182 protein-coding genes, 2 tRNA genes, 1 pseudogene and 2 riboswitches (1 of these 187 running past the window's edge) are annotated in these 203,469 nt (G+C 59.1%); of the genes and pseudogenes, 102 read left to right on the top strand and 83 right to left on the bottom strand.

Annotated elements, in window-relative coordinates; translation table 11 throughout:
- Positions 1–184: 184 nt before the first annotated feature.
- Complete coding sequence (locus MRBLMR1_RS07775) at positions 185–823, top strand: hypothetical protein (RefSeq protein ID WP_148146516.1); 639 nt, start codon at positions 185–187, stop codon at positions 821–823.
- 60 nt (positions 824–883) lie between these two features.
- Here MRBLMR1_RS07775 and uvrB read toward each other — a convergent pair whose 3' ends face one another.
- Together uvrB and MRBLMR1_RS07765 are read right to left on the bottom strand one after the other, a co-directional pair.
- On the bottom strand, positions 884–3,994 hold the full coding sequence (gene uvrB, locus MRBLMR1_RS07770; protein ID WP_148146517.1) for an excinuclease ABC subunit UvrB: 3,111 nt from the start codon (positions 3,992–3,994) through the stop codon (positions 884–886).
- A 105-nt stretch (positions 3,995–4,099) separates the two neighbouring features.
- A complete protein-coding gene (locus MRBLMR1_RS07765) occupies positions 4,100–6,085 on the bottom strand; it encodes an EAL domain-containing protein (protein ID WP_183686143.1) in 1,986 nt (661 codons plus the stop codon).
- A gap of 358 nt (positions 6,086–6,443) precedes the next feature.
- Here MRBLMR1_RS07765 and MRBLMR1_RS07760 point away from each other — a divergent pair, with 358 nt between their 5' ends.
- The 4 genes from MRBLMR1_RS07760 (at position 6,444) to MRBLMR1_RS07745 (ending at position 10,378) form a co-directional block, all read left to right on the top strand.
- The gene (locus MRBLMR1_RS07760; protein WP_148148802.1) at positions 6,444–7,919 is read left to right on the top strand and encodes a DUF1800 domain-containing protein; all 1,476 of its coding nucleotides are present in this window, start codon (positions 6,444–6,446) and stop codon (positions 7,917–7,919) included.
- Positions 7,920–7,923: 4 nt separating this feature from the next.
- Complete coding sequence (locus MRBLMR1_RS07755) at positions 7,924–9,111, top strand: DUF1501 domain-containing protein (protein WP_148148801.1); 1,188 nt, start codon at positions 7,924–7,926, stop codon at positions 9,109–9,111.
- 215 nt (positions 9,112–9,326) lie between these two features.
- Positions 9,327–9,542, top strand: coding sequence for a DUF982 domain-containing protein (locus MRBLMR1_RS07750; protein ID WP_183686141.1), 216 nt, complete (start codon positions 9,327–9,329; stop codon positions 9,540–9,542).
- A gap of 560 nt (positions 9,543–10,102) precedes the next feature.
- Positions 10,103–10,378 (top strand): DUF982 domain-containing protein, encoded by a 276-nt coding sequence (locus MRBLMR1_RS07745; protein WP_148148799.1) that lies wholly within the window; start codon positions 10,103–10,105, stop codon positions 10,376–10,378.
- Between the two features lie 125 nt (positions 10,379–10,503).
- Here the strand turns inward: MRBLMR1_RS07745 and MRBLMR1_RS07740 are convergent, their stop codons facing one another.
- Positions 10,504–10,890, bottom strand: a complete 387-nt coding sequence (locus tag MRBLMR1_RS07740; RefSeq protein WP_148148798.1) for an acyl-CoA thioesterase — start codon at positions 10,888–10,890, stop codon at positions 10,504–10,506.
- Between the two features lie 244 nt (positions 10,891–11,134).
- On the opposite strand from MRBLMR1_RS07740, the gene MRBLMR1_RS07735 reads away from it, so the two are divergent.
- Positions 11,135–12,949 carry a methyl-accepting chemotaxis protein gene (locus tag MRBLMR1_RS07735; RefSeq protein WP_183686139.1) on the top strand — a complete coding sequence of 605 codons (1,815 nt, stop codon included), beginning with the start codon at positions 11,135–11,137 and terminating at the stop codon, positions 12,947–12,949.
- Between the two features lie 183 nt (positions 12,950–13,132).
- On the top strand, positions 13,133–14,410 hold the full coding sequence (locus MRBLMR1_RS07730; protein WP_148148506.1) for an extensin-like domain-containing protein: 1,278 nt from the start codon (positions 13,133–13,135) through the stop codon (positions 14,408–14,410).
- Positions 14,411–14,459: 49 nt separating this feature from the next.
- On the opposite strand, the gene MRBLMR1_RS07725 is transcribed toward MRBLMR1_RS07730, so the two are convergent.
- Positions 14,460–14,696 (bottom strand): hypothetical protein, encoded by a 237-nt coding sequence (locus MRBLMR1_RS07725; protein ID WP_148148505.1) that lies wholly within the window; start codon positions 14,694–14,696, stop codon positions 14,460–14,462.
- 649 nt (positions 14,697–15,345) lie between these two features.
- On the opposite strand from MRBLMR1_RS07725, the gene MRBLMR1_RS07720 reads away from it, so the two are divergent.
- A complete protein-coding gene (locus MRBLMR1_RS07720; RefSeq protein WP_148148504.1) occupies positions 15,346–16,167 on the top strand; it encodes a sulfite exporter TauE/SafE family protein in 822 nt (273 codons plus the stop codon).
- Between the two features lie 93 nt (positions 16,168–16,260).
- Here the strand turns inward: MRBLMR1_RS07720 and MRBLMR1_RS07715 are convergent, their stop codons facing one another.
- Entirely contained in the window at positions 16,261–16,932 is a 672-nt protein-coding gene (locus MRBLMR1_RS07715) for a hypothetical protein (RefSeq protein WP_148148503.1), read from the bottom strand.
- 239 nt (positions 16,933–17,171) lie between these two features.
- On the opposite strand from MRBLMR1_RS07715, the gene MRBLMR1_RS07710 reads away from it, so the two are divergent.
- The 3 genes from MRBLMR1_RS07710 (at position 17,172) to MRBLMR1_RS07700 (ending at position 19,387) form a co-directional block, all read left to right on the top strand.
- Entirely contained in the window at positions 17,172–17,537 is a 366-nt protein-coding gene (locus MRBLMR1_RS07710) for a hypothetical protein (protein WP_183686137.1), read from the top strand.
- 165 nt (positions 17,538–17,702) lie between these two features.
- Positions 17,703–18,629, top strand: a complete 927-nt coding sequence (locus MRBLMR1_RS07705; protein WP_148148518.1) for an ABC transporter ATP-binding protein — start codon at positions 17,703–17,705, stop codon at positions 18,627–18,629.
- Positions 18,626–19,387, top strand: coding sequence for an ABC transporter permease (locus tag MRBLMR1_RS07700; protein ID WP_148148502.1), 762 nt, complete (start codon positions 18,626–18,628; stop codon positions 19,385–19,387). Before MRBLMR1_RS07705 ends, MRBLMR1_RS07700 begins: the two co-directional genes overlap by 4 nt.
- Positions 19,388–19,451: 64 nt before the next feature.
- Here the strand turns inward: MRBLMR1_RS07700 and MRBLMR1_RS07695 are convergent, their stop codons facing one another.
- Positions 19,452–20,657 (bottom strand): MFS transporter, encoded by a 1,206-nt coding sequence (locus tag MRBLMR1_RS07695; RefSeq protein ID WP_148148501.1) that lies wholly within the window; start codon positions 20,655–20,657, stop codon positions 19,452–19,454.
- Positions 20,658–20,740: 83 nt separating this feature from the next.
- On the opposite strand from MRBLMR1_RS07695, the gene MRBLMR1_RS07690 reads away from it, so the two are divergent.
- Positions 20,741–21,739: an AraC family transcriptional regulator gene (locus MRBLMR1_RS07690; RefSeq protein ID WP_148148500.1), complete on the top strand. Its 999-nt coding sequence runs from the start codon at positions 20,741–20,743 to the stop codon at positions 21,737–21,739.
- Between the two features lie 117 nt (positions 21,740–21,856).
- Here MRBLMR1_RS07690 and MRBLMR1_RS07685 read toward each other — a convergent pair whose 3' ends face one another.
- From MRBLMR1_RS07685 to cobS, 3 genes are read right to left on the bottom strand one after another with little or no spacing between them, the layout of a single operon-like run.
- A complete protein-coding gene (locus MRBLMR1_RS07685) occupies positions 21,857–22,558 on the bottom strand; it encodes a TIGR02281 family clan AA aspartic protease (RefSeq protein ID WP_148148499.1) in 702 nt (233 codons plus the stop codon).
- Positions 22,555–22,776, bottom strand: a complete 222-nt coding sequence (locus MRBLMR1_RS07680) for a DUF1289 domain-containing protein (protein WP_148148498.1) — start codon at positions 22,774–22,776, stop codon at positions 22,555–22,557. Before MRBLMR1_RS07680 ends, MRBLMR1_RS07685 begins: the two co-directional genes overlap by 4 nt.
- A gap of 19 nt (positions 22,777–22,795) precedes the next feature.
- Positions 22,796–23,614: an adenosylcobinamide-GDP ribazoletransferase gene (gene cobS, locus MRBLMR1_RS07675; RefSeq protein WP_404946410.1), complete on the bottom strand. Its 819-nt coding sequence runs from the start codon at positions 23,612–23,614 to the stop codon at positions 22,796–22,798.
- Positions 23,615–23,682: 68 nt separating this feature from the next.
- Between cobS and cobT the strand changes: the two genes are divergently transcribed.
- Positions 23,683–24,699, top strand: a complete 1,017-nt coding sequence (gene cobT, locus MRBLMR1_RS07670; RefSeq protein WP_148148497.1) for a nicotinate-nucleotide--dimethylbenzimidazole phosphoribosyltransferase — start codon at positions 23,683–23,685, stop codon at positions 24,697–24,699.
- 11 nt (positions 24,700–24,710) lie between these two features.
- Positions 24,711–25,109 carry a diacylglycerol kinase gene (locus MRBLMR1_RS07665; protein ID WP_148148496.1) on the top strand — a complete coding sequence of 133 codons (399 nt, stop codon included), beginning with the start codon at positions 24,711–24,713 and terminating at the stop codon, positions 25,107–25,109.
- A 378-nt stretch (positions 25,110–25,487) separates the two neighbouring features.
- On the opposite strand, the gene MRBLMR1_RS07660 is transcribed toward MRBLMR1_RS07665, so the two are convergent.
- The gene (locus MRBLMR1_RS07660) at positions 25,488–27,023 is read right to left on the bottom strand and encodes a sensor histidine kinase (RefSeq protein WP_148148495.1); all 1,536 of its coding nucleotides are present in this window, start codon (positions 27,021–27,023) and stop codon (positions 25,488–25,490) included.
- A gap of 122 nt (positions 27,024–27,145) precedes the next feature.
- Here MRBLMR1_RS07660 and MRBLMR1_RS07655 point away from each other — a divergent pair, with 122 nt between their 5' ends.
- Genes MRBLMR1_RS07655 through MRBLMR1_RS07645 form a run of 3 tightly spaced genes read left to right on the top strand, consistent with a single transcriptional unit; the run spans position 27,146 to position 28,910 of the window.
- Positions 27,146–27,730 carry a thermonuclease family protein gene (locus tag MRBLMR1_RS07655; protein ID WP_183686135.1) on the top strand — a complete coding sequence of 195 codons (585 nt, stop codon included), beginning with the start codon at positions 27,146–27,148 and terminating at the stop codon, positions 27,728–27,730.
- Positions 27,727–28,371, top strand: coding sequence for a uracil-DNA glycosylase family protein (locus MRBLMR1_RS07650; RefSeq protein ID WP_148148516.1), 645 nt, complete (start codon positions 27,727–27,729; stop codon positions 28,369–28,371). The genes MRBLMR1_RS07655 and MRBLMR1_RS07650 overlap by 4 nt, the downstream gene beginning before the upstream one ends.
- A 50-nt stretch (positions 28,372–28,421) precedes the next feature.
- On the top strand, positions 28,422–28,910 hold the full coding sequence (locus tag MRBLMR1_RS07645; protein ID WP_148148515.1) for an Lrp/AsnC family transcriptional regulator: 489 nt from the start codon (positions 28,422–28,424) through the stop codon (positions 28,908–28,910).
- Between the two features lie 73 nt (positions 28,911–28,983).
- Here MRBLMR1_RS07645 and MRBLMR1_RS07640 read toward each other — a convergent pair whose 3' ends face one another.
- On the bottom strand, positions 28,984–29,673 hold the full coding sequence (locus MRBLMR1_RS07640) for a DNA alkylation repair protein (RefSeq protein ID WP_148148493.1): 690 nt from the start codon (positions 29,671–29,673) through the stop codon (positions 28,984–28,986).
- A gap of 18 nt (positions 29,674–29,691) precedes the next feature.
- Positions 29,692–30,564, bottom strand: coding sequence for an NAD(P)-dependent oxidoreductase (locus MRBLMR1_RS07635; RefSeq protein ID WP_183686133.1), 873 nt, complete (start codon positions 30,562–30,564; stop codon positions 29,692–29,694).
- A gap of 255 nt (positions 30,565–30,819) precedes the next feature.
- Between MRBLMR1_RS07635 and MRBLMR1_RS07630 the strand changes: the two genes are divergently transcribed.
- The 4 genes from MRBLMR1_RS07630 to MRBLMR1_RS07615 are packed head-to-tail and all read left to right on the top strand — an operon-like array spanning position 30,820 to position 34,794.
- Entirely contained in the window at positions 30,820–31,797 is a 978-nt protein-coding gene (locus tag MRBLMR1_RS07630) for an aliphatic sulfonate ABC transporter substrate-binding protein (RefSeq protein WP_148148491.1), read from the top strand.
- Between the two features lie 44 nt (positions 31,798–31,841).
- Complete coding sequence (ssuD, locus tag MRBLMR1_RS07625) at positions 31,842–33,017, top strand: FMNH2-dependent alkanesulfonate monooxygenase (RefSeq protein ID WP_148148490.1); 1,176 nt, start codon at positions 31,842–31,844, stop codon at positions 33,015–33,017.
- A gap of 21 nt (positions 33,018–33,038) precedes the next feature.
- Positions 33,039–33,953: an aliphatic sulfonate ABC transporter permease SsuC gene (gene ssuC, locus MRBLMR1_RS07620; protein ID WP_148148489.1), complete on the top strand. Its 915-nt coding sequence runs from the start codon at positions 33,039–33,041 to the stop codon at positions 33,951–33,953.
- A 10-nt stretch (positions 33,954–33,963) separates the two neighbouring features.
- Positions 33,964–34,794, top strand: coding sequence for an ATP-binding cassette domain-containing protein (locus MRBLMR1_RS07615; protein ID WP_183686131.1), 831 nt, complete (start codon positions 33,964–33,966; stop codon positions 34,792–34,794).
- A 131-nt stretch (positions 34,795–34,925) separates the two neighbouring features.
- Here MRBLMR1_RS07615 and MRBLMR1_RS07610 read toward each other — a convergent pair whose 3' ends face one another.
- The 9 genes from MRBLMR1_RS07610 to MRBLMR1_RS07570 all read right to left on the bottom strand — a co-directional run bounded on the left by MRBLMR1_RS07610 (position 34,926) and on the right by MRBLMR1_RS07570 (position 42,342).
- Positions 34,926–36,002, bottom strand: a complete 1,077-nt coding sequence (locus MRBLMR1_RS07610) for a D-alanine--D-alanine ligase family protein (RefSeq protein WP_148148487.1) — start codon at positions 36,000–36,002, stop codon at positions 34,926–34,928.
- A gap of 126 nt (positions 36,003–36,128) precedes the next feature.
- A complete protein-coding gene (locus MRBLMR1_RS07605) occupies positions 36,129–36,542 on the bottom strand; it encodes a HemJ family protein (RefSeq protein WP_148148486.1) in 414 nt (137 codons plus the stop codon).
- Positions 36,542–37,108 carry a DinB family protein gene (locus MRBLMR1_RS07600; protein ID WP_148148485.1) on the bottom strand — a complete coding sequence of 189 codons (567 nt, stop codon included), beginning with the start codon at positions 37,106–37,108 and terminating at the stop codon, positions 36,542–36,544. Before MRBLMR1_RS07600 ends, MRBLMR1_RS07605 begins: the two co-directional genes overlap by 1 nt.
- A gap of 28 nt (positions 37,109–37,136) precedes the next feature.
- A complete protein-coding gene (locus tag MRBLMR1_RS07595; protein ID WP_148148514.1) occupies positions 37,137–37,952 on the bottom strand; it encodes a methyltransferase domain-containing protein in 816 nt (271 codons plus the stop codon).
- 73 nt (positions 37,953–38,025) lie between these two features.
- The gene (locus tag MRBLMR1_RS07590) at positions 38,026–38,289 is read right to left on the bottom strand and encodes an usg protein (RefSeq protein ID WP_148148484.1); all 264 of its coding nucleotides are present in this window, start codon (positions 38,287–38,289) and stop codon (positions 38,026–38,028) included.
- 202 nt (positions 38,290–38,491) lie between these two features.
- A complete protein-coding gene (locus MRBLMR1_RS07585) occupies positions 38,492–39,322 on the bottom strand; it encodes an ABC transporter permease (RefSeq protein WP_148148483.1) in 831 nt (276 codons plus the stop codon).
- Positions 39,319–40,101, bottom strand: a complete 783-nt coding sequence (locus MRBLMR1_RS07580; protein ID WP_148148482.1) for an ABC transporter permease — start codon at positions 40,099–40,101, stop codon at positions 39,319–39,321. The genes MRBLMR1_RS07585 and MRBLMR1_RS07580 overlap by 4 nt, the downstream gene beginning before the upstream one ends.
- Before the next feature lie 152 nt (positions 40,102–40,253).
- Positions 40,254–41,039 (bottom strand): ABC transporter substrate-binding protein, encoded by a 786-nt coding sequence (locus tag MRBLMR1_RS07575; protein ID WP_148148481.1) that lies wholly within the window; start codon positions 41,037–41,039, stop codon positions 40,254–40,256.
- Between the two features lie 424 nt (positions 41,040–41,463).
- Complete coding sequence (locus MRBLMR1_RS07570) at positions 41,464–42,342, bottom strand: hypothetical protein (protein WP_500064024.1); 879 nt, start codon at positions 42,340–42,342, stop codon at positions 41,464–41,466.
- 144 nt (positions 42,343–42,486) lie between these two features.
- On the opposite strand from MRBLMR1_RS07570, the pseudogene MRBLMR1_RS07565 reads away from it, so the two are divergent.
- Positions 42,487–43,800: pseudogene (locus MRBLMR1_RS07565) on the top strand (OmpA family protein); the annotation flags it as partial.
- A 51-nt stretch (positions 43,801–43,851) separates the two neighbouring features.
- Here the strand turns inward: MRBLMR1_RS07565 and mobB are convergent.
- The 3 genes from mobB to MRBLMR1_RS07550 are packed head-to-tail and all read right to left on the bottom strand — an operon-like array spanning position 43,852 to position 45,889.
- Positions 43,852–44,367: a molybdopterin-guanine dinucleotide biosynthesis protein B gene (gene mobB, locus MRBLMR1_RS07560; protein WP_148148479.1), complete on the bottom strand. Its 516-nt coding sequence runs from the start codon at positions 44,365–44,367 to the stop codon at positions 43,852–43,854.
- Entirely contained in the window at positions 44,364–44,978 is a 615-nt protein-coding gene (gene mobA, locus MRBLMR1_RS07555; RefSeq protein ID WP_148148478.1) for a molybdenum cofactor guanylyltransferase MobA, read from the bottom strand. The genes mobB and mobA overlap by 4 nt, the downstream gene beginning before the upstream one ends.
- A gap of 2 nt (positions 44,979–44,980) precedes the next feature.
- On the bottom strand, positions 44,981–45,889 hold the full coding sequence (locus MRBLMR1_RS07550; protein ID WP_148148477.1) for a DMT family transporter: 909 nt from the start codon (positions 45,887–45,889) through the stop codon (positions 44,981–44,983).
- A gap of 207 nt (positions 45,890–46,096) precedes the next feature.
- Here MRBLMR1_RS07550 and MRBLMR1_RS07545 point away from each other — a divergent pair, with 207 nt between their 5' ends.
- The 4 genes from MRBLMR1_RS07545 to thiD all read left to right on the top strand — a co-directional run bounded on the left by MRBLMR1_RS07545 (position 46,097) and on the right by thiD (position 51,222).
- A complete protein-coding gene (locus MRBLMR1_RS07545) occupies positions 46,097–48,664 on the top strand; it encodes a methyl-accepting chemotaxis protein (protein ID WP_148148476.1) in 2,568 nt (855 codons plus the stop codon).
- Between the two features lie 143 nt (positions 48,665–48,807).
- Positions 48,808–48,904: riboswitch (TPP riboswitch) on the top strand.
- 49 nt (positions 48,905–48,953) lie between these two features.
- Entirely contained in the window at positions 48,954–49,769 is an 816-nt protein-coding gene (gene thiM, locus MRBLMR1_RS07540; protein WP_148148475.1) for a hydroxyethylthiazole kinase, read from the top strand.
- Entirely contained in the window at positions 49,766–50,401 is a 636-nt protein-coding gene (gene thiE / locus MRBLMR1_RS07535) for a thiamine phosphate synthase (protein ID WP_148148474.1), read from the top strand. The genes thiM and thiE overlap by 4 nt, the downstream gene beginning before the upstream one ends.
- The gene (thiD, locus tag MRBLMR1_RS07530) at positions 50,398–51,222 is read left to right on the top strand and encodes a bifunctional hydroxymethylpyrimidine kinase/phosphomethylpyrimidine kinase (protein WP_148148473.1); all 825 of its coding nucleotides are present in this window, start codon (positions 50,398–50,400) and stop codon (positions 51,220–51,222) included. Before thiE ends, thiD begins: the two co-directional genes overlap by 4 nt.
- Here the strand turns inward: thiD and moaA are convergent.
- On the bottom strand, positions 51,209–52,198 hold the full coding sequence (gene moaA / locus MRBLMR1_RS07525) for a GTP 3',8-cyclase MoaA (protein WP_148148513.1): 990 nt from the start codon (positions 52,196–52,198) through the stop codon (positions 51,209–51,211). The genes thiD and moaA overlap by 14 nt on opposite strands.
- Positions 52,199–52,284: 86 nt before the next feature.
- Here moaA and MRBLMR1_RS07520 point away from each other — a divergent pair, with 86 nt between their 5' ends.
- The 4 genes from MRBLMR1_RS07520 to MRBLMR1_RS07505 are packed head-to-tail and all read left to right on the top strand — an operon-like array spanning position 52,285 to position 55,267.
- Positions 52,285–52,422, top strand: coding sequence for a hypothetical protein (locus MRBLMR1_RS07520; RefSeq protein ID WP_183686127.1), 138 nt, complete (start codon positions 52,285–52,287; stop codon positions 52,420–52,422).
- Entirely contained in the window at positions 52,419–52,802 is a 384-nt protein-coding gene (locus MRBLMR1_RS07515; protein WP_148148472.1) for a gamma-butyrobetaine hydroxylase family protein, read from the top strand. Before MRBLMR1_RS07520 ends, MRBLMR1_RS07515 begins: the two co-directional genes overlap by 4 nt.
- Positions 52,803–52,826: 24 nt before the next feature.
- A complete protein-coding gene (locus MRBLMR1_RS07510) occupies positions 52,827–54,650 on the top strand; it encodes a monovalent cation:proton antiporter-2 (CPA2) family protein (RefSeq protein ID WP_148148471.1) in 1,824 nt (607 codons plus the stop codon).
- Positions 54,651–54,661: 11 nt separating this feature from the next.
- Positions 54,662–55,267 (top strand): pyridoxamine 5'-phosphate oxidase family protein, encoded by a 606-nt coding sequence (locus tag MRBLMR1_RS07505; protein WP_148148512.1) that lies wholly within the window; start codon positions 54,662–54,664, stop codon positions 55,265–55,267.
- Positions 55,268–55,314: 47 nt separating this feature from the next.
- Here the strand turns inward: MRBLMR1_RS07505 and MRBLMR1_RS07500 are convergent, their stop codons facing one another.
- Complete coding sequence (locus MRBLMR1_RS07500) at positions 55,315–56,385, bottom strand: GGDEF domain-containing protein (protein ID WP_148148470.1); 1,071 nt, start codon at positions 56,383–56,385, stop codon at positions 55,315–55,317.
- Positions 56,386–56,662: 277 nt separating this feature from the next.
- The gene (fumC, locus tag MRBLMR1_RS07495) at positions 56,663–58,054 is read right to left on the bottom strand and encodes a class II fumarate hydratase (protein WP_148148469.1); all 1,392 of its coding nucleotides are present in this window, start codon (positions 58,052–58,054) and stop codon (positions 56,663–56,665) included.
- 406 nt (positions 58,055–58,460) lie between these two features.
- On the opposite strand from fumC, the gene MRBLMR1_RS07490 reads away from it, so the two are divergent.
- Entirely contained in the window at positions 58,461–60,446 is a 1,986-nt protein-coding gene (locus MRBLMR1_RS07490) for a L,D-transpeptidase family protein (RefSeq protein WP_500064023.1), read from the top strand.
- A gap of 59 nt (positions 60,447–60,505) precedes the next feature.
- Here MRBLMR1_RS07490 and MRBLMR1_RS07485 read toward each other — a convergent pair whose 3' ends face one another.
- Positions 60,506–61,195, bottom strand: a complete 690-nt coding sequence (locus MRBLMR1_RS07485) for an HAD-IA family hydrolase (RefSeq protein WP_148148468.1) — start codon at positions 61,193–61,195, stop codon at positions 60,506–60,508.
- Between the two features lie 177 nt (positions 61,196–61,372).
- On the opposite strand from MRBLMR1_RS07485, the gene rpiA reads away from it, so the two are divergent.
- The 4 genes from rpiA (at position 61,373) to MRBLMR1_RS07465 (ending at position 65,756) form a co-directional block, all read left to right on the top strand.
- Positions 61,373–62,068 carry a ribose-5-phosphate isomerase RpiA gene (gene rpiA, locus MRBLMR1_RS07480; protein WP_148148467.1) on the top strand — a complete coding sequence of 232 codons (696 nt, stop codon included), beginning with the start codon at positions 61,373–61,375 and terminating at the stop codon, positions 62,066–62,068.
- 18 nt (positions 62,069–62,086) lie between these two features.
- On the top strand, positions 62,087–62,707 hold the full coding sequence (locus tag MRBLMR1_RS07475; RefSeq protein WP_148148466.1) for a DUF2059 domain-containing protein: 621 nt from the start codon (positions 62,087–62,089) through the stop codon (positions 62,705–62,707).
- Between the two features lie 110 nt (positions 62,708–62,817).
- Positions 62,818–64,206, top strand: a complete 1,389-nt coding sequence (gene gor / locus MRBLMR1_RS07470) for a glutathione-disulfide reductase (protein ID WP_148148465.1) — start codon at positions 62,818–62,820, stop codon at positions 64,204–64,206.
- A 176-nt stretch (positions 64,207–64,382) separates the two neighbouring features.
- Positions 64,383–65,756, top strand: coding sequence for a class II 3-deoxy-7-phosphoheptulonate synthase (locus MRBLMR1_RS07465; RefSeq protein WP_148148464.1), 1,374 nt, complete (start codon positions 64,383–64,385; stop codon positions 65,754–65,756).
- A gap of 128 nt (positions 65,757–65,884) precedes the next feature.
- On the opposite strand, the gene MRBLMR1_RS07460 is transcribed toward MRBLMR1_RS07465, so the two are convergent.
- On the bottom strand, positions 65,885–66,934 hold the full coding sequence (locus MRBLMR1_RS07460) for an NAD(P)-dependent alcohol dehydrogenase (protein WP_148148463.1): 1,050 nt from the start codon (positions 66,932–66,934) through the stop codon (positions 65,885–65,887).
- 190 nt (positions 66,935–67,124) lie between these two features.
- Here MRBLMR1_RS07460 and MRBLMR1_RS07455 point away from each other — a divergent pair, with 190 nt between their 5' ends.
- The 3 genes from MRBLMR1_RS07455 (at position 67,125) to ilvC (ending at position 69,861) form a co-directional block, all read left to right on the top strand.
- Positions 67,125–68,030, top strand: coding sequence for an AraC family transcriptional regulator (locus MRBLMR1_RS07455; protein WP_148148462.1), 906 nt, complete (start codon positions 67,125–67,127; stop codon positions 68,028–68,030).
- Between the two features lie 112 nt (positions 68,031–68,142).
- A complete protein-coding gene (locus MRBLMR1_RS07450; RefSeq protein ID WP_148148461.1) occupies positions 68,143–68,802 on the top strand; it encodes a TetR/AcrR family transcriptional regulator C-terminal domain-containing protein in 660 nt (219 codons plus the stop codon).
- Positions 68,803–68,841: 39 nt separating this feature from the next.
- On the top strand, positions 68,842–69,861 hold the full coding sequence (gene ilvC / locus MRBLMR1_RS07445) for a ketol-acid reductoisomerase (RefSeq protein ID WP_112459371.1): 1,020 nt from the start codon (positions 68,842–68,844) through the stop codon (positions 69,859–69,861).
- Between the two features lie 63 nt (positions 69,862–69,924).
- Here the strand turns inward: ilvC and MRBLMR1_RS07440 are convergent, their stop codons facing one another.
- Positions 69,925–70,377, bottom strand: coding sequence for an RbsD/FucU family protein (locus tag MRBLMR1_RS07440; RefSeq protein WP_500064022.1), 453 nt, complete (start codon positions 70,375–70,377; stop codon positions 69,925–69,927).
- Between the two features lie 199 nt (positions 70,378–70,576).
- Between MRBLMR1_RS07440 and MRBLMR1_RS07435 the strand changes: the two genes are divergently transcribed.
- The 9 genes from MRBLMR1_RS07435 (at position 70,577) to MRBLMR1_RS07395 (ending at position 79,653) form a co-directional block, all read left to right on the top strand.
- Positions 70,577–71,821 (top strand): aminotransferase-like domain-containing protein, encoded by a 1,245-nt coding sequence (locus tag MRBLMR1_RS07435; RefSeq protein ID WP_148148459.1) that lies wholly within the window; start codon positions 70,577–70,579, stop codon positions 71,819–71,821.
- A 145-nt stretch (positions 71,822–71,966) separates the two neighbouring features.
- Positions 71,967–72,947, top strand: a complete 981-nt coding sequence (locus tag MRBLMR1_RS07430) for an ABC transporter substrate-binding protein (protein WP_148148458.1) — start codon at positions 71,967–71,969, stop codon at positions 72,945–72,947.
- A gap of 11 nt (positions 72,948–72,958) precedes the next feature.
- Complete coding sequence (locus MRBLMR1_RS07425; protein ID WP_148148457.1) at positions 72,959–74,653, top strand: ABC transporter permease; 1,695 nt, start codon at positions 72,959–72,961, stop codon at positions 74,651–74,653.
- Complete coding sequence (locus MRBLMR1_RS07420) at positions 74,641–75,669, top strand: ABC transporter ATP-binding protein (RefSeq protein ID WP_148148456.1); 1,029 nt, start codon at positions 74,641–74,643, stop codon at positions 75,667–75,669. The genes MRBLMR1_RS07425 and MRBLMR1_RS07420 overlap by 13 nt, the downstream gene beginning before the upstream one ends.
- Before the next feature lie 50 nt (positions 75,670–75,719).
- Positions 75,720–76,829 (top strand): endonuclease/exonuclease/phosphatase family protein, encoded by a 1,110-nt coding sequence (locus MRBLMR1_RS07415; protein WP_148148455.1) that lies wholly within the window; start codon positions 75,720–75,722, stop codon positions 76,827–76,829.
- Positions 76,826–77,584, top strand: a complete 759-nt coding sequence (locus MRBLMR1_RS07410) for an NUDIX hydrolase (RefSeq protein ID WP_183686123.1) — start codon at positions 76,826–76,828, stop codon at positions 77,582–77,584. Before MRBLMR1_RS07415 ends, MRBLMR1_RS07410 begins: the two co-directional genes overlap by 4 nt.
- A 66-nt stretch (positions 77,585–77,650) precedes the next feature.
- Positions 77,651–78,568: a PhzF family phenazine biosynthesis protein gene (locus tag MRBLMR1_RS07405; protein WP_148148453.1), complete on the top strand. Its 918-nt coding sequence runs from the start codon at positions 77,651–77,653 to the stop codon at positions 78,566–78,568.
- Positions 78,569–78,735: 167 nt separating this feature from the next.
- Positions 78,736–78,811: transfer RNA gene (locus MRBLMR1_RS07400), tRNA-Lys, on the top strand.
- A gap of 122 nt (positions 78,812–78,933) precedes the next feature.
- Entirely contained in the window at positions 78,934–79,653 is a 720-nt protein-coding gene (locus tag MRBLMR1_RS07395) for a BA14K family protein (RefSeq protein WP_500064021.1), read from the top strand.
- 20 nt (positions 79,654–79,673) lie between these two features.
- Here MRBLMR1_RS07395 and MRBLMR1_RS07390 read toward each other — a convergent pair whose 3' ends face one another.
- Positions 79,674–80,609, bottom strand: coding sequence for a LysR family transcriptional regulator (locus tag MRBLMR1_RS07390; RefSeq protein ID WP_500064020.1), 936 nt, complete (start codon positions 80,607–80,609; stop codon positions 79,674–79,676).
- Between the two features lie 138 nt (positions 80,610–80,747).
- Between MRBLMR1_RS07390 and MRBLMR1_RS07385 the strand changes: the two genes are divergently transcribed.
- The 3 genes from MRBLMR1_RS07385 to MRBLMR1_RS07375 all read left to right on the top strand — a co-directional run bounded on the left by MRBLMR1_RS07385 (position 80,748) and on the right by MRBLMR1_RS07375 (position 86,106).
- Positions 80,748–81,545, top strand: coding sequence for an alpha/beta hydrolase fold domain-containing protein (locus MRBLMR1_RS07385; protein WP_148148450.1), 798 nt, complete (start codon positions 80,748–80,750; stop codon positions 81,543–81,545).
- A gap of 74 nt (positions 81,546–81,619) precedes the next feature.
- The gene (locus tag MRBLMR1_RS07380; protein ID WP_500064019.1) at positions 81,620–82,804 is read left to right on the top strand and encodes an efflux RND transporter periplasmic adaptor subunit; all 1,185 of its coding nucleotides are present in this window, start codon (positions 81,620–81,622) and stop codon (positions 82,802–82,804) included.
- 119 nt (positions 82,805–82,923) lie between these two features.
- Entirely contained in the window at positions 82,924–86,106 is a 3,183-nt protein-coding gene (locus MRBLMR1_RS07375; protein ID WP_148148448.1) for a multidrug efflux RND transporter permease subunit, read from the top strand.
- A gap of 54 nt (positions 86,107–86,160) precedes the next feature.
- Here MRBLMR1_RS07375 and MRBLMR1_RS07370 read toward each other — a convergent pair whose 3' ends face one another.
- Complete coding sequence (locus MRBLMR1_RS07370) at positions 86,161–86,931, bottom strand: SDR family oxidoreductase (protein ID WP_148148447.1); 771 nt, start codon at positions 86,929–86,931, stop codon at positions 86,161–86,163.
- Between the two features lie 201 nt (positions 86,932–87,132).
- Between MRBLMR1_RS07370 and MRBLMR1_RS07365 the strand changes: the two genes are divergently transcribed.
- Complete coding sequence (locus MRBLMR1_RS07365) at positions 87,133–87,747, top strand: HAD-IA family hydrolase (RefSeq protein WP_148148510.1); 615 nt, start codon at positions 87,133–87,135, stop codon at positions 87,745–87,747.
- Positions 87,748–87,753: 6 nt separating this feature from the next.
- Here the strand turns inward: MRBLMR1_RS07365 and MRBLMR1_RS07360 are convergent, their stop codons facing one another.
- On the bottom strand, positions 87,754–89,121 hold the full coding sequence (locus tag MRBLMR1_RS07360) for an APC family permease (protein WP_148148446.1): 1,368 nt from the start codon (positions 89,119–89,121) through the stop codon (positions 87,754–87,756).
- A gap of 197 nt (positions 89,122–89,318) precedes the next feature.
- Here MRBLMR1_RS07360 and MRBLMR1_RS07355 point away from each other — a divergent pair, with 197 nt between their 5' ends.
- Positions 89,319–89,963: a class I SAM-dependent methyltransferase gene (locus MRBLMR1_RS07355; RefSeq protein ID WP_148148445.1), complete on the top strand. Its 645-nt coding sequence runs from the start codon at positions 89,319–89,321 to the stop codon at positions 89,961–89,963.
- Here the strand turns inward: MRBLMR1_RS07355 and MRBLMR1_RS07350 are convergent.
- The 4 genes from MRBLMR1_RS07350 to MRBLMR1_RS07335 form a co-directional block, all read right to left on the bottom strand.
- Positions 89,944–90,384 (bottom strand): YqaA family protein, encoded by a 441-nt coding sequence (locus MRBLMR1_RS07350; protein WP_210297930.1) that lies wholly within the window; start codon positions 90,382–90,384, stop codon positions 89,944–89,946. The genes MRBLMR1_RS07355 and MRBLMR1_RS07350 overlap by 20 nt on opposite strands.
- An 82-nt stretch (positions 90,385–90,466) precedes the next feature.
- A complete protein-coding gene (secD, locus tag MRBLMR1_RS07345; RefSeq protein WP_148148444.1) occupies positions 90,467–92,995 on the bottom strand; it encodes a protein translocase subunit SecD in 2,529 nt (842 codons plus the stop codon).
- Positions 92,996–93,074: 79 nt separating this feature from the next.
- Entirely contained in the window at positions 93,075–93,437 is a 363-nt protein-coding gene (locus tag MRBLMR1_RS07340) for a hypothetical protein (protein ID WP_500064018.1), read from the bottom strand.
- Positions 93,438–93,590: 153 nt separating this feature from the next.
- Positions 93,591–94,268 (bottom strand): alpha/beta hydrolase, encoded by a 678-nt coding sequence (locus MRBLMR1_RS07335; protein ID WP_148148442.1) that lies wholly within the window; start codon positions 94,266–94,268, stop codon positions 93,591–93,593.
- A 238-nt stretch (positions 94,269–94,506) separates the two neighbouring features.
- Between MRBLMR1_RS07335 and MRBLMR1_RS07330 the strand changes: the two genes are divergently transcribed.
- The 7 genes from MRBLMR1_RS07330 (at position 94,507) to sufA (ending at position 101,737) form a co-directional block, all read left to right on the top strand.
- Positions 94,507–95,673 (top strand): cysteine desulfurase family protein, encoded by a 1,167-nt coding sequence (locus tag MRBLMR1_RS07330; RefSeq protein ID WP_148148441.1) that lies wholly within the window; start codon positions 94,507–94,509, stop codon positions 95,671–95,673.
- Between the two features lie 149 nt (positions 95,674–95,822).
- Positions 95,823–97,292: a Fe-S cluster assembly protein SufB gene (sufB, locus tag MRBLMR1_RS07325; RefSeq protein WP_148148440.1), complete on the top strand. Its 1,470-nt coding sequence runs from the start codon at positions 95,823–95,825 to the stop codon at positions 97,290–97,292.
- Between the two features lie 64 nt (positions 97,293–97,356).
- Complete coding sequence (gene sufC / locus MRBLMR1_RS07320; protein ID WP_148148439.1) at positions 97,357–98,112, top strand: Fe-S cluster assembly ATPase SufC; 756 nt, start codon at positions 97,357–97,359, stop codon at positions 98,110–98,112.
- 19 nt (positions 98,113–98,131) lie between these two features.
- Positions 98,132–99,415 carry a Fe-S cluster assembly protein SufD gene (gene sufD, locus MRBLMR1_RS07315; RefSeq protein WP_148148438.1) on the top strand — a complete coding sequence of 428 codons (1,284 nt, stop codon included), beginning with the start codon at positions 98,132–98,134 and terminating at the stop codon, positions 99,413–99,415.
- Positions 99,416–99,618: 203 nt separating this feature from the next.
- Positions 99,619–100,863 (top strand): cysteine desulfurase, encoded by a 1,245-nt coding sequence (locus tag MRBLMR1_RS07310; RefSeq protein ID WP_148148508.1) that lies wholly within the window; start codon positions 99,619–99,621, stop codon positions 100,861–100,863.
- Between the two features lie 32 nt (positions 100,864–100,895).
- Positions 100,896–101,270, top strand: coding sequence for an SUF system Fe-S cluster assembly protein (locus tag MRBLMR1_RS07305; RefSeq protein WP_112511628.1), 375 nt, complete (start codon positions 100,896–100,898; stop codon positions 101,268–101,270).
- A gap of 77 nt (positions 101,271–101,347) precedes the next feature.
- Positions 101,348–101,737, top strand: coding sequence for a Fe-S cluster assembly scaffold SufA (gene sufA, locus MRBLMR1_RS07300; protein WP_148148437.1), 390 nt, complete (start codon positions 101,348–101,350; stop codon positions 101,735–101,737).
- A 122-nt stretch (positions 101,738–101,859) separates the two neighbouring features.
- Here sufA and MRBLMR1_RS07295 read toward each other — a convergent pair whose 3' ends face one another.
- Both MRBLMR1_RS07295 and MRBLMR1_RS07290 read right to left on the bottom strand, forming a co-directional pair.
- Entirely contained in the window at positions 101,860–103,119 is a 1,260-nt protein-coding gene (locus MRBLMR1_RS07295; protein ID WP_500064017.1) for an O-antigen ligase family protein, read from the bottom strand.
- Positions 103,120–103,518: 399 nt separating this feature from the next.
- A tRNA-Ser gene (locus MRBLMR1_RS07290) sits at positions 103,519–103,608 on the bottom strand.
- 380 nt (positions 103,609–103,988) lie between these two features.
- Between MRBLMR1_RS07290 and MRBLMR1_RS07285 the strand changes: the two genes are divergently transcribed.
- The 8 genes from MRBLMR1_RS07285 (at position 103,989) to MRBLMR1_RS07250 (ending at position 112,555) form a co-directional block, all read left to right on the top strand.
- Entirely contained in the window at positions 103,989–105,107 is a 1,119-nt protein-coding gene (locus tag MRBLMR1_RS07285; protein ID WP_148148435.1) for a septal ring lytic transglycosylase RlpA family protein, read from the top strand.
- A gap of 162 nt (positions 105,108–105,269) precedes the next feature.
- On the top strand, positions 105,270–106,439 hold the full coding sequence (locus MRBLMR1_RS07280) for a D-alanyl-D-alanine carboxypeptidase family protein (protein ID WP_500064016.1): 1,170 nt from the start codon (positions 105,270–105,272) through the stop codon (positions 106,437–106,439).
- A gap of 87 nt (positions 106,440–106,526) precedes the next feature.
- On the top strand, positions 106,527–107,192 hold the full coding sequence (tmk, locus tag MRBLMR1_RS07275; RefSeq protein ID WP_148148434.1) for a dTMP kinase: 666 nt from the start codon (positions 106,527–106,529) through the stop codon (positions 107,190–107,192).
- Positions 107,189–108,220, top strand: a complete 1,032-nt coding sequence (locus MRBLMR1_RS07270; protein ID WP_148148433.1) for a DNA polymerase III subunit delta' — start codon at positions 107,189–107,191, stop codon at positions 108,218–108,220. Before tmk ends, MRBLMR1_RS07270 begins: the two co-directional genes overlap by 4 nt.
- A gap of 117 nt (positions 108,221–108,337) precedes the next feature.
- Complete coding sequence (metG, locus tag MRBLMR1_RS07265; RefSeq protein ID WP_148148432.1) at positions 108,338–109,894, top strand: methionine--tRNA ligase; 1,557 nt, start codon at positions 108,338–108,340, stop codon at positions 109,892–109,894.
- 73 nt (positions 109,895–109,967) lie between these two features.
- The gene (locus MRBLMR1_RS07260) at positions 109,968–110,750 is read left to right on the top strand and encodes a TatD family hydrolase (protein WP_148148431.1); all 783 of its coding nucleotides are present in this window, start codon (positions 109,968–109,970) and stop codon (positions 110,748–110,750) included.
- A 3-nt stretch (positions 110,751–110,753) separates the two neighbouring features.
- Positions 110,754–111,596 (top strand): MBL fold metallo-hydrolase, encoded by an 843-nt coding sequence (locus tag MRBLMR1_RS07255; protein WP_148148430.1) that lies wholly within the window; start codon positions 110,754–110,756, stop codon positions 111,594–111,596.
- Between the two features lie 419 nt (positions 111,597–112,015).
- Positions 112,016–112,555 carry a YidB family protein gene (locus tag MRBLMR1_RS07250; protein ID WP_148144368.1) on the top strand — a complete coding sequence of 180 codons (540 nt, stop codon included), beginning with the start codon at positions 112,016–112,018 and terminating at the stop codon, positions 112,553–112,555.
- A 157-nt stretch (positions 112,556–112,712) separates the two neighbouring features.
- On the opposite strand, the gene MRBLMR1_RS07245 is transcribed toward MRBLMR1_RS07250, so the two are convergent.
- The 3 genes from MRBLMR1_RS07245 to MRBLMR1_RS07235 all read right to left on the bottom strand — a co-directional run bounded on the left by MRBLMR1_RS07245 (position 112,713) and on the right by MRBLMR1_RS07235 (position 115,118).
- Complete coding sequence (locus MRBLMR1_RS07245; protein ID WP_183686097.1) at positions 112,713–113,204, bottom strand: GNAT family N-acetyltransferase; 492 nt, start codon at positions 113,202–113,204, stop codon at positions 112,713–112,715.
- 47 nt (positions 113,205–113,251) lie between these two features.
- Positions 113,252–113,836 (bottom strand): DnaJ domain-containing protein, encoded by a 585-nt coding sequence (locus MRBLMR1_RS07240; RefSeq protein WP_148144366.1) that lies wholly within the window; start codon positions 113,834–113,836, stop codon positions 113,252–113,254.
- A 136-nt stretch (positions 113,837–113,972) separates the two neighbouring features.
- The gene (locus MRBLMR1_RS07235; protein WP_148144365.1) at positions 113,973–115,118 is read right to left on the bottom strand and encodes an MFS transporter; all 1,146 of its coding nucleotides are present in this window, start codon (positions 115,116–115,118) and stop codon (positions 113,973–113,975) included.
- Positions 115,119–115,313: 195 nt separating this feature from the next.
- Between MRBLMR1_RS07235 and MRBLMR1_RS07230 the strand changes: the two genes are divergently transcribed.
- Complete coding sequence (locus tag MRBLMR1_RS07230; protein ID WP_148144364.1) at positions 115,314–115,739, top strand: DUF4864 domain-containing protein; 426 nt, start codon at positions 115,314–115,316, stop codon at positions 115,737–115,739.
- Positions 115,740–115,752: 13 nt separating this feature from the next.
- Here MRBLMR1_RS07230 and MRBLMR1_RS07225 read toward each other — a convergent pair whose 3' ends face one another.
- From MRBLMR1_RS07225 to coaD, 6 genes are all read right to left on the bottom strand, one after another.
- On the bottom strand, positions 115,753–116,310 hold the full coding sequence (locus MRBLMR1_RS07225; RefSeq protein ID WP_404944763.1) for a regulatory protein RecX: 558 nt from the start codon (positions 116,308–116,310) through the stop codon (positions 115,753–115,755).
- Positions 116,311–116,324: 14 nt separating this feature from the next.
- Positions 116,325–117,458 (bottom strand): tRNA guanosine(34) transglycosylase Tgt, encoded by a 1,134-nt coding sequence (gene tgt, locus MRBLMR1_RS07220; RefSeq protein ID WP_148144363.1) that lies wholly within the window; start codon positions 117,456–117,458, stop codon positions 116,325–116,327.
- Positions 117,459–118,541: a tRNA preQ1(34) S-adenosylmethionine ribosyltransferase-isomerase QueA gene (queA, locus tag MRBLMR1_RS07215; RefSeq protein WP_148144362.1), complete on the bottom strand. Its 1,083-nt coding sequence runs from the start codon at positions 118,539–118,541 to the stop codon at positions 117,459–117,461.
- Between the two features lie 85 nt (positions 118,542–118,626).
- Positions 118,627–119,136 (bottom strand): peptidylprolyl isomerase, encoded by a 510-nt coding sequence (locus tag MRBLMR1_RS07210; protein WP_148144361.1) that lies wholly within the window; start codon positions 119,134–119,136, stop codon positions 118,627–118,629.
- Between the two features lie 60 nt (positions 119,137–119,196).
- A complete protein-coding gene (locus tag MRBLMR1_RS07205; RefSeq protein WP_148144360.1) occupies positions 119,197–119,763 on the bottom strand; it encodes a peptidylprolyl isomerase in 567 nt (188 codons plus the stop codon).
- Between the two features lie 25 nt (positions 119,764–119,788).
- Complete coding sequence (gene coaD, locus MRBLMR1_RS07200) at positions 119,789–120,283, bottom strand: pantetheine-phosphate adenylyltransferase (RefSeq protein ID WP_148144359.1); 495 nt, start codon at positions 120,281–120,283, stop codon at positions 119,789–119,791.
- A gap of 413 nt (positions 120,284–120,696) precedes the next feature.
- On the opposite strand from coaD, the gene MRBLMR1_RS07195 reads away from it, so the two are divergent.
- Complete coding sequence (locus MRBLMR1_RS07195; RefSeq protein WP_183686177.1) at positions 120,697–120,873, top strand: hypothetical protein; 177 nt, start codon at positions 120,697–120,699, stop codon at positions 120,871–120,873.
- A 304-nt stretch (positions 120,874–121,177) separates the two neighbouring features.
- Here MRBLMR1_RS07195 and gyrA read toward each other — a convergent pair whose 3' ends face one another.
- Positions 121,178–124,015 (bottom strand): DNA gyrase subunit A, encoded by a 2,838-nt coding sequence (gene gyrA, locus MRBLMR1_RS07190; RefSeq protein ID WP_148144358.1) that lies wholly within the window; start codon positions 124,013–124,015, stop codon positions 121,178–121,180.
- 225 nt (positions 124,016–124,240) lie between these two features.
- Here gyrA and MRBLMR1_RS07185 point away from each other — a divergent pair, with 225 nt between their 5' ends.
- Both MRBLMR1_RS07185 and MRBLMR1_RS07180 read left to right on the top strand, forming a co-directional pair.
- A complete protein-coding gene (locus MRBLMR1_RS07185) occupies positions 124,241–124,870 on the top strand; it encodes a MarC family protein (protein WP_148144357.1) in 630 nt (209 codons plus the stop codon).
- A gap of 106 nt (positions 124,871–124,976) precedes the next feature.
- Complete coding sequence (locus tag MRBLMR1_RS07180) at positions 124,977–126,137, top strand: HPP family protein (RefSeq protein WP_148144356.1); 1,161 nt, start codon at positions 124,977–124,979, stop codon at positions 126,135–126,137.
- A gap of 8 nt (positions 126,138–126,145) precedes the next feature.
- Here MRBLMR1_RS07180 and MRBLMR1_RS07175 read toward each other — a convergent pair whose 3' ends face one another.
- Both MRBLMR1_RS07175 and MRBLMR1_RS07170 read right to left on the bottom strand, forming a co-directional pair.
- Positions 126,146–126,412 (bottom strand): RDD family protein, encoded by a 267-nt coding sequence (locus MRBLMR1_RS07175; RefSeq protein ID WP_148144355.1) that lies wholly within the window; start codon positions 126,410–126,412, stop codon positions 126,146–126,148.
- Between the two features lie 62 nt (positions 126,413–126,474).
- A complete protein-coding gene (locus tag MRBLMR1_RS07170) occupies positions 126,475–127,056 on the bottom strand; it encodes a single-stranded DNA-binding protein (protein ID WP_148144354.1) in 582 nt (193 codons plus the stop codon).
- A gap of 310 nt (positions 127,057–127,366) precedes the next feature.
- On the opposite strand from MRBLMR1_RS07170, the gene uvrA reads away from it, so the two are divergent.
- Together uvrA and MRBLMR1_RS07160 are read left to right on the top strand one after the other, a co-directional pair.
- On the top strand, positions 127,367–130,288 hold the full coding sequence (uvrA, locus tag MRBLMR1_RS07165) for an excinuclease ABC subunit UvrA (protein ID WP_500064015.1): 2,922 nt from the start codon (positions 127,367–127,369) through the stop codon (positions 130,286–130,288).
- A gap of 24 nt (positions 130,289–130,312) precedes the next feature.
- Positions 130,313–131,116 carry a DUF72 domain-containing protein gene (locus MRBLMR1_RS07160; protein WP_148144352.1) on the top strand — a complete coding sequence of 268 codons (804 nt, stop codon included), beginning with the start codon at positions 130,313–130,315 and terminating at the stop codon, positions 131,114–131,116.
- Positions 131,117–131,213: 97 nt separating this feature from the next.
- On the opposite strand, the gene MRBLMR1_RS07155 is transcribed toward MRBLMR1_RS07160, so the two are convergent.
- Positions 131,214–132,710 (bottom strand): NAD(P)H-hydrate dehydratase, encoded by a 1,497-nt coding sequence (locus MRBLMR1_RS07155; RefSeq protein ID WP_148144351.1) that lies wholly within the window; start codon positions 132,708–132,710, stop codon positions 131,214–131,216.
- 344 nt (positions 132,711–133,054) lie between these two features.
- Between MRBLMR1_RS07155 and MRBLMR1_RS07150 the strand changes: the two genes are divergently transcribed.
- The 4 genes from MRBLMR1_RS07150 to hspQ all read left to right on the top strand — a co-directional run bounded on the left by MRBLMR1_RS07150 (position 133,055) and on the right by hspQ (position 136,310).
- Positions 133,055–133,393 (top strand): P-II family nitrogen regulator, encoded by a 339-nt coding sequence (locus MRBLMR1_RS07150; protein ID WP_003515720.1) that lies wholly within the window; start codon positions 133,055–133,057, stop codon positions 133,391–133,393.
- A gap of 48 nt (positions 133,394–133,441) precedes the next feature.
- Positions 133,442–134,851, top strand: a complete 1,410-nt coding sequence (gene glnA, locus MRBLMR1_RS07145; protein WP_112455651.1) for a type I glutamate--ammonia ligase — start codon at positions 133,442–133,444, stop codon at positions 134,849–134,851.
- A 117-nt stretch (positions 134,852–134,968) separates the two neighbouring features.
- The gene (locus tag MRBLMR1_RS07140; RefSeq protein ID WP_148144350.1) at positions 134,969–135,895 is read left to right on the top strand and encodes a DMT family transporter; all 927 of its coding nucleotides are present in this window, start codon (positions 134,969–134,971) and stop codon (positions 135,893–135,895) included.
- 85 nt (positions 135,896–135,980) lie between these two features.
- Positions 135,981–136,310 (top strand): heat shock protein HspQ, encoded by a 330-nt coding sequence (gene hspQ, locus MRBLMR1_RS07135; protein ID WP_148144349.1) that lies wholly within the window; start codon positions 135,981–135,983, stop codon positions 136,308–136,310.
- Positions 136,311–136,414: 104 nt separating this feature from the next.
- On the opposite strand, the gene MRBLMR1_RS07130 is transcribed toward hspQ, so the two are convergent.
- The 5 genes from MRBLMR1_RS07130 to cckA all read right to left on the bottom strand — a co-directional run bounded on the left by MRBLMR1_RS07130 (position 136,415) and on the right by cckA (position 144,970).
- On the bottom strand, positions 136,415–137,236 hold the full coding sequence (locus MRBLMR1_RS07130) for an inositol monophosphatase family protein (RefSeq protein ID WP_148144348.1): 822 nt from the start codon (positions 137,234–137,236) through the stop codon (positions 136,415–136,417).
- 33 nt (positions 137,237–137,269) lie between these two features.
- A complete protein-coding gene (gene ttcA / locus MRBLMR1_RS07125; protein WP_148144347.1) occupies positions 137,270–138,136 on the bottom strand; it encodes a tRNA 2-thiocytidine(32) synthetase TtcA in 867 nt (288 codons plus the stop codon).
- A 53-nt stretch (positions 138,137–138,189) separates the two neighbouring features.
- On the bottom strand, positions 138,190–140,844 hold the full coding sequence (gene alaS / locus MRBLMR1_RS07120) for an alanine--tRNA ligase (protein ID WP_148144346.1): 2,655 nt from the start codon (positions 140,842–140,844) through the stop codon (positions 138,190–138,192).
- Positions 140,845–141,034: 190 nt separating this feature from the next.
- A complete protein-coding gene (gene recA, locus MRBLMR1_RS07115; RefSeq protein WP_148144345.1) occupies positions 141,035–142,123 on the bottom strand; it encodes a recombinase RecA in 1,089 nt (362 codons plus the stop codon).
- A gap of 237 nt (positions 142,124–142,360) precedes the next feature.
- Positions 142,361–144,970 carry a cell cycle histidine kinase CckA gene (gene cckA / locus MRBLMR1_RS07110; protein ID WP_148144344.1) on the bottom strand — a complete coding sequence of 870 codons (2,610 nt, stop codon included), beginning with the start codon at positions 144,968–144,970 and terminating at the stop codon, positions 142,361–142,363.
- A gap of 251 nt (positions 144,971–145,221) precedes the next feature.
- On the opposite strand from cckA, the gene MRBLMR1_RS07105 reads away from it, so the two are divergent.
- Positions 145,222–146,217, top strand: coding sequence for a flagellar biosynthetic protein FliO (locus MRBLMR1_RS07105; RefSeq protein WP_148144343.1), 996 nt, complete (start codon positions 145,222–145,224; stop codon positions 146,215–146,217).
- Positions 146,218–146,300: 83 nt separating this feature from the next.
- On the opposite strand, the gene dksA is transcribed toward MRBLMR1_RS07105, so the two are convergent.
- On the bottom strand, positions 146,301–146,720 hold the full coding sequence (gene dksA, locus MRBLMR1_RS07100) for an RNA polymerase-binding protein DksA (protein ID WP_148144342.1): 420 nt from the start codon (positions 146,718–146,720) through the stop codon (positions 146,301–146,303).
- A gap of 256 nt (positions 146,721–146,976) precedes the next feature.
- Between dksA and MRBLMR1_RS07095 the strand changes: the two genes are divergently transcribed.
- The 4 genes from MRBLMR1_RS07095 (at position 146,977) to MRBLMR1_RS07080 (ending at position 150,755) form a co-directional block, all read left to right on the top strand.
- Positions 146,977–147,474: a SixA phosphatase family protein gene (locus MRBLMR1_RS07095; protein ID WP_148144341.1), complete on the top strand. Its 498-nt coding sequence runs from the start codon at positions 146,977–146,979 to the stop codon at positions 147,472–147,474.
- A gap of 67 nt (positions 147,475–147,541) precedes the next feature.
- Entirely contained in the window at positions 147,542–149,011 is a 1,470-nt protein-coding gene (locus MRBLMR1_RS07090) for a YcjX family protein (protein ID WP_148144340.1), read from the top strand.
- Positions 149,008–150,081: a TIGR01620 family protein gene (locus MRBLMR1_RS07085; RefSeq protein WP_148144339.1), complete on the top strand. Its 1,074-nt coding sequence runs from the start codon at positions 149,008–149,010 to the stop codon at positions 150,079–150,081. Before MRBLMR1_RS07090 ends, MRBLMR1_RS07085 begins: the two co-directional genes overlap by 4 nt.
- A gap of 116 nt (positions 150,082–150,197) precedes the next feature.
- Positions 150,198–150,755, top strand: coding sequence for a hypothetical protein (locus tag MRBLMR1_RS07080; RefSeq protein WP_148144338.1), 558 nt, complete (start codon positions 150,198–150,200; stop codon positions 150,753–150,755).
- Positions 150,756–150,863: 108 nt separating this feature from the next.
- On the opposite strand, the gene folK is transcribed toward MRBLMR1_RS07080, so the two are convergent.
- The 3 genes from folK to folP form a co-directional block, all read right to left on the bottom strand.
- Positions 150,864–151,325: a 2-amino-4-hydroxy-6-hydroxymethyldihydropteridine diphosphokinase gene (folK, locus tag MRBLMR1_RS07075; RefSeq protein ID WP_500064048.1), complete on the bottom strand. Its 462-nt coding sequence runs from the start codon at positions 151,323–151,325 to the stop codon at positions 150,864–150,866.
- 61 nt (positions 151,326–151,386) lie between these two features.
- Positions 151,387–151,752, bottom strand: a complete 366-nt coding sequence (folB, locus tag MRBLMR1_RS07070) for a dihydroneopterin aldolase (protein WP_148144336.1) — start codon at positions 151,750–151,752, stop codon at positions 151,387–151,389.
- Entirely contained in the window at positions 151,752–152,624 is an 873-nt protein-coding gene (gene folP / locus MRBLMR1_RS07065) for a dihydropteroate synthase (RefSeq protein ID WP_353654184.1), read from the bottom strand. The genes folB and folP overlap by 1 nt, the downstream gene beginning before the upstream one ends.
- Before the next feature lie 115 nt (positions 152,625–152,739).
- Here folP and MRBLMR1_RS07060 point away from each other — a divergent pair, with 115 nt between their 5' ends.
- A complete protein-coding gene (locus tag MRBLMR1_RS07060) occupies positions 152,740–153,351 on the top strand; it encodes a DUF922 domain-containing protein (RefSeq protein WP_183686093.1) in 612 nt (203 codons plus the stop codon).
- Between the two features lie 364 nt (positions 153,352–153,715).
- Here MRBLMR1_RS07060 and MRBLMR1_RS07055 read toward each other — a convergent pair whose 3' ends face one another.
- The gene (locus MRBLMR1_RS07055; RefSeq protein ID WP_148144334.1) at positions 153,716–154,036 is read right to left on the bottom strand and encodes a 2Fe-2S iron-sulfur cluster-binding protein; all 321 of its coding nucleotides are present in this window, start codon (positions 154,034–154,036) and stop codon (positions 153,716–153,718) included.
- A gap of 139 nt (positions 154,037–154,175) precedes the next feature.
- Positions 154,176–154,547, bottom strand: a complete 372-nt coding sequence (locus tag MRBLMR1_RS07050; protein ID WP_148144333.1) for an Hpt domain-containing protein — start codon at positions 154,545–154,547, stop codon at positions 154,176–154,178.
- 463 nt (positions 154,548–155,010) lie between these two features.
- Between MRBLMR1_RS07050 and MRBLMR1_RS07045 the strand changes: the two genes are divergently transcribed.
- Positions 155,011–161,133: an apolipoprotein A-IV repeat region-like domain-containing protein gene (locus MRBLMR1_RS07045; RefSeq protein WP_148144332.1), complete on the top strand. Its 6,123-nt coding sequence runs from the start codon at positions 155,011–155,013 to the stop codon at positions 161,131–161,133.
- Positions 161,134–161,210: 77 nt separating this feature from the next.
- Here MRBLMR1_RS07045 and MRBLMR1_RS07040 read toward each other — a convergent pair whose 3' ends face one another.
- The 5 genes from MRBLMR1_RS07040 to MRBLMR1_RS07020 form a co-directional block, all read right to left on the bottom strand.
- Positions 161,211–161,735, bottom strand: coding sequence for an AAA family ATPase (locus MRBLMR1_RS07040; RefSeq protein ID WP_148144331.1), 525 nt, complete (start codon positions 161,733–161,735; stop codon positions 161,211–161,213).
- A 66-nt stretch (positions 161,736–161,801) separates the two neighbouring features.
- Positions 161,802–162,401, bottom strand: coding sequence for an ABC-type transport auxiliary lipoprotein family protein (locus MRBLMR1_RS07035; RefSeq protein WP_148144330.1), 600 nt, complete (start codon positions 162,399–162,401; stop codon positions 161,802–161,804).
- 26 nt (positions 162,402–162,427) lie between these two features.
- On the bottom strand, positions 162,428–163,798 hold the full coding sequence (locus tag MRBLMR1_RS07030) for an MlaD family protein (RefSeq protein ID WP_148144329.1): 1,371 nt from the start codon (positions 163,796–163,798) through the stop codon (positions 162,428–162,430).
- An 8-nt stretch (positions 163,799–163,806) separates the two neighbouring features.
- Positions 163,807–164,634 (bottom strand): ABC transporter ATP-binding protein, encoded by an 828-nt coding sequence (locus MRBLMR1_RS07025; RefSeq protein ID WP_148144328.1) that lies wholly within the window; start codon positions 164,632–164,634, stop codon positions 163,807–163,809.
- 32 nt (positions 164,635–164,666) lie between these two features.
- Positions 164,667–165,809 (bottom strand): ABC transporter permease, encoded by a 1,143-nt coding sequence (locus MRBLMR1_RS07020; RefSeq protein WP_183686089.1) that lies wholly within the window; start codon positions 165,807–165,809, stop codon positions 164,667–164,669.
- 112 nt (positions 165,810–165,921) lie between these two features.
- On the opposite strand from MRBLMR1_RS07020, the gene dgcA reads away from it, so the two are divergent.
- Positions 165,922–166,905 carry an N-acetyl-D-Glu racemase DgcA gene (gene dgcA / locus MRBLMR1_RS07015; protein WP_148144327.1) on the top strand — a complete coding sequence of 328 codons (984 nt, stop codon included), beginning with the start codon at positions 165,922–165,924 and terminating at the stop codon, positions 166,903–166,905.
- Here the strand turns inward: dgcA and MRBLMR1_RS07010 are convergent.
- Both MRBLMR1_RS07010 and MRBLMR1_RS07005 read right to left on the bottom strand, forming a co-directional pair.
- Entirely contained in the window at positions 166,875–168,065 is a 1,191-nt protein-coding gene (locus MRBLMR1_RS07010) for an MFS transporter (protein WP_500064014.1), read from the bottom strand. The genes dgcA and MRBLMR1_RS07010 overlap by 31 nt on opposite strands.
- Before the next feature lie 115 nt (positions 168,066–168,180).
- On the bottom strand, positions 168,181–169,002 hold the full coding sequence (locus tag MRBLMR1_RS07005; RefSeq protein WP_373289401.1) for a UDP-2,3-diacylglucosamine diphosphatase: 822 nt from the start codon (positions 169,000–169,002) through the stop codon (positions 168,181–168,183).
- A 204-nt stretch (positions 169,003–169,206) separates the two neighbouring features.
- Here MRBLMR1_RS07005 and MRBLMR1_RS07000 point away from each other — a divergent pair, with 204 nt between their 5' ends.
- The gene (locus MRBLMR1_RS07000; protein ID WP_148144325.1) at positions 169,207–171,534 is read left to right on the top strand and encodes an NADP-dependent malic enzyme; all 2,328 of its coding nucleotides are present in this window, start codon (positions 169,207–169,209) and stop codon (positions 171,532–171,534) included.
- A gap of 86 nt (positions 171,535–171,620) precedes the next feature.
- Positions 171,621–172,352, top strand: a complete 732-nt coding sequence (locus tag MRBLMR1_RS06995; RefSeq protein WP_148144324.1) for a hypothetical protein — start codon at positions 171,621–171,623, stop codon at positions 172,350–172,352.
- Here the strand turns inward: MRBLMR1_RS06995 and bluB are convergent, their stop codons facing one another.
- The 3 genes from bluB to MRBLMR1_RS06980 form a co-directional block, all read right to left on the bottom strand.
- The gene (bluB, locus tag MRBLMR1_RS06990) at positions 172,353–173,039 is read right to left on the bottom strand and encodes a 5,6-dimethylbenzimidazole synthase (RefSeq protein WP_148144323.1); all 687 of its coding nucleotides are present in this window, start codon (positions 173,037–173,039) and stop codon (positions 172,353–172,355) included.
- Positions 173,040–173,122: 83 nt separating this feature from the next.
- Positions 173,123–173,305, bottom strand: a riboswitch (cobalamin riboswitch).
- Between the two features lie 28 nt (positions 173,306–173,333).
- Positions 173,334–174,164, bottom strand: coding sequence for a TolB family protein (locus tag MRBLMR1_RS06985; RefSeq protein WP_500064047.1), 831 nt, complete (start codon positions 174,162–174,164; stop codon positions 173,334–173,336).
- 19 nt (positions 174,165–174,183) lie between these two features.
- Positions 174,184–175,857: an NAD+ synthase gene (locus MRBLMR1_RS06980; protein ID WP_148144322.1), complete on the bottom strand. Its 1,674-nt coding sequence runs from the start codon at positions 175,855–175,857 to the stop codon at positions 174,184–174,186.
- Positions 175,858–176,054: 197 nt separating this feature from the next.
- On the opposite strand from MRBLMR1_RS06980, the gene MRBLMR1_RS06975 reads away from it, so the two are divergent.
- Both MRBLMR1_RS06975 and MRBLMR1_RS06970 read left to right on the top strand, forming a co-directional pair.
- Positions 176,055–176,474 carry a TadE/TadG family type IV pilus assembly protein gene (locus MRBLMR1_RS06975; RefSeq protein ID WP_148144321.1) on the top strand — a complete coding sequence of 140 codons (420 nt, stop codon included), beginning with the start codon at positions 176,055–176,057 and terminating at the stop codon, positions 176,472–176,474.
- Positions 176,474–178,201 carry a pilus assembly protein TadG-related protein gene (locus MRBLMR1_RS06970; RefSeq protein WP_500064013.1) on the top strand — a complete coding sequence of 576 codons (1,728 nt, stop codon included), beginning with the start codon at positions 176,474–176,476 and terminating at the stop codon, positions 178,199–178,201. Before MRBLMR1_RS06975 ends, MRBLMR1_RS06970 begins: the two co-directional genes overlap by 1 nt.
- A 15-nt stretch (positions 178,202–178,216) precedes the next feature.
- Here the strand turns inward: MRBLMR1_RS06970 and MRBLMR1_RS06965 are convergent, their stop codons facing one another.
- Positions 178,217–178,624 (bottom strand): winged helix-turn-helix transcriptional regulator, encoded by a 408-nt coding sequence (locus MRBLMR1_RS06965; RefSeq protein WP_148144319.1) that lies wholly within the window; start codon positions 178,622–178,624, stop codon positions 178,217–178,219.
- 142 nt (positions 178,625–178,766) lie between these two features.
- Between MRBLMR1_RS06965 and MRBLMR1_RS06960 the strand changes: the two genes are divergently transcribed.
- Complete coding sequence (locus MRBLMR1_RS06960) at positions 178,767–179,657, top strand: SDR family oxidoreductase (RefSeq protein ID WP_183686080.1); 891 nt, start codon at positions 178,767–178,769, stop codon at positions 179,655–179,657.
- Positions 179,658–179,740: 83 nt separating this feature from the next.
- On the opposite strand, the gene MRBLMR1_RS06955 is transcribed toward MRBLMR1_RS06960, so the two are convergent.
- The 3 genes from MRBLMR1_RS06955 to MRBLMR1_RS06945 all read right to left on the bottom strand — a co-directional run bounded on the left by MRBLMR1_RS06955 (position 179,741) and on the right by MRBLMR1_RS06945 (position 183,910).
- Entirely contained in the window at positions 179,741–180,229 is a 489-nt protein-coding gene (locus MRBLMR1_RS06955; RefSeq protein ID WP_500064012.1) for a GGDEF domain-containing protein, read from the bottom strand.
- A gap of 136 nt (positions 180,230–180,365) precedes the next feature.
- Entirely contained in the window at positions 180,366–181,214 is an 849-nt protein-coding gene (locus MRBLMR1_RS06950) for a response regulator (protein ID WP_148144316.1), read from the bottom strand.
- A gap of 191 nt (positions 181,215–181,405) precedes the next feature.
- Positions 181,406–183,910 carry a mechanosensitive ion channel domain-containing protein gene (locus MRBLMR1_RS06945; protein WP_500064011.1) on the bottom strand — a complete coding sequence of 835 codons (2,505 nt, stop codon included), beginning with the start codon at positions 183,908–183,910 and terminating at the stop codon, positions 181,406–181,408.
- Positions 183,911–184,069: 159 nt separating this feature from the next.
- Between MRBLMR1_RS06945 and MRBLMR1_RS06940 the strand changes: the two genes are divergently transcribed.
- Positions 184,070–184,321 (top strand): GlsB/YeaQ/YmgE family stress response membrane protein, encoded by a 252-nt coding sequence (locus MRBLMR1_RS06940; protein WP_148144315.1) that lies wholly within the window; start codon positions 184,070–184,072, stop codon positions 184,319–184,321.
- 49 nt (positions 184,322–184,370) lie between these two features.
- On the opposite strand, the gene MRBLMR1_RS06935 is transcribed toward MRBLMR1_RS06940, so the two are convergent.
- Complete coding sequence (locus tag MRBLMR1_RS06935; protein ID WP_148144314.1) at positions 184,371–184,865, bottom strand: heme-degrading domain-containing protein; 495 nt, start codon at positions 184,863–184,865, stop codon at positions 184,371–184,373.
- Between the two features lie 57 nt (positions 184,866–184,922).
- Positions 184,923–185,477, bottom strand: a complete 555-nt coding sequence (gene msuE / locus MRBLMR1_RS06930; RefSeq protein ID WP_148144313.1) for an FMN reductase — start codon at positions 185,475–185,477, stop codon at positions 184,923–184,925.
- 747 nt (positions 185,478–186,224) lie between these two features.
- On the opposite strand from msuE, the gene MRBLMR1_RS06925 reads away from it, so the two are divergent.
- Positions 186,225–186,860, top strand: coding sequence for a TerC family protein (locus tag MRBLMR1_RS06925; RefSeq protein WP_148144369.1), 636 nt, complete (start codon positions 186,225–186,227; stop codon positions 186,858–186,860).
- A gap of 52 nt (positions 186,861–186,912) precedes the next feature.
- Here the strand turns inward: MRBLMR1_RS06925 and bcp are convergent, their stop codons facing one another.
- Positions 186,913–187,380: a thioredoxin-dependent thiol peroxidase gene (gene bcp / locus MRBLMR1_RS06920; protein ID WP_148144312.1), complete on the bottom strand. Its 468-nt coding sequence runs from the start codon at positions 187,378–187,380 to the stop codon at positions 186,913–186,915.
- 112 nt (positions 187,381–187,492) lie between these two features.
- Here bcp and MRBLMR1_RS06915 point away from each other — a divergent pair, with 112 nt between their 5' ends.
- Positions 187,493–190,894 carry a YhdP family protein gene (locus MRBLMR1_RS06915; protein ID WP_148144311.1) on the top strand — a complete coding sequence of 1,134 codons (3,402 nt, stop codon included), beginning with the start codon at positions 187,493–187,495 and terminating at the stop codon, positions 190,892–190,894.
- Between the two features lie 52 nt (positions 190,895–190,946).
- On the opposite strand, the gene tyrS is transcribed toward MRBLMR1_RS06915, so the two are convergent.
- Positions 190,947–192,200: a tyrosine--tRNA ligase gene (gene tyrS, locus MRBLMR1_RS06910; RefSeq protein ID WP_148144310.1), complete on the bottom strand. Its 1,254-nt coding sequence runs from the start codon at positions 192,198–192,200 to the stop codon at positions 190,947–190,949.
- 207 nt (positions 192,201–192,407) lie between these two features.
- Here tyrS and MRBLMR1_RS06905 point away from each other — a divergent pair, with 207 nt between their 5' ends.
- From MRBLMR1_RS06905 to MRBLMR1_RS06895, 3 genes are all read left to right on the top strand, one after another.
- On the top strand, positions 192,408–193,709 hold the full coding sequence (locus MRBLMR1_RS06905) for a M23 family metallopeptidase (protein WP_148144309.1): 1,302 nt from the start codon (positions 192,408–192,410) through the stop codon (positions 193,707–193,709).
- A gap of 182 nt (positions 193,710–193,891) precedes the next feature.
- Positions 193,892–195,406: a DEAD/DEAH box helicase gene (locus MRBLMR1_RS06900; RefSeq protein ID WP_148144308.1), complete on the top strand. Its 1,515-nt coding sequence runs from the start codon at positions 193,892–193,894 to the stop codon at positions 195,404–195,406.
- The gene (locus MRBLMR1_RS06895) at positions 195,406–195,831 is read left to right on the top strand and encodes an NUDIX domain-containing protein (RefSeq protein WP_148144307.1); all 426 of its coding nucleotides are present in this window, start codon (positions 195,406–195,408) and stop codon (positions 195,829–195,831) included. The genes MRBLMR1_RS06900 and MRBLMR1_RS06895 overlap by 1 nt, the downstream gene beginning before the upstream one ends.
- A gap of 175 nt (positions 195,832–196,006) precedes the next feature.
- On the opposite strand, the gene MRBLMR1_RS06890 is transcribed toward MRBLMR1_RS06895, so the two are convergent.
- Positions 196,007–196,333, bottom strand: coding sequence for a TfoX/Sxy family protein (locus tag MRBLMR1_RS06890; protein WP_148144306.1), 327 nt, complete (start codon positions 196,331–196,333; stop codon positions 196,007–196,009).
- Positions 196,334–196,531: 198 nt separating this feature from the next.
- On the opposite strand from MRBLMR1_RS06890, the gene MRBLMR1_RS06885 reads away from it, so the two are divergent.
- The 5 genes from MRBLMR1_RS06885 (at position 196,532) to MRBLMR1_RS06865 (ending at position 202,216) form a co-directional block, all read left to right on the top strand.
- Positions 196,532–197,626, top strand: coding sequence for a branched-chain amino acid ABC transporter substrate-binding protein (locus MRBLMR1_RS06885; RefSeq protein ID WP_148144305.1), 1,095 nt, complete (start codon positions 196,532–196,534; stop codon positions 197,624–197,626).
- A gap of 56 nt (positions 197,627–197,682) precedes the next feature.
- Positions 197,683–198,351, top strand: coding sequence for a ribulose-phosphate 3-epimerase (gene rpe / locus MRBLMR1_RS06880; protein WP_148144304.1), 669 nt, complete (start codon positions 197,683–197,685; stop codon positions 198,349–198,351).
- 96 nt (positions 198,352–198,447) lie between these two features.
- Positions 198,448–199,755 carry an adenylosuccinate lyase gene (gene purB / locus MRBLMR1_RS06875; RefSeq protein ID WP_148144303.1) on the top strand — a complete coding sequence of 436 codons (1,308 nt, stop codon included), beginning with the start codon at positions 198,448–198,450 and terminating at the stop codon, positions 199,753–199,755.
- Between the two features lie 31 nt (positions 199,756–199,786).
- On the top strand, positions 199,787–200,341 hold the full coding sequence (locus MRBLMR1_RS06870; protein ID WP_148144302.1) for an RBBP9/YdeN family alpha/beta hydrolase: 555 nt from the start codon (positions 199,787–199,789) through the stop codon (positions 200,339–200,341).
- A gap of 120 nt (positions 200,342–200,461) precedes the next feature.
- Positions 200,462–202,216, top strand: a complete 1,755-nt coding sequence (locus MRBLMR1_RS06865; protein ID WP_148144301.1) for a diguanylate cyclase — start codon at positions 200,462–200,464, stop codon at positions 202,214–202,216.
- Between the two features lie 4 nt (positions 202,217–202,220).
- Here the strand turns inward: MRBLMR1_RS06865 and MRBLMR1_RS06860 are convergent, their stop codons facing one another.
- A complete protein-coding gene (locus MRBLMR1_RS06860; protein WP_148144300.1) occupies positions 202,221–202,535 on the bottom strand; it encodes a DUF1476 domain-containing protein in 315 nt (104 codons plus the stop codon).
- Between the two features lie 344 nt (positions 202,536–202,879).
- Between MRBLMR1_RS06860 and purC the strand changes: the two genes are divergently transcribed.
- Positions 202,880–203,469 carry the 5' portion of a phosphoribosylaminoimidazolesuccinocarboxamide synthase gene (gene purC / locus MRBLMR1_RS06855; RefSeq protein ID WP_148144299.1) on the top strand. 175 nt of this gene lie beyond the right edge of the window, so 590 of the gene's 765 nt are visible here — the first part of the coding sequence; it begins with the start codon at positions 202,880–202,882; its stop codon lies beyond the right edge, outside the window.

Raw genomic sequence — 203,469 nt, 5'->3', positions numbered from 1 at the left:
CAGCGACGGCGGCGCTCAGGGCCGGACAACACTTCTATCTTAGGTATGTGACTGGTCATAATGGGCACATTACTCCTAACACTTAACAAGTGGGAGATCGTGTCCGGGGGTTTAGGGGGCCACTACAGATGAAGAGGAGATAGCTAGTCAAATTGAAAAGCTGCAATCGCTAAATTTAATAGGAATGCTTGAAGAGGCGCTTTCTGAAGATTTCTGGGATTTTGGCCGAGTTAGGTCGATATTTAGGGCGCTGAGGCTGACAAATAACGAGGACTCGGTTGGTTATATATCTGAGAATCTAGAGAAGTTGCTCCCATTCGTGAAGGATATTGTGCTTCTTCTCGATGCGTTGAAGAAAAACGGAAAATTGGACGGCTTTGATATAACCGATCGGATCATTCCCTTGCTTGCAAGCGGTGCCGGACACGGTGTTCCAGTAATTCGTGTGTGGCTTCTTGAAATTTTTGTAAGAGCAATTTCTCCAATATCAGCGAAGAAAGTTGCAGAGATAGCCAAGCTCTCAGAGCTTGATGGTCGCCAATTAATATTGATAAATGGTGTAATTAAAAACGTAGTTTATTTTAGAAAAAACAAAACTAGATTTGAGCAATTTGGGAGATTTGAGCAGTATGCCTTAATACTTGGCGCATCTTGCCTTCCATCTGATGAATATGAAACGTGGATTGGAGCTATTAAGCCAGGACTGACTGGTCCACTGGATGCGATGTTCTGTGATTGGGCTAAAACGAAGCATGGAGCGTTGAATGACGTTATCGCATCTCTTTCCAATACTGCGGCGGAACCCGGTGCAGAGCCGGGCTGAAGGTATAGGGGAATGGCAAACCATTGAACGTGTCTTGGATTGAATGAGGTCGGCTTGTCCTCACCGCCCCGGCCGCCCAGTTTTACCCTTCGTCCGTCCCTTGCGCTTCTGCTCCCCCGCATCCTCATAACTCCCGGCGCCGATCTTGCCGCGCACCACCGGCCGCGGATCGTCCTTGCTGGCGTCGGCGCGTTCGGGTTGGCCTTCCATGAGGGGCGAGAAGCGTTTTTTGGTGCTGTAGGTTTCCGGCGGACGTTCGGGGAGGGCGCCGGTTGATGGTTTTTCGGTGCGGCCGACGGTCATTTCGTCGAGTGTGTTGCGGCGGAACAAGGGGCGCGCGGTGTCGGTGCCCGGGCCCATGTCGTCGAGCGTGGGTTTGGTGAAGTAGGAGGCTTGGTTTGACGCGCCGTCTCCCGGCCCTTCGCTTTCGCTCCGGGCGTTCGTCGCTGCAATCGATTCGCTGGATCGATTGCTCCGCTGCGCGGACCGCTCCTCACCCCCCTCTGTCCTGCCGGACATCTCCCCCACAGGTGGGGAGATCGACTCGCGGCTGCCCTTCGTTCCAGTTTTGCCGCTGCGTTCCTGGCTGCGTGCCTCGTCTCGTGCAATCGGGTCGTCCATGGTCGCAAGCTCTGCTGCCTTGAGGCGTTTGATTTCGTCGCGCAGGCGGGCGGCTTTTTCGAAGTCGAGGTCGGCGGCGGCGTCGCGCATCGATTTTTCCAGCGCGTTGAGATGGGATTGCAGGTTGTTGCCGACCAGATGGCCGCCGTCTGCAAAACCTTTGCCGGATGCGCCGGAAATGTCGGCGCGGACGTGGTCGCGTTCGTAAACCGAGTCGAGAATGTCGGAGATCTTTGCCTTGACCGATTCCGGCGTGATGCCGTGTTCGGTATTGTAGGCCATCTGCTTTTCGCGGCGGCGGGCGGTTTCGTCCATGGCGCGCTGCATCGAGCCGGTGACCTTGTCGGCGTAGAGAATGACCTTGCCGTCGACGTTACGCGCCGCGCGACCGATGGTCTGGATCAGCGATGTCTCCGACCGGAGAAAACCTTCCTTGTCTGCATCGAGGATGGCGACGAAACCGCATTCCGGGATGTCGAGGCCTTCGCGCAAGAGGTTGATGCCGACGAGGACGTCGAAGGCGCCGAGGCGAAGGTCGCGGATGATCTCGATGCGTTCCAGCGTGTCGATGTCACTGTGCATGTAGCGGACGCGAACACCCTGTTCGTGCAGGTATTCGGTGAGGTCTTCGGCCATGCGCTTGGTGAGGACCGTGCAGAGGGTGCGGTAGCCTTTCTGGGCGGTTTCGCGGATTTCGCCCAAAACGTCGTCGACCTGGGAGCGGGCGGAACGTACCTCCACGGGGGGATCGATCAGGCCCGTGGGGCGGATGACCTGTTCGGCAAACACACCGCCGGACTGTTCCATTTCCCAATTGCCGGGCGTGGCCGAAACGGCGACGGTGAGCGGGCGCATTGCGTCCCATTCCTCGAAGCGCAGCGGGCGGTTGTCCATGCAGGAGGGCAGGCGGAAACCGTATTCGGCGAGCGTCGCCTTGCGGCGGAAGTCGCCCCGGTACATGCCGCCGATCTGGCTGACGGAGACGTGGCTTTCGTCGATGAACAGCAGGGCGTTGTCGGGGATATATTCGAACAGGGTCGGCGGCGGTTCGCCGGGATTACGGCCGGTGAGATACCGCGAATAGTTCTCGATGCCGGCGCAGGAGCCGGTGGCTTCGAGCATTTCGACATCGTAGCGGGTGCGCTGTTCGAGGCGCTGCGCTTCCAGAAGGCGGCCGCCCTTTTCCAGCTCGGCAAGGCGGTGCTTCAGCTCTTCCTTGATCTGCTTGATCGCGCCGTTCAGCGTCGGGCGTGGGGTGACATAGTGCGAGTTGGCGTAGATTTTGACCGACTTGAGGTCGCCGGTCTTCTGGCCGGTGAGCGGGTCGAACTCGGTAATGCTGTCGATCTCGTCGCCGAACATCGAGATGCGCCATGCGGCATCTTCAAGGTGGGCGGGGAAGATTTCGATCGTATCGCCGCGAACTCGGAAGGAGCCGCGGATGAAATTGATGTCCTGGCGTTTGTATTGCTGGGCCACGAGATCGGCGAGAAGCTGGCGCTGGTCGAGCCGGTCGCCGACTTCCATCTGGAAGGTCATGGCGGTGTAGGTTTCGACCGAGCCGATACCGTAGATGCAGGAGACCGAGGCGACGATGATGCAGTCGTCGCGTTCCAGCAGCGAGCGGGTGGCGGAGTGGCGCATGCGGTCGATCTGTTCGTTGATCGACGATTCCTTCTCGATGAAGGTGTCGGAGCGCGGCACATAGGCTTCCGGCTGGTAATAGTCGTAATAGGAGACGAAATATTCGACCGCGTTATCGGGGAAGAAGTTCTTGAACTCGGAATAGAGCTGGGCCGCGAGCGTCTTGTTGGGGGCGAGGATGACGGCGGGTCGCTGGGTTTCCTCGATCACCTTGGCCATGGTGAAGGTTTTGCCCGAGCCGGTGACGCCGAGCAGGACCTGGCTGCGCTCGTTGTTGTTGATGCCCTCGACGAGATCGGCGATCGCGGTCGGCTGGTCGCCGGCGGGCTGGTATTCCGAGGCCATGCGGATGGTGACGCCGCCCTCGGATTTCGCCGGGCGTTCGGGCCGGTGCGGCGTCCACAGCTTGCCGTCCTTGAACAGCGGGTTTCCGGATTCGATCAGGGCGGAGAGGGCTTCGACAGTGGCGGTGACGGCGCCGGGGGCGAGACTTTGCGCGTCCTCCAGCGAGATATCGAGGCCCGCGACGGGATTGAGACCGGCTGCGGCACGGGTTTTCGGGTCGGACGAGGCGCCGATCGACACGCCGCGGGCGGTTTTGCTGGCCGTCGTGTTCTTGGCGGTCTTGCCGCTGGTTTTGGCCGATTTCTTCGCCTTGGCAGCGTCCTCTTCCGCCTCGCGGATCGCCTGTTCGCGCGCGGCGATCTCGATCTTCTTGCGGTGTTTGCCGGCTTTGGAGGCGATCTCGCGCTGGGTCTCGATCCCCGACGCTTCCGCCTCCGCCTCGAGCTGCTTCACCCAGTCGGCCACACTGCCCTCAAGCGGTGCGCCTTCAAAGGATGACTGGGGAGCTTCACCGAAACCGCTGGAGGCATCGGGCGTGGATTTTTTCGGGGATCTGGCCATGGCCCGAATATGGAGAGAGTCCGGGCCAAAGTGAAGAGGGGGTGGCGGGAAAATGAGTACAAAAGGGAAACGGCTGGGCGCCGCCGAGAGCGTAGATGTGGCGGGTCAGGCCGCCGGCGTCAGAAGCCTCGTCAGCAGCCAGCCGGCGATGGCCTCGACGGGCATCGGGCGGCCGAGGAAATAGCCCTGTGCGGCGGGACAGCCGAGATCGCGCAGGGTTGCGGCTTCTTCCGCCGTCTCGACGCCTTCCGCGACGATATCCATAGACAATGCCTTGCCGAGGCCCGCCATGGCGCCGACGATTTCCTGGTTCTGGAAGCTGCTCTCGATGCCGGCGACGAAACGGCGGTCGAGTTTCAGCCGGTCGACCTTCAGCGTCACCAGATAGGCAAGCGATGAATGGCCGGCGCCGAAATCGTCGACGGCGAGCTTGTAGCCGGAGCGTTCGATATGCTTGAGCTGCTCGCCGGCCACCAGCGTATCGAGGATCGCCTCTTCGGTGATCTCGATCTCGAACAGGGCCGGATCGATGCCATGTGCATGGGTGATGCGGTCGAGCGTTTCGGCGACGGAATACAGTTCGAATTCGCGCGGCGAGACATTGACCGACACGCTCGCTTCCGGCAGGCCGAGCGAGGGCAGTGTGGTGAGCAGCCGGCAGGCGCCGGTGGCGATGCTGGCCGTCAGCGCTTCGGAAAGATTGGCCGCATGCGCCGCCGCGACGATTTCCGGCGGCGGCACGGCGCCGAGTGACGGATGCGTCCAGCGGACCAGCGTTTCGAAACCGATGACGCTGTTCTGCGCAAGCTCCACCTGCGGCTGGAAGACGACGGTCAGTGCGCCGGACGAGATCGCGCCGGCGAGATCCTGTTCGATACGCCGCTGGCGATCGGCGCGGGCTTTCAGCGACGGGTCGAATTCACGCCACTGGCCGCGGCCTTCATCCTTGGCGCGATAAAGCGCCATGTCGGCGGAGACGAACAGGTCAGCAGCGCTTTCCGCATGCTCCGGCCAGATGGCGAAACCGATCGAGACGCCGGACACGACCGGCCGGTTGCGGATGACGAAGGGCTCGCGGCCGCGATCGAGGATGCGGGAGGCAAGCTGGCGCGCCTCGGCGGCAGCGGTGGCGCCACCGATGACGACGGCGAATTCGTCACCGCCCAGCCTTGCGATGAAACCGCGTTCGCCGACGACCTCGCGCAGTCTGTGACACGCTTCCAGCAGCAGTTCGTCGCCGGCCGAATGACCGAACGTGTCGTTGATCGTCTTAAATCGGTCGAGGTCGAGGATAAGCAGCGCCAGTTGCTCATTCTGCGCGCCCGCATTTTCGATGCCGCGTTCAAGCGCGACATTGAATGCGGCGCGGTTCGCAACCCCGGTCAGCGGATCGCGATTGGCGAGCACTTCCAGACTTTCATTGGCGCTGAGAATGCTTGCATTGGCCCGGCTGAGCGATTGCGCCAGCGCCGTCGCCTTCACCTGCGCCTCGATATTGCCGATGACGATCGCCTGGCCCTTTGTGCTGCTCTTGTAGAGCACGAATGTCAGGGCCAGCACGTTGAGTGCCAGAAGATGACCGCCGGCCGCTTCACTCATCAAAAGCGTGACCACGACCGAAAGATGGACAGGTAGGGCAAAGGCGAGCGCGGTGACTGCATGGCCGGTTCCGAGCAGCACGGCGCCCGTGGCCATTCCGCACATCAGGATATAGATGCCGCCGTCGACACCCAGCGCGTCGAAATCCGAAAGCATGAAGGGCAGGGCAGCCCAGGCGATGCCGCTGACCAGGGCGCCCAAGGTCATCAGGCGAAGACAGTGGTTCGGCTTCAATTCGTCCAGGCGGCGGCGTTTTATTGCGGTGCCTACGGCAAAACGCCAGACAACTGTTGCCAATGCGGCAATGCACCAGACGACGGCAAGAGTTGTTATGCCGCGATTGATCGCGCTCATCAGGAGCGCCGAAACCGACACTAGCGCATTCACCGTAAGCGTCGTGGGGAGGCGCTCAAGTGTGGCCGCGGCTTGCGCCTGCCTCACCGCGAGTTCAAGTCGCGGGGCGTTTATCTGACTTGTCGAATCCTGCAGCATTCACTAGGTCGTCACATTCACGGTTTGCAAATGTAACATAAGGTCAAGCTAATAATAAAGTCTTTCCGATACTGTGGCCGAGTGCGGGTGAGGCTCTGATCGGCCCAACATGCCCGTTTTCAAAGGACTGTCAGGCTCTTTCCCTATCCTCCTCACCCATGATGCCGAAAGTGTGAGATGAGCCGGCGAAACCATTGTGTTGAGATAAGGTTGGTCGAATTCGAAGTGCTGCTTTGGCAGGAACCTCAATGCGGATCGACCGTTTGATTACAATCTGTCCATCTCTCGAAAATGCCACATTCTGTCACCGTTTCCGCCCTAGTTGTCGGTGAGGATTCTATCGAACAAGGAGTAGCGCATGGCTCTTGCACGGCCCACGCTTGCGGCAATCCGCTATGGATATGGTCTTCGGCCCGGGCAGGACAGCCCGTCCGATGCCGATGGGCTGATGACCCAGCTTGCCAAGGGCATTGCCGCCAAGGATCGTTTTCCTCGCGAAGGGCTTGTGGGCCGTCGTGAAACCGCCACGCGCGTGATCTCGCTCAGGGCCGCGGAGGCCAAGGCCGCGCGGGAAGGCAAGCCGAACGAAAGCATCCGCAAGGAGACGCAGCGCGAAGCGCAGCGGATCTATCGGCTCGATGCGATGTCGCGCCTTGCGCAGGCCATTCATTCGCCTTTCGGTTTTTACGAGCGCCTGGGCAGTTTCTGGATGGATCATTTTTCCACCAGCGCGCTCAAATCCCTGCCGATGCGCATGATCGTGCCGCTTTACGAGACGGAAGCGATCCGGCCGCGCATGGCGGGGTCGTTTGCCGATCTGTTGAAGGCCGCCATCCTGCATCCGGCGATGCTGATCTATCTCGATCAGGACCAGAGCGTTGGCCCGGATTCGCGGGTTGCGCAGGAGAATGGTCGCGGCCTGAACGAAAATCTGGGACGTGAACTGCTGGAACTGCACACTCTGGGGGCTGGAAGCGGCTATACTCAGGAGGATGTACGGGCCGCGGCACTGATCCTGACCGGGCTGACGGTGGATAACCGGGCGCTGGAAATGGTCTATCGCCCGCGTCGCGCACAAGGCGGTACGATCACGCTGCTCGGACGCGACTATCAGGACGACGAAGCCGGTAGCCAGGATCACGTGCGCATGCTGGAGGATCTTGCTGCCGATCCCCGTACTGCCACCCATATCTGCCGCAAGATTGCAGCCCATTTCATCAGCGATGAACCGCCGGCCTACATGACCGAGGTGATGGTGGCAAGCTGGAAGGCAAGCAATGGCAATCTCGGTGAGGTCTACCGCGCCATGCTCGAACATCCGCTTGCATGGGAGAATCCGGGTCAGAAGATCAAGCAGCCGTTCGAATTCGTTGTGTCCGGTTTTCGCGCACTGAACCTGCCCGACGACAATATGTCGGCACTTCTGGCCGATATGGAAGGCGATGACGATGATGTCGGTCCGGTCGGAAAGGCGATGCAGATGGCCGGGGCGGCGAAATCGGCCGAACAGCGGCGCAAGCGCGCCGGACAGGCAAATGCCCTGACGCTCGGCGCGCTGCAGAAAATGGGGCAGCCGATCTGGCAGCCGCCAAGTCCGGCCGGCGTGCCTGACAAAAGCGATGCCTGGCTGACGCCGGGCCAGCTCAGCGAGCGGATCGACTGGTCGCGTCGTGCCGCCAGGTTGCTTGGACAGAAACTCGAACCGGCCGATTTTCTCCAGGTAGCGCTCGCGGATGCCGCGACACCGGAAACACGCAAAATTATCTCACAGGCGCCAAGCAAGCTGCACGGGCTGACCATGGTGCTGGCATCGCCCGAGTTTAACAGGAGATAGGTGGATGGCATCGATCAAGGATATTGAGCGTATTGCGCTGTCCCGTCGCGGTTTTCTCGCCGGCGCCTGCTGCGTTGCCGCCGCGCCGGTCCTCACCCCGGTAACGTTCGCTGCCATGCCCGGAGACAACCGGTTTGTCACCATCATCCTGCGCGGCGCCATGGATGGCCTCGACCTCGTGCAGCCCTACGGTGACCCGGCCTTTGCCGCGCTGCGCCCCAAGCTCGGGCTGACGCCCGATACGGGACTGCTCGACCTCAACGGCTTTTTCGGCCTTAACCCGGCAGCCTCTGCACTGATGCCCTTGTGGCAGGCCGGCCAGCTATCCTTCGTTCATGCTGTTTCGACGCCCTATCGCGACCAGCGAAGCCATTTCGACGGGCAGGACATTCTGGAAACCGGCGGTGCCGACAAAAGCCAGAAAACCGGCTGGCTGAATCGGGCACTGGCCGTCATCCCGCGTTCCGATGCGCGCAAGGCGATCGATATCAATACATCGATGGAACTGATCCTGACCGGGCCGAACCAGGCGGATAACTGGTCGAGCCAGAGCGATTTTTCGCTGGCCGATGACGAGATCGCCTTTCTCGACCGGCTTTATTCCCACGATCCGCTGTTCGCCAAGGTTTTCGATGAGGCGAAGACGACGGGGGCCGCGGCGGATCAGCTCTATGCCGATGGAAAGCGCGGTTCTGGCATTGCCGATATGGCGAAACTCGCCGGCGGCATGTTGCGCGAGCAATACCGGGTCGCAAGCTTCTCGATCAACGGATGGGATACCCATGTCGGCCAGGCGGGCCAGTTCAAAAAGGCGGCCGGCGACCTTGCGACAGCAATCATGACGCTGAAGGACACGCTTGGTGACGAAGTCTGGAACAAGACCGTGGTTCTGGCCATGACCGAATTCGGGCGCACTGCCCGTGAAAACGGTACCAATGGTACCGACCACGGTACGGGCGGCCTTGCCGTGCTTGCCGGCGGTGCCGTCGCCGGCGGTAAGGTGCTCGGCACATGGCCGGGGCTTGGCGAAGGGAAACTGCTCGACGAACGCGACCTGATGCCGACCGGCGATGTTCGTGAAGTGGCCGCCGCCATGCTCTACCGCCAGTTCGACATCAAGCCGAGCAGCCTGAGCAGCCGGGTGTTCCCGGGGCTGGGGTTTGACGAGGGCTCGGTGTTTTTGAAGGGGTGAGGTGGTGGCTGAGCCAATTCCACCGCGGGTGTGACGCGCTTTAGATAACTTGCCTGCGTCCCGGAGTGGACGTCCTGTTGAAGCCGGTCACCGGTTCGCTCTCATTATGTGGCCTGCAAGCTGTCTCCATGTTGGGGCGAGGGCACAGTGCGAGGATGCCTTATTTCTCGCCTTCCGCCTTTGTCGCGCTATTTGACCGGCTTTGGAGAACCGTGATGCGAACGATATATTGGGACAAGCCGGTCAGCGTGGGCGGCAGATTGATTTTTGGCCCGCTGGATGCGCAGGAACACATGGTCAGTTCGTGGACTGCCGTGAAGGATAGCTCATTTGCCGTCGCTGCAAGCGCGATACTCGATGCTCTGGCAGGGCGGGCATCCCCTGATGTTGCGCGCGAGCTTTTCGAAAAGGCCTTGAGTAATTCCCGATAGAACCGACAGACATTCTTCCCAGACGCCGAGAGAATGATCTCGAACTGACAGGGACTGGCTTCCATGGAACTTAAGGTGTTCTGTTTTGTTGGCCATATGTCGCATCCCGCGACAGGGAGTAAGCAATGACTGACACTCCAAAGCCTGGTCAGCAGGACGATAAACGTTCGGATCAGCAGAACAACCGACCGGATGACAAATCAGGCGTCCAGACCAAGCCGTCCGATCGTGAAAACGACAAAACCGATCGACGCTAACTGATGACCCGGCTGGGTGATGCCCCAGCCGGAGGCCACGCAGAAGTACAATATCAGCATCGACTTACATGTGGGTATCGGATATGTTCAGCATATCGTCGGCAACCGAATTCGTAGGCGCTGACGGCTGAGAGTTTGTAACTCCCGCCTGCAAAAGCATGGCGGTCGATCATGACACGTAGCTCAGCACTCATTTCGCATTTTCTAAAACTACACGATCTGACGGCCCAATATGGCCGTCTCAAACCGCTGCCGGTTTCCAATCATGCTCAGACAGGCAGTGCTCCTGCGAGCCCCACATAGATGGGGACGGTCACGCGGATTGGTTTCGCGCTACATTGGGCGAAGCCAGTCTACGTAGGCGAGGGCGACCAGCTTGATACGGTCGTGTCAGGCCCTGCCGACGCAATCAGGTGGATGCAGGCCCATTTCAAGCACAAGCGCGGCCTTGTGTACTGGCGCGCTCACTCCCTTTGCCATGAGGCCCTTCTGGGAACACTGCACCATGACTTTGCTCGCCAACCTTTCGTCGATGCGTGGGTCGAGCAAAGCCATTTTGAACCGGTACCGGAGACCTAGTCGTCAAGCGTACGAATGAGGGAGCACGCTAGATGCAGATGATCCCTCGACCGAGCGGCCGGAGTCGGGGTTCTTCGGCTGCTCGGTTTATGTCTGTTTTGGAATGGCGATGCGACAGAGTAGTATCATTCTGCCGGAACCGGCTTCGGTTTGCCGTCCTCATCCAGCGCGACCATGACGAAAGTTGCGGCGGTGACTTTTTCCAGTTGCTGGTGACGTGCGCGGTGGGCCCAGGCTTCGACATTGAGCGTGATCGAGGTGGTGCCGACGCGGGTGATTTCCGTGTAGATCGCCATCGTATCGCCGATCTTGACCGGCAGCTGGAATGCCATTTCCTTCACCGCCGCGGTGACGACGCGGCCGCGGGCGCGCTCGGCGGCGCGGATGCCGCTGGCAAGGTCCATCTGGGCCATGACCCAGCCGCCGAAGATGTCGCCGGCCGGATTGGCGTCGCTCGGCATGGCCAGCGTTCGAAGGGTCAGTTCACCGGTCGGTCTGGCGAGTTCGGTCATTCCGGAATCATCCTTTGCAATTATTCGTGTCGGTCGGGAGGCGGACACTAGCCTTGTTTCTGGCGATTGCCAGTTTCTTTTGGTCATGGCGACCATGAGCCATCGTCATGACTTGGCTGCGGAGAATAACCCAAGAAGAAATGTGGGTTCGACTTGATCGCGCCTTGCCTCCCGAGTTCTTCACGGCCCGGTAACTTCCGATCATTATCATTTAATGAGAATTGCAAATATCGGGGGAGGTATCATGCAACGTCTTGCCATTTCCTGGCGTCTTTATTGTCTCGTCGCGCTGTCGCTCGTCATTCTGGCCGGCGCGCTGACCTTCAGTCTTTTCGAAAGTTATGCGTCTTCCGAACGGGAACGGAAGGCCGGGCTTGCCCAAATGAATGATACGGCGCTGGCCGTGCTGGCCAAATATCAGGCGATGGAAGCCTCCGGCGCCCTGTCTCGCGAAGAGGCGCAGGCGCAGGCAAAGGGCGTAATCGCCGCCATGCGCTACGACAATGGTTCCGGTTACTTCTGGATCAACGACATGCACCCGAAAATGGTCATGCATGCGGTAAAGCCGGAGATGAATGGCTCGGACCTTTCACAGAATAAGGATCCGAACGGTAAATTCCTGTTCGTCGAATTCGTTCAGGTGGTGAAGGCAAACGGCAAGGGCTTTGTCGATTATTACTGGCCCAAGCCCGGCGCGAGCGAGCCGGTGGAGAAGTTTTCGCATGTGGCGGGTTTCGCGCCCTGGGGATGGATCGTCGGTACCGGTGTTTATGTCGATGACCTGAAGGCGATGTTCCGCAAGGATGCGACGGATTTCGCCATGATCTTTGCGGTCGGCGCTCTTCTTGTGATCGGCGGGGCATGGCTGGTGGTCAAGAGCGTCACGACGCCTCTGTCGCGCGTGCAGCGGGTCCTGCAGGCGATTGCCGGCGGCGCGACGGGTGTTGTTGTTCCCTGCACGGGTGAAAAAAACGAGATCGGCGAAATGGCGCGGGCGCTGGTCGTGCTGCGCGACAATGTCGAGGAACGTGCCGAATTGCAGGCGCGCGAAGCGGAGCAGCAACGCGCCATCGCCGCCGAACGTTCGGCCAGCGAAAGGGCAATTTCGACCGCCGCTGGCCGGCAGTCGCACGCAATGCATGAACTCGGGCAGGCGCTCGAAGGGCTGGCGGCCGGTGATCTTTCGGTGTCGCTCGGCGATATCGGCGAGGATTTCGTCAAGCTGAGGCAGGACTTCAACGATGCGGTCGGCGCGCTCAATCAGGCGATCGTGGCGATTTCCGAAACGGGCATGATCGTGCGCGACAGTGCGTCGGACATTTCCGGTGCGACCGGCAATCTGGCCAAGCGCACCGAACAGCAGGCGGCGGCGCTGGAAGAGACGGCGGCGGCGCTCGACGAGATCACCGCCACCGTGCGCACCGCGTCCCAGCGTGCAAGAGAAGCGCGCGAAATGGTGAGCGAAACGAAGCTCAGCGCCAGCCGCTCCGGCGAGATCGTCCGCAATGCGATCGACGCGATGGGGCGGATCGAGCAGTCGTCCGGGCAGATCAGCCAGATCATTTCCGTCATCGACGAGATTGCCTTCCAGACCAATCTTCTGGCGCTGAATGCCGGTGTCGAGGCGGCGCGCGCCGGTGAGGCGGGCAGGGGCTTTGCCGTGGTGGCGCAGGAAGTGCGCGAACTGGCGCAACGCTCGGCCACCGCTGCAAAGGAGATCAAGGTTCTGATCGGTAACTCGGTGCAAGAGGTCGAGGGTGGCGTGACGCTGGTGCGTTCGACCGGCGAGGCGCTGGTGGAGATCGCCGTGCTTGTCGAGAAGGTCAATGCCCATGTCGACACGATCGCCACGACATCGCAGGAACAGGCGAGCGGGCTGGCCGAGATCAATTCCTCGGTCAATCACATGGACCAGATGACCCAGCAGAACGCAGCCATGGTGGAAGAGACGACGGCGGCAAGCCAGACGCTTGCCGACCAGAGCCTGCATCTGCAGCAATTGCTGGGGGGCTTCAGGCTCGGCAATACCGGTATCCGCTCCGTCTCCCGCGCTGCCTGACGCGTTCGATACGGTTGATTTCCCAAAGGGCCGGAACGCGGAGGCGCCCGGCCCTTTCCCGTAATATGGCGAAGCCGATCCGAAATGGCCCGCAAACCGCCATGCTTCATCAAGCTTTCGTTTACCCAATCTGCCTAAAATCAAAACCTGTGTCATTTCGGCATCGAGCGAGAGGCAACTGGTATGGCGTATGCTTCCCTATCGACGCGAGTGATCAGCTCGCTTCTGGTTTCGACCTTTCTGGTCGCCTGTTCGGCAGAGAGCCTCGTGCCGCCGGCATCGATCGACAATGGCACGCAGGTCGGCTCCATCTCGCGCTCGTCGCCGCCGTCACCGATTTCCCAGCCCGCATCGCATCAGCCCTATTCAGTTGCTTCCGCGCCCGTTTCTCAGGCAAGCGGCGGCGGATATCTGGCGGCGCCTTCAGCCCAATCACCGATGCAATCAAATGGCGGCGGTCATTATCTGCGCGCCCCGAATGGTGCGCCGGCGACGATCCCGGCCGAAGGCGTCAACATGGATGAAGAGTTCGGTTTCAGCCCCGACGAAAGCGATGTCGTCGGTTTGGCCGAGGAGCAGGATGGCGATATCGCAGAAGGGGTCGGCGACCAGCCGGTGGTCGGTGGCATCGGCACCGATAATCCGGTGGCGCTTAACGCACGTCGTCAGCCGATCGATGACCGCGTAATCGTACCACCGAAGCGGTCAGCAGCGGGCATTGGCAGGCAGGGCTCTTCCGCCCCAATGACCTGGGGTGACAATTCTCCCGTGACCGCACCCGGTCGGGCGCCGGCGCGCGCCGAGGAGGTCGCCATGCTGCGGCCGAATAATCCGGTCGCCGGCCCGGTAACCGACGATGCCCCGATGAGCGCGCCTGATGGCGCCTGGCAGCGCACGGTCATGCCGCAGTCGGAAGTGGCCTGCCGCACCGAACTGCGCCGTCTCGGTGTCGAGTTCAAGGATCTGCCGCGCATTTCCCAGGGGCCGAGTTGCGGTATCGATTATCCGGTGAAGCTTGCCGGCCTTTCCGGCGGTATCGATGTGAGGCCGGCGGTGACGCTGAACTGCCAGGTGACGCTTGCCTTCGCAAAATGGGTGAAGAACGATCTGGCGATTTCCGCCCGCACCCGGTATCTCACCGGCATTCGACAGATCCAGCCGATGGGCGGTTATTCCTGCCGCAAGATGAACAACAGCCGCCAGCGCTACAATCCGATGTCCGAACATGCCCGCGGCAACGCGATCGATATCGGCCGGATCACGCTCAAGAACGGTCACGACATCGATGTTCGCAAGAAGGGGCTGTTCTCTTTCCGCGAGGGCGGGCTGCTGAAATCGGTGCGCGGTGACAGCTGCAAGTATTTCTCGACGGTACTTGGCCCCGGCAGCAATGCCGAGCACTGGAACCATTTCCACTTCGACCTTCGCTCACGAAAAGGCGGTCGCCAGTATTGCAACTGAGCGAAATATCTGGATTTGAAGCCTGATATGCCGAGAAACTTCTCGATGCTCAGTTGAGGCGCTTGGAAGGGGAAGGCGCGAGCATGTCTTTTTCTCCGATATCGCAGCTATCGGTATCGCGGAAATCTGCCGGCAGGGGAATTGTCAGCGCATCGACCATGAAATTCGCCAGATCATCAAGGGACGCGAAGTCGAAATCATCAGCTTCAGCCTCAGCATTAGCCTCTGGGGCGTTTTCGGTTTCTTGCTGAATTATGTTCTTCTTCACGGAATTCGGCATGATCATCGACTCTCATCTGCAGCAACGAATTTAGGAAAAATATGTGGTCTGGTATCGTGGCACCACATATAAGGCAACGTACCCGAAATTGCATACGTCAATTGCCTGTATCTATTTCATCGCCAAAGAGTTTCTGACGGCAATGAAAAGCAGGATGTTGCTGGGAGTCGGCAACGGCGAACTCACGGCAGCATCTTATCGGACCAGATATTTCTGTTTTCTAAATGTCATCTCGCGAGCCGGCGTCGCTGCTGTTTGCGCCAACCCTTGCCCCCCCATTATTTGAGGGGTATTTCAGCATCTGCCGTAACTACAGTCGCCACCCGTTTGGGTGAGCCGCTTTCGGAATTGCAGCACTGATAACAGGGTGCCCGGATACCCTGTTTCGGCAAAACGGATTGACCGACGAGTGTGTCATGGGGCGGTAGGAAGGCAAGTCTTCCCTGTCCTTTACCCTACGGTCCGAACGTACTGATGACATTGTGGGGCCGTCGCCACGCTGTGACTTGTCTGACAACGACAATGATGCGATGAGGTCTCTTGATGATGAACAACCGTCAAGGGCCGTTTTCTCGGCTTAGTAGTGCATGCCCCGCCCAATCGCTCATGCCTTTTTCTTCCGGCTCATGAGTTAAAATCGCTGCCGGAGAACGTGATGCCTGCCTTTCTCGATATTCTTCCCTTCGTGGTGGCGCTGCTTGCTGCCGGCGTTCTGGCAGGGCTTCTTGCCGGCCTGTTCGGGATTGGCGGTGGCGCTATCCTCGTGCCGATCTTCTTTCACGTCTTTGGGCTGCTCGGCGTGGACGATGCGGTGCGCATGCATCTGGCGTTAGGTACATCGCTTGCCATCATCGTGCCGACTTCGGTTCGCTCTTTCACGGCGCACCGGCAGCGTGGAGCCGTGGATATCGACCTCCTGAAGGGCTGGATCATTGCCGTTCCGTTCGGCACGCTTATCGCCACATTGATCGCCGCCTGGGCGTCCAGCACGGAACTAAGGCTGATCTTCGCGGTGATCGCGCTCGTCCTGGCGCTGCGAATGATTTTCAATCGGGCAAGCTGGAAACTCGGCGAAGATCTCCCCAGAAATCCGCTGAAATTCTTGGTCGGTACCGGCATCGGCATCCTGTCGGGCCTGATGGGGATCGGCGGCGGCGTGTTGAACAACACCTTCATGACACTTTACGGCCGCACCATCCACCAAGCGGTCGCAACCTCCTCCGGCGTCGGTGTGCTGATCTCAATCCCTGGTCTTGTCGGTTATATCTGGGGCGGCTGGGGCAAGAGCGGCTTACCACCGTTTTCGACCGGTTATATCAACTGGCTGGCAGTGGCGCTGCTGATCCCGGTCACGCTCTATACGGCACCTTACGGTGCACGGCTTGCGCATGCGCTGTCCAAGCGCCAGCTGGAGGTCGGGTTTGCGCTATTTCTCGTCTTCATCGCACTGCAGTTTTTCGCCAGCGTGATTTTCTAGTGTTATGCCGACGTGAAGGGCTACCGTCTCTTTTGCGTCACAAGCGGACTTAGAAGCGCCGACCGGCTTGGACAATAGAACGCCGTCAGGCTTTCAATGCACTCCGGCAACTAAATGGACGCCGCCGAACGGGTTGTATTTGAAGTCTTCTTCTTCGTATTGATTGATAGCTTTCAGCTCTGCACCGTAGCGGATGACGACCTTTTCTATGCCATCAGATGCCATCTCATCTGCGACGCTGTCGATCACGGCACTAAGCACCAGTTCATCCAGGGGTGAACTGCTCGGTACCAACACCTCCGGTAGGCCAACAAGATGAAAGCCCACGCTGGACAAGTAATCGTCGCAGGTAAGCGGCCTCTTCGTGAAGGCGAGGCGGCACGCTCTAGCCGCTGCGCTAGGCTCCGCGCTTTTCGCGTCCCGCGCGAGCTGCCGCCACCGAGCAACTCCATGCGCGACCCCGGCACTCTCTCCTTTTGCCGCAGTCGCGCCTGCTTCAAGCATTCGCTCAACCAGCCTTAAGGCCGTCAGCGAAACGGCAGGGGCTTCCGCAGCCTCCATGAGTGGACCGACGACATAGACGACGCATCCGTGGCTCATAACAGCCTCGACGTCACGCTGATGCCACGCGTCTTCGTGCACCTGGTCCCAAGAAACTGCGAAGCTCTCGCTCATCCGAGCGTCGGACGCGTCTTGAGAGAACGCCATGTCGATTTCGAAATCCGCGGCAAGGACTTCTATCGCGGATTGGGTAGACTGCAACAACTCCTGGAATCCGCCTGCGGCTCCGAGGAAGCAGAGGACGTGGCGCGGTCTGTACTCGGAGAAAGTCTTTAAGCACATCTTCGTTCGCCCCGTTGTGTGATCAGATACTCTGTCTGGCCGTTTTGATTACGTGAGCACTTCGCACCAGAGGCAGTCGTTGCCTTGGTCTAAGCCTTATGTTTTTTGTATATTGCGATACCAAGATCGATAACTATGCCGCGTCGCTATGGAGAAAAATCATGCGTTTCCCAGAAGAGAGACTTTGGGACCACATTAATGATGGGTGGAGCCGCATGTCATTCAAACAACGCAAGTTTTGGGACGCTATTAAACGGCCACCTGAAGAATGGGAGTTGAAGGGTTACGGGCCTTGCTGGGTTGTCGCATTAATTGGCGAAATTGTGATTTACTACAACCATTATGAGCATGGGTTTAATCGATCACCGTGGTCGCAGTTTGGCGTCATCGAACGATATCAATCGCTGCAAGATGAGTTGGAGGGCGCGGTTCAGACGCAGCTCAATAGTCTTGAAGCAGGCTACGACGTTGGCCCGTGGACTAGCGGCCCAATCGCTGGGGAATATGCTGTCAAGCATACCCGATGACCGGTTTGGGCCGATAACGGTCAACCCCGAACGTCGGCATCGTCCCAAAATCCCGAACGCAATATTCTTCCATGAAGGGATAGCTTCATGGGAACGCGACCCTATATTGCGGCATCTCCGGGGAACAACTTCCTCGCAATGTCGCCCTATACAAATGCGGTTCCCATGCCCCCCATTATTTCCGTACAGCAACTGACAAAGACCTATGGCAATGGGTTCGAGGCCTTGAAGGGCATCGATCTCGATATCGAGCGCGGCGAAATCCTCGCTTTGCTCGGGCCGAACGGCGCCGGCAAGACGACGCTGATCTCTATTGTCTGCGGTATCGTCAACCCGACCGGCGGCAAGGTGCTTGTCGGCGGGCATGATGTGGTCAAGGATTTTCGCCAGACGCGATCGCTGATCGGTCTCGTGCCGCAGGAGCTGACCACCGATCAGTTCGAAACGGTCTGGAATACGGTAAGCTTTTCCCGCGGCGTCTACGGCAAGAAGCCGAACCCGGCGCTGATCGAGAAGATTTTGCGCGAACTGTCCTTGTGGAAGAAGAAGGACAACATGTTGCGCGAACTTTCCGGCGGCATGAAGCGGCGCGTGCTGATCGCCAAGGCGCTGAGCCACGAGCCGGAAGTGCTGTTCCTCGACGAGCCGACAGCCGGCGTCGATGTCAGCCTGCGCCGCGACATGTGGGAAGTGGTCAAGCGGCTGCGCGAGGATGGCGTCACCATCATTCTGACCACCCATTATATCGAGGAGGCCGAGGAGATCGCCGACCGCGTAGGGGTCATCAATGGCGGGCAGCTTCTGTTGCTGCAGGAAAAGACCGGGCTGATGAAACAGTTCGGCCGCAAGCAGATGAAACTCGAACTGACCGAGAAGCTGGATGAGATACCGCCGAGCCTTGCGGCCTTTTCGCTTTCGCTCAGTGAAGACGGCATGTCGCTTACGCATGAATACAGCCACGAGGAAAGCCAGGACAGCATTGCCTCGCTGCTTTCGGCGCTGACGGCGGCAGGCATCCATTTCCGGGATCTCTCGACCCGGCAAAGCTCGCTGGAGGACATTTTCGTTGCTCTGGTGGAGGAAAAGGCATGAATATCGAAGCGATCAAATCCATCTACTTCTTCGAGATGGCGCGCATGCGCCGCACGCTTTTGCAGAGCGTCATCTCCCCGGTCATCACCACCTCGCTCTATTTCATCGTCTTCGGCACGGCGATCGGTTCGCGCATCCAGTCGATCGAAGGTGTGTCCTACGGCTCGTTCATCACGCCGGGCCTGATCATGCTGACGCTTCTGACCCAATGCGTCGCGAACGGCTCGATCGGCATATACTTTCCGAAGTTCACCGGCACGATCTACGAGATCCTGTCGGCGCCGGTGGCTATGACGGAGATCCTGATCGGTTATGTTGGTGCAGCCGCCAGCAAGGGGCTGATCATCGGGTTGATTATCCTCGCGACAGCTTCCTTCTTCGTCGATATCCGCATCGCCCATCCGTTCATGATGGTGCTCTTCCTTGTGCTCACCGCAATCACCTTCAGCCTGTTCGGCTTCATCATCGGTGTATGGGCGAAGAATTTCGAGCAGTTGAACATCGTGCCGATGCTTGTCGTGCCGCCGCTGACATTTTTGGGTGGAAGCTTCTATTCGATCGACATGCTGCCGCCATTCTGGCAGGCGGTGAGCCACTTGAACCCGGTTCTTTATCTCGTCAGCGGCTTTCGCTGGAGCTTCTATGAGATTGCCGACGTCAATCCGGTGATCAGCCTGATCATGATCGGCGTCTTTCTGGCCCTGTGCCTGTCGATGCTTGGCTGGATGTTCAAGACGGGTTATCGGCTGCGCAGCTGACGCGGGGAGGGCGATAGGCGGCTTATCCCCGCCTATCGCTTTGTCTTTCAACAGTCGGCAACTCTTATCCGAGCGACAGCTGGCGGCGTTCGCCGCGTGCGGCCATGACTGATGCAGCAAGCAGGCTGGCTGCCGCAAGAAGCATCACGACGGAAACCGGACCCTGGGTTTCGATCAGGAGGCCGCCGAGAACCGCGCCGCTCGAAATCGCGATCTGGAAAGCCGGGATCACCAGAGCGCCGGCGCTTTCCGCCTCATCCTGCGCATGGCGCACGACGAAACTCTGTACGCTGACCGGGAAGGCACCGAAGGCGAGGCCCCAGAATGCGATCGCAGTCGCCGCAACGGCAAGCGAGGCACCGCCAACCGCCAGAAGGACGGCCGATGCGGCAACGAGCGTGGTGAACAGGACGATCGACAGGCGCGGGCTGCGTTCCGAAACCATGCCGCCGAGCATGTTGCCGAAAAAGCCTGCAACGCCATAGGCCAGCAGGATCAGCGAGATGGTTTCGACATCAAGCTGCGGCACCCGCTCCAGGAACGGACGGATATAGGTGAAACCGGCAAAATGGCCTGCAACGAAAAGCAGGATGGTGATCAGGCCGGTGCGGATTGCCGGCCGGCGCATCAGCGCCGCAAGCGTGCCAAGCCCGGCGTGACCGGTCGGCGGCAAAGCGGGCAGGAGCGTCGCCTGGGCGACCAATGCAACGAAGCCGACGGCAGCGGACAGATAGAATGCCGCCCGCCAGCCGAGCGTGTCGCCGATCCAGGCGCCGAGCGGCGCGGCACAGACGGTGGCAAGCGAAACGCCGGCCATGATGATGGCCATCGCGCGCGGCATCCGCGCCGGTGGGACAAGGCGCATGGCTAGTGCTGCCGACATGGCCCAGAAACCGCCGAGCCCGACGCCGAGAAGGATGCGGGCGGCGAATACCGTATAGATATCGGTGGCGATCGCGGCGAGGAGGCTGGAAATGACCAGAAGTGTCGTCAGCGCCAGGACTGTCCAGCGCCGGTCGATCTTGCGGGTGCCGATGATGACGCCGGGTCCGGCGATTGCGGCAATCACCGCGGTGGTGGTGATCGACTGGCCGGCGACGCCGGTGCCGACACCGAGATCAGCCGAGAGCGGGGTCAACAGGCTGACGGGAAGGAATTCGGCAGTGACGAGGCCGAACACGCCCAAGGTCAACGAGGCGACTGCGCCCCAACGTGCGACATCATGTTCCGTTCGCGCTGCATCGTCAGATGATAAAGGGGTGCCGTGCATGAGATTCTCCTGAATTGCAGCCTATTTGGCTTCTGTCAGGAATAGGCGTGACGGCTTGGCGTTTCCATGCTAGAAAATCCGACATGCTTGACAGATCGTCCAAATTCTCATCGTCGACTGGAGCCGATCCCTTGTCGGAAATGCTGCGGGGCCTGCGGCTCGACGGTGTCGAATACGGGCGTTGCCGGCTCGCGGACCCTTGGGCCACGGCCTTTCCGGCCGAGGATGCGGCGCGGTTTCATTTCATTTCGTCCGGCAGGGCGCTTCTCAAGGCGCCTTCAGGCGAATGGCTGCAGCTGAATGCCGGAGATGCCGTCATACTGCCGCGCGGTGACGCCCATGTGATAGCGAGTGCCGAGACTGTCGAGCCGCTGCCTTTCGGGCGTTACGGCAAGAAGCAGGTCTGTGAGGGCGTATTCGACATGCAATGCGCCGATGCACGTTGCGGCACGGTGGCGCTGACCGCGTCGATGCGCTTCAATATAGACAGGTTGCATCCGCTTCTGCAGCTCATGCCCGAAACGATGCTGACCAGCGACCTTGCAACCAGCGAGCCGGCCATTCCGCATCTTCTGGATGCCATGGCGCGCGAGGTGGATATGGATCGGGTCGGCGCCGGCGGCATTCTGGCACGGCTGGCGGATGTCCTGACGGCGACGATCATTCGCACCTGGGTCGAACACGGCTGCGGCAATACGAATGGCTGGATTGCGGCGGTGCGTAATCCGGAGGTCGGGCGGGTTCTCGCCGCCATTCACCTGGAGCCTGAACGTGACTGGTCTGTGGCCGAACTTGCGCGGCTGATGGGTGCCTCACGTTCCGGTTTCTCCGAGCGGTTTGCCCGCGTCGTCGGAGAAACGCCCGCCCGGTATGTTGCGCTGGTGAGAATGCACCAGGCGCGTCTCTGGCTGAAGCAAGGCATGCGGGTAGCGACGGCGGCCGAAAAACTCGGTTATGACGCTGAAGCCTCGTTCAGCCGTGCCTTCAAGCGTATCATCGGACACCCACCAAGCCATTTTCGAGGCAAGCCGGACAGCGAAACGGCGCCTGACGAGATGGTCGAACTGGCCGCGGTCGGGTGAGGCGAAGGACGCGGGAACCGGCTCTGCCCATCCGATGGCGCGAGGAGCTGGAAGCCTGATGGACCGGCGGCGTTTCTCAAGCGTGTCGTCACAATGAGACGGCGTGTGCCGGCTTGCCTAATCCCTTAGCCGCAACTCGTCTGTCTGCATGTTGAGCGAACTCAGCGTCGACAGAAAGCTCATGCCAAGCAGGCTTTCGTCCAGCATTCCGTCCTGGGCTACCATGGCGCGGACGTTTCTGCGCGAGATCGGGCCGATGGCGATCTCGTCGAGCCTGACGGGGGCGGCCATGGCAGGGCCGTTGGCGGTCATTACCCGGACAGTGTAGGCGAGGCCGCCGGTATCTATTCCGACTGCCGAGGCATCCTCGAAGGAGAGAACCACGCTGCTGGCACCGGTGTCGACGAGCATCGGGATGTTTTTTCCGTCGACCGCGACATCGGCCTGGAAATGCCCGCCGAGTGCCTTCTGGATGATGACCTCGTTTCCGTCGCTTCCCGTGACGACGACGGCTCGGCCGGGCATCAGTCCTGCGACCATGCGGCCGGCGAACTGGTTGGCGTCGTTTCTGTAAAGATAGGCGGCAACCAGTCCGAGGATGATGACCAGCCAGATGGCGAGATTGCGTAATGCCTCGTTCATGCCGCCGCGGCGACCGGCAAGAATGCCGGCACCAAGCAGGCCGGCAATCGGGACGAGATAGATGAGTTGGCCGAAATCGTTGTTGTCGATGCCGAAGGTCTGGCCCGACGAATGGTTGAAGACCAGCAGCGCAAGGCCTGCGCCGAGCACGAGAAGCACGAAGGTCAGTCCGTTCATGTGATCTGGCGCTCCTTTGCTATTTTCTGTCGTCTGGTCTCCCGCCGCGGTTTTCGTTCGACCGTTTCCAGCCGGGCGGTAAGCCCGTCCATGATCGAATGCCGCTCGGCATCGGAATAGTCGATCCAGCCGGCAATCTCGTCGCGCGTGCGGCCGCAACCAAAGCAATAGCCGGTTTTCAGGTCGATCGAACAGACAAGGATGCAGGGCGAAATCATGCAAACCTATATCGGAGGTTCAGGCGATCAGGGCAAGGGTCGAAAGAAGCACGATTTCGCTAACCTGTTGTGTGGCGCCGATCGTATCGCCCGTATGGCCGCCAAGCTTGCGGCGGACGAAAGCGGTAAAGAACTGGCCGGCGGCGGCGCAGACGAGGATCGCAAAGATCGCAACCGGAATGCCGAGGTGAGAGGCGATGAAGATCAGCCCCATCACGCCGCCGATCAGCAGTGCAAGGTTACGCGAGCCCCGTTCGGGTGCGCCGATGGCCACCGCCACGCCGTTTGTTCGGGCAGGCGGGAGCGCGCTCCAGTGCCAGATCATTACCGAGCGGCTGAGGCAGGCCGCGGCTAGCATCGAGACTGCCGCCAAGCTGGAATCGAACCGGGCGAGTGCCGCAAGCGATGCTGCGCGCAGCAGGAAGGACAAAAGCATTGCAACGACACCGTAGGAGCCGATACGGCTGTCTTTCATGATCGCGAGCGCATGTTCGCGGTCACGTCCGCCGCCCAGCCCATCGGCTGCATCCGCAAGGCCATCTTCATGCAGCGCGCCGGTCAACAGAACCATCAGTGACAGAGCAATCATGCTCGTCACAAGCGCGTCACCCGTCTGCGACAACATGTAAAGCACGAGTGCGGGGACGAGCGCGATCAGCACGCCGGCAAGCGGAAATGCCCTGACTGCACGGGAAAACGAGCCGCTTTGACCGAGAAAGAAACGGTCCGGCACGGGGATGCGGCTGAGAAATGCGACCGAGCGGGCTAGGTCGGCGATGAAATCCGTCGCGTTTGGCAGTTGTCGCTCCCGATATAGGCGATTAAGAGATGCGCACACAAAGCGCGATTTGCCGGTGAACACAAGTGCCGGACGATGACGCGCCGGCTAAGACGAGAGAGATTTCGATGAGTTTGAGCGGCCTGCCTTTCGACGATTTTCGTAACCTGATTGCCAACTTGCCGGGACCGGATCCGCGCGCATTGGTGGATGCCCGCGAGCGTGACGCCAAGCTGACAAAGCCGCTCGGAGCGCTTGGAAGGCTTGAGGAAATCGCCTTCTGGCTTGCCGCTTGGACGGGCAGGGCACCTGCGGTCAACCGCCCGCTTGTCGCGATCTTTGCCGGCAACCACGGTGTTACCCGGCATGGCATCACACCCTTCCCGCCGTCCGTGACGCAGCAGATGGTGGATAATTTTGCCGCAGGCGGTGCGGCAATCAACCAGATCTGCGTCACCCATGACCTGGGCCTGAAGATTTTCGACCTTGCGCTCGATTATCCGACCGGCGACATTGCAACCGAAGCGGCTCTTTCCGAGCGCGATTGCGCTGCGACCATGGCTTTCGGTATGGAAGCGATTGCCGGTGGCACGGATCTCCTCTGCCTCGGTGAAATGGGCATAGGCAACACTACGATCGCCGCAGCTATCCATCTGGCGCTTTATGGTGGCGAGGCCGAAGACTGGGTCGGTCCGGGCACCGGCTCCCATGGCGAGTTGATGGCCCGTAAGATCGCCGTCGTTAAACAGGCGGTCGAGTTCCACAAGGACCATCTCTCCGATCCGCTCGAAATTCTTCGCCGTCTCGGCGGTCGCGAGATCGCAGCAATTGCCGGTGCGATTCTGGCAGCCCGCATGGAAAAGATCCCTGTTCTGCTTGATGGCTACGTCGTCACTGCTGCCGCTGCAATTTTGAAGGCGATGAACCCGTCGGCGATCGACCACTGCCTGATCGGTCACGTTTCTGCCGAGCCGGGACATCTGCGCTCGATTGAAAAGCTCGGCAAGACACCGCTGCTGGCACTCGGCATGCGCCTAGGTGAAGGCACGGGCGCAGCACTGGCGGCCGGTATCGTCAAATCTGCAGCCGCCTGCCATACCGGCATGGTGACCTACGAACAGGCAGGCGTGACCAACAAGGCATAAGAGAACCGCCAATGGAAAACACGCCGCTCGACAGCACTCTTGGAAAGGCGAGCGGCGTCCGCCGGATTATCGCGGCGACCCGGTATTCGATGCAAGGTCTTGTGCGCCTGTGGCGTGAACAAGCCTTCCGGCATGAGGTCTATGCCTTCTGCGCAGGTCTCGCGCTCTTTGCGATCGTCGGCGCCGCGGCGATCGATTATTTCATCTTCCTCATTCTGACTTTGCTCCTGTTTTGCGTCGAGGCGCTCAACACGGCGATAGAGGAACTTGTCGACCGGATATCTCCCGAAATCTCCACGGTCGGGCGTCACGCCAAAGATCTCGGTTCTTTCGCTGTCTTCTGTATGCTGACCGCAAACGGATTGTTTGTGCTTTACGTTCTGGTCAAGCCCTTCTTTCGATTGCATTAGGAATGCGCAATATCGGCGTTTTCCGGATCTGCAGAGTTGCGATCACGGACCCGTGATCTTCAGATGCAACTTTTTATAGTGGACGCGCGAACGTCAAAAAATTAGCATTTGTCATGTTTTGGGGATTGCGGGACCTTTCACCTTGACCGATGACTCGATCGAAGTTTTTGAATCTGATTTCAAATGGATTGTTCGGGTATGCGAAAACGGAGAAGTGACGGAGCGCATTTTTAGCATCGCCGAACATGCCCATTCCTGGGCAGCAGGTCAGCGTATACGCATCAAATGTCCGCCGCAGAGATTCGCTTGCAGGCGCGAAGATTAACGACCGTGAACGATTTGCGGACGAATGCACGGGTGACTATTCGGTAAATAAGTTCAGGCGAAAGAACGCTTACGTTTTTCGATCGCCGGCGCATCGGCAACGGCGGGAATGCTTTGCATCACCCGGGTGGCAGGCAGGATGGCTATGACTTCGGTGCCTTCACGCAGTTTGGAACGAAGCACGAACTGGCCGTCATGCTTGGCCAGGATAGCTTGAACGATCGGCAGTCCGAGTCCTGTGCCCTGCTCGGCACTTTTGATGGCAATCGAACCCTGTCCGAAGGCCGACAGCACGACGGGAATTTCTTCCTCGGGAATGCCGGGGCCGTTATCCTTGATTGCCACATATTGTCCGCCGCCCGCCGTCCAGCCGACCTTGACCGAGATCTCTCCGCCCTGCTGCGTGAATTTCACCGCATTCGAGAGCAGGTTGAGAATGACCTGTCGGATCGATTTTTCATCTGCCCAGACATGCGGCATCTCGTTTTCGAAATTGTGGCGAATGGCGATGTTCTTCGCCCGTGCCCGCAACTGAACCATGCCGATGCAGTCCTCCGCTACTTCCAGTAGCGACAGCGTCTCCTCGTTGAGATCATAACGGCCGGCTTCGATACGCGACAGATCAAGGATTTCGTTGATCAGGTTGAGAAGATGCTCGCCGGAGCGGTGGATGTCGCCGGCATATTCGCGGTATGTGGGGTTCGGCATCGGGCCGAGCACTTCTGAACTCATGACCTCGGAAAAGCCGAGAATGGCATTGAGCGGTGTTCTCAGTTCATGGGACATGGAGGCGAGGAAGCGGGATTTTGCCAGATTGGCTTCCTCCGCCCGGCGCCGCGCCTCGTCCGACATCGATTTTGCCACTTCCAGCTCGGCGATCAGGTCGTCCTTTTCCGACTGGTAGGACATCAGGGTAAGGTTCGAGCGGTAGAGGCGGTCGCCGATGAAATGAAAGAAAACCACGGCGATGGCGCAGATCGCAGTCAAGCCGATGTCGAGGAGGTCCCGTGAGATCGCGACACGAAAGAGAAGTGCTGCAATCACCGGGACAAAGCCGACGAGAACGCCCTGGCGCAGCATGAAGCTGCTCATGGCTGTGATTGAAATCGCAAAGAGCAGGACGGCGCCCTTGTAGAAGTAAAAACTGTCGCCACCACACGCGTCGCAGGATTGAAGCGCAAAAGTCGCCCATCCGACGCCAAGCAGAATCTGCGCAAGCAGCAGCCGCCGGCGCCATTTAGTGGTTTCCGCCGCCGCGATTTCCTTGCGGCTGAAACGTCGGGCGAGCAGAAGGTTGATCGCATGCAGGCTGAGCATCAAAAGCGCCAAGGCAATCAGGTGGGCGCTCGGCGAGATATACATTCCGATCGCGGTGACGAGCGCGATGAAGAGGGGCACGACCGCCGCCGCCTGCAGTACCGCATTGACATGCATGGCGAGCATGTCACGGTCGAAGGCCTGGTTGCCGCTATTTGAAAGTTGCAGCCGTTCACGTGTCGCGCGGACGGTCTTGGATACCGCCTTGTTGCGGTGGCCACGCGATCGATCAACGATTATCTTGTCGGTCGAGATACTGACGCCGCTACTCATTGGTTGTGAACTAATTTATTCGGATGATTGAGAGCTTATGTTCCAAACCTTAAGAAGATACTGCCGGGAAAGGTTTTGTTTGCCATTCTCCTGAAGCTTCCGTTTGTAATTGAGACCGGATTGTGACCCGCCTTGCCAAGACCCTGAAGGATGGTTTGTTCCTCGGAGCATTCCTTGTCCTTGCCTCACTTATCGTTGCCAAGATCGACCTCAACGGTGACACCCGCGTCAACGGTCCGTTTTACGCGATCGACGGCGATACGCTGGCGGCTGGAGCCGAGCGCTTGAGGCTGATCGGCATCGATGCCCCCGAGGCTGATCAGTCTTGCGGCGAAGGGCAGAATGTCTGGACATGCGGCGATGCCGCACGCGACGCCCTGGCAAAATTCGCCTCGGCGCCCGACGTATATTGCGCAGGATCCTCCAGGGATCGTTATGGCCGTGTTCTTGTACGCTGTCGGCTGGGTGAAACGGATATCAACGCCGAACTCGTACGCCGCGGAATGGCTGTCGCATCCGGGGACTATCACGCAGAAGAGACAGCTGCGCGGGCACAGGCAGAAGGGATATGGTCCGGTCCTTTCGAAACCCCACGCGCGTGGCGTACGGCCAAGGGTGCTGAGGCCGAAGATGATGGATCGACCGGGACCGGAAGCCGTGTCGAAGCGATCCTCGATCGGCTGAAAGGCATGCTGCCGTGGACGTGATTGAACCGGACCGGATTGCCGATCTCGGTGCAGGCATCGCAGCCTGTCGCATTTGTCGCGACCATCCTGCAAAACCAGGAAATCCGTTGCCCCACGAGCCGCGGCCGGTTGCGACATTGTCCTCGACGGCACGGTTACTGATTGCCGGTCAGGCGCCGGGCTTGCGAGTTCACCAGAGCGGACTGCCATTTGACGATGCCTCGGGCAACCGGCTGCGCGACTGGATGGGCGTGACCCGAGAAGAGTTTTACGATGCAGACCGTCTGGCGATCGTGCCAATGGGCTTCTGTTTTCCCGGTTACGACGCAAAGGGAAGTGACCTCCCACCGCGCAAGGAATGTGCGCCCGCATGGCGCAGCAGGGTGATTGCGGCAATGCCGCAGATCGACACGGTTCTGGTGATCGGCCAATATGCTGCGGCTTGGCATCTGGGCGCTCGCCGAAAGAAAACCACGACGGAAACGGTGAGGAACTGGCGGGAATATTTCTTCGTCAATGACGGGCCGCGCATCCTGCCGCTGCCACATCCGAGCTGGCGCAACAGCGGCTGGCTGAAAAGCAACGGTTGGTTTGAAGCGGAGATCTTGCCCGTGTTGCGCCAGCATGTGGATAGCTTGATCCGCGGAACAAAATTCGCTTAACTGTGTGAAAATCGGGTGTATAACGAAAAATCATTTCGAAGGGGACAATGATGGACCGTCTTGACCGCAAGATCCTGCGCATTCTGCAGGAAGATTCCACACTCGCAGTGGCGGATCTCGCCAAGAAGGTCGGCCTGTCCACCACGCCTTGCTGGCGCCGTATCCAGAAAATGGAAGAGGACGGCGTCATCCGCCGTCGCGTGGCGCTGCTCGATCCGGGCAAGGTCAATACGAAGGTTACCGTTTTCGTCTCGATCCGCACCGCCAGCCACTCGATCGAATGGCTAAAGCGCTTTTCCGAAGTCGTGGTAGATTTTCCGGAAGTGGTAGAATTCTACCGCATGAGCGGTGACGTAGACTATCTGCTGCGTGTCGTCGTGCCGGATATCGCTGCCTATGACGCCTTCTACAAGCGCCTGATCGCCAAGATCGAGATCCGCGACGTCTCTTCCGTCTTTGCCATGGAGCAGATCAAATACACGACGGAACTGCCGCTCGACTACATGATGATCGACAACCAGAAATCCGGCGACGACTGAGCGATCCAACTCTGCTGAGATGATTTTGAAAGCGCTGCAATCCGGGTTGGGTTGCGGCGCTTTGCTTTGGTATTCAGACCTTTAGTCGCCGCATCACCTTCTCGCCTGACAGTTCTTTGAGCGCGTCCTTGCCGATCCAGCGTGCCGTTTTGTCATTCGATTCTGCGAGTTTCTGCGCAAGGGCGAGAGCCGGCTTGTGGCAGGTGACATTTCGCTTGCCGATATTGCGCAAGGCCCAGTTGACAGCTTTTTTGACAAAATTGCGCGGGTCGGTGGAGTGTTGTTCGATCAGGCGCAGACAGCCTATCAAGGTCGCGTCCGGCTCCTTCTTCAGGTGGACGGATGCTCCGGCGATCATCGCAAAGGCGCTGCGGCGGACGAATTCACGCTCGTCTTCGGCAAACTCGGCGATCAGGTCCTGCCAGAAGGGGGCTTCGGTAAAGAGGTCGGCGGCGGCATCGACGATTTCCCAGGAAGTGAAATCATCCGCCCAGGAATGCGCTTCGGCAGAGGTAAGCGCTTTCGGGTCGGCGGTGTAAATCGCCACCATCCGCGCTTCGCGAACGCCTGTGTTCCACAGATCAAGCGCCCGGGCGTGATCGCGTTTCACCACACGGGCGATTTTCTGCAGGTCGGGATTGGAGATCCCGAGCGCCGCATCGGTGACGATGCCAAAGCGACCCATGCCGGCAATGTTCTCCTCCGACCGCAAAGTACCAAGATGATCGATTATCTCGGCGACGTCGGAGGAGGGGCTGAGCATTGCCTTTGACCTTTTGTCTTACTTCCGTTCGAGACGGGCAAGCAGCGAGGACGTATCCCAGCGATTGCCGCCCATGGCCTGCACGTCGCCATAGAACTGGTCGACCAGTGCCGTCAGCGGCAGTTTCGCCCCGTTGCGACGTGCTTCTGTCAGGACGATGTCGAGATCCTTGCGCATCCAGTCGACGGCAAAGCCGAAATCGTACTTGCCCTGGTCCATCGTCTTGTGGCGATTTTCCATCTGCCAGGAACCGGCGGCACCCTTGGAAATGACATCGATGACGGTCTCGATATCGAGGCCGGACTGCTTGCCGAAATGGATGGCTTCCGACAGGCCCTGAACGATGCCGGCGATGCAGATCTGGTTCATCATCTTTGTAAGCTGGCCACTTCCGACCGGTCCCATCAGCCCGACCATGCGGGCATAGGCGTCGATGACCGGCCTGGCATTGTCGAACACGGCCTGATCGCCGCCGCACATGACGGTGAGCACACCGTTTTCTGCGCCCGCCTGACCACCGGAGACCGGGGCGTCGATGAAGTGGACGCCGCGTGCTTTCGCAGCCGCATCCAGTTGGCGCGCAACCTCGGCACTGGCAGTGGTGTTGTCGATCAGAATCGCGCCGGGCTTCATGGTCGAGAGCACACCGTTTTCGCCCGTTGTCACCGAGCGGAGATCGTCGTCATTGCCGACGCAGGTGAAGACGAAATCGGCATCCTTGGCGGCTTCCGCCGGCGTGGCTCCGGTCGTGCCGCCGAATTTCGCGGCCCAGTCGGCGGCCTTGGCGGCGGTGCGGTTATAGACGCTGACGTCGTGGCCACCCTTTTGCTTGAGATGTCCCGCCATCGGGAAACCCATGACCCCGAGACCGATGAATGCCACTTTCGCCATGCCGAACCTCCGAACGCTTGTTGTTCCCGATGATTAGAACAAAGCATGGCCGACGGGAAGAACAAAGCAGGCAAAAATGATTTTCCGCAATGCGGTGGACATTTGCACTTTAGCAGTTTTGCATTCCCATCTGCTTGAATCGGAGAAATGAAATCTCCGATTGCAGTTGTTTTTTGAAACGATGGAATGTCGACCAACTCGATAGAGTATGGGAGCCTTCTGTCATCAGAGATCTGGTGAGGAAGGGCTCATTCCATGGTGACAGGCAATTTGAACCGTCGACAGACACTTGGCTTGTTCGGCGCGGCAGCGGCTACTGCCGTCCTGCCCATCGCGGGAAAGGCAAGGGCTGCCGCCAAGGAACTGCGCATCGGCTGGCAGAAGAACGGCGTGCTGGCTCTGGCGAAAAGCCAGGGTGCGCTCGAAAAGCGTTTCGCCGATCGCGGCATCAAGGTGACATGGGCGGAATTCACCTCCGGCCCTCCGCTTCTCGAAGCGCTCGGGGCGGGCGCGCTCGATTTCGGCCCGACCGGTGACGTGCCGCCGCTTTTTGCGCAGGCCGCTCGCGGCAACCTGCTTTATGTCGGTACCTATCGCGGCAGTTCTCAAGGTTCGGCCATCCTCGTCCACAAGGATAGCCCGATCCAGTCGATCGCGGATCTGAAGGGCAAGAAGCTGGCCTTCAAGCGCGGCTCCAGCGCCCACAATGTTGCAGTCAAGGTTCTGCGCAAGGGCGGACTTTCCCCCAGCGACGTGACGCAGCTCGATCTTGCGCCACCGGATGCGGCCGCTGCCTTCAAGAATGGTTCGATCGATGCCTGGTCGATCTGGGATCCCTATACGGCAATTGCCCAAGCCGACCCGCAGACCCGCGTGCTGACGACGGCGGAGGGTATTGTCGATAGCTGGAGCTATTTCCTCGGTAATGGTGATTTCGCTGCCGAGAACGGCGATCTGATCGTCGAGGTGATCGACGAGCTGAAAAAGGTCGGCGGCACGGCACAGTCGAATTTCGATGAGACGGTGAAGGCGATCGCCTCAATCACCGGCGTGCCGGAAAACGTCACCAAGGTCGTGCTGTCGCGCCGTGGGGCGGATCTGGGCGCGGTCTCCACCGTGCCGGATGCGGCGGTCCAGTATCAGCAGGCGCTGGCCGATGAATTCTACGATCTCAAGATCATTCCGCGAAAGCTGGACATCTCCGACATCGTCTGGCGCCCCAAGGCCAGCTGAGCCTGCGTCCGTCAAAGACCAACCGAGATCAAGGATTTTTCACGATGAGCGATACGAAGAACCCCATCGATTTTCTCTGGTTCATCCCGACCGGCGGCGACGGCACCTATCTCGGCGGCAGCGAGCTTAACCGTCCGCCTGAAAACAGGTATCTGCGCGAACTGGCGCAGACTGTGGACAGGCTTGGGTTTTCCGGCGTGCTTTTGCCGACCGGCGTCTCCTGCGAAGAGTCCTTCGTGACGGCTGCCTCGCTGGCGCCGTTCACCGAAAAGCTTAAATTCCTGGTGGCGATCCGCCCGGGCACGGCGGCGCCGGCCTATTATGCAAGGCTCGCGGCAGCGCTAGACCGGGTGTCGAACGGCAGGCTGCTGCTCAATATCGTCGTCGGCGGCAATCCGTCGGAACTAGCGGGCGACGGCATCTTTCTTGAGCATGACGAGCGCTACACCCATGCTGAAGAATTTTTCCAGGTCTTCGAGGATCTCGTCACCACCGGCCATGCGGATCTAGACGGCAAGCATATCAAAGCGAGGAATGCCAAGCTCGGTTTCCCGACCATTCAGCAGCCACGGCCACCGCTCTATTTCGGCGGATCGTCGGATGCCGGCATCGAGTTCTTCGCCGGCCGTGGCGACAAATATCTGACCTGGGGCGAGCCACCGGAACAGGTGGAGCAAAAGATCAAGGCCGTGCGCGCTGCCGCCGAAAAACGGGGCAGGGAGGTTTCCTTCGGCATCCGGCTGCATTTCATTGTCCGCGAGACCGACGAGGAGGCCTGGGAGGCTGCGGACAAGCTGATCTCCAAGCTCTCTGACGAGACAATCGCCAAGGCGCAGGCGCATTTCGCGCGCGATTCCGACAGTGTCGGCCAGCAGCGGATGGCGGCGCTCCACAACGGCCGCCGCGACAAGCTGGAAGTCTCGCCCAACCTCTGGGCGGGGATCGGCTTGGTGCGCTCGGGCGCGGGGACCGCCCTGGTCGGCTCGCCGAAGACGGTGGCGGCGCGCCTGCGCGAATACCAGGACCTCGGCATCGAGACGGTGATCGGCTCCGGTTATCCGCATCTGGAAGAGGCTTACCGCGTGGCGGAATTGCTTTTCCCGGAACTCGGCATCACCCGCGAGGAACAGCGTGCCGGTTTCGGCAATGAATTCGCGTCCGAAAAGCCGCTCTTCGGCGGCGGCGGCCACGCGACCATCCGTGCTGTTGCTGCATCCTGATAAGATAGCGAGGGCGAGATAATGACGGCAGTCGATACGTTTTCGGAAGGGCGCAGCCTAAGGCGCATCAGGGAAGACAGGACTTCATCGGCGGCAATCGGCTATTCAGATCCTCCCAAGGGGTCGGCGGAGAAGGCTGCGCGGGCAGATGACGGGAAGCCGCTACGCCCGCGCAGCGTCTCCGGCTTAGCGCTTTTACCTTTTCTCCTGCCGGTGACATTGGTCATACTCTGGCAGGCGGGCTCGTCTTTCGGCTTAATCTCCGACCGGATCATGCCGTCGCCGGTGGCGGTGGTTGCGGCCTTTTGGGAACGGTTGCTCTCCGGTGAACTGGTCCGCGATGTCGGCGTCAGCGGTGCGCGGGCGCTCAGCGGTCTTCTGATCGGCGGCTCGATCGGGTTCCTGCTAGGCATCGCCAACGGCGTGTCGAAACTGTCGGAACAACTGACCGACACGACGCTGCAGATGCTGCGCACGATTCCGCATCTGGCGATGATCCCGCTCGTCATCCTCTGGTTCGGCATCGGCGAGGAGGCAAAGCTGTTCCTCACCTCACTCGGTGTACTCTTCCCGATCTACTTGAACACCTATCACGGGGTGAAGAATGTCGATCGCGACCTCATTGAGATGGGACGTATCTACGGGATGAGCGGCTGGTCGCTGTTCCGCAAGGTGATCTTTCCGGGCGCGCTGCCGTCGATCTTCGTCGGCTTACGGTATGCGCTCGGTATCATGTGGCTGACGCTGATCGTCTCGGAATCGATCGCTGCAAATTCCGGCATCGGCTACATGGCCAATACCGCCCGCGAGTTCATGATGACCGATGTCGTCGTGCTGGCGCTGGTCATCTACGCGGTGCTCGGCAAGCTCGCGGACGTCATTGCCCGGACGCTGGAGCGCGCAGCGCTCTCATGGAACCCGGCCTATCAGCGGTAAGGAGGAAAAAATGCCTGTTGGACCCTATCAATCACCGGTCGCCTTCATTTCGGATGTGGAACTCGATGCGCACCATGCCGCGCAGCCGGTGGACTATCAGGCCGCGCCGCAACCCGCTGGCCTGAAGCTGCGCGGCGTCGAGAAACGCTTCGGCGACAATCTGGTCTTACGCGGTCTTGATCTCGATGTGCCCGCCGGGCAGTTCCTGGCAATCGTCGGCAAGAGCGGTTGTGGCAAGAGCACTCTCTTGCGGCTCCTGGTCGGGTTGGACGAGCCGACTGGTGGCCGGATCGAATTCGTCGATGAGGAAGGCAAGGCAGTGGAGCCCAATTCCCGCATCGTTTTCCAGGAGCCGCGGCTTTTGCCGTGGTTCTCTGTTGCCGACAATGTGGCGGTTGGATTGGGCGACGGCGTGCCGAAAGCATTCGGGCGGCGCGAGGCCGAGCGGGCGCTGGCGGGCGTGCAGCTGTCGGAAAAGGCGAAGGACTGGCCGTCGAAACTTTCCGGCGGCCAGCGCCAGCGCGTGGCCTTGGCACGCGCTCTGGTCAGCCGTCCGGGCCTGCTGGCGCTCGATGAGCCGCTCGGCGCGCTCGATGCCCTGACGCGGATCGGCATGCAGGATCTGGTGACCAATGTCTGGCGCGAGCTTGGCTTTACCGCCGTGCTCGTCACTCATGATGTGGCGGAAGCCGTGCATCTGGCGGACCGAGTGATCGTGCTCGATGAAGGGCGCATCAGCCTTGACCTCGAAATCCCGAGAGATATGTCCCGCCGGCATGGCGATCCGGTTTTAGCGGAATTGGAGGGCAGGTTGCTCGATACGATCCTCGGGAAAGCCTAAGGATCGTATCTAGAGCATTTCCGCCTTTCTTCGAAATGCGAAACCGCTCTATCTCTTTGTTTTAACGCAATTCCGGACGCAAAACAGGTTCCCACTTTTGCTGGAATTGCTCTAAAATCAGGTCGGGCCGATCAGATCGATCGGTCGGCCCGCGCCAGTCCGTGTTCGACCAGCCGGTCGATGACTTGAGGATAGCTGACGCCGCTTGCGCCCATCACCTTGGAATACATGCTGATATCGGTGAAGCCGGGAATGGTGTTCAGCTCGTTGACGAGAATGCGGCCCTCGGCGGTGAGGAAGAAGTCAGCCCGTGCCATTCCATCGCAGCCGAGTGCGCGAAAAGCCTTGACTGCGAAGGCGCGGATCTCGTCCTCGACATCCGGCGGCATCTGCGCCGGAACTCTGAGCGCTGCACCATCCTCATCGATATATTTGGCATCGTAACTGTAAAAGCCGTGGCTCTCCGCCGGAACGATCTCGCCCGTTGTCGAGACGAACAGGTTGCCGTCAGGTGCTTCCAGAACAGCACACTCGATCTCGCGGCCCTTGATGAACTCCTCGGCGAGAAGCTTGCTGTCGTGACGAAAACCTTCAGACAAGGCCGCGTCGTAACCGGCTTTCGTCAGAACCTTGCTGACGCCGACCGAAGACCCTTGGCGGGCGGGCTTGATGAATATCGGCAAGCCGAGCGCCTGTTCCAGTTCCTCGAAAGCGGGTACCGCGTCCTGATAGATCGTCACAGAGCGTGCAGCCGGAATACCGGCCTCGTTGAACAGCCGCTTGGCGATATCTTTGTCGAGCGCATTGGCGGAACCGAGAATGCCGCAGCCGACAAGCGGCACGCGCGCAACTTCGGCCAGCCCCTGAACGGCACCATCCTCGCCATGCAGACCATGCAGCACCGGAAACAGGATGTCGATCTTCGGCAACTCGTATGCCGCAGCAGCTTCGGGAAGTGCAAGAAGACGACCCTTGCCGCCGGGGATCAGGGAAAGCTGGGTGCCGTTTTCCGGCTTTGAAAGCGCGCCGCCCTCGAACGCGCTGAGCAGCCATAGGCCTTCGCGACTGACGAAGACCGGCACTGCATCGTATTTTTGCGGATCGAGCGAATTCATTACATTGGTGGCCGAAAGCACCGACACGTCATGTTCCGCCGAACGCCCGCCGAACAACACGGCAATACGCAACCTGCCTGAGTTTCCCGTCATGTAACCCTCTCCAGTCCGGCTCGTGGCCGGTATCCGATTCTGCATCGGTTTTTCACCCACTCCTTGCGACGCCGCAAAACGGGCTGTTTTGCGGCGCGCTCGCTACGGAGATTAGGAAAGTTGGTGTCAGAACGGCTTGATGACAGCGAGCGCCACGACGAGCACGAGACAGATCAGGATGACCGGCATGCCGATGCGCACGAAGGCATTGGGTTCAAGCTTCGGATCGGCAGCCATCTTGCGCATTGCAGCTTGTTGCATGCCGTGCAGGGCCGAAAGGATGACGACGAGCAGAAGCTTGGCATGCAGCCAGCCATTGCCGGCAAAACCTATATAGCCGAAGGCGAGCCAAAGGCCGAAAATCCAGGCACCGGCAAGCGCTGCAGTGGTCACTGTGCGGTCGTATTTACGCAGCGCGACGATCACGCCGACACGGATCGGCGGCGGCACCATCGAGATGACGAAGGCATTGATCAGCATGCCGCCGATCAGCAGGAAGTCGGAAAGTTGGTGCAGGGCCTTGATGGTGAAATACAGCATTATCGGTCACTCCAGATCATGGATTCGGTAAACCCGAGTTCAGCCAGATCCTGCGCTCGAAGCGCCTGTTCTGCCGGGTCTGATGAAAAGAATTCGTCCAGTTGCGGCGGCTTTACGCCGGTAGCCGATAACATCGCGTGAACTTGGCCGCGATGATGGATCTGGTGCTGGAAGAGATGCAGAAGGATGCGGTCTGTCGGCTCGACCTGCATATGCGTGTCGCGCGGGATGCGGACTTCGGCGCAAAGCGTGTCGTCCGTCAGGCTGCGACAGTGGTCGATGAGCCGGCGATCGGCTGCGCGCTGTTCGCGGTCGAGATCGGCAAGGGCGGGAAACGGGATTTCCGGTTCGAAGGCGGAAGCACCCGGACAGTCGCCTTCGAGCGCGCCGATATAGAGCCAGTCGACGGTCAGGATATGGTTCAGCGTGTGGATGATCGACGGAAAGAAGTTTTGGCGCGGCGCGGCCAGCTCGTCGGAAGACAGCAGGACGCAGGCTCTCAGCAGCCGGTGATTGGCCCAGGCGTTGTTGTATGCCTGGGCTATGAGGTAACGCTCCGGCGTCATGGGGCCGTTCTCCGTTGAGGCGAAGAAATTATCCCTTCAACTTCGCGATGACCAGATGGCCCGGGCTGGGATTGCCGTCCTGCATCCGCACGTTGATATCGCTCATTTCGACAAGTTCGAAACCGGTATCGGCAAGCCGTGTGCGGATATAGGCCGGCGAATGCATGAAGCGCTGGTGCGGGCCGACCGTGTAGGTGCGCTCATCGCCTTCCGGCAGGGATTCGGAGGAAAAGATGAACAGGCCGCCAGCGACCATGTTTTCGGCCGCACCGAAGAACAGCGGCTCGAGCGCGCCGAGATAGGGGAGCACGTCGGTCGCGGTGATCAGGTCGAAGGGCGCGTCGTCATTGTCCTCGAGGAAATCCTCGACTTCGGCGACATAAAGCGTCTCGTAGAGATCCTTCTCGTGGGCGATCTCGACCATGTTTTCGGAAATGTCGAGCCCGGTAATGTCGTCGACCATGTCGCGCAGTGTGCCGCCGGTCAGCCCCGTGCCGCAGCCGAGATCGAGCATGCGCTTGAACGGGCCGAGCTTCAGTTCCTGCAGGCGCTGGCGCACCAGAACCGGTACCGCATAACCGAGTTGTTCGACGAGAATGTCTTCAAAGCTTTCCGCATGCTGGTCGAACAGCGTTTCGACATAGGCGTCGGGAGCCTTCGGCGGCGCATCGCCGCGGCCCATCGAGGCGATGCGAACGGCGGCACCACCATGATCTTCGGGATCGATTTCCAGCACCTGGCGATAAGCTTCGACGGCAGCATCGATCTCGCCGGCCTTTTCATGCGCAAGCGCCCGGTTATAGGCTTCCGCCAATGCTTCTTCGTCGATCTTCGCCATAACCATATCCTCGTTGTTGCCAGCCGCTTTACGTGTCGCGGCAGCGTTTGGCAATTGCGAGGATCATAGCCAAGCGCAATCAGTGCAGGATGATTTCGCCCTTCACCTGCCGCCACTCGCTGGCCGAGATCAGCTTGCGATGCACGTAGCGGACAGAGTGTAGCGGCCCTTCCAGCTTCTCCTGCCAGAATTTCAGAAACCCGTTCATCTCCGGAAATTCAGGGGCGAGATCATAGTCCTGCCAGACATAGCTCTGCAGCAAGGCAGGGTGATCCGGCATGCGGTAGAAAATCTGGGCGGTGGTGAGGCCGTAGCCTCGCAGCATCATTTCGAGTTCCGACATCTGCTGTTCCCTTTTTTCAATGACGCATTGCCTGCGTCATTGAAAGGGGATCATGTCATGCTTAACGGAAGCTTGACAATTGTCGCTTTTGGCTGAAATTGATGTTTTATTTCAGCTTGTTAGCATCCATCGTCTGGGAGTGCTGCTAACGCATGTCTCCCGAACGTGCTCAACCGCTTCGGGGGTTAGATCGCGACGTGCTTTAGCGCACCAAATGGCGAGTCAGGCGCCGTTCGATGAAGTTCCACAGATGCCGCAGCGCTTCGACCATGGTGAGGTAGAAGATCGCAGCCCAGAGATAGGTCTGGTAGTCGAACGTCCGCGAGAAGGCGTAGCGCGTCTCGCCCATCAGGTCGTAGACGGTGACGATCGCAACGACGGCGGAACCCTTGATCATCAAGATGATCTCGTTGCCGTAAGGGCGAAGTGCCACGATCAATGCCTGAGGCAGAATGATCTTCCAGAAGGCGACGCGCTTGGAAATGCCGAGTGCGGCGGCACCTTCATGCTGGCCGACGGGAACACTCTGGATCGCGCCACGCAGGATTTCCGCCTGATAGGCGGCCGTGTTCAATGTCAGCGAGAAGAGGCCGCAATACCAGGCCTCGCGGAAGAACCACCACAGGCCGACGGATTCCAGCTGCGGCCGGAAACTGCCAAGACCGTAATAGATCAGGAACAGCTGGGCGAGCAGCGGCGTCGAGCGGAAGATGTAGACATAGGCGTAGGCGATCGCATTCAGCACGCGGTTCTTCGACATGCGGGCAAACGCGATCGGCAGCGAGAGAACGGCGCCGAGCACGATGGAGATTCCGACCAGCGAAATCGTCGTCCATAAACCGTTAAGGTAACGCGGTCCGTAACGTTCGAATTTGGCCGGATCCCATCCCTCGATCACCATGCTGATCAGAGCCATGGCAAGCAGGGCCCAAAGGATCAGCACGCCAATGCCGACGACTTTCGCTGTCGTCAGAGGCCGGTGCAGCACTGCAGGTGCCGGGCGTGGCGGGATCATTTCTTTCGCCACGCTCATCGGGAAACCTCCGACCGCTTGGCCCAGCGCTCGATGAAGCCGAGACCGTAGGAGGAGATCATCGCCAGGATCAGATAAAGCAGGCAGGCCAGGAAATAGAAGAAGAAGGCTTCCTTGCTGACGCGCGCCGCAACGCCCGTCTGGCGCACGATATCGGCAAGTCCGATAACGGAGACATAGGACGTGTCTTTCAGGAGGATCAGCCAGAGATTGGTAAGGCCGGGCAGAGCGATGCGGATGAGCTGCGGCAGGACGATCAGAACCATCGTCTTGCCGCGACGAAGACCGAGCGCGTCGCCGGCCTCATATTGCCCGCGCGGAATGGCGCGGAAAGCGGAGAGCAGAACTTCCGACGAATAGGAGGAGAACACCACCGCCAGTGCCACCATGCCGGCTACGAAGGCGTTGATCTCGACGCGACCGTCATATCCGAAGAAAGCCAGCACCGACTGGATCAGCATCTGCGCGCCGTAATAGACAATGAACAGCGTCAGCAGTTCGGGCAGGCCGCGAAAGATGGTGGTGTAGATACCGGCGGCCAGCCTGAGCAGTTTTTCCTGCGACTGCGCGGCAAGCGCGATCAGGAAACCGATCAGCAGCCCGACAGGCAGTGTGGCGAGCGCCAGCGAGATCGTCACCTTGACGCCGAAGGCGATTTCGTCGCCCCAGCCGGTGTCGCCACAGGAGACGAGGCCGGTGCCGCCGAACCAGGTGAAGACACCGGCGGGGCCGCAAAACGGGTCGAGTGTATTAAAGAGGGCGGAGAGCCATCCGCTCATAGGATCATGTTCCGGTTCATATTCCCCTGCGGCTTATGTCGTGCCGCTTTCAAATGCCAATTAAAAAGGAAAATTTTCTGAGGACAAGTGCTTGATGAAAATGAAAACGGCGGAAGGTGACCCTTCCGCCGTTTTTTTAGCGATTGGACGGATTACTTGTCGCCGCCATAGACGTCGAAGTCGAAATACTTGTCCTGGATCTTCTTGTAGGTGCCGTCGGCGCGGATTGCCGCGATTGCGGTGGTGAACTTGTCTGCGAGCGCCTGTTCGTCCTTGCGCACGGCAATGCCGGCGCCCTGACCGTTGATTTCCGGATCGACCGGCAGCGGAGTCAGGATCTTGCAGCAGGAGCCGGCATCCGACTTCACCCATTCGGTGAGCACGACGATATCGTCGACAACACCGTCGATACGGCCGTTGGTCAGGTCGAGCTTGTATTCGTCAGCTGTCGGATAGAGCTTCTCATCCGCATCGGGGAAATGCTTTTCGACATAGTTGGCGTGGCTGGTCGAACCCTGCGCGCCGATGGCCTTGCCCTTCAGCGAAGCAGCAGTTGCTTCCGTCAGTGGCGAATCCTTCGGCACGGCAATTGCCGGAGGCGTGTTGTAGTACTTCTTGGAGAAGGTGACCTGCTGCTGGCGCTCAGGCGTGATCGACATGGAAGCGATGATCGCGTCGAACTTCTTGGACTGCAGGGCCGGGATGATGCCATCCCAGTCATTGGTAACAAAGGTGCACTCGGTCTTCATCTGGACGCAGAGTGCTTTGGCGATGTCGATATCGAAGCCGGTCAGTTCGCCGTTGGATTCCAGAACGTTGAAGGGCGGGTATGCGCCTTCCGTGCCGATGACCAGCTTGTCCTGGGCCGAAGCGGCGCCAGCAAAAAGCGAAATCGTCGCGATCGACGCGGCAGCAAACAAACGGGTGGAGATCTTCATAATTGTCCTCTCTGTTGGCAGGCCGGCGACGTGTTCTCGGTTTTTCGCAGCCGGCGAGGGGCATTTCGCAGCCCTTGTTTTTTTATAGATACCGGCTCCGGCAAAATTGCAACGGCATTTTCTACGGCAACCTCGGGCTTCACATGCGTTTGACGTTTACGTCCAAACCCTGATGTCGCCAGAGGGTTCCTGGAGGAGATTGTTGCCGGAAGAAAATGCCTGACATCGCAGGCGGAGCTTTTTGTGATGCGCCAAGATGGCGCAGCGATAATTGCCGGATGAATACAGCATTCAAGCGCAGTTCAGACTTTGGTCCCGATGATACGGACCTTTGCAGGCGGCCATAATGGGAACCAAATTGGAACAAATACAGTTGTGGTGCCGCGAAAAACTGCCCGCAAGAGGTGGGTCTCAACAGTGATGATCATTGGGGCCGTCGCGAGCATCTAGGGACGAAAGCCAGAAGAAGGAAAATGTCATGTCGATGAAATCCAGATTGTTCGCCAGCGTGGCGGCGCCTGTTTTGTCCCTGCCATTGTTGATGCAACCTGCCTATGCCCTGCCGTCCGGTGTGGATCTCGGATCGGTGCAGCCGGCGGCGCCCGGTATCATTCGGGTGCAGGAGCAGGTTCCGGCAGAGGGCGAGGAGCTTCCGAAGCGCCGCAAGCCGCAGGCTGATCAGGGCGAAGGAGCTGAACGTCCGCGCGGCGAGCGCCAGCAGCGGGCAGAACAGCCAGAGGGTGAACGTCCCCAGCGTCGCCAGCAGCAGGCAGATCAGGGTGAGGGTGGTGAACGGCCGCAACCCCGCCAACGTGAACAGCGTGCCGAGCAGCCGGACGCCGAGCGCCCTCAGCGCCGTGAGCAGCAGGCAGATCAGGGCGCGGGCAGCGAACGTCCGCAACGGCGTCAGCAGAACGCCGAGCAGGCCCCCGATCTCCGGCAACAGGCAAAGCCGGATGCAGATCAGGCCGAACAGCCCAAGCCGCGCAAGGAACGCCAGCAGCAAGCGGAACAGCCGCAGGCTGAGCAGCCTCAAGGCCGTCCGCAGCAGGCCGAGCGTCCTCAGACTGAACGGCCGCAGCGTCAACAGGCAGATCAGGGCGATGCGATCCAGCCGCCAAAACCTCGCGCACAACAGAATGCCGATCAGGCACCTGAACCAAAGCCGCCTGCACAGGCGGATGCGGAACAGCCCAAGCCGCGGCAGGAACGCCAGCAACAGGCGGAACAGCCGCAGGCCGAGCAGCCTCAAGGCCGTCCGCAGCAGGCCGAGCGTCCTCAGACTGAACGGCCGCAGCGTCAACAGGCAGATCAGGGAGATGTGATTCAGCCGCCAAAGCCTCGCGCGCAGCAGAATGCCGATCAGGCGCCGGTGCCCCAGCAGCAGCCGGGCCAGCCGCCCAAACCTGCCCGACAGCAGGCTCAGGACGCGGACAAGGCACCTGATCAGGCGGTGAGCGGTGGAGAGCGCAATCAGCCGCGTCCCGTTGAGCAGAGCGCCGAGCAGCCGAAGCTTCCGGTCGAAAACGGAGCCGCCGTGCTCGACAGTGCCAAGGAACAGCGGCCGGATCGTGCGCAACGCGGCGGTGACCGTCCGCAGGATCCGAGCCGTCCGGACAGACGCGGAAATCCGAGCGCGCCAGACCAGCAGCAGGCACAGGAACGCGCGGCTCCGCCGCCGCGTAACGATGCAGACGCGCAGGCCAATGATCGTGTCACCCGCGAAGACCGGGAGCGCTGGCGCAACCAGCGTCGCGAGCTGGTAGAGGAACGCGGCCAGCGTATCGATGGCCGGCCCGATTTCGAACGGCCGCGCGGCTGGGATGTTTTGGGCCCGATCGGCGACGCCCTTCTGGGACAGAACCAAAACCAGGATCGCAATCGTGACCGTGGCCGCGACAGGAATTGGGATCAGGACCGTGACGATGGTCGCGTTATCATCTCGATCGACAACCAGACCTATGTGCGCCACGACGACAGCCGCCGCTTCTACGATGATGGAGGCCGTCCGGAATATGAGCGTCTGGGCGACGGTCGCTATCGCGAGGTCGTCGAACGCAACGACGGTACCCGCGTGGTGACGATCCGCAACCGCTATGGCGAAGTCGTCCAGCGTTCGCGCATCGTCCGTGGCGGTCGGGAATATGTGCTCTATTACGCACCGGAGCTTCTGGAAGACCGTCAGGACTATACCTGGCGCGATCCGGGTGACGAACTGCCGCCGATGCGCCTTGGCGTGCCGATTGACGACTACATCATCGATACATCCAGCCAGCCGGATCGCGACTATTACCGCTTCCTTGAGCAGCCGCCGGTGGAGCGGGTCGAACGGCCTTATTCGCTCGATGAGGTCCGTTATTCGGCCCGTATCCGCGACAAGGTTCCGCGTATCGACCTCGATACCATCACCTTTGCCACGGGCAGCGCCGAGATTCCGATGAACCAGGCAACCTCGCTGCGCAAGGTTGCAGACGCGATCAATAAGGTGCTGGAAAAGGATCCGTCGGAAACCTTCCTGATCGAAGGCCATACGGATGCGGTCGGCTCGGATGAAAGCAATCTAGTCCTTTCGGACAAGCGCGCAGAATCGGTGGCTGTTGTCCTGTCGGATGCTTTCGGCATTCCGCCCGAAAACATGACGACGCAAGGTTATGGGGAGCGGTATCTGAAAGTGAGTACCGAAGCGGCAAACCAGGAAAACCGCCGCGTGACGATCCGCCGGATCACGCCTCTGGTAAAACCTGTCGCCTCGAACCAGTAACGGGTCGGACAGGCAGGAATTGGAAGCCGTCGGCCAATCGGTCGGCGGCTTTCAGCGTTTTGGAAGGCCTGTGGTGTCGATGATGAAGTCGGCAATGGATGCCGTGTCGTCGAGCTCGAAGACGGGCAAAGTTTGCAAAGCGAGCGAGTGATCCGTGGCGATCGCAACGATATGGGGATCAATCGGTGCCAGAGGCTCGCGGTTTTTCGATTCCAGCCGGCGCAGTTCTATCTTCGGGATGGCCTCGTGCTTGTAGCCCTCTACGAGTACGAGATCACAAGGTGCCAGCCGTGAAAGGATTTCGGCAAGCGTCGGCTCAGCTTCGTCTCGCAGTTCATGCATGATCGCAAAGCGCGTTCCCGAGACAATTGCCACTTCCCCGGCGCCCGCCTCCCTGTGCCGAAATGAATCCGCACCGGGCTTGTCGATGTCAAAGTCATGATGCGCGTGCTTGACGGTGGAAACGCGATAACCGCGGGCGGTAAGCTCCTCAACCAGACGAACGGTCAGTCCCGTCTTTCCAGAATTCTTCCAGCCGGAAATCCCGAAGGCGAGCGTGGTGTTCATTCAAGGCTCTCCGTAAAGGCCGCGGCTTGGGTAAGCTCTTCTGGTGTGTTGATGTTGAAGAAGGGATCAAGCAGGCCGCGGCGTGTCTGAAGCGACGGGAAATCGATAGTCACCATGCGGTGACGGCTCAGGAACCCATTGATGCGGCGATTATCGTTATCAATCAGCCAGTGTTCGAGATCCTCCGCAAGAGCGATCGGCCAGAGGCCGAAAACCGGGTGACGGCGCTCCAGTGAGGTGGCGATGACGACGGTTTCCGGATCGGAACAGGCTGCGCTCAATTGCGGCACAAGATCTAACGGCAGAAAAGGGCTGTCGCACGGAACGCTGGCGAAATGCGATACTTCTGCGAGCCGGCGGGAATAATGGCGCATCCCGGTAAGGATGCCGGCGAGTGGTCCTAGCTGTCCGGCGAGATCATCTGCAAGATAGCGATAGCTCTCAAACCCCGGGAAGGGGGCATTGGCGTTGACGGCGAGATCCGATACCTGAGGAGCCAGTCGCCTAATGACATGAGCGAGAACGCTTTTGTCGCCGAGCGGAAGCAGCGCCTTGTTCGCTCCCATGCGGCTGGAGCGGCCACCGGCAAGAATGAGACCGGGCGGGCGCATCCTCAGCCACCCGCCGTGGGCGTCACCGCCTTTTTGGCCGTATCGATGGCGCGGCGGCTTTCGCGGTAGAATGTATAGAGGCCGGAGCAGATCACGACGGCCGCGCCCATGAGCACTGTCATGCCCGGACGCTCACCGAAAACCAGGACCCCGATGAGGAGCGCCCAGATCAGGCTGGTATAGCGGAACGGCGCAATGAAGGAGATTTCCCCACCGCGCATGGCGAGGATGATTGCCTGATAGCCGCAGAATACCGCAATCGCCGTCAGCGCCAGAAGCAGCCAGTTGAAACCCGAAATCGGATGCCAGCCGCCTGTCGGGCCGACGAGAACAAAGCCGACGACCATGATGATGAAGGAGGTGAAGAGGGTCACGTGGATGGTCGGGATTTCCGTTGCGATCCTGCGTGTCACGAGATCCCTGCAGGCGGTGAAGAAAACCGCTGCAAGCGGGAACAGCGCGTCGCTGGAAAAGCCTTCAGGTCCCGGCTGGATGATCAAAAGCACGCCGAGGAAGCCGACGATGATGGCGCTCCAGCGCCGCCAGCCGACCGGTTCCTGAAACAGAAGCGCAGCCCCGAGCGTCACCGCAAGCGGCAGCGACTGCATGATCGAAGAGGCTGAGGCGAAATCTATCCTGGCGAGCGCGTTGAAGAAGCACAGTGTTCCCCCGAGTTCGCAGGCGGTGCGCAAAAGCACCAGCGGATGGGTGAACGCGCGTAGCGAGAATTTGGCGCGCAGGAGAATGGAGACCGCAAATACGAGTATGGTTGTCAGGACCCCACGTACTGCCATGATCTGCGGAATGCTGAGGTCATGCGTCAATGCCTTGACCATCGCGTCATTGCAGGAAAACACCGCCATCGCGGTCGCCATGAGCAGCGCACCGCGCGTGTTATCCGACAATGCCATCCCGATTCCTCCACCCTTTGCGTCCCGTCTTTACGTGATCGGCAAGTTTGCTGCCAGCAGATTTCCATCTGATTTTTCCGCGCGCAAATGTCGCCGGCTGCCATTAACGGTTGCTCAACCGAAAGTGGCCATCGTGTGCAGATGTTCCCGCATGAGGCTGGAATCGCTCCGTTGTGCACACATGCAATCGTGCCTTCAGCGCAGCTAATGACGGGGAAAAAATTGTTTATCGATCGACTTTTGCAAAGCCGGAAAATTGTAACCAAGGTTCTTCTGTTCGTTGTTCCTCTCGTTCTGCTGATCGCGGGCGTGGGCCTTGCCGGATATTACACGGCCAATACTCTGAATGGCCATATGACCGTGACCCGCGCCACGATTGAGAACATCGGCGATTTCGAGCGCCTTCAGTCGAGTTTGCAGGAATATTCCGCGACGCCGAATGAAAAGACGCTTTCGGCACTAAGAGCCGATATCGACACCCAGCAACAGGGCGTCGGTGTGCTCGAGGGACTTCTGACAAGCGAAGGGGATCGATCACGGGTTGCACCGGTTATGGGGCTCGCCTCGGCAATGCGCAGTCATGTCGATGCGCTGTGGGCCGTCAAGCTGCTGCGGGACGAAACGGATGCGCAGATGGCCAGCGCCGCGACGGAAATCGATACGCTCGGCACGGAAGTGGAAGCGCAGGTGGGCAGCCTGCGCAAGCAGAGCGCCGGCAAGGAGAAATTTGCCAAGGGCATGTTGCTGGAAGCCTATGCCTATAACGCCATTTCGGGCAGGGTCTCGGACTTGCGTGAAGCAATGCGTCGTGCCGAAAGCGACGATGCGGCCATCAATACGGCCAAGCTCTACCTCGGCCCATTGGAAGAGGAATTCGCAAAGATCAGCACTCTCGTATCGGAAAAGGCGGGCAAGGCTTTCGATCCGGCGCGACAGGCCGCTGCCAGCTTGAAAGCGACCATTGCCGGCGAAGCCCCGATCGCCGACAAGGCACAGGCGGTGCGTGTTGGAACAAGTGCCCTCATGCCGATCCAGCGAGATTTGGATAATCTGTCCAACAGCCGGGCCGTAACGGCGGCTGAACGGTTTGTCGGTCTTGAAGGTGATGTGGCCGTCCAGCGTGAGCTGCTTGCCCAGACAGAGGATTCGCTGCGCAGGATCGATGAGCTCAAACTGCTTGTCGAGCGGATGAGCGGTACGATGAGCGAGGCTTCGCAGAAGCCGCTTCTTGAATCGACGGCGGGTTTGCGTACCGTCTCGGCGCGTGTTTCTGAACTTGCCAAGACCAACTTCACCATGGCTGGCTTTGCTGTGAAGCTGGAGCCGCTTCTCGCATCGCTGGACGCCGGATCGACAAAGCTGATCGTGATTGCTTCCGACTGGCAGAAGAAGAGGGCGGAAGCCACGGCCACTCTGACCGGCGCAATGGCCGGGCTGAAAAATTTCGTTGCCCAGGCTCAGGAAGTCGGCAAGGAAGACAGTGAGCGGTCGGCAAACCTTTCGGTCGTCGCCATGGTGGTCGGTACGATATTGGCGATCGCTGGCGGCCTGATGCTGGTCGAGACATTGCGCGGCCCTCTGCGCCGGGTGACCGAAGTGATGAAGCGTCTTGCCGACGGCGACCTGGAGGTTTCGATCGAAGGCCGCGAGCGTGGCGATGAGATCGGTGACATGGTTCGTTCCGTTACGGTATTCCGCGACGCTGCGAGAGAAAATGTTCGGCTGGAGCAGGAAGCCGCCGCCGCCCGGGAGCTCTCTTCGGCGGAAGCAGAACAGCGTGCCGGCGAACGTGCCCGCATCGCGGCCGATCAGCAGCATGCGTTGACCGCGCTCTCGGGCGTGCTCGGCAATCTGGCCGAGGGCGATCTGGCAACGGGGATGGACGAAAATCTCCCGGCAGATTTCGTCATGATGGCCAGAACCTACAATCAGGCTGTCGATGCTCTGCGTGCGACTTTGTCCGAAGTCGGTTTTGCGGCGCAGGAGATCAATGGCGGTACGGCCAATCTTTCCGCCTCCGCCGACGATCTGGCGAAACGCACGGAACAGCAGGCGGCAGCACTGGAAGAAAGCTCTCGGGCGTTGCGCCACTTGAGCGATGTTGTGCGCAGCACCGCAACCAATGCCCGTCAGACGTCTCAATCGGTCAACGAGACCGAAGAGTTCGCCGTCCGCTCAGGCGAGGTCGTGGCACGCGCAGTCAATGCCATGGGCGAGATCAGCCGCTCCTCCGACAAGATCAGCCAGATCATCGGCGTCATTGACGAGATCGCCTTTCAGACGAACCTCCTGGCGCTGAATGCCGGCGTCGAGGCTGCTCGCGCTGGTGAAGCAGGCCGCGGTTTTGCTGTTGTCGCCCAGGAGGTCCGCGAACTGGCCCAGCGCTGCGCGGGTGCGGCTCGCGAGATCAAGCAGTTGATTTCGGCAAGTGCAACGCAGGTCGAAAGCGGCGTGCAGCTCGTCGAGGAAACCGGCGAAGCACTCTCCAGGATCATTGCTCACGTCACCGATGTTCGAAAACTGGTGGCACAGATTTCCTCGGCTGCCGCAGAGCAGTCCACCGGCATCACGCAGGTCACGCAGGCTGTCAACGACGTCGAACTGATAACCCAGCAGAATGCCGCCATGGTCGAGGAGAACAATGCCGAAATACGTGGCCTGCGTCACCGGGTGGAGGATCTGACCCAGAAGATCGGCCGCTTCAGGACCAGCGACAGCAGCGGGACCTATTACCAGGAGCCTCAGCCGCGTTTGCACCGTAGCAGCGCCGCATGACGTGAAGGCAGATGCCCAGAACCTCGTGAAACTTCAAAAGCCGCCGCCAGATACGACGGCGGCTTTCGGGGCTAAGGCTAAGCCCGCATCTTGCCGCATTTGAGTAAAAAGGCTGGAATCGCGGATCATCATCCGGTAGTTGTTGATCATGACAGGGGCGTCCGGCGAAAGCCGGGCTGAGAAGTACCCTTTGAACCTGAACCAGATCATGCTGGCGGAGGGAGTCGTTCGGGTCTTCGTTCTTGACGTCGCATCCCCACGTCCACCTCCGCCTCAAAAGGAGGCGCAGATGGCAGACGAGTCCGCTCAATCATTGAAACCCGGCGCATTGCTGGCAGCGATGCGGCAGAAAAATCCATTGGTGCAGAACATCACCAATTTCGTCGCGATGAACATTGCCGCCAACGTGATGCTGGCTGCGGGCGCATCGCCTGCAATGGTGCACAGCCCGGAAGAGGCGGCGGAATTCGCAGGCATAGCGGCGGCACTGACCGTCAATATAGGGACCATCTCGCCGGACTTTTTCGACGGCATGAAGCAGGCCGCAGAGGCTGCAAGCGAAGCGGGAAAACCCTGGATACTCGATCCGGTCGCGCATTTCGCGACCGCCTATCGGCGTGCCGCCGTTTCAGCGCTTCTGGAGCACAGGCCGACGGTGATCCGCGGCAACGCTTCCGAAATCATTACGCTTGCCGGAGAGCATGCATCGGGGCAGGGGGTGGATTCCGGTGATAGCGTGGCTTCCGCGCAGGCTGCTGCCCGCGCTCTTGCCATTCGTCATGGCTGTGTCGTCGCCGTGACCGGGGAACGGGATTTCGTCACCGACGGTCATCGTGCCGTTCATGTTCTCGGTGGATCTGCGCTGATGCCGAAAGTGACGGCGCTCGGTTGCTCGTTGACCTGTGTCATCGGCGGTTTTGCAGCAACCGTGCCGGACAAGCCGTTTGAGGCAACGCTTGCGGCGCTTGCCTTGTTTGCTGCAGCTGGCGAACTGGCGGGACGGGACGCTCATGCGCCGGGGTCCTTTGCCGTGCGTTTCCTCGATCTGCTTGCGGAAGTGACGCCGGATGCCGTTGATGCCGTAGCGCGGGTGATACCGGCATGAAGCAGTTCGACCTTTCCCTTTATCTGGTGCTGGACCCGGATCTTTGTCGCGTGATCGGCATGGTCGAGACGGCGCGACTTGCCGTGCTGGGCGGGGCAACGATGGTGCAGTTGCGCGACAAGCAGGCAACGACCGCAGAGATGATCGCGACGGGCCTGCAGCTGAAGGCTGCCCTTTCAGGGGCCGGCGTGTCGCTGATTGTCAACGATGATGTGGAGGCCGCGCTCGCGATCGGTGCAGACGGTATTCATGTCGGGCAGGAAGACATGAATGCGACGGAGGTTCGAAAGCGTGTTGGCGATAGGCTAATCCTTGGTCTCTCCGTAGAGACGGAAGATCTGGCGCGACGGGTCGATCCGGCGGTGGTTGATTATGTCGGCGTCGGCCCGGTCTTTGCGACCGGCACGAAGCCGGATCACAAGCAGCCGATCGGTTTTGAAGGCCTTGCGCGGATCGTGGCGGCATCCCCGATACCCGCAGTGGCGATCGGCGGCGTCAAGGTTCAACATGTCGAAGAAATCTTTCGCGCAGGGGCAAAGGGTCTCGCGGTCGTATCTGCCATATGCGGATCGCCCGATCCCCAAGGTACCACACGATTGATCGCCGATAAAATTGCGGAGGCCAAGAAATGACGATTCGCAATGTCTTGTCGATTGCCGGCTCCGATCCATCCGGCGGCGCCGGCATACAGGCGGACCTCAAGGCATTTTCCGCCCGCGGCACTTATGGCATGGCAGCGCTGACGGCGTTGACGGCCCAGAATACGCAGGGCGTGACCGCCATTCATGCGTTGCCTCCGGAGTTCGTTCGCGCCCAGATCGAGGCGATTTTTGCCGACATAAGGGTCGATGCGGTGAAGATTGGCATGATCGCCAATGCGCAGATTGCGCGCACCGTTGCAGAATTGCTTGAGACCCATGCAATGGGTATTCCGATCGTGCTTGATCCGGTGATGGTCGCAAAGGGTGGCGCTCCGCTTCTTGCCTCCGATGCCGGTCAAGCGGTTATCGACCGGCTGCTGCCGCTTGCTTCCGTCATCACGCCGAACCTTCCCGAAGCTGCAGTCCTGCTGGGCGAGAATGAGGCTAAGACACGGGCGGAAATGGCCAGCCAGGCGACGGGTTTGCTGCAGCAAGGACCGGGTGCCGTGCTGATCAAGGGAGGCCATCTCGCCAGCGACGACAGTCCGGATGTACTGGTGGATGTTGGTGGCGTGACCTGGTTTGAAGGGCCGCGAACGACGACAAGGAACACCCATGGCACCGGCTGCACCCTGTCGAGCGCCATTGCCGCCGAACTTGCCAAGGGACGATCCATGGTGGAGGCGGTGAAGTTGGCGAAAGCTTATCTGGCCGAGGCTATAAACGCTGCCGACACCTTATCGGTCGGCAGCGGACACGGGCCGGTCAATCATTTCGTCGAGCTGTGGGAGGATGAGGTCACCCGCCGGTGACGCTCATGTGTCGCGCGACCGCGGGGCGTTTGTGAGTGCGGTCGATGATGAAGTCATGGCCTTTCGGCTTGCGGGTGATCGCTTCATCGATAGCATTGGCGAGGTAATCATCATCGTCAGAGCCGCGCAAGGCGGAACGCAGGTCCGCGGCGTCGTTCTGGCCGAGACACATGTAGAGCGTGCCGGTGCAGGTGAGACGTACGCGATTGCAGCTTTCGCAGAAATTATGCGTCATCGGCGTGATGAAGCCTAATCGTCCATTTGTTTCCTTTACCTCGACATAACGGGCGGGACCGCCTGTCTTGTAAGGAATTTCGGAAAGAGTGAACTGCTCTTCAAGGCTTTCCCGAACCTGCGACAGGGGGAGATAGCGGTCAGTGCGGTCCTCTTCGATCTCGCCCATCGGCATGGTCTCGATCAGCGTCAGGTCCATGTCCCGGCCATGTGCGAAACGGATCATTTCCGGGATTTCATGCTCATTGAAATCCTTCAGCGCCACGGCATTGAGCTTGATCTTGATCCCGGCTTTCTGGGCAGCATCAATACCGTTCATGACCTGACGGAAATTGCCCCAGCGGGTGATAGCCTTGAATTTCGCTTCGTCGAGCGTGTCGAGCGAAACATTGATGCGGCGCACACCGTTGTCATGAAGCTCTTGCGCATAACGGGCAAGCTGCGAACCATTGGTCGTCAGCGTCAGCTCATCGAGCCTTCCTGCATCGATTTGTTTTCCAAGCGCCTCGACCAGGAACATGATGTTCTTGCGCACAAGCGGTTCGCCGCCTGTGAGTCTCAATTTGCGAACACCCTTCGCGATGAAGGCGGAACAGAGACGTTCCAGCTCTTCGAGCGTCAGCAGGTCCTTCTTCGGCAGAAAAGTCATATTTTCTGCCATGCAATAGGTACAGCGGAAATCGCAGCGATCCGTCACTGACACACGAAGATAAGTCACCGCACGACCAAACGGATCGATCATCGGTGCCTGGGCCGATGCTGGATTGCCGAACAATGGTGGGGTAACGATGGAATTCAAGTCAATATACTCCTGATTGCCGGAATCTGGTGGTCATCATCGATGACGTCAAGCTTTATACCGACAAAGCGGATGGCACTTTGATCAAAACGGCGCGACGCGCAGGGTTGCGGCGAATTGATGAAATCCATAATCCTGAGCGGGTGAAATTGGAAGAGCGGATATGACCGAGGTTTCGAACGACAGCTGGCCCACCGAACTGCGTGTGGCCGAAGACAAGCGGACGTTGACGGTGACATTCGACGATGGAGCGCGTTTTGCGCTGCCCGCCGAGCGGCTGCGCGTTCTCTCGCCCTCGGCCGAGGTTCAAGGCCATGGTCCAGGCCAAAAGGTGACGGTTCCCGGCAAGCGTATGGTGGCAATCCGAAATTTGGTTGCGGCCGGAAATTATGCCGTGCGAATTGCTTTCGACGACGGACACGACAGTGGAATTTTCACCTGGCGTTATCTGCGCGAGTTGGGAACGAATGGTGACGATCTTTTTCGACAATACGAAGAGGATCTGGCTGCTAAGGGCCTGAGCCGAGACGGCGCGCGAGCGCGTTAACAGGATAAGCAAGGGGAAAAGCGGGTGGCGGCAGAATCGAATGCAGGTGAACTGGTACAGGTCGTGGCGCTTTTGGGCGCAGGCGTTATCGCCGCGCCGCTGTTCAAGCGTATAGGGCTTGGCTCGGTTCTCGGTTATCTGGCGGCAGGCCTGGTTGTCGGCCCATTCGGCCTGAAGCTGGTCTCCGATCCACAAGCCATCCTCCACATTGCCGAACTCGGCGTGGTCATGTTCCTCTTCATCATTGGGCTGGAAATGCAGCCCTCGCGCCTATGGAGCATGCGCAAGGATATATTCGGCCTCGGCGCACTTCAGGTTTGCGCCTGTATTGTGGCGCTGATGGCGATTGGAATGGGGTTTGGCCAGACGGCTCCCGTTGCCTTCGTGGCAGGGACAGGTTTCGTCCTGACATCGACGGCAATCGTCATGCAGATGCTGCAGGAGCGCAATCATCTGCATACCCCGAAAGGCCAACATATCGTCTCGATCCTGCTCTTCGAGGATTTGGCCATTGTACCCCTGCTGGCGATTGTCGCGCTCCTTGCTTCGCACGGTGAGACCGTATCCATCATGGAACGTTTCCAGTCTGTTGCTATCGGCTTCGCCGCGCTGGTGGCTCTCGTTCTTGCTGGACGTTATCTTCTCAACCCCTTTTTCCGGTTGTTGGCCAATTCCGGTGCCCGTGAAGTTATGACGGCAGCCGCCCTGCTGGTGGTGCTGGGGTCAGCGCTGCTGATGGATTTCGCCGGACTTTCCATGGCCATGGGCGCCTTCCTTGCTGGCGTTCTCCTGTCCGAATCCTCTTTCCGGCATCAGCTTGAAGCCGATATCGAACCTTTCCGGGGGATATTGCTCGGCCTGTTCTTCCTGGGCGTCGGCATGGCGGTTGATCTCGCAGTCATCGCCGCGAACTGGCAGCATGTCGTTCTTGCCGTGATCGCCTACATGATCGTAAAGGCACTGGTAATCTATGGTGTTGCCCGCCTTCTCGGTACGCCTCATCCGGAAAGTGTCGGCCGTGCGATCCTGATGGCGCAGGGCGGTGAATTCGCATTCGTGCTCTATGCCGCTGCGACATCGGCCGGCATTTTCGACGCAGAGACGAATGCAGTGCTGACCGCAACGATCGTGCTGTCCATGGTGGTCACGCCGCTGGTCGTGGCTGTTTATGTCCGAATTGCACCCAAGCCGCAGGTCGACACAAGCGGGCTTGACGCGCCGGAAGATATTGCGGGCACTGTGCTGATGATCGGTTTCGGCCGTTTCGGCCAGATCGTCAGCCAGCCGGTGCTGGCGCGCGGTTATACGCTGTCGATCATCGACAAGGATGCCGAATTTATCCGGGATATCGGCGATTTCGGCTTCAAGGTCTTTTACGGGGACGGTTCCCGCCCGGAAATCCTCCACGCCGCGGGGGCAGCGACCGCAAAGGCGATCCTCATCTGTATTGACGACAAGGAAGCGGCCATCAAGATAGCCGAGATCGTCAAGGATGAATTTCCCATGGTGCCGCTGCTTGCCCGTGCCTATGACCGCGGCCACGCGATAGATCTCTTGAAAGCCGGCGTCGACTACCAGATTCGGGAGACCTACGAATCGGCGCTGAATTTCGGCACCGAAGTGCTGAGCGTGCTTGGCGAGGAGGAAGAACTGGCAGCCCAGATCATCGAGGAATTTCGCGAGACCGATCGCGAGCGTTTCGCACTAGAGCAGATCGGTGGCATCTATGCCGGTCGCTCGCTGATCAAGGGCAACGCACGTCCCGCCGACGTCATTGCCGCAAGAACGGGACGGCAAAGAGAGCAACGCGCGGCAGAACAGGCCGCCGCGCAGGAGGCTGCAACGTGAATGACGAAACCATGATCATCCGCTCGATCGAGGAATTAAAAGCGATCTATGGCGCTTCGAGCGAAGCGTCGACTGCCAAGGTGACGACAAAATTGACGCCGGAATATCGGCACATGATCGAGCTCTCTCCGTTCGTAGCGCTTGCGACGGTGGGCCCGGAAGGTCTCGATTGTTCGCCGCGCGGCGATATTGGCGGTGTTGTCAGGGTCGAGGATGAAAATACGCTGCTGCTGCCGGATTGGCGCGGCAACAACCGTGTCGATTCGCTTATCAACATCGTTCGCGATCCTCGTGTCGCCCTGATGTTCCTTATTCCCGGTTCGACCACCACAATGCGCGTCAACGGCAGGGCAGTCGTTTCCGCCGAGCCATCTCTCCTGCAGAGCTTCGAGATGGATGGCAAACATCCGCGAACGGTTGCGATCGTCAGCATCGATGAGGTCTATTTCCAATGCGCCCGCGCACTGATGCGATCCGAGCTGTGGAATGTCGATCGTTTCGTCGACCCGACGACTTTGCCGACGCCAGGGCAATTGTTGAAGGCGGCAAAAGCGGATTTCGACCGGGAAACCTATGATCGTGAATGGCCGGCGCGTGCGGCCAAAACCATGTGGTGAGTGAGAGATATCCTGAAAGAGAAAAGGCAGGCCGGGCGGCCTGCCTTTTACTTCTTGTAGATCAGCCAGTTCTTGCTGATGTAATGACTCTTCATGCTCTCCTCGAAGAAGACCGAGCGATTGCGACCGCTGTTTTTGGCATAATAGAGAGCTGCATCCGACTGTGCGTAAAGCTCGCCGGGATCGGCTGCCTGGACGGCCATCGAATAACCGAGCGAGATTGTCACCGGTCCGTAGTTTACGCCCGAGCGAGAGTTGCGGAAGGTTCTTGTCTCAAGGGCACGGCGCACGCGCTCGCAGATCACCATTACTTCGTCCGGCGTATTGCCTTCAACGATGATCGCAAACTCTTCACCGCCGGTGCGCGCGACGAATACATCTTTCCGTACATTGGCGCGCAGCACAGAAGCGACAGTCGCGAGAATTTTGTCGCCAACCGGATGGCCAAAATTGTCGTTTATCTTCTTGAAGTTATCGATGTCAGCCAGAACAAGCGCGGTGAGGGGCAGGGCCGTCTGGTTGTCGAATGAACTGGCCAGGCGCTCATCAAAGGCGCGACGGTTTGAAAGTCGCGTCAGTGAATCGGTATTGGCAATGCGCTTATACTCATCAAGTTCACGGCGCACCTGATCCATTTCGTTGGATCGCTGAACCATGTCGTCGACGGTCTTTTCGCCATGCGCCATCTTGTCATCGGTTGCCTGGTGCAAGAGGCTGATGGCACTGCGGATGATATCCGTAGAGAAACTGTTCTTCGTATTGATTCTCGACGCGGTCTCGCTGAGCAGCTTGCCGTAACTTTCGAGCGAGTTTTGCTCTTGGCGCAGAAGCTTCAGCAGCGCATCGAGTTCCCCGAGCAAACGGTCGTTTGCCTTCTCGATAACGGCAGCTTGAGGCCCGCCGAGATAACGCTCTGAAATTATGTCCAGATCTTCCTGAGTAGCTCGGCTGCCAAGCGCTGCGAGTTCTCGAGTAAGATCCGGGTTCGAGCCTATATAGGCTTCATAGAAAAGCTGATAATTGCGCGGTATGGGCGATACGCCCATTGACCGCACTGCATAGATGATCTGCCCCATCAGGTCACCCGAATGCGGCTTCGATGCAGATATCGTCGTCATCGACGACCCCCAGTTAGACCCTATGGATTTGATAAAATCTTATATTAAAATCTATTGGAAAATAATTAAGGATCTATTTCGTCGACGCTTCGTTCAAGTAGTAAAAGGAATTTTTGGTGGCGCTAAAATTTATTATTACTCAATACGATAAGTGACTACGTGTCGTAACTAAGTATCTTTTGATTTATCTATAGTTGTATGATGATAGGTGCAATTGTGGTATGCAGTGGCCGCATTCCGGCTGCGCGCCGGAATGCGAAACCCTGTTTCATGATATTTATTTCGGGCCGATCATGTTTTCCGGACGGACATACTGATCGAATTCTTCATTCGTCAAGTAACCGCCGCCAACTGCTTCGTCGCGTAGCGTCGTGCCATTCTTGTGAGCGGTCTTGGCGATCTTGGCGCAGATGTCGTAGCCGAGCTTCGAATTCAGGGCGGTGACGAGCATAAGTGAGTTCTCGACACCCTTTCTGATGTTGTCTTCGCGTGCCTCGATGCCGACAACGCAATTGTCGGTGAAGGAGACTGCAGCATCGCCAAGAAGCTGTGCCGACTGCAGGAAGTTGTAGGCCATCATCGGATTGTAGACGTTGAGCTCGAAATGGCCCTGGCTACCGGCGAAAGTCAGCGCCGCATGGTTGCCGAAAATGTGAGCGCAGACCTGGGTAAGCGCTTCAGACTGGGTTGGGTTGACCTTGCCCGGCATGATCGATGAGCCCGGTTCGTTTTCCGGCAGCGACAGTTCGCCGAGGCCGGCGCGAGGACCTGAGCCAAGGAAACGGATGTCGTTGGCGATCTTGAAGAGGGCGGCCGCAGCAGCGTTGATGGCGCCATGCGAGAAGACCATCGAATCATGCGAGGCAAGAGCCTCGAACTTGTTCGGTGCCGTGACGAAAGGCAGGCCGGTAATCTTGGAGATTTCGTCGGCAACCTTTTCAGCAAAACCGATCGGGGCGTTCAGGCCGGTACCGACGGCAGTGCCGCCCTGTGCCAGCTTTGAGAGCGCCGGCAGCGTCAGTTCGATATTGGCGATCGCCGATGCGACCTGGGCTGCGTAACCCGAAAATTCCTGGCCGAGTGTCAGCGGCGTTGCGTCCTGCGTGTGGGTGCGGCCGATCTTGATGATATGGCTGAAGGCCTTGACCTTCGCTTCCAGCGCTTCGTGGAGATGCTTCAGCGACGGCAGGAGGTGGCGAACGATCGTTTCGACGCAGGCGATATGCATGGCTGTCGGATAGGTGTCGTTCGACGACTGGCTCATATTGACGTGATCGTTAGGATGTACCGGCTTCTTTGAGCCCATGACGCCCCCGAGCATTTCGATTGCCCGGTTGGAGATCACTTCATTGGCATTCATGTTCGACTGCGTGCCTGAGCCGGTCTGCCAGACGACGAGCGGGAAATGCTCGTTGAGCTTTCCGTCGATAACTTCCTGGGCGGCGTCGATAATTGCTTTACCAAGGCCTTTGTCGAGACCTGCCAGTTCCATATTGGCAACAGCTGCGGCCTGCTTGACGATGCCGAGTGCGCGAACTACCGCAAGCGGCTGCTTTTCCCAGCCGATCTTGAAGTTTCCAAGCGAACGCTGCGCCTGAGCGCCCCAATAGCGGTCGCTCGCGACCTCGATCGGGCCAAACGTATCGGTTTCGGTGCGGGTCGATGCCATGGTTGTTGCCTTTTCTCCCTGATGCATTCACCGGCGTCGCGATCCTCGATAAATATATGGTGGAGGCGTAACCGTACCGGCGCGGCGCATTACTATACGATTGCCGGACGTCCGCAAGCTTCCGATGCGGCTTTTTGCAGCAGCAAATGCGTGTCCTTCATGACACGCCGAACCGATTTATGCGGAGGGTAGGCCGACGCTGCGGGTAAGATCGTGTCGGCTGTCAGCAAAAAATTAACCAATACTTTCTTAACCTTTATGCAGATCGGCGTGTCGCTTTTTTCAGTCTTTTGGAACCGAGAAGTGAACGACCGTTTTCTTTCCATCCCTCACGCGATCGGATAGATGGCGTGATACTGAAGTCGAGCCCGCCAACGAGACGCGGACGAAGGTCACGGGGACTACATTGCAGCACAAACATAAGAAGACATCGATCGCACTGGCGCTCCTGTCGGGTATTTCCATCTTTGCAGGAGCGGCTGCTCCGGCCCATGCCATCACTCTTATGGATATTCTTCGCGGTGGGCCAGGCAAGCGCGATGGTGCAGCTCAGGCAAATGCAAGGGCGCAAGAGGCAATGCCGAGCGAGCGCGCCTTGGCTGATCCCGAGCCTCTGCCCAAGGTTACCGGTCCTCGATACTACACATACAAGGCGGACAGTCAGCGTCTGGTAAGGACAGGTTTCTCTTCCTCCGCTGTGGCCCCGTTCCAGGCAATGGCGAACGCCAAGGTGTCCGCACCCGGAGATATAGCATCCGTGCTTGAGGCCTATTATGGCAAGGCCACGGCGCCGCTTTGGGTTTCCGGTGGTGAGATCAACGACAAGGCGAGGGCAGTCCTCGCGCTTTTCGAAAGAGCAGGCGACTACGGGCTTGATCCGGCCGACTATCTGCTGACGCCGCCGGTACTGACAACCGCAAGCGTTGAGCCGGCTGCTGCACCCGCAGTCGATGCGACGACTGCGGACGTTGCCCCTGTGGCTGCACAGGCGCCGGTTGCTGACACAACTGCCGCCCCGGCCACCGATAATGCATCTGCGCCTTCAGTTGAAACCGCTGCATCTGCTCCCGTTGTCGCTGCAGAGCCGGCGGTTTCCCATGATGCCGAACTGATGCAGTTCGAGCTAGCGCTGTCCGGCAAGGCGCTGCTGTTCGCGCAGGATATGGTGCGTGGCCGGATCGATCCGAACCGCATTTCCGGATATCACGATTTCAAACGTAAGGAAGTCAATCTTTCGCAGACCCTGTCATCGACTGCGACGGCACCCGATGCTGCAGTCTATCTCGAAGGCCTGGCGCCCAAGGGTCCGAATTTTATGGCACTCAAGGCGGAACTCGCAAATCTGAAGGCCGAGGCAGCTAGCGCCGGTGACGATATCCTTTTGCCTGAAAAACTGTTGCTGAAGCCCGGTAATGTAAGCACAGACCTGCCGCAGATCGTGGCCGTGATCGAGAAGAAGGGCTCAGAATCGCTTAGGACGCAGCATGCCGCAACGCTTGCCGCCTATCAGAAGACTCCGGAATACACGCCTGAACTGGTCGAACTGGTGAAATCGTTTCAAGGTGAGGTCGGTCTGAAGGCCGACGGCGTCATCGGTACCGCGACGCTGCGAAAGATGGCCGGTCATTCTCCGCAGGCCATGATCGACAAGGTGGTCGTTGCCATGGAGCAGGCGCGCTGGCTGCCGGATGATCTTGGTCAGCGCTACGTCTTCATCAACCAGCCCGCCTACCGCGTCTATTATCACGATCATGGCGCCGAGCAGTTCTCGATGCGCGTCGTCATCGGCGCCAAGGCGCATCAGACATTCTTCTTCGAGGACCAGATCCAGACGGTCGAGTTCAATCCCTATTGGGGCGTGCCGCAGTCGATCATCGTCAACGAGATGCTGCCCAAGCTGCGCCAGGATCCGAGTTATCTCGACCGCACCGGTTATGAAGTCGCCGTCAACGGCAAGGTTATGCCGTCTAGCGCGGTCAACTGGTATGGTTCGACCAACAACATCTCCGTGCGCCAGCCGCCATCCAGCGACAATGCTCTCGGCGACCTGAAGATCCTCTTCCCCAACGCACATGCGATTTATATGCATGACACGCCATCGAAGAGCTTTTTCCAGCGCGACATGCGTGCGCTCAGCCATGGTTGCGTGCGCTTGCAGGAGCCGCGCAAGATGGCCGCAGCTGTGCTTGGGGTTACCGAGCAGCAGGTCGACGCTGAAATTGCCGCCGGCAAGAATGTCGCCGAAAAGGTGAATGCGAAGATCCCGGTCTATGTCGCTTACTTCACCGCATGGCCTAACAAGGACGGCGCAATCGAATATTTCGATGACGTCTATGATCGTGATGTTGCGGTCCAAAAGGCTTTTGATGCCACGACGAAGGCGCGCATCTGATCCTTCGGGATATTGGGATACGAAAAAAGGCGACCGATCGGTCGCCTTTTTTGCAAGGTTCAGGAGACGACCTTGCTGGCGACCAAGAGGTCTCTCACCAGATTATCGGTGAGCGCGTCAAAGTGGCTGATTACGCTGCTGGGCGAAAGGCTTGCTATCGGAACGTCGGAGTAGCCAAAATCGACCCCGATCGACGGAATGCCCGCATTTTTGGCGGCAAGAATGTCATTGATGCTGTCGCCGATCATGACTGCCCGATCTCTCGATCCTCCGGCCCTTTCGATTGTGCCGAAGATATGGGCGGCGTCAGGTTTGCGGACCGGGAATGTGTCGCCGCCGGTGATCGCCGCGAAATGGTCGCTCAGGCCCAAGGTCTCGATAAGCGGGATGGCGAGTGCCTCGCTTTTGTTGGTGCAGATCGCAAGTGTCATGCCGGCAGCGGCAAGGCGCTCAAGGCATTCGACCGTGCCCCGAAACGGCTGGCTTTTGCCCGGCATGTTGTGCCGATAATGTTCGACGAAATTGTTGAACAGGGTGTCGGCATCCGCCTCGTCGAGCGGGACGTTCCGCAATTCGAAGGCACGTTTGATCATCACTCGTGCGCCCTGGCCGACGAGATGGTGCAGGTCGTCCAATGTCATGGGAGCAAGGCCGACCGGCGCAATCGTGTGGTTTAGGCTGTCGATCAGATCGGGTGCGGTATCGATCAGCGTGCCGTCCAGATCGAAGATGACGAGGGGAGAACTCACGGGGATATTACCTCACTGCTGCTTTGGATGGTCTGACCGGTTAAGCACGCCGGGACGCCCTTGGAAAGGCCGCCGGTGCCGCATGTTGGCAGTGAGAAACGACTGCGGGGGTCTTCCGCTCAATCAATCAGGCGTGTAAACAGCGTCTCGGCTGGAACAATGGGGAGCAACAGGCGCATGGACGCCCGGGAAATGAAGGTCAAGGCGGCTGCAGCAGCACTTGCGCATGTCGAAGACGGGATGAAGCTTGGCATCGGGACCGGCTCGACGGCGGAGGAATTCGTTCGTCTTCTGGCCGAGAAGGTTCATGCAGGTTTGCGTGTTCAGGGTGTTCCGACCTCTGAACGAACAGCACGGCTTTGCCTGGAGCTTGGGGTTTCGCTGAAGTCTCTGGATGAGCTTCCTGAACTCGATCTGACGATTGACGGCGCTGACGAATTGGACGGCAATCTCAGCCTGATAAAGGGCGGCGGCGGTGCTCTGTTGCGCGAAAAAATCGTTGCCGCTGCATCCGAACGCGTCATCGTTATTGCCGACGAAAGCAAGCTGGTCGAGACGCTCGGCGCATTTCCGCTGCCGATCGAAATCAACCCGTTCGGGCAGATGGCGACGCGCGTTGCGATCGAAAAGGCGGCGGCGAGGCTTGGTCTCGGTGGCTCGCTCTCGATGCGCAAGGCGGGCGACGAACTCTTCACCACCGACGGCGGCCACTACATCGTCGACGCATCTTTTGGCCGCATTCCTGATGCAGAGGCACTGTCAGCCGAACTGCATTCGATTCCAGGCGTCGTAGAACACGGACTTTTCATTCATATGGCGTCCCTTGCGATCATCGCCGGCCCGGCGGGAGCGCGGACGCTTCAGGCCAAATAAAAGTAGGAGCATTCACTCATGATCAAATCCGCGGTTTTCGGCCGTGCCGTCGTGCTAGCTGTTCTTCTGTCCGGCACCGTGGCTGTTCAGGCGCGTGCCCAGGAAATTCCGGAGGCTCATCTGGCGGCGGCGCGCGACGCGATCAAGGCGCTTAACGTCACGGATCGATACGACAATATTCTGCCGGCTCTTGCGGAAAATCTGAAGGCACAGTTCATTCAGTCCTCCCCCAATTTCCAGGATCAGATTTCCGCGATCGTCAACGAGCAGGCCCTGACGCTGGCCCCGCGCCGCGCTGACCTCGAGAAGGAAGCGGCAACCATCTATGCCAAAAGCTTCTCGGTCGACGAACTCAAGGCGATCGCCACCTTCTTCAACACGGAAGCAGGCAAGAAGCTGATGACCAGCACGCCGCTTGTTGCCCGTGAACTCGGCCGCGCCGCCGAAATCTGGAGCAACGGCATTTCGCGTGACCTGACGGCTCAGAGCACCGCAAAGCTGCGCGGCGTGATCGATGCCAATCCGATCCAGATGCCGACGGCAGAAGCTGCTCCGGCCCCCGCAGCTCAGGCGCCTGCCGCAGCCGCTCCGGCCCCTGCGCGCGCGCCTGCACCGACGCTCAACCTGCCGAAGCCGTAATCGGCTGAGGAAAGCAGGATGTTTATCAAAAGCCCGGAGCGATCCGGGCTTTTTCTTGTTCAGGAACATGCCTATATGCGGCATCACCCTATATGCCGAAGGAGATTAGAATGGCCGCCTATGACTACGATCTGTTTGTAATTGGCGGAGGCTCCGGTGGTGTAAGGGCAGGGCGTGTCGCGGCCAGCCTCGGCAAGAAGGTCGGCATCGCCGAGGAATATCGTTTCGGCGGCACTTGCGTCATCCGTGGCTGCGTGCCGAAGAAGCTTTTCGTCTATGCATCGCAATTTCACGAACACTTCGAGGACGCTGCCGGTTTCGGCTGGGAGGTCGGAAAAAGCACGTTCGACTGGGCGAAGCTGATCGAAGCCAAGGACAAGGAAATCACCCGTCTGGAAGGGCTTTATCGTCGTGGGCTTGAAAGCAACAAGGCCGAGATTTTCGATAGCCGTGCAGAACTGGTCGATGCCCACACGGTGCGGCTCATCAAGACCGGCGAGACGGTGACGGCCGAACGGATCGTGATTGCCACGGGCGGCGTTGCCAACCCGCATAGCGCGCTTCCCGGTCACGAGCTTTGCATCACCTCCAACGAGGCGTTCCATCTCGAAACCCTGCCGAAGTCGATTCTGATCGCCGGCGGCGGTTATATTGCCGTTGAATTCGCCAACATCTTTCACGGCCTCGGCGTCGACACGACCCTGATCTATCGCGGCAAGGAAATCCTGTCCCGATTCGACCACGACATGCGCCAGGGGCTACACAAGGCCATGGTCGAGAAGGGCATCAAGATCATCCTCACCGACGTGATCGAGGAAGTCGCCGAGGCGCCTGCCGGCGGACTGACGGCGCGCACCAAATGCGGCGAGACGCTTTCGGTCGAGACAGTCATGCTGGCACTCGGTCGCGACCCCTACACAAAGGGTCTCGGACTTGAGGCGGCCGGTGTGAAGACCGACGAGCGTGGTGCAATCGTCGTCGATGAATATTCCCGCACCAACGTGGAGAATATCTACGCGCTGGGCGACGTCACCGACCGGGTACAACTGACGCCGGTCGCAATCCACGAAGCCATGTGTTTCATCGAGACGGTCTATCGCAACAATCCGACCTCGCCGGATTATGACCTGATCCCGACAGCTGTTTTCTCGCAGCCGGAAATTGGCACGGTCGGGCTTTCGGAAGAGGAAGCCGCCAAGCGTTATGACGAGCTGGAAGTTTATCGCGCCGAATTCCGCCCGATGAAGGCGACTCTCTCCGGCCGCTCCGAGCGAATGATCATGAAGCTGGTCGTCGATGCGGCAAGCCGCAAGGTTGTAGGCGCACATATTCTCGGCCACGAGGCCGGTGAAATGGCGCAGCTTCTCGGAATCTGCCTCAAGGCTAGTGCGACCAAGGACGATTTCGACCGGACGATGGCACTGCACCCGTCAGCCGCCGAAGAACTCGTGACCATGTACAATCCGAGCTATCGGATAAAGAACGGCGAGCGCGTCTGAAAACCGACCGATTTCAGAGGCCGGAGGCGTCTTTCAAGGGCGTCTCCGAGGACTGATCGTTCACCGAAACGAGCTGTCCAAAGCGGCTAGGCAAAGGCGGAATCACGGTTTATAAGCCGCCACTATTGTGAAGAGGAACGGCCGGACCCGGTGGTCCGGTCCCACAGGTGAGACAAATGGCACAGAATTGGACCCCGAGCAGCTGGCGGAACAAACCCATCCAGCAGGTTCCGGCATATCCCGATCCGGCCGCTCTGGCGGCTACAGAAGCCCAGCTGGCGAAGTTTCCCCCGCTCGTGTTTGCTGGTGAGGCACGCCGCCTCAAGGCGCAGCTTGCCAAGGTTGCGGAAGGCGATGCCTTCCTGCTTCAGGGCGGCGATTGCGCCGAGAGCTTCTACGAGCATGGCGCGGACAACATCCGCGACTTCTTCCGATCATTCCTGCAGATGGCGGTTGTCCTGACCTATGGCGCGCAGCTGCCGGTCGTGAAGGTTGGCCGCATTGCCGGCCAGTTCGCCAAGCCGCGCTCCTCGAATTTCGAGAAGCAGGGCGACGTGGAGCTGCCGTCCTACCGCGGCGACATCATCAACGGCATCGATTTCACGCCGGAGAGCCGTATTCCGTCACCGGAGCGCCAGCTCGATGCATATCGTCAGTCGGCCGCGACGCTGAACCTTTTGCGTGCGTTTGCCATGGGTGGTTACGCCAACCTGGAAAACGTCCACAAATGGATGCTCGGCTTCGTCAAGGACTCACCCCAGGGCGAGCGTTACAAGAAGCTGGCGGATCGCATCAGCGAAACGATGGACTTCATGCGCGCGATCGGCATCTCTGCTGACAACCAGCCGAGCCTGCGCGAGACGGATTTCTTCACCAGCCACGAAGCGCTGCTTCTTGGTTATGAAGAGGCCTTCACCCGCGTTGATTCCACCTCGGGCGACTGGTACGCGACCTCCGGCCACATGTTGTGGATCGGTGACCGCACCCGCCAGCTCGACCATGCCCATGTGGAATATTTCCGCGGCATCAAGAACCCGATCGGCCTGAAATGCGGCCCCTCGCTGCAGCCTGACAACCTGATCGAGCTGATCGATGCGCTGAACCCGGCAAACGAGGCTGGTCGTCTGACGCTGATCTGCCGTTTCGGCCACGATAAGGTTGCAGAACATCTGCCGAAGCTCATCCGCGCCGTCGAGCGCGAGGGCAAGAAGGTTGTCTGGTCCTGCGATCCGATGCACGGCAACACGATCACGCTCAACAACTACAAGACCCGGCCGTTCGACCGGATCCTGTCGGAAGTGGAGAGCTTCTTCCAGATCCATCGTGCCGAAGGCACGCATCCGGGCGGCATCCATGTCGAAATGACCGGCAAGGACGTAACCGAATGCACCGGCGGTGCGCGCGCTGTCACCGGCGCGGATCTTCAGGATCGCTATCACACTCATTGCGACCCGCGTCTCAATGCGGATCAGGCTTTGGAACTGGCCTTCCTTCTGGCCGAACGGATGAAGACCGGTCGCGACGAAAAGCGGATGGTCGTCAACGGCTGAGCGATATCGCAATCCCTGCTTCAGGAATGAGAAAAGGCCGGCAATCGCCGGCCTTTTCTTTTTACATTCGCCGCAACCTCCGCATCTATCATCGATGGCGGTCATGGCGTTCGGATATGTCCGCCGGGTCAGGCGTCGAGCGAAGCCATATCGATGACGAAGCGGTAGCGGACGTCGCTCTTCAGAACGCGTTCATAGGCTTCATTGACTTGGCTGATGTTGATCTTCTCGATTTCAGAGACGATGCCCTTCTCGCCGCAGAAATCCAGCATTTCCTGGGTTTCCTTGATCGAGCCGATCATCGAGCCAGAAAGTTCCTTGGCGCCGAAGATCAGCGAGAAGGCGTGAACCGGGATCGGGTTTTCCGGAGCGCCGACGACAACCATGCTGCCCTTCGGCTTCAGCAGGCCAAGATAGGCGTTCCAGTCGATTTCAGCCGACACGGTGCAGATGATCAGGTCGAAGGTGCCTGCGAGCTTCTTGAAGGTTTCGGCGTCGCTGGTGGCGTAATAGTCTTTCGCGCCGAGCTTCAGGCCGTCGTCCTTCTTGGAGAGCGACTGGCTGAGCACGGTGACATCGGCACCCATGGCAGCGCCGAGTTTGACGCCCATATGGCCAAGGCCGCCCATGCCGACGATCGCGACCTTCTTGCCCGGGCCTGCACCCCAGCGGCGCAGCGGGGAATAGAGCGTGATACCGGCGCACAGAAGCGGGGCGGATGCATCGAGCGGCAGGCTGTCCGGGATCGACAGAACATAACCTTCCTTGACCACGATCGAGTCGGAATAACCGCCATGGGTGGGAGCATTGCCGTTCAGAGTGTCGACGTCGTTATAGGTCTGAACCAGACCCGGCAGGTAATGTTCGTTATCGAGGTCGCGGGTGGCGCAGCCGACGCAGCTGTCTACGAAGCAACCGACGCCGACATGGTCGCCGACCTTGAACTTCGTGACCTTGGAGCCGACGGCCTTGACGACACCGGCGATCTCATGGCCTGGAACGATCGGATAGACCGCGTTCTTCCATTCGTTGCGGACGGTGTGGATGTCGGAATGGCAGATGCCGGCGAACTTGATGTCGATGACCACGTCGTCATCATTCGGTTCGCGGCGCTCGAAGGTGAAAGGGGTGAGCGGGCTCGACGCGTCGGTCGCAGCATAGCCTCTGGCGATGGGCATGGGGAACTCCATTCATTGATGGGTTGAAAATCAACGGCCGGACTATGCGTCACGACACCGGGCAGGCGTTAGATCGATCCTCCAAGCTTCTTGCACAATCCTGCAAGATTGCGAGGTACCCCTCGTTGCGGCGGCAATCTAGGATTATAGAGTGGAAACGGTTCGCGGCCTGCTTCGGAGAAATGGCTCAATGACACTCCCTTTCAATCCCTATCAGGAAATTGCTTCTATCGCGGCGCGTTACGCGAAAGACGAGGGCGATGGTACGACGACAATCGAAGGGCTGGGAATCAGCCGGAGGACATCGCCGAGTGTACCTTGCCATGGAAGCTATAGGCCGTGTTTCGCGATGGTGATTCAGGGTGCGAAATGCGTTCAACTCGGCACTGATACGATCAATTACGGCGCTGGCGACTACCTTCTGACCTCGCTTGAGCTTCCCGTCGCGTGGCGGGTCGTCGAAGCCAGTCCCGAGGTTCCGCACTTCTGTATCACCGTTGCGATCAGCAGCGAAAAGGTGCTCGATCTGATGGGCAGAAACGGGCTTTCCAAGCCGGTGGGGCCGAGCAAAAATCAACGAGGTATCGTGGTGAATGTCGCCACGCCCGAGCTTCTGGATGCTTCCGTTCGCCTTATGCGCTTGCTCGATCGTCCAAGTGATATCCCGTCTCTCGCGCCTCTGATCGAACAGGAAATCCTCTATCGCATCCTGACGGGGCCGGCAGGCGGGCAGTTGATCAACATCGCCATTGCCGACAGCCACGGCAACCGGGTGGCACGCGCTATTGCCTGGCTGAAGGAAAACTTTGCCGGCTCGCTCAGGATCGAGGAACTGGCCGAACATGTCGGCATGAGCGTCTCGTCCTTCCATCATCATTTTAAGGCGATCACGGCGATGACGCCAGTTCAGTACCAGAAGCAGTTGAGGCTCCACGAGGCGCGGCGGCTGATGCTGGTGGAAGGGCTGGACGTCGGCAATGCCGGCCACCGGGTCGGATATCAGAGCCCGTCGCAGTTCAGTCGCGAGTATAGCCGCCTTTACGGCCTGTCTCCTGCGCGTGACATGGATGCGGTCCGGGTTTCGGCCACGGGCTGATTTTTTCTTCTTCAAATTCCTCATCGCCGTTTGCAAATCCGGCTTGACGGAAAGCAGAATTGCTTTATACGCCAGAACCGTACCGTACGGTACCTGAGAGGAGCAGCCGCAAGTGAGACCCGATACCGCCGACACGCCCCAGTTTTCGCCGCGCCAGAATGAGGTTCTGGAGCAGGCGCTTCGTCTTCTCGTTGAAGGTGGCGACAAGGCGTTGACGACGTCGGGACTTGCCCGTGCCGCAAGCTGCTCCAAGGAAAGCCTCTACAAGTGGTTCGGTGACCGCGACGGCGTTCTGGCCGCGATGATCGCCTATCAGGCGAGCAAGGTTCGCACCGCCGACCGGTCAGGCGAAAAACTGACGGAACAGCTCCTGAAGCAGCATCTCGAACAGTTCGGGCGCGATCTTCTGGAAGTTCTGGGCGGTGATGTGTCTCTGGCTCTCAATCGGCTGGCGATAGGCCAGACGAGCCGCGATGGCTCCAAGCTCGGCAAGCTTCTGGTTGAGCACGGCCGCAGGCAGATCGATCGTCGCGCCATGGCGCTGATGGATGCCGGCAAGCGGGCAGGTCTGTTGCGCTTCGAGAATGCAGATGCGGCTTACCACACATTCTATGGCCTGATCGTCTCGGATCTGCATGTTCGCATGCTGCTGGGCGAGCCGGGGCTGAAGGACAATTCGCGCCAGGCGGAGAGGGCAGTCGAAGCCTTCCTCGCACTGCATGGCGTCGAGCAGAAAACGGCGGACGCGCTTCGCGTTTCCGCAGGACGATAAACAACCGAAACAAACACTCGCATAGGGAAGGAATTTAAGATGCGCGTTTATTATGATCGTGATGCCGACCTCAACCTGATCAAGTCGAAGAAGGTCGCCATCATCGGCTACGGTTCCCAGGGTCGCGCACACGCGCTGAACTTGAAGGATTCCGGTGCGCAGAACATGGCAATCGCTCTCAAGGCCGGTTCCGCCACTGCCAAGAAGGCCGAAGCCGATGGTTTCAAGGTCATGACGGTTGCCGAGGCTGCGGCCTGGGCCGACCTGATGATGATGGCAACCCCGGACGAATTGCAGGCCGACATCTATCGTGACGAAATCGCCGGCAACATCCGCGATGGCGCAACGATCGCATTCGCTCACGGTCTCAACGTTCATTTTGGCCTGATCGAGCCCAAGGCATCGATCGATGTCGTGATGATCGCACCGAAGGGCCCGGGCCACACGGTTCGCGGCGAATACCAGAAGGGCGGCGGCGTTCCCTGCCTCGTCGCAATCCACCAGAACGCTTCCGGCAACGCGCTTGAACTCGCTCTCTCCTACGCTTGTGGCGTCGGCGGCGGTCGTTCGGGGATCATTGAAACCACGTTCAAGGAAGAATGCGAAACCGACCTCTTCGGCGAACAGGTCGTTCTCTGCGGCGGTCTGGTCGAACTGATCCGCGCCGGCTTCGAGACGCTGGTCGAAGGTGGTTATGCGCCGGAAATGGCCTATTTCGAATGCCTGCACGAAGTGAAGCTGATCGTCGACCTGATCTATGAAGGCGGCATCGCCAACATGAACTATTCGATCTCCAACACGGCCGAGTGGGGCGAATACGTCACCGGTCCGCGTATCATCACCGCCGAGACCAAGGCTGAGATGAAGCGCGTTCTGACCGATATCCAGACCGGCAAGTTCACCTCGGACTGGATGCAGGAATATCGTGCCGGCGGCGCCCGCTTCAAGGGTATCCGTCGCAACAACGACAGCCACCAGATCGAGGAAGTCGGCACCAAGCTGCGCGCCATGATGCCTTGGATTGGCAAGAACAAGCTGGTCGATAAGGCCGTCAACTAATCGGCTCGGTTACCAAGTAAGGAAAAAGCATCGCGCGGGATAACCGCGCGGTGCTTTTCATCATCATTCCTTGGGCGGAATAACGCCCTTGGTAAGAATGAAGCAGCCGTAGAAGCGCAATTCGCCGGTGGCGATGACGCAATAGGCCTTTTTCGCGTTCTCGTAGACGGCATGGCGTTCGATGCTGTACATCGGCGCGGACTGGCCCTCGGCCGCATCTATTTCGGCCTGAATTTCTTTCTGGATCTCCGGGATCGTGTCCGGCTGGCCGATAACCTCCATACGCCCGACCGAGGGCTGCAAGGGCGTGTCGAGCGGCAGGACCGAAAGGATCGCCTTCATGGCGCGTGGCGCCGAGATGTTATCCATCCGCAACAATCTGCCGAGTGAGGTCTGCCGGGCAATCGAATCCGACGGGAAATTGGCGTCGGCAAGCACGAGCGTATCGCCATGGCCCATCGACTTCAGGGCATAAAGGATATCGGCATTCAGCGCCGGATCCAGGTTCTTCAGCATTCGTCTCTCCTCCAAGACACGTGAAACTTCATTCCCCAGTTATCGCAGGCAAATGCCGATGCGCACCAGTGAAATGTCATCACCGACGGAATGTCATGGAGACAAAAAATGTCGCAGGAGACGATAGGTCAGTATTGCTGACCTGTCGGAATTTCTGTAAAGCGATGACAACAAAATTGAAATAACAGGAAACATCCCCATGCTTGATTGGGAACATATCTTCGCCACGCGTTCCAGCCGGATGAAGGCGTCGGAAATCCGTGAACTGCTGAAGCTTCTGGAGCAGCCCGATATCATTTCGTTTGCAGGCGGCATTCCTGATCCGGCTCTGTTTCCGGCGGAAGAGTTCAAGGCAGCTTACGCCGATATTTTTTCGAGCGCGCAGGTGAACTCGGCTTTGCAATATTCGGTCAGTGAGGGCTACAAGCCGCTGCGTGACTGGATCGTCGAGGATGTCGCCAAGATCGGTATCGACTGTACCGCCGACAACGTGTTCATCACGTCCGGTTCGCAGCAGGCACTCGATTATCTCGGCAAGCTTTTCCTGTCGCCGAAGGATACCGCGCTGGTCACCTGGCCGACCTATCTCGGCGCGCTGTCGGCCTTCAACGCCTATGAGCCGAATTACGACCAGCTTTCGCTGAACGGCAACCGCACGCCGGATGCCTATCGGGATACGGCTTCCAAACTGGGGGGGGCCGTCAAGTTCGCCTATCTGTCTGCCGATTTCTCCAACCCGACAGGTGAGACGATCGACCGCGCGGGCCGTGAAAAACTACTGGCGCTGGCCGACGAGTTGGATATCGCGATCCTCGAGGATGCGGCCTATCAAAACCTGCGCTTCGACGGCGAGGCAGTCCCGCCGATCCTGTCTCTGGATATCGCGCGCAAGGGCGGCATCGAGAACACGCGCACGATCTATAGCGGCAGTTTTTCCAAGACGCTGGCTCCGGGCCTGCGCGTCGGCTTCGTCATTGCCGCGATGCCTGTCATCCGCAAGCTGGTTCTGATGAAACAGGCGGCCGACCTGCATTCCTCGACGATCAACCAGATCGCCGTCGAACATGTCGCTTCGCGGGGTTTTGCCGAACAGGTTGCCAAGATCAAGCGCGTCTACAGCGGCCGCCGTGATGCGATGCTGGTGGCGCTTGAAAAGTACATGCCGAAAGGTACGACATGGACGAAGCCGGAAGGCGGTATGTTCGTCTGGATCACGCTGCCGGAGGGCATGGACGGGGCCGAACTGCTCGCCAAGTCACTGGCGACGGAAAAGGTCGCCTTCGTGCCGGGCAAGGCGTTTTATGCGGATGGCAGCAATGCCAACACGCTGCGCGTATCGTTCTCTTGCGCCAACGACGAGATGATCGACGAAGGCATCAAGCGCCTTGGACGTCTGGTCGCCCACGCATCGGTAAGTGAACACGAAAGCCTGCCGATCATCTGATTGCTGCTCACGAATTCGTATGGAAAGGGCGGATCCACAGGCGATCCGCCCTTTTTTCGTCGGAACTCAGCCTTAGGCCGAAGCCTGTCACATGAGTGTCGTTGAATGTGTGTTTAAGCGCGTCAACTCAAACAGGAACTCTCCCATGAAAAAGCTCCTTTCCTCTTTCACGGCGCTTGTCGCGCTCGGTCTCGCCGGCGTTGTCAACGCTGCCGACCTGGTGGTCTATACCAGCCAGCCGAATGCCGATGCGCAGGCAACCATCGACGGCTTCAAGGCCGCCAATCCGGGCGTCGATGTCGAGTGGGTGCGTGACGGAACTCCGCAGATCATGGCAAAGCTCAACGCCGAGATCGCTGCCGGCAACCCGGTCGCCGACATTCTGCTGATCGCCGACACCGTGACGTTCGAGCGCATGAAGGCCGCCGGCCAGCTCTTGGCCTACAAGTCGCCGGAAGCCAAGAATTTCGACGCTTCGCTCTATGATGCCGACGGTTACTACTACTCGACCAAGCTGATCACCACCGGCATCATGTACAACACCCAGGCTGCGATGAAGCCGACGAGCTGGGCCGATCTTGCCAAGCCGGAAGCCAAGGGTCTTGTCACCATGCCGAGCCCGGTCGCTTCGGGCGCCGCTCTCATCCACGCTCAGACGCTGGCTGCCGTCGATGGCCTTGGCTGGGACTATTACAAGCAGCTCAAGGATAACGGTGCAGTTGCTGCCGGCGGCAATGGTGGCGTGCTGAAGGCTGTCGCCTCCGGCGAAAAGGCCTATGGTGTCGTCGTCGACTACATGCCGATCCGCGAAAAGGCAAAGGGCGCCCCGGTCGAGTTCGTTTTCCCGAAGGAAGGCGTTTCGGCTGTCACCGAACCGGCTGCGATCCTGTCGTCGACCAAACATCAGGACAATGCCAAAAAGTTCATCGACTATCTTCTCTCGGAAAACGGCCAGAAGATCGCAGCAGGCCTCGGCTACATCCCGGCGCGCAACGGTATCGACCTGCCGGCCGGCTACCCGGCACGCGACAAGATCAAGGTTCTGCCGCTCAACGCCGCGGACGCGCTGAAGAACTCGGAAAAGGACGTGAAGACGTTCTCCGATATTTTCGGCACCAAGGGCTGATATAAGGCCTCATGTTCCGATCTCAGAATCGAGGAAACAGCCAGCCCCGCTGGCTGTTTTCCTTTGTCGTAGTGGTGATCTTCTTCCTGAGCGTCCTGCCGCTCGGACGGCTTGCCGCGACCGGCTTTTCATCGCTTTTCAATGGCGGTGCGCGTGCGCTTCTTTCCGATCCTGTCGTCTGGCAGGCGGTTTATGACACGCTCACTACCTCAATCCTCGGCATGATCGCGGCCGTCATCCTCGGCGGCGGGTTTGCGCTGCTGCTGACACTGTTTGACGTGCGCGGCAAGACGGCTTTGGGTTTCTTGTTCATGCTGCCGACGATGATCCCGCCGCAGGTGACGGCTCTGTCCTGGATCGGCATGACCGGCCCCTCGAGCGCGCTTCTGAAGGCGATCGGAATGGCGCCGCCGCTTGGGAGCCCGCAGCCGCTTTATTCTATCGGCGGTATTGCGCTGCTTTATGGCGTGCAGAATGCGCCGCTGGTCTTCCTGTCGTTGCGCGCCGGTCTTCTGGCCCTGCCGCGTGATGGCGTCGAGGCCGCAGGGCTGTCAGGTGCATCGTCCTGGCAGGTGCTGAAGGATATCATTCTGCCCTTGTCACTGCCCGGTTTCGTCGCCGGTGCAGCGATCGCTTTCGTTTCCTGCGTCGGCAATTTCGGCATTCCGGCCATTCTTGGCATTCCGGCCTCGATCTACACGCTACCGACGCTGATCTATTCGAAATTCGCCGCTTTCGGAACGAACACCTTTGCCGACGTCTCGCTGCTTTCCGGTCTCATCGCGATCCTGTCGGTCATCGGCCTGACGGTCGAGGAACGGGTTTTGCGCGGGCGCGACTATCGCGTCATCGGGCTCTCAGGGCAGGTGGCGATGTTCCGGCTTGGAAACTGGCGTCTGATCGGCGAACTGGTGCTGTGGCTGGCGATTTTCATCACGCTCGTCATGCCGCTGACGGCGCTCATCGCAAGCTCGCTTGCGCCCGCCTATGGCGTGCCGTTGACGCCGACGACCGCAACGCTGGACGCCTATCGCGAGGTCCTGTTCAAGCAGTCGATCACCCGTACGGCGTTCACCAATTCCGTATCGCTGTCGCTTGCGACGGCGCTTGGTCTCCTGGTGGTGACTGTGCTGACGGGCTATTATCTCGTACGCTCGAAAAGCCGCTTGGCACCAGTGCTTTCGGCGCTTGCCGAAATCCCTTACGCGCTGCCGGGTATCGTGCTCGCTGTCGCGCTGATCCTGGTCTTTGCCGCGCCGATCCCGATCATCGGGATTTCGATCTACGGCACGATCTGGATTATTCTCGTTGCCTATTTCTCCAGCTTCTTTGCGGTCAGTCTGAAGCCGGTGGTGAGTGCGTTCCGGCAACTCGATCCGTCTCTGGAAGAGGCTGCACGCCTCGCAGGCGCAGGGTTCGGACGGCGGCTGGTGGATATCGTGGTGCCGCTGGTGGCTCCGGCGGCCGGTGCGTCCGTCATTCTGGTCTTTCTCATTGCCTGCAACGAGCTCACGGTCTCGGCCATCCTCTGGTCGGCCGGCACGCAGACGCTCGGCGTGGCGATTTACAATCTCGATGATAGCGGCAGCTTCAATCTCGCTGCAGCGCTTTCCGTCCTCGTGGTCATCATGGTGATCGCGATGATGCTGGTGCTGGAACTGATGGCGAAGAGACTGCCGAAAGGTGTGGTACCGTGGCGAAGCTGATCCTAAACCGCCTGTCCAAGGCATTCGAAACCGGCGGCCGCCCAGCCGTGAACGATGTATCGCTGGAAGTTCGCGATGGTGGTTTTCTCGCATTGCTAGGCCCCTCCGGCTGCGGCAAGACGACGGTGCTCAGAATGATCGCCGGCTTCGAGCAGCCGACCGACGGCTCGATCCTGCTTGGTGACCGGGTGCTGGCCGATGCCGGCGAGATGGTGGCGCCGGAACATCGCAACATGGCGATGGTGTTCCAGTCCTACGCGCTGTGGCCGCATATGAGCGTTGCCGACAATGTCGGCTATCCGCTCAAGGTTCGCGGTGTCACCGGTGAGAGACGCTCGACCAAAATCCGGGAGGCGCTCGCGGCGGTCAGGCTCGAAGCCTATGCGGATCGCCGTCCCGCTGATCTCTCCGGTGGCCAGCGACAGCGTGTTGCGTTGGCGCGATGCCTTGTGACGGAGCCTGATGTGGTTCTGCTCGACGAGCCGCTCGCCAATCTCGATCGGCATCTGCGGCAGGAAATGGAAGAGACGTTCCGCGAGTTTCATCAACGGTCCGGCGCGACGATGATTTATGTCACGCATGACCAGGCGGAAGCGATGGCGCTGGCGACGGATGTCGCGGTGATGTCGGAAGGCAGGCTGTTGCAGGTGGCAAGCCCGCAGGAAATCTATGCCCGTCCGGAAGGCCGGCTGGTTGGCGGACTGGTCGGGCAGGGGGCGATCGTCGCATGGCCGGCAGCCTCGGTCGAGAACCGTCGGCTGGACTGGGATGTCTTGCAGCAACTGCTCAGCCGCTCACATGGCGCCGATTGTGCCGATATTCTCATCCGGCCGCAGGATGTGGAGATCGCCGGCGAAGGCGTGCCTGCGCGTGTAACATCCGTGCTGTTCGAGGGCGAGCGTTACGCGCTGAAACTGGCACTCGGCGACGAGCAGGTTTTGCGCGCGTTCAGCCGCCAGCCGGTCAAGGTCGGCGACATGGTAGCGATCATCATCCGCTCGGCCTGGAGGCTGTAGCCAGCTAACTGTCGAGCCGCTAATGTGCCGGTCGCAATAGGGAAGTTTGCATGTCTCTTCGCCTCGGTACCTTCAATATCGAAAACCTCATGACCCGTTTCGATTTCTCCGGCTGGCGCAATCAGTTGCGCCAGGACAGGGTTCTGCGACTGTTCGAGGTGGGCAGCAAACAGGAGTACGAGCAACTTGAGCAGGCCCGGCTTATCGCCGAGACGGATGATACCCGCCAGCTTTCGGCACTCGCCATCGCCGATGCGGATGCCGATATCCTGTGCCTGCAGGAAGTCGACAACATGCCGGCGCTGCAGGCTTTCGAATATGGTTATCTATACCGCATGGTCGGCAATGGCTATCTGCAGAAGTTTCTGGTTGAGGGTAATGATGGGCGCGGCATCGATGTCGCGGTCCTGATGCGCGACGAGACGCGAAGCGGCCAGAAAATAGAAGTACTCGATGTCCGCAGCCACGCGATGCTGACCTATCAGGATCTCGATCTGTTTAACGACGAACTAGCGCTGACCAGCCGACCGACCGACAAGATTTTCAAACGCGACTGCCTGGAACTGGATCTCAAAATCGGGGACAAGCGATTGTCGCTCTACGTCGTGCATTTCAAATCGATGAGTAATGCACGCGACAACAAGGACGGACGTATCGGTACGATGGCGCTGCGGATCGCAGAAGCGAAGGCCGTGCGACACATCATCGAGAAAAGATTCGGTACGGAGAATACCGGTCGAATGAATTTCGCTATCTGCGGCGACATGAATGATTATCAGGAGCGGGTGAAGGTGATCGGCACCCGCCGCACCGGCTATCGGTTCGAGCCTGTGACGGAGGAAACGAGTGCACTCGACGTTTTCAGTCACGACGACTTTGCGCACAATGTCATGACCCGGCGCGGTGTGATGGATCGTTGGACGCTTTATCATGCGCGCGGGCCAGAAGAACAGCATCTCTGCCAACTCGACTACCTCTGGCTCTCTCCGGTACTTGCGGATCATAATCCGGCTGCAGTTCCGGATGTCATTCGCAACGGCCAACCGTTTCGCACGGTTTTTCCGCCGGGGCAGGAGGTGGAGCGCTATCCGCGTATCGGCTGGGACAGACCCAAGGCATCCGACCATTGCCCCGTGGTCGTGGAGATAAACCTCCCATGACAACCCCTTTCGCTCCCGGGTTAGCTGTCAGGCCTGCAGGTATCTGGCCGCCATCTACAAGTCCTGTGCGCGTCGATGCCTTCGATCTTTCGGTGGTAGACGATCCGCATCCGCTCTACGTGGTGCATCAGGCTGAAATCGAGGCGAATTGGGAAAGGGAAATCAACGCCAATCCGCATCTCTTCAACGGCCAAATGGTCCTTCAGCGGCATCTGACCTACGATCAGGGCGTCATTAGAGGGGTAGCTCATGTCATTCCCTATTCGACGCTTCTGTGGTGGCGCAAGCGGCCTGATCCCGAAGGGGCTCTGCATCTGTTCGGTTTTGCGGTGATCGTCTCGTCCGACGGCGCGATCATTGCCATCCGTATGAGCGATCGCACGGCCAATCCGGGGCAAGTCTATTGCGCAGCCGGCTCGCTCGACCTCAGCGACATCATTGATGGAAAGCTCGATGTTGCGGGCAATATGGCGAGAGAAGTGCGTGAGGAAACGGGGCTCGCTCTCTCTGAAGCAGAGGCAGATCAGCATTTTTATGCCAGCCACAAGGATAACCGCATCGTGGTTTTCAGGCTTTATCGCTTTCCGGTGACATCGTCCGAAATTAAGGCCCGGATTGAGGCGCATATGCCGCATGACAAGGAGCAGGAGATCGACGGCGTCGTCGTCATCCGATCTGCAGATCCCATTGCCCACAACTATAATCCGCTGATGTCGCCAATTTTGGACTGGTTTTTCTCCGGCATAGGCCGCTAGCCTGTCGCTTGCTTCCTTAAGCGCGCTCGGGCAGGGTGCGGCACTGTCTTGAAAGGGAGGGGAGTCGTGGCAAGACATTATGCCATCTACGATGTTTTCACCGATCGGAGACTTTCCGGCAATCCGCTTGCCGTCATATTCGATACGGAAGGACTTTCGGACGACGCCATGCAGGCGATCGCACGCGAGATAAACCTGTCGGAAACGGTCTTTCTGTGGCCCGCGGAATCGAACGGGCATTCGGCCCAGATTCGCATTTTTACGCCGGGAAAAGAATTACCCTTTGCGGGACACCCAACGGTCGGTGCGGCCATCGCGCTTGCGGAGCGAGACCACGAGCCCGGGGTGACAGAGCTCGATCTTATGTCCGTGATTGAAGAAAAGGTCGGCCCGGTTCGCTGTGCGATCAGGATGCGGACGGGGGAGGCGACCTTCGCCGAGTTCGAGCTTCCACGCCGCCCGGTAAGGATAGACATCCCGCTGGATCGGGAAGGCATCGCGGATTCGATTACGGTCAAAACCACTGACATGGCGTTTGAGAACCATACTCTGTCGATTTGGACTGCGGGGGTTCCGTTTCTGCTCGTGCCGCTGCGAAATCTCGCAACGGTGCAGAATCTCGAATTTGAATCGACCCTGTGGGAGCGGGTCGCCCCATTCGTCGATGGTGCGCTCGCTTCAGCCTATGTCTATTGCAGGGGCGGCGTGCATCATCAGGCGAAATTTCACGCACGGATGTTTTCGCCAGATATGCGCATCTGGGAGGATCCTGCGACTGGTGCTGCGGTTGCCGCGCTGGCGGGTGCGATCCAGCAATTCGATGCTTTGCCGGAGGGACATCATCCGATCATCGTGGAACAAGGCTTGGAAATCGGTCGCACGTCCTTCATCCATCTGCATATCGATTCCAAGGGTGGTCAGATCGCGAAGGCACGTATCGGAGGGCATGCAGTGAAGATCGCGGAAGGCATGCTGCACATCTGAAAAATAATCAGGGCGGGAAGTCCCACGAAATAAGGCTTTCCATCGAGAGCGGTGATTTTTTTGAGCAGTTGCACAAAGAAAATCATTTTGGCCGCTAGACAAGCCAAAAGAAGCTCTTTATACGGCCACTCACACCAACGGCGCAGGCCACTGAAGCGGTTGGTTACGGGTGATTAGCTCAGTTGGTAGAGCAGCTGACTCTTAATCAGCGGGTCGTAGGTTCGAGCCCTACATCACCCACCATCTCTTCTTAAAACAAATATATGACAATAGTTTATCGCTGAAAACAAAGTTTTCGGCGATCGGAACTTCTTCGGCTTTCCGCGCATTTTACCGGCAATTCCAATCTTTATGGGCTGCTCGGCGTGCGCGCGATTTTTACTCTTGTCTCCACAATCGTATGTGCGGTGATTCTGTTCGTCGCAGGCCTTGTTGTCGTGGCTTATGCCACCCGAGACTACGAGCCGTATCATTTCGCCCACATGGAAACGCCCGACTTGTGGACGTCCAGGCCGACTTCCGTCGATCCGGCCAAACAGGGCTACGAGCGCATCGAAGGCGTTCAGGTGGCTGAATACGTCGCGCCGACCGATGGAGACGTGGAAACCGCTTCCTTTGCCCGTAGCGAGGAGCGGGGTTCGAAGACACCGGACATCGCCGAAAATGTTGCCGAGGCTGCCCAGCCGGTCGATAGCGCCGCGACGGGTACTGCGCAGCTTGATGCCGGGCATGTGGATTGGTGTCTTGCTCGTTACCGATCCTATCAGGTCGAGGACAACAGTTATCAACCCTATGGCGGCGGTCCACGGAGGGAATGCGTGTCGCCGGCCATGGACAGCGCTTCCGTCCAACCGGCAACGGACTTGTTCGCTGACGGTGGGCGTGAGCCGGCGAGGAATATTGCTGTAGCGTCGTCTGTCGTCATGGCATCGCAGGAGCAGCAGACCGCAGACGTGAGATCGATGCCCATCGGCACGCACGAGGCATGGTGCCACGAGCGCTACCGCTCCTATCGAAGTGAAGACAATAGCTACCAGCCTTTCAACGGTGGTCCGCGCCGGGCCTGCACGTCTCCCTACGGCTAACCCGCAAAGCAGGCTGTCCGTCAGCTTGCCTCACGCATGAGCATGCGGTTTTCCTCGACCTTCAAGGTCTGTACGCGCTTGGCAAGCCAATCGACGACGACACGCACTTTGTTGCTGAGATGACGGGTCTGGGGATAAACGATGTAGAGCGGGAAGCTCTCGCAGGCCCAGTCCGATAGAATCGGCACAAGCTTACCCTCCTGCAGGGCCTTGTGGGCCATGAATCGCGGCACCTGGGCGACACCGACACCGGCGATTGCCGCATCCAGATAGGAGCGGGCGTCGTTGACGGAGACGATGTAGTTCGGATCGATCTCTATTTCCTCGTCGCCGCGCGTGAAACTCATCTGCATGATTTTTCCGGACGGCGCCTGCAGATATCCGACACAGCGGTGACCGTTATTGAGGTCTGTCGGATGCGCCGGCTCGCCCATTTTTTCCAGATAGAGCGGAGCGGCATAGGCTTGCATGCCGATTTCTCCGACCTTTCGAACAATCAGCGACTGGTCCGTCGGGGTGCCTCCGCGAAGCGCGCAATCGACGTTTTCTGCAATGTAATCCACCAGCCGGTCACCCACGCCGATGTCGAGCTTAATCAACGGATATCGTTCATGAAAATCGCACAAGTGCGGGATGATCAGGAGGTCGGCAAAGGCGCCTGCCATTTCCAGGCGAACACGGCCGCTGGGCTGTGTCTGAGAGGTCGAGAGACTACCATCGAGCTCGGCTATATCGGCGAGGATCTGGATCGCCCGCTCGTAATAGAGGGCGCCGTCCGTCGTCACCATGACGCGCCGCGTCGTGCGGTTGAGCAGGGTGGTCTGCAGATGCGCCTCAAGTGCCTGCACCATGTTGGTGACGGTGGTTTTCGGGATGTTGAGCGTCGTCGCCGCACGGGTGAAATTGCCGGTCTCGACGACCCTCACGAAAACACGCATTGCCGATAGCTGGTCCATGGAATTCTCCTTGCGACGCGATTATCCATGAATTTGGAAAAGTGTTGCCGATCGAGGCGTATTGCGCTTGCGATCCCGAACAATAATATCTGAATACGAATTTGCCGCAAGACCTGTGGCTAAAACGGAAGAAACGTTATGTCGCTGCGCTGGGAAACATTGGAGATTGATGGGCCTTGGAAGGCCGCTATCCCCGTGCGCATTCACAAGGGTAATGTGCAGGGCGGCAAGCCGCCGGTCGTGCTCTACCTGAAGGGTGATGCATTTCAGACGCCAGTAGACGAAAACGCTCCGCGGCCGGTGATCAGCGCTCTTGAAGACGCCGGCGCGGTCGTGGTCGAAGCCGATTACGGGCGCGTTTCTGGCAATGTATTCCCGAAGGCGATGGAATGCGCGTTTCTGGCGCTCTACGGCCTCAGCAAGAAGCTGAACGACTATGGCAAGGGCAAATCGCCTCTGCTGATTGCCGGCGACGAGGCTGGCGGCAATGTTGCCGCAGGAGCCGCGCTGAAGGCAAGGGACCAGATGCCGGGCCGGCTTACCGGGCAGGTTCTGCTCTCCCCCATGATCGACCCGATGATGACATCGGCCTCGATCCGCGGTGCCGACGAGATCGGCATGCGTGAACGCTGGTCGGACGGATGGAGCCATTATCTCGGTTCCGCCTGCTCGATGCAGCACCCTTATGCCGCGCCCTGTCTGTGTTCGCGGTTATCGGGTGTCGCGCCGGCGCTGGTCATGACATCTGACGACGATCCTCTGCGCGACGAAGCACTCGGTTATGCCGACAAGCTTTCCGGGGCAGGGGTGAGTGTCACCAAGCGTGTATTGCCCGCCGGCAGTGGCTGGACGGGCCTGTATCACGGCGTTGGCGGAGCCTGGTTAGCCGGGCTCTGCACGGAGTTTTCGACCTTCGTTCGTCAGTTGACGAGCTGAGGTCAGCAGTTTCTGCCCATATTTCTAGTTCCAGGAAACGATAACAGCCCTTCCCAAGGCTGAAGGAGTTCACAATGACATCGAAGACACCCCGCTGGGCCCTGTTGGGCGCCGGCCTGACGACCTCTGTGCTTATTGCAGGCGCAGCCTTCTATTTCGACATGCCGAATGGCGCCAATGCCGCTTCGCCTGCAGAGGCTGCGGCACCTGCCGCCATTCCGGTTACTGTCGCCACCGTGCAGCCCCGCAAGGTCGGCACGTGGCAGGAATTTTCCGGCCGTCTGGAAGCCGTCGATCGCGTTGACGTTCGTCCGCGCGTAGCCGGCGAGGTCAAGTCCGTCCATTTCCGTGAAGGCGGGCTGGTCAAGGCTGGTGACCTCTTGGTGACCCTCGATCCCGAGCCTTACATGGCGGCTGTCGCCGAAGCGGAAGGCTCCGTTGCCTCGGCTGAAGCAAAGCTCGCCTATGCCGAAACCGAACTTGAACGGGGCAATACGCTTCTTTCGCGCAACACGATCTCGCAGAGCGATCTGGCGCAGCGGCAGAGTACGCAGCGCGAAGCCAAGGCCAATCTCCAGTCGGCCAAGGCAGCGCTTCGCGTCGCCGAACTCAACCTCGGTTATACCGAAATCAAGGCGCCGATTGCCGGACGTGTCGGCAGAATAGAGGTGACTGTCGGTAATCTGGTCGCCGGTGGTTCTGCCTCGGCACCGCTGACGACGCTGGTATCAGCCGATCCTATCTATGCGAGCTTCGATGCCGACGAGCAGCTGGTGACCCGCACTCTCGCCGAACTGCCGCTCGCCGATGGCCAGCCGGCAATCGATCAGGTTCCGGTAGAAATCGTAACGCTGGCTCCCGGTTCTGAAGCCATCAAGGGGCATCTGCAGCTTATCGACAACCAGGTGGCGGTCGGTACCGGCACGATCCGGGTGAGGGCGGTATTCGGCAATCCGGGCGGCAGGCTGATCCCAGGTCAGTTCGTGCGGGTGCGCATGGGTGAGCCTGAGCCGATGAACCGCGTTCTTGTCAGTGAACGGGCGCTCGGCAACGATCAGGACAAGAAGTTTGTGCTCGTCGTCGACGGCAAGAATACCGTCGCCTACCGCCCGGTGGAACTGGGTGAGGCAATCGACGGCATGCGCATCGTCGAAAAGGGCCTGAATGCCGGCGACCGCATCATCGTCAACGGATTGCAGCGCGTGCGCCCCGGCGCAACGGTCGACCCGCAGGACGAAGCGAAACTCGCCTCGAAGTAACCAACGGGCCGGCTGACCGGCCCTTCCAACACTGAACCAAACGATCGCCCGCGGCATAGCACTGCGGGCGCAGGGGCCTTTTGCGCCCTGAACGTCGCCCAGGAGAGAGGGCTTTCAAGATGAACATATCCCGCTTCTTTATCGACCGACCGGTGTTTGCCGGGGTCCTGTCCATTCTCATCGTGGTTGCCGGCCTGCTGGGACTGCGATCGTTGCCGATCTCGGAATATCCGAATGTCGTGCCGCCATCAGTGGTCGTGAAGGCGACCTATCCGGGTGCAAACCCGAAGGTCATAGCCGAAACCGTCGCAACGCCGCTCGAAGAGCAGATCAACGGCGTCGAGGACATGCTTTACATGTCCAGCCAGGCGACGTCCGACGGCGTCATGACGCTGACCGTCACCTTCAAGCTCGGGACCGACCCCGACAAGGCGCAGCAGCTGGTACAGAACCGCGTCAGCCAGGCGGAACCGCGCCTGCCGACCGAAGTGCGTGCGCTTGGCATCACGACGGTGAAAAGCTCGCCGGACTTCATCATGGTGGTCAATCTGGTCTCGGATACCGACCGCTATGACCTGACCTATCTGCGCAACTATGCGACGCTCAACATCAAGGATCGTCTGGCCCGTATCGAAGGCGTCGGCCAGGTTCAGATTTTTGGTGCCGGCGATTATTCGATGCGCATCTGGATCGATCCGCAGAAGGCCGCAGCGCTTTCGCTGGCGGCCAGCGACATTACCGACGCAATCCGTGGACAGAACGTGCAGGCCGCCGCCGGAACAATCGGTGCATCACCCACCGTTCCGGGTGTCGATCTGCAGCTGAACGTCAATGCCCAGGGCCGCCTGACGACGCCGGAACAGTTCGGCAATATCATCGTCAAGACCGGTTCCAATGGCGAGATCACCCGCCTGCGCGACGTTGCCCGTATCGAACTCGGCGCGGCCGACTATTCGCTGCGGTCGCTTCTCGACGGTCAGCCGGCCGTCGCCATTCCGGTTCTCCAGGCGCCGGGCTCCAACGCGATCGAAATCGCCGACCAGGTTCGTTCCACCATGGACGAATTGCAGAAGGCGATGCCGGAAGGCGTGAAATACGAGATCGTCTACGACACGACCAAGTTCGTGCGCTCGTCGATCGAGAAGGTTCTCGATACCCTTCTCGAAGCCATCGCGCTGGTCGTTCTCGTCGTCATCATCTTCCTGCAGACCTGGCGTGCCTCGATCATTCCGCTGATCGCGGTTCCGGTCTCGGTCATCGGCACGTTTGCGGTCATGTATGCCTTCGGTTTCTCGATCAACGCGCTGACCCTGTTCGGGCTTGTGCTGGCGATCGGTATCGTCGTCGACGACGCGATCGTGGTGGTCGAAAACGTCGAGCGAAATATCGAAAATGGCCTAAGTCCCCGCGAGGCGACATACAAGGCGATGAGCGAAGTGTCCGGCCCGATCATCGCGATTGCGCTGGTTCTGGTCGCGGTTTTCGTTCCGCTTGCCTTCATCACCGGCCTGTCGGGCCAGTTTTATCGCCAGTTCGCCCTGACGATCGCCATCTCGACTGTCATTTCCGCGATCAACTCGTTGACCTTGTCTCCGGCTCTGGCGGCTCTTCTTTTGAAGGATCACCATGCGCCGAAAGATTGGTTGACGCGCGGCATGGACAAGATCTTTGGCTGGTTCTTCCGTGGCTTCAACCGAGGTTTCGGTAAGGCGGCAAACGGCTACGGCCGCTCGGTCGGCGGGCTTCTGTCGCGCAAGAGCATCGTGATGGTGATCTATCTGGCGCTGGTCGGTGCTACCTACGGCATGTTCAGTGCCGTGCCGGGCGGTTTCGTGCCGGCGCAGGACAAGCAGTATCTGATCGGCTTCGCACAACTGCCCGATGGTGCAACGCTCGACCGTACGGAAGACGTGATCAAGCGGATGAGCGATATCGCCATGGAACAGCCGGGCGTCGAACATGCGATCGCCTTCCCGGGCCTGTCGATCAACGGTTTCACCATCGGCTCCAACTCGGGCATCGTGTTCGCCGTGCTTGACGATTTCGACAAGCGCAAGACGCCGGACCTTTCCGGTGGCGCCATCGCCATGGCGCTGAACCAGAAATATGCCGGTATCCAGGATGCGTTCATCGCCATGTTCCCGCCGCCGCCAGTCAACGGTCTCGGCACGACGGGCGGCTTCAAGCTGCAGATCGAGGATCGGGCCGGCTACGGTTACGAGGCCCTCGACGAGGCAACCAAGGCCGTCATGGCAAAGGCCATGGCTGCACCGGAACTGACGGGCGTGTTCTCAAGCTTCCAGATCAACGTGCCGCAGCTCTATGCCGACCTTGATCGTGCTCGTGCAGAGCAGCTCGGAGTTTCCGTCACGGATGTGTTCGAGACGCTGCAGATCTATCTCGGTTCGCTCTATGTGAACGACTTCAACGCCTTCGGCCGCACCTACAGCGTCCGCGTCCAGGCCGATGCGCAGTATCGCGCCAAGGCCGAGGATATCGGCCAGTTGAAGGTCCGTTCGCAGTCGGGCGAGATGATCCCGCTCTCGGCGCTTCTGAAGGTCGATGCATCGGCTGGTCCGGAACGGACGACCCGTTACAACGGCTTTCTGTCATCGGATATCAACGGCGCTCCGGCACCGGGTTATTCGTCGGGACAGGCGGAGGCTGCGATCACCAAGATCCTCGCCGAAACGCTGCCATCGGGTATCGACTTCGAATGGACGGACCTGACCTACCAGCAGATCCTTGCCGGCAATTCGAGCCTCATCGTCTTCCCGCTCGCCCTGCTGCTCGTCTATCTCGTTCTGGCTGCCCAGTATGAGAGCCTGACCTTGCCGATCGCGATCATCATGATCGTGCCGATGGGCGTGCTTGCAGCGTTGACGGGCGTGTGGCTGACCGGTGGCGACAACAACATCTTCACCCAGATCGGATTGGTGGTGCTGGTGGGGCTGTCGGCGAAGAACGCGATCCTGATCGTGGAATTCGCCCGAGAACTCGAACTTGCCGGACGCAAGCCCTTCGAGGCTGCGGTGGAAGCGAGCCGGCTGCGTCTTCGCCCGATCCTGATGACGTCGATGGCGTTCATCATGGGCGTTGTGCCGCTGGTCATCTCGACCGGTGCGGGTGCGGAAATGCGTGCCGCCATGGGTGTTGCCGTCTTCTCCGGCATGATCGGCGTCACCTTCTTCGGTATTTTCATGACACCGGTCTTCTACATCCTGGCACGGCTTCTAACGGGTAACCGTCCGCTGCGCAGCCATGGCACCGAGGTTGCGCCTGCTCTCTCCCCGGCAGAGTAGGGCGCACAGGCCGCGCGGACATCTCTCTCCGTCCGCGCGGCATTTTTATTTTGATCAAAGCGTTCCGCCGTCGATGACCAGCGTCTGCGAGGTCATGGCGGCGGAGGCGTCTGAGGCGAGGAACAGGCAAGGGCCGACAAGATCGGTTCCGTCGAGCGTTCGCTTCAGGCATTGCCGGTCGATCATTGCGGCGATGCTTTCATCCGTCAGCCACAGGCGCTTCTGTCTTTCGGTAATGATCATGCCGGGAAGGATCGCATTTACCCGGATATTGCCTGGACCAAGCTTTCCGGCAAGGCTCTTGGTCAGCCCGATAATGCCGGCCTTGGCCGTCGTATAGGCCGGCATGCGGCCGGTATTGAGCAGATAGGAGATCGACGAGAAATTGACGATCGCCCCGCCGCCCGCTTCTTTGATGAACGGCACGGCCGCCTGCGAAACGAAGAACATCTGCTTCAGGTTGATCGCCTGGCTTTTGTCCCAATAGTCCTCGGTAACTTCCGCCATTTCATGCCGGTCGTCCCAGCCTGCATTGTTGACCAGAACGGAAAGCGAGCCCAGGCGCTGGGCAGCTTCGAGGACGGCGGCTTGAGACTCGTCCACGTTGGAAAGGTCTGCTCGGACAAATACCGGTTTGTGGTCCGCGTCTTTTGCCAGTCCCTCGACCAGCTCCCGGCTAGGTTCCTCGGCGATATCGATGAACGCGACCCTGGCGCCCTGTTTGACGAAACCTTCGACAAGTGCTGCGCCGATCCCCGAGCCGCCGCCGGTAATCAAGACGCCACGTCCATTGAGATCGGCATGGCTTACGGATGGGTATGTCAAATGATCCTCCCTTTGATGTCCCGCGGCAAACTTACGCCAGGATGCTAAAAAATCACGGGATTATTTGCGCCTGCGTCACTGGCGGGATAGTCATGGAGATCCCGCCATCTACCACTCATTTCGAGAGGAATTCCCTTGTCTTCTGCTGCTTCCGCCAAGTCCGTCCTGCCGTCGCGCGATTATGCCGCCTTCCTCTTCGATATGGACGGAACGATCCTGACGTCTACTGCGGCCGCAGAGCGTGTTTGGGGCAAATGGGCGGAAGGAATGGGCCTTGATGTGGAGAAATTCCTGCCGACCATGCACGGCCGTCGTGGCATCGACACGATCACCGATCTGAACCTGCCCGGCGTCGATCCGATCGTCGAGGCGGAAAAGATCCTGCAGGGAGAGATCGATGACGTCGAAGGCGTTGTTGCGCTTGGCGGCGCTGCCGAATTCCTGAAGCAGTTACCGGTCGAGTGCTGGGCGATCGTCACATCGTCGCCGCTGGAACTGGCCAAGGCAAGGCTCGCGGCTGCGGGTATCCCGGTGCCGAAATATCTCGTCACGGCGGAAGACGTCACCATCGGCAAGCCCAATCCGCAGGGCTATCGTCTGGGTGCCGAACGCCTCGGGGTCAATCCGAGCGACGTTCTCGTATTCGAAGATGTTCCGGCAGGCATTCAGGCAGGTGAAGCGGCCGGGGCGGAAGTCATGGTGATTACGGCCACCCACAGCCACCCGGTCGAAGGCGGGCAGTACCGGATAACCGACTACAGCGCCGTCGCCCCAAATGTTGCGGGCGACGGCCGTCTGTCATTCCGGAGCAGGTAATCCTGACTATGCCGACTGGCTGGCGGTTCGCATGAACTGCACCGTGGCCAGCCAGAGCACAGTACCTATGACGAGAAGGCAGCCAGCGATCACGTACTGGATCGGATCGCGGCCTGTCCACGGGCCTGCAAAGAAAGCGCAGGTCAAGGCACCGAGTACCGGCAGGATAGTCGGCGTGCGAAAGTGCTTGTGGCTTACCTTGTCCTTCCTGAGGATCAGTACGGCGACATTGACGATTGCAAAAACGCAGAGCAGCAACAGTGCCGTCGTACCGCCCAGCTCCTTCACGCCGCCTGCAAACAGGATCAGCGCCACCGCTAGCAGTGATGTGAAGATGATCGCGATGTATGGGGTGCGGCGCGCCGAATGAACCTTGCCCAGCGAAGCGGGCAAAACACCTTCGCGGCTCATGCCGTAAAGGAGGCGGCTAGCCATCATCATGTTTATCAGCGCCGAATTTGCGACGGCAAACATGGTGATCACGGCGAAGACACCCACAGGAAAGGCGGGTGCGCCAGCCTGGATGACCTTCAGGAGTGGCGTCTCACCTTCGCCCAGTTCTGCAGCCGGCACCAGCGTGATGGCCGAGATTGCCACCAATACGTAGATGGTGCCGGTGATCGCGAGGCCGCCCAGGAGAACCTTGGGAAAGATCTTGCTGGGTTTCTTGCATTCCTCGGCCATGTTCACCGAGTCCTCGAAGCCGACCATGGCGAAAAAGGCAAGCGTGGTGGCCGCAACGACCGGCCAGAAAGCTCCTCCACCTTCAGGTGCTTCAAACGTCCATGCGCGTGACACGTCACCCTGTCCACCGGCTATAGCCCAGAGGCCGATGCCGATGATCAACAGCAGACCGGTCAATTCGACGACGGTCAGGAGCACGTTCAATTTCACGCTTTCGCCGACGCCGCGAAAATTGATCGCCGCAACGAGTGCAATGAAGCCGACCGCGATCAGCGGTACGCCGAAGGCGCCGACGTCCAGCCCGAGAGAAGTCGAGAAGTTGGCGGCAAATGCGCGTGATGCGGTGGCGGCTGAAGTGATGCCGGACGACATGACGGCGAAGGCGACGAGGAAGGTCACGAAATGAATGCCGAAAGCCTTGTGGGTGTAGAGCGCCGCACCAGCTGCCTTCGGATATTTGGTGACCAGTTCGAGATAACTGCAGGCGGTCAGGAGTGCGACGATGAAGGCGATCAGAAACGGTAGCCAGACGACACCACCGACTTCCGCCGCCACCTGTCCGGTCAGCGCATAGATGCCGGTCCCGAGCACATCCCCGACGATGAACAGAAGCAGCAGTCCGGGACCCATGACCCGTTTCAGTTCTCCACGTTCCTCATCGTCCCCGATCGGCTCGATTGTGTTTTTCATCGTCAGGCTCCTCCACATGCATCGATTTCGAACGCATTAATGGCGGCAGACCAAGCATTGTTCCCTCCGCCATCATTTCGCAACAATTTGCGACGGTCATTGCGTTTGTCCGGTGGACTCACCACCTTCAGACACGCGAGCCCCAAACGGAGATGTTGTCGATGCGTTGGTTTCGATCTCACTGCCGAAGCGACGCCATGGCAGACGCTTCGGATGTCATCGCAGCAGAGCCAGGTTTCGGCGAGGCGCAGTTGTCGGACATCCTGCATTTCCTTCGCTCATGGGCGAGTAATCCCCTGCGAGTGGGAGCGGTTGCCGCATCGGGCGAAACTCTCGCCAGGCTGATTACGCAGGAAATCGACGGCTCTGCCGGGGCGGTGATCGAGCTTGGACCGGGGACGGGTGTATTTACCCGCTCGCTTCTGGCGCGCGGCGTGGCCGAGGATAACCTGACGCTGATCGAATATGGCGATGAATTCCTGCCTCGGCTGAAGCATCGTTTCCCGAAGGCGCGCGTCCTGCAGATGGATGCGTCGAGATTGCGCAAGGCGCATCTTTTCGAGGAGCCGAGTGTAGGCGCTGCGGTCAGCGGACTGCCGCTTCTTTCGATGTCGCCGCGCAAGCAGACGGCGATCCTGGCCGGTGTATTCGCCTATCTGAGGCCGGGTGCATCACTCTATCAATTTACTTATGGCCCACGTTGCCCGGTGCCGCGGCGCATCCTCGATAGGTTGGGGCTGAAGGCCGTGCGTGTCGGCGGCACCGTGCGCAACATTCCACCGGCTGCGGTCTATCGCATTTCCCGGCGCCGACCCTTCGACTTCACACCCAGCGCAGAGTGACCCAGGCCAGAACCGCGTAACGGGCTGCCTTGCCGATGAACACCAGCAGCAGGAAGGTGGGAAGCGGTTCGCGCAGAACCCCGGCCACGACTGTCAGCGCATCACCGCCGATCGGCAGCCAGCTGAACAGAAGCGACCATTTTCCGTAGCGCCGATACCAGCGCTGCGCCTTCTCCAATTGTGCTGTTTTGACTGGAAACCAGCGCCGCCCACTGAAACGCTCGATGCCGCGCCCCAGAAGCCAATTGACTGCGCCGCCAAGCGTATTGCCGATCGAGGCCGTGAGTAAAAGAGCCACGGTGGAATGCTCACCGGTCAGCAGCAGGCCGACAAGGATAGCCTCCGATTGCATGGGCAGGATCGTCGCTGCGATAAGTGCCGAAAAGAAAAGCCCCGCATAGGCGGCAAGCTCCATAACCATGAAATCAATCACTCCAGGCGAGCGTGGATAGCAAAAGGGGCGGAATTCGATCCGCCCCTTCGTCTGTCTATTGATGACGGGATCAGGCCTTGCTGATGCCCTTCGTGTCTTCCGCAACCTCTTCTGCAGGCTTCTGTGCCCGGTGACGGGTGCGCCAGTCGCCGAGGAAGAGCAGGATCGGGGCCGCGATGAAAACCGATGAAAGGGCCGCAACCGCGATGCCGAAGACCATCGGGATGGCGAAGCTCGACACGGCGCTGCCGCCCCAGATTGCCATCGGCAACATGCAGAGGAAGGCCGTGGCGGAGGTGTAGAGGCTTCGTGCCAGCGTTTCGTTGATCGACAGGTCGATCAGGTCGCGCAACGGCATCTTCTTGTAGATACGCATGTTTTCACGCATGCGGTCATAGACGACGACCTTGTCGTTGACCGAATAACCGACAAGCGTCAGCACGGCGGCGATAGCGGTCAGGTTGAAATCCAGCCCGGTGATCGCGAAGAATCCGACGGTTTTTGTGATGTCGAGGATCAGGGTGACGATCGCGCCGACCGCGAACGGCCATTCGAAGCGCACCCAGATATAGATCATCATCGCGATCGAAGCGAGGAAGAGCGACAGGAAGCCGGCAACGGCAAGCTCACCCGAAACCTTCGGGCCGACGACTTCGGTCCGTTCTACCTTGGCGGTCGGATCGATCTTGACGACTTCCGCCTTGAGTTTCTCGACGGCAACCGTCTGCGCCTCTTCCCCGCCTTCCTGGCGCTCGACACGCACGAGAACGCGGTTGTGTGCACCGAACTCCTGCAGGCCGACTTCGCCGAAACCGAGCTCGCTGAGACCGGAACGGAACGCGGCCAGATCTGCAGTGTCCTGTGTGGTCACTTCCATCTGGATACCGCCGCGGAAGTCGACGCCGTAATTCAGGCCTGGCTTGAAGAACAGGAAGACCGAGGCGATCGAAAGCACGATCGAGACGCCGATGCCGATATAGCGGCCACGCATGAAGCGGATCTTGGTACCATCCGGCACAAGGTTGATCGGCAGAAGCGGCTTGATTTCGATCTTCTTCAGCTTGCGGCGGGCAGTAATGGCGACCATGGCGACACGCACGACCGAAACGGCGGTGAACATTGAGATCATGATGCCGAGACCCATGGTGACGGCAAAGCCGCGAACCGGGCCGGAGCCGAACCAGAACAGAAGCACGGTCGCAATCAGGCTGGTGACGTTGGAGTCGACAATAGTCGAATAGGCACGGGCAAAGCCGGCGTCGATCGCTGCGAAGGCACTCTTGCCCTTGCGGGTTTCTTCCTTGATGCGCTCGTTGATCAGAACGTTGGCATCAACAGCCAGACCGATACCCAGCACAACACCGGCGATGCCGGGCAGCGTCAGGGTTGATCCGATCAGCGTCAGGCCTGCGAAGGTCAGGATAACGTTGATGAGGAGCGCCGTGTTGGCGAGAAGGCCCCACCAGCCGTACAGGAACAGCATGAAGCCGACGACGAGTGCGAAGCCGATGAGACCGGTATAGATACCCATCTCGATGGCGTCGGCACCAAGGTCGGCACCAACGGTGCGTTCTTCGATGACGGTCAGCTTGGCGGGAAGCGAGCCGGCGCGCAAGAGCGCTGCAAGCGTGGTGGTTTCCTGAGGCGAGAAGCTGCCGGAAATCTGGCCGGAACCGCCGGTGATCGGCGTCTGGATGGTCGGGGCGCTCAGAACCTTGTTGTCTAGAACGATGGCGAAGGGACGGCCGACATTCTGCTGGGTGATCTGGGCAAAGCGGGTTGCACCGGCACTGTCGAAGCGGAAGGTGACGATCGGCTGCTGGGTCTGCTGTTCGAAGGCGGCGCGTGCATCGGTAAGGCGGTCGCCGGAAAGCTCGACGCGGTCGAGAACAGGATACTGCTGGCCACGCTCGTCGGACAGCATGGTGACACCCGGTTCGCCCGGATTTCCGAGCAGGTGAAAGCTCATCTTGGCGGTCGAGCCGAGAAGCTGGCGAAGGCGCGACGGATCCTGTTCGCCCGGAAGCTGGACGAGGACACGGTCGGAGCCGACGCGCTGGATCGTCGGTTCGGCAACGCCGACCTGGTCGACACGCTGGCGGATGATTTCAAGGCTCTGCTCGACGGCACCGGCGATATGGGCGTTGATGCCCGCTTCTGTCTGTGCGATCGAGATCGAGTTTTCGCTCGGCGTGGTGATCGACAGGTCGGAGCTGCCGACCGAGCCGAGACCGACCGGGTTTGCCAGCGTCTGCAATTCGGTGACGGCCTGACCGCGCTGGGCGGGATCGCGCAGCGTCACTAGGATCGCATCGCCGGCACGGCGGATGGCGGAGGTGTTGATGTTCTTGTCGCGCAGCACGCGACGGGTGTCCTGCGTCAGGCTCTGGATGCGCTCGTTGATCAGGTCGGCACGATCGACTTCCAGAACGAGATGCGAGCCGCCGCGAAGGTCGAGACCCAGCGATACGCGGCTATGGGGAAGCCAGGACGGCATCCGGTCCAGTGTGGACTGCGGAATGACATTCGGCAGCGCCACCAGAATGCCGATGATGATGATGAGAGCATAGCTTCCCACCAACCACGGAGAGTTTCTCATTGTCTAGATCCTGTTTGGCCCGGACCGATCAGCGGTCGGCATGGCCGTCAAATTTCGTGCCGTGAGGCGAATGTCCCGATCAGGTCGATACCGGCGGTGCGCGGGGCAGGGCGCTCGGCCAATCATCACCGGCAATCACAGCATTGTTGTGACCCGATGCGCGGGCGGTAGCGTAGTTTACGGCCGGAAGCGCGACAAATTGTGGGGCGGGAAGGCCTTCGTTATTGGAGGCATGCGAACCTGCACCATCCTTGCGCTCTGCAATCGAGACGGCACGCAAGGGGTCGCGCTTGGTCAGTGCCGGAGAACGGTCAGAGCGGTCATCCACCGGCCTTGCCGATGTGGCGATCTCGGCATTACGCGGAGATCCGGCAAGTAGACCGAAGAGAGCAATCAGGAATGCGGCAGCGAGAACCGTCAGGCGCGCAAGATCGGCTTGCACGCGTCCACCCTTTTTCCGATTTCGCAGCGGGAATACCGCCATCCGCACCTGCTCCGGATATTAGAGATTCGGAATTATTTCCGAGCGAGGCCGCCTTCTAAAGGAAGGGGGCTTTTCGGTCAACAAAAGGGCCTCCGAGGAGGCCCTATGCATTCAGCGGATACGCTTGGCGGCCGGTTCCGGTACCAGTTCGCCGACAAGGCGGCGATCGAGGTAATCCTCGCATTCGCCCATCAGCGTGTCGACCTGGCCGTTGAAGAAGTGGTTGGCGCCCTCGACGACCTTGTGGGTGATCAGGATGCCCTTCTGGCTCTTCAGCTTCTCGACGAGGCCGTTGACGTCCTTTTCCGGCGCGACCTTGTCCGAATCACCGTTGATGATGAGGCCGGACGACGGGCAGGGAGCGAGGAACGAGAAGTCGTAGATGTTCGGCTGCGGCGCGATCGACATGAAACCTTCGATTTCCGGGCGGCGCATCAGAAGCTGCATGCCGATCCAGGCGCCGAAGGAATAACCGGCGACCCAACAGCTCTTCGAGTCAGGATGCAGGCTCTGCACCCAGTCGAGCGCCGATGCAGCATCCGACAATTCGCCGGCGCCGTGATCGAATTCGCCTTGGCTGCGGCCGATCGAGCGGAAGTTGAAGCGCAGTGTCGTGAAGCCGCGCTTCTGGAACATGTAGAAAAGTTGGTAGACGATCTGATTGTTCATCGTGCCACCGAACTGTGGGTGCGGATGCAGGATGATCGCGATCGGCGCACTCTTTTCCTTGGAGGGCTGGTAACGTCCTTCCAGGCGGCCGGCAGGGCCGTTGAAAATCACTTCGGGCATCGGTACTCCGGTCAATCGTTTTTGGTTCCAACTTGCGCTTGCCGTCGAGTTTGACTTGACGAAGGCGCTCAGCTTTTCTAAAACTCAGTTTAGAACCATTCGAAACTTAGGCATGCGACAGCAATGCCTGTTGCGAAGTCTCATAAGGCAAGCGCAGTTGAGATTTCAACTAAAATGAGGATTCCGCGCGCCGCGTGGGGGTCAATTCTATCGAACGACGAGGAAGTGCGGCTAGTCAATGGCTTTGCAGAGGACATATCTCGACTGGAATGCGACCGCTCCGCTATCGGAAGCCGCGCGTCTCGCGATGGTCGAAGCCTTTTCCTTGCCGGGAAATGCGTCCTCCGTACATAGCGAGGGAAGGGCGGCGCGCGCTGCTGTCGAGAAGGCAAGGCGTCAGGTCGCAGCGCTCGTCGGGGCTGAATCTGCACATGTGACCTTTACGAGCGGCGCGACAGAGGCATCCAACCATGTCTTGACGCCGGATTATCGCATGGGTCGAGCGCCTGTTATGGTATCGTGTCTTTATGCCTCCGCCATAGAGCACCCGGCGATCCGCGAAGGCGGCCGTTTTGCACCCGAGCAGGTGACGGAGGTGCCGGTAACGCCTGCCGGCATCGTCGATCTTGCCGCTCTCGAAACGCTTCTAGCCAATCACGATCCGGCTTCGGGCCTTCCGATGGTGGCGGTGATGCTCGTCAATAACGAGACAGGCATCATCCAGCCGGTGGCCGAGGCGGCAGTACTTGCTCACAAGTATCGTGGACTGATGGTTGTTGATGCGGTTCAGGCGGCCGGACGCATCGCGCTCGACATCAACGCGCTGGATGCCGACTTCCTGATCATTTCCTCCCACAAGATCGCCGGTCCGAAAGGCATTGGCGCGCTTATTTCCCGTGGTGAAGTGCTGATGCCGAAACCGCTCATCCGGGGCGGCGGTCAGGAGAAGGGTCACCGGTCGGGGACGGAGAACTTTCACGCGATCATCGGCTTCGGCGCGGCAGCTGAAGTGATGTCTGAACAGCTGAAGAGCCGCAACGCCCGAATCGGTGCGTTTCGCGATGCGCTTGAACAGGCGATGCTGCAGGCAGCTCCCGATGTGATCATACACGGCGCGGCCGGCCCTCGCGTTGCAAATACCAGCTTTTTCACGCTGCCAGGATTGAAGGCCGAAACCGGTCAGATCGCCTTCGATCTCGAAGGAATAGCTCTTTCGGCGGGGTCTGCCTGCTCTTCCGGCAAGGTCGGGCAGAGCCATGTCCTGACTGCGATGGGGCTCAGCTCGGATGTCGGCGGCCTGCGTATTTCGCTTGGCCCTGAAACGACGCAGGCCGACATCGAAAAGGCCATATCGGCTTTCGGAAAAATCGCCGGTCGGCGCAAGCTGCCGGGGCGAGTCGCATAAGCGGCTTCCAGAATTGGCGGAAAAGCAATTTTCTGCTTGCCAAAAGGTGGGAAAATCGCCTTTTGGCCCTTACATGGGGGAGGCATTGTTTTCCCCGCAAGACTGACGGAATTGCCGGAATTTGAACCGGCAAAATTTGGAGACTGAAGATGCCTGCTGTCCAGGAAACGATCGATCAGGTCCGTGGGATCGATATCGATCAGTACAAATACGGCTTCGAGACAGTTATCGAAGTGGACAAGGCTCCGAAGGGGCTTTCTGAAGATATCATCCGCTTCATCTCGGCCAAGAAGCAGGAACCGGACTGGATGCTGGAATGGCGTCTGGATGCCTACAAGCGCTGGCTGACGATGGAAGAGCCTACCTGGGCTCGTGTCGAGTATCCCAAGATCGACTTCAACGATATCTACTATTATGCCGCACCCAAGAACGTGACCGGCCCGGTGTCGCTGGACGAAGTCGATCCAGAGCTGCTGCGCACCTATGAGAAGCTGGGCATTCCGCTGCGCGAACAGGAAATCCTGGCCGGCGTGCAGACTTCCAAGGTCGCCGTCGATGCGGTGTTCGATTCGGTATCGGTCGTCACGACCTTCAAGAAGGAACTGCAGAAGGCCGGCGTGATCTTCATGTCGATCTCGGAGGCCATTCGCGAGCATCCCGAACTCATCAAGCAGTATCTCGGTTCGGTTGTGCCGACGACCGACAATTACTATGCGACGCTGAATGCTGCGGTCTTCACCGACGGCTCCTTCGTCTTCGTACCCAAGGGCGTTCGCTGCCCGATGGAACTGTCGACCTACTTCCGTATCAACGAGAAGAACACCGGCCAGTTCGAGCGCACGCTGATCATCTGTGAGGAAGGCGCCTACGTCTCCTATCTCGAAGGCTGCACGGCGCCGCAGCGCGACGAAAACCAGCTTCACGCTGCCGTCGTCGAGCTGGTTGCGCTGGATGATGCCGAGATCAAATATTCGACCGTGCAGAACTGGTTCCCGGGCGACAAGGAAGGCAAGGGCGGCATCTACAACTTCGTCACCAAGCGTGGCGATTGCCGTGGTGCGCGCTCCAAGATCTCCTGGACCCAGGTCGAGACCGGTTCGGCGATCACATGGAAATACCCGTCCTGCATCCTGCGGGGTGACGACAGCCGTGGCGAGTTCTACTCGATCGCGGTCTCCAACGGTCACCAGCAGATCGACAGTGGAACCAAGATGATCCATCTCGGCAAGAACACGTCGAGCCGTATCATTTCCAAGGGCATTTCCGCTGGCGTGTCGCAGAATACCTATCGTGGTCAGGTGTCGATCCACCGCCGTGCCGAGAACTCTCGCAACTTCACCAACTGCGATTCGCTCCTCATCGGCGACAAGTGCGGTGCACATACCGTGCCTTACATCGAGGTGAAGAACCAGTCGGCACAGATCGAACACGAGGCGACCACCTCGAAGATTTCCGACGACCAGAAGTTCTACGCCATGCAGCGCGGCATTCCGGAAGAAGAAGCGATCGCACTGATCGTCAACGGCTTCGTCAAGGATGTCATCCAGCAACTGCCGATGGAATTTGCGGTGGAAGCCCAGAAGCTGATCGGCATCTCGCTCGAAGGCTCCGTAGGCTGATTGGCCGTCATCTGAATTATCGCGCTACCACGCGTCACTGAAAAACATCCGGAAGGATATACTTATGCTTGAGATCAAGAACCTGCACGCACGCATCGCCGAAGACGGCACCGAGATCATCCGCGGCCTGAACCTGACCGTGAAGCCAGGCGAGATCGCCGCCATCATGGGCCCGAACGGCTCCGGCAAGTCGACGCTTTCCTACATCCTGTCGGGCCGCGAGGACTATGAAGTCACCGAGGGTGACATCACCTACAACGGCGAGAGCATTTTGGAACTCGACCCGGCCGAGCGCGCCTCCAAGGGCATCTTCCTGGCATTCCAGTACCCGGTCGAAATCCCGGGCGTCGCGACCATGCAGTTCCTCAAGGTGGCGATGAACGAGCAGCGCAAGGCACGTGGCGAAGACGAGCTCACGACGCCGGACTTCATGCGCCGCGTCAAGGAAGCCGCCGAACAGCTGAAGATCGACCCGGCCATGCTGCGTCGTCCGCTCAATGTCGGTTTCTCCGGCGGTGAAAAGAAGCGCGCCGAAATCCTGCAGATGGCGCTGCTCGAGCCGACGCTCTGCATCCTCGACGAAACCGATTCCGGCCTCGACATCGATGCGCTGAAGATCGTTGCAGATGGTGTCAACGCGCTGCGTTCGCCGGATCGCGCCGTCATCGTCATCACCCACTACCAGCGCCTACTGGACTACATCGTGCCGGATACCGTCCACGTTCTCTACAAGGGCCAGATCATCCGTTCGGGTGACAAGGAACTGGCACAGGAACTGGAAGCCAACGGTTATGCCGACGTGATCGAGACCGCGGCCTGAGACCGGGGAGGATTTTGGCATGAACATTCAAGCTAACCAGCCAGCGGCCAAGCTCACGGTTGCCGAAACGGCGCTCGTCGAGGCTTTTTCCGCGCAGATCGGTGACTTGCCGGGCAATGGCGCCGTCGCCGGCACCCGCGACCGTCTTCTCGACGACCTGAAGAATGCCGGGCTTCCGACCCGCCGGATCGAATCCTGGCATTATACCGACCTGAAGAACCTGCTGCGCTCCGTGCCGGAGCAGGTTGTAGGGACGAAGGTTTCGTCCGTCGCGCCGCTGGTCAAGGGTTCGACCGTGCTTTCGGTACTGCAGGGCGAAGCCCATGCGGATGCCGAAATCGACGGCGTCACGATCACCGCGTTTCGCGATCAGTTGAGCGACGGTTCCGCCGTTGCCGGCCTGACCGCACTCGACAAGGACGATGCGATCGGTCGCCTGAACGGTTCGTTCGTGCGTGACGGCCTGGCGCTCGTCGTTCCCGCAAATGCGGAGATCGAGGACGTCATCGAACTGCAGGCTTCGCACCGCGAAGGGCAGGTTCACACCCGTTTCCCGGTCTCCTTCGGTGCGGGTTCCAAAGCAACCGTCGTCGAGCGTCACCGCTCGGAGACGGATGCTGCAGCGCTCGTGTCCTCGATCAGTGATATTACACTTGAAGACGGCGCGGAGATCACCTGGATCATCCTGCAGCAGCAGGGCGCGTCCGACACCCATCTGGCGCAGATCCGCGTCAAGCTCGGTGCAGAGGCCAAGCTTCGGCTTTACGTCGTCAATGCCGGCGGCAAGCTGGTGCGCCAGGAACTGCGCATCGAAGTTCAGGGCGAGGGTGCAGAACTGACGCTGCGCGGCGTCAATCTGCTCGGTGGCGACAGCCATACGGACGTGACGCTGGTGCTCGGTCACAACGTGCCGCATACCAACTCGACGGAAACCTTCCGCAATGTCATCTTCGACAAGGCGAGCGGCGTCTTCCAGGGCATGATCAAGGTCGCGCCCGACGCGCAGAAGACTGATGCGAAGATGGCGTGCAACACGCTTCTGATGTCCGATGACGGTGACTTCTCTGTCAAGCCGGAACTCGAAATCTTCGCCGACGACGTCATCTGTGGCCATGGTGCGACGGTTGCCGATATCGACCGCAACCATCTCTTCTATATGATGGCGCGCGGCGTGACCGAGAGCAAGGCGCGCGCCATGCTGGTCAACGCCTTCGTCGCCGAAATCGTCGAAGAGCTGGAAGAGGAAAAGCTGGTCGAGCCGCTGGAAGAGGTGATCTCGACCTGGCTTGAAAAGCATGCCTGATGTGAAGCAAGGAGGAGATGACGTATCTCCTCCCGTCATGCTCGGGCTCGTCCCGAGCATCTGCGACCGTTGAGGCGGTTGCAACGTGATTGGATCCTCGGCACAAGGCCGAGGATGACGCAGTGGGGATGGCGACGTCGATGCCGATCATAACTGCGATCTTTACGGGACTCGCCCAGAAGCGCGATATGAAAGGGTCTGCAATGGACCAGACGACACTGTTGGCTGCCTATGACGTCGATGCGATCAGACGGGATTTTCCGATCCTGTCGACCATGGTGCACGGCAACAAGCCGCTTGTGTATCTTGACAACGGCGCGTCTGCGCAGAAGCCGCAAGTGGTGATCGACGCGATCGCCCATGCCTATTCCAGCGAATATGCCAATGTCCATCGCGGCCTGCACTTCCTTTCCAATGCCGCGACCGACGCCTATGAGGCGGCGCGCGAAAAGGTGCGCCGGTTCCTCAATGCCGGATCTGTCGATGAGATCGTCTTCACCAGCAATTCGACATCGGCGATCAACACGGTCGCCTATGGCTACGGAATGCCGCATATTGGCGAGGGCGACGAGATCGTCATCACCATCATGGAGCATCACTCCAACATTGTGCCGTGGCATTTCATCCGCGAACGCCAGGGCGCCAAGATCACTTGGGTTCCGGTGGATGAAGAGGGTACCTTCCATATCGAGGATTTCGAGAAGGCGCTGACGGACAAGACCAAGATGGTTGCCGTCACGCATATGTCGAATGCGCTCGGCACGGTCGTGCCGGTGAAAGAGATTTGCCGTATCGCTCATGAGCGCGGCATTCCCGTTCTCGTCGATGGCAGCCAGAGCGCCGTGCATATGCCGATCGACGTGAAGGACATCGATTGCGACTGGTTCGTTATGACCGGCCACAAGCTCTACGGCCCGTCCGGCATCGGCGTGCTCTACGGCAAGATGGACCGGCTTAAAGAGATGCGGCCCTTCCAGGGCGGCGGCGAGATGATTGTCGAGGTGGCGGAGGATTTCGTCACCTATAACGATCCGCCGCATCGTTTCGAAGCCGGAACGCCGCCGATCGTCCAGGCGATCGGGCTCGGTTATGCGCTGGACTATATGGACAAGGTCGGACGCGCGGCAATTGCCGCTCATGAGACTGATCTGACGGCTTATGCCACCGAACGGCTGCAGGCCATCAATTCATTGCGGATCATAGGCAATGCGCCGGGCAAGGGCGGGATCTTCTCCTTCGAACTTGCCGGGATTCATGCCCATGACGTATCGATGGTGATCGACCGCCGCGGCGTTGCCGTGCGTGCCGGCACGCATTGCGCCATGCCGCTCTTGAAACGTTTCGGCGTCACCTCCACATGCCGCGCATCGTTCGGCATGTATAATACCCGTGCCGAAGTCGACGCGCTCGCGGACGCACTCGACTACGCCCGCAATTTCTTTGCTTAAATTCAGCGAACTGACTGGGACATTTGAAGGCCATGGACCAAGACATACCGAAGTGGGATGCCCGCGAAGGGATCATCGAATCCGCGATTCCGGCGGACGAACTGGAGCGCCTGTCCGACGATATCATCGCAGCCCTGAAGACCGTTTATGACCCGGAAATTCCGGCGGACATCTTCGAACTCGGGTTGATCTACAAGATCGACATCGAAGACGACCGTATGGTCAAGATCGCCATGACGCTGACCGCGCCGGGCTGCCCGGTTGCCGGCGAAATGCCTGGCTGGGTCGAAAATGCTGTGAGCGCAGTTCAGGGCGTATCCGGCGTCGAAGTCGAAATGACTTTCGATCCGCCGTGGACGCCGGAGCGCATGTCGGAAGAAGCGCAGGTCGCGGTCGGCTGGTATTGATAGCTTAGGCTGCTGCGACTAAATTGATTGTCAGAAACGCCGGGCCTTGAACCCGGTTGTGGAAGAGGAATGAGCCGATGGGCTTTGCAGTGATGACCATGACCGATGCGGCGGCAGACCGCGTCAAGCAAATCGTTTCCAATTCCGGTCCGGATGCCAAGGGCATACGCGTCGGGATCAAGAAGGGCGGTTGCGCCGGCATGGAATACACGATCGACCTCGTTACCGAGGCAAATGCCAAGGATGACCTCATTGAGCATGACGGCGCCAAAGTTTGGATCGAGCCCTCGGCCGTTCTTTATCTGCTGGGCACTCAGATGGATTTCGAAATTACCAAGATGCGCTCAGGCTTCACCTTCGTAAATCCAAACCAGACGTCCGCCTGCGGCTGCGGCGAATCGGTAGAACTGAAGCCAGCGGATCTTGCCGCACTCGCAAAACAACGCGAAGCTGGCGTCACCGCCTGACGAAAGTCATATTTGGGTACGTGCGGTCGTTTTAATCCATCCGGGCTGCGTTGCGCACCAAGACCGAATGCAGCGTATCGCGGGAGGAAACTGACCAGCCCCCCTACCTTCGCGCAGCGCATCTATCGCGCCGAGATGGTTTGTCGGAGCGATCCTGAAAGCGGCTGAGAGCGCCGCTTGTGGTTTCTCTGTTGAACGTGAGCAGTCAGGCCAACTCCAAAAATCAATCCTGTCATTGTCGCCCCACCTGGGGCGATCGCCAGAGGCGCCATCGCGCCATAAGCCGTCAGCATTGTTCCGGTCAGGAAAAGCGGCCAGCCATATTTCGTTGGCAATGACCGCTGTGGAGTGGAGCACCGCCAGAGGATGACCAGATACAAGCCTAGGCCGATCAGGCCAAACTCAAACCACACCCCGACACTGCCCACATCTCCGGGGAAGATAAGATAAGGCCCCAGGAATGGCTTGGACGCATCTGACGTCGGCGACATTCCAAAGCCCCATAGGGGATCGGCAAAAATTCGGTCGCGCATGACTTCATATTCCAGCGCTCGATAGGCGCCCGAAGCGTCATTTGCAAACAGATCGAATGGATTGAAGGCGGGAACCAGCATCCCGGACAAAACGAATGTGGTTCCAAGTCCCAGAACAGAGATAGCCAATATTCGTAAAAAAGCGGGTCTGGGCGAAAGCATGAACACGATGCTCAGGCAGAAGATCACAAGAAGATAGACGCGAGAGAGAGAAAGCAGTGATGCCAGCGTGCATATCAAGAAAAAGGACAGGCTGACCCAGGTCACGCGTGTCCGGATTTGCACCAGCCAATAGAAATATGTGAGTGCGGCTAGGCCGGAATAGAGGAAAATCCGCGCGCCCCGGAAATCAAGATCGGAAACTAGGCCGGCCAGAATTTTGCCGGGCAAGACGCCCGCCATCTGCATGATCGAGACAAGTGCGTAAAAGCAGCAATAACCCGTTCCGCAGCCGATGACGCATTTCAGCAGATAGGTTCGCCCACCGGCCAGGCACACGCCCGCGAACGGAACGAATGACATCACCCATATGTATTGGAAGAAGGCGTTTGTATTGACGGGTAGCCAAAGCTTGTCTGCGAACACAGTCAATTGTGTCATTACGAGCGCCACATAACCAACGGCCATCAGTGGTATGAGTATGTGACCTCTTATTGCTGTATAGGCACAATAAAAAATGATGATAGCCGCACAGCTGCCCAAAATTAGCGGCTGTAGGAATAGACCGATCGCTTGATAAATACGGGATGCAAACAGGACGTCGCAAATAAGAATGACATGAATCAGCACTCGATGAAGAGCAAATTCAAGTTCCTCCAAGGGCTCTTTCATGCTGCTAACAGTCTTCATTTCCACCTAGCTTATAGGGTTGGCATTGATGATTTGCGAGTTTGCGCAAATTTCCAGAGGTGCAAAAGTAAGGCACGTGACGCCGATCTTATTCGGATGCATCTCTGTCTTCATCGTGTCGCCTATGAATGAATTCAGTCAGCTTATTCTACGTAGGTATTAGACTGTCAACGACACGTCTTGTTTTTTGGCGGATTGTATTAATGACGGGGTGAGCGAGGCGCTTGGTTGGCTTGCTCATGAATGCTTCTTGGCTCCCAAACGAAGTTTGCAGCCTTTGTCACTTCCGAAAGAAACGCGGTACCACGACTTTTCGAAGGAGGCCGAAAATATCCGAGAATCTCAGTTGCGAGCGATCATGATGGAAATATCTGATTGCTGAGATGGAAATGGAGACCGTGGCGGATGGGGTGGGATTCGAACCCACGGTACGGTTCCCCGCACGACGGTTTTCAAGACCGTTGCCTTAAACCACTCGGCCACCCATCCAGACTGTTGCGCTTTATCGTCCATTGATCGCCCCGTCAACGGCAGCTGCGATGATAGGAGGGCACCAAGGCGACAATCATGCGTCCCGCGCTGGGGGGGCATAACCTTGTGTGGTGGTGATTCTTGCTGCGGTCGCATGTGAAAAGGTTAAGACAAAGTATAAGTTTCGGCGCGTTGCGTATTGGAACAGCAATAAAATGAAATTAATTTACTTTTCGTTAACTATAACCATTTGAATTTTAACCATTCCACAGATTTTGTTCGCATTTCTGCCACGAACCAAGCAAAACCTGTCCAGTATTAGGCCCAAGTGGTTTCACGAGGGTGGGGTTGTGGTTGCGAATGGTACGGGTTGCGAGGCCCTGCATCATATTCGCACAATGCGAAATAGGGACGGACGAGCTTTGAGTTTGAGTGGCGGCAAACTTTCCCTCTGGTCTAAATGGCTTGGGATCAGCGTAATGTGTGCGACGATGGCATCCTGTGCCTCGACCAAGATGGCTGAAGCCCCGAAGAAGAAGGGTCACGGCAAGGAATATTTTGCTGAGTCGGAATATGGTGTGAAGGCCAGCCCGCGCGTTGTTGCGGACGGCAGGCCTGTTCCGAAGGGCGGTGGCCGCTTCATGGTCGGACAGCCTTATGAGGTCAAGGGCAAGACCTACGTGCCCAAGGAAGACCCGAACTACAACAAGTCCGGCCTTGCGTCTTGGTATGGCTCGGCATTCCACGGTCGTCTAACCGCCAATGGTGAAGTGTATGACAGCTCGCATCTTTCTGCCGCGCATCCGACATTTCCTCTCCCGAGCTACGCCCGCGTAACCAATGTCGATACCGGTTCGTCCGTCGTCGTTCGCGTCAACGACCGTGGGCCATATCACCCGGGTCGCATCATCGACGTTTCGGACAAGACCGCAGAGATGATCGACATCAAGCAGACCGGTACCGGTCGAGTTAATGTCCAGTATCTTGGTCGTGCGCGAATGGATGGCGAGGATATGCCATTCCTGATGGCCTCCTATATTCGCAAGGGTGATCGTCTGCCGTCGTTCAACCCCGGCGGCCAGATTGCGAGCGGGGTAATGGTTGCATCTAACCAACCCCTTGGTGATCAGTTGCAGAGTTACAGCTCGTCCATGCCGGCCGCCGCCTATGCGGGACGCAGCCCGAGCGCATCGTCTGCCAAGCGCCCGGCAGCCGAAAAGTTCGAACAGCAGACTGCGCAGATCGCATCTGTCACGCGCGCCGCTCCCGTGCCTGTCGAGCGCAAGGCTGCGCCCGCTGCCCGTCCCGTCCAGCAGGAGCGCGTTGTTGCTTATGCGTCGGCGCCAAGCCAGCCAAAGCCCGCACAACGTGTTCAGCCGGTGCAGCGTGTTCAGCAGCCGGTTCAGGCTCGAACGACTGAGACTGCCTATGCAGCGGAACCGCAGCAGGGCAAGGTTACACGCGTGATGTTCGGCAACGTGCTGCTGGAGCCGCCAAAGCCCGGCCAGAAATATTGACGCCGGCTATCGTCGACACACGAAACGATACTGACTTTTCATCACCCCGAAAGCCCGAAAGGTTTTTGGGGTGATTTTGTTTTCACGGATGCCATGTCGTTCTTAATTCACCATAAAAGACCTCTTGCTACTCTGAGCATGAATCGGATGGACTGCGGGGGAATGATGCGAAGTTTTCTGCTTTTGGTTTTTGTGCTGGCTGCGACCACATTGCAGGCGGCAGGGAACGTATTGGCGCAGGAAGCGCAGCCCGTTTTCGCGACAAAGGCAAAACAGGCGTATCTCATTGAGGCAGCGACGGGTACCGTGCTCTTGGCTGTCAACGAAAACCAGTCCTTTCCGGCAGCATCGCTTGCCAAGCTGATGACGATGGAAGTCGTTTTCGATGCATTGAAAAGCGGCGCGATTTCACCCGAGACGCTATATCCGGTCAGCGAATATGCCTGGCGCACGGGCGGTGCGCCTTCCGGTACGACAACAATGTTTGCCGCGTTGAAATCTCAGGTGCCGGTGGCCGACCTGATGCGCGGCGTGATCATCCAGAATGCCAATGACGCCTGTATCATTCTGGCGGAGGGTATTGCGCGCTCCGAAGGTGAATTTGCGGCCCGCATGACGGCAAAGGCCAAGGATATCGGTCTGGCGCGTTCCACATTCGGCAACGCCACAGGTTTGCCTTATGCTGAAAGTTGGACGACCGCGCGCGATCTGGTCGAGCTTTCGCGGCATCTCCATCGAAACTATCCGGAATATTACCCTCTGTATGCGCAGCCGGATTTCGCCTGGAACAAGATATTCCAGCGCAACAAGAACCCGCTTCTGTCGCTTAATATGGGGGTAGACGGTTTGGGGGCCGGTTTTGCCGAAGGGACAGGTTATGCACTAGCCGCGTCGGTCGCGAGAGATAATACGCGCCTCTTCCTCGCCCTCGGCGGCCTTGCCACGGACAAGGAGCGGACAGATGAAGCCAGACGCATTCTGGAGTGGGGATTGTCCTCGTTCGAGACCCGGGTTGTTTTTAAGGCGGGAGAGGTGATCGGGCAGGCGAGCATATATGGAGGTGTCGAAAGCAAGGTCGACCTCGTCACGAGAGAACCTGTCGATATTTTCACGCCGAAGACCAGCCCGGAAAGGCTGTCTGGACGGATCGCCTACAACTGGCCCCTGCGGGCGCCGGTCGCCCAGGGACGGGAGATCGCGACCTTGCGAATCTCGTCAGGCGACAGGGTGATCCGGGAAATCCCGCTTGAGGCTGCAGCTTCTGTGGAGGTCGGCGGTCTCAGGGCTCAGGCAAGCGATGCCCTGATGGAGCTACTGTTCTTCTGGCTTTGACGCCGCGTGAGCCGTGCCGAAAGTCGTTCCGAATTTCTGGCCGATGCGCTATATGCCCTTCAGACATAGACAGGTTCAAAGACAAGCGTGACAGATCGTTCGGGCATATTCATCACCTTCGAGGGCGGCGAGGGGGTCGGCAAGTCGACCCAGATCCGTCGGTTGGCCGATCGGCTTCGCCGTGCCGGTCACGATGTGCTGGTGACACGCGAACCGGGCGGATCTCCGGGCGCAGAGGCCGTTCGGCACGTTCTCCTCAGTGGAGCAGCCGAAACCTTCGGTGTGCGCATGGAGGCGATCCTGTTTGCCGCTGCCCGCAACGATCATGTCGAAGAGGTTATCCGCCCTGCGCTGGAAACGGGCGCAGTCGTGCTCTGCGATCGATTCGTCGATTCCTCACGAGTCTATCAGGGCGTCACCGGAAATCTCGAGCCAGGCTTCATCGAAGCCCTTCAGCGCATCGCCACAGACGGCGTCATGCCGGACCTCACCTTTATTCTCGATCTTCCGGCCGAGGCAGGTCTTGCCCGAGCACGCCGCCGTGGCGGCGGTGATGCGCCCGATCGTTTTGAGAAGGAAGAGGTCGATACACATGAAAAGCGGCGGCAGGCATATCTCGATATTGCGGCGGCCGAGCCGCGACGCTGCCGGGTTATAAACGCAGGTCGGCCGGAAGACGAAATCGCCGAGGAGATTTTCACGCTGGTGGAAACGGCGACTGAGGCGTCAGTAGCCGCGGAGCAGGTCTCGTGAGCGATACAGCCGCAAATGTTCTGGACGGAGCCATTCACCCGGCTGCAAATACCCAGCTATTCGGCCATTCGGGCGCGCAGGAGTTTCTGGCGCGTAGCTATCGTACCGGCAAGTCGCATCATGCGATCCTGATCGAGGGGCCGGAAGGGATCGGTAAAGCGACGCTTGCGTTCCGGTTCGCAAACTACGTGCTTTCCAATCCCGAACCGGGGCTTGCGCCAGTGACAATTCCCGATCCCGATCCGTCGACGCCGATCAGCCGACAGATCCTGTCCGGCGCTTCCCATAATCTGCTGCACCTGACGCGGCCTGTGGACGACAAAACCGGCAAGGTGAAGAGCGCAATCACCGTCGACGAGGTGAGGCGGGCAGGGCACTTTTTCTCTCAGACCTCGGGCACCGGTAACCGGCGCATCGTCATCATAGATCCCGCCGATGACCTGAACAGAAATGCGGCCAACGCGATCCTGAAGATTTTGGAAGAACCGCCGCGCGGTGCCATGTTTCTGGTTCTGTCGCACGCGCCCGGCAAGCTTCTGCCGACGATCCGCTCTCGCTGCCAGACACTCAAGCTGTCACCGCTCGGCGACAGCGAATTGAGCCAGTCTCTGACTGCGCTCGGACAATCGATCGACGGCGGCCAGACGGCCGAGTCGGTGCAGCGGTTGGCCAAGGGCAGCGTCTCGCGCGCACTGAAGCTGAAGAATTATGGCGGTCTCGATATCATCGCCGCATTCGACGAGATTGTCGCCGGAGGGGGACCTTCTGCACGCAAGGCCATGCATCGGCTGGCCGATGTTCTGTCGGGCAAGGACAGCGAGGTGATCTTCACCTTCTTCCTCGAACATTTAAGCGAATATCTCGTGGAACAGGCCCGTGGTGCGGCGTTGCAGGGGCAGTTGGCGGTTGCCGATAAGCGGGCGAAGCTGGTCAGCGAGATCGTCGAGAAGATCACGGTGTCGACCGCCTATAATCTCGACAAGAAACAGACGCTTCTGTCGATCCTGGAAGCGGCAAAAGCGGCTTGACGATCGGCCGTTAACGGCTCCCATAAGGAAGTTTGGGTTTCGCATCAGGCAAACATGCGCTAAGAGCGGCATGACCCGCGCCGCTGTGCCGCGAAAAACCATTTTCCGAGTGTATCGATGTCCGACAAGACGCCCTTCTACATCACCACCGCGATTTCCTATCCGAACGGCAAGCCGCATATCGGCCATGCCTACGAACTGATCGCGACCGATGCCATGGCGCGCTTCCAGCGCCTTGATGGGAAAGACGTCTTCTTCCTGACAGGCACCGACGAACATGGTCAGAAGATGCAGCAGACCGCACGCAAGGAAGGCATTTCGCCTGAAGAGCTGGCAGAGCGCAATTCCAATGAATTCCGCGCCATGGGCAAGGTACTCAACGCCTCTAACGACGATTTCATCCGCACCACTGAGCTGCGCCATCATGAGGCGTGCCAGATCATGTGGAACCGGATGGCCGACAATGGCGACATCTACAAGGACAGCTATGCCGGCTGGTATTCCGTCCGTGATGAAGCCTATTACGCCGAGGACGAAACGGAAGTTCGCGACGGCGTGCGTTACGGCGGGCAGGGGACGCCGGTCGAGTGGGTTGAGGAGTCGAGCTACTTCTTCAAGCTTTCGGCCTATCAGGACCGGCTGCTGAAGCTTTACGAGGAACAGCCCGACTTCATCGGCCCGGCCGAGCGTCGCAACGAGATCATTTCCTTCGTCAAATCCGGCCTGAAGGATCTTTCGATCTCGCGCACGACCTTCGACTGGGGCGTGAAGGTTCCCAACGATCCGGAACATGTAATGTATGTGTGGGTCGATGCGTTGACCAATTATGTGACCGCGACCGGCCTTCTGACTGATGAAAACGGTCCGCGGGCGAAATTCTGGCCGGCGGATGCGCATATCATCGGCAAGGACATCATCCGCTTCCACACGGTCTACTGGCCCGCCTTCCTGATGTCGGCCAAGCTGCCGTTGCCCAAGCGCGTCTATGCGCATGGTTTCGTGCTGGCCAAGGGTGGCGAGAAGATGTCGAAGTCGCTCGGCAACGTGCTCGATCCGTTCGAGCTGATCGAACATTTTGGCCTCGACGCGATCCGCTATTACCTGATGCGCGAGATCTCGTTCGGCCAGGATGGTTTCTGCAGCGAAGAGGCGATCGGTATCCGTATCAATGCCGACCTTGCCAACGGTATCGGCAACCTTGCCAGCCGTTCGCTGTCGATGATCGTCAAGAATTGCGACGGCCAGATCCCGACGCCGGGCGAACTGACCGAGGCCGACCGTGAGATGCTTGCCTCTGCCGATGCGCTGATTGCCACCTGCCGCGAGGAGATGGACAAGCAGATGATCCACAAGGCGCTGGCGGCGATCATTGCCGTCGTCTCCGAAACGGATCGTTATTTCGCCGGGCAGCAGCCATGGTCGCTGAAGAAGACCGATCCGGAGCGGATGGGTACGGTTCTTTATGTCACGGCCGAGGTCGTGCGCCAGATCGCCATTCTACTGCAGCCGTTCATGCCGGAATCATCGACCAAGCTGCTCAATCTGGTCGCCGCTTCTGCGGACGCACGGGATTTCGCAACACTGGGCGAAGCCGGACGCCTGAAGCCGGGCACCGTGCTTGAAGCACCGACGCCGGTCTTCCCACGTTATGTCGCGCCCGAGGCAACGGCCTGAGAAAGAAAAGGACGGTCCGGCATGTCCGCCGGATCGTCGCCCATATTGCAGTCAAGGTTTGAATAACGTGTCCATGCTGATCGATACCCATTGCCATCTGGATTTTGCCGAGTTCGATGAGGAGCGCGACCTGCTCATCGAGCGAGCGCATCAGGCCGGCGTGAAGCAGATGGTGACGATCTCCACGCGCGTAAAGAAACTCAAGACGCTGCTGGCAATTGCTGAAAAATACCCGTCCGTTTTCTGCTCTGTGGGCACGCACCCGAACAATGCCGGCGAGGAACTGGATATCCAGGCGGAAGACCTGATCCGCCTTGCCAATTCACATGAGAAGATCGTGGCGATCGGCGAAGCCGGTCTCGACTATTTCTATGACACGCAGACGCCGGCGGACCAGAAGACCGGTCTTGCCCGGCATATCGAAGCGGCGCGTGTCACAAAACTTCCGCTGGTCATCCATAGCCGAAGTGCCGACGAGGACATGATCGAAATCCTGACCGCGGAAAGCGGGAAGGGGGCATTCCCCTTCATCCTGCATTGCTTCTCGGCCGGACCCGACCTCGCCCGTGCCGGTATTGAACTGGGTGGCTACGTATCCTTCTCCGGCATCCTGACCTTTCCGAAATCCCAGGATATCCGCGACATAGCAAAAACCGTGCCGCTGGACCGCCTTCTGGTGGAAACAGACGCGCCGTTCCTGGCGCCGAAGCGCTGGCGCGGCAAGCGCAACGAGCCATCCTATGTGGTCAATACGGCCGAGGTTCTAGCCGAGGTCCATGGCGTCAGCTACGACGAGATGGCGACGATCACGACGGAAAACGCGTTCTGCTGCTTCGCCAAGATGCCGAGGCTTTAAAGCGTGCCAGAGGTAGCAACCGGATACCGCAGACGCTTCACCATTCTGGGCTGTTCGTCATCTCCGGGTGTGCCGCGGCTGAATGGTGACTGGGGCGCTTGCGATCCAGAAAACCCCAAGAACAGGCGCACGCGCACGGCCTTTCTCATCGAGCAGATCGCTCCGGATGGCGGCCGCACGATCGTCGCTATCGATACCGGGCCGGATTTTCGCGAGCAGATGATTGCGGCCAGGGTGCCGCGCATCGACGCCGTTCTCTACACGCATGCCCATGCCGACCATCTGCACGGCATCGATGACCTGCGTGGCTACGTTCTCTTGCAGAAGCACCGGATACCGATCTACGCCGATCCGCTGACGATGGAACGCATCCACCAAGGCTTCGGCTATTGCCTGGAAACGCCGCCTGGCGGAAATTATCCGCCGATCGTGACGCCGGTTCTGATCGACAATCTTGACGACGAGATCGTGGTCGACGGCGCCGGCGGACCGATCCGGTTCCATGCGCATATGCAGGCCCATGGCGACGTTCATTCGCTGGGTTTCAGGATCGGTGACGTCGCTTACTGCACGGATGTCAGCGATTTTCCGGTAGAGAGCATCGAGCGGCTTTCCGGGCTCGACATACTGATCATCGACGCGCTGCAATATAAGCGGCATCCGAGCCATCTCTCGTTGGAGCAGGCTCTCGACTGGATCGCACGCCTTGGCGCTAAGCGCGCCATTCTCACGCATATGCATATTCCGCTCGACTATCAGACCGTGATGAACGAAACGCCGGATCATGTGGAGCCAGCATATGACGGATTGAGTTTCGAGATCGCTGTGCCGGGCAACGAGTTGTAAGGACGTCTCAAGGGATCTACGCAAGTCTCTGCTAGTTCGGCCGTATTCGTTTGTTCCATAATCTATCTTATGCGATATTCGTATGTGGCTAGGCTGGGTTCAAGGATGAAGTGCGACGAAGACATTCTCTCCGTGTTGCACTTTACGTTTAACCTAACTCGTTTGTCGCAGCCTTCGCCCTGCCCGATGAATTCGGGAACTCAGACAAACTTCGTCCAGTCGATGGAAAATATATAAGCCTGTCCTAAATGACCAAGTGGCCAGTTTGACCTTTGTTCTGCTGAACTGATGTTCGGATTGGCTAACTCTGCTTGTTTAAGTCGTGCATGCCAATTCGTTGCAAACCGGCGTTTCAAACCTGATGATTTTGAACTCGTCAGCGCCTCGCTCGTGAGGCTCGCAAAATGGAGGAAAGAGCTATGGTGAGTGGTCAATTGAAAGCATTGCTCGGCGTTCTTGCGGTCGCCGGATATCAGAACAGAGACAAGATCGCGGAAATGCTGCGCGGAATACAGAACCCTCAGGCTGGAGATCCGAATATCGCGCAACCGGATGGTCGATCGCCACAGCCTCAGACGGCCGGACTCGATGATCTGTTCGGCAAGTTAGCCGGCGGCGGCGGTGCCGGTGGGCTCGGCGGCTTGGGCGGCCTTCTTGGCGGACTTGCGTCCGGCGGGATTCTCAGCGGCGGTCTGGGCGATCTCTTGAAGACGTTCCAGCAGAACGGGCTTGGAGAAAAGGCCGAATCCTGGGTAAATCCAGGCGCTAACGAGGATATCGACGACGTTCAACTCGAGCAGGCAATCGGACCCGACGTGCTCGAAGAGCTTTCGGCGAAGACCGGCCTTTCGCGAGAAGAGATTCTTGCGCGCCTGAGCAAGGATCTGCCGCGTGCGGTAGACGACCTGACGCCGGGCGGCCACCTGCCCCGTGACGACGGGGATTTTAGGACCGTCTGAAATCCTGCGTCCGCGAGAGAGCGAGCCTTGCAACATCACGTCATGTCGGCCGAAATCTCCCGTTAAGAACAATTGTATTAAAGCCGCGGCATACTCGAAAAAAGCGATGCAAGTCGTGTTTTTGAGTACGTCTCCTCGGATCGCGTGAGGCAGAGGCTTAAGGCCCTGCCCGCTTTTCGGCGAAAGCGGTCAGCGCATCTCCGGCGAGCCGGTAGCGAATCCATTCATTCTGCGGTTCGGCACCGATGGCATCATAAACCTTGATTGCCGGTTCGTTCCAGTCGAGTACGCTCCATTCGAAACGGCCGCAGCCATTTTCCAGTGCAATCTGGGCCAGTCGCTGCAGCAATGCCTTGCCGGCTCCAAAACCTCGCGCGCTGGGCGTCACATAGAGGTCCTCCAGATACAACCCGTTGCGAGCTTGCCAGGTGGAATAGTTGAAGAACCAGATCGCCATGCCGATCGCTTGCCCGTCCTTTTCGCAGATCAGCGCCTGCGTCACCGAGCGGGGACCGAAGATCGACTGTTCGATCGTCTCGACGGTGGCTGCCACTTCGTGCTCGGCTTTTTCATAGATCGCAAGTTCGCGAATGAATCCAAGCAGGGTTACGGCATCACCACGCGTGGCGGGGCGAATAGAGAGTGACATCAATCGTCTCCGGAATTCAGTTTAAAAGCTGGATGAGGCTGCCGGAGTTATTCGGCAGCGTCCTGGATCTCGGGAATTTCGAGCTCGTAGGCATAACCGTCGAGCATGCCATAGGCCTGTTCGATCGTCTTGATCTCGGCTTCGGACTTCGAAATCGCCTCGCCGATCGTCTCGCAACGCGCCTTCAGCATGCGCCCCAGCACGTCGGTTCCGGGCTTGCGGCCCATCCGGTCCATATGATTGCGGATGCGGGCGCGATGCCGTTCCATTTCCAGGATATGGAACCGTGCGCTGACGATCCGGTCGGTCAACTTGCGGCGCATGGAGGCGACGGGATCGAATGAACCAGGCTCGCGCTCGTCGAGGATCATTTCGTTGACGAGCGTTTCCAGAATGACGAGCCCCTGAAGGTCCCTGGTATCCGCCAGTTCCGGATCATAGCCGGTATCGTCGAAAACCTTGCGGCGCACGGGATCGAGCAGCAGTTCATAAGCCCGCTTCAGGTCGCCGAAAGCCTTTTGGTCGCCACCTGCGTCCGGATGAGCCGTTTTCACACGCTTCCTGTAGGCGGATTTTACCGCCGCGTTATCTGCGTCTCGCGAAAGGCCCAGAATGTCATAGGGGTCGATCAAGGAGCGTCACCTGTCTTCGGCATGTCATGCTTGGAGCAATCTTAGTCGTAAGCGTTAAGCCTCGATGGCTCAACCCCTTACCCATTCTTATGGCCAATTATGGGCGGCTTCCCACCCTGCCCGGCTTTGCCCACAATTATTGTTTTCTGAAGCGAAACGGGCGTTTACCTTCCGCGACCGGTGCCATCAGGAAACTTATGAAAACGCAGGGCAGAAGCACCAGGAAAGTCGCGGTCAGGCTCACATGCTCGGCAATGAATCCGAGAAGCGGTGGAACGCCGATGGTGGACAACATCAAGGTCAGGGCGAGAGCCGCCAGGTTTTCCGATGGCTGGCCCTTGCCGAGCGCGATGGTGGTGGCAACTGCCAGCGGGAAGGCCAGAGCGATACCGCAGCCAATCAGGAAGAGTGCCACGCCCGCATATATGTAGGATGGAGACGAGACCAGAAGCACGATGCCGACCGCGACTGTCACTGCCGACATGCGGATCAGAGCCAGCGCGCCAAAACGATCGCGCAGCATGTCGCCCATCATGCGGGTCAGGCCCATGCCGATGGTGAATGCGGCGTAGAGCGTGCCGGCGAGCGCCGGGTCTACGCGCAATTCCTCGCGCAGGAAGAAGATGCCCCAGTCATAAATCGCGCCCTCGACAATGCAGAGACCGAAGACCATGACGCAGATCAGCAGGATAGTGCGATCCGGCAGGACATAGGCGGAGCGACGTTTTGTCGTGGGTACGGCCGGCGGGTCGGCGGGCGTCAACAGGAAGACCGTGAGACAGGCAAGAAGAACAAGCGCAGCCGCCATGCTCTGCTGGATTGTCGGGGAAATCCCCTCCTCCGCCAGAAAACCGGATGCAAGCGAGCCGACCAGAAGGCCGACCGACCAGAAACCGTGACTGCGGGAGAGGACCTTGACGCCCGTGCGCGCCTCGATGCCGGCGGAGATCATGTTTGCCGCGACGTCGAAAATGGTACGGAAAAATCCGAAAAGAAAGAAACAAAAGATGAAACCCGGCAGCGGAAAGATCGTCAGCAGCGGGCTCAAAAGCGCAACGATCGGCAGCATGGTGACGGCGGTCAGACGCGGCGTCAGGCGATCGGTGATGCGGCCGGCGATCGGCAGGGCAAGAAAGGTTCCGATGGGAGCGCTGAGCAGCGCGAGGCCGAGCACCGCCTTGTCGACTTGAAGGGTTTCCTGGATGGAAGGCAGGCGGGTGAACAGTGAAATGAAGAGAATGGCATTGCTGAAATAGAGCAAGGCCGGGGGCAGAAGAGTCATAAAGGGTATCCGATCGAATCAGGCACGGCATTCGTCGCAAAAGGTCACGGGAACAACAAGCGCGTATGACAGGACCCTGCCCTGCATTACAAAGCAGCCGGCTTCAATTACGCGATCTGCCGATAAAATTCGCATGCCCATCTTTTCAGCGGTCAGAAACGCGCTACCATCAATCTTCTTGCTGGAGAACGTCTGATGGTCGCTCGCTTTGCTTCGCTGGTTGCTACTCTGGTGCTTGTCGCTCCTCCTGTCGTCCATGCCGAGGACCCTGCATTGCAGGCCCAGTCGGTGATTTCGGAACAAATAAGGGCGCTGATGCGGGACGATGCGGAGAAGGCTTATTCATACGCCTCCCCCGATATCCGGATGATGTATCCCGACGAGAATGCATTCCTGACTATGGTGCAGAAAAATTACGAGGCAGTCTATCACGCAGGAAACTATGCCTTCGGCCGCTCTAAACTGGTCGGCGGCGGCGAGATGGTGTTTCAGGAGGTGATGATCACCGGGCCGGGCGGCAAGGACTGGACCGCGATCTACGAAATGCGGCTGATGGACGACGGCACCTACAAGGTGAATGGCGTCAGGATGATGAAAAACTCAACGAGCACCGGCATCTGACGAGAAACCGTTGCTAAAGCGGCGCGGCCGACAACATCTCGTCCGCATCCTCTCGACTGAGACCGATAACGCGCCGGGCTATATCGGAACCGAAGCCGTTACGCGCGAGTGAAGACAATTCCTTGAGGATCCGCTTTTCATCGGCGTGCTCGCGCCGATAGGGCCCGAAGCCGCGGCGTCGCGCATAGGCGAGCGCGGCCTGGAGATCGTCGGCATCTTCAAGGGCGACCGCAGCGGTTTCTGAGGTTATGCCTTTCTCCTGCAGCTTTCGTTGCAGCATGCGCCGTGAGCGCCCCGTCCGCACGCCCGAACGAACCTTGGTCTCGGCATAATTCGCATCATCGAGGCAGCCCAGTGTACGGCCGCATTCGAGCGCGGCCGCAGCCAAGATCTGCAGGTCTTCGTCGGAAATATCCTCGAACTTCTGCCTGGCCTTTCGCTTGATGGCGTCGGCCAGCTCGCGTTCGGACATCATCCTGCGCGACAGCCGATAGATGGCGGAATTGCGCGCCCAAGCCAGCATGCGTGGCGTGACAACGATTGCCTGATCCTGCTCGCTCTCTCCGCTCACGCCGACAAAACTCCTTAGAGTGGGGCGATATCGCCCTTGGCCCAGTTTTCCTGGGTTTCGGCGTAGAAGTCGGCGAACCGACCTTCCTCGATCGACTGGCGGATGCCCTTCATCAGGTCCTGATAGTAGTTCAGGTTGTTCCAGGAGAGCAGCATGCCGCCCAGCGCCTCGTCGGAGCGAATGAGGTGATGCAGATAGGCGCGGGAATAATCACGTGCGGCCGGGCAGTTGGACTCTTCGTCCAGCGGGCGCATGTCTTCGGCATGGCGGGCATTGCGGATGTTGACGCGGCCGCGGCGGGTGAACGCCAGACCATGTCGGCCGGAGCGGGTCGGCATGACGCAGTCGAACATGTCGATACCACGGGCAACGGACTTTAGAAGATCGTCCGGCGTGCCGACGCCCATCAGGTAACGCGGCTTTTCGGTCGGCAGAACGGGAAGCGTCGTTTCCAGCATCGAGAGCATGACATCCTGCGGTTCGCCGACTGCCAGACCACCCACAGCATAGCCCTTGAGATCTAGCTGCTTCAGGCCTTCGGCGGAGCGGATGCGCAGGGCCGGCTGATCGCCGCCCTGAACGATTCCGAACATCGCCTTGCCCGGCTGATCGCCGAAGGCAACGCGGCAGCGCTCGGCCCAGCGCAACGACAGTTCCATGGCGCGTTCGATTTCCTGCGGCTCGGCCGGCAGTGCCACACATTCGTCGAGCTGCATCTGGATGTCGGAACCGAGCAGACCCTGGATCTCGATAGAGCGTTCCGGCGACATATGGTGCAGCGAACCATCGACATGGCTCTTGAAGGTGACGCCCTTCTCGTCGAGCTTGCGCAGGCCGGACAAGGACATGACCTGGAAACCGCCGCTATCCGTCAGGATCGGACCATCCCAGCGGATCAGCTTGTGCAGGCCACCGAGGCGCGCGACGCGCTCAGCGCCGGGGCGCAACATCAGGTGATAGGTATTGCCGAGGATGATATCGGCGCCGGTGTCCTTGACCTGGTCGAGATACATCGCCTTGACCGTGCCGACGGTGCCGACCGGCATGAAGGCGGGAGTACGGATCGTGCCGCGCGGCATGGAGACTTCGCCAAGGCGCGCGCCGGCGTCGGTCTTCTTCAGGGTGAACTGGAAATTCTCGGTGCTCATCTAGTCTTTCCGAAATAGCAGGCTGGAATCGCCGTAGGAATAGAAGCGATAACCTGTCTTGATGGCATGGGCATAGGCGTCCTGCATCGTCTCCAGGCCGCAAAAGGCCGAGACGAGCATGAACAGGGTGGATTTCGGCAGGTGGAAATTGGTCATCAGCATGTCCACCGCCTTGAAGCGGTAGCCGGGTGTGATGAAGATGCCGGTCGGGCCGCTCCACGGCTCGATCGTGCCGCCATCGACGGCGGCGCTTTCGATCAGCCGCAGCGAGGTCGTGCCGACACAGATGATGCGCCCGCCCCTCGCCTTCACGGCGTTGAGCTTTGCAGCAGTTTCGGCGCTCACATACCCGATTTCCTGATGCATCTTGTGGTCGACCGTATCATCCACCTTCATCGGCAGAAACGTGCCGGCGCCGACATGGAGTGTAACGAAATGCCGTTCGATGCCTGCGGCATCAAGTTTTGCAAAGAGATCAGGCGTGAAATGCAGGCCGGCGGTGGGGGCCGCAACGGCTCCGTCCTCGCGAGCATAGATGGTCTGGTAATCCTGCCGATCCTTTGCATCTTCCGCACGCTTGGCGGCGATATAGGGCGGCAGCGGGATATGGCCGACGGACATGATCGCCTCGTCGAGCGCCGGTCCTGAAAGATCGAAGCGCAGGGTGACTTCGCCACCCTCGCCTTTCTCTTCCACCGTCGCCATCAGTGAGCCGAGCTGACATGTCTCCGCCGAGTGACCAAATTCGATACGATCACCGATCTTGATGCGCTTGCCGGGCTTGGCGAATGCCTTCCAGACATCGGGCTCGCTGCGCATATGCAGCGTTGCAGACACCTGCTGGCCGCCCGCGCCTTCGCGGTGCCTGATACCCTCGAGCTGCGCCGGAATAACCTTGGTATCGTTGAACACCAGCGCATCGCCAGGTTCTAAGAAGTCCGCCAGTTCGGAAACGCGGTGATCCGCGAAAACCGGGGCAGCATCCGGACGCACGACAAGAAAACGCGCGCTGTCACGCGGGTTTGCAGGCCGCAGAGCGATGTTTTCTTCCGGCAGATCGAAATCGAAAAGTTCGACACGCATGGTGTAGTTTCGGGCCTGTTCTTGAAATGCGGAAGCCCGCCCCGTCCTTTAAAGGAACGGAGCGGGCCAAAAGCGAAAGCTCGACTTAAACGTCGGCTGCGACGCGGACCGAGACGATCGAATCCGGATCCTGTACCGGTTCGCCCTTCTTGATCTGATCGATGATGTCCATGCCTTCGATGACCTGGCCCCAGACCGAATACTGCTTGTTCAGCCACGGAGCGTCGGTGAAGCAGATGAAAAACTGCGAGTTGGCGGAGTTCGGGTTCTGCGAACGGGCCATAGAGCAGGTGCCGCGAACGTGCGGAACAGCCGAGAATTCAGCCTGCAGGTCCGGCTTTTCGGAACCGCCCATGCCGGCGCGCGACGGGTTGAAGCTTTCGCCGCCCTTCTTGCCGAACTTGACGTCACCGGTCTGCGCCATGAAATCCGGGATGACGCGGTGGAAGACTACGCCGTCATAGGCTTCTTCGCGAGCCAGTTCCTTGATGCGGGCAACGTGGCCCGGAGCGAGGTCCGGCAGAAGCGAGATCACGACCTTGCCCTTGGTGGTTTCCATGATGAGGGTGTTTTCGGGATCCTTGATCTCCGCCATGTGTATCTCCTTGCTTGCCTCTCGGGCTTTCTTCTAGTGGAAAATCGCGGCTTTGTGCCGTTACTTCTTGGTGACCGTGACCTTGATCATCTTGTCGGGGTTGCTGACTTCGCCATTGCCGCCCTCGCCGCGCTTGATCTTGTCGACGAATTCCATGCCGGACTGGACTTGACCGACGACCGTATACTGGCCGTTTAGGAAAGCACCTTCGTCAAACATGATGAAGAACTGCGAATTGGCCGAGTTCGGGCTCTGAGACCGCGCCATACCGACGGTGCCGCGCTTGAACGGGACCTTCGAAAATTCCGCCGGGATATCCGGCATCTCGGAGCCGCCCATGCCGGCACGCTTGGGGTTGAACTTCGCACCGCCCTGCTTGCCGAACTCGACATCGCCCGTCTGGGCCATGAAGCCATCGATGACGCGGTGGAAGACAACGTTGTCGTACTCGCCCTTGGAGGCGAGCGCTTCGATCTGGGCAACGTGCTTCGGCGCAACTTCCGGCGCAAGCTTGATGACGACCGGACCGTCCTTCAACTGGATAGTCAGGAGATCGTCAGCATAGGCGGCACCCGCCATGGATGCGAAGGCGATCAGACCGGCAAAGGCAGAGTGAAGCAATTTCATTGGAAACTCCGTGTTTCTGAACAAATCAGCGCGCAAATCTCGATTTCAAGGCCGCGAGCACGGTTGGCGGTACAAAAGCTGCCACATCGCCGCCCATGGCCGCGATCTGACGGACCAATGTGGCCGTTATGGGCCGCGACGCGGTGCCTGCCGGCAGGAAGACAGTCTGCACGTCAGGCGCCATTTGGCGGTTCATGCCGGCCATCTGCATTTCGTAGTCCAGATCCGTCCCGTCACGCAGGCCGCGGATCAGTAGCCTAGCACCATTGGCGCGAGCGGCATCGACAACGAGTCGATCGAAGGACACGACATCTATATTGGCAGCCTTTTCCGGCAGCGCTTCCTTGAGCGACGCACGGATCAGTTCTGCCCGTTCCTCGAAGGAAAACAGCGGCGTCTTGCCGGGATGAACACCGATCGCGACGATCACGCGGTCAGCGACCTGCAGTGCCTGAACCAGAACATCCAGATGCCCGTTCGTCATCGGATCGAAGGATCCGGGATAGAAAGCGGTCGTCATGCCTAGGCCCAGCCCCTGACTTTGCCGATTAAGATTCCCCGGCCTTTTGTCACGTCGCCCCCTCGTCTGCAAGGGTCAGAGGCTATCGATGCCGTGAATGCAAGATGAACGGGCCATTCAAGGTCGTTTCAGCGGCAGTTTGTTTTACTCCACATCAGCGGCAGGGCTTCCTGCCCGATCATGGAGAGAAAAATGCTGGTTATGGTCGTTCTTGGTGCTGTTCTTGCTGCGTTTCTCATCGAAGGCGCCCTTTTCGCCCTGGAACAGAACGACGCCTGACAAATGCAAAAGATGAACGCCAGATGAACAGCCCTTTCAGGCAGGCTTCAGAGGCGTTCAGTTAAGTTTCTCTCAAAATGCGGTGGAACCCGTGTGTGCTTGATGCGCCGGGCCAGTTAAGAAGGAATGCGGATATGTTTAAGCGGAACCCGATGACGCTCGACAAGGTCACCATGATCAATGTCGTCTGGACGTCCATGATCGCAGTCATGCTGACTGCGACGGTAACCCTTTACCAGAACAAGTCCGATCCGTCGGAAATGAACTACTCGCAGATGTCCGGTCGTTATCAGGACGTTTCCTACTATTAATCAGGCCGAGCGGGCCTGACCCTCGGAGGCAGGTCATGTTCGAGACTCTGGCAATTCTTGCAGTTCTGATCAGCAGTCTGTGTGTCGCGTCAGTGACTCTGATGGTTTCCGCGCTTCACCGCCCGCGCGGAGATATTGAGGATTTCGCTCGCAGACACAGCGCCTTTTGATTGGAACCTCACCTCAGGCGCTGCAGAGCTCAAAAGTCACCACAGAGTGTCAGACAGTTAAAATTCGAAAGCCGGAGAACATGTTCTCCGGCTTTTTTCGTATCTGACTTCAAGTTGGGATCAAACGGCGCGCATCACGCGCCGCTATCATCACCTTCCGGCGCCGGATTTTCGGCGGAAGCGGTGCCTGCGGCATCGATGCCGTTTTCCTCTTCGCCCTCGACGCCATTTTCCTCGTCACCTTCCGGCTCGCTGATACGCTCGACGGAAACCACCTTCTCATCCTTGGCGGTCGAGAAGATCGTGACGCCCTTTGTCGCGCGGCTGGCGATACGGATGCCGTTTACCGGAACGCGGATCAGAACGCCGCCATCGGAAACGAGCATGATCTGGTCTGCTTCGTCGATCGGGAAGGCCGCAACCTGTTCGCCGATTTCCGCGGTCTTGGACGTGTCGGTGGCGCGGATACCCTTGCCGCCACGGCCCGAGGTCCGGAAGTCGTAAGAGGATGAACGCTTGCCATAACCCTTTTCCGACACGGTCAGAACGAACTGTTCGCGGGACTTCAGGTATTCGTAACGTTCATCGGAGAGCTGTCCCTCTTCGGTGACTTCCTCACCGACCAGAGCAATATCCTCCTCGTCGACACCCGCAGCGCGACGTTCTGCGGCGGAGCGCTTCAGATAGGCAGCACGCTCCCACGGCTCGGCATCGACATGATTGACGATGGTCATAGAGATGATGCGGTCGCCATCGGCCAGGTTGATACCGCGAACACCGATCGAGTTTCGGCCGGCGAACACGCGGACCTCATCGACAGGGAAGCGGATTGCCTGGCCAAGTGCCGTCGTCAGAAGCACGTCATCACCCGGAATGGCGAGATCATGGTTTGGCGCAGTGCAGGTCTCTACGGAGAGGATTTCGTCACCCTCTTCCTCGAGCTTCATGGCGATCTTGCCGTTGCGGTTGACCTGAACGAAATCGGACAGCTTGTTACGGCGAACCGTACCGCGCGTTGTCGCGAACATGACGTCGAGGTTTTCCCAGGAATTCTCATCCTCGGGCAGCGGCATGATGGTGGTGATGCGTTCGCCGGGTTCCAGCGGCAGCATGTTGATCAGCGCCTTGCCGCGCGATTGCGGAGTGCCGACCGGCAGGCGGTAGACCTTTTCCTTGTAGACGATGCCACGCGAAGAGAAGAACAGAACCGGCGTATGGGTGTTGACCACGAACAGGCGCGAGACGAAATCCTCGTCACGCGTCGCCATGCCGGAGCGGCCCTTGCCGCCACGACGCTGGGCGCGATAGGTCGCAAGCGGCACGCGCTTGATATAGCCAAGATGCGATACCGTGACGACCATGTCTTCGCGGGCGATGAGGTCTTCATCGTCCATGTCGAGGCCGGCATCCATGATCTGGGTGCGGCGCGGCGTGCCGAATTCGTCACGAACGCCTGCGAGCTCATCCTTGACGATGGTCTGGATGCGGATGCGCGACGACAGGATGTCGAGATAATCGGAAATCTCGGCACCGATCTTGTTCAACTCGTCGGCGATTTCATCGCGGCCGAGTGCGGTCAGGCGGGCAAGACGCAGTTCGAGGATGGCACGCGCCTGCTCTTCGGACAGATTGTAGGTCGCATCCTCGTTGATCCTGTGGCGCGGATCGTCGATCAGGCGGATCAGCGATTCCACGTCATGTGCCGGCCAGCGGCGGGTCATCAACTGCTCACGGGCCGTTGCCGGATCGGGTGCACGACGGATCAGCTGGATGACTTCGTCGATATTGGCGACGGCGATGGCGAGACCGACCAAGACGTGGGCGCGTTCGCGGGCCTTGCGCAGCAGGTATTTCGTGCGGCGGCTGACGACTTCCTCACGGAAGGACACGAAGGCGCGCAGCATGTCGAGCAGCGTCAGCTGTTCAGGCTTGCCGCCGTTCAGCGCCACCATGTTGCAGCCGAAAGAGGTCTGCAGCGGCGTGTAGCGGTAAAGCTGGTTGAGGATGACGTCAGCGTTTGCGTCACGCTTCAACTCGATGACGACGCGGTAGCCCTGGCGGTCAGACTCGTCGCGCAGGTCGGAAATGCCCTCGATGCGCTTGTCCTTGACCAGTTCGGCCATCTTTTCGATCATCGTAGCCTTGTTCACCTGATAGGGAACTTCGGTGATGATGATCTGCTCGCGGTCGCCGCGCATCGGCTCGATCGTGGCAAGGCCACGCATCATGACCGAGCCGCGACCCGTCTCATAAGCCGAGCGAATCCCGTTCTTGCCGAGAATCATCGCGCCGGTCGGAAAATCCGGACCGGGGATGATTTCCATCATCTCGGGCAGCTCGATCGCCGGATTATCAATCAGCGCGATACAGCCGTTGATGACTTCCGAAAGATTGTGCGGCGGGATATTGGTGGCCATGCCGACGGCGATGCCGCCTGCGCCATTGACCAGCAGGTTGGGGAATTTGGCCGGAACCACGACCGGCTCCGACATGGTGCCGTCGTAGTTGTCGCGAAAATCGACGGTTTCCTTGTCGAGGTCGTCGAGCAGCGCATGCGCCACCTTTTCCAGACGGCACTCGGTGTAGCGCTGGGCCGCCGGCGGATCGCCATCGATCGAGCCGAAATTGCCCTGACCGTCGATCAGCGGCATGCGCAAGGACCAGTCCTGCGCCATACGGGCCAAAGCGTCATAGATCGCCGAGTCGCCGTGCGGATGGTATTTACCCATCACGTCACCGGTGACGCGGGCGCTCTTGACGTATTTCTTGTTCCAGTCGAGCCCCAGCTCGTTCATCCCGTAGAGAATGCGGCGATGGACCGGCTTCAGGCCGTCACGAACATCAGGAAGGGCGCGGCTGACGATGACGCTCATGGCGTAATCGAGATAGGAGCGCTGCATCTCCTCCATGATGGAAATGGGTTCGATGCCTGGGGGCAGCTTTCCGCCGCCGGGTGTGCTTTGCTCAGTCAAATCGGATCACGATCTCTGTACGGAATCAGTTGCATTTTTATAACGGAAAGAGGTAACGAGCGCCAATTTCCGCGAGGGTTTTGAACAGCTTTCGACGCCATTCAAGGCAAGACTTTGTCCATCACCGCAAGCGCGGCAAAGGTCCTGACTTCCCGTTAAGCCGGGACTGTCCTAACAATCATCCATCGTGTTCGCAAGGAACTCGACCTATCGGGGAAATTATACATGGCGACGGCCGATGCGCTGATCAACGCAATGACGACAATGCTGGTGACGCTGGACCCACCCGGCCTCGCCCCGGTCTTCCTTGGCCTTACGGTCGGCATGACGGCTGTACAACGCAAGCAGGTGGCCCTGCGCGGCTCGGTCATCGGCTTCGGCATCCTGACCGTGTTCGCGCTGTTCGGCGCCGGCGTGCTCGGCCTGCTCGGCATCTCGATGGGAGCGTTCCGCATAGCAGGTGGCATGCTGCTTTTCTGGATTTCCTTTGAAATGGTCTTCGAGAAGCGGCAGGAGCGCAAGGAAAAGACCTCGCAGGCAGCCATCACCATCGACCATATCCGGGACCTTGCCGTATTTCCTCTGGCTATCCCGCTGATTGCCGGCCCCGGCGCGATTTCCGCCACGGTTCTGCTTGCCGGCACGTTCACGAGCCCATTTGACCGGGCGCTTCTGATCTCCGTCATCGCACTGATGATGCTTATTCTCTATGTGACGCTGCTGCTTGCCGAACGGCTGGACCGCATTCTCGGCGTTACCGGCCGCGCGATCCTGACCCGACTTCTCGGTGTATTGCTGGCCGCACTCTCAGTGCAATTCGTGGTGGATGGCGTTCGCGCAGCCTTCAATCTGTGAACTGCCGACATCGGTCTTTTGACAGACGACAAATCAGTTGCTTCTGATAGAAGCAGGCGCCGCCAAAGATTCCGGCGACGCAATTGTCTGACTGAAGGAAATATCGATGTTGTCCATGCTGCGCCGGATGCTGCCCGATACTCAGCTCGTCAGCAAAACGGAGCGGCTACGCGCCTCGTCGGGTGCGCTTTTGGGAATACTGATCACCGGGCTTGTCGCAGGCCTCGCCGTCGGCCTTGACCCTGCCCTGCCCGCGCTCATTGCGCCGATGGGGGCTTCAGCCGTATTGCTGTTCGCCGTCCCGGCCAGTCCCCTCGCCCAACCATGGTCGATCCTTGGTGGAAATACGGTGGCTGCTATCACGGGCGTATCGGTGAGCCTGCTGGTTGCCGATCCATTCGTTGCAGCGGCGCTGGCGATCGGCATCGCCATCGGACTGATGATGACGCTTCGCTGCCTTCACCCGCCGAGCGGCGCAATCGCACTGACCGCCGTGCTCGGAGGGCCTTCAATCCACGATCTCGGTTACACCTTCGTCATATGGCCTGTTCTTGGAAATTCTTTGGCTCTGCTTGCTCTCGCACTGCTTTACAACAATGTCACCGGCCGCAGATATCCGCATCGAGCAAGCCTTGCTCCAGTCGATCACCGAACCAGGGATCCAGCGCCCATCCAACGAATTGGTTTTTCTTCGGACGATCTGGACGAGGTGCTGAAGGACTATGATGCATTTCTCGATATCGATCGGGATGATCTCGAATCCATCCTGAGACGCACCGAGCTGCGCTCCTATCGCCGCCGGGCAGGCGATCTGACCTGCAAGGAAATCATGTCCAGGGATGTCGTTGCGGTGGCACCGGATGAGAGCTTGCGCAATGCCCACGTCATCATGCGCAGCCGTCACCTGAAGGCACTGCCAGTCACCAATGATGCAGCCGAAGTCGTCGGGATCGTTACCCAGACCGACTTTCTTGACAAGCCCAACTGGATAAAAGGAGAGCCGACAATCGGTTTTCGTCACCGTTTGCGGCTGATTGCACAGGGCGCCTCGGCGGCCAATGGGACGGTTAAGGACATCATGACGTCCCCCGTCAAAACGATCCGCCCTGACGCGTCACTCTCCGATGCGATCATCATGTTTGCGGAGCAGGGGTTGCACTATCTGCCGGTGGTCGCGGAAAACAGGAAAATGGCCGGCATTCTCTCGCAATCGGACGTATTGATAGCCACGCTCGAGGCAGCGACAAAAGGCGATGGTCGCCTATAGAGACGTCCTTAGCGATCGGTCCGCTTTGCCTTCAGGATCCGCTTCCAGATCGTTCCGCCGAGGAATTTGTTGAAGACGACAAAATAGGCGACGATCAGCGCGAAACACAAAAGCGCCAGCCATCCGTCAAGTGCGAAACCACCATCCGTGCGACCTCCGAAAATCGAAGCCACCAGAAATCCGGAAGCCCAGAAAATCGTGAAGAAATCCAGGATGGCAGCGAGAACGATCCGCCATGTCGCGGGTTGTCTGCTGATATTGGCGGCGTCGCTCATTTATAGTTTCCGATCCGTTATATTGCAGCGCTCATGAAAGAGGCGCCTCGCGGCGCCTCTGATCAGAACGGAATATCGTCATCCAGATCGCGGGAGAAGTTTCCGCCGCCGGACTGGCCGCCACGGCCGCCCTGCCCGCCACCTTGATTGCCACCCTGGCCGCCGGAGCGCGGGCGATCGTAATCGTTGCCGCCGCCACCATAACCGCCGCCGAAGTCGTCACCGCCACCGCCGAAGTCGCTCGAGCCGCCGCGACCGCCGCCGAAGCCGCCGCGATCACCGCCGCCTTCGCCGCGACCATCGAGCATGGTCAGCGTTGAATTGAAGCCCTGCAGCACGACTTCCGTCGAATAACGGTCACTGCCGCTCTGGTCCTGCCACTTGCGGGTCTGCAGCGCGCCTTCGATATAGAGCTTGGCACCCTTCTTTACATATTGCTCGACAACCTTGCACAGGCCTTCGTTGAAGACGACGACGGTGTGCCATTCGGTCTTTTCCTTGCGCTCGCCGGAATTGCGATCGCGCCAGGTTTCCGACGTCGCGATGCGAAGGTTGGCGATCGGACGGCCGTCCTGGGTCCGACGGATTTCCGGATCTGCACCCACGTTGCCGATCAGAATGACCTTGTTGACGCTACCTGCCATAATCTTCTCACCTTACTTTGCCGCCACCGCGGCCTAAATCCAATCCGTTCACCATAGACCATAGGCCGGGCAAGGCGCGACCTCCCCCCTATCCCTCATCCACAGGCAAAGTTCCCTCTAAATGAAATCAGGTCCCGGGTTTTCATTGGCTGGATATTTTGTTCTTTATTTGTTCTATTTTATTCCTATACTCCTGTCAACGGAGTCGGAACCGTAGCCGATTGCGGCAGTTTCGCCTCGACAGGCGCGGATCAATGACTACATAAGGGCCTTCAAATCCTCCCAGATGGGCCTCTCCAAAGGCATGACGATGAGCGAACTCAAGACCATTTCCATTCGCGGTGCGCGCGAGCACAATCTGAAGGGCGTCGATCTCGACCTGCCCCGCAATTCGCTGATCGTGATGACCGGCCTTTCAGGCTCGGGCAAGTCCTCGCTTGCCTTCGATACGATCTATGCGGAAGGCCAGCGCCGTTATGTGGAAAGCCTGTCGGCCTATGCCCGCCAGTTTCTGGAAATGATGCAAAAGCCGGATGTCGATCAGATCGAAGGCCTGTCGCCGGCGATCTCGATCGAACAGAAGACGACCTCGCGCAACCCGCGCTCGACGGTCGGCACGGTCACCGAAATCTACGACTATATGCGCCTGCTTTTTGCCCGCGTCGGCGTTCCCTATTCTCCCGCCACTGGCCTGCCGATCGAAAGCCAGACGGTCAGCCAGATGGTCGACCGCGTGCTTGACTTCGAGGAAGGTACGCGCCTTTACATTCTCGCGCCGCTGATCCGCGGCCGCAAGGGCGAGTACAAGAAGGAACTCGCAGAACTGATGAAAAAGGGCTTTCAGCGCGTGAAAGTCGACGGCCAGTTCTATGAAATCGTCGATGTGCCTACCCTCGACAAGAAATACAAGCACGATATCGATGTCGTGGTCGACCGTCTGGTCGTCCGTTCGGATATTGGTGCAAGACTGGCAGACAGTCTTGAAACCTCGCTGAAGCTGGCCGACGGTCTCACGGTCGCAGAATTTGCCGACAAGCCGCTGCCGGCAAACGAAACAGCTGCCGGCGGTTCGGCCAACAAATCGCTCAACGAAACCCATGAGCGCGTGCTGTTTTCGGAAAAGTTCGCCTGCCCGGTTTCCGGCTTCACAATTCCGGAAATAGAACCCCGGCTGTTCTCCTTCAACAACCCTTTCGGCGCCTGCCCCACATGCGACGGCTTGGGTTCACAGCAGAAGGTAGACGAGAATCTCATCGTTCCGGAGCCGGCGCGCACGTTGCGTGACGGCGCGATCGCGCCTTGGGCCAAATCTTCTTCACCCTATTATAATCAGACGCTTGAAGGCCTCGGAAAGGTATTCGGCTTCAAGCTGTCCGACCGCTGGGACAAGCTTTCCAGCGACGCGCAAGCCGCGATCCTCAAGGGCACCGAGGAGAAGATCGAGTTCAACTATGTCGACGGTGCCCGTTCCTACAAGACGGTCAAGAATTTCGAAGGCATTGTGCCGAACCTCGAGCGTCGCTGGAAGGAGACTGACAGCGCCTGGGCGCGCGAGGAGATCGAACGCTACATGTCGGCGGCCCCCTGCCCGGCCTGCGCCGGTTATCGGCTCAAGCCGGAAGCCTTGGCGGTGAAGATCAACAAGCTGCATATCGGCGAAACGACGGAAATGTCGATCAAGGTGGCGCGCGACTGGTTTTCGGCGCTGCCCGAACACCTGAACACCAAGCAGAACGAGATCGCGGTGCGCATCCTCAAGGAGATCCGCGAACGCCTGCAGTTTTTGAACGATGTCGGTCTCGATTATCTCAGCCTGTCGCGGAATTCAGGGACGCTGTCGGGTGGTGAAAGCCAGCGCATCCGGCTTGCCTCGCAGATCGGCTCGGGTCTGACCGGTGTGCTTTACGTGCTCGACGAACCGTCGATCGGCCTGCATCAGCGCGACAATGCCCGGCTTCTCGAAACGCTGAAGCACCTGCGCGATATCGGCAATACGGTTATTGTCGTTGAACACGACGAGGATGCGATCCTGACGGCCGATTATGTCGTCGACATCGGCCCTGCCGCCGGCATTCACGGCGGCACGGTTGTCGCCGAAGGCACGCCGCAGCAGGTCATGGCGAACCCCAAGTCACTGACCGGTAAATACCTGTCGGGCGAACTCGGCGTCGCCGTTCCGGCCGAGCGCCGCAAGCCGAAGAAGGGCAAGGAGATCAAGGTCGTCGGGGCTCGCGGCAACAACCTCAAGAATGTCACGGCATCGGTGCCGCTCGGCGTTTTCACGGCGGTTACCGGCGTGTCGGGCGGTGGCAAGTCCACCTTCCTGATCGAGACTCTCTACAAGTCGGCTGCCCGCCGTGTGATGGGCGCGCGTGAAATCCCGGCGGAACACGACCGCATCGACGGGTTCGAGCATATCGACAAGGTGATTGATATCGACCAGTCGCCGATCGGCCGCACACCGCGCTCCAACCCGGCCACCTATACAGGCGCTTTCACGCCGATCCGTGACTGGTTCGCCGGCCTGCCGGAGGCGAAGGCACGCGGTTATGCGCCCGGTCGTTTCTCGTTCAACGTCAAGGGTGGTCGCTGCGAAGCCTGCCAGGGTGACGGTGTCATCAAGATCGAGATGCACTTCCTGCCGGACGTCTACGTCACCTGCGATGTCTGTCACGGCAAGCGCTACAATCGCGAAACACTCGACGTGCATTTCAAGGGCAAGTCGATTGCCGACGTGCTCGACATGACGGTCGAGGAAGGGGTCGAGTTCTTCTCGGCAGTCCCGGCTGTGCGCGACAAGCTGCAGGCGCTGTTCGATGTCGGCCTCGGCTATATCAAGGTCGGCCAGCAGGCGAACACGCTGTCAGGTGGTGAAGCGCAGCGCGTCAAGCTCGCCAAGGAACTGTCGAAACGGTCTACCGGCCGCACGCTCTACATTCTCGACGAACCGACCACCGGCCTGCATTTCCATGATGTCGCCAAACTGCTGGAAATGCTGCAGGAACTGGTCAACCAGGGGAATTCTGTCGTGGTCATCGAGCACAATCTCGAAGTCATCAAAACGGCCGACTGGATCATCGACATCGGTCCCGAGGGCGGCACCGGCGGCGGTGAGATCGTCGCACAGGGTACGCCAGAACAGATCGTCAAGGAGAAGCGGTCCTATACCGGTCATTTCCTCAAGGAGCTTTTGGAACGGCGCCCGGCGAAAAAGGTCGAGGCTGCAGAGTAACGCAGGCAGCCATCAGGAGGGAAGATGAGCAAGAGTGGTACGATCCGCAGCGGTATCGGCGGCTGGACCTTCGAGCCTTGGGAGGGCACATTCTACCCCGAAAAGCTCGCTAAGAAACGGCAGCTGGAATATGCCGCGAGCAAGCTCTCGGTGATCGAGGTCAACGGCACTTATTACGGTTCGCAAAAACCTGAGACCTTTGCCAAATGGGCTTCGGAAGTGCCGGACGGCTTTATATTCTCGCTCAAGGCCAGCCGCTTCACCACGAACCGCAAGGTTCTGGCGGATGCTGGCGAGTCTATCGAGAAATTCCTGACGCAGGGACTGGTTGAGCTGGGAGACCATCTCGGCCCCCTGCTCTGGCAATTCGCGCCGACCAAAAAATTCGAGCCTGAAGATTTCGAGGCGTTTTTGAAGCTGCTGCCGGAAAAGCTGGAGGGCCTGCCACTGCGCCATGTCGTCGAGGTTCGCCACGATAGCTTCAAGGTGCCGGAATTCGTGGCGCTTTTGGAAAAATACAATATTGCACCGGTCTGCGCCGAGCATTTCGACTATCCGATGATCGCCGATGTCACTGCCGATTTCGTTTATGCGCGCTTGCAGAAGGGCTCGGACGATATTCCGACCTGTTATGCCGATGGAGACATGAAAGAATGGGCAAAGAGGCTCACCACTTGGGCCGAAGGTGGCGTGCCGAACAGCTTGCCGCTGGTCGATGAAAAACGGACGGTGAAAAGAGAATCGCGTGACGTGTTCTCCTTCTTCATCCACGAAGGCAAGGTGAATGCTCCGCAGGGTGCAATGGCCATGCAGGCGCTGATCGGCTAAAGCAAATCCAGCAAAGTGGGAACCGGTTTTGCGTCCGGAATTACGTTGAAAGAAATATATAGAGCGGTTTCGCGTTTCAAAGAAACGCGGCAACGCTCTAAAAACGGGCCACAAGGTCGGCCATGGCGTGGCCTGCTTGTCCGGCAAGATCCTCGGCTGTCATATAGGGCCCGGCCAGTCCGGCAGCCTCACCGTGCAGATAGACACCTGCGGCAGCCGCCTCGAAAGCCGGCAGGCCCTGTGCCAGAAAAGCGCCGATCATGCCAGCCAAAACATCGCCGGATCCGGCGGTGGCAAGCCATGGCGGGCCGTTGGTGTTGATCGCAACGCGACCGTCAGGCGAAGCGATAACCGTGTCCGCCCCCTTATAGACGATTGCCGCATGGGCACGCCGCGCCGCTTTCAATGCCTTATCCGGCTTACTCGATGTCTCGTCGGCAGCGATATCGGGAAACAGGCGACCGAACTCCCCATCATGCGGGGTCAAAACCAGGTGTGTCTCGCCATCCTCAAAGGCATCGAACAAGATGGCAGGATCATCCCTGAACGAAGTTATGCCGTCTGCATCCAGCACGAGCGGGCTGTCTTTCAACGCCAGCACCAAGTCGCGGGCGCGGCTGCCGACGCCAAAGCCAGGACCAAGAACAAAGGCCGACAGTTTGGCGGTCTCCAGCCAATCGCTCAATTCTGCGTTGGTATCGACCTTTTTCAACATCACGGCCGTAAGCTGCGCAGCATTGGCCGCCATCGCGTCTTCAGGTGACGCTAGCGTAACCAGCCCCGCTCCGGTTTTCAGGCCGGCGATTGCCGACAAGCGTGCGGCGCCTGTTTTGGACGTCTCTCCCGAAAATACAGCAAGGTGCCCTCGCCGGTATTTGTGACTATCAGCACCGACAAAAGGCAGATGCGCCGACCAGATCGGCGGCCCGTTTTCAGATATCGAGCCTCCGGCAGCCTCGATAATGCGCCGAGGAATGCCGATGTCGGCAACCTCGATGTCTCCGCAGAGAGACTTTCCAGGAAGCAGGAGATGGCCCGGCTTCCTCGTCATGAAGGTTATGGTGCAATGCGCCTTAAAAGCGGCGCCGAGAGGCTTGCCGCTTCGTCCATCGACACCCGAAGGCAGATCGACTGCCAGCACCGGCACTCCGGCTCTCTCCACCGAGGAAATCACGCCCGCGATCTCGTCTGAAACCTTGCGCGATAGGCCTGCGCCGAAAAGCGCATCGATAACGACATCACCGGGCTGCGGCTGGAACTCGCGAAGCGGAGCGACGCTGCCCCCCCACAATTGGAAAGCCAGTGCGGCATCTCCTTTCAGATCATCGGGATCTCCAAGAGCATGAACCGATATCTTTGCGCCACCGTCCGCAAGCTGTCGCGCGGCGACATAGCCGTCTCCCCCATTGTTTCCCGGTCCGCAGAGAACTGCGAAACGCACCGCAGCGGGAAAATGAGACAGGGCAGTTGCCGCAACGGCGTAACCGGCGCGTCGCATGAGACCGAAGGATGGGATCCCCGATTCCGCCGACATGCGATCGACGCACGCCATTTCGTCAGGTGTCAGCAGAATATGCGATGGAAGGTAGGCCATACCGTACTTCATCTCAAACCCGCATAAAATACAAGCAGAACTGGTCGACCTCAAAATGAACAATAAAAGTTCATTTGCACACTTAATGTGCAAATCGATTTCGATTGTATCCGTTCGAAATTTCGCATTTCTGTCACGAAACGAGCCGGTGCGGCGTCATTCCACATCGAATTCGGTGAAAATGGGGCGCTGGCGAGGCTTTCCGGCATGGAAACGGACAGGAATACGTGCAAAATGAGAATATCCTTTTGAAAGTCCAACATTAGTTTGGCACGATATCTGCATTGGCATGGCCGAGTGGGTCGAAGACCCGCGCATGGGGAGAAGCGGAGATATAGTTTCTCATGAAGAAGATCGAAGCGATCATTAAACCTTTCAAGCTCGACGAAGTGAAGGAAGCCCTTCAGGAAGTCGGATTGCAGGGTATTACGGTAACCGAAGCCAAAGGTTTCGGTCGCCAGAAGGGCCATACCGAACTTTACCGCGGCGCCGAATACGTCGTGGACTTCCTGCCCAAGGTTAAGGTGGAAGTGGTTCTTGCCGACGAGAATGCCGAAGCCGTTATCGAAGCGATTCGAAATGCGGCACAGACTGGACGGATTGGCGACGGCAAGATATTCGTTTCCAACGTCGAGGAGGTCATCCGTATCCGCACAGGCGAAACGGGTGTAGACGCGATCTAGCCGCTCGGCGTGACCGTTCATATCGTTACTGAAATCGAGGAACCTGTAATGACGAGCGCAAGCGAAATCATGAAACAAATCAAGGAAAACGACGTAAAGTTCGTTGACCTTCGCTTTACCGACCCGCGCGGCAAGCTGCAGCATGTGACGATGGATATTTCCGCCGTCGACGAGGACATGTTCGCCGATGGTGTCATGTTCGACGGTTCCTCGATCGGAGGCTGGAAGGCGATCAACGAGTCCGACATGGTGCTCATGCCCGATCCGGCCACCGTGCATATGGACCCTTTCTTCGCCCAGTCGACAATGGTCATCTTCTGCGACATCCTCGACCCGGTTTCAGGCGAATCCTACAACCGCGACCCGCGCGGTACGGCCAAGAAGGCGGAAGCCTATCTCAAGGCATCCGGTATCGGCGACACGATTTTCGTTGGTCCTGAGCCGGAATTCTTCGTCTTCGACGACGTGAAGTACAAGGCAGATCCGTACAATACCGGATTCAAGCTGGACTCATCCGAACTGCCGTCGAACGATGACACGGATTACGAGACCGGCAATCTCGGCCACCGTCCGCGCGTCAAGGGCGGCTATTTCCCGGTCCCGCCGGTCGACAGCCTGCAGGACATGCGTTCAGAAATGCTGACCGTGCTCACCGAAATGGGCGTGGTCGTCGAAAAACATCACCACGAAGTGGCTTCCGCCCAGCACGAACTTGGCGTCAAGTTCGACACGCTGGTGCGCAACGCCGACAAGATGCAGATTTACAAGTACGTCGTGCATCAGGTCGCCAATGCCTACGGCAAGACGGCCACCTTCATGCCGAAGCCGGTTTACGGCGATAACGGCTCGGGCATGCACGTCCACCAGTCGATCTGGAAGGACGGCAAGCCGACTTTCGCCGGCGACGAATATGCAGGCCTGTCGGAAAGCTGCCTCTACTACATCGGCGGCATCATCAAGCATGCCAAGGCGATCAACGCCTTCACCAACCCGACGACGAATTCCTACAAGCGTCTGGTTCCCGGTTATGAAGCTCCGGTTCTGCTTGCCTATTCGGCACGCAACCGTTCCGCCTCCTGCCGCATCCCATTCGGCTCCAACCCGAAGGCAAAGCGCGTCGAGGTTCGTTTCCCCGATCCGGCACAGAACCCGTATCTCGGTTTTGCCGCCATGCTGATGGCAGGTCTAGATGGCATCAAGAACAAGATCCATCCGGGCAAGGCGATGGACAAGGATCTTTACGACCTTCCGCCGAAGGAATTGAAGAAGATCCCGACCGTCTGCGGTTCGTTGCGTGAAGCGCTCGAAAGCCTCGACAAGGATCGCAAGTTCCTGACCGCCGGCGGCGTGTTCGACGACGACCAAATCGATGCCTATATTGAACTGAAGATGACCGAAGTGATGCGTTACGAAATGACGCCGCACCCAGTCGAGTTCGATATGTATTATTCGGCGTGATCGGCCGGACAAAACGACATGCGGTTTAAACCGCATCCAGAAACGGCGGGCTTTCCCGCCGTTTTTGTTTTCAAACGGTCTCAGCCGCACGCGGCAATATTTTGTTCCTGGTGAAAGATGGCTCCCCAAGCAAAGCCTGAAACAGGCCGGCCTGTCGACTGGCTGATTTTCTCCCTCGTCCCGATTTTCTTTTCCAGCAACATGATCTTCGGTCGCGGCATTATCGGTGATGTCGCGCCCTATACAACGGCCTTCCTGCGCTGGGCTGGATCGACCGCGATCATGCTACCTTTCATCTATTCCGATCGCCGCGCCAGCGCGCTTTTCGTGCGCAACCATTTCTGGCTCTGGTTGCTGCTCGGCGGTCTCGGCATGGGCATTTGCGGCGGCCTTGTCTACTGGTCGCTGACCTATACGAGTGCGGCCAACGGCACGCTGATCTATACGACCTCGCCGCTTTTCATCATTCTGTTCCAATGGATGTTCAGCGGCCGCAAGATCAGCGGCAGGGAACTGGCCGGCATGCTGGTCGCCTTTGCCGGGGTGATATCGATCGTATTGCGCGGCGATCCCGCAGCGCTTCTCAATCTCAGCTTCAATATCGGCGATCTCGGCATTCTCGTCGCCGCCATTTCCTTTGCCATATACTCGATACTGCTGAAGGACCCTGCCCTTCGGAACCTGTCACCCCTGGCGCTGTTCGGCATGATCGCGCTTTCGGGCGCGCTGGTTCTCCTGCCACCAAGCATCTGGGAGGTCTTGAATAATGGACCTGTGCCCGATTCGGCCTCGGACTGGTGGAAGATTGCCGGAATGGTCGTTTTCGCCTCGCTTGCTGCCTTCTTCTGCTTCCAGCATGTGGTGCGTGTATTCGGGCCCGCGACAGGCGGCATCACGCTCTATCTCATGCCTCCTGTTTCCATCGTCATGGCGATGTTTTTCCTTGGAGAACCCTTCGAGACTTATCATGCGCTCGGTATCGTGCTTGTATTGGGCGGCGTCGTACTTGCATCTCTCAAGAGCAGGAGACACATTAGGGAGTGAAAGGCGGCATAGAGCACGGATAAACACCACATCTTGATGTTTGAACGCCTCGCCACCACATTATTCTGTGAAAGGACATCGCACCATGAAACAGAAAAACGCAAAATTCACGATTGGGGAGGTCGTCCGTCACAAAGTATTCCCGTTCCGTGGCGTCATATTCGACGTGGACCCGGAATTTGCGAATACTGAAGAGTGGTGGAATTCGATCCCGTCGGAAATCAGGCCCGCCAAGGACCAGCCATTCTATCATCTGCTCGCCGAAAACGACGACACTGAATACGTCGCTTATGTTTCGGAACAGAATCTTGAGCACGACGAGAGCGAACAGCCGCTGCGCAATCCGCAAGTCTACCAGATTTTCGAACCGCGTGACGGCGGCCAGTTCAAGCCCAAGATGATCCTGGCGCATTAGGCCGTCTACAGCCCGAACGAAAAAAGCCCGGCATGACCGGGCTTTTTTCATGGCAGCGGATCACCGCCAGCGACAGGAAAGTGGTTTGCCGCACCTGCAGCTTACTAGCCGAAGATTTCGTGGCTAAGGAGCTTCCAGCTCTCTTCGTCGGTCGCAAGCAGCAGGCCGCCGTCGACATGATGGGGGAGATAGGCGGAGCCATCCAGCCTGCGGATGTAACCGCCCGCCTCCGTGCCGATCAATGTCCCTGCAAGATGATCCCACGGCATCAACTTGTTATAGATCGCGAACTGGACATGACCGCCCGCAAAGGTGCGGTATTCATGGGCTGCACAGCGATAGCTGGCGAAAAGCCGAACCTTGGCGAGATTGGCCAGGATCTTCTCACGCTCGTGACCGAAGAAATAGCCTGCCGAAGCCATCCCGATCATGTCGCCGAGGGGCTGGGGGGCTGCGACGGCCAGTTTTACCGCCTCTCCATCCGGGCGACGAAGGAATGCACCGGCACCTTTCTCCGCCATGACCCAGTCATCACCCATCGGATCGTAGATGATGCCGGCCACCGTTTCGCCCTTGTAGACGACTGCCGCCATGACGCCGAAGGCGGGAATGCCGGAGGCGAAATTGAAGGTTCCGTCGATCGGATCCACGACGACGGCCAGTTCCGCATCGGCCAGTTTGCCGAGCAGAGACGGATCTGCCGCAACGGATTCTTCGCCGACGAAAAGTGCGCCCGGCACCACATTGTCGATCTCCCGCCGGATCATGCGTTCTGCCGCTTCGTCCGCCTCCGTCACCAGATCCGACGGCTCGCTCTTGGAGCGGATGTCATCGCCGCCCAGACGACGAAAACGAGGCAATATTTCGGCCTTGGCGGCAGCTTTCAGGAGGTCGGCAAGCTTCAGGACGTCGAGCGGCAAAGTCATTTGAAATCCAATCTGCGTTTTAAGATGGCAAGATCAGTCGCCGGCCGAGGCCGACAGGCCGGTAAAGTCAAAGAGTTTAGGGTCAAGAAGATGGGACGGGTTCACATGCGCGAGCGCACGCAGCATCGTGTCCTTGCGGCCCGGCATGCGCGTCTCGATATCGGCAAGCATCTGCTTCATCGCATTGCGCTGCAAGCCATCCTGCGAGCCGCAAAGGTCGCAGGGGATGATCGGGAACAGCATCGCCGCTGAAAACTTCGCCAGATCGTCCTCGGCGCAATAGGCCAGAGGCCGCAGCACCATAAGGTCACCCTCGTCGTTCAAAAGCTTGGCCGGCATGCCGGCAAGACGGCCACCGTGAAAGAAGTTCATGAAAAAGGTTTCAAGAATGTCCTCGCGGTGATGACCAAGGACCAGAGCCTGACAGCCCTCCTCCCTCGCCACGCGGTAGAGATTGCCGCGGCGCAGCCTGGAACAGAGCGAGCAATAGGTGGCGCCCGAAGGCACCTTTTCCTTCACGATCGAATAGGTATCGCGATATTCGATGCGATGTTTCACACCGATCGAGGTCAGATAATCCGGCAGAATGTGTTTGGGAAAATTCGGCTGTCCCTGATCGAGATTGCAGGCGATCAGTTCGACCGGCAACAGTCCACGCCACTGCAGATCGAGCAGAACGGCGAGCAGCGCATAACTGTCCTTGCCGCCGGACAAGCCAACCAGCCAGCGTTGCTGATCCTTCAGCATGCCAAAATCTTCGAATGCCTGGCGAACCTGGCGCAGCAAGCGCTTACGCAGCTTGTTGAACGAAACCGAGTTCGGCGCATCGCGAAACAATGCAGGCGCAAGACCGGTTACGGCCTCGTCCATCTCGTCTTCGATGACAGCGTTCAATCCCATGGCAAACCTCATGCAAGACGGGCGGCCAGAAGCCGCCCGGTCGTTTGTTTCAATCAGGCGCCAAGTGCGGCCGCAACCGCCTCGATCGCCTCGTTGGCGTTGGTGCCGTCCGGACCGCCTGCCTGGGCCATGTCAGGCCGGCCACCCCCACCCTTGCCGCCAAGTGCGGCAGAAGCGATGCGCACCAGATCGACGGCACTGAACCTGCTGACCAGATCTTCGGTCACGGCGACAACTGCACTTGCCTTGCCATCCTCCGACACGCCGATCAGCGTGACGACGCCGGAACCGAGCGATGCCTTGCCTTCGTCGGCCAGGCCCTTCAGGTCTTTGGCGTCTATACCGGCCAGCACGCGGCCCATGAACTTGGTGCCTGCGATTTCGCGGGCATCGGAGCCCGTGCCGCCTTCACCTCCGCCCATGGCGAGACGACGCTTGGCATCGGCCAGTTCCTTTTCGAGCTTGCGGCGCTCCTCGAGTAGAGCCTCGACGCGAGACACGACGTCCGAAGGCTGAACCTTCAGCGCGCCGGCCAAACTCTTCACACGATCGTCCTGTTCCGACAGATAGGCGCGGGCCGCTTCACCGGTTACGGCTTCGACACGGCGAACGCCGGCGCCGACGGCGCTTTCCGACAGAACGCGGACCAGACCGATATCGCCGGTCGCATTGACATGTGTGCCGCCGCAAAGCTCGATCGAATAAGGCTTGCCGGCCTTCGGTCCATCGATTGCCGTTCCCATGGAGACGACGCGAACTTCATCGCCGTATTTTTCGCCGAACAGCGCCATCGCGCCTTCGGCAATCGCGTCATCGACGCTCATCAGGCGGGTGGTGACCTTGGCATTTTGGATGATGATGGCATTGGCCATTTCTTCAACGCGCTGCAGTTCCTCCGCCGACATCGGCTTCGGATGCGATACGTCGAACCGCAGGCGCTCGGGCGCTACCAGCGAGCCCTTCTGGGCGACATGGGTGCCGAGCACTTCACGCAGCGCCTCATGTAGCAGATGCGTTGCCGAGTGGTTGGAGCGCAGGCGCGAACGGCGGGCGTGATCCACCGTCAGGATGACGGCGTCGCCGACCTTCAGCTTGCCTTCCGAAACCTTGGCAATGTGAACAAACAGTCCCTCGCCCTTCTTCTGCGTGTCAGAAACAGCAACCTTGCCATTATCGGTGGAGATGACACCTGCATCGCCCATCTGACCACCGGATTCGCCGTAGAACGGCGTCTGGCTGACGACGATCTGGACGTCTTCGCCGGCAGCAGCGGTATCAACCGCCTTGCCGTCCCTGACGATCGCCTGGATTACACCTTCGGCCCTCTCGGTGTCGTAACCGAGGAATTCGGTAGCACCGTGTTTTTCCTTCAGCTCGAACCAGATCGTTTCGGTCGCCTTGTCGCCGGAGCCTGCCCAGTGCGACCGGGCTTCCGCCTTCTGGCGCTCCATCGCATCGGTAAAGCCGGCGATATCGACGCCGATCTCGCGGGCGCGCAATGCGTCCTGTGTCAGATCGAGCGGGAAGCCGTAAGTGTCATAAAGTTTGAAAGCGGTCTCGCCGTCGAGCATGTCGCCCTTATCGAGATCGGTCGTCGCATCGGAAAGGAGCGTAAGGCCGCGCTCCAGCGTTTTGCGGAAGCGGGTTTCTTCCAGCTTCAGCGTTTCGGACGTGAGCGCCTCGGCACGAACCAGCTCCGGATAGGCGCGGCCCATTTCCTGGATGAGCGTCGGCAAGAGCTTGTACATGACCGGCTCCTTCGCACCCAGAAGCTGGGCGTGACGCATGGCGCGGCGCATGATGCGGCGAAGGACGTAACCGCGCCCTTCATTCGACGGCAGGACACCATCGGCAATCAGAAAGGCTGAGGAGCGAAGATGGTCGGCGATGACGCGGTGGCTGGCGCTACCTTCCGCCTTGACGCCCATGACGTCTTCGATCGTGCCGATCAGCGTGCGGAACAGGTCAGTGTCGAAAACGCTCTGCTTGCCCTGCAGCACGCAGGCCATACGCTCGAGGCCCATGCCGGTATCGATCGACGGACGCGGCAACAACGAGCGCTCGCCCGGTGCGGTCTGCTCGAACTGCATGAAAACGAGGTTCCAGAATTCAAGGAAACGATCGCCATCCTCTTCCGGCGAACCGGGAGGACCGCCCCAGACGTTTTCGCCCTGGTCGATGAAGATTTCCGAGCACGGACCGCAGGGACCGGTGTCGCCCATCTGCCAGAAATTGTCGGAGGTCGGGATGCGGATGATCTTGTCGTCGGAGAAACCGGCGATCTTCTTCCACAGGGTCGCAGCTTCCTCGTCCTCGGAATAGACGGTTACCAACAGCCGGTTCTTCGGCAGGTCAAAACCTTCGGTGACGAGCTTCCAGGCAAGCTCGATCGCATTCTCCTTGAAATAGTCGCCGAAGGAGAAGTTGCCGAGCATTTCGAAGAAGGTCAGGTGGCGGGCGGTATAACCGACATTGTCGAGGTCGTTGTGCTTGCCGCCGGCGCGCACGCATTTCTGTGAGGTGGTCGCGGTGGAATAAGGCCGCTTTTCAAGACCGGTGAAGACGTTCTTGAACTGCACCATGCCGGCATTGGTGAACATCAGCGTCGGGTCGTTGCGCGGAACGAGCGGGCTCGAATCCACAACCTCGTGGCCGTTCTTCTTAAAGTAGTCGAGGAAGGTCGACCGGATGTCATTCACGCCGCTCATGCTACGCCCTTTTCAACCGCCGATGCGGTACCAGTATTTGAAGTCAAAAGGCTTGTATCGTCCACATAAGCGACTGTCCAGCCGAACAGAAAACCGGCCGCACATCTTGCGATGGCGGCCGGTAAAAAGTGACATCAGGTAAACAGAAGAGGTGTCCTGCCTGCGGCGGAATGCCCCTCACCCAATCAAATCAGTCGTCGGCGGATCCGTCACCGTCATTGGCGTCCGGACCACCGTTCTGCAGGAAACGATCTGCGATCAGGCCGGCATTCTGGCGCAGCGAAGTTTCGATCTCGCGCGCAAGTTCCGGATTTTCGCGCAGGAATGTCTTGGCGTTTTCGCGCCCCTGGCCTAGACGCTGGCTGTTATAGGAGAACCAGGCGCCCGACTTCTCGACAATACCGGCCTTGACTCCAAGATCGACAAGTTCGCCGGTCTTCGAAACACCTTCGCCATACATGATGTCGAACTCGACCTGCTTGAAGGGAGGCGCCATCTTGTTCTTGACGACCTTGACGCGGGTCTGGTTGCCCACGACTTCCTCGCGCTCCTTCACCTGGCCGATACGACGGATATCGAGACGAACCGAGGCGTAGAATTTCAGGGCGTTACCGCCGGTCGTCGTTTCCGGCGAACCAAACATCACGCCGATCTTCATGCGGATCTGGTTGATGAAGATCACCATCGTGTTCGACTTGGAGATCGACGCGGTCAGCTTGCGCAGCGCCTGGCTCATCAGACGAGCCTGAAGACCCGGCAGGCTGTCCCCCATCTCGCCTTCGATTTCGGCGCGCGGCGTCAGCGCAGCAACCGAGTCGACGACCAGAACATCGACAGCGCCGGAACGGACCAGTGTGTCGGTGATTTCCAAAGCCTGCTCACCGGTGTCCGGCTGCGAGATCAGGAGGTTCTGCAGGTCGACACCGAGCTTGCGGGCATAGACCGGATCAAGCGCGTGTTCAGCATCGACGAAGGCGCAGATGCCGCCCTTCTTCTGGGCTTCTGCAATCGTCTGCAGCGCGAGTGTCGTCTTACCCGAACTTTCCGGGCCGTAAATTTCGATGATACGGCCCTTGGGGAGACCGCCAATGCCGAGCGCAATATCGAGGCTGAGAGAGCCGGTAGAAACCGTCTCGATCTCGACGATACTGTCGTTCGAACCGAGCTTCATGATCGAGCCTTTGCCGAAGGATCGTTCAATCTGCGAGAGTGCTGCTTCGAGCGCCTTACTCTTGTCCACGCCTTTTTCCTCTACGAGCCGCAATGTGTTCTGTGCCATGAGATCCCACCTTTAGGTTATTGCCGCCGCGCAAGCAATGAAGCAGCCGATGGGATATTCGTACTCATTTTGTTCTTATTTTGCAAGCCCCGCCCAAGTGCCTGCAACGAAAACATTATTTCACCTTTGTTCCGCTAATGTTCACGCCATCTTCCGGCTGTGGAAAGATCGATTGGAATCAACAGCTTCGGCAACCGGATGCCAAGGTCGATCCGCTCTCGGAAAGGCCGTTGGGGACTATTCCGAATCAAGCATCTCGCGCACGGCGACAGCCAGTTGCTTGAGCGAAAACGGCTTCGGCAGAAAGCCGAATTTCGCATCCGCTGGCAGGTTGCGGGCAAAGGCGTCTTCCGCATATCCAGATACGAAGATGAACTTCAGGTCGGGATAGGTCTTGCGCAATTCGCCGAGCAGCGTCGGGCCGTCCATCTCGGGCATCACGACGTCGGACACCACGATATCCACCTTGCCTTCAAGCTCTTCCATGATGTCGAGCGCTTCAGTGCCTGAGCCGGCCTCGTGGACAGTGTAGCCACGTGTCTCCAGCATGCGCTTGCCGCCGCGACGGACGGCTTCTTCATCTTCGACAAGAAGAACGACTGCAGATTTTCCCGTCAAATCCACATGCTCGGCGGTGGCTGCTGCGGCCGTCTCGGCCTTCACAACATTATCAGTCACCCCTGCGATAGCGGCCGGCGCATGAGAGACCTGCTGAACCTCAGGGATATGGCGTGGCAGGAACATACGGAAGCTCGTTCCCTTGCCCATCTCCGATTCCGGATAGATATAGCCACCAGATTGCTTGACGATGCCATAGACCATCGCCAGGCCGAGGCCCGTTCCCTTGCCCACTTCCTTGGTGGTGAAGAACGGTTCGAAGATCTTGTCCATGATTTCCGGCGCAATACCCGTACCGCTGTCGGAGACTTCGATCATGACGAAATCTTCGGACGGCAGATCAGCCTGCTGGAAGCTTGCGGCATCGCTGGCCGTCACGTTGCGAGTTTTGATCAGAATGGTGCCGCCGCTGGGCATCGCATCGCGCGCGTTGACGCAGAGATTGATCAGCACCTGCTCGAATTGCGAAAGGTCCGTGCGCACCGGCCAGAGATCCCGACCATAGTCGACCTCCAGTTTGACATTGGTGCCGGAAATCAGGCGATCAACCAGCATGCGTAGGTCGCCCACCACATCGGTCAGGTTGAGCACAGCCGGGCGCATCGTCTGCTTGCGCGAGAAGGCCAGCAGCTGGCGCACCAGTACGGCCGCCCTGTTGGCGTTCCGCTTGATCTCCATCAGATCGGCAAAGCTGGCATCGGAAGGCCGCGCCTGCAACAGGAGGTGATCGGAAGACAGCAGGATCGCCGTCAGCACATTGTTGAAATCGTGCGCGATACCACCCGCCAGCGTGCCGACCGCATTCAGCTTCTGTGTCTGCGCCATCTGCGTTTCGAGCGCCTTCTGCTCGGTCGTCTCGACAGCATAGACGATCGCCACTTCCTCGGGCGCCTCGTCGCTTTCGTCGATCACCGCATTGACGTAAAAGCGCACATAGCGGTTTTCGTCACCCGGATGCCGCGATTCGAGCGGCAAGATATCGCCCTGCCTGTCCTTGGCAGCGGCAAGTGCCTCCATCAATGTTTCCCGGGCGCTCTCGTGGACAATGCGCTCCAGTTCTGCGGCACCGGCATCAACGTCGTCACGAGACACGACGCCGGCGAAAAGCCTCAGGAACGGCGCATTGATGCGCAGTATCTTGCCATTCCCGTCCACCGAGGCGATCGCCATCGGCGTATTGTTGAAAAACCGGGTAAATCGCATAGCGGAGGCGGACTGGTCGGTTTCCGTGCCTTTCGCCCGCATCAGAACGACAGTGCGGCTTTCGCCCGGCGCTCCATCGCGCATGGCGCTGACATTGTGAACCAGTTTCGCCGGAAGACTCTGACCGTTTGCGCGGCGAAGGTCGAGTTCCAGTGTTTCCGTGCGCTTCAGCCCGGGCGCTGCCTGCACGGATTGGATGAGAGCCATACCCTCACCTGCAACCAGATCCGAAATCCTCATGGATTGCGGCGTGAACTTGGTCAGGTCCAGCCCAAGCCACTCGGCAAGCGTCGCGTTCAGATAGAAGATCTCGCCCTTCCTGCCGGCAGAGAAGAACCCTACAGGCGCGTGATCGAGATAGTCGATCGCATTCTGCAATTCGCGGAAGAAGCGCTCCTGATCGTCCCGCTCCGAGGTGATGTCGGTTATTTCCCATATGTCGAGCGCGTTACGACCGCCCGTGCCGAGCAGACGGGCCTTGAGGCGATACCAGTGCGCATCCGAACCGTTGCCGGTCAGCCGGCCGAGCGGCTGCAACAAGCGAAATTCCTCGTGTCCCTCCCGCCCTTCGCGAAGGGCGGCCGTCAGGCGGTAGAGAGCTTCTGTCGATTCGCGCGTTTTCGACAGCAGGGTTTCCAGCGATTGGACGTTGTGGCTGCCCGAAGCACCAGTCATCCGCCCATAGGCGGCGTTGGCATAAACAATCCGCCCCTTGGCATCGGTCACGACAATTCCATCGGGATGACTGGCCAGAAAGCTGCGGGCCAATTCATCGGAGCGCGACTGCGGCATGACCTCGACAAGGCCGATCAGTGACGAAACGATGAAGAAGATTCCCACCATCGCCAGGATGCCCAGAATGCCGAGAACGACCTCGTTATCCAGTGCCCGCTGAAACACGATAAACGCGATGGCGACCCCAAGAAGCACCATCGCCAGAAGCACGATCCTGACAGCCGTACCACCGCGGCTACCGCGATCAACCAATGGCGCTTCGTCGTTGCCGGCTTTCGGCGAACTGGTCATCGATACCTCTTGCTCCGATGCATGCACCGGCGTCACAAATGCACCCCGTGGCGCTTGCGATTCTCTCTTAGCAATTTGAAGATGAAGCAAAAAGCTCCTGAAAGCCACAAAAGGCGGGACAGCGCAGCACCCTGCCCTATGTGAGATGCGAATGAGACACATTTTAGCGTTGACGGGCAGGCTCGACACTTGCCTCGCGGGGCAAAAAATCGTCTGTGTCAGAAGCATAGATCGCATAAGGAGTTACATAAATGGTCGCAGAACTGTGGGGCGAATACGGTCGCAACCTCCTCGTGGCGGTCATTGGCGTAGGTTTGGCCCTTGTCTGCCTCGTCGGAATTCTGTGGATAGTGCGCGGACGCCGCGGGCCATCGCCTTTCGTGCGTGGCGGGCGCAACCGTCAACCGCGATTGCAGGTGCTCGACGCAGCCGCCGTCGATGCGCGACGTCGGCTGGTTCTTGTCAGACGTGACGATGTCGAACATCTGATCATGATCGGTGGACCGACCGACGTGGTCATCGAAAGCCGGATTGTCAGTTCAAGCCAAAGCGCCGAACCTTCGGAACAGGAAGTGCAGCCTGCTCCACTGTCAGCCACCCCTGTGTCCGCCACTGCAAGACCATCCGCAGCCGAGCCGGCAAGACGACCGGTCCCGGCCTCCGCTCAAAGGGTGGAAATGATCAACGCGCGTGACACCAATATTCCCTCGCGAGAAAACCGAGGCGCAGTCTCACCGCCGCAACCTGCCGCCACTGTCGCGGCAAACACCATTCCGGCGCAGCGCCTGGAGCCAGTTGCGGCAACTCCAACCGTCAATCCGGCTCGCATTGACAATTTGCCTTCTGAGCCGCGCGTGGAACCAAAGGCGTCCGCTCAGCCGTCGCTCGACGATGCCGCCCGTTTTCTTGACAGTCAGCGCGAGCGCGTCTTTATCGATCGCAATCCGCCAGCAACCGCTTCGGCACCTGCAGTACAGGCGATATCTCAGCCCGCCCCGGCTGCTGTTGCGAAGCCCACAGGTCTCGGAAGCGATTTCGAGAAAATTCTTGAAGAGGAAATGGCGCAGAACATGGCTGCGCGCGAAGCATCCCTCGCCAATCGGACGAATCGCCCGTCGCAGCCAGCAGGCTCGGCCATCGCCATGCCTGTCGTCGCTGCGCCCGGTAACGCCACGCGGGACGAGCCGTCGTTGCAAAGCGAGGTTGCCCGCATATTCGGTGAAATGTCCGCCAGCCGCGAAAAGTAACGGCGCTCACGAACAGTAAGATGCAAACAAAAAAGGCACGTCAAAACGTGCCTTTTTTGTTTTCTATACTGACCCGGCGAACATTATTCGTCGCGATAGACCTTTTCACGTCGCTCGTGACGCTCCTGCGCCTCGATCGACAACGTTGCGATGGGACGGGCGTCCAGTCGCTTCAGGCCGATCGGTTCGCCGGTTTCTTCGCAATAGCCATAAGTCCCATCATCGATACGCTGCATGGCGGCATCGATCTTGGATATAAGCTTGCGCTGCCGGTCACGAGCGCGCAATTCGATTGCACGGTCCGTTTCCGATGAAGCGCGATCTGCGAGGTCCGGATGGTTTGCACTCTCCTCAGCCAAGTGCCCGAGCGTTTCCCGCGCCTCTCTGAGGATGTCATTCTTCCATGCGATCAGTTTGGCCCTGAAGTATGCCTTCTGATTTGCATTCATGAACTCTTCGTTTTCCGAGAGCACATAGTTACTAAGATCGATCTTCTCACTCAACGCGATTCTCCTGAAGAACATCTCATGAGGCCCCTATACTCCATTAACCAGTCCTCATTCAAGCCTTTCGCCCAGATTTGCAGCAGTTTTAAATTTGTCACAAAATTCGGCTAAGTGACTAATTTTTATGCTTTTCCCATAATCGCATGGGTAGCCGGCTTCAAAACACCTCAACCGGCGGCACATGATCCGGTTGACCAATCGACCAAAGCAACGTTACGCCTTTTACTCAGCGTTTCATTTTGGCGAGCCGAAGATGATCGAACCTGAACCATTCCGTATTTATCTGATGCGCCATGCTCAGGCGGCCTCGGCAGTGCCGGGCGGACGGGATTTCGACCGTGTGCTCGACGAACGCGGTTATGCACAGGCTGAGATGGTGGCCGATCGCGCGGCAGACCTCGGATATGTGCCGGATCGCCTTATCAGCTCGACGGCCGAGCGCTGCCGGCAGACTGCGGAAATCGTGCGCAGGGCGGTTCGGGAAACGCTGGAGATCACGTTCGTCGACGAACTCTATAACGGCACGCCGGATCTTTATGCGACGATCATTGCCGGGCAGCGCCCTGCCCGATCCGTCATGCTGATCGGGCACAACCCGAGCATAGACCTGTTGCTGGAAGGACTGATAGGCAAGGCAGAGCGGCGGGCCGCCATGCCGGGAGGATATCCGACGGCGGGACTTGCCGTGCTCGACTATGGCGCGCAGGCAGATTCCGGCGGTTGGACGCTGACCAACCTGCTCAGCATCTGAGCAGGTCGACATTGCGGGCCGGCATCCCACGCCTATATAGGGGAAAACACTTTTTCGGGATCCCGCCTTGGCGCCTTCGCTGACCAGTTTTACCGACGACGCTCGAATTGCCCTCGACAACATCGCCGACCGCGCGTCGGGGCTCGTCAACCCGACGATACGACTCGGCGTGACCGGCCTTTCCCGCGCCGGCAAGACGGTGCTGATTTCGTCGATCGTGCAGAATTTGCTGAATGGGGGGCGTTTGCCACTGTTGGAAGCGGTTCGCTCCGGCCGGGTTTCGGGTATCCGGCTCGAAGAGCAGCCAGACGACGCCATTCCGCGGTTTCAATACGAAGATCACATCCAGGCGCTCGTTCGCGATCGCATATGGCCTGATTCGACGCGCGCCATTTCCGAATTGCGGCTGATAATCGACTATCAGAGCGCCAGCGGCTGGAACCGCCTATTTTCGCCCGGCAGGCTTTCCCTTGATATCGTCGATTATCCGGGCGAGTGGCTCCTCGATCTGCCGCTTCTTGCGCAGGATTATCGCGAATTCAGCAATACCACTGCGGAGTTGGCGCAGACGGGCATCCGCAAGGAACTCGCCCAGGACTGGATGCAGCTTGCAACAACGATCGATATGGACGCGCCAGCCGACGAAATGAAGGCCCGGCGTCTTTTCGAGGTGTTTTCCGCCTATCTCAAAGCCTGCAAGTCCGACGAGCGGTCCTTGTCGACGCTGCCTCCGGGGCGTTTCCTGATGCCCGGAGATCTCGAAGGCTCGCCGGCGCTGACATTCGCGCCGTTGCCCGGCATTGCCGAGACACCTGCAATAAAGGGCTCATTGCGGGCAATGATGGAGCGCCGCTTCGAGGCTTACAAGACCGTGGTCGTGAAACCTTTCTTCCGGCATCACTTTGCGCGGCTAGACCGGCAGATCGTGCTCGTCGATGCGCTTCAGGCGATCAATCGCGGTCCGGAAGCGCTTGAGGATCTCGAACGGGCGCTTGGCGATGTTCTCGGCTGTTTCCGGCCGGGACATAACAGCTTCTTCTCATCCTTCGTCACACGCCGGATCGACAAGGTTCTGATCGCCGCCACCAAGGCAGACCATCTGCACCATGAGAGCCATGACCGGCTTGAGCGACTGACCGGTCGCCTGGTGGACCGCGCCATTCAGCGCATCGGTTTGTCGGGTGCCGGTTTCGAGGTTATGGCGATTGCCTCGGTGCGCGCCACACGCGAAGCCAGTATCAAGGAAGGCAATCACATGCTTCCGGTGATCGTCGGCACGCCGATGGCGGGCGAAACGATCAATGGCGAGCGATTTGACGGCACGAAGACGACGGCGATTTTTCCCGGCGACCTGCCGGCCGATCCGACGCATATGTTCAATACGCTGGACAGCGACAGCCCCGATCTGCCGGACATCAATTTTGTCCGTTTTCGGCCTCCAGCACTCGAGGGCCGTCCGGGCAGCCTCAATCTCGCAGTGCCGCATATCCGGCTCGACCGTGCCCTGCAGTTCCTGCTCGGAGACCGCCTCGCATGAGACCGCCCCATACCAACGATCCGTCCCGACGCCGTCCGACTTCATTTCAAGTCGAAGACGAAACCGGCACGGACACGGCGGCGGCTCATCCCGTGCGCCGCCCTAAAAGCTTCGACCAGCCCGTGGCTGTGGTGCCGGACGAAGACGATCCGTTTTCCGGTGCTGATCTCGACGCCGCAGGCCTCCCCGTTGCGGAACCGCGTCCGCGCAAAGGCTTTTCATTCATCGGACTTGCTACGGCGGCACTCGGCACGTTCCTGTCGCTCGCCTTCGGGCTGTGGGCGGATCAAGTCGTTCGCGATCTTTTCGCCCGCGCGGATTGGCTCGGTTATGCCGCAATCACGGCGCTTTCGCTGGCGCTTTTCGGATTGCTGGTCGTTGTCGGGCGCGAGATCATGGGGATAGCCCGGCTCGCCGCCGTCCAGAGCCTCAAGACCGAAGCAGAAGAGGCGGCAGCGTCCGTACAGGCCCATCCTGCACGCAAGGTGGTGGAACGCCTGACATCCCTCCTCAGTCACCGGGCAGAGACGGCCAAGGGCAGAAGCATTCTCGAAGGCACTAAGGACGACATTATCGACGGGCCGCATCTTCTCGATCTGGCCGAGCGCGAATTGCTGACGCCGCTCGATCGCAAGGCGCGCGGTCTCATTCTGAATTCATCGAAGCGGGTCGCAGTCGTGACCGCCATCAGCCCGCGCGCGATCGTCGACCTTGCCTATGTGCTGTTCGAGGTCACGCGCCTTGTGCGCGCGATGGCCGAGCTTTATGGCGCAAGGCCCGGAAAACTGGGGCTTTTGCGGCTGATCCGCGATGTCATAGCGCATCTGGCAGTCACAGGCTCCATCGCGGTCGGCGATGGGCTGGCGCAACAGGTTCTCGGCCATGGGCTTGCCTCGCGATTGTCGCGGCGTCTCGGTGAAGGCGTCATCAACGGGCTTCTGACAGCCCGTATCGGGATAGCGGCCATGGACCTGTGCCGGCCGCTGCCGTTCCGTGCCCTGCCCCGCCCGGGGATCGGCGATTTCATGTCCGATATCGTCGCTGCGGGACGCACTGACGAGAAGGATTAGCCCCCTTCGGGACACCTGGCGGGCGTCAAAAGATACGAAGCATTAACCATTCTCGCTTAATTTCGACCCCACTAAACATTGCCGCTGACAGCGGAACGTCCCAAGGGGAAAGCCTCATGTATTCGCGCTTCTTTTCGCTTTTCGGCGGGCTTGCCGCTTTGACTTTGGTCACCGCAGTTCCGGCCTTTGCTCCGCAGGCGGAAGCCGCATCCCGGGACCAGGTCTTCTTCCAGTCCGTTGCAGGCGCATGGAAAGGTCCGGGTGAGATCGTCGCCGGAAAATACAAGGGCACGAAGTTCAACTGCAACCTGACCGGCTCGCCGTCTCCTGATGGCGACACGGGCATAAAGCTCGACGGCACCTGCCGGGTTGGCGTCTTCCAGCAGCCTATGTCTGCGGTCATCACCCAGAGCGGTCGCGGCTACACCGGCAAATTCCTCGATGGTGCCGAAGGCAAGGGGCTCGACATCGTCTCCGGCTCGGTCAATGGCGACAAGGTCGTGATGGGCATCAACCGCGCCAAGCTCAACGGTGCGATGGTGGCCAGCCTGCGCGGCGACAACAAGATGAACATCACCATTTCCGTCAAGGTGGAAGACCAGATGGTGCCGGTCATCGGCCTGTCGCTCGACCGTGACCTCGATTCGATCGCCGTCGGCGCGATCAAGGAGTGATGAAGCCTCGGGCGCAGATCATGCTCGCGTCCGGGCTAATTCAATTCATCAGGATTTACAAATATCCTATTCTTTGAAAACGTTCTTTTTGTTTTCAAAGACTTTAATTCAGCCTGCTGTCGCAATCTGCCGCCACCAGAGTCCGTCCGGCTTTGCGATGCTGATTCCTGTCGAATTCAGGCTACCCGCCCAGCTTTCGGCCTTGCGTTCATTGATCATCATCTGCGGCGCAAGATCCGCGAGCGGTAGCATGACGAAAGCACGTTCCGTCATGCGTGGATGCGGCAGTTCCAGCTTCGGTGACTTCTGAACGCGCTCGCCATAGGTCAGCAGATCGATATCGAGCGTCCGCGGCCCCCAGCGCTCCACCCGCACCCGCTTCATCTCCCGCTCCAGCGCGAGACATAGGTCGAGCAGTTCTTCAGGCTCAAGTTCGGTCTCTACCAGCGCACAGCAGTTGAAGAAGTCTGCCTGGTCGGTCTTGCCCCACGGCGGCGTCAGGTAAAGCCGGGATACAGCCGAGACGCGACAGTCCTTTCGCGCATCAAGCGTCTGCAGCGCGTGCGCCATAGCCGAAGCCGGATCGCCAACATTGCCGCCTAGTCCAAGTGCTGCGACTTCCCAGGGATGATCAAGCCCGATGCTCAAGGCGCACCTCCACGTAATCGAGAATGCCGGCGATCGGTGCGCTCGGCTTGCGGATCGCTACCTCGACGCGGCGGATCAACGGCGACCATGCGGCAAGGCCAACAGCCACGTCATTGGCGAGCGTTTCAATGAGGTTGCGGCGGCTGCCGGTCATGATCTTTTCAACCAGTTCATAGGCCAGCCCGTAATGAACCGTCTGCTCGACCTGGTCGGACACCAGCACATCCCCTGCTTCGACATCCATGACGACATCGACGAAGAAACGCTGACCGAGCGCGGATTCCTGCTCGAAGACCCCGTGATGCGCGTAGAAGGCGCAGTTTTTCAGCGTGATCTGATAGGTGGCCATCAGCGTTCTCCTGCCTCTTTTTTCATTTCGCCAGCCTCCAGGACCGCGTCAGCCATGCGCAAGGCATCGAGATTGCCTGCCACATTGTGAACCCTGAAAATCGATGCACCGGCAAGCCGCAGCATCGCGGTGGTGGCGGCTGTCGCAAAATCCCGTTCGATCGCCGCCTCGCGCAAGGCGATGGCGCCGACAAACCGTTTTCTCGATGTGCCGACCAGAAGCGGCAAACCTGAAGAATGAAGCTCGGTGAAACGCGCCATCAATTCGCTGTCCTGTTCCCGCGTCTGGACGAAACCGAAACCGGGATCGAGCACGATTGCATCCTCCGCAATGCCGGCCGCCTTCGCCATGCCGAGCGAGCGAGCGAAAAACATCCGTTCGTCCTCGATAATATCCTCATGGAGGTCTTCACGCCCGCGAGCGGTGTACATGATACAGAGGCCGGCGCCGCTTTCAGAAACGACATCAGCCATCTGCGGATCGTGGCACAGCCCGTAGACGTCGTTGACGATATGGGCGCCGGCGGCGATGGCAAGCCTTGCGGTGTCAGCGCGATAGGTATCGACGGAAATCAGCGCGTCGGTTTCCCGCGACAGTCTTTCGATGACCGGCAGAACGCGGGCCTGCTCTTCAGCGGCGGTCACGGGTGCGGCTCCCGGCCGCGTCGACTCGCCGCCGATATCGAGAATGGATGCGCCGTCCCGGACGCAGGAAAGGCCGTGTTCGACTGCGCTTTTGACGTCGATATAACGCCCACCATCGGAAAAACTATCGGGCGTCACGTTGACGATCGCCATGATGTGGCCGCTCGCACCAAGCGTCAGGCTGCGACCATGGGCGAGACGCCAGGTGCTGTTGCGCGACGATGCCACAGGCGATCCATCTTTTTGAAAGTAACGCAAATTTTCATGCCTTCATGTTGCACTTGCGCAGCCTATGCCCCAAGCTCGTTTCAACTTCAACGTACCAGGCCTGAGAATGTTTTTGATGCGCAGAGTCCACCGGCTTTTCGGTGCAGCCTTCCTCCTCTGCGTGATCTCTATCCCGGCGCGGGCGGAACCTGTCATCTCAAAATCCTATTCCTATTTCCGCATCGGCGGCCGTACCGCCGAGGACCTCGACAAGGAACTGGAGCGCCATGGCCCGGTCACCAGGACCAGCGGACACCGGCATCCCGGCGCGACCGAGATCAAGTTCGGCGGAGAGGTGACCTATGTGGAGCGCGGCGGCCGCTGCTCCGTCGGCGGCGCCAAGGTGACCCTGCGGACCCACATCATCCTGCCGCGATGGAATAATGGCGGTAAGGCCGAGAAAGATCTGCGCTTCATCTGGGCGACCCTGTCGGCAGATATCAAGCGGCACGAAGAACGGCACGCAGAAATCGCCCGAAATTATGCCCGCATGCTGGAGAATGAGCTGCTTGCCCTGCCTGCCCGCAAAACCTGCGACGGTGTTGAGGCTCTCGTCACGGAAACCACGCGGCGCGTGCTTGCCGAACACGACAAGCAGCAAGCCCTTTTCGACCGCGTCGAAGCCAAAAATTTCGACGCTCGCATGACGAGGCTTCTGCAATACCGCATCGACCAGCGTCAGCGATAGATACGATCATAAACGAGCCGTTACCCGGCCTTGCGCCAGGCTTGCGGAGACACTGGTGAATAAAGGGTAATTTATTGCGGTGGCTTGGTGAAAGCCATTCCTGTATATTAGGCAGCAATTACCTATATATGTATCGGACAAGCATCCAACATTATTCGCTGCATGAAGCATGGCCTACTTCAACTCAATCCGAGAGCAAGGTCGTCGGTCAGCGTCCATTTTCGTGTTGTTTCAGTTTTCCGTGTTCCCTGGCGCGTAACCGAGCCGCAGGTGTCACCTCCCTCGCCTGCCGGCCTTGCGCCCACCTCGCCTCGCTCGACTCTGTGGAGCGAGGCTATTTTTTGGCGCCGCAAACTGTCTTTTTTCAGGCCTGACGCTCAGGAATATTGACGATGAGGCCGTCGAAATCAGCCTTCATCTTGATCTGACAGGAAAGACGTGAAGTCGGGCGAACATCGAAGGCAAAGTCCAGCATGTCTTCTTCCATCGGCGCTGGCGCGCCAACCTTTTCCGTCCACTCCTCGTCGACATAGACATGACAGGTGGCGCAGGCGCAGGCGCCGCCGCATTCCGCATCGATGCCGGGAACAGAATTGCGTACAGCATTCTCCATCACCGTCGAACCGTTGTCCGCGTCGATCTCGAAGCGTGTGCCGTCGAAGGCTACGATGGTCAATTTCGTCATTTTTGGAAGATCCGGGTTTTCGGGCATTGCCCTTTGGAAGCCTTGGGTAGACCCCGTCTGTGCCACCAAACTGCCGGTTCAGTCAATCTCACGGACGACGCCGGCTTTGCTGCCGGCGTCCACGTGATGCAAGGTAGTGTCAGCGGCAGAGGCCGGTGATGAAGTTTTCAGCCTCTATGACCGCCGCGTAAAGCGAGGCCAACGCCGCCGCCTCGCCGGGCTCTGCTTCCAGACGTGCGGCTGCAACCGATACACCGAAGGCGCCGACGGCATTTGCTGACCCCTTGAGCCGGTGCGCAAGCGCGGTCACCGTTGCAGCCTCGGCACTAGCGATTTCCTGTACAAGCGCGCGTGCCTGTCGTGCGAACATCTGCAGGATTTCGGCCTCTAGCGCCTTATCGCCCATCGTCTGTTTCGCCAGATGGACTAGGTCAACCGGACGATCCTTCGACGGGCATGCCGTCTTGTGATTGTCGGGAGATTCAAAAGCGATACGCGCGGCCGTTGCCATCTGCTTGGTTCCTTGCTTTATAATGATCTCAACTCCGGATTGTCCGTCGGAGCCATGGCTATCCCGTTAAATTTCGGCACAAACGCGGCGCAAATCTTCGCAAATGGTTAATTTGCATTAAAGTGCCGTGATTGCAGGGGTTTCACTCTGAGACGTGGTTTAAATCCTGTTAACAAGACGATGATGCCGGTATCATGATGACGCGTTTCGTTTGTGCGAAAAGGCTGATTGTGCCACTACAATACGGTTCAATGGCTCACTGGAACATTGCAGTGACCGATGTGGGACGGTCGGTAAGCTTTCATTATCATCCATTTGAAAGAACGGCCGTCGAATGAATTTGTAATAGGCGATCCAAAGCTCTAGGGCTGGCGATCTCCGGCATGAGTATTCCGCTCATCGATCTGCAGGCGGCAGCAAGTCGAGTGGGATGCCGGGCGTGTATGTAACGAGGCGTAACCGCATGGCGAAGAACACTAATAATGAATCCATCGATGAAACGGCATTCCAGGCATTGGAAGATGCGCTGAAGATCGACTTCAACGATGAACCGCCACGCGACAAGTCCCCGTCGTCCGCTCCGGAGGCCAGAGTGTCTGACAAGCCACGATCCCGCCCTGCCCCGTCTCAATCCGCTTCACCATCCCGCCGCGAAGCGACCGCAGAAGCGCCGCGCCAGGCTTCCGCAGACCCGGCGCCGCGTCAGCCGGCCTTCGAGCCCGCCAATGATGCCGGCCGCCGTAACACGGCGTCGATCATGCGTGCGCTGGACGGCGGCTCGGTGCGCGGCGCAATCCGCAACGCGTCGATCATTTCCATTCTATGGGCAGTCGCCGGTGTCGGCCTCGGCCAGTTGATCTATGGCGGCGCGCTTTGGGAGATCACCTCGGTTGCCGGCGTTCTCGCCGCGCCGGGTCTCGTCGCGCTTGCCGTCGGCATCTTGGTCCCGATCCTGCTCTTCTTCGCCTTCGCCATCATGATGGCCCGCGCGCAGGATCTGAGGAACGCCGCCCGCTCCATGGCCGAGGTCGCGCTGCGGCTTTCGGAACCGGAAACCATTGCATCCGAACGCATCATGAGCGTCGGCCAGGCCGTGCGCCGCGAAGTCTCGGCTATGAACGAAGGCATCGAGCGCACGATTGCCCGTGCCGCCGAGCTGGAAGTGCTCGTCCATTCGGAAGTCAATGCGCTGGAGCGCAGCTATAGCGACAACGAGATGCGCGTCCGCGGCCTCGTTCAGGAGCTTGGCTCCGAGCGTGAAGCGATCGTCAATCACGCCGAGCGCATCCGGTCCTCCATGGTCGGCGCCCATGACCAGCTCAAGGAAGAGCTGGCGCTCGCAACGGAAGAAATCTCGATCCGTCTCGCCACATCCGGCGAGGCCTTCGCCTCGATGATCGACACCCGCGCCGCGGCCCTGATGGAAAAGTCGGATGCAGCCGGCGAAGCACTCGCCTCATTGCTCGCAACCAAGACCGAAAATCTGATCGACACGCTGACGACCTCAGGCATTGCGCTGTCGACCGAGTTCGATATCCGTCTGGAAATGCTCAGCTCGACCTTGTCAGACAAGGGCGATGCGATCCTGTCCAATTTTGAAACCCGCGCATCGAGCCTCGACGCCAATACCGAAAAGCTCAACGCGGCACTTGCCGACCGGACGCGCCAGCTGAACGAAACCCTGATCGCCCGCACGCGAGAGATTACCGAAGGGCTGACGAACAGCGAAAAGACGATCACCGGTTCGCTCGACGGCGTGCTCACGGCCCTCAATCGTTCACTTGACGACAAGAGCAGCTCCTTCCGCCAGAGCCTGCAGTCCGCGGCAGACGATGCGGTGATGGATCTGGACCTGCGCACCGGCTTCTTCGAGGAACGCCTTCACACCACGATCGGCCACCTCAGCACCTCTTTCGACGAGGGCCTGTCGCAGTTCACCACGGCCTTTGACCAGCGTGCCGGTAGCCTCGACAGCAAGCTGATGGACAGCCTTGCACGCATTAACGAGACCGTTGCCGGTGGCCACGAGGCGATCGACGGCATCCTGTCGTCGAGCATCGAACGGATCGGCAATGCGCTGACCGACCAGCAGCTGGCGCTCGCCACAACGCTTGGAACGGGTCAGGAAGTTCTTGATTCGATGTTGGAAAGCCGCTCGAAGGAGTTTTCCGACGCACTCGCCGCACGAAGCAGCGAGATCAGTGGCGCCTTCGGCGATGCACACAACAAGATCGACATGATCATGGCAGCACGCGGTGGGGAAATTTCCGCCAGCCTTGCCGACAGCCAGAAGCGGTTCGAAGACAGCATTTCCAGCCGCACTTCCGCCATCATCGAGTCGGTCACGGAAAGCCACGAGCGCTTCGCCGGTGCTGTCGACGAAAAGGCTGGCGCATTGCAGTCGCTGATGGCGGAAACGCCGGATCGCCTTGCTTCCATTCTCGACCAGAAGAGCGAAGCGATCACGCGCGCACTGTCTGAAAGCGAATTGCGCCTGACCGACGAGATGGACAAGCGGGCGGCTGCGCTCGACACCACGCTCGCCTCCAGCCGCGATCGCATGTCGGAAATGCTCGACGACAAGTCCATGGAAATAGCAACATCGCTGTCGCTGCACGAGGATCGCCTGACGACTACTCTGACCGACCATACGTCGAATGTCGTCAACAGCGTTGCAGATGCGGATATCCGCCTCGAACAGGCGTTTGCAAAGCGCGCCGAGGCCATCCGCGAGGCGTTTGCCGATAACCAGCTCAATCTCGACATCTCGCTGGAAAGCCGCACGTCCGAGCTTGCCAGCCTTCTACAGAGCGGCAGCGATCGTCTCGAGCAGACTGTCGGCGGCGCGGCAGGCCGGATTGAAACGGCTTTGTCCGAAGGCACAGGGCGCTTCGACGCGACGATGAGCGATGGACTGCAGCGCATGGATACGTCGCTTGCGGTATCCCACGAACAGCTCGCGACTTCGCTCACCTCCGCACATGAACAGATTACATCGTCTCTTGGAAACGCCCATGAGCAGATGACGTCTTCTCTGGACACCGCTCACGAACGGTTTGCATTGTCGCTCGACGCCGGCCATGAGAGGATTTCCGGAACGCTTGATACGGCTGCGCGCCAGATCGGCGATACGCTTTCTATCAGCGGCGACCAGCTTACCGATGCCGTCGGTTCCGCTCATCTGCGCATGGCGGATGTGCTTGGCCAGGCGAGCCGCGACATGTCGGACGCACTCGATTCCGGCCATGACCGCCTGCGCACGACGCTTGACGAACGTGCAGCAACGATCGCCGGCACGCTGACCGACGCTCGCGACCAGATCGACAACCTGATGATGGATCAGGCGACCTCGATCGGCACAACGATTGCCACCAGCGCCGGCATGCTCGAAATGTCGCTCGAAAGCCAGCAGGAAGCGCTGCGCGCCGCGATCGATACCGCTGGTGAAACGCTGGACACCCGCCTTCGCGACAATGTCGGCTCTATTGCAGGCCAGATCAGCGATGCGGCCCGCGAAATCAGCCAGTCGACCGACGCCTTCACATCACGCGTAGAACAGACTGTCGGCGGTGTCTCGACCGCGCTGGACAGTGCCGGAAGCCGTATCGAAGTGACCTTCGGCGGACTGGAAGACCGTATCCGCAACGAAGTCTTGAGTGTCAGCTCGATCGTCGACACTGCCGGCAGCAGCCTGGCGGATGCGCTCGGTGCCCGTACAGCCGAGCTTGAGCGTATTTCAAACGCTGCCGCTGACCGGGTCTCCGATGCAGTCAACAGCCGCGGCATTGAAATCGAACGTGCGACAGGTGAAGCAGCCGAACGTATCACCCGCACCATCGACGAGCGCACCAGCGCACTCGAACAGACAAGCACCGATGCCGCGGCCCGTATCGCCGAAACACTTGATGGTCGCACAGCCCATATCGAGGAACGTTTCGGTACCATGGACCGGGCACTGTCCTATGGTCTTGAAAACGTCGCCAAGACGATCGAAGGCAAGGCCGTAGGTTTCGCCTCCTCGCTTCGCGAAGCAGTCGTTGAAGCCGGTCAGGGCATGAATGACGAAGCCAGCCGCTCGGCAGAAACGCTGTCTCGCGCCGGCTCCGAATTCACCCAGGAACTCAGCAGCCGCAACGAGGAATTCACCCGTTCGATCGAGGAGCGCTCCAACGAAATCGTCGGACGCATCTCCGAGACGCAGAGCCGTCTCGCCGGCCAGGCTGCGACTGTCGCCCAGGCGTTCTCCGATGCCGGCAGCGCGATCGTCAACAAGGTGGCCGAAGCCGACAAGCTGGTAAAACAGCAGGTCGAGGCGATTTCGACTGCGCTCGGCGACGCCGAACAAGCGCTCGATAGCCGTGGCCAGTCTATCCGCTCGACCCTGTCGGACGCGGCAGGCGAGCTCGATGTCGCACTGGATGCCGTCGATCGCGCACTCGCCGCTCGTGGTGATGCGATCCGCACCGCGCTCGACACCCGTTCCCGCGACCTCAACTCGATGCTTGCAAGTCGTTCGGAGGAACTGTCCCGCCTGCTCGACGAGAAGGCAAAGCCGATGATGGAAGCCTATGCCGAAACCGGCAGGACCGCAGCCGAGCGCATGGAAGCGGCAGCACAGCAGGGCGCAGAACGCCTGACCTCCGCCACGCAGCAGAGTGCCGAGTGGTTGACCTCTGCGTCCCAGCAGAGCGCCGAACGTCTCGCCTCCGCGGCCAAGGAAACCAGCGCCCGTATCCGTGAAGAGAACGCCGCCCTGGTCGACGCCATCGCGGCCCGTACCAACGAGACGCTTGCGGCACTCAATCAGCGGACGGAAGCTGCCGCCCATGTTGTTCGTGGTGCCGAGCAGAGCCTGCTTGCGAACGTCGAAGGCATTATCGAGCGGCTGTCGAGCAGCAATGTCAACATTGCCTCTCTCGTCGAAACTGCAGCCGAGCAGCTGGCCGCAACGGACCAGAAGCTTGACCAGACTGCTTCGCGCTTCGCCCATTCGGCGGGTTCGGCGGCTGATCTGGTTGCAGGCTCCACCCGCCTGCTCGAAAACAACATCGACCGCCTCGTCAACATCTCCGGCCAGACGCTGAGCCAGGTCGGCGGCATTGTCGGTCGGTTCGAGGATCACTCCAAGGTTCTCGCCCAGGCTTCGGAGCTTCTCGGTGCCGCCCAGTCAAACCTCGTCAGCACGCTGGACGAACGACAGGATGCTCTGCGCAATCTGTCCGTCGGCCTGGTAAAGCGCTCGGATGAGATCGAAGCAACGCTTCGCAACCTCACCGCGCTCGTCGACGGCGCCTTCGAACGCGCCGAGGAGCGGACAGCGCATGTCGGCGACAAGCTGCGCGAAGGTCTGCATGCATCGTTTGTTGATATCGGTCGTCGCCTTGGCGAGACCCAGCAGCGTGCCGAGCAGACAGCGCAGGTCATGCGCGCCGCCCTTCTCGACGCAGGCGAGGAAGCCAACCGCACGATCGAGACGACACTCTCCGACGCCGAAAAGCGTGCCCGCGAACTGGCCGAGCAGATGCGCGGCAATATTTCCGGTTCGCTCACCGATGTCGAACGCCTGATGGGTGAAGCCTCGCAGCGATCCGATACAGCTGCAAAGCACCTGCGTGAGACGCTGCGCCAGTCTGTCGAGGAGGCTGTCGGCCGCTTCTCCGGTGCCACCGACGAGATCCGCCGCTCGGCGCAGGATATCCGTCAGGAACTCGATGCCACCCGCTCGGAACTGAAGCGCGGTGCCTTCGACCTGCCGGAAGAAGCCAAGGAAAGCGCGGCAGCCATGCGACGCGCCGTATCCGAGCAGATCAAGGCGCTTCAGGAGATCTCCCAGCTCGTCGGCCGCTCGTCGCAGCAGCTCGAAGTCGCCGAGGCTGGTCAGCCCAAGGTATCGCTCGCACAGAGCGGCCCGACGGCTCCGATCCGGCCGCAGCAGCAGATCACTCAGCAGCCGGCTCCAGCGCCGGTCTCGGCCCCGGCAACACCGCGCAACGATGCCTATTCAGCTGGCGTGCTTCGAGGCAGCCTGCCCGCGAGCAAGCCGGCCCCGGCGGCAACACCCGCTGCGCGTCAGGCAGACACTTCGGCCCCTGCCGGCCAGGGTGGCTGGATCAGCGACCTCCTGCGTGGCGCGTCCCGCGATGAAACCGCGGGACCGGCCCCGGCGCGTGCGCCTGCTGCCCGTCCGGCAGAACCTGCCCAGGCGCCACGGACCGCCAATGGTGACAATCGAAACCCGCGCCACATGGTGGAATCGCTCAACTCGCTGTCCGTCGATATCGCCCGCGCTATCGATCATGATGCCTCTGTCGATCTGTGGCGTCGTTACCAGCGCGGCGAGCGCGATGTCTTCACCCGCAGGCTCTACACGCTGAAGGGCCAGCAGACATTCGACGATATCAAGCGCAAGTATGATCGCGAGCCGGAATTCCGCACCGCCGTCGACCGCTACATATCGGACTTCGAAAAGCTTCTTGCAGACGTCGCCCGCACCGATCGCGACCGTACGGTTACCCAGAGCTATCTGACTTCGGATACCGGCAAGGTCTACACGATGCTGGCCCATGCTGCTGGTCGTTTCGGCTGAGCCGGAGCATAATCGACGAGACAAACAAAAAAGGCCGCCTCTCTGGGCGGCCTTTTGTTTGATAGAGCCGGAAAGGCTTACGGCTCTTCCTGAGCCGCGATAAAATCCTGATCGATCTGCAATGCCGAGATCAAATCGACAACAGTCTGCTCCGGCGATTTGCCAGCCGTATCGACGACCAGCGGCTCCGTCTCCCAGTCCTCGAAAATACGCGCCTCGGTCGAGGTCCAGCCTGGCTTGATCAGGCCCGGAACATCACTCACGCGTGTCTCGACACGATGGCGATGTTCGACCTTGTCCGAACACTTGACCCAGATTTCAGAGGCCCGCACACCTTGCCGTTCCGCGACGGCCCGCCATGCCCTGCGAGTGATTGTCAGGCTGTTCACCGAATCCGCGACAACGATATGTCCGAGCGATAGATTATCCTCTGCCACACCATAGGCCACCATATATCCAGCTGGGCCGACTTCGACCCCGGCATTGCGGATATTCTGCTCGATTGTGTCGACGCGCACATGAACGGCGCCAAGACGGCGCGCCAAAGCTTTTGCGAGGGTCGTCTTTCCGCTACCGGGCAAGCCTGCAAGAATAATCAGCATCGGCATCTTTCCCCAATTGTCGCGAACGATTCGGACCTGGGAAAGTTTACCGCGCCGGCTGCAAAATCACATCGATTTCAAAGCCCAGTCGACGATCTCGCCACCGACCTTCGCATAGGCCCGGTCAAGCGCTTCGATAAAGTCGCTATTCTCTGTCCCGCGAACCGGCGAGCTTCCCTTGAACACTGACTGCGCACGGACGCTGCCATTTCTATCGTTGAGAATCTTTGCTGAAATCTCGACATTGGCAACTCGGCTGCCACCGGTCGTAACCTCGAAAGCCCGGATGTCGGTGACGACCTGGTAATCGATCGCGAGCCCCTGCCCCGGTTTGCCGACGCCGCCGACTCGGCCTGAGTTTTCAAAAGCCTCGACCAGCTTCGACTGAACCAGCCGCGGCAGGCGATCACCCCAGCGGGAATTGGCAAGATACTGCACCTCGGACGGAGACACGCGGACCACGACCTGCTCGCTATCCAGCATTTTTACCGCAGTCGGTTCCGGTACGAGGATCTGCCGGTTCTTCACCGAAGGACCATCGGTTGCAGGTGTCAGCGACAGATCGAAGGTGTCGTTGTTCGCCTTTGTGCCGCAACCGCTGACCAGGACGGCCAGCAACGGCAAGGTCAACAGCAAGGAACGATGCGGAAACTTGGATGCACTCATAAACGTCCTACCCTTGGCCTTTTGCCTTAGCGTCTCGTTCTGCCGTCATATTCCTTGACGGTCTCGCCGCCGAAGATAAGCCGTTGCGGATTCTGATCAAAATTGGTGATGGTCTGGTTGAGCGAATTCACCGTACGGCGCGTATCATCCACGAGAGCCTTCACGTCACCGAGGCCGCTAGACGAAAAACGCTGCAGGTTATCCGCAATAGGCCCCACGCGCGCATTGATGTTGTCAGCCACGGTGCGGAAGGATTCGAGCGTCTTGCGTGCCTCGGCAAACAGGCCTTGCGAGTCGTCGCTCGACACGAGGCCATCAACCTTGGCGAGGATGCCATCGACGCGGCTGGACGCGTTGTTGAGCTTGGTCGCCAGTTCGGTGAAATCGGTGATCGCCTTGTTGATGTCTTCTGAGCGGTGCGAAACATCGTCGACCACGCTGCGAGCTGAAGCCAGCGTCTGGCGGGCATCTTCAGAGGCTGCCGAGATGTTCTGGATCGCCGTACCCACCTGGCTCGGATCGACAGCCGCAAGCAGGCTGTCAGCCCGTGACAGAACCCCCTGTGCGTCGTTGCCGACCTGCGCAAAGCTCGTCGCTGCCGTCCTTACGGTCTCGACGAGCGGGCCGAAATTGTCGGACGCATTGGCGACGTTGCGCGTCACCCGCTCGGTATTGCCGACGATCTGGTTGATGCGTTCGGCATCGATTGCGCGGACCAGCTGGTCGGCCGCCTCAAGCGTCGAATTGAGCGTGCCGGACACACGATCGACGGTCGCAGACAGGGTCGAAAGGCTGTGCAAAAACTCGTCGATATTGCCGGAATTGTTGCTGAGCGCGGCCGTAAACGTCTCGACGTTGCGGATCGTTTGCGTCAATGGCCCACGCGCATCACCGACGAATCCCTGGATGTCGCCGATTGCCTGATCAGCTCGCTCAAGAATCTTGTCGGCCGTTGCCAGAAGGTTTGTCACGCTCGACTGGTCTGCGATCAGCACGGCGGGTCGCCCCGCCTCCATCGACTTCTGAAGGATGTTTTCCTCGCCCTTGGCGCCGCCGGAAAGCTCGATATAGGCAGCACCCGTCAGGCCCTGCACTTCCAGCACCGCCTTCGTAGACTGGTAGACCGGCGCATCGGCGCGCACTTCGGTAAAGGCGATCGAATAACGCGGATCGTCCGGATCGATCGTCAGGCCGCGCACAGAACCGACCGCAATACCGTTGAAACGCACCGGAGATCCGACCGAAAGACCGTTTGCAGAGCCGGGAATGCGAATCGCAAGCTCGGCCATAGGCCCGCCGCGACCGGATTGCGCCATCCAGTAGACGAAACCGAAGGCGGCCGCGATGACCAGCAGTGTGAAGAAACCCACCAGGGCGTAATTTGCTTTGGTTTCCATGGGTTGGATCACTTCCCTGCGTCTGTCGGGCCTGCGTCTGCCGGCGGCTGGTTTTCATTGGTCACGACGGTGCGCGCACGCTTGCCGCGGAAATAGGACTGGACCCACGGATCATCGAACTCGAACATATCCTGCAGCGTACCTTCCACCAATACCCGTTTCTGTCCGAGCACGGCAATACGGTCACAGACCGAAAACAGGCTGTCCAGATCGTGGGTGACCATATAGACGGTCAGGCCGAGCGTGTCGCGAAGCTTGGCGATCAGCGCGTCGAAATCAGCGGCACCAATCGGATCGAGACCCGATGTCGGTTCGTCAAGGAAGACGAGATCGGGATCGAGCGCCAGAGCGCGTGCAAGTGCTGCACGCTTGATCATGCCGCCGGAAAGCTCCGACGGATACTTGTCTGCAGCATCTGGCGGCAGACCAACCATTTCGAGCTTCACGTAGGCGAGCTCATCCATCAGCGACTGCGGAAGATCGAGATATTCCCGCATCGGCAGCTGGATGTTTTCCTTCACCGTCAGAGCAGAAAACAGTGCGCCGTGCTGGAAAAGCACGCCCAGCCGGGTGTCGAGCGCCATACGCTCCTCGTCCGACGCCTCCTCGTAATTGGCGCCCAGGATTTCGATCGTGCCGGAGCGGTGCGGGAGAAGGCGCAGCACGGTGCGCATCAGCACCGACTTGCCGGTACCGGATGCTCCAACGAAGCCGAGAATTTCGCCGCGATAGATATCGAGGTTGAGATTGTCGAGCACGATCTTGTCGCCGAAGCCGACGGTCAGATCCCGCACGGAAAGTACGACCCGCCGGTCGTCCTTTGCTGTCCTCTCCATGGTCTGCTGCTGGTCTGACAAATCCATGCCCCTTAGAAATCGATCGCGGAGTAGAAGATGGCAAAAAGCGCATCGATGAGAATGACGGCGAAGATGGCTTTGACGACCGATGCGGTGACATGCTGGCCAAGAGATTCAGCGCTGCCGCCGACCTTCATGCCCTCGACAGCAGCAACGATACCGATGGCCAGCGCCATGAACGGCGCCTTGATCATGCCCGACGCGATCGAAGTATGGTCGATCGCCTCATGCAGGCGAGAAAGATAAGTGTCGAAGGTAATACCGGAATAGAGCAGCGCGACGATCGCCGCACCATAAAGAGCGGCAAAATTGGCGATGATGGTCAGCAGCGGCAGCGCGATGGTCAGCGCCACGAGACGCGGAAAAATGAGAACGCCGATCGGATTGAGGCCGATCACGGTCAGCGCATCGATCTCCTCACGCATCTTCATCGAGCCGATTTCGGCCGTGATCGCACTGCCTGAGCGGCCGGCGATCATGATTGCAGTCAAAAGCACTCCGATTTCGCGAAGCTGCAGGATACCGACAAGATCGACGACGAAGATTTCCGCCCCGAAATAGCGCAGCTGGAAGGCGCCCTGCTGCGCGATGATCGCGCCGATCAGGAAAGACATCAGCACGATGATCGGCACGGCGCGTACGCCCATGCGGTCGATATGGGTAACAACGGAAGCCGGAGAGACACCGGCGCCGCGACCGAATTTAAGCTGGGCGCCACGGACCGCCGAGCCGAGAATGTTCATCGCGGCGTAAAAATCGCGGCCGACTTCATAGACAAGCTTTCCGGGCGGCGTGAAAACGCGCTCGAAAAAGCTGCGCTTGTCGGCGGCGGGAGCAGGCGGCGCAGGTGTTGTCTCGGGCAGCGCACCGATCAGTTCCTCGATCGTGCCATTGCCTCCGGAAAGCGATGCCTCTCGCCCCTCGCCCCTTTTCGCCGTCATCAGACGACGAATCAGCCAGGCGCCTGCAGTGTCGATTTCGGAGATGCCGGAGAGGTCGATTTCGACCTTGCCCTGTCCTCCGGGCTTCTCGAACTGGTCGAGATCCTTGAGCACCGGGGCCACGGAATGATTGCGCCAATCGCCCGTCAGAACATACCGTTCACCGCCATCCGGCAAGGCTTCACTATTGATTTTTGCCAGATTGGAACTCACGGGGTGCGGGTGCTCGCTTCAAATGGTCTCTGCCGCAATGCATTGATTGCGCTTCGGGAAAACGCAATATAGCCGCATCGGCCGGATTTGCCACAACAGGACGCTTAAAACCATGCCCCGTCACCTTGAAGCAACAATCGAGGCTTTCCCGATCGCAGGCACATTCACCATTTCGCGCGGGTCAAAGACCGAGGCGGATGTCATCGTCTGCACCATTTCGAAAGACGGAGTTTCCGGCCGCGGCGAATGTGTTCCCTATCGCCGTTACGGCGAGACGATGGACGGTGTGATGGCCGATATACTGGCGGTTTCAAAGGCGATCGAGGCTGGGCTGACGCGGAATGAACTGCAATCTGCGATGAAACCCGGCGCTGCCCGCAACGCCGTTGACTGTGCTTTGTGGGACCTCGAAGCGAAGCAATCGGGCCGCAGCGTCGCAGCATCGATCGGCGCAACAGGTCAGGATCCGATCGTCACCGCCTTCACATTATCGCTATCGGATGCGGCGGCGATGGGTGCGGATGCCAGGAGGAACCGCGAACGACCGCTCCTGAAGATAAAGCTCGGCACGGCGGACGACGAATCGAGGTTGCGAGCCGTGCGCGATTCGGCCCCGGATGCGCGGATCATCGTCGATGCCAATGAGGGCTGGACCGGGGATAACATAGAGCGGCATCTGACCATTGCCGCCGAGTTGGACATATCACTGATCGAGCAGCCGCTTCCCGCCGGCAAGGACGAGATGCTTTCTCGGATAAAGCGGCTCGTACCGATCTGCGCCGACGAGAGCGTCCACTCGACTGCCGATCTATCCTCCCTGCGCGACCGGTATGACGCAGTAAACATCAAACTCGACAAGACCGGCGGACTGACGGAAGCGCTGGTGATGAAGGCGGAAGCCCAACGGTTGGGGTTTCAGATCATGGTCGGCTGCATGGTTGGAACATCGCTTGCCATGGCACCCGCAGTGCTTCTGGCGCAGGATACAGACTATGCCGATCTCGACGGACCACTGCTTCTTGCCCGCGACCGTCCGGGCGGGCTTCGTTATGAGGGCTCGCTCGTCTATCCGCCGCTGCCCGAACTCTGGGGCTGAGAACGGGTCGCAAGCGCCAGCACGACAAGTCCTATCACAGCCAGAATAGCCATGACGAAATAGCCGTAAATCTCCAGTTGCCGGTAGATGACGCCGGCAAGCAGCGTCGAGATCGCCAGGAATGCACCGTTATAGGCGACATAGACGCCCTGCGCCGATGCCTGCTGATCCTCTGCAACCATTTCCGACAGACGGTATTGCAGCCCCAGGTGAACACAGGCGAAGCTGAAAGCGTGGAAAATCTGCAGGATCCCGTAATACCAGACATCCGAGCCGAACGGAAAGAACACCCAGCGCAGGATCGCCATCAGGCAACCGAAACGCAGCAACCCCAAGGCCGTGAGGCGTCTTGCAAGGCCGCCGGAGATGAAAAAAATGCCGATTTCGGCAATCACGCCAATGCACCAGAGCGCGGAGATCACGGCATTCGAAAAGCCCATGCCCTGCCACTGGATCGTGCTGAAACCGTAAAACATCCCGTGGCTCGACTGGATGAGCGATGCACCGATCAGCAGGAGATGGACGGAAGCACCGAGTGGACGGCGTAATGTCCTCGGAGACGGTTCCACTGTGCGCCTGCTGATCGTCTGGTCAAGCCGAGGCGCGATGAAGGCAACGGCAAATGAAGTCAGAAGCACCGCAACCAGCATCAGCGGGATCGCGATATTGCCGATTGCGCTCGAAAGGCTTCCGGCGACCAGCGTCGTCACGACAAAACCAACCGATCCCCAGACCCGCATCTTCCCGTAGTGAAATCCCCAGCGCTTGACGCCGGAGATAGAGATCGATTCAACGATCGGCGTATAGGGGGCAAACAACGCTGCCTGTACTGCCACGGCGGCAAGCACGACCCAGAAATCGCCGCTGACCAGCAGACCGAGAACGGAGACTATCGACGTCGCCGCTGACCAGGCGAGGATATGGCGCGGATCTCGAGCACGGGCACTGAGAGAGCCCGTCCCCATGGCGACAAAAACGCGAAACACCACCTGGGCCGCGAGGATCGCGCCGATCTGCATTGCGCTGAAATTCAGGCCATGCAGCCACACGGGCAAGTAAGGCACGAGAATGCCGTTGAGCGACATCGGTGCGGCATAGGCGAGCGAGCAGCGAAGCTGGAACTGCGGCGGAGCCGCAGACGATTTTGCAGAAATGTTCACGGAATCACAAACGGCGATGAAAGTCTGCGAAGACTATCACCGCCGTTTGCAATGAAAACCGGATTACACGTTTTATGCGAAAACAAAGTGTATCGGTCGTGAAGATTTCGTCAGGTCAGGCAGCCTGCATGTTCTTCGTCTTCGCCGGTGCCGGTAGGGCATGCAGCTCGGCTGTCACCTTGATGTCGCGCCAGGTAATCAGTTCAAGCGTTCCGTCATGATGTTCGGCAATTGCCGTGCAGCTTTCCACCCAGTCGCCGGTATTGACGTAATGGATGCCGTCGATATCGGTCATCACCGCGTGGTGAATATGGCCGCAGATGACGCCATCGACCTTGCTGCGCCTTGCCTCGTCGGCGACGACCTTCTGGAACTCACCGATGAAATTGACCGCATGCTTGACCTGCAGCTTCGCCCAGGCAGAGAAAGACCAGTAAGGCATGCCCAGACGACGGCGGGCCGCCGCAAGCACGACGTTGATGGCGATTGCCACGTCATACGCCCAGTCGCCCAGATAGGCGAGAAGGCGAGCGTTGCGCACGACCACGTCGAATTCGTCGCCGTGAAGCACGAGATATTTCTTGCCGTCAGCCATCTCATGGATCGCACGATCCGCGACTTCGATGCCGCCGAAATGGGTGCCCGGAAAATCCCGCAGGAATTCGTCGTGATTGCCGGGGATATAGACGATGCGGGTGCCCTTGCGCGCCTTGCGCAACAGCTTCTGAACCACGTCGTTGCAGCCCTGCGGCCAGAACCAGCTGCGCTTCAGCCGCCAGCCGTCGACAATGTCACCGACTAGAAACACCGTATCCGCTTCATGATATTTGAGAAAATCCAGCAGGAGTTCCGTCCGCGCCGCCTTCGAGCCGAGATGCACGTCGGAGATGAACAAGGTCCTGAAATTCCTGGTCTCACCTGTCGCTGTCACGGAAATCGTCCTTTCATAGCCAGCCCCGCCGCCTGAAAACCAGAGTCTTGTTTCAGGATGATGACAGGAGGTCTTTTCGGTGCGACAGCTGCCCCTTGGGAATTCCTTACATCGATCAAATTAGCTGCTGTTACACGGCGCTGTTTGATGTAATGAGGGGCCGCATTCTCCCATACGGACCGGGAAAAACAGACTAAAGCAGGAGCGAGCATGGACGCGCAGGATAAATCAAAGTCGGCCCCACCGAGCAGTGCGGATCTTGACGAACAGGCGCTGTTCTTCCACCGGCATCCGCGTCCGGGCAAGCTGGAAATCCAGGCGACCAAGCCGCTCGGAAACCAGCGCGACCTGGCGCTCGCCTATTCTCCGGGTGTTGCAGCTCCCTGCCTCGCAATCCGCGACAATCCGGAAGCCGCTGCCGAATATACGGCGCGCGCCAATCTCGTTGCGGTCATTTCCAATGGTACGGCCGTCCTCGGGCTCGGCAATATCGGCCCGCTGGCATCGAAGCCGGTGATGGAAGGCAAGGCCGTCCTGTTCAAGAAGTTCGCCGGTATCGACGTGTTCGATATCGAGATCGATGCGGCCGGCATCGACGAGATGGTATCGACCGTTTCCGCACTGGAGCCGACTTTCGGCGGCATCAACCTTGAAGACATCAAGGCGCCTGAATGTTTCGAAGTCGAGCGCCGGTTGCGCGAGAAGATGAACATCCCGGTCTTCCATGACGACCAGCACGGTACCGCCATCATCGTTGCAGCCGCGATCCTGAATGGCCTGGAACTGGCCGGCAAGTCGATCACCAACGTCAAGATCGTCACGTCGGGCGCCGGTGCAGCCGCGCTCGCCTGCCTCAATCTTCTCGTTTCGCTCGGCGCGAAGAAGGAGAATATCTGGGTCCACGACATCGAAGGCCTCGTTTATGAAGGCCGTACCGAGCTGATGGACGAATGGAAGTCGGTCTATGTGCAGAAGAGCGACAATCGCGTTCTCGCCGACAGCATCGACGGCGCAGACGTCTTCCTCGGCCTTTCTGCCCCGGGCGTGCTGAAGCCGGAACTGCTTGTGCGCATGGCAGAAAAGCCGCTGATCATGGCGCTTGCCAATCCGACGCCGGAAATCATGCCGGAACTCGCCCGTCAGGCGCGTCCGGACGCAATGATCTGCACCGGCCGGTCCGACTTTCCGAACCAGGTGAACAACGTTCTCTGTTTCCCGTATATCTTCCGCGGCGCGCTCGATTGCGGCGCGAGCACGATCAACGAGGAAATGAAGATGGCCGCAGTCAAGGCCATCGCAGCGCTTGCCCGTGAAGAAGTGTCAGATGTCGCGGCGAAGGCCTATTCCGGCGAGACGCCGATCTTCGGCCCGACCTATCTCATTCCGTCGCCCTTCGATCCGCGCCTCATCCTGCGCATTGCCCCGGCAGTGGCACGTGCAGCTGCCGAAAGCGGTGTTGCCGCCCGTCCGATTCAGGATTTCGAAGCCTATCTCGACCAGCTGAACCGTTTCGTCTGGCGCTCCGGCTTTGTGATGAAGCCGATCTTCGCGACAGCCAAGGCATCCGAAAAGAAGCGCGTGATCTTTGCCGAAGGCGAAGACGAGCGTGTACTGCGCGCGGCCCAGGTTCTGCTCGAGGAAGAGATTGCCCGCCCGATCCTGATCGGCCGTCCTTCCGTCATCGAAGCGCGTCTGGAACGTTTCGGCATCCGCATCCGCCCGAATGTCGATTTCGGCGTGGTCAATCCGGAAGACGATCCCCGTTACCGCGAATATGTCGAGGATTATTTCGCGCTGGTCGGCCGCAACGGCATCAATCCGGAAGCCGCTCGCACGATCGTGCGTACCAACAACACCGTGATCGGCGCGCTGTCGGTCAAGCGTGGCGAAGCCGATGCGCTGATCTGCGGCGTTGAAGGCCGTTATGATCGCCACCTGCGCGACGTCAACCAGATCATCGGCAAGCGCGCCGGTGCCTGCACCAATGCCGGCCTCAGCCTCCTGATCTCCCAGCGCGGCGCGATGTTCTTCACCGACACGTTCGTGAACTACAATCCGACCGCCGAGGAGATTGCCGAAATCACCATCCTCGCTGCTCAGGAAGTTCGCCGCTTCGGCATCGTGCCGAAGGCCGCGCTGATCTGCCATTCGAATTTCGGTTCCCGCGATTCGGAAAGCGCCCGCAAGATGCGTGCGGCTCTGGAAATCATCCGCAAGGATGCGCCGGAACTCGAAGTCGATGGCGAAATGCAGGGTGGTTCAGCGCTGGACGAGGCGCTGCGCAAGCGCGCCATGCCGAACAGCACACTAACCGGCGAAGCCAATCTTCTGGTCTTCCCGAACCTCGATGCTGCCAGCATTTCGCTCGGTCTCGTGCGGACGATGATGGACGGACTGCATGTCGGTCCGATCCTGCTCGGCACAGCCAAACCGGCGCATATCCTGTCGCAGACCGTAACATCCCGCGGCGTCGTCAACATGGCGGCCCTGGCCGTCGTCGAGGCGTCCCAGGCGGAACCGCTTGCGCTGGTGAAATGACAAGAGATGCGGGAAGCTTCAAGGCAAGCTTCCCGCATGCTCGACATGCCAGGTTGATCCCCGCAGAGCCATGCGACAGGTGAGACATGACATTTTCCAAGCCGCAGATGCTGACATCGCTGATGCTTGCCTCGCTGCTTGCGCCTCAGGCGGCCTTTTCGCGCGATGTCGAGGTCTGCGCCAATCTCTATCGCCGCCTCAACAGCACCCCGCAGATCATCGGCACGAGCAGCAATGTGCGTCGCTACGCTCAGGATCTGAGCGCGCTCAACGCGGATATCCGGCAACTCAGGATCGACATGCGCAGGCAAGGTTGCGGCAGCGGCAGCATCGTGACGCTGGGCGCGCCATCCGAAGGCGATGATGAATGCGGTTACATGCAGGACACGCTGCAACGGCTGGAAGATGAGCGCGCGGCAATCACCGAACAACGCAACAGTACCCGCTCGCTACTGCAGCCATCGGAAGAGCGCGTCGCGATCTTGTCGGCGATCCGCTCCAACAATTGCACGCCCACTGACCTCGATACCCAGACGGAACTTGACGATAAAGAACGCCTGCGGATCCGGGGGCTGGCACTGCCAAGGCCGGGAGAGGAGACGCAGACTGGGCCAAAGGTGGACGATCCGAATTCCAGCATCACCCATCTCGGCAGCGCCTCACCTGCGCCAGCGAGAGAAGCACCCGTCCAGTTCCCGCCGGATCGTCCCTATGATCCCGGCAAAAAGATTCGCTCCGTTGGGCCGCAATTCTTCCCCGAAGAAGACATCGACCTCGCCAATCCGAAATCCAGCGGCCCCCAGCAGCTGCAGCCTTGATTATTTCTGGCCCCAACCGTCCTGAAAGACGAGATCTTCCAGAGGCAGACGCTGGCGCCAGCCCTTTATCGCCAGTTCGGGTTCTCCATACAACTGATCGACATAACCGAGGCACAGCCAGGCTACGATCTCGACGCGGTCCGGAATGCCGAGGAGCGCTCGAACATCTTCATCATGAAAGATACTGACCCAGCCGACGCCGATCCCTTCCGCGCGGGCTGCGAGCCAGAGGTTCTGGATGGCACAGACGGTCGAATAGCTGTCCATGCGGCTGTTGTGTGTGCGCCCCAGAACCACCGGACCGGCACGATCCGGATCGCTGGTGACGCAGATCGACAGCGGCGCCTTTCTGATGCCTTCGAGCTTGAGGCTCCTGTAGGTGCTGCGCTTCTCCTCCGGAAACATCGCCTCAGCTTCCCTGTTGGCGCGCGAAAACGCCTCCCAGGCGGACTGGCGAACCGCCTCGTCACGGATGAGGATAAAGTTCCAGGGCTGCATGAAACCAACCGACGGGGCGGCATGGGCGGCATCCAGTAGTCTGCGCAGCACATCATCCGGGATCGTATCGGAGAGAAACTGGTCACGCACGTCGCGGCGCGTTTCGATGGCGCGATAAACGGCGGCACGCTCGTCATCGGTAAAAGCTTCGGCGGCCACGAGGCCATTGTTCAAATCATCAGGTCGCATCGTCTTTCCCCAACAACGCCTGCGGATTGCTGCCGCCGTCACGGCGTGGCGCAATCCACTCAACCTGCCCGCCGTCCGCGCGGATCGGTCCATCTCGCCAGGCCGGTCTTCTGACTGGGCTTCATCCGCTCATCGCCGCCTTCCCGGAGAAATCCAGTGGCATGAATACGACAAGCGTCAGCCTCACAGCGTTGGGCACGTGTCGGAATTTCACCGGCTTCCCGATTCTCCCATTATGGATGGGCACCTGACGGAGGCTCTTATGCTGACTGAACCCGGCCGAAGCAAGGCCGTTCACGCCGCAGGGAAATAACGCACATAGGCAAATTCATCACCATCCGGTGACCAGTTGGGCGAGTTCATCGTGCCCTGCCCGCCAAAAAGCTCGAACAACGTTTCGACATTGCCCCCATCGGCATCCATAAGCCGAACGCGAACATTCTGATCACGCGGATGATCGAAGATTTCGGCGTCATAGGATACGAAAACGACCTTATCACCCTTGGGTGACGGATGCGGAAACCAGTCTCCATAGCTACTGTCGGTGATGCGTTCGGGAGCGCCGCCGGTCGCCGGAACACGCCAGATCTGCATCAGCCCTGAGCGGCTTGAGTTAAAATAGATCCAACGACCGTCCGGCGAATAATCCGGCCCGTCATTGCGGCCCTCGCCGAAGGTCAGCCGTGTCTCGTTTTTCCCGTCGATACCGATCGTATAGATATCGAAGACCTGATCACGGATACCGCAATAAGCGAACGTCTTTCCGTCCGGCGACCAGCCATGCCAGTAGGATGGCAGGTTTTCTGTGACGAGTTTCGGCGTACCGCCTCTGGCCGGCAGGACATAGATCGCCGACCTACCGAACTCGACCTTGTCGGAGATCGCAATCAGCGCGCCGTCCGGCGAGATGCCATGGTCGTTGTTGCAGAGTGTCGCGAAGTCCGTATCGACCCGGACAGGACCGAAATCACCATTCGGAGACAAACGGTAGATCAGGCCATCTGCATTAAGCATCAGATAGTCACCATCCGGCGACCAGTTGGGCGCTTCGAACAACTCTTCCGTCTGCCAGACAACCCGGCTCTGGCGGGTTCGGACATTGTAGATCTCGATGGAGCTTCGCAGTGCCAAGGGCGCCTCCCTCTTAACGATCCCGGAAACGGTTGGTGATCGGGTAACGGCGATCGCGGCCAAAGTTCTTCTTGGTGATCTTCACGCCCGGAGCCGACTGACGCCGCTTATACTCAGCGAGATAGAGCAGATGCTCGATGCGATGAACGGTTGCGACGTCATGGCCGCGGGCAACGATGTCTTCGGTGCCCATTTCCATTTCAACGAGGCATTCGAGGATATCGTCCAGAACCGGATAGGGCGGCAGCGAATCCTGGTCCTTCTGGTCCGGCCGAAGCTCGGCGGAAGGCGCCTTGGAAATGATGTTTTTCGGGATCACCTCGCCGGACGGGCCGAGAGCGCCTGCCGGCACATTTTCATTGCGCCATTCGGCCAGCGCATAGACCTGCATCTTGTAGAGGTCCTTGATCGGGTTGAAGCCGCCGTTCATGTCGCCATAAAGCGTCGCGTAGCCGACCGACATTTCCGACTTGTTGCCGGTCGTCACAACCATCGAGCCGAACTTGTTGGAGATCGCCATGAGGATAGTGCCGCGCGTACGGCTCTGCAGGTTCTCTTCGGTAATGCCCTGGTCGGTGCCTTCGAACATGTCGGACAGCGACGCCAGGAACCCTTCGACCGGATCGGAAATCGGCACGATATCGTAGCGGCAGCCGAGCGCCTTCGCGCAGTCCGCGGCGTCCTTGAACGAGTCTTCGGACGTGTAGCGATAGGGCAGCATGATGGTGCGCACCCTCTCCTCGCCGAGCGCATCAACGGCGATCGCGGCGCAGACAGCCGAATCGATGCCACCGGAGAGGCCCAGCGCGACCGACTTGAAACCGTTCTTGTTCACATAATCGCGGAAGCCGAGCAGGCAGGCGTGGTAATCGGCCTCTTCCTTTTCGGGAATACGGACCATCGGGCCGGGCTGGCAGCGCCAGCCATCCTCTTCACGTCTCCAGTCGGTGACGACAAAGGCGGTCTCGAATTGCGAAAGCTGAAAGGCCAGCGACTTGTCGGCGTTGAAGGCGAAGCTTGCGCCGTCGAAGACAAGCTCATCCTGGCCACCGAGCTGGTTTGCAAAGATCAGCGGCAGACCGCTTTCGATGACCTGGCGCAAGGCCACCTGATAACGGACATCCAGCTTGCCGCGATAATAGGGCGAACCGTTCGGCACGAGCAGGATTTCCGCACCACTCTCGGCCAGCGTCTCGCAGACGCCCATGTCGTTCCAGATTTCCTCGCAGATCGGAACGCCGATGCGAATCCCTCTGAAATTGTAGGGGCCTGAAATCGATCCTTCGGTAAAGACGCGCTTTTCGTCGAACTCACCGTAGTTCGGCAGATCGATCTTGTCGCGGATAGCGATGATCTTGCCGGCATCGAGCAGCGCGACGGAATTATGCCGTCCGGTCTCGCCCTGGCGCGGGAAGCCGATCAGTACGCCAGGTCCACCATCCGCGGTTTCCGCCGCCAGCGTCTCCACGGCCTTGAGGCAGGCCTTGAGGAAGGAAGGCTTGAGCACCAAGTCTTCCGGCGGATAGCCAGAAATGAAAAGCTCCGTTAGCATCAGCAGATCGGCACCCTCGCGGGCGGCGTCACGGCGAGCCTCGCGGGCGAGGGCAAGATTGCCGGCGACATCGCCGACCGTCGGATTGAGCTGGGCAACAGCGATACGCAAGGTCTTGGGATCGGTCTGGGTCATGACCGAGATTTAATGCGGTGACGCAAATGCCGCAACGGTCTTTGGCGGCAATTTTCCACAAGGATTGCCAGCTTGTACGCGATCGTCGAATCCTGTCGTCACAACTTCAGGTCACTTTACTATATTCAATGCATCTATTTTAGTGATGCCTTAATTGATGATGCCGATAATCCGACAAAAAAGCTCGGAGGAGACGGATGCGTATCCGGCGGTTCATGACCAACAGTTCAGGTGCGGCGGCGGTCGAATTCGCCATCGTCTCACCTCTTTTCTTTATCGCCCTGCTCAGCATGATCGCCTACGGCATCTACCTGTCCGCTGCCCATTCAGTTCAGCAACTGGCGGCAGACGCTGCGCGCACCGCCGTTGCCGGTCTGAGCGATACAGAGCGCAAAACCCTCGCTACCGATTTTATCAATCGCTCGATGATAGACAGCACGCTGCTCGACAAATCAAAGCTGACACTGACCGCACAGGCCGACCCCGGCAATCCGAACCAGTTCACCGTCGCCCTCACCTATGACGCCAGCAACCTGCCGATTTTCAATCTGTTCACCTATGCGATGCCGAGCAACCAGATAAAACGGTTCGCAACGGTTCGCGTCGGAGGCATCTGATGCAACAGATCAAACGATGGTTCGGTGACCGTCGCGGCAACGTCGCCATCACGGCCGCCTTGTCCCTGCCGATCATGATCAGCGCACTGGCACTCGGCGTCGACTATGGCTACCTGACGCTGCAACAGCGCGAGTTGCAGACGACTGCCGACCTTTCGGCAATTTCAGCCGCGGCGAACCCCAGCAGCCCTGAAACCGGGGTCGTGGACTATATGGCCCTTAACAACAAGAACGTCGCCGTCCTGAAGAACGGCCAGTTATTGAACAAGGGGGCACCGGTCGCCTTCAGCCTGGAAACCGTGTTCGACAAGTTCGAGGCTTATGCCGAAGTGATCGCCGGAAAATATCAGGCCGATTCCTCCGTTGCCGTCGGCACCCGATTCCAGTCCGGTGTCGCCCCCTATGACGCGGTCCGCGTCACCGTCTATCAGAAGGGGGGCCTCTTCTTTGGCGGTTCACTGGCGAAGGCGCCTATGCTGAACGCCAGCGGAACGGCCGCGATCGACAAGATGGCGGCATTTTCTGTCGGCTCGCGGCTTGCGAGCCTCAATGGCGGCGTGGTCAACGCCTTGCTCGGCAATCTCCTCGGCACCACCTTGTCGTTGTCGGTTATGGACTATCAATCGCTGGCCAGTGCCAATGTCGACCTGCTCAAGGTCTTTGATCAGCTGGCGATCAAGCTGAACCTGACGGCCGGCACCTATAATGATCTGCTCAACACCGACATTTCTTACGGTACCCTTCTGAATGCCATCGGCCAGACGACGGGAGTGACGCCTGCCGTCGCAGCGACCGTCAAGTCGCTGGAGAAGACGCTCGGCACCACCAAACTTACCGTCAAGCTAAAGGACATCATGGATATCGGTCCGCTCGGATCCCGGCTGATCGGCAAGAGCGATGGCCTGGCGGTTCAGACCGACATATTCAACGTTATCAGCGCCACGGCAAACGCCGCAAACGGCGGCACCAACCAGATCGATCTCGATCTCGGCGCTACAATTCCCGGCCTCGGCGGCCTGACCTTGTCGGTTGCGATCGGCGAGCCGCCGGTCGGATCCAAGGCTTTGGGAATAGGCCGGACCGGCTCGATCGTAAGAACTGCCCAGACCCGCATCTCGCTGACGACCACGGTCGACGGCATTACCGGCCTGCTGGGCATCAGGATCAAGGTGCCGCTTTATCTCGAAGTCGCGCATGCGGAAGGTCGCATGGCGTCGATCAGTTGCCCCAGCGGATCGACAGGCGCGACGGTGAATGTCGAGGCGGTTCCCGGAGTGCTGGAACTGTCGCTCGGCGATGTGGACAAATCCGCCTTCGCCAATTTCGGCAAGGACCCGCGAGTGACCAAGACCAAGATGGTTGCTACACCTGCACTAAACCTGACGGCGCTTGCCTATGCCAACGCAACGAATGTCAACGCAACGCAGCTGTCTTTCTCTCCGTCTGACATATCGAGTCAGAAGATAAAACAGGCATCGACGAAAAATTCCGTCTCTACGCTTGTGGATTCGTTGCTCAAGAACCTGCAGCTCGAAGTCGAAATCCTGGGACTGAGGGTCGAGGTGCCATCCGCATTGCTCGGTGGCCTCGCAGATACGTTGAGGCTGCTGACCACGCCACTCGATCAGGTTCTCTACAGCGTGTTGTCCACCATCGGCGTCAAGGTCGGGGAAGTCGACGTGCGGGTCGGTGGTGCCTCATGCCGCAACCCGGTCCTCGTCCAGTAGGTCAGTCGCTGAACCTTATCCCAATTCGCTTGCGTCATATTTCGCACGTGCAGCCTTTACGGCAGCGTGGTTTTCTCCGGCCCAGGCGAGCACTTTCGATAAGGGCGCAAACAACGAATGGCCGAGGTCGGTCATGCGATATTCGACGCTCGGCGGTTTGGTCGGAAAAACCTGCCGATCAATATAACCGTCGCGCTGGAGATCGCGTAAAGTCTGTGTCAGCATTCGCTGGGAAATATCCGGCACAAGCCGTCGCAACTCTCCGAACCTGTATGGCCGCTGCGCAAGTGCCTCAAGAAGAAGGGTCGACCACTTGCCGGCAATCTGGTTCATCACGTCGCGAACCGGACAGTTGCCCGCATCCCAGGTGGACATATCACACGGCTCGCCCGCAAGCGTGTTCACTCGTGCTATGTTGTCCATTCTGGTAGTTCCCTTTTGGTAACGATCTCCCGGAAATGTGCCTCCTTTACAGAGGCGCGTCAATTCCTATTCTAGTGCTAGTCTCTTTTTGAGACCAACAATTATGCCGGGATAATCCGGCGGCATTGCAAGAGGAAACGACATGACCAAACTTCTCGTCACCGGCGCCGCAGGCCAGCTCGGCCGCGCAGTCCTCAATCACCTTCTGGAGACATCGAAGGTTTCGCCAGGCGACATCGTCGCGGCAAGCCGCGACACGTCCAAGCTGGCCGATCTTGCCGCCAAGGGCGTCGAAACCCGCAAAGCGGATTTCACCGATGAGGCGGGCCTTGCAGCAGCCTTCGCCGGCATCGATCGCGTCCTGATCATCTCCACCGATGACCTCGCCACCCCGGGCAATCGCCTGAAGCAGCACAAGACGGCAGTCGCCGCCGCCACCAAGGCCGGCGTCAAGCACATCCTCTACACGTCCATGCCGAACCCGGACAAGTCGCTGGTAAGTTTCGCACCCGATCACCTGGGCACCGAAGAAGCCATTAAGGCAACCGGCATTGCCTACACGATCCTGCGCAACGCCTGGTATGACGACAACTATCTGATGTCGATGCCGCACAATCTGGAAACCGGCACCTGGTACACGGCCTATGGCGCAGGCAAGGTCTCCAATATCAGCCGTGACGATTGCGCCCGCGCCGCAGCCGCCGCCCTTGCAAATCCGCCGGCCGGTAGCACCACCCTCACCCTGACAGGATCAGAAAGCCTGAATGCCGAAGAGATCGCGGCGCTTGTCTCCAAGGCCTCTGGCAAGCCGCTCAATGTCGTGCATGTGACCGACGAACAACTGGCTGGCGGATTGACCTCGGCCGGCCTGCCTGATTTTCTGGTCAAGATGCTGGTATCTGCCGACGCCAACATCCGGGCCGGAAATTTCGATCTGGTAACGAGCGATTTTGAAAAGCTCACGGGCAGCAAGCCGCAGCCTCTCTCCGTTTACCTCGCCAATAACAAGGATGCGCTTCTGAGCGCACACTGAGCATAACAAGGGCATAAAAACAGCAACGCCGGCAAGCAATCTCACGCCCTGCCGGTGTTGCGGGATCTAGGCCTCCGATCCGCTTAATGAGCAGCGACCGCAAACGTATGATCGGAGACGACTTGATTGCGGCCGGACATTTTTGCCATGAACAGAAACTGTTCCGCCGCATTGAGATAATTATCGAACGTTTCAGGCCCGTAGACTTCGGCAACGCCGACCGAAACGGTGACATTGATCATCTCGCCCTTCCAGCCGATGGGCCGTAGCGACAGCTCATACCGCAGGCGATCAAACGCCTCCGTCGCCCTATCGGAGTTCAACCCGACGAGAAGAAGGCCGAACTGGTCCTGCCCGAGATGGGCGACGGATATGTCTAGATCAGAGGAGAGCTGGATAAGATTGCTGCCGAATTCCTGAAGCACGTAATCGGCACAATCTGGACCGTGCTGCTCGGAAATCCTGAACAGCCGGTCTATGTCGATGATCGCGATAGAGCACGCCCGCTCCCTCTCGATGCAATCGGACACGATTGGCGCCCCCAGCCGATAGAAGTCCTCTATAGACAACATTGTGCGACCTGCAGCCACGTTAGGGCGATACGCTCCGTCAATCGCTTCGATGGCGCCTTGCACCGTAAAGCTACTAGGATCTGACCGTTGACGTTTCTGGCTTACAATGTAGGGCATGCGGCACCTGTCTCAGCGTTCAGGCGACATTCTTGATATCGCCGACGCTTCGAGCCGACCGCATCGAACGGATCTGTATGAGCGTGTCGAGGTTCTGGTTGACACGGCAATAGAACTCTTCGTCGATGAACGGTCGCAACATGAAATCGTTGCCGCCAGCTTTCAGGAAGCGGGCGGACAGATGCCGGTCGGAAGACGACGACACGCCGATGATCCGCAACTCGTGTGAGCCGCGAACCGACCGAATGCGGCGGGTGAGTTCGAAGCCGTCGATATCGGGCATGTTGTAATCGGTGATGACCAGGCCGATATCGCTGTTCTTCTTGAGTATTTCGAGCGCCTTGGCACCGTTTTCGGCTGTGCTGACGCGGAAATTGTACCGCTTCAGGCGGCTGGAAAGAAGCGCCCGCGCAGTTGGACTGTCATCGACGATCAATACATGATGGCGATGATTGGTAAGGAACCTGCATACGGACTCGGCCAGCATCTCGACGGCGAACACGTTGTCCTTGAGAATGTAGTCGACAATGTCCTTTGTGAGCAGCTTGTCGCGCGTTTCCTGATGAAACGTACCGGTGAATACGATCGTCGGAATAGATAGATCGATCAGGTATTCCAGCGCCTCTCCGTTTTCCGCTCCGGGCAGATTGATATTGGAGATCGCAAGCATGATCGGATCGGTCGACCGATCATATGCGAGCTGAAGATCCTCGAAATTACGACATATCTCGATGTCGATGTCGAACAGCTCCTTGAGCCGCATGCCGATCATCGATGTGAAGACATTGGAGTCCTCGGCCAGAAGAATGCGGGATTTACCAAGCGATTCACCGGAATACTGCATCCCGGAAATACCAAGGAATGTCATTGTCGACCCTTACAAATAAAATCATGCCCCTAAACACGGTTTTATTCGGCGTGATTTGCGGAACGGTTAACTCGCCGGCTCAATTCAAAACAAATCGAGCCGGGAGAACGATCTCGTTATCAATTAGGTCAATGAATCATGGCGATGTATGCTTAACCGGAAGAAAAGTCGGTGGTTAAAGCAAACTCTCGTTACGCTCCGCCCCGTACGTCAGGCTCATCCGGAAGAATAGGAAGACCGCGGTGATAGACGACTTCCGACCGAGGGAACGGTATCTCCACGCCCTGCTCGCGGAAGCGTTTTAATATCTCGATGCGTATAGCGTTGCGAATACGCAGCCCTTCGGACATGTCGGCCAGATGGAAGCGCAGTTCGAAATCCAGCGACGATCCGCCAAATGCCAGAAACTCGACATGCGGCCCAGGATTCCGAAGGATCTCCGGCACTTCCGAAACGATATCCAGCAGAATCGCCATTACCTTTTCCGGGTCGCTTTCGTAGCTGGTCGAAACCTTGATTTCGGATCTTTGTATCCGGTTCTTCAGCGTCCAGTTGCCCACGGCCGCATTGATGAGGTCGGAATTCGGAACGATGATAGCCTGCTGGCGAAACGTCTCGATTTCCGTGGCGCGAACGGAAATTCGTTTCACGATGCCTTCCGTTGTTCCCGTCACGACATGGTCACCGACCTTGAAAGGTCGTTCGACCAGCAGGATCAGGCCGGACACGAAGTTCGACACGATGTTCTGCAAGCCGAAACCGATACCGACGGAAAGCGCCGAAGCAACGAGAGCGAGGTTTGAAAGGTTGATACCGGCCGCCGAAACGCCGACGATTACCGCGAGCCCGACACCCAGATAACCGATACCCGTCTTTACCGAGTTCCGGACGCCTATATCGACATGGCTGCGGGCAAGAACGTTTCCGTCGATCCATTTCTGCGCCCAACGGGTAAGGATGTAGCCCAGCGCGAACAGGAGCAAGCCGCCGAATATGCCGACGATCGAAATCGAGATGCTGCCGATCCGGAATTCCGTGAAGAAGCTGACGACCCAGGACTCGATATCCGTGATCTGGAAACCCCAGGTAATCAGGATCAGCGGAATGCCGAGCGCCAACGCGATGGCGTAGATTCCGAGACCGACCAGCAGCCCCGCCTGGTCAAGCCCGACGTCACCGAAGCGATGCCGCTCCACCAGCCGCCGTCCAAGGGCAGTATCATTGAATGCGCCGCGCTTCGAAATCGCCTTGCCTGACAGAAGACCGATATAGATGAGCGCAAGCACCGCTCCGGTTAGAACGATCTGCGTTGAGGCGAAGCGCGCAAGCCCGACATATCCCGCAATCACGCATAACAGCAGCAGCCCGCCCATGACACGCAAGGTGACCGAGAAATAACGAGGCCAGGGACGCCCCTGCCCCGTAGCATCCTCGCCCTCGGCCATGACCGGGCGGATGAACGATATTGCGATAAGAATGAAACCGATAACGACCGAGGCGATCAGGCTTTTTGCGATCGTCAGCACCAGCGGCGAACCGAGCGCCACGCTGACGGCACCCAACAGGTAGTCCAGTCCGTTTGTCACCGCCATGGCGATGATCGCCAGACTGAGCAGGCGCGCGCCCCTGTCCGTGATCCTGACCAGCCTCCAGCCCGTCTCGTGCGGAGCAAGCGCCGCATAGGTCAGCTTCCAGACGAAATGCACGAACCAGATAAAGCCGAAGAATGTCGCGATCATGGGCGCCACATCCGGGCGCAGCACGTTGAATCCTTCAAGGAAAAGATAGGAGGTTACCAGAAATGCCGCGAAGGTGATGCTGTGCATGACCGTCGACCAGAACGTATAGGAAAGGCGCTTGATATAAGCGGGGTTATCGCTGTTGCTGCGCTGAAGAAAACGGCCGAAGAGCCGATATCCGCCAGCGAGGAAAAGGAACGCCGCCCCGACGGAGAGTGCGATCGCACCAAGCAGCGAAAAGGCCTTGAACCTGAAGACGAAACTTCCCCAGCTTCCGATTGTCGAATAAAAATTTCGCATTTCGGTGACGAACGCATTGCCCGCATCGACAAAAGCGTCGGGCGTCAACTCCGTATGCCGGAACAATGTCTGCGCAAATAGCGTTCGGCGCAGATTGGTGATCATGTTGGCGAGTTGCGTCGCGCTGTTTGACAGGCTGCCCGCATCATCGACGATCAGGTTGAGCTGAGACCGCTCGTTCTCCAGTTTGCTTCTCTCCTCCGCGACTGCCGGCGCTTCTGCCGGCTGACCCGCGGCAGGCGGCTCCCCGAGGCTGGTCAGGCGCCCCTGGATCTGTTCGACGCGCACCTTCATCGCATCCGAAGCGACGCGCATCTCCTCGACGATCGCTTCCGCCTTCACTCTTATGTCCGCAAGCTTTGCATCGTCATCCGGCGTGCTTTGCACGCTTTCGCGAAACGCGTTGAGCTGCTGCCTCAAGCCATCCAGCTTGTCCTTCATCTCGATATTGATGGAGTCACTCGTGACATCGGTCGGTGTGGACTGATCCCCTTGGGCCTGCACCGATGACTGCGCCTCAGGCGAAGACTGAGCCGCTGCATTGTGAACAGAGATCGAAGAAACGGCGAGCAACAGGGTCAGGACAATCGGCAGGCGCCCGTGGCGGCGATCAAAAGCTTTGCCGAAAAGGCGTCTGAGGAAAAAGGATGGGGTCACGGGTCTCTCGTCTTGCTAACCGAATCGGCTGGCAAAATAGGGGCTGTTCAAGGCGAAGAAAAGGAATGTTGCCCTTCTAATAAAGTGAACGGGAACTCTGGAACATTTTGGCGCGTTACCTGCCGCATCCCAAGGACAGGATTAGGAAAGGGTAAGGACATGGAAGACGCAGGTATCGGCTGGATCGCAGCCATCATCATCGGCGGCATCGCCGGCTGGCTCGCCGAAAAATTCATGAAGAGCGACATGGGCATCTTCATGAACATCATACTGGGCATCGTCGGTGCAATTGTTGCGAATGCCATCCTTAGCGTGTTCGGCGTCGTCCTGGGCGGATGGATCGGATATCTGATCGCCGGCTTTATCGGCGCCTGCATTCTGATCGCCATTGCCCGCGTCTTCAGACGCTGAGAAACGCAATCGCCATGTCGGCCGGCATTACCCGGCCGACAGAGGCCTTTCAGGCCGCAAGCGCGATTTTCAACGCATCGTGACCCAGTATCTCGGCGAGAACCTCGACCACGAGATTATGATCCTCCCGTTGCGGCAAGCCCGAGACAGTTACCGCGCCAATACAACCGGTACCGGCAACGGTAATCGGAAAACTCCCCCCATGGGCGGCATAATCCGCATCTGAGAGACTGAACTTGTCTTCCAGGGTCGCCCCCTGCAGCTCGAGCTTGCGTCCGACAGAGTAGCTCGAACGGAGAAAATGCAACGCGACATTTCGCTTGCGGCGTATCCAGCGTGCATTGTCGGCAGTCGATCCCGCCAGGGCGCTATAAAACAGGGGCATGGCATGCAGCGTGACATCGATCGCAACCGGCAGAGCACGTTCGCTTGCGACAAGCCTCAACCGCTCCCCAAGCCTCCAGCCGGCATCACAATCGAACCTGTCGAACACCAGCAGTCTTTCCTGCTCGGCGATTGCCTTTATGTCGTTTTCCACTGACATTTCTTTCCCTCCCTGACCTGCCTGATAAATAGGGTCGAATAGCGCTCTGGTGCAGAGCTAATCGCCTATCGGCCCGTTCTTACGGGAAACGAAGGCCGCGAGTTCGTCGATAGCAAAACCGACCCGTTCCAGCAGCGCGGAGGAGACGATCTCATGACCGGAAAAATCCCGGTTGGATGCATAGATCGCCGTTGGGATCGTATGCGCCATGAAAAATCCGAACAACGGGCGCAGTTGATGTTCGACCATCAGTGCATGCCGCTCACCACCACCCGTGGCAGCAATGAGAACAGGCTTGCCGCGCAATTGCTCGGGATCGATCAGATCTATGAAATGTTTGAACATCCCGGGATAGCTGCCCTTGTATGTCGGCGAACCGATGACAAGCAGGTCAGACTCGACGACCGCCTTGAGAACAGCCGCGGCATCTGCGTCGAGATCATTCTGTGATTTAGCCAGACCCAGCGTATCCCCGACATCCGTAAGATCGAAGACGGATCTGGTGAGATTGTACCGATCGCAAGCAAGGTCGGCGATATACTCCACAAGTGCAGATGTCTTGGACGGCCGACCGTAACTTCCCGAGAACCCAACAAGTTTCAACTGCGTCATTCAATTATCCAGTTACAAATCTCCGCAAGGACAGGACATATCACCCGACCTACCCTTTCAACAACCATCCGCAAGAGTGAGATGCTGTTGTAGCCCTGACACCTCGTTTCCGGGATGATTGTTACCCCATCGTCCCGTGAAGGAACCGGAAAAATTGACTTAACCGGGAGGGCTTTGGGACAAAATTATAGTCGCGGGCGGCAGGCAGCAAGCCACTGGAGTTGATGCAGACACTCGTTTGGCCGCCAAAAAATCTCGGGTTCGTTAGCACCACGCAGCGTCGGCACATCATCAGCAAGCTTGTCCGGGAAAGCGAAGGTTACAAATCGAATCATCGGCCTGCCGTGAATGATGACAAAAACGACAGTTAAGCCCCCTCCGCCTCCTCTTACGGCTCTAAAGTGCGACAAATTATGAAATCTTCACATCGAAAATTCGAAATATCCGAGCCGACAGAAAGGGTAGCTCCATGATCAAAAAAGCAGATCGGCAACCAGCACGTTATCTGGATAGGGAAAACGCGCGCCGACTCCGATCATCACAACCATAAGAAGAATTAGCCATTGGAAACCTGAGCATAAATCACCCTAAGGTGCGACGGGTAATGCGCTTGCCATGCCCTCATTAGGCGAATAATTGCCGATATCGTTGACGAGCACTCGCTATTCGCTTGCCGGGAGCCCATCCGACACTCCTGCTGCAATCTCATGTCAAAACGATAACGGGCATAAAAGGTAACGCCTCATGATGGAACTGTTCACGGCCGCCGGATTCATGGCGCTACTAGAAGTCATCGCGATCAATCTTGTTCTTTCCGGTGACAACGCAATCGTTATCGGGCTTGCCGCCGCCGGGCTTCCTGCGCATCTGCGGCAAAAGGCTATTCTCTTCGGCATTATCGCTGCCACCGTCTTGCGGCTCATCTTCGCGGTCATCACCACATATCTGCTCGGCATTCCGGGGCTGCAGCTCATCGGCGGCCTTCTCCTCGGTTGGGTGTGCTGGAAGATGTGGTCGGAACTTCGCGTTGCGCGTAACGACGGCTCTCCCGAAACCGCAGATGGAGCCGCATCGCGCGCGCCGGAAAAGACATTTTTCCAGGCAGCCATGCAGATCGTGCTCGCCGACGTCTCGATGTCGCTGGATAACGTCCTCGCTGTGGCGGGCGCTGCACAGGGCCATTCCACGGTCCTGGTCATCGGCCTGATCGTGTCGATCGCGCTGATGGGCGTCGCCGCGAATTTTGTCGCAAAGCTTCTCTCCCGTTACCGCTGGATCGCCTATCTCGGCCTGATCATCATCGTCTACGTGGCCCTGAGCATGATTTACCACGGTTTCGACGAGGTTCTGCCGATGGTCTACAGCTACGTTTCCGGCGCCTGAACACGTCGCCTGACAGAATTGGCCCGGCAAGTTTTTGCCGGGCCAATTTGCGTTATAACGCCTTCACTGCCGCGAGAACCTCTTCTGCGTGGCCGGCAACTTTCACCTTCGGCCAGATCCGGGCAACCTTGCCTGCAGGATCGATCAGGAAGGTTGTACGTTCGATCCCCATATACGTCTTTCCGTACATGCTCTTCTCTTTCCACACGCCATAAGCCTGCGAGACCGCCGTGTCCTCGTCGGATCCCAACGCGATGGTCAATTCGCGTTTGCTGACAAAATTGTCATGCTTCTTCACGCTGTCGGCGGACACCCCGACAATCGCCGCGCCAGCTTTGTCGAACTCTGGCAGGAGTTGCGAAAACGAGATCGCTTCGGTCGTGCAGGCCGTTGTGTCATCCTTGGGGTAAAAATAGAGCACCAGCCGCTTGCCGCGAAAACTCGCCAGAGAAATGGTCTGGGCGCCATTTCCGGGCAGCGTGAAATCCGGTGCGTCGTCGCCGATATTCAGGTTCGCCATGGTTTTCCTTTCTTTTGCCAGCATCTTGAGTGAATGTTGCGGCCATGGGTATATACAGCCCGAAGAGGCGTCCAGATCAGCTTGGATGTGAAAAGAACGAGTTCTTCACTGAATGGCGGAAATACGTGGCGAGAAGATCGATTTCAGCAGGAAGGACATTGTCCCGCTGCATGAGCTTCCGTCCGCTCAGGCTGAAGACCCTATCATCGTTCACTGCCCTCCGCACAGCACGAGAACCTGGCGTTTCTGCAAGTCCATAGTGCTTTTCGCCGTCTTGATTATGGTCGCCATCGGCAGCGCTGTGTTTGCCATCGAAGGTGGCATAGTCGACGGTACGCTGACCAGCCGCGCTCAGTCTGCCCTGAACAATGCGATCGGTCCCCGCTACGTTTCCAACGTCGGCTCCGCGGCGATCCGTTTTGATTCGGATTTCCGTCTGGCGATCGAAGCACGCGACGTCGACATCGTTGAACGCGCAACCGGTCAGCACTTGAGCCGTGCAGGCGCCCTGCGAATGGCCGTGGATCCACTCGCGCTGCTCGGGGGGCGCATATCGATCAACAGCATATCGGCGCAGTCGATCCGCCTCGAAACGGCGCAGCTGCCGGAAGGCGACCCAATCGCGCTCGCCAAGGTTCGGGTCGACGCGGTTCCGCAGCTGCTTGAGCAAGCATTCCAGAGGCTCGATGAGGCACGGGGCCTGATCGAGCGAACGGGTACCGCCTCCATCCGCCTCGCAGGCATCGAGATCGTCCTTCCGGCAGCCCCCGGCCGCAAACCAACGGTCGTCAAGGTCAACGATCTCGAGCTTGCGCGCAATGCAACGGGCGAGATCGGTATTGACGGCACCGTCAGCATCAACGACCGGGAAGCGAAGCTCACGGCCGCATCAAAGACGGTCGATGGCGTAACAGCCGCCCTGTCCGCGCGCCTGTCCGGGCTGGAGGTAACCCCATTCCTGTTGCAGCGAACAGAAGATGGTCAGCCGCGTGAAGGCCTCGAGAGCTCAGTCGATTTCGACATGTCCGCAGAGCGCTCCCGCGGTGACGCCCAAAAGCCGGCGATGACGGCAACCCTGACCAATTCGCCGGGCAATTTCTACTTCGATGGCATCCAGCAGACATTCAGCGGCGCCACCATCAATGTCGCCTATGACTTCGCCAAAAACTCGATCGAAATCATGAATTCGGAGGCAAGTTTCGGTCCGACTGTCGTGCCGTTCACTGGTGCGGTTATAGATCTTAACCGCTTGAATGAGGGCGATAGACGTTTCGGCTTCGGCCTCGATCTCCTCGTTCGCGGAGGTAGAGCGATCGGCGCTTCTCAGGGAGAACAGCCGGCCGATTTCGACCTTAAGGCAACCGGGCGTTATCTGTCTGCCGACCGCCAGCTTGAATTCGACGAGATGACGGTGGCAAGTCCACTCGGTCATATGGCCGCCGCCCTCAAGGTCCGCTTTGGCAAACAGTCTCCCGAGATCAGCTTTGGGGGCCAGATCCCCCAGATGCAGGTGACGGGCGTAAAACAGCTCTGGCCCTTCTGGATGGCGCGCAAGCCGCGCGACTGGGTTATGGCGAATATGTTTGGCGGTAACGTCACGAATGGCACGATCGCTGTCTTCATCCCCGCGGGGCGCATGAAGGGTCCGGGTATTCCCATGGAGCTCGATGCGAACGAATTGCAGATCGGATTCGGGGTTACCGACACACGTCTCAACCTGCCGGGTGAAGTCCCGCCTCTGCGCGATCTTGCGGGAAAATTCTCGCTGAAAGGCCAGGAGATGCTCGTCGATGTCAGCAAGGCGGCATCCTATGCGCCTTCCGGTCGGGTCGTCACCGTCGAGAGCGGCCGCTTCGCCATCCCGTCAACATATGCCAAGCCATTGATGGCAGATCTAACGCTGAAGATTTCTGGACAGGCAGACGCGATCACCGAGCTTGCCAACTTCAAGCCGATGAATGCCTTGAAGGGCACCAGCTTCAAGCCTGAAGATTTTTCGGGAAATGCCAAGGCAGATATTCATGCTCGTTTCGGACTGATCTCGGATCATAATCCGCCCAAACCGACCTGGAATGCCCAAATCCGCCTTGATGGAGTTAATCTCGCGACACAGATGGAAGGGCACAAGATCGGCGCACTGACCGGGCTTTTGACCGTAGACAACCAGTCTGCAAAACTGACCGCGAACGGAACCGTGGACGACATTCCCGCCGAATTCGCCGTTACCGAACCTGTCGATCAGAACTCTGGCGTAAAGCGCGAGCGCGTTATCAAGGCGACGCTCAATAATGCCCAGCGCGATAAGCTCGTGCCCGGCCTCTCGGACATGGTAGAGGGCCAGATCGTTGCCGAACTCACGCGCATCGATGAAAAGCATCAGGCAGTTACGCTCGATCTCAGCCGCGCCGAGCTAACTGTGCCATGGATTGGCTGGACCAAGGGTAGCGGCATCGGCGCCAAGGCCCAGTTCGAGGTATCCAGTGATGCCGGAAAGCAGACGACCTTAAGCGGCTTTCAGCTCACCGGTGAGAGTTTTGGCGTGAGGGGCGACGTGCAACTGGCCGATGGGGCCTTGACGACGGCATCGTTCTCCCACGTGCAGCTGTCGCCGGCTGATAATTACAGCCTTAGCGTCAAGCGTTCGAAAGGTGCCTACGAAATCTCGATCGGCGGAAACGCCGTAGACATGCGGCCAATCATCACCATGATGCGCGCCAACAATGGCAATGCAGCGGCCGGCAGCAATGAGGGCAGCAGCACAATCCTGCGCGCACAGGTTGATCGCGTCGTCGGTTTCAACGACGAGCAGCTTTCGAATGTCGCATTGAATTTCTCCTCACGGGGCTCAAACATCGTCCGTGCTGATTTGAGCGCCATAACAGGAAGCGGACAAGCACTCGTCAGCCAGATGGCCCGCGGCGATACCATCTCGGTCACGAGCGGCGATGCAGGTTCGGTAGCACGCTTTGCCGACCTCTATGACAACATGAGCGCGGGATTGCTTAATCTGAAACTGAAAGCGCGAGGAAGCGATTGGGTTGGCTCGCTGGACATCCGCAATTTCCAGCTGCGCAACGAAGAGCGCCTGCAGTCCCTCGTGTCGACACCAGTCGGCGAAGATGGCCAGAGCCTCAACTCCGCGGTGAAAAAGGATATTGACGTCAGTTCGGCACGTTTCCAGCGCGGCTTCGCTGCATTGGTCTATCGCGACGGCGCGCTATCCGTCGCCAATGGCGTTGTGCGCGGAGAACAGATCGGTGCCACTTTCCAGGGCAAGTTGCGGGACGCCAACGGCAATATGGAGATGACCGGTACGTTCATGCCTGCTTACGGCTTGAACAGGCTTTTCGGCGAACTTCCGCTGATTGGCGCGATCCTTGGAAATGGCCGGGATCGCGGCCTTCTGGGCATCACCTTCAAGCTCGAAGGTGCGTTCGACAAGCCGCGACTGACGATAAACCCACTTTCGCTCATAGCCCCCGGCGTGTTCCGCCAGATCTTCGAATTCCAGTGACGAAAAAGGCCGCTCGAAAGCGGCCTTTGATCTTCTGTTTTCGAGGTCTATCTCAGGCCGGACGAACCAGGATATGCTTCTTCTTGCCGAGCGACAGCTTGATCACGCCATCGGCAGTCACTTCGCCGGAACCGATCACCTTGCGCTCGTCGGAAACCGCCACGTCATTGATCCGCACCGCACCGCCCTGAACGTGACGACGGGCTTCACCGTTCGATGCGGCAAGACCAGCCTTGACGATCAGCGCCAGCAGGCCGACCCCGGCTTCCAGCTCGCCCTTTGCAACATCGATCGACGGCAGATTGTCGGCAAGCGCACCCTCCTCGAAGGTCTTGCGAGCCGTTTCTGCCGCCTGCTCGGCGTTTTCGCGACCGTGCAGCATGGCCGTCACTTCGGTCGCGAGGATCTTCTTGACTTCGTTGATCTCAGAACCAGCCAGCGCCGAAAGCCGTGCGATCTCATCCATCGGCAACGTCGTGTAAAGCTTGAGGAAGCGCGAAACGTCAGCATCCTCGGTATTGCGCCAGTACTGCCAGAAATCATAGGCCGACAACATGTCGGGATTCAGCCAGACAGCGCCGTTCAGCGACTTGCCCATCTTGGCGCCTGAAGCGGTCGTCAGAAGTGGCGAGGTCAGCGCGTAGAGCTGCGGCGTGCCCATCCGGTGACCGAGATCGATGCCGTTGACGATATTGCCCCACTGATCCGAGCCGCCCATCTGCAGACGGCAGCCGTAGCGCTTGTTCAACTCTACGAAGTCGTAAGCCTGCAGGATCATGTAGTTGAATTCGAGGAAGGACAGCGACTGCTCCCGGTCAAGGCGCGTCTTGACGCTGTCGAAGGACAGCATGCGGTTGACCGAGAAATGGCGACCGACATCCCGCAGGAATTCAAGGTAGTTGATCTCGCGCAGCCAGTCGCCGTTGTTGATCATCATGGCATCCTTCGCGCCCTCCCCGTAGGAAAGGTAATTGGCGAAAACGCGCTTGATCGAGGCAATGTTGCTTTCGATCGTGTCGATCGTCATCAGCTGGCGGGCATCGTCCTTGAACGACGGATCGCCGACCATGCCGGTGCCGCCGCCCATCAGCGAGATCGGCCGGTGACCGGTCTGCTGCATCCAGTGCAGCATCATGATCTGGATAAGTCCGCCGGCATGAAGAGAAGGCGCCGTCGGGTCGAAGCCGATATAGGCCGTCACGGTTTCCTTGGCGAACAGTTCGTCGAGACCTGCCTCGTCGGAGATCTGGTGAATGAAGCCGCGCTCATCGAGCGTGCGAAGGAAATCGGACTTGAACCTGGACATCTCTCTACTCTGTGGATGTGTTTTTAAGTTGCGAAACGGCGTCTAGCACCGTTCTTTGGCATAATCACTTTAAAAGTGATCCCCTTGCCCCAACGGCATCGCGCGATCGCTAACCAATTCCTGATACACAAGACTTCATTAACCTTAAGGATGTGTAATCCCCTCAAGCAAGCATCGGATTTGATTCAGCCTTTTCAGGAGCAATACGTGACGCACCGAGCCGAAAACAAGGTTTTTGGAAAACGGGCAGCGAATCATGTCCTCATTCTCGCAAGTGGCGAGAAAATCCGTCATATGACCATCCGCCCCTGGATGATCGCCTTGACCGTATGTTTTGCAAGCATTCTGACGATAGGTTACCTCGGGGCTACATCTTATCTGGTAATCCGCGATGACCTGATCGGAGCAACGATCGCCCGCCAGGCCCGCATGCAGCATGACTATGAAGACCGTATTGCAGCCCTGCGTGCGCAGCTGGACCGCATTACCTCGCGCCAGCTGCTCGATCAGCAAGTCGTGGAAAAGAAAGTCGAAAAACTGCTTGAGCAACAGGACGCGCTGTTCTCCCGCCACACCAAGCTCGGCTCACTTCTGGATCGCGCCGAAGAAACAGGCCTTCAGCCGGGGGCAGAGCTTCCTGCGGCTGAAATCCCTGCCTTCGCTCCCACCGGTGACGGACGCAGGGCTTCCGTGTCCGGAGGCTCTGCCGCAATCGCCAAGATACTGCAAGGCGGCGAAACTGAAACCAGACTGGCAGTCCTCTCCCCCGTGGCCGGCACCCGCTTGCGTGAAGGCGCCGCCGATCGTGCCGACCGGATTTTTTCCAAGGTCACTCTGTCCCTCAAGACGCTCGAAAGCCAACAGCTGACGAAGATCGCGAGCCTGACGACGGGAGCGTCCGAAGCGGCAAATGCGATCACCACGATCCTGCTGCGAAGCGGCGTTGATCTGGATCCGTCAACCGTTAGACAAAATGGCATCGGTGGGCCGTATGTCGAGCCTCGCCTTCCCGGCAACCGTTTCGATGCGTCGCTTGACGATCTTGATGCGGCGCTGACGCGGCTGGAAAGCGTGCGCGAAACAGCGCGCGACCTTCCGTTTTCCAGTCCGGCCCCCGGACAACCGGTCACCAGCCGGTTTGGAAACAGGGTCGATCCCTTCCTTGGTCGTCTCGCATTGCATGCGGGTATAGATTTTGCCGCCCAGACCGGCGACGAAGTGAAGAGCACCGGCGCCGGCAAAGTCGTCGCAGCAGGCGCTGCCGGTGGTTACGGCAACATGGTCGAGATTGACCATGGTTACGGCATTTCGACCCGTTTCGGCCACCTTTCGAAAATCCTGGTCAATGTCGGAGCCGAGATAAAGACGGGCGATGTAATCGGTCGCGCCGGGTCGACCGGACGTTCGACCGGTCCCCATGTTCACTACGAAGTGCGCCGAAATGGACAGGCAGTTGATCCGATGCATTTCCTCAATGCCGGCATGAAGCTCACAACGTATCTCGAGTAGCAAGGTCAGCCATTCACGCGGCGTATCGCCGCGCGGTTGCTTTCATTCACCAAAACCACTGCCACCCTGGCGGGTTTTCTTGACTTTCCAGCATTTTGGTCATATGTCGCGCCCTGTTGTCGCCCCATTTGAGCGTAGCGACGGATCATGTTCTTCTTGAACGGAACGGAATAGTATTTCCATTGACCACTTTTGCTGATCTTGGCCTGAGCCAGAAAGTTCTTAACGCCGTCACCGACGCCGGCTACACGATACCCACGCCTATCCAAGCCGGAGCCATCCCGCATGCGCTGCAGCGCAGGGACATTTGCGGTATCGCACAGACAGGAACGGGCAAGACAGCTTCCTTCGTCCTGCCGATGCTGACGCTTCTGGAAAAGGGTCGGGCACGGGCTCGCATGCCGCGAACCCTCATTCTGGAGCCGACCCGGGAACTCGCAGCCCAGGTTGCGGAAAACTTCGAAAAATACGGCAAGAATCACAAACTCAACGTCGCCCTGCTGATCGGCGGCGTTTCCTTCGAGGAACAGGATCGCAAGCTTGAGCGCGGCGCCGATGTTCTGATCTGCACGCCCGGCCGCCTGCTCGACCATTGCGAGCGCGGCAAGCTGCTGATGACCGGCGTCGAAATCCTCGTCATCGACGAAGCCGACCGCATGCTCGACATGGGCTTCATCCCGGATATCGAACGGATCGCAAAGATGATCCCGTTCACCCGCCAGACGCTATTCTTCTCGGCCACGATGCCGCCGGAAATTCAGAAACTGGCAGACCGTTTCCTGCAGAACCCGGAACGTATCGAAGTCGCCAAGCCGTCTTCGACTGCCAAGACCGTGACGCAGCGCCTCGTTGCTGCACACAACAAGGATTACGAGAAGCGCGCCGTCTTGCGCGAACTCATCAAGGCTCAGGACGACCTGAAGAACGCGATCATCTTCTGCAACCGCAAGAAGGACGTCGCCGACCTGTTCCGCTCGCTGGAGCGCCACGGCTTCTCGGTCGGCGCTCTCCATGGCGATATGGACCAGCGCTCGCGCACGACGATGCTGGCAGGCTTCAAGGACAACCAGATCACCCTGCTCGTCGCGTCCGACGTGGCCGCCCGTGGGCTGGATATCCCTGATGTCAGCCACGTCTTCAATTTCGACGTTCCGATCCATTCGGAAGACTACGTTCACCGCATCGGCCGTACCGGCCGTGCCGGCCGTTCGGGTCGCGCGTTCACCATCGTCACCAAATCCGACTCGAAATATCTCGATGCGATCGAAAAGCTGATCGGCGAAAAGATCGAGTGGGAGAACGGTGATCTCTCCGCACTGCCAGCCGCCATGGAAAGCCATGACAGCGATCGCGGCGGACGCAAGGGCGGCCGGGATCGCGGTGGTAAAGACCGCAACCGTGGCAGCCGTCACGAACAACCGGCAGCCGTTGCAGCAGCACCGCAGCAGCAGGAAAAGCAAATCGTCACTGAAGAGGCAAGCGTGGAAGCAGTTCTGGAAAATACGAAGTCGGAACGTCGTTCTGACAAGAAAAATCAGCCTGCGAACAACCGCGGCCGCGAGCGCCGTGTCAATCCTGCCAATGACGACAACCGTGATCGCCGCCGTTATCGCGACCATGATGACGGCCCGACCCCGGTCGGCTTCGGCGACGATATCCCAGCCTTCATGCTGATCGTCGCAAACGCAGCGAAGTAATGTCCGCCTTAGCAAAACCGGGCCAGGATTTTCCTGGCCTTGGAGTAGGCCTGGTGATCCGCCGCGCCGATGGGAAAGTGCTGGTCTGTCGTCGCCTGAAGGCGCCCGAAGCGGGTCACTGGAACATCGTCGGCGGCAAGGTCGACATGATGGAACAGGCAGAAGACGCTGCGCGTCGGGAAGCCGAGGAAGAGACCGGGCTGAAGATCGGAAAGATCAGCTTTCTCTGCGTGATCGAAGGCATTCTTGAAGAGGAAGGTCAGCACTGGCTCTCGCTGATCTACGTGACTGACGATTTTTCCGGCGAGCCGGTTCTCACCGAACCTGAAAAACATGAGGATCTGATGTGGATCGACATGAATGAGCCACCGGCGCCTCTGTCGATATTCTCCTCACAAGCCTTTGCGCTGCTCAAATCTCACTAAAAAAGCCGTCCCGGTTGTCCAGGACGGCTCTCTTGATTGAAAATTTTACAGTATCATCGGATGCTGTCGTCGGCTCGGGCTTGCCCGAACCACATCCCCCATTACCCGACAAGAATATCCTCTGGGTCTTGCAAGCCGCAATACGTTAATTCTCGCACTTGCGAAGAAAATACGATCACGTATCGCGATTGGCTCGAAGCGCTGCTTCAAAGGCCATACGCACCCAGTCTCGCAGCTCGTCAGGATCGTCCAGCGCCGCATTCGGTATGGACCAATAGGGCATGAGAACGGGTTTCCCCTTTTTACCTTCATAGGACCATTGGACCGCACCTGCAGCCCGAAAAGCCGGAGCGCTCGTCTCATCCGCCTTTAACAGTATTTCATCTCGCAGATCGAGGGCGATGATCAGACCCTGATGATAGATCCCCTTGCCGCCGAACATGCGTCGGATGGAAACCGGTCCGAGACCCTCGAACATTTCCTCGATCGCTGCATTGTCCATGCCCCGCCCTTCCTTTTGGCTCGGTACAGTCGAAAGACCGTGCCGGCCAGACGACGCCGATGTCCTGTCACACGAATAGCAAGATTCCACTCACGATCATGCTAGATTTCGCCCGTGAACTGCCAAAAACGGGAAAAAGCTTGGACGCTCATGCCCTTGCGGGTTAAAGCTGCAGCGAACACGGACTTAAGGAAAAGCATGCCTTCCCTGCGTTTCGATATCGCGATCCTGCTGACTGCAGCGGCTTTCGGATATGTTGCCACGGCAACGACGGTCTCGGCCGCCACCATCGGTGTCGTCGCGCCAAAGACGGGACCTTATGCGTTGCTCGGCATGCAGGTTTTTGAAGGGGCCAGAGCCGCCGCACAAGTCACAGGCGACAGACTTGTCGAAATCGACGAGACCTGCAACGAGACCGGCGGCGTGGAAGCAGCAAAGACGCTTGCCGACGCCAAGGCCTCTATCGCGATCGGGTTTCTATGCGTCGAAACGCTGGCCTCCGCCTTGCCGGCGCTGGCCGACAGCAAGATTGCAGCAATCACCATTTCCGTCCGTTCCCGAATCCTGATGGAAGACGCCTTGCGCAATGGCTGGCCGCTTTTCCGCATGGCTCCATCGGAAACTGCCGAGTCCGATCAGATCGCGGCGGTGATCGTCGATCGCTGGAAAGCCGAGCCGATTGCCCTTGTCGACGACGGCACCATCTACGGGCGCGAACTCGTCAGCGCTGTCCGCCAGAAACTCGAACCGATCGGCATCGCGCCGGTGTTCACCGATACGCTTCGGCCGGGCCAGGAGCAGCAGATAGCCCTCATCAGACGGCTGCAAAAAGCCGGCGCAACCCATATACTCGTCGGCGCGGACCGTAACGATGTCGCCGTCATTGCCCGCGATGCCGAAAGGGAAAACATTCCCCTCACGATACTCGGCGGCGATGTCATGAAGGCCGCCAACCGGCCGGTCGCGCTTCGCGACGGCACGCTGGCTGTCACGCTGCCACCTTACCGGACACTCCAGACTGCCGCCAACGCTGCAACATCGCTCGAAAGCCGCCAGATCGAGCCTGAAGGCAACACGCTTCCCGCCTATGCCGCAACCCAACTGGCCAGCCAGACAGCAGCATCCGCAGGCAATGACTGGGGAAAACTCCTGTCCTCCCTCAAAACCGGCACCTTCCAGACCGCAATCGGACAGATCCGCTTCGATGCTGCCCACGAACTGGCGGACAATCCCTATCGTCTTCTGGAATGGCGCGGCGGCGAGTTTTTGCCGCCCGCCTCCGCGACCGAGTAACGATTGCGGCAATCGCCCCGGAATGCTAGTCGGCAGACGACACAGGAGATCCGTCCATGACCTTGCCGCTTCGCATCGCCCCCTCCATTCTAGCTTCCGATTTTTCGAAACTCGGCCAGGAGGTCGCAGACGTCGTCGAGGCCGGTGCAGACTGGGTTCACCTCGATGTCATGGACGGCCATTTCGTCCCCAATATCTCTTTCGGTCCCGATGTCATCAAGTCGCTGCGCCGCTATACGGACGCATTCTTCGATTGCCATCTGATGATTGCCCCGGTCGACCCCTATCTCGAAGCCTTCGCCAAGGCCGGATGCGACGGCATTACCGTCCATGCCGAGGCCGGCCCGCATCTGCACCGTTCGCTGCAGACGATCCGGTCGCTTGGCAAGAAGGTTGGCGTGACGCTCAATCCAGCTACTCCGGTCTCGGTGCTTGAAGACGTTCTGGACGACGTCGACCTCATCCTCGTCATGAGCGTCAACCCCGGCTTTGGCGGTCAAAAGCTAATTCCATCCGCGCTCGACAAGATCTCCCGCATCAAGTCTATGATCGGTGACAGACCTATCGAGATTGAAGTCGACGGAGGCATCACGGCTGAAACCATCGGCGCAGCCCGCAAGGCAGGCGCCAATGTCTTCGTCGCCGGATCGGCGGTCTACAAGGGCGCAAACAAGAATGCGTATCGCGACAACATCTCGGCGCTTTTGAAGGCCGCCGAGGCCTGAAAAGCCTTAAACACGGGGCAACGCCCCAAAAAGATTGAGCTTCGCCGTTCTTCTTGATAGAGCGGCGGCAATTCTATCCAAGCAAGCGAGCTGCCCATGATCCCCCGTTATTCCCGACCGGAAATGGTCGCCATCTGGTCGCCGGAAACAAAGTTTCGCATCTGGTTCGAAATCGAGGCCCACGCCTGCGACGCGCTCGCGGCAATCGGCGTCATTCCGAAATCTGCGGCAGAAACGATCTGGGAAAAGGGCGGCAAGGCCGAATTCGATGTCGCCCGCATCGATGAGATCGAAGCCGTCACCAAGCATGACGTCATCGCCTTCCTCACTCATCTGGCGGAATTCGTCGGCCCGGATAGCCGCTTCATCCACCAGGGCATGACATCTTCGGACGTGCTCGACACGACGCTCAACGTCCAGCTCGTACGCGCCACCGACATTCTGCTTGCAGACATAGATCGTGTTCTGGCTGCTCTGAAGGCTCGCGCCTTCGAACACAAGGATACGGTCCGCATCGGCCGCAGCCACGGCATCCATGCCGAACCGACGACGATGGGCCTGACCTTTGCCCGCTTCTACGCCGAAATGAACCGCAACAAGACACGCCTTCTCGAAGCCCGCGAAGAGATCGCCACCTGCGCAATCTCCGGCGCCGTCGGCACCTTCGCCAACATCGACCCGCGCGTCGAGGAACATGTCGCGGCAGCCCTGGGCCTGAAGCCGGAGCCGGTCTCCACCCAGGTCATTCCGCGCGATCGCCACGCGATGTATTTCGCCATCCTCGGCGTAATTGCCTCTTCGATCGAAAACGTTGCGATCGAAATCCGCCATATGCAGCGCACTGAAGTTCTGGAAGCGGAAGAGTTCTTCTCGCCGGGCCAGAAGGGTTCGTCAGCCATGCCGCACAAGCGCAACCCGGTGCTCACCGAAAACCTCACCGGCCTTTCCCGTCTCGTGCGCATGTCAGTCGTTCCGGCAATGGAAAACGTTGCCCTCTGGCACGAACGCGACATCAGCCATTCCAGCGTCGAGCGCGCCATTGGCCCGGACACGACCGTTACTCTCGATTTCGCCCTTAACCGCTTGGCTGGCGTCATCGAAAAGCTCGTCATCTACCCTGAGAACATGTTGAAAAACATGAACAAGTTCAAGGGCCTGGTCATGAGCCAGCGTGTACTTCTGGCACTCACCCAGGCGGGCGTTTCGCGCGAAGACTCCTATCGTCTCGTTCAGCGCAATGCGATGAAGGTCTGGGAGCGCGGTGCAGACTTCCTTGAAGAACTGCTTGCTGACGAAGAAGTCCGCGCAGCGCTCTCCGAGGAGGAGATCCGCGAAAAATTCGATCTCGGTTATCACACCAAACATGTCGACACGATTTTCAATCGTGTCTTCGGCGAAGCTTGATATAGAAATCGGGAAGGCCCAGATAGGCGGCATGAAAGCATCAGAAGCCGATATCCTCATCATCCCCGGTTACACCAATTCCGGTCCTGACCATTGGCAGACCCGTTGGGAGCAGAAGCTCGCGACGGCCCGCCGGGTGGAACAGGCCGAATGGTCGAAGCCGGTAAAGGAAGACTGGATCCAGCGTCTCGTCGAGGAGGTCAACGCCTCGACGAAACCGGTTGTGCTGGTCGCTCATTCGCTCGGCGTTCCGACGGCGATCCATGCCATCCCGCATTTCAAAAAGCCGGTGGCCGGCGCATTCTTCGTGGCGCCGCCGGATGTGCAGAACCCGAAGATCAGGCCGAAACACCTGATGACATTCGGCCCTTATCCGCGTGATCCGCTTCCTTTTCCCGCCGTTACGATTGCCAGCCGAAACGACCCCTTCGGCTCCTATGATCACGCCGGCGACATTACCAACGCCTGGGGTTCGCTCCTGATCGACGCAGGCGAATCTGGCCACATCAATTCCGAGTCGGGCCACGGCCCGTGGCCTGAAGGCACAATGGTGTTTGCCCAGTTTCTGAGCCGACTGAAAGCCTGACCTCTGGCGATGTGCAGCGCACAACCCGACGTCGTAATTTCGCTTTCGATAGACAATTTTAAAGTTGCCTTAATTCGAATTCACTAACATTGCGCAATTCCTGCGAATGTAGGCGAACAGATGTCATCCAAACCAGTCTTCTATGCCGGCCCGACGATATCACCTTCGAGAGACGCCGGCTCGCTGACCGGCCTTTTTGACGCCATTCCCCTTCCCGTAGCACTGCTCGATTGGCAGGCGCGACTGCACCATGCGAACAAGGCTCTCAAGGCGAACTGGTGCCCCTTCGAGGTGGAATTTTTCACAGATCTGATCGATATCGAAGACCGTTCGGATTTTCTCGCCGGGCTTCGCCGCTGTAAGGCTGCCGCTGATGGTCAGATGGAACTCCGCCTGCCGCAGCCGGACGGTACGCTGCGATGGGCTCTCGTCCATCTTGCTCCGGCACCGACAGGGCTGGACACGCCTTTTCTCGTCGCAGCCTCGTTCGTCGACATAACAGCTTTGAAGACAAGGCTTGCTGATCTCGACATCTGGGAAAGCCGTTGGAACAAGGCGCTCGTCGGGTCGTCGACAGGCGTCTGGGACCATGATTGGAAACGCGGAGAGAAATACTATTCGCCGACATGGCGGCGGATCCGTGGCATGACCGAGGAGGATCCTCTTCCCGAAAGCACTCAGGCGTGGCTCGATCTCCTCCATCCGGATGATCGGGATCACGTAATCCACTGCATCGACCGGCAGAATGAAGGCGATCCGGACTACACGGTGTTCGAATATCGCGAGCGCCACAAGGACGGCCATTGGGTCTGGATCGAGTGCCGCGGCGATTGCGTCGAATGGGACGCCGACGGCAAGCCGACGCGCATCGTTGGGACGGATACGGATATCACGGCCCGCAAGCAGGCCGAGGAGGCCACGGCGCGCATGGCAAGACGCCTGGACATGGCTCTCGAAATATCAGGCATCGGCACTTACGAATGTGACCTCACAACCGGTGTCGTCGACTGGGATGACCGCATGTATCGCATCTATGGAGTCGGTCGGCGCGAAGATGTCAGGGTCGGCGGATTGTGGGAAACCTTTTTGCATCCGGCCGATCGCGAACGTGTCTTGAAAAACGTCGATGAACATATGCGAAACGGCGACCGCTTTTCGGATCAGTACCGCGCCGTTCTCCGCGATGGCTCCGATCGCATCATTCGCGCGCGCACCATGACCTTTCAGGATGGGAACGGTCACAAGATGACGGTTGGTGCGAACTGGGATGTCACAGATGATGTCGGGCTGCATCATGAACTGGAGCGTGCCAGAATTCTGGCCGAAGCCAGAAACATCGAACTGGAGGCAGCCAAGGACCGGATCGAGCACAGTGCCATGCATGATTACCTGACCGAGCTCCCGAACCGCCGCTATCTTGACGAGGTGCTCGACCGGATGGCAACGCAATACAGCGGCAGCGAGGCAGGCATCGCGATCCTCCATGTCGACCTTGATCGCTTCAAGCAGATCAATGACCGGCTCGGTCACGACGCGGGAGATGCAATGCTGGTCCATACTGCTCGCACGCTGCGCAGAACACTGAGCGAAGATGACTTCATTGCCCGTGTCGGCGGCGACGAATTCGTGGTTGTGTCGCAGCTGCGCGCCGTCGAGGAGCCGGCATCATCTGTGGCCACCCGCATGATAGACGCCCTGCGCGAGCCGATGATCTATGAGGGGCATCGCTGTCGCGTGGGCGCCAGTATCGGCATTGCCTCCCAGCGCGGCGACGCGATCGACGTACGCCAGTTGCTGCGCAACTCCGATATCGCGCTTTATGAAGCCAAGCGGCAGGGGCGAAACCGCTACGTCTGGTTCACGGCCGTCGCCTGATGCGCTACTGGTTCTCCACCTGGGCGGAAGCTTCAGTCAGCAGATCAAGCATCTTCATGCGTATCTCCGCATCCGACACCGCAATCCCGGCTGCATCGAAATCCTGCCTCAGCTTGCGAAAGACGTCCTCATGTCCGGCTTCCGCAAAATCCGCAACGATCACTTCCCTTGCATAGGCATCCCGGTCCGGCCTTCCGAGCATTTCCGCCGCCCAGAGCCCGGCCAGTTTGTTACGCCGCGACAATGCCCTGAATTTCAACTCCTCATCGTGCGCGAACTTGTTTTCGAACGCCTTTTCACGATCACTCATGCCACTCATGTTTTCCTCCCACGGCAACATTAGAATAGTTAAATAAGAGCATTCCCCCCTTTTGCAATCGGTAGCCCTGGAGGCCCCGCAGGATGCTTGATTGGAACCCAACCGATTGCAGCGCTATTTAAAGATGGAGTTCGACAACCTATCTGCCGTGGAAAGTCGGCGGTGCCGGAAAAAAGCCGGTCAAACCGATATAGTATGTTGGCAGTGATTCTTCGCATGCCGAATACAGGGCAAATCGCCTGCCAGCGGACGTCTGCATTGTGAAAAGGAAACTTTTCCGATATGGGACCGCTTCAAATATGATTGCAGCCGCTCAGGCCGCCTTAGAACGAGATAAGAATACCATGAATCGTCGCCGCCGTATTTACGAGGGCAAGGCCAAGATCCTTTATGAAGGACCCGAGCCCGGCACGCTGATCCAGTTCTTCAAAGACGACGCCACAGCCTTCAACAAGAAGAAGCATGATGTCATCGACGGCAAGGGCGTGCTCAACAACCGCATTTCCGAATACCTGTTCACCCACCTGAACAAGATCGGCATCCCGACCCATTTCATCCGCCGGATGAACATGCGCGAGCAGCTGATCAAGGAAGTCGAGATGATCCCGCTTGAGATCGTCGTGCGCAATGTCGCCGCCGGCTCGCTGTCGGAGCGCCTTGGCATCGAGGAAGGCACCGTCCTGCCCCGCTCGATCATCGAATTCTATTACAAGTCTGACCAGCTCGCCGACCCGATGGTTTCCGAGGAGCATATCACCGCCTTCGGATGGGCCAATCCGGCCGAGCTTGACGACATCATGGCGCTCGCCATCCGCGTCAACGACTTCCTCTCGGGCCTCTTCCTCGGCGTCGGCATCCAGCTCGTCGATTTCAAGATCGAATGCGGTCGCCTTTATGAAGGCGATATGATGCGCATCATCCTTGCCGACGAGAT

The organism is Neorhizobium sp. LMR1-1-1.1 (assembly GCF_040675795.1).
Classification (GTDB): Bacteria; Pseudomonadota; Alphaproteobacteria; order Rhizobiales; family Rhizobiaceae; genus Neorhizobium; species Neorhizobium cellulosilyticum.
The sequence above is the reverse complement of the archived record's forward strand: the minus strand, read 5'-3'. Positions and strand labels throughout refer to the sequence as shown.

Bases quoted from the DNA above. Each gene is read 5' to 3' on its own strand.
- MRBLMR1_RS07775 (WP_148146516.1), top strand. From the start codon at position 185: ATGCTTGAAGAGGCGCTTTCTGAAGATTTCTGGGATTTTGGCCGAGTT.
- uvrB (WP_148146517.1), bottom strand. From the start codon at position 3,994: ATGGCCAGATCCCCGAAAAAATCCACGCCCGATGCCTCCAGCGGTTTC.
- MRBLMR1_RS07765 (WP_183686143.1), bottom strand. From the start codon at position 6,085: ATGCTGCAGGATTCGACAAGTCAGATAAACGCCCCGCGACTTGAACTC.
- MRBLMR1_RS07760 (WP_148148802.1), top strand. From the start codon at position 6,444: ATGGCTCTTGCACGGCCCACGCTTGCGGCAATCCGCTATGGATATGGT.
- MRBLMR1_RS07755 (WP_148148801.1), top strand. From the start codon at position 7,924: ATGGCATCGATCAAGGATATTGAGCGTATTGCGCTGTCCCGTCGCGGT.
- MRBLMR1_RS07750 (WP_183686141.1), top strand. From the start codon at position 9,327: ATGCGAACGATATATTGGGACAAGCCGGTCAGCGTGGGCGGCAGATTG.
- MRBLMR1_RS07745 (WP_148148799.1), top strand. From the start codon at position 10,103: ATGGGGACGGTCACGCGGATTGGTTTCGCGCTACATTGGGCGAAGCCA.
- MRBLMR1_RS07740 (WP_148148798.1), bottom strand. From the start codon at position 10,890: ATGACCGAACTCGCCAGACCGACCGGTGAACTGACCCTTCGAACGCTG.
- MRBLMR1_RS07735 (WP_183686139.1), top strand. From the start codon at position 11,135: ATGCAACGTCTTGCCATTTCCTGGCGTCTTTATTGTCTCGTCGCGCTG.
- MRBLMR1_RS07730 (WP_148148506.1), top strand. From the start codon at position 13,133: ATGGCGTATGCTTCCCTATCGACGCGAGTGATCAGCTCGCTTCTGGTT.
- MRBLMR1_RS07725 (WP_148148505.1), bottom strand. From the start codon at position 14,696: ATGATCATGCCGAATTCCGTGAAGAAGAACATAATTCAGCAAGAAACC.
- MRBLMR1_RS07720 (WP_148148504.1), top strand. From the start codon at position 15,346: ATGCCTGCCTTTCTCGATATTCTTCCCTTCGTGGTGGCGCTGCTTGCT.
- MRBLMR1_RS07710 (WP_183686137.1), top strand. From the start codon at position 17,172: ATGCGTTTCCCAGAAGAGAGACTTTGGGACCACATTAATGATGGGTGG.
- MRBLMR1_RS07705 (WP_148148518.1), top strand. From the start codon at position 17,703: ATGCCCCCCATTATTTCCGTACAGCAACTGACAAAGACCTATGGCAAT.
- MRBLMR1_RS07700 (WP_148148502.1), top strand. From the start codon at position 18,626: ATGAATATCGAAGCGATCAAATCCATCTACTTCTTCGAGATGGCGCGC.
- MRBLMR1_RS07695 (WP_148148501.1), bottom strand. From the start codon at position 20,657: ATGCACGGCACCCCTTTATCATCTGACGATGCAGCGCGAACGGAACAT.
- MRBLMR1_RS07690 (WP_148148500.1), top strand. From the start codon at position 20,741: ATGCTTGACAGATCGTCCAAATTCTCATCGTCGACTGGAGCCGATCCC.
- MRBLMR1_RS07685 (WP_148148499.1), bottom strand. From the start codon at position 22,558: ATGAACGGACTGACCTTCGTGCTTCTCGTGCTCGGCGCAGGCCTTGCG.
- MRBLMR1_RS07680 (WP_148148498.1), bottom strand. From the start codon at position 22,776: ATGATTTCGCCCTGCATCCTTGTCTGTTCGATCGACCTGAAAACCGGC.
- cobT (WP_148148497.1), top strand. From the start codon at position 23,683: ATGAGTTTGAGCGGCCTGCCTTTCGACGATTTTCGTAACCTGATTGCC.
- MRBLMR1_RS07665 (WP_148148496.1), top strand. From the start codon at position 24,711: ATGGAAAACACGCCGCTCGACAGCACTCTTGGAAAGGCGAGCGGCGTC.
- MRBLMR1_RS07660 (WP_148148495.1), bottom strand. From the start codon at position 27,023: ATGAGTAGCGGCGTCAGTATCTCGACCGACAAGATAATCGTTGATCGA.
- MRBLMR1_RS07645 (WP_148148515.1), top strand. From the start codon at position 28,422: ATGGACCGTCTTGACCGCAAGATCCTGCGCATTCTGCAGGAAGATTCC.
- MRBLMR1_RS07640 (WP_148148493.1), bottom strand. From the start codon at position 29,673: ATGCTCAGCCCCTCCTCCGACGTCGCCGAGATAATCGATCATCTTGGT.
- MRBLMR1_RS07635 (WP_183686133.1), bottom strand. From the start codon at position 30,564: ATGGCGAAAGTGGCATTCATCGGTCTCGGGGTCATGGGTTTCCCGATG.
- MRBLMR1_RS07630 (WP_148148491.1), top strand. From the start codon at position 30,820: ATGGTGACAGGCAATTTGAACCGTCGACAGACACTTGGCTTGTTCGGC.
- ssuD (WP_148148490.1), top strand. From the start codon at position 31,842: ATGAGCGATACGAAGAACCCCATCGATTTTCTCTGGTTCATCCCGACC.
- ssuC (WP_148148489.1), top strand. From the start codon at position 33,039: ATGACGGCAGTCGATACGTTTTCGGAAGGGCGCAGCCTAAGGCGCATC.
- MRBLMR1_RS07615 (WP_183686131.1), top strand. From the start codon at position 33,964: ATGCCTGTTGGACCCTATCAATCACCGGTCGCCTTCATTTCGGATGTG.
- MRBLMR1_RS07610 (WP_148148487.1), bottom strand. From the start codon at position 36,002: ATGACGGGAAACTCAGGCAGGTTGCGTATTGCCGTGTTGTTCGGCGGG.
- MRBLMR1_RS07605 (WP_148148486.1), bottom strand. From the start codon at position 36,542: ATGCTGTATTTCACCATCAAGGCCCTGCACCAACTTTCCGACTTCCTG.
- MRBLMR1_RS07600 (WP_148148485.1), bottom strand. From the start codon at position 37,108: ATGACGCCGGAGCGTTACCTCATAGCCCAGGCATACAACAACGCCTGG.
- MRBLMR1_RS07595 (WP_148148514.1), bottom strand. From the start codon at position 37,952: ATGGTTATGGCGAAGATCGACGAAGAAGCATTGGCGGAAGCCTATAAC.
- MRBLMR1_RS07590 (WP_148148484.1), bottom strand. From the start codon at position 38,289: ATGTCGGAACTCGAAATGATGCTGCGAGGCTACGGCCTCACCACCGCC.
- MRBLMR1_RS07585 (WP_148148483.1), bottom strand. From the start codon at position 39,322: ATGAGCGTGGCGAAAGAAATGATCCCGCCACGCCCGGCACCTGCAGTG.
- MRBLMR1_RS07580 (WP_148148482.1), bottom strand. From the start codon at position 40,101: ATGAGCGGATGGCTCTCCGCCCTCTTTAATACACTCGACCCGTTTTGC.
- MRBLMR1_RS07575 (WP_148148481.1), bottom strand. From the start codon at position 41,039: ATGAAGATCTCCACCCGTTTGTTTGCTGCCGCGTCGATCGCGACGATT.
- mobB (WP_148148479.1), bottom strand. From the start codon at position 44,367: ATGAACACCACGCTCGCCTTCGGGATTTCCGGCTGGAAGAATTCTGGA.
- mobA (WP_148148478.1), bottom strand. From the start codon at position 44,978: ATGCGCCCGCCCGGTCTCATTCTTGCCGGTGGCCGCTCCAGCCGCATG.
- MRBLMR1_RS07550 (WP_148148477.1), bottom strand. From the start codon at position 45,889: ATGGCATTGTCGGATAACACGCGCGGTGCGCTGCTCATGGCGACCGCG.
- MRBLMR1_RS07545 (WP_148148476.1), top strand. From the start codon at position 46,097: ATGACGGGGAAAAAATTGTTTATCGATCGACTTTTGCAAAGCCGGAAA.
- thiM (WP_148148475.1), top strand. From the start codon at position 48,954: ATGGCAGACGAGTCCGCTCAATCATTGAAACCCGGCGCATTGCTGGCA.
- thiE (WP_148148474.1), top strand. From the start codon at position 49,766: ATGAAGCAGTTCGACCTTTCCCTTTATCTGGTGCTGGACCCGGATCTT.
- thiD (WP_148148473.1), top strand. From the start codon at position 50,398: ATGACGATTCGCAATGTCTTGTCGATTGCCGGCTCCGATCCATCCGGC.
- moaA (WP_148148513.1), bottom strand. From the start codon at position 52,198: ATGATCGATCCGTTTGGTCGTGCGGTGACTTATCTTCGTGTGTCAGTG.
- MRBLMR1_RS07515 (WP_148148472.1), top strand. From the start codon at position 52,419: ATGACCGAGGTTTCGAACGACAGCTGGCCCACCGAACTGCGTGTGGCC.
- MRBLMR1_RS07505 (WP_148148512.1), top strand. From the start codon at position 54,662: ATGATCATCCGCTCGATCGAGGAATTAAAAGCGATCTATGGCGCTTCG.
- MRBLMR1_RS07500 (WP_148148470.1), bottom strand. From the start codon at position 56,385: ATGACGACGATATCTGCATCGAAGCCGCATTCGGGTGACCTGATGGGG.
- fumC (WP_148148469.1), bottom strand. From the start codon at position 58,054: ATGGCATCGACCCGCACCGAAACCGATACGTTTGGCCCGATCGAGGTC.
- rpiA (WP_148148467.1), top strand. From the start codon at position 61,373: ATGGACGCCCGGGAAATGAAGGTCAAGGCGGCTGCAGCAGCACTTGCG.
- MRBLMR1_RS07475 (WP_148148466.1), top strand. From the start codon at position 62,087: ATGATCAAATCCGCGGTTTTCGGCCGTGCCGTCGTGCTAGCTGTTCTT.
- gor (WP_148148465.1), top strand. From the start codon at position 62,818: ATGGCCGCCTATGACTACGATCTGTTTGTAATTGGCGGAGGCTCCGGT.
- MRBLMR1_RS07465 (WP_148148464.1), top strand. From the start codon at position 64,383: ATGGCACAGAATTGGACCCCGAGCAGCTGGCGGAACAAACCCATCCAG.
- MRBLMR1_RS07460 (WP_148148463.1), bottom strand. From the start codon at position 66,934: ATGCCCATCGCCAGAGGCTATGCTGCGACCGACGCGTCGAGCCCGCTC.
- MRBLMR1_RS07455 (WP_148148462.1), top strand. From the start codon at position 67,125: ATGACACTCCCTTTCAATCCCTATCAGGAAATTGCTTCTATCGCGGCG.
- ilvC (WP_112459371.1), top strand. From the start codon at position 68,842: ATGCGCGTTTATTATGATCGTGATGCCGACCTCAACCTGATCAAGTCG.
- MRBLMR1_RS07440 (WP_500064022.1), bottom strand. From the start codon at position 70,377: ATGCTGAAGAACCTGGATCCGGCGCTGAATGCCGATATCCTTTATGCC.
- MRBLMR1_RS07435 (WP_148148459.1), top strand. From the start codon at position 70,577: ATGCTTGATTGGGAACATATCTTCGCCACGCGTTCCAGCCGGATGAAG.
- MRBLMR1_RS07430 (WP_148148458.1), top strand. From the start codon at position 71,967: ATGAAAAAGCTCCTTTCCTCTTTCACGGCGCTTGTCGCGCTCGGTCTC.
- MRBLMR1_RS07425 (WP_148148457.1), top strand. From the start codon at position 72,959: ATGTTCCGATCTCAGAATCGAGGAAACAGCCAGCCCCGCTGGCTGTTT.
- MRBLMR1_RS07415 (WP_148148455.1), top strand. From the start codon at position 75,720: ATGTCTCTTCGCCTCGGTACCTTCAATATCGAAAACCTCATGACCCGT.
- MRBLMR1_RS07410 (WP_183686123.1), top strand. From the start codon at position 76,826: ATGACAACCCCTTTCGCTCCCGGGTTAGCTGTCAGGCCTGCAGGTATC.
- MRBLMR1_RS07390 (WP_500064020.1), bottom strand. From the start codon at position 80,609: ATGGACCAGCTATCGGCAATGCGTGTTTTCGTGAGGGTCGTCGAGACC.
- MRBLMR1_RS07385 (WP_148148450.1), top strand. From the start codon at position 80,748: ATGTCGCTGCGCTGGGAAACATTGGAGATTGATGGGCCTTGGAAGGCC.
- MRBLMR1_RS07380 (WP_500064019.1), top strand. From the start codon at position 81,620: ATGACATCGAAGACACCCCGCTGGGCCCTGTTGGGCGCCGGCCTGACG.
- MRBLMR1_RS07375 (WP_148148448.1), top strand. From the start codon at position 82,924: ATGAACATATCCCGCTTCTTTATCGACCGACCGGTGTTTGCCGGGGTC.
- MRBLMR1_RS07365 (WP_148148510.1), top strand. From the start codon at position 87,133: ATGGACGGAACGATCCTGACGTCTACTGCGGCCGCAGAGCGTGTTTGG.
- MRBLMR1_RS07360 (WP_148148446.1), bottom strand. From the start codon at position 89,121: ATGAAAAACACAATCGAGCCGATCGGGGACGATGAGGAACGTGGAGAA.
- MRBLMR1_RS07355 (WP_148148445.1), top strand. From the start codon at position 89,319: ATGGCAGACGCTTCGGATGTCATCGCAGCAGAGCCAGGTTTCGGCGAG.
- MRBLMR1_RS07350 (WP_210297930.1), bottom strand. From the start codon at position 90,384: ATGGTTATGGAGCTTGCCGCCTATGCGGGGCTTTTCTTTTCGGCACTT.
- secD (WP_148148444.1), bottom strand. From the start codon at position 92,995: ATGAGAAACTCTCCGTGGTTGGTGGGAAGCTATGCTCTCATCATCATC.
- MRBLMR1_RS07335 (WP_148148442.1), bottom strand. From the start codon at position 94,268: ATGCCCGAAGTGATTTTCAACGGCCCTGCCGGCCGCCTGGAAGGACGT.
- MRBLMR1_RS07330 (WP_148148441.1), top strand. From the start codon at position 94,507: ATGGCTTTGCAGAGGACATATCTCGACTGGAATGCGACCGCTCCGCTA.
- sufB (WP_148148440.1), top strand. From the start codon at position 95,823: ATGCCTGCTGTCCAGGAAACGATCGATCAGGTCCGTGGGATCGATATC.
- sufC (WP_148148439.1), top strand. From the start codon at position 97,357: ATGCTTGAGATCAAGAACCTGCACGCACGCATCGCCGAAGACGGCACC.
- sufD (WP_148148438.1), top strand. From the start codon at position 98,132: ATGAACATTCAAGCTAACCAGCCAGCGGCCAAGCTCACGGTTGCCGAA.
- MRBLMR1_RS07310 (WP_148148508.1), top strand. From the start codon at position 99,619: ATGGACCAGACGACACTGTTGGCTGCCTATGACGTCGATGCGATCAGA.
- MRBLMR1_RS07305 (WP_112511628.1), top strand. From the start codon at position 100,896: ATGGACCAAGACATACCGAAGTGGGATGCCCGCGAAGGGATCATCGAA.
- sufA (WP_148148437.1), top strand. From the start codon at position 101,348: ATGGGCTTTGCAGTGATGACCATGACCGATGCGGCGGCAGACCGCGTC.
- MRBLMR1_RS07295 (WP_500064017.1), bottom strand. From the start codon at position 103,119: ATGAAGACTGTTAGCAGCATGAAAGAGCCCTTGGAGGAACTTGAATTT.
- MRBLMR1_RS07285 (WP_148148435.1), top strand. From the start codon at position 103,989: ATGCGAAATAGGGACGGACGAGCTTTGAGTTTGAGTGGCGGCAAACTT.
- MRBLMR1_RS07280 (WP_500064016.1), top strand. From the start codon at position 105,270: ATGATGCGAAGTTTTCTGCTTTTGGTTTTTGTGCTGGCTGCGACCACA.
- metG (WP_148148432.1), top strand. From the start codon at position 108,338: ATGTCCGACAAGACGCCCTTCTACATCACCACCGCGATTTCCTATCCG.
- MRBLMR1_RS07260 (WP_148148431.1), top strand. From the start codon at position 109,968: ATGCTGATCGATACCCATTGCCATCTGGATTTTGCCGAGTTCGATGAG.
- MRBLMR1_RS07250 (WP_148144368.1), top strand. From the start codon at position 112,016: ATGGTGAGTGGTCAATTGAAAGCATTGCTCGGCGTTCTTGCGGTCGCC.
- MRBLMR1_RS07245 (WP_183686097.1), bottom strand. From the start codon at position 113,204: ATGTCACTCTCTATTCGCCCCGCCACGCGTGGTGATGCCGTAACCCTG.
- MRBLMR1_RS07235 (WP_148144365.1), bottom strand. From the start codon at position 115,118: ATGACTCTTCTGCCCCCGGCCTTGCTCTATTTCAGCAATGCCATTCTC.
- MRBLMR1_RS07230 (WP_148144364.1), top strand. From the start codon at position 115,314: ATGGTCGCTCGCTTTGCTTCGCTGGTTGCTACTCTGGTGCTTGTCGCT.
- tgt (WP_148144363.1), bottom strand. From the start codon at position 117,458: ATGAGCACCGAGAATTTCCAGTTCACCCTGAAGAAGACCGACGCCGGC.
- queA (WP_148144362.1), bottom strand. From the start codon at position 118,541: ATGCGTGTCGAACTTTTCGATTTCGATCTGCCGGAAGAAAACATCGCT.
- MRBLMR1_RS07210 (WP_148144361.1), bottom strand. From the start codon at position 119,136: ATGGCGGAGATCAAGGATCCCGAAAACACCCTCATCATGGAAACCACC.
- MRBLMR1_RS07205 (WP_148144360.1), bottom strand. From the start codon at position 119,763: ATGAAATTGCTTCACTCTGCCTTTGCCGGTCTGATCGCCTTCGCATCC.
- coaD (WP_148144359.1), bottom strand. From the start codon at position 120,283: ATGACGACCGCTTTCTATCCCGGATCCTTCGATCCGATGACGAACGGG.
- MRBLMR1_RS07195 (WP_183686177.1), top strand. From the start codon at position 120,697: ATGTTTAAGCGGAACCCGATGACGCTCGACAAGGTCACCATGATCAAT.
- MRBLMR1_RS07185 (WP_148144357.1), top strand. From the start codon at position 124,241: ATGGCGACGGCCGATGCGCTGATCAACGCAATGACGACAATGCTGGTG.
- MRBLMR1_RS07180 (WP_148144356.1), top strand. From the start codon at position 124,977: ATGTTGTCCATGCTGCGCCGGATGCTGCCCGATACTCAGCTCGTCAGC.
- MRBLMR1_RS07175 (WP_148144355.1), bottom strand. From the start codon at position 126,412: ATGAGCGACGCCGCCAATATCAGCAGACAACCCGCGACATGGCGGATC.
- MRBLMR1_RS07170 (WP_148144354.1), bottom strand. From the start codon at position 127,056: ATGGCAGGTAGCGTCAACAAGGTCATTCTGATCGGCAACGTGGGTGCA.
- uvrA (WP_500064015.1), top strand. From the start codon at position 127,367: ATGAGCGAACTCAAGACCATTTCCATTCGCGGTGCGCGCGAGCACAAT.
- MRBLMR1_RS07160 (WP_148144352.1), top strand. From the start codon at position 130,313: ATGAGCAAGAGTGGTACGATCCGCAGCGGTATCGGCGGCTGGACCTTC.
- MRBLMR1_RS07155 (WP_148144351.1), bottom strand. From the start codon at position 132,710: ATGGCCTACCTTCCATCGCATATTCTGCTGACACCTGACGAAATGGCG.
- MRBLMR1_RS07150 (WP_003515720.1), top strand. From the start codon at position 133,055: ATGAAGAAGATCGAAGCGATCATTAAACCTTTCAAGCTCGACGAAGTG.
- glnA (WP_112455651.1), top strand. From the start codon at position 133,442: ATGACGAGCGCAAGCGAAATCATGAAACAAATCAAGGAAAACGACGTA.
- MRBLMR1_RS07140 (WP_148144350.1), top strand. From the start codon at position 134,969: ATGGCTCCCCAAGCAAAGCCTGAAACAGGCCGGCCTGTCGACTGGCTG.
- hspQ (WP_148144349.1), top strand. From the start codon at position 135,981: ATGAAACAGAAAAACGCAAAATTCACGATTGGGGAGGTCGTCCGTCAC.
- MRBLMR1_RS07130 (WP_148144348.1), bottom strand. From the start codon at position 137,236: ATGACTTTGCCGCTCGACGTCCTGAAGCTTGCCGACCTCCTGAAAGCT.
- ttcA (WP_148144347.1), bottom strand. From the start codon at position 138,136: ATGGGATTGAACGCTGTCATCGAAGACGAGATGGACGAGGCCGTAACC.
- alaS (WP_148144346.1), bottom strand. From the start codon at position 140,844: ATGAGCGGCGTGAATGACATCCGGTCGACCTTCCTCGACTACTTTAAG.
- recA (WP_148144345.1), bottom strand. From the start codon at position 142,123: ATGGCACAGAACACATTGCGGCTCGTAGAGGAAAAAGGCGTGGACAAG.
- cckA (WP_148144344.1), bottom strand. From the start codon at position 144,970: ATGACCAGTTCGCCGAAAGCCGGCAACGACGAAGCGCCATTGGTTGAT.
- MRBLMR1_RS07105 (WP_148144343.1), top strand. From the start codon at position 145,222: ATGGTCGCAGAACTGTGGGGCGAATACGGTCGCAACCTCCTCGTGGCG.
- MRBLMR1_RS07095 (WP_148144341.1), top strand. From the start codon at position 146,977: ATGATCGAACCTGAACCATTCCGTATTTATCTGATGCGCCATGCTCAG.
- MRBLMR1_RS07085 (WP_148144339.1), top strand. From the start codon at position 149,008: ATGAGACCGCCCCATACCAACGATCCGTCCCGACGCCGTCCGACTTCA.
- MRBLMR1_RS07080 (WP_148144338.1), top strand. From the start codon at position 150,198: ATGTATTCGCGCTTCTTTTCGCTTTTCGGCGGGCTTGCCGCTTTGACT.
- folK (WP_500064048.1), bottom strand. From the start codon at position 151,325: ATGGCGCACGCGCTGCAGACGCTTGATGCGCGAAAGGACTGTCGCGTC.
- folB (WP_148144336.1), bottom strand. From the start codon at position 151,752: ATGGCCACCTATCAGATCACGCTGAAAAACTGCGCCTTCTACGCGCAT.
- MRBLMR1_RS07060 (WP_183686093.1), top strand. From the start codon at position 152,740: ATGCGCAGAGTCCACCGGCTTTTCGGTGCAGCCTTCCTCCTCTGCGTG.
- MRBLMR1_RS07055 (WP_148144334.1), bottom strand. From the start codon at position 154,036: ATGACGAAATTGACCATCGTAGCCTTCGACGGCACACGCTTCGAGATC.
- MRBLMR1_RS07050 (WP_148144333.1), bottom strand. From the start codon at position 154,547: ATGGCAACGGCCGCGCGTATCGCTTTTGAATCTCCCGACAATCACAAG.
- MRBLMR1_RS07045 (WP_148144332.1), top strand. From the start codon at position 155,011: ATGGCGAAGAACACTAATAATGAATCCATCGATGAAACGGCATTCCAG.
- MRBLMR1_RS07040 (WP_148144331.1), bottom strand. From the start codon at position 161,735: ATGCTGATTATTCTTGCAGGCTTGCCCGGTAGCGGAAAGACGACCCTC.
- MRBLMR1_RS07035 (WP_148144330.1), bottom strand. From the start codon at position 162,401: ATGAGTGCATCCAAGTTTCCGCATCGTTCCTTGCTGTTGACCTTGCCG.
- MRBLMR1_RS07030 (WP_148144329.1), bottom strand. From the start codon at position 163,798: ATGGAAACCAAAGCAAATTACGCCCTGGTGGGTTTCTTCACACTGCTG.
- MRBLMR1_RS07025 (WP_148144328.1), bottom strand. From the start codon at position 164,634: ATGGAGAGGACAGCAAAGGACGACCGGCGGGTCGTACTTTCCGTGCGG.
- dgcA (WP_148144327.1), top strand. From the start codon at position 165,922: ATGCCCCGTCACCTTGAAGCAACAATCGAGGCTTTCCCGATCGCAGGC.
- MRBLMR1_RS07000 (WP_148144325.1), top strand. From the start codon at position 169,207: ATGGACGCGCAGGATAAATCAAAGTCGGCCCCACCGAGCAGTGCGGAT.
- MRBLMR1_RS06995 (WP_148144324.1), top strand. From the start codon at position 171,621: ATGACATTTTCCAAGCCGCAGATGCTGACATCGCTGATGCTTGCCTCG.
- bluB (WP_148144323.1), bottom strand. From the start codon at position 173,039: ATGCGACCTGATGATTTGAACAATGGCCTCGTGGCCGCCGAAGCTTTT.
- MRBLMR1_RS06980 (WP_148144322.1), bottom strand. From the start codon at position 175,857: ATGACCCAGACCGATCCCAAGACCTTGCGTATCGCTGTTGCCCAGCTC.
- MRBLMR1_RS06975 (WP_148144321.1), top strand. From the start codon at position 176,055: ATGCGTATCCGGCGGTTCATGACCAACAGTTCAGGTGCGGCGGCGGTC.
- MRBLMR1_RS06970 (WP_500064013.1), top strand. From the start codon at position 176,474: ATGCAACAGATCAAACGATGGTTCGGTGACCGTCGCGGCAACGTCGCC.
- MRBLMR1_RS06965 (WP_148144319.1), bottom strand. From the start codon at position 178,624: ATGGACAACATAGCACGAGTGAACACGCTTGCGGGCGAGCCGTGTGAT.
- MRBLMR1_RS06960 (WP_183686080.1), top strand. From the start codon at position 178,767: ATGACCAAACTTCTCGTCACCGGCGCCGCAGGCCAGCTCGGCCGCGCA.
- MRBLMR1_RS06955 (WP_500064012.1), bottom strand. From the start codon at position 180,229: ATGTTGTCTATAGAGGACTTCTATCGGCTGGGGGCGCCAATCGTGTCC.
- MRBLMR1_RS06950 (WP_148144316.1), bottom strand. From the start codon at position 181,214: ATGACATTCCTTGGTATTTCCGGGATGCAGTATTCCGGTGAATCGCTT.
- MRBLMR1_RS06940 (WP_148144315.1), top strand. From the start codon at position 184,070: ATGGAAGACGCAGGTATCGGCTGGATCGCAGCCATCATCATCGGCGGC.
- MRBLMR1_RS06935 (WP_148144314.1), bottom strand. From the start codon at position 184,865: ATGTCAGTGGAAAACGACATAAAGGCAATCGCCGAGCAGGAAAGACTG.
- msuE (WP_148144313.1), bottom strand. From the start codon at position 185,477: ATGACGCAGTTGAAACTTGTTGGGTTCTCGGGAAGTTACGGTCGGCCG.
- MRBLMR1_RS06925 (WP_148144369.1), top strand. From the start codon at position 186,225: ATGGAACTGTTCACGGCCGCCGGATTCATGGCGCTACTAGAAGTCATC.
- bcp (WP_148144312.1), bottom strand. From the start codon at position 187,380: ATGGCGAACCTGAATATCGGCGACGACGCACCGGATTTCACGCTGCCC.
- MRBLMR1_RS06915 (WP_148144311.1), top strand. From the start codon at position 187,493: ATGGCGGAAATACGTGGCGAGAAGATCGATTTCAGCAGGAAGGACATT.
- tyrS (WP_148144310.1), bottom strand. From the start codon at position 192,200: ATGTCCAGGTTCAAGTCCGATTTCCTTCGCACGCTCGATGAGCGCGGC.
- MRBLMR1_RS06895 (WP_148144307.1), top strand. From the start codon at position 195,406: ATGTCCGCCTTAGCAAAACCGGGCCAGGATTTTCCTGGCCTTGGAGTA.
- MRBLMR1_RS06890 (WP_148144306.1), bottom strand. From the start codon at position 196,333: ATGGACAATGCAGCGATCGAGGAAATGTTCGAGGGTCTCGGACCGGTT.
- MRBLMR1_RS06885 (WP_148144305.1), top strand. From the start codon at position 196,532: ATGCCTTCCCTGCGTTTCGATATCGCGATCCTGCTGACTGCAGCGGCT.
- rpe (WP_148144304.1), top strand. From the start codon at position 197,683: ATGACCTTGCCGCTTCGCATCGCCCCCTCCATTCTAGCTTCCGATTTT.
- purB (WP_148144303.1), top strand. From the start codon at position 198,448: ATGATCCCCCGTTATTCCCGACCGGAAATGGTCGCCATCTGGTCGCCG.
- MRBLMR1_RS06870 (WP_148144302.1), top strand. From the start codon at position 199,787: ATGAAAGCATCAGAAGCCGATATCCTCATCATCCCCGGTTACACCAAT.
- MRBLMR1_RS06865 (WP_148144301.1), top strand. From the start codon at position 200,462: ATGTCATCCAAACCAGTCTTCTATGCCGGCCCGACGATATCACCTTCG.
- MRBLMR1_RS06860 (WP_148144300.1), bottom strand. From the start codon at position 202,535: ATGAGTGGCATGAGTGATCGTGAAAAGGCGTTCGAAAACAAGTTCGCG.